The 230,686-nt window shown below is 53.9% G+C and carries 208 protein-coding genes, 2 tRNA genes and 1 other RNA gene (2 of these 211 running past the window's edge); 102 read left to right on the forward strand and 109 right to left on the reverse strand.

The annotated features are described in order from the left end of the window. The 4 genes from fba to tkt all read right to left on the reverse strand — a co-directional run. Nucleotides 1-109: the 5' portion of a class II fructose-bisphosphate aldolase gene (gene fba / locus K5L82_RS10835; protein ID WP_133004668.1), read on the reverse strand. The gene continues 956 nt to the left of window position 1, outside the view; 109 of the gene's 1,065 nt are visible here — the first part of the coding sequence; it begins with the start codon at nt 107-109; the stop codon falls past the left edge of the window. A 73-nt stretch (nt 110-182) separates the two neighbouring features. Then, entirely contained in the window at nt 183-1,343 is a 1,161-nt protein-coding gene (locus tag K5L82_RS10840; RefSeq protein WP_223134174.1) for a phosphoglycerate kinase, read from the reverse strand. Between the two features lie 60 nt (nt 1,344-1,403). Beyond that, the gene (locus K5L82_RS10845) at nt 1,404-2,435 is read right to left on the reverse strand and encodes a type I glyceraldehyde-3-phosphate dehydrogenase (RefSeq protein ID WP_223134175.1); all 1,032 of its coding nucleotides are present in this window, start codon (nt 2,433-2,435) and stop codon (nt 1,404-1,406) included. Further along, complete coding sequence (gene tkt, locus K5L82_RS10850; RefSeq protein WP_133004665.1) at nt 2,435-4,435, reverse strand: transketolase; 2,001 nt, start codon at nt 4,433-4,435, stop codon at nt 2,435-2,437. The genes K5L82_RS10845 and tkt overlap by 1 nt, the downstream gene beginning before the upstream one ends. Before the next feature lie 181 nt (nt 4,436-4,616). Here tkt and K5L82_RS10855 point away from each other — a divergent pair, with 181 nt between their 5' ends. From K5L82_RS10855 to ovoA, 8 genes are all read left to right on the forward strand, one after another. After that, nucleotides 4,617-5,618, forward strand: coding sequence for a metalloregulator ArsR/SmtB family transcription factor (locus K5L82_RS10855; RefSeq protein ID WP_133004664.1), 1,002 nt, complete (start codon nt 4,617-4,619; stop codon nt 5,616-5,618). 131 nt (nt 5,619-5,749) lie between these two features. After that, complete coding sequence (gene metK / locus K5L82_RS10860; protein WP_133004663.1) at nt 5,750-6,940, forward strand: methionine adenosyltransferase; 1,191 nt, start codon at nt 5,750-5,752, stop codon at nt 6,938-6,940. Between the two features lie 60 nt (nt 6,941-7,000). Continuing rightward, a complete protein-coding gene (gene ahcY / locus K5L82_RS10865) occupies nt 7,001-8,374 on the forward strand; it encodes an adenosylhomocysteinase (RefSeq protein ID WP_223134176.1) in 1,374 nt (457 codons plus the stop codon). 12 nt (nt 8,375-8,386) lie between these two features. Then, nucleotides 8,387-9,256, forward strand: coding sequence for a methylenetetrahydrofolate reductase [NAD(P)H] (gene metF / locus K5L82_RS10870; protein ID WP_133004661.1), 870 nt, complete (start codon nt 8,387-8,389; stop codon nt 9,254-9,256). A 217-nt stretch (nt 9,257-9,473) separates the two neighbouring features. After that, a complete protein-coding gene (locus tag K5L82_RS10875) occupies nt 9,474-10,229 on the forward strand; it encodes a transporter substrate-binding domain-containing protein (RefSeq protein ID WP_223134177.1) in 756 nt (251 codons plus the stop codon). A 71-nt stretch (nt 10,230-10,300) separates the two neighbouring features. After that, nucleotides 10,301-10,972, forward strand: coding sequence for an amino acid ABC transporter permease (locus K5L82_RS10880; protein WP_133004659.1), 672 nt, complete (start codon nt 10,301-10,303; stop codon nt 10,970-10,972). 13 nt (nt 10,973-10,985) lie between these two features. Beyond that, nucleotides 10,986-11,732 carry an amino acid ABC transporter ATP-binding protein gene (locus K5L82_RS10885; RefSeq protein ID WP_133004658.1) on the forward strand — a complete coding sequence of 249 codons (747 nt, stop codon included), beginning with the start codon at nt 10,986-10,988 and terminating at the stop codon, nt 11,730-11,732. Between the two features lie 134 nt (nt 11,733-11,866). Next, nucleotides 11,867-14,029 (forward strand): 5-histidylcysteine sulfoxide synthase, encoded by a 2,163-nt coding sequence (gene ovoA / locus K5L82_RS10890; protein ID WP_223134178.1) that lies wholly within the window; start codon nt 11,867-11,869, stop codon nt 14,027-14,029. A gap of 82 nt (nt 14,030-14,111) precedes the next feature. Here ovoA and K5L82_RS10895 read toward each other — a convergent pair whose 3' ends face one another. Further along, complete coding sequence (locus tag K5L82_RS10895) at nt 14,112-14,600, reverse strand: DUF2505 domain-containing protein (RefSeq protein ID WP_133004656.1); 489 nt, start codon at nt 14,598-14,600, stop codon at nt 14,112-14,114. Nucleotides 14,601-14,850: 250 nt separating this feature from the next. Here K5L82_RS10895 and K5L82_RS10900 point away from each other — a divergent pair, with 250 nt between their 5' ends. The 4 genes from K5L82_RS10900 to K5L82_RS10915 all read left to right on the forward strand — a co-directional run bounded on the left by K5L82_RS10900 (nt 14,851) and on the right by K5L82_RS10915 (nt 19,440). Next, nucleotides 14,851-16,200 (forward strand): adenosylmethionine--8-amino-7-oxononanoate transaminase, encoded by a 1,350-nt coding sequence (locus K5L82_RS10900; RefSeq protein ID WP_223134179.1) that lies wholly within the window; start codon nt 14,851-14,853, stop codon nt 16,198-16,200. 15 nt (nt 16,201-16,215) lie between these two features. After that, nucleotides 16,216-16,950, forward strand: a complete 735-nt coding sequence (locus K5L82_RS10905) for a 16S rRNA (uracil(1498)-N(3))-methyltransferase (protein ID WP_133004654.1) — start codon at nt 16,216-16,218, stop codon at nt 16,948-16,950. Nucleotides 16,951-17,087: 137 nt separating this feature from the next. After that, nucleotides 17,088-18,317: a DUF445 domain-containing protein gene (locus K5L82_RS10910; protein ID WP_133004653.1), complete on the forward strand. Its 1,230-nt coding sequence runs from the start codon at nt 17,088-17,090 to the stop codon at nt 18,315-18,317. Nucleotides 18,318-18,402: 85 nt separating this feature from the next. Beyond that, a complete protein-coding gene (locus K5L82_RS10915; RefSeq protein WP_133004652.1) occupies nt 18,403-19,440 on the forward strand; it encodes an HDOD domain-containing protein in 1,038 nt (345 codons plus the stop codon). A gap of 21 nt (nt 19,441-19,461) precedes the next feature. On the opposite strand, the gene K5L82_RS10920 is transcribed toward K5L82_RS10915, so the two are convergent. Next, entirely contained in the window at nt 19,462-20,784 is a 1,323-nt protein-coding gene (locus K5L82_RS10920; RefSeq protein ID WP_223134180.1) for a YihY/virulence factor BrkB family protein, read from the reverse strand. A gap of 212 nt (nt 20,785-20,996) precedes the next feature. Here K5L82_RS10920 and K5L82_RS10925 point away from each other — a divergent pair, with 212 nt between their 5' ends. Then, complete coding sequence (locus tag K5L82_RS10925) at nt 20,997-22,253, forward strand: OmpP1/FadL family transporter (protein ID WP_223134181.1); 1,257 nt, start codon at nt 20,997-20,999, stop codon at nt 22,251-22,253. Here the strand turns inward: K5L82_RS10925 and K5L82_RS10930 are convergent. Then, complete coding sequence (locus K5L82_RS10930; protein ID WP_223134182.1) at nt 22,250-23,182, reverse strand: D-2-hydroxyacid dehydrogenase; 933 nt, start codon at nt 23,180-23,182, stop codon at nt 22,250-22,252. The two genes, K5L82_RS10925 and K5L82_RS10930, sit on opposite strands and share 4 nt — an antisense overlap. 73 nt (nt 23,183-23,255) lie before the next feature. Here K5L82_RS10930 and tmpT point away from each other — a divergent pair, with 73 nt between their 5' ends. From tmpT to K5L82_RS10955, 5 genes are all read left to right on the forward strand, one after another. Next, nucleotides 23,256-23,915, forward strand: coding sequence for a thiopurine S-methyltransferase (tmpT, locus tag K5L82_RS10935; protein ID WP_223134183.1), 660 nt, complete (start codon nt 23,256-23,258; stop codon nt 23,913-23,915). A 174-nt stretch (nt 23,916-24,089) separates the two neighbouring features. Then, nucleotides 24,090-26,012, forward strand: coding sequence for a PrkA family serine protein kinase (locus K5L82_RS10940; RefSeq protein ID WP_223134184.1), 1,923 nt, complete (start codon nt 24,090-24,092; stop codon nt 26,010-26,012). Nucleotides 26,013-26,038: 26 nt separating this feature from the next. Continuing rightward, complete coding sequence (locus K5L82_RS10945; RefSeq protein ID WP_262492641.1) at nt 26,039-27,328, forward strand: YeaH/YhbH family protein; 1,290 nt, start codon at nt 26,039-26,041, stop codon at nt 27,326-27,328. Beyond that, nucleotides 27,325-28,881 carry a SpoVR family protein gene (locus K5L82_RS10950; RefSeq protein WP_223134186.1) on the forward strand — a complete coding sequence of 519 codons (1,557 nt, stop codon included), beginning with the start codon at nt 27,325-27,327 and terminating at the stop codon, nt 28,879-28,881. The genes K5L82_RS10945 and K5L82_RS10950 overlap by 4 nt, the downstream gene beginning before the upstream one ends. A 143-nt stretch (nt 28,882-29,024) precedes the next feature. Then, nucleotides 29,025-30,458, forward strand: coding sequence for a WS/DGAT/MGAT family O-acyltransferase (locus tag K5L82_RS10955; protein WP_223134187.1), 1,434 nt, complete (start codon nt 29,025-29,027; stop codon nt 30,456-30,458). 3 nt (nt 30,459-30,461) lie between these two features. Here K5L82_RS10955 and K5L82_RS10960 read toward each other — a convergent pair whose 3' ends face one another. Further along, nucleotides 30,462-31,085, reverse strand: coding sequence for a TetR family transcriptional regulator (locus K5L82_RS10960; RefSeq protein ID WP_223134188.1), 624 nt, complete (start codon nt 31,083-31,085; stop codon nt 30,462-30,464). A 200-nt stretch (nt 31,086-31,285) separates the two neighbouring features. Here K5L82_RS10960 and K5L82_RS10965 point away from each other — a divergent pair, with 200 nt between their 5' ends. Next, entirely contained in the window at nt 31,286-32,392 is a 1,107-nt protein-coding gene (locus tag K5L82_RS10965) for a ferredoxin reductase (protein ID WP_223134189.1), read from the forward strand. 48 nt (nt 32,393-32,440) lie between these two features. Next, nucleotides 32,441-33,514 (forward strand): fatty acid desaturase family protein, encoded by a 1,074-nt coding sequence (locus K5L82_RS10970; RefSeq protein ID WP_223134190.1) that lies wholly within the window; start codon nt 32,441-32,443, stop codon nt 33,512-33,514. On the opposite strand, the gene K5L82_RS10975 is transcribed toward K5L82_RS10970, so the two are convergent. The 4 genes from K5L82_RS10975 to K5L82_RS10990 all read right to left on the reverse strand — a co-directional run bounded on the left by K5L82_RS10975 (nt 33,489) and on the right by K5L82_RS10990 (nt 36,541). After that, entirely contained in the window at nt 33,489-35,336 is a 1,848-nt protein-coding gene (locus tag K5L82_RS10975) for a diguanylate cyclase (protein WP_223134191.1), read from the reverse strand. The genes K5L82_RS10970 and K5L82_RS10975 overlap by 26 nt on opposite strands. 110 nt (nt 35,337-35,446) lie before the next feature. Then, a complete protein-coding gene (locus K5L82_RS10980) occupies nt 35,447-35,887 on the reverse strand; it encodes an Rrf2 family transcriptional regulator (protein ID WP_133004639.1) in 441 nt (146 codons plus the stop codon). Between the two features lie 16 nt (nt 35,888-35,903). Then, a complete protein-coding gene (locus tag K5L82_RS10985; protein ID WP_316933390.1) occupies nt 35,904-36,266 on the reverse strand; it encodes a YbaN family protein in 363 nt (120 codons plus the stop codon). Nucleotides 36,267-36,313: 47 nt separating this feature from the next. Next, a complete protein-coding gene (locus K5L82_RS10990) occupies nt 36,314-36,541 on the reverse strand; it encodes a hypothetical protein (protein WP_262492642.1) in 228 nt (75 codons plus the stop codon). 195 nt (nt 36,542-36,736) lie between these two features. Between K5L82_RS10990 and moaA the strand changes: the two genes are divergently transcribed. Continuing rightward, entirely contained in the window at nt 36,737-37,729 is a 993-nt protein-coding gene (gene moaA, locus K5L82_RS10995) for a GTP 3',8-cyclase MoaA (RefSeq protein WP_223134192.1), read from the forward strand. 80 nt (nt 37,730-37,809) lie between these two features. Here the strand turns inward: moaA and K5L82_RS11000 are convergent, their stop codons facing one another. From K5L82_RS11000 to K5L82_RS11035, 8 genes are all read right to left on the reverse strand, one after another. After that, nucleotides 37,810-38,445 carry a nitrous oxide reductase accessory protein NosL gene (locus K5L82_RS11000; protein WP_133004636.1) on the reverse strand — a complete coding sequence of 212 codons (636 nt, stop codon included), beginning with the start codon at nt 38,443-38,445 and terminating at the stop codon, nt 37,810-37,812. 23 nt (nt 38,446-38,468) lie between these two features. After that, entirely contained in the window at nt 38,469-39,299 is an 831-nt protein-coding gene (locus K5L82_RS11005) for an ABC transporter permease (RefSeq protein ID WP_133004635.1), read from the reverse strand. Beyond that, nucleotides 39,296-40,228, reverse strand: coding sequence for an ATP-binding cassette domain-containing protein (locus tag K5L82_RS11010; protein ID WP_223134193.1), 933 nt, complete (start codon nt 40,226-40,228; stop codon nt 39,296-39,298). Before K5L82_RS11010 ends, K5L82_RS11005 begins: the two co-directional genes overlap by 4 nt. Then, nucleotides 40,225-41,493 (reverse strand): nitrous oxide reductase family maturation protein NosD, encoded by a 1,269-nt coding sequence (locus tag K5L82_RS11015; protein WP_223134194.1) that lies wholly within the window; start codon nt 41,491-41,493, stop codon nt 40,225-40,227. Before K5L82_RS11015 ends, K5L82_RS11010 begins: the two co-directional genes overlap by 4 nt. Nucleotides 41,494-41,618: 125 nt before the next feature. Further along, a complete protein-coding gene (gene nosZ / locus K5L82_RS11020; RefSeq protein WP_133004632.1) occupies nt 41,619-43,514 on the reverse strand; it encodes a TAT-dependent nitrous-oxide reductase in 1,896 nt (631 codons plus the stop codon). Between the two features lie 73 nt (nt 43,515-43,587). Beyond that, a complete protein-coding gene (nosR, locus tag K5L82_RS11025) occupies nt 43,588-45,696 on the reverse strand; it encodes a transcriptional regulator NosR (protein WP_223134912.1) in 2,109 nt (702 codons plus the stop codon). A 162-nt stretch (nt 45,697-45,858) separates the two neighbouring features. Further along, a complete protein-coding gene (locus tag K5L82_RS11030) occupies nt 45,859-46,608 on the reverse strand; it encodes a Crp/Fnr family transcriptional regulator (protein ID WP_223134195.1) in 750 nt (249 codons plus the stop codon). 124 nt (nt 46,609-46,732) lie between these two features. Then, on the reverse strand, nt 46,733-47,980 hold the full coding sequence (locus K5L82_RS11035) for an MFS transporter (protein ID WP_133004630.1): 1,248 nt from the start codon (nt 47,978-47,980) through the stop codon (nt 46,733-46,735). A 187-nt stretch (nt 47,981-48,167) separates the two neighbouring features. Between K5L82_RS11035 and K5L82_RS11040 the strand changes: the two genes are divergently transcribed. From K5L82_RS11040 to K5L82_RS11050, 3 genes are all read left to right on the forward strand, one after another. Next, the gene (locus tag K5L82_RS11040) at nt 48,168-50,021 is read left to right on the forward strand and encodes a histidine kinase (protein ID WP_223134196.1); all 1,854 of its coding nucleotides are present in this window, start codon (nt 48,168-48,170) and stop codon (nt 50,019-50,021) included. 29 nt (nt 50,022-50,050) lie between these two features. Beyond that, nucleotides 50,051-50,710 (forward strand): two-component system response regulator NarL, encoded by a 660-nt coding sequence (gene narL / locus K5L82_RS11045; protein WP_133004628.1) that lies wholly within the window; start codon nt 50,051-50,053, stop codon nt 50,708-50,710. Between the two features lie 69 nt (nt 50,711-50,779). Beyond that, nucleotides 50,780-51,286, forward strand: a complete 507-nt coding sequence (locus tag K5L82_RS11050; protein ID WP_223134197.1) for an SCP2 domain-containing protein — start codon at nt 50,780-50,782, stop codon at nt 51,284-51,286. Here the strand turns inward: K5L82_RS11050 and K5L82_RS11055 are convergent. Further along, nucleotides 51,283-52,461 (reverse strand): L-lactate dehydrogenase, encoded by a 1,179-nt coding sequence (locus tag K5L82_RS11055; RefSeq protein ID WP_223134198.1) that lies wholly within the window; start codon nt 52,459-52,461, stop codon nt 51,283-51,285. The genes K5L82_RS11050 and K5L82_RS11055 overlap by 4 nt on opposite strands. Before the next feature lie 55 nt (nt 52,462-52,516). Further along, nucleotides 52,517-52,879 carry a DUF488 domain-containing protein gene (locus K5L82_RS11060; protein WP_223134199.1) on the reverse strand — a complete coding sequence of 121 codons (363 nt, stop codon included), beginning with the start codon at nt 52,877-52,879 and terminating at the stop codon, nt 52,517-52,519. Between the two features lie 203 nt (nt 52,880-53,082). On the opposite strand from K5L82_RS11060, the gene K5L82_RS11065 reads away from it, so the two are divergent. Beyond that, nucleotides 53,083-53,529, forward strand: coding sequence for a hypothetical protein (locus K5L82_RS11065; protein WP_133004624.1), 447 nt, complete (start codon nt 53,083-53,085; stop codon nt 53,527-53,529). A gap of 29 nt (nt 53,530-53,558) precedes the next feature. Here K5L82_RS11065 and K5L82_RS11070 read toward each other — a convergent pair whose 3' ends face one another. Both K5L82_RS11070 and K5L82_RS11075 read right to left on the reverse strand, forming a co-directional pair. Beyond that, nucleotides 53,559-54,452: a U32 family peptidase gene (locus K5L82_RS11070; RefSeq protein ID WP_133004623.1), complete on the reverse strand. Its 894-nt coding sequence runs from the start codon at nt 54,450-54,452 to the stop codon at nt 53,559-53,561. Nucleotides 54,453-54,464: 12 nt separating this feature from the next. Then, entirely contained in the window at nt 54,465-55,460 is a 996-nt protein-coding gene (locus K5L82_RS11075) for a peptidase U32 family protein (RefSeq protein ID WP_133004622.1), read from the reverse strand. A gap of 240 nt (nt 55,461-55,700) precedes the next feature. On the opposite strand from K5L82_RS11075, the gene K5L82_RS11080 reads away from it, so the two are divergent. Further along, a complete protein-coding gene (locus tag K5L82_RS11080) occupies nt 55,701-58,427 on the forward strand; it encodes an EAL domain-containing protein (RefSeq protein ID WP_223134200.1) in 2,727 nt (908 codons plus the stop codon). A 64-nt stretch (nt 58,428-58,491) separates the two neighbouring features. Here the strand turns inward: K5L82_RS11080 and K5L82_RS11085 are convergent, their stop codons facing one another. From K5L82_RS11085 to hemN, 3 genes are all read right to left on the reverse strand, one after another. Further along, nucleotides 58,492-58,626 carry a putative transporter small subunit gene (locus K5L82_RS11085; RefSeq protein ID WP_223134201.1) on the reverse strand — a complete coding sequence of 45 codons (135 nt, stop codon included), beginning with the start codon at nt 58,624-58,626 and terminating at the stop codon, nt 58,492-58,494. Further along, nucleotides 58,623-60,302 carry a sodium:solute symporter family protein gene (locus tag K5L82_RS11090; protein WP_223134202.1) on the reverse strand — a complete coding sequence of 560 codons (1,680 nt, stop codon included), beginning with the start codon at nt 60,300-60,302 and terminating at the stop codon, nt 58,623-58,625. Before K5L82_RS11090 ends, K5L82_RS11085 begins: the two co-directional genes overlap by 4 nt. 517 nt (nt 60,303-60,819) lie before the next feature. Beyond that, a complete protein-coding gene (gene hemN / locus K5L82_RS11095; RefSeq protein WP_223134203.1) occupies nt 60,820-62,229 on the reverse strand; it encodes an oxygen-independent coproporphyrinogen III oxidase in 1,410 nt (469 codons plus the stop codon). A 177-nt stretch (nt 62,230-62,406) separates the two neighbouring features. Here hemN and K5L82_RS11100 point away from each other — a divergent pair, with 177 nt between their 5' ends. The 3 genes from K5L82_RS11100 (at nt 62,407) to K5L82_RS11110 (ending at nt 65,203) form a co-directional block, all read left to right on the forward strand. Further along, nucleotides 62,407-63,939, forward strand: a complete 1,533-nt coding sequence (locus K5L82_RS11100; protein ID WP_133004618.1) for a cryptochrome/photolyase family protein — start codon at nt 62,407-62,409, stop codon at nt 63,937-63,939. 63 nt (nt 63,940-64,002) lie between these two features. Next, nucleotides 64,003-64,464 carry a Cd(II)/Pb(II)-responsive transcriptional regulator gene (gene cadR / locus K5L82_RS11105; protein WP_223134204.1) on the forward strand — a complete coding sequence of 154 codons (462 nt, stop codon included), beginning with the start codon at nt 64,003-64,005 and terminating at the stop codon, nt 64,462-64,464. Nucleotides 64,465-64,543: 79 nt separating this feature from the next. After that, nucleotides 64,544-65,203 carry a cation transporter gene (locus K5L82_RS11110; RefSeq protein ID WP_223134205.1) on the forward strand — a complete coding sequence of 220 codons (660 nt, stop codon included), beginning with the start codon at nt 64,544-64,546 and terminating at the stop codon, nt 65,201-65,203. Here the strand turns inward: K5L82_RS11110 and K5L82_RS11115 are convergent. Next, entirely contained in the window at nt 65,200-66,117 is a 918-nt protein-coding gene (locus tag K5L82_RS11115) for an AEC family transporter (RefSeq protein WP_133004615.1), read from the reverse strand. The genes K5L82_RS11110 and K5L82_RS11115 overlap by 4 nt on opposite strands. 189 nt (nt 66,118-66,306) lie before the next feature. Here K5L82_RS11115 and K5L82_RS11120 point away from each other — a divergent pair, with 189 nt between their 5' ends. The 6 genes from K5L82_RS11120 to K5L82_RS11145 all read left to right on the forward strand — a co-directional run bounded on the left by K5L82_RS11120 (nt 66,307) and on the right by K5L82_RS11145 (nt 71,874). After that, nucleotides 66,307-66,756, forward strand: coding sequence for a c-type cytochrome (locus K5L82_RS11120; protein ID WP_133004614.1), 450 nt, complete (start codon nt 66,307-66,309; stop codon nt 66,754-66,756). Between the two features lie 10 nt (nt 66,757-66,766). After that, a complete protein-coding gene (locus K5L82_RS11125) occupies nt 66,767-68,182 on the forward strand; it encodes a cbb3-type cytochrome c oxidase subunit I (protein WP_133004613.1) in 1,416 nt (471 codons plus the stop codon). A 61-nt stretch (nt 68,183-68,243) separates the two neighbouring features. Then, nucleotides 68,244-69,194, forward strand: coding sequence for a 4Fe-4S binding protein (locus K5L82_RS11130; RefSeq protein ID WP_223134206.1), 951 nt, complete (start codon nt 68,244-68,246; stop codon nt 69,192-69,194). Between the two features lie 14 nt (nt 69,195-69,208). Beyond that, nucleotides 69,209-71,032 carry a nitric oxide reductase activation protein NorD gene (locus K5L82_RS11135; RefSeq protein WP_133004611.1) on the forward strand — a complete coding sequence of 608 codons (1,824 nt, stop codon included), beginning with the start codon at nt 69,209-69,211 and terminating at the stop codon, nt 71,030-71,032. 14 nt (nt 71,033-71,046) lie between these two features. Next, a complete protein-coding gene (locus tag K5L82_RS11140; RefSeq protein WP_133004610.1) occupies nt 71,047-71,622 on the forward strand; it encodes a cytochrome c oxidase subunit 3 in 576 nt (191 codons plus the stop codon). Between the two features lie 12 nt (nt 71,623-71,634). Further along, nucleotides 71,635-71,874 (forward strand): cytochrome C oxidase subunit IV family protein, encoded by a 240-nt coding sequence (locus K5L82_RS11145; protein WP_223134207.1) that lies wholly within the window; start codon nt 71,635-71,637, stop codon nt 71,872-71,874. A gap of 182 nt (nt 71,875-72,056) precedes the next feature. On the opposite strand, the gene K5L82_RS11150 is transcribed toward K5L82_RS11145, so the two are convergent. The 4 genes from K5L82_RS11150 to K5L82_RS11165 all read right to left on the reverse strand — a co-directional run bounded on the left by K5L82_RS11150 (nt 72,057) and on the right by K5L82_RS11165 (nt 74,836). Next, nucleotides 72,057-72,431 (reverse strand): hypothetical protein, encoded by a 375-nt coding sequence (locus tag K5L82_RS11150; RefSeq protein ID WP_133004608.1) that lies wholly within the window; start codon nt 72,429-72,431, stop codon nt 72,057-72,059. Further along, nucleotides 72,403-73,185, reverse strand: coding sequence for a CbbQ/NirQ/NorQ/GpvN family protein (locus K5L82_RS11155; protein ID WP_262492643.1), 783 nt, complete (start codon nt 73,183-73,185; stop codon nt 72,403-72,405). Before K5L82_RS11155 ends, K5L82_RS11150 begins: the two co-directional genes overlap by 29 nt. Before the next feature lie 78 nt (nt 73,186-73,263). Next, a complete protein-coding gene (locus K5L82_RS11160; RefSeq protein ID WP_316933415.1) occupies nt 73,264-74,454 on the reverse strand; it encodes a cytochrome D1 domain-containing protein in 1,191 nt (396 codons plus the stop codon). A gap of 46 nt (nt 74,455-74,500) precedes the next feature. Next, complete coding sequence (locus K5L82_RS11165) at nt 74,501-74,836, reverse strand: c-type cytochrome (RefSeq protein WP_223134208.1); 336 nt, start codon at nt 74,834-74,836, stop codon at nt 74,501-74,503. 215 nt (nt 74,837-75,051) lie between these two features. On the opposite strand from K5L82_RS11165, the gene K5L82_RS11170 reads away from it, so the two are divergent. The 15 genes from K5L82_RS11170 (at nt 75,052) to K5L82_RS11240 (ending at nt 88,645) form a co-directional block, all read left to right on the forward strand. Further along, entirely contained in the window at nt 75,052-76,776 is a 1,725-nt protein-coding gene (locus tag K5L82_RS11170; protein ID WP_133004605.1) for a nitrite reductase, read from the forward strand. A gap of 29 nt (nt 76,777-76,805) precedes the next feature. After that, the gene (locus tag K5L82_RS11175; RefSeq protein ID WP_223134209.1) at nt 76,806-77,270 is read left to right on the forward strand and encodes an AsnC family transcriptional regulator; all 465 of its coding nucleotides are present in this window, start codon (nt 76,806-76,808) and stop codon (nt 77,268-77,270) included. Beyond that, a complete protein-coding gene (locus K5L82_RS11180) occupies nt 77,267-77,812 on the forward strand; it encodes an Lrp/AsnC family transcriptional regulator (protein WP_223134210.1) in 546 nt (181 codons plus the stop codon). The genes K5L82_RS11175 and K5L82_RS11180 overlap by 4 nt, the downstream gene beginning before the upstream one ends. Next, nucleotides 77,796-78,296, forward strand: a complete 501-nt coding sequence (locus tag K5L82_RS11185; protein ID WP_223134211.1) for an Lrp/AsnC family transcriptional regulator — start codon at nt 77,796-77,798, stop codon at nt 78,294-78,296. Before K5L82_RS11180 ends, K5L82_RS11185 begins: the two co-directional genes overlap by 17 nt. Next, nucleotides 78,271-78,795, forward strand: coding sequence for an Lrp/AsnC family transcriptional regulator (locus K5L82_RS11190; protein WP_223134212.1), 525 nt, complete (start codon nt 78,271-78,273; stop codon nt 78,793-78,795). Before K5L82_RS11185 ends, K5L82_RS11190 begins: the two co-directional genes overlap by 26 nt. A gap of 120 nt (nt 78,796-78,915) precedes the next feature. Continuing rightward, on the forward strand, nt 78,916-80,115 hold the full coding sequence (gene nirJ / locus K5L82_RS11195) for a heme d1 biosynthesis radical SAM protein NirJ (protein WP_223134213.1): 1,200 nt from the start codon (nt 78,916-78,918) through the stop codon (nt 80,113-80,115). Between the two features lie 11 nt (nt 80,116-80,126). Beyond that, nucleotides 80,127-80,990 (forward strand): uroporphyrinogen-III C-methyltransferase, encoded by an 864-nt coding sequence (cobA, locus tag K5L82_RS11200; protein WP_223134214.1) that lies wholly within the window; start codon nt 80,127-80,129, stop codon nt 80,988-80,990. A gap of 66 nt (nt 80,991-81,056) precedes the next feature. After that, entirely contained in the window at nt 81,057-82,541 is a 1,485-nt protein-coding gene (locus tag K5L82_RS11205) for a cytochrome D1 domain-containing protein (RefSeq protein ID WP_223134215.1), read from the forward strand. A gap of 117 nt (nt 82,542-82,658) precedes the next feature. Continuing rightward, on the forward strand, nt 82,659-83,360 hold the full coding sequence (locus tag K5L82_RS11210) for a Crp/Fnr family transcriptional regulator (protein WP_223134216.1): 702 nt from the start codon (nt 82,659-82,661) through the stop codon (nt 83,358-83,360). An 86-nt stretch (nt 83,361-83,446) separates the two neighbouring features. Next, a complete protein-coding gene (gene trhA / locus K5L82_RS11215) occupies nt 83,447-84,148 on the forward strand; it encodes a PAQR family membrane homeostasis protein TrhA (RefSeq protein ID WP_223134217.1) in 702 nt (233 codons plus the stop codon). A 35-nt stretch (nt 84,149-84,183) separates the two neighbouring features. Continuing rightward, nucleotides 84,184-85,305 (forward strand): NnrS family protein, encoded by a 1,122-nt coding sequence (locus K5L82_RS11220; RefSeq protein ID WP_223134218.1) that lies wholly within the window; start codon nt 84,184-84,186, stop codon nt 85,303-85,305. A 67-nt stretch (nt 85,306-85,372) separates the two neighbouring features. Next, nucleotides 85,373-86,110: a 5-oxoprolinase subunit PxpA gene (locus K5L82_RS11225; RefSeq protein WP_223134219.1), complete on the forward strand. Its 738-nt coding sequence runs from the start codon at nt 85,373-85,375 to the stop codon at nt 86,108-86,110. Next, nucleotides 86,110-86,802 (forward strand): 5-oxoprolinase subunit PxpB, encoded by a 693-nt coding sequence (gene pxpB / locus K5L82_RS11230; protein WP_223134220.1) that lies wholly within the window; start codon nt 86,110-86,112, stop codon nt 86,800-86,802. The genes K5L82_RS11225 and pxpB overlap by 1 nt, the downstream gene beginning before the upstream one ends. Continuing rightward, nucleotides 86,799-87,743 carry a biotin-dependent carboxyltransferase family protein gene (locus K5L82_RS11235; protein ID WP_133004592.1) on the forward strand — a complete coding sequence of 315 codons (945 nt, stop codon included), beginning with the start codon at nt 86,799-86,801 and terminating at the stop codon, nt 87,741-87,743. Before pxpB ends, K5L82_RS11235 begins: the two co-directional genes overlap by 4 nt. Before the next feature lie 86 nt (nt 87,744-87,829). Beyond that, nucleotides 87,830-88,645 (forward strand): ion transporter, encoded by an 816-nt coding sequence (locus K5L82_RS11240; protein ID WP_133004591.1) that lies wholly within the window; start codon nt 87,830-87,832, stop codon nt 88,643-88,645. Between the two features lie 94 nt (nt 88,646-88,739). Here K5L82_RS11240 and K5L82_RS11245 read toward each other — a convergent pair whose 3' ends face one another. Continuing rightward, nucleotides 88,740-89,117 carry a SirB2 family protein gene (locus K5L82_RS11245; RefSeq protein WP_133004590.1) on the reverse strand — a complete coding sequence of 126 codons (378 nt, stop codon included), beginning with the start codon at nt 89,115-89,117 and terminating at the stop codon, nt 88,740-88,742. Between the two features lie 125 nt (nt 89,118-89,242). Between K5L82_RS11245 and K5L82_RS11250 the strand changes: the two genes are divergently transcribed. The 3 genes from K5L82_RS11250 to fabB all read left to right on the forward strand — a co-directional run bounded on the left by K5L82_RS11250 (nt 89,243) and on the right by fabB (nt 92,294). Then, nucleotides 89,243-90,427: an NnrS family protein gene (locus K5L82_RS11250; RefSeq protein WP_223134221.1), complete on the forward strand. Its 1,185-nt coding sequence runs from the start codon at nt 89,243-89,245 to the stop codon at nt 90,425-90,427. A 134-nt stretch (nt 90,428-90,561) separates the two neighbouring features. Next, entirely contained in the window at nt 90,562-91,071 is a 510-nt protein-coding gene (gene fabA / locus K5L82_RS11255; protein ID WP_133004588.1) for a bifunctional 3-hydroxydecanoyl-ACP dehydratase/trans-2-decenoyl-ACP isomerase, read from the forward strand. Nucleotides 91,072-91,082: 11 nt separating this feature from the next. Next, nucleotides 91,083-92,294: a beta-ketoacyl-ACP synthase I gene (fabB, locus tag K5L82_RS11260; protein WP_223134222.1), complete on the forward strand. Its 1,212-nt coding sequence runs from the start codon at nt 91,083-91,085 to the stop codon at nt 92,292-92,294. On the opposite strand, the gene K5L82_RS11265 is transcribed toward fabB, so the two are convergent. After that, nucleotides 92,295-92,651 (reverse strand): helix-turn-helix domain-containing protein, encoded by a 357-nt coding sequence (locus K5L82_RS11265; RefSeq protein ID WP_133004586.1) that lies wholly within the window; start codon nt 92,649-92,651, stop codon nt 92,295-92,297. A gap of 186 nt (nt 92,652-92,837) precedes the next feature. Between K5L82_RS11265 and yegQ the strand changes: the two genes are divergently transcribed. From yegQ to K5L82_RS11305, 8 genes are all read left to right on the forward strand, one after another. After that, a complete protein-coding gene (gene yegQ, locus K5L82_RS11270; protein WP_223134223.1) occupies nt 92,838-94,154 on the forward strand; it encodes a tRNA 5-hydroxyuridine modification protein YegQ in 1,317 nt (438 codons plus the stop codon). A 214-nt stretch (nt 94,155-94,368) separates the two neighbouring features. Continuing rightward, on the forward strand, nt 94,369-95,817 hold the full coding sequence (gene sufB, locus K5L82_RS11275; protein WP_133004584.1) for a Fe-S cluster assembly protein SufB: 1,449 nt from the start codon (nt 94,369-94,371) through the stop codon (nt 95,815-95,817). A 55-nt stretch (nt 95,818-95,872) separates the two neighbouring features. Next, a complete protein-coding gene (gene sufC, locus K5L82_RS11280) occupies nt 95,873-96,634 on the forward strand; it encodes a Fe-S cluster assembly ATPase SufC (RefSeq protein WP_133004583.1) in 762 nt (253 codons plus the stop codon). Between the two features lie 15 nt (nt 96,635-96,649). Continuing rightward, on the forward strand, nt 96,650-97,936 hold the full coding sequence (gene sufD / locus K5L82_RS11285) for a Fe-S cluster assembly protein SufD (RefSeq protein ID WP_133004582.1): 1,287 nt from the start codon (nt 96,650-96,652) through the stop codon (nt 97,934-97,936). A 4-nt stretch (nt 97,937-97,940) separates the two neighbouring features. Continuing rightward, complete coding sequence (locus K5L82_RS11290) at nt 97,941-99,194, forward strand: aminotransferase class V-fold PLP-dependent enzyme (protein WP_223134224.1); 1,254 nt, start codon at nt 97,941-97,943, stop codon at nt 99,192-99,194. Nucleotides 99,195-99,206: 12 nt separating this feature from the next. Beyond that, nucleotides 99,207-99,563, forward strand: coding sequence for a HesB/IscA family protein (locus K5L82_RS11295; protein WP_133004580.1), 357 nt, complete (start codon nt 99,207-99,209; stop codon nt 99,561-99,563). 18 nt (nt 99,564-99,581) lie between these two features. Next, on the forward strand, nt 99,582-100,124 hold the full coding sequence (gene sufT / locus K5L82_RS11300; RefSeq protein WP_133007492.1) for a putative Fe-S cluster assembly protein SufT: 543 nt from the start codon (nt 99,582-99,584) through the stop codon (nt 100,122-100,124). Then, a complete protein-coding gene (locus K5L82_RS11305; protein ID WP_133004579.1) occupies nt 100,121-100,582 on the forward strand; it encodes a SufE family protein in 462 nt (153 codons plus the stop codon). The genes sufT and K5L82_RS11305 overlap by 4 nt, the downstream gene beginning before the upstream one ends. A 2-nt stretch (nt 100,583-100,584) precedes the next feature. Here K5L82_RS11305 and K5L82_RS11310 read toward each other — a convergent pair whose 3' ends face one another. Next, on the reverse strand, nt 100,585-101,796 hold the full coding sequence (locus K5L82_RS11310; protein WP_223134225.1) for a flagella assembly protein FlgT: 1,212 nt from the start codon (nt 101,794-101,796) through the stop codon (nt 100,585-100,587). A gap of 33 nt (nt 101,797-101,829) precedes the next feature. Continuing rightward, nucleotides 101,830-102,372: an LPP20 family lipoprotein gene (locus tag K5L82_RS11315; RefSeq protein ID WP_223134226.1), complete on the reverse strand. Its 543-nt coding sequence runs from the start codon at nt 102,370-102,372 to the stop codon at nt 101,830-101,832. A 274-nt stretch (nt 102,373-102,646) separates the two neighbouring features. Between K5L82_RS11315 and K5L82_RS11320 the strand changes: the two genes are divergently transcribed. The 3 genes from K5L82_RS11320 (at nt 102,647) to trmL (ending at nt 105,513) form a co-directional block, all read left to right on the forward strand. Further along, entirely contained in the window at nt 102,647-103,750 is a 1,104-nt protein-coding gene (locus K5L82_RS11320; RefSeq protein ID WP_223134227.1) for a multifunctional CCA tRNA nucleotidyl transferase/2'3'-cyclic phosphodiesterase/2'nucleotidase/phosphatase, read from the forward strand. Nucleotides 103,751-103,864: 114 nt separating this feature from the next. Beyond that, nucleotides 103,865-105,043: an acetyl-CoA C-acetyltransferase gene (locus K5L82_RS11325; RefSeq protein WP_223134228.1), complete on the forward strand. Its 1,179-nt coding sequence runs from the start codon at nt 103,865-103,867 to the stop codon at nt 105,041-105,043. Nucleotides 105,044-105,048: 5 nt separating this feature from the next. Continuing rightward, on the forward strand, nt 105,049-105,513 hold the full coding sequence (gene trmL / locus K5L82_RS11330) for a tRNA (uridine(34)/cytosine(34)/5-carboxymethylaminomethyluridine(34)-2'-O)-methyltransferase TrmL (protein ID WP_133004574.1): 465 nt from the start codon (nt 105,049-105,051) through the stop codon (nt 105,511-105,513). On the opposite strand, the gene K5L82_RS11335 is transcribed toward trmL, so the two are convergent. The 8 genes from K5L82_RS11335 to K5L82_RS11370 form a co-directional block, all read right to left on the reverse strand. Next, nucleotides 105,471-106,286, reverse strand: a complete 816-nt coding sequence (locus K5L82_RS11335) for a heme ABC transporter ATP-binding protein (RefSeq protein WP_223134229.1) — start codon at nt 106,284-106,286, stop codon at nt 105,471-105,473. The genes trmL and K5L82_RS11335 overlap by 43 nt on opposite strands. After that, nucleotides 106,286-107,323 carry a FecCD family ABC transporter permease gene (locus K5L82_RS11340; RefSeq protein ID WP_223134230.1) on the reverse strand — a complete coding sequence of 346 codons (1,038 nt, stop codon included), beginning with the start codon at nt 107,321-107,323 and terminating at the stop codon, nt 106,286-106,288. The genes K5L82_RS11335 and K5L82_RS11340 overlap by 1 nt, the downstream gene beginning before the upstream one ends. Continuing rightward, on the reverse strand, nt 107,313-108,161 hold the full coding sequence (locus K5L82_RS11345; RefSeq protein ID WP_262492644.1) for a hemin ABC transporter substrate-binding protein: 849 nt from the start codon (nt 108,159-108,161) through the stop codon (nt 107,313-107,315). The genes K5L82_RS11340 and K5L82_RS11345 overlap by 11 nt, the downstream gene beginning before the upstream one ends. Next, on the reverse strand, nt 108,158-109,231 hold the full coding sequence (locus tag K5L82_RS11350; protein WP_223134231.1) for a hemin-degrading factor: 1,074 nt from the start codon (nt 109,229-109,231) through the stop codon (nt 108,158-108,160). The genes K5L82_RS11345 and K5L82_RS11350 overlap by 4 nt, the downstream gene beginning before the upstream one ends. Before the next feature lie 3 nt (nt 109,232-109,234). Beyond that, nucleotides 109,235-110,365 (reverse strand): HmuY family protein, encoded by a 1,131-nt coding sequence (locus K5L82_RS11355; protein WP_223134232.1) that lies wholly within the window; start codon nt 110,363-110,365, stop codon nt 109,235-109,237. Nucleotides 110,366-110,407: 42 nt separating this feature from the next. After that, a complete protein-coding gene (locus tag K5L82_RS11360; RefSeq protein WP_223134233.1) occupies nt 110,408-112,390 on the reverse strand; it encodes a TonB-dependent receptor plug domain-containing protein in 1,983 nt (660 codons plus the stop codon). A gap of 138 nt (nt 112,391-112,528) precedes the next feature. Then, nucleotides 112,529-113,026: a protein-export chaperone SecB gene (secB, locus tag K5L82_RS11365; RefSeq protein ID WP_133004568.1), complete on the reverse strand. Its 498-nt coding sequence runs from the start codon at nt 113,024-113,026 to the stop codon at nt 112,529-112,531. 137 nt (nt 113,027-113,163) lie between these two features. Next, nucleotides 113,164-113,580: a rhodanese-like domain-containing protein gene (locus K5L82_RS11370; RefSeq protein ID WP_133004567.1), complete on the reverse strand. Its 417-nt coding sequence runs from the start codon at nt 113,578-113,580 to the stop codon at nt 113,164-113,166. A gap of 162 nt (nt 113,581-113,742) precedes the next feature. Between K5L82_RS11370 and gpmM the strand changes: the two genes are divergently transcribed. From gpmM to K5L82_RS11390, 4 genes are all read left to right on the forward strand, one after another. After that, complete coding sequence (gene gpmM / locus K5L82_RS11375; protein ID WP_223134234.1) at nt 113,743-115,290, forward strand: 2,3-bisphosphoglycerate-independent phosphoglycerate mutase; 1,548 nt, start codon at nt 113,743-113,745, stop codon at nt 115,288-115,290. 20 nt (nt 115,291-115,310) lie between these two features. Beyond that, nucleotides 115,311-116,447 carry a murein hydrolase activator EnvC family protein gene (locus K5L82_RS11380; RefSeq protein ID WP_262492645.1) on the forward strand — a complete coding sequence of 379 codons (1,137 nt, stop codon included), beginning with the start codon at nt 115,311-115,313 and terminating at the stop codon, nt 116,445-116,447. Nucleotides 116,448-116,543: 96 nt separating this feature from the next. Then, entirely contained in the window at nt 116,544-117,938 is a 1,395-nt protein-coding gene (locus K5L82_RS11385) for a S41 family peptidase (RefSeq protein ID WP_262492646.1), read from the forward strand. Nucleotides 117,939-117,973: 35 nt separating this feature from the next. After that, on the forward strand, nt 117,974-118,756 hold the full coding sequence (locus tag K5L82_RS11390; protein ID WP_228259114.1) for a divergent polysaccharide deacetylase family protein: 783 nt from the start codon (nt 117,974-117,976) through the stop codon (nt 118,754-118,756). Here K5L82_RS11390 and hisF read toward each other — a convergent pair. The 5 genes from hisF to K5L82_RS11415 form a co-directional block, all read right to left on the reverse strand. After that, nucleotides 118,753-119,526 carry an imidazole glycerol phosphate synthase subunit HisF gene (hisF, locus tag K5L82_RS11395; protein ID WP_133004563.1) on the reverse strand — a complete coding sequence of 258 codons (774 nt, stop codon included), beginning with the start codon at nt 119,524-119,526 and terminating at the stop codon, nt 118,753-118,755. The two genes, K5L82_RS11390 and hisF, sit on opposite strands and share 4 nt — an antisense overlap. 9 nt (nt 119,527-119,535) lie before the next feature. Next, complete coding sequence (gene hisA / locus K5L82_RS11400; RefSeq protein ID WP_133004562.1) at nt 119,536-120,273, reverse strand: 1-(5-phosphoribosyl)-5-[(5-phosphoribosylamino)methylideneamino]imidazole-4-carboxamide isomerase; 738 nt, start codon at nt 120,271-120,273, stop codon at nt 119,536-119,538. 20 nt (nt 120,274-120,293) lie between these two features. Next, nucleotides 120,294-120,935 carry an imidazole glycerol phosphate synthase subunit HisH gene (hisH, locus tag K5L82_RS11405; protein WP_223134235.1) on the reverse strand — a complete coding sequence of 214 codons (642 nt, stop codon included), beginning with the start codon at nt 120,933-120,935 and terminating at the stop codon, nt 120,294-120,296. Nucleotides 120,936-120,964: 29 nt separating this feature from the next. Then, nucleotides 120,965-121,558 (reverse strand): imidazoleglycerol-phosphate dehydratase HisB, encoded by a 594-nt coding sequence (hisB, locus tag K5L82_RS11410; RefSeq protein WP_133007488.1) that lies wholly within the window; start codon nt 121,556-121,558, stop codon nt 120,965-120,967. 107 nt (nt 121,559-121,665) lie between these two features. After that, nucleotides 121,666-122,127 (reverse strand): SRPBCC family protein, encoded by a 462-nt coding sequence (locus K5L82_RS11415; protein ID WP_133007487.1) that lies wholly within the window; start codon nt 122,125-122,127, stop codon nt 121,666-121,668. A 194-nt stretch (nt 122,128-122,321) separates the two neighbouring features. Here K5L82_RS11415 and K5L82_RS11420 point away from each other — a divergent pair, with 194 nt between their 5' ends. From K5L82_RS11420 to K5L82_RS11435, 4 genes are all read left to right on the forward strand, one after another. Further along, nucleotides 122,322-124,574 carry an AsmA family protein gene (locus tag K5L82_RS11420; protein ID WP_223134236.1) on the forward strand — a complete coding sequence of 751 codons (2,253 nt, stop codon included), beginning with the start codon at nt 122,322-122,324 and terminating at the stop codon, nt 124,572-124,574. Next, a complete protein-coding gene (mutY, locus tag K5L82_RS11425) occupies nt 124,574-125,638 on the forward strand; it encodes an A/G-specific adenine glycosylase (protein WP_223134237.1) in 1,065 nt (354 codons plus the stop codon). Before K5L82_RS11420 ends, mutY begins: the two co-directional genes overlap by 1 nt. 49 nt (nt 125,639-125,687) lie before the next feature. Beyond that, nucleotides 125,688-125,960, forward strand: a complete 273-nt coding sequence (locus tag K5L82_RS11430; protein WP_133007484.1) for an oxidative damage protection protein — start codon at nt 125,688-125,690, stop codon at nt 125,958-125,960. Between the two features lie 118 nt (nt 125,961-126,078). After that, nucleotides 126,079-126,154, forward strand: a tRNA-Phe gene (locus K5L82_RS11435). A gap of 114 nt (nt 126,155-126,268) precedes the next feature. Here K5L82_RS11435 and K5L82_RS11440 read toward each other — a convergent pair. The 4 genes from K5L82_RS11440 to K5L82_RS11455 all read right to left on the reverse strand — a co-directional run bounded on the left by K5L82_RS11440 (nt 126,269) and on the right by K5L82_RS11455 (nt 131,745). Beyond that, nucleotides 126,269-127,174: a LysR substrate-binding domain-containing protein gene (locus K5L82_RS11440; protein ID WP_223134238.1), complete on the reverse strand. Its 906-nt coding sequence runs from the start codon at nt 127,172-127,174 to the stop codon at nt 126,269-126,271. Nucleotides 127,175-127,314: 140 nt separating this feature from the next. Continuing rightward, a complete protein-coding gene (locus K5L82_RS11445; protein WP_223134239.1) occupies nt 127,315-128,811 on the reverse strand; it encodes a CoA-acylating methylmalonate-semialdehyde dehydrogenase in 1,497 nt (498 codons plus the stop codon). Between the two features lie 76 nt (nt 128,812-128,887). Then, on the reverse strand, nt 128,888-130,045 hold the full coding sequence (locus K5L82_RS11450; RefSeq protein WP_223134240.1) for an iron-containing alcohol dehydrogenase: 1,158 nt from the start codon (nt 130,043-130,045) through the stop codon (nt 128,888-128,890). A 71-nt stretch (nt 130,046-130,116) separates the two neighbouring features. After that, a complete protein-coding gene (locus K5L82_RS11455) occupies nt 130,117-131,745 on the reverse strand; it encodes a BCCT family transporter (protein ID WP_223134241.1) in 1,629 nt (542 codons plus the stop codon). Nucleotides 131,746-132,086: 341 nt separating this feature from the next. Here K5L82_RS11455 and K5L82_RS11460 point away from each other — a divergent pair, with 341 nt between their 5' ends. Next, nucleotides 132,087-134,600: a CoA transferase gene (locus tag K5L82_RS11460; protein WP_223134242.1), complete on the forward strand. Its 2,514-nt coding sequence runs from the start codon at nt 132,087-132,089 to the stop codon at nt 134,598-134,600. Between the two features lie 65 nt (nt 134,601-134,665). On the opposite strand, the gene K5L82_RS11465 is transcribed toward K5L82_RS11460, so the two are convergent. The 9 genes from K5L82_RS11465 to K5L82_RS11505 form a co-directional block, all read right to left on the reverse strand. Then, nucleotides 134,666-135,211, reverse strand: a complete 546-nt coding sequence (locus K5L82_RS11465) for a PEP-CTERM sorting domain-containing protein (RefSeq protein WP_223134243.1) — start codon at nt 135,209-135,211, stop codon at nt 134,666-134,668. A 318-nt stretch (nt 135,212-135,529) separates the two neighbouring features. Beyond that, nucleotides 135,530-136,762 carry an aromatic amino acid transporter gene (locus K5L82_RS11470; protein WP_223134244.1) on the reverse strand — a complete coding sequence of 411 codons (1,233 nt, stop codon included), beginning with the start codon at nt 136,760-136,762 and terminating at the stop codon, nt 135,530-135,532. Between the two features lie 47 nt (nt 136,763-136,809). After that, on the reverse strand, nt 136,810-137,487 hold the full coding sequence (locus tag K5L82_RS11475; RefSeq protein ID WP_133007478.1) for an alpha/beta hydrolase: 678 nt from the start codon (nt 137,485-137,487) through the stop codon (nt 136,810-136,812). 107 nt (nt 137,488-137,594) lie between these two features. After that, nucleotides 137,595-137,963 (reverse strand): thiol-disulfide oxidoreductase DCC family protein, encoded by a 369-nt coding sequence (locus K5L82_RS11480; RefSeq protein ID WP_223134245.1) that lies wholly within the window; start codon nt 137,961-137,963, stop codon nt 137,595-137,597. Nucleotides 137,964-137,989: 26 nt separating this feature from the next. Then, on the reverse strand, nt 137,990-139,186 hold the full coding sequence (locus K5L82_RS11485) for a multidrug effflux MFS transporter (RefSeq protein ID WP_223134246.1): 1,197 nt from the start codon (nt 139,184-139,186) through the stop codon (nt 137,990-137,992). A gap of 77 nt (nt 139,187-139,263) precedes the next feature. After that, nucleotides 139,264-139,695 carry a DUF4124 domain-containing protein gene (locus K5L82_RS11490; protein ID WP_223134247.1) on the reverse strand — a complete coding sequence of 144 codons (432 nt, stop codon included), beginning with the start codon at nt 139,693-139,695 and terminating at the stop codon, nt 139,264-139,266. Nucleotides 139,696-139,800: 105 nt separating this feature from the next. Beyond that, entirely contained in the window at nt 139,801-141,009 is a 1,209-nt protein-coding gene (glcF, locus tag K5L82_RS11495; protein WP_133007474.1) for a glycolate oxidase subunit GlcF, read from the reverse strand. 2 nt (nt 141,010-141,011) lie between these two features. Continuing rightward, nucleotides 141,012-142,079, reverse strand: a complete 1,068-nt coding sequence (gene glcE, locus K5L82_RS11500) for a glycolate oxidase subunit GlcE (RefSeq protein ID WP_223134248.1) — start codon at nt 142,077-142,079, stop codon at nt 141,012-141,014. Beyond that, complete coding sequence (locus K5L82_RS11505; protein WP_223134249.1) at nt 142,072-143,544, reverse strand: FAD-linked oxidase C-terminal domain-containing protein; 1,473 nt, start codon at nt 143,542-143,544, stop codon at nt 142,072-142,074. The genes glcE and K5L82_RS11505 overlap by 8 nt, the downstream gene beginning before the upstream one ends. 253 nt (nt 143,545-143,797) lie before the next feature. On the opposite strand from K5L82_RS11505, the gene K5L82_RS11510 reads away from it, so the two are divergent. The 5 genes from K5L82_RS11510 (at nt 143,798) to K5L82_RS11530 (ending at nt 148,138) form a co-directional block, all read left to right on the forward strand. After that, nucleotides 143,798-144,568, forward strand: a complete 771-nt coding sequence (locus tag K5L82_RS11510) for an ABC transporter ATP-binding protein (RefSeq protein WP_133007471.1) — start codon at nt 143,798-143,800, stop codon at nt 144,566-144,568. An 88-nt stretch (nt 144,569-144,656) separates the two neighbouring features. After that, a complete protein-coding gene (locus K5L82_RS11515; RefSeq protein ID WP_133007470.1) occupies nt 144,657-145,403 on the forward strand; it encodes a transporter substrate-binding domain-containing protein in 747 nt (248 codons plus the stop codon). A 50-nt stretch (nt 145,404-145,453) separates the two neighbouring features. Then, entirely contained in the window at nt 145,454-146,158 is a 705-nt protein-coding gene (locus tag K5L82_RS11520) for an ABC transporter permease (protein ID WP_223134250.1), read from the forward strand. Between the two features lie 3 nt (nt 146,159-146,161). After that, on the forward strand, nt 146,162-146,884 hold the full coding sequence (locus K5L82_RS11525; protein WP_133007468.1) for an ABC transporter permease: 723 nt from the start codon (nt 146,162-146,164) through the stop codon (nt 146,882-146,884). A gap of 204 nt (nt 146,885-147,088) precedes the next feature. Then, nucleotides 147,089-148,138 (forward strand): succinylglutamate desuccinylase, encoded by a 1,050-nt coding sequence (locus K5L82_RS11530; RefSeq protein ID WP_223134251.1) that lies wholly within the window; start codon nt 147,089-147,091, stop codon nt 148,136-148,138. A gap of 25 nt (nt 148,139-148,163) precedes the next feature. On the opposite strand, the gene K5L82_RS11535 is transcribed toward K5L82_RS11530, so the two are convergent. Beyond that, complete coding sequence (locus K5L82_RS11535) at nt 148,164-151,190, reverse strand: efflux RND transporter permease subunit (protein WP_223134252.1); 3,027 nt, start codon at nt 151,188-151,190, stop codon at nt 148,164-148,166. Next, complete coding sequence (locus K5L82_RS11540; RefSeq protein ID WP_223134253.1) at nt 151,190-152,275, reverse strand: efflux RND transporter periplasmic adaptor subunit; 1,086 nt, start codon at nt 152,273-152,275, stop codon at nt 151,190-151,192. Before K5L82_RS11540 ends, K5L82_RS11535 begins: the two co-directional genes overlap by 1 nt. Nucleotides 152,276-152,441: 166 nt before the next feature. Here K5L82_RS11540 and K5L82_RS11545 point away from each other — a divergent pair, with 166 nt between their 5' ends. Continuing rightward, complete coding sequence (locus K5L82_RS11545) at nt 152,442-153,062, forward strand: TetR/AcrR family transcriptional regulator (protein ID WP_223134254.1); 621 nt, start codon at nt 152,442-152,444, stop codon at nt 153,060-153,062. Between the two features lie 7 nt (nt 153,063-153,069). On the opposite strand, the gene astB is transcribed toward K5L82_RS11545, so the two are convergent. From astB to K5L82_RS11560, 3 genes are all read right to left on the reverse strand, one after another. Beyond that, on the reverse strand, nt 153,070-154,410 hold the full coding sequence (astB, locus tag K5L82_RS11550; protein WP_223134255.1) for an N-succinylarginine dihydrolase: 1,341 nt from the start codon (nt 154,408-154,410) through the stop codon (nt 153,070-153,072). Next, a complete protein-coding gene (gene astA / locus K5L82_RS11555; RefSeq protein WP_223134256.1) occupies nt 154,391-155,488 on the reverse strand; it encodes an arginine N-succinyltransferase in 1,098 nt (365 codons plus the stop codon). The genes astB and astA overlap by 20 nt, the downstream gene beginning before the upstream one ends. A 64-nt stretch (nt 155,489-155,552) precedes the next feature. Further along, nucleotides 155,553-156,767, reverse strand: a complete 1,215-nt coding sequence (locus K5L82_RS11560) for an aspartate aminotransferase family protein (protein WP_223134257.1) — start codon at nt 156,765-156,767, stop codon at nt 155,553-155,555. A gap of 213 nt (nt 156,768-156,980) precedes the next feature. Here K5L82_RS11560 and K5L82_RS11565 point away from each other — a divergent pair, with 213 nt between their 5' ends. Beyond that, entirely contained in the window at nt 156,981-158,069 is a 1,089-nt protein-coding gene (locus tag K5L82_RS11565) for a DcaP family trimeric outer membrane transporter (protein WP_223134258.1), read from the forward strand. A 426-nt stretch (nt 158,070-158,495) separates the two neighbouring features. On the opposite strand, the gene K5L82_RS11570 is transcribed toward K5L82_RS11565, so the two are convergent. The 3 genes from K5L82_RS11570 to aceE form a co-directional block, all read right to left on the reverse strand. Further along, nucleotides 158,496-159,677: an acyl-CoA dehydrogenase gene (locus K5L82_RS11570; RefSeq protein ID WP_223134259.1), complete on the reverse strand. Its 1,182-nt coding sequence runs from the start codon at nt 159,675-159,677 to the stop codon at nt 158,496-158,498. Nucleotides 159,678-159,761: 84 nt separating this feature from the next. Next, entirely contained in the window at nt 159,762-161,435 is a 1,674-nt protein-coding gene (gene aceF / locus K5L82_RS11575) for a dihydrolipoyllysine-residue acetyltransferase (RefSeq protein WP_223134260.1), read from the reverse strand. Nucleotides 161,436-161,445: 10 nt separating this feature from the next. Continuing rightward, nucleotides 161,446-164,109, reverse strand: a complete 2,664-nt coding sequence (gene aceE / locus K5L82_RS11580) for a pyruvate dehydrogenase (acetyl-transferring), homodimeric type (protein WP_223134261.1) — start codon at nt 164,107-164,109, stop codon at nt 161,446-161,448. 599 nt (nt 164,110-164,708) lie between these two features. On the opposite strand from aceE, the gene K5L82_RS11585 reads away from it, so the two are divergent. Continuing rightward, a complete protein-coding gene (locus K5L82_RS11585) occupies nt 164,709-166,073 on the forward strand; it encodes a KamA family radical SAM protein (RefSeq protein WP_133007456.1) in 1,365 nt (454 codons plus the stop codon). A 69-nt stretch (nt 166,074-166,142) separates the two neighbouring features. On the opposite strand, the gene trxA is transcribed toward K5L82_RS11585, so the two are convergent. Then, nucleotides 166,143-167,006 carry a thioredoxin gene (trxA, locus tag K5L82_RS11590; RefSeq protein WP_223134262.1) on the reverse strand — a complete coding sequence of 288 codons (864 nt, stop codon included), beginning with the start codon at nt 167,004-167,006 and terminating at the stop codon, nt 166,143-166,145. A 134-nt stretch (nt 167,007-167,140) separates the two neighbouring features. On the opposite strand from trxA, the gene lon reads away from it, so the two are divergent. Next, on the forward strand, nt 167,141-169,591 hold the full coding sequence (lon, locus tag K5L82_RS11595) for an endopeptidase La (RefSeq protein ID WP_223134263.1): 2,451 nt from the start codon (nt 167,141-167,143) through the stop codon (nt 169,589-169,591). A 124-nt stretch (nt 169,592-169,715) separates the two neighbouring features. On the opposite strand, the gene K5L82_RS11600 is transcribed toward lon, so the two are convergent. Beyond that, complete coding sequence (locus K5L82_RS11600; protein ID WP_114334515.1) at nt 169,716-170,210, reverse strand: MarR family winged helix-turn-helix transcriptional regulator; 495 nt, start codon at nt 170,208-170,210, stop codon at nt 169,716-169,718. 201 nt (nt 170,211-170,411) lie between these two features. Here K5L82_RS11600 and K5L82_RS11605 point away from each other — a divergent pair, with 201 nt between their 5' ends. The 6 genes from K5L82_RS11605 to K5L82_RS11630 all read left to right on the forward strand — a co-directional run bounded on the left by K5L82_RS11605 (nt 170,412) and on the right by K5L82_RS11630 (nt 176,312). Continuing rightward, a complete protein-coding gene (locus K5L82_RS11605; protein WP_223134264.1) occupies nt 170,412-171,323 on the forward strand; it encodes a tetratricopeptide repeat protein in 912 nt (303 codons plus the stop codon). A gap of 113 nt (nt 171,324-171,436) precedes the next feature. Next, nucleotides 171,437-172,549 carry a branched-chain amino acid ABC transporter substrate-binding protein gene (locus K5L82_RS11610; RefSeq protein ID WP_133007452.1) on the forward strand — a complete coding sequence of 371 codons (1,113 nt, stop codon included), beginning with the start codon at nt 171,437-171,439 and terminating at the stop codon, nt 172,547-172,549. 96 nt (nt 172,550-172,645) lie between these two features. Then, nucleotides 172,646-173,569 (forward strand): high-affinity branched-chain amino acid ABC transporter permease LivH, encoded by a 924-nt coding sequence (gene livH, locus K5L82_RS11615; protein WP_223134265.1) that lies wholly within the window; start codon nt 172,646-172,648, stop codon nt 173,567-173,569. After that, nucleotides 173,569-174,840 (forward strand): high-affinity branched-chain amino acid ABC transporter permease LivM, encoded by a 1,272-nt coding sequence (locus K5L82_RS11620; RefSeq protein WP_133007450.1) that lies wholly within the window; start codon nt 173,569-173,571, stop codon nt 174,838-174,840. Before livH ends, K5L82_RS11620 begins: the two co-directional genes overlap by 1 nt. A gap of 5 nt (nt 174,841-174,845) precedes the next feature. After that, nucleotides 174,846-175,601 (forward strand): high-affinity branched-chain amino acid ABC transporter ATP-binding protein LivG, encoded by a 756-nt coding sequence (gene livG / locus K5L82_RS11625; protein ID WP_133007449.1) that lies wholly within the window; start codon nt 174,846-174,848, stop codon nt 175,599-175,601. 9 nt (nt 175,602-175,610) lie between these two features. Then, on the forward strand, nt 175,611-176,312 hold the full coding sequence (locus K5L82_RS11630; RefSeq protein ID WP_223134266.1) for an ABC transporter ATP-binding protein: 702 nt from the start codon (nt 175,611-175,613) through the stop codon (nt 176,310-176,312). A 68-nt stretch (nt 176,313-176,380) separates the two neighbouring features. Here the strand turns inward: K5L82_RS11630 and K5L82_RS11635 are convergent, their stop codons facing one another. Further along, on the reverse strand, nt 176,381-176,821 hold the full coding sequence (locus K5L82_RS11635) for a hypothetical protein (RefSeq protein WP_207924318.1): 441 nt from the start codon (nt 176,819-176,821) through the stop codon (nt 176,381-176,383). Between the two features lie 295 nt (nt 176,822-177,116). Here K5L82_RS11635 and K5L82_RS11640 point away from each other — a divergent pair, with 295 nt between their 5' ends. From K5L82_RS11640 to K5L82_RS11650, 3 genes are all read left to right on the forward strand, one after another. After that, on the forward strand, nt 177,117-177,581 hold the full coding sequence (locus K5L82_RS11640) for a DUF3015 domain-containing protein (RefSeq protein ID WP_223134267.1): 465 nt from the start codon (nt 177,117-177,119) through the stop codon (nt 177,579-177,581). A gap of 83 nt (nt 177,582-177,664) precedes the next feature. After that, a complete protein-coding gene (locus K5L82_RS11645; RefSeq protein ID WP_223134268.1) occupies nt 177,665-179,530 on the forward strand; it encodes a DUF4105 domain-containing protein in 1,866 nt (621 codons plus the stop codon). Continuing rightward, nucleotides 179,500-180,369, forward strand: a complete 870-nt coding sequence (locus tag K5L82_RS11650) for an alpha/beta hydrolase (protein WP_223134269.1) — start codon at nt 179,500-179,502, stop codon at nt 180,367-180,369. Before K5L82_RS11645 ends, K5L82_RS11650 begins: the two co-directional genes overlap by 31 nt. Nucleotides 180,370-180,477: 108 nt before the next feature. On the opposite strand, the gene pnp is transcribed toward K5L82_RS11650, so the two are convergent. From pnp to ftsH, 13 genes are all read right to left on the reverse strand, one after another. Further along, a complete protein-coding gene (gene pnp, locus K5L82_RS11655) occupies nt 180,478-182,592 on the reverse strand; it encodes a polyribonucleotide nucleotidyltransferase (protein ID WP_262492696.1) in 2,115 nt (704 codons plus the stop codon). 349 nt (nt 182,593-182,941) lie between these two features. Beyond that, nucleotides 182,942-183,211 (reverse strand): 30S ribosomal protein S15, encoded by a 270-nt coding sequence (gene rpsO / locus K5L82_RS11660; RefSeq protein ID WP_133007442.1) that lies wholly within the window; start codon nt 183,209-183,211, stop codon nt 182,942-182,944. Between the two features lie 77 nt (nt 183,212-183,288). After that, nucleotides 183,289-184,212: a tRNA pseudouridine(55) synthase TruB gene (truB, locus tag K5L82_RS11665; RefSeq protein WP_223134270.1), complete on the reverse strand. Its 924-nt coding sequence runs from the start codon at nt 184,210-184,212 to the stop codon at nt 183,289-183,291. Next, a complete protein-coding gene (rbfA, locus tag K5L82_RS11670) occupies nt 184,209-184,640 on the reverse strand; it encodes a 30S ribosome-binding factor RbfA (RefSeq protein WP_133007440.1) in 432 nt (143 codons plus the stop codon). Before rbfA ends, truB begins: the two co-directional genes overlap by 4 nt. Further along, the gene (gene infB, locus K5L82_RS11675) at nt 184,640-187,171 is read right to left on the reverse strand and encodes a translation initiation factor IF-2 (RefSeq protein ID WP_223134271.1); all 2,532 of its coding nucleotides are present in this window, start codon (nt 187,169-187,171) and stop codon (nt 184,640-184,642) included. Before infB ends, rbfA begins: the two co-directional genes overlap by 1 nt. A 20-nt stretch (nt 187,172-187,191) precedes the next feature. Beyond that, nucleotides 187,192-188,685 carry a transcription termination factor NusA gene (gene nusA, locus K5L82_RS11680; protein WP_133007438.1) on the reverse strand — a complete coding sequence of 498 codons (1,494 nt, stop codon included), beginning with the start codon at nt 188,683-188,685 and terminating at the stop codon, nt 187,192-187,194. Between the two features lie 53 nt (nt 188,686-188,738). Beyond that, nucleotides 188,739-189,200, reverse strand: coding sequence for a ribosome maturation factor RimP (gene rimP, locus K5L82_RS11685; protein WP_223134272.1), 462 nt, complete (start codon nt 189,198-189,200; stop codon nt 188,739-188,741). Nucleotides 189,201-189,516: 316 nt separating this feature from the next. Beyond that, a tRNA-Leu gene (locus K5L82_RS11690) sits at nt 189,517-189,601 on the reverse strand. 9 nt (nt 189,602-189,610) lie between these two features. Then, complete coding sequence (secG, locus tag K5L82_RS11695) at nt 189,611-189,973, reverse strand: preprotein translocase subunit SecG (RefSeq protein WP_133007436.1); 363 nt, start codon at nt 189,971-189,973, stop codon at nt 189,611-189,613. Nucleotides 189,974-189,997: 24 nt separating this feature from the next. Continuing rightward, nucleotides 189,998-190,756, reverse strand: coding sequence for a triose-phosphate isomerase (gene tpiA, locus K5L82_RS11700; RefSeq protein WP_223134273.1), 759 nt, complete (start codon nt 190,754-190,756; stop codon nt 189,998-190,000). Between the two features lie 81 nt (nt 190,757-190,837). Next, nucleotides 190,838-192,181 (reverse strand): phosphoglucosamine mutase, encoded by a 1,344-nt coding sequence (glmM, locus tag K5L82_RS11705; protein ID WP_133007434.1) that lies wholly within the window; start codon nt 192,179-192,181, stop codon nt 190,838-190,840. After that, nucleotides 192,181-193,011, reverse strand: a complete 831-nt coding sequence (gene folP, locus K5L82_RS11710; protein ID WP_223134274.1) for a dihydropteroate synthase — start codon at nt 193,009-193,011, stop codon at nt 192,181-192,183. The genes glmM and folP overlap by 1 nt, the downstream gene beginning before the upstream one ends. Before the next feature lie 90 nt (nt 193,012-193,101). Then, nucleotides 193,102-195,045, reverse strand: a complete 1,944-nt coding sequence (gene ftsH, locus K5L82_RS11715; protein ID WP_223134275.1) for an ATP-dependent zinc metalloprotease FtsH — start codon at nt 195,043-195,045, stop codon at nt 193,102-193,104. A 276-nt stretch (nt 195,046-195,321) separates the two neighbouring features. Between ftsH and yhbY the strand changes: the two genes are divergently transcribed. Continuing rightward, the gene (gene yhbY / locus K5L82_RS11720) at nt 195,322-195,630 is read left to right on the forward strand and encodes a ribosome assembly RNA-binding protein YhbY (protein ID WP_133007431.1); all 309 of its coding nucleotides are present in this window, start codon (nt 195,322-195,324) and stop codon (nt 195,628-195,630) included. A gap of 65 nt (nt 195,631-195,695) precedes the next feature. On the opposite strand, the gene greA is transcribed toward yhbY, so the two are convergent. The 7 genes from greA to grpE form a co-directional block, all read right to left on the reverse strand. Continuing rightward, nucleotides 195,696-196,178 carry a transcription elongation factor GreA gene (gene greA, locus K5L82_RS11725; RefSeq protein WP_133007430.1) on the reverse strand — a complete coding sequence of 161 codons (483 nt, stop codon included), beginning with the start codon at nt 196,176-196,178 and terminating at the stop codon, nt 195,696-195,698. Between the two features lie 4 nt (nt 196,179-196,182). After that, nucleotides 196,183-199,401: a carbamoyl-phosphate synthase large subunit gene (gene carB, locus K5L82_RS11730; protein WP_133007429.1), complete on the reverse strand. Its 3,219-nt coding sequence runs from the start codon at nt 199,399-199,401 to the stop codon at nt 196,183-196,185. Nucleotides 199,402-199,483: 82 nt separating this feature from the next. Next, nucleotides 199,484-200,614, reverse strand: coding sequence for a glutamine-hydrolyzing carbamoyl-phosphate synthase small subunit (carA, locus tag K5L82_RS11735; protein WP_223134276.1), 1,131 nt, complete (start codon nt 200,612-200,614; stop codon nt 199,484-199,486). 253 nt (nt 200,615-200,867) lie between these two features. After that, nucleotides 200,868-201,671: a 4-hydroxy-tetrahydrodipicolinate reductase gene (dapB, locus tag K5L82_RS11740; protein WP_133007427.1), complete on the reverse strand. Its 804-nt coding sequence runs from the start codon at nt 201,669-201,671 to the stop codon at nt 200,868-200,870. A gap of 11 nt (nt 201,672-201,682) precedes the next feature. Continuing rightward, nucleotides 201,683-202,819, reverse strand: coding sequence for a molecular chaperone DnaJ (dnaJ, locus tag K5L82_RS11745; RefSeq protein WP_133007426.1), 1,137 nt, complete (start codon nt 202,817-202,819; stop codon nt 201,683-201,685). A 77-nt stretch (nt 202,820-202,896) separates the two neighbouring features. Beyond that, nucleotides 202,897-204,810: a molecular chaperone DnaK gene (dnaK, locus tag K5L82_RS11750; RefSeq protein ID WP_133007425.1), complete on the reverse strand. Its 1,914-nt coding sequence runs from the start codon at nt 204,808-204,810 to the stop codon at nt 202,897-202,899. A gap of 92 nt (nt 204,811-204,902) precedes the next feature. Next, a complete protein-coding gene (grpE, locus tag K5L82_RS11755; protein WP_223134277.1) occupies nt 204,903-205,499 on the reverse strand; it encodes a nucleotide exchange factor GrpE in 597 nt (198 codons plus the stop codon). Nucleotides 205,500-205,758: 259 nt separating this feature from the next. Between grpE and recN the strand changes: the two genes are divergently transcribed. Then, nucleotides 205,759-207,438: a DNA repair protein RecN gene (gene recN, locus K5L82_RS11760; RefSeq protein ID WP_223134278.1), complete on the forward strand. Its 1,680-nt coding sequence runs from the start codon at nt 205,759-205,761 to the stop codon at nt 207,436-207,438. A gap of 73 nt (nt 207,439-207,511) precedes the next feature. On the opposite strand, the gene fur is transcribed toward recN, so the two are convergent. Beyond that, complete coding sequence (fur, locus tag K5L82_RS11765) at nt 207,512-207,931, reverse strand: ferric iron uptake transcriptional regulator (RefSeq protein ID WP_133007422.1); 420 nt, start codon at nt 207,929-207,931, stop codon at nt 207,512-207,514. A gap of 122 nt (nt 207,932-208,053) precedes the next feature. On the opposite strand from fur, the gene K5L82_RS11770 reads away from it, so the two are divergent. Next, a complete protein-coding gene (locus K5L82_RS11770; RefSeq protein ID WP_223134279.1) occupies nt 208,054-208,386 on the forward strand; it encodes an outer membrane protein assembly factor BamE in 333 nt (110 codons plus the stop codon). Nucleotides 208,387-208,390: 4 nt separating this feature from the next. Here the strand turns inward: K5L82_RS11770 and K5L82_RS11775 are convergent, their stop codons facing one another. Genes K5L82_RS11775 through K5L82_RS11785 form a run of 3 tightly spaced genes read right to left on the reverse strand, consistent with a single transcriptional unit; the run spans nt 208,391 to nt 210,774 of the window. Then, complete coding sequence (locus tag K5L82_RS11775; protein WP_223134280.1) at nt 208,391-208,669, reverse strand: RnfH family protein; 279 nt, start codon at nt 208,667-208,669, stop codon at nt 208,391-208,393. Further along, nucleotides 208,669-209,118: a type II toxin-antitoxin system RatA family toxin gene (locus tag K5L82_RS11780; protein ID WP_223134281.1), complete on the reverse strand. Its 450-nt coding sequence runs from the start codon at nt 209,116-209,118 to the stop codon at nt 208,669-208,671. Before K5L82_RS11780 ends, K5L82_RS11775 begins: the two co-directional genes overlap by 1 nt. A gap of 57 nt (nt 209,119-209,175) precedes the next feature. Beyond that, nucleotides 209,176-210,774: a sodium-dependent transporter gene (locus K5L82_RS11785; protein WP_223134282.1), complete on the reverse strand. Its 1,599-nt coding sequence runs from the start codon at nt 210,772-210,774 to the stop codon at nt 209,176-209,178. A gap of 181 nt (nt 210,775-210,955) precedes the next feature. On the opposite strand from K5L82_RS11785, the gene smpB reads away from it, so the two are divergent. From smpB to K5L82_RS11800, 3 genes are all read left to right on the forward strand, one after another. After that, nucleotides 210,956-211,435 carry an SsrA-binding protein SmpB gene (smpB, locus tag K5L82_RS11790; protein ID WP_133007417.1) on the forward strand — a complete coding sequence of 160 codons (480 nt, stop codon included), beginning with the start codon at nt 210,956-210,958 and terminating at the stop codon, nt 211,433-211,435. Nucleotides 211,436-211,498: 63 nt separating this feature from the next. Next, nucleotides 211,499-211,862, forward strand: a transfer-messenger RNA (tmRNA) gene (gene ssrA / locus K5L82_RS11795). Between the two features lie 112 nt (nt 211,863-211,974). After that, nucleotides 211,975-212,856, forward strand: a complete 882-nt coding sequence (locus K5L82_RS11800) for a chemotaxis protein (protein ID WP_133007399.1) — start codon at nt 211,975-211,977, stop codon at nt 212,854-212,856. Here K5L82_RS11800 and K5L82_RS11805 read toward each other — a convergent pair. Then, the gene (locus K5L82_RS11805; protein WP_223134283.1) at nt 212,846-213,853 is read right to left on the reverse strand and encodes an AraC family transcriptional regulator; all 1,008 of its coding nucleotides are present in this window, start codon (nt 213,851-213,853) and stop codon (nt 212,846-212,848) included. The genes K5L82_RS11800 and K5L82_RS11805 overlap by 11 nt on opposite strands. Nucleotides 213,854-213,993: 140 nt before the next feature. Here K5L82_RS11805 and K5L82_RS11810 point away from each other — a divergent pair, with 140 nt between their 5' ends. The 3 genes from K5L82_RS11810 (at nt 213,994) to K5L82_RS11820 (ending at nt 217,058) form a co-directional block, all read left to right on the forward strand. Then, nucleotides 213,994-214,791 (forward strand): SDR family NAD(P)-dependent oxidoreductase, encoded by a 798-nt coding sequence (locus K5L82_RS11810; RefSeq protein ID WP_223134284.1) that lies wholly within the window; start codon nt 213,994-213,996, stop codon nt 214,789-214,791. Nucleotides 214,792-215,020: 229 nt separating this feature from the next. Then, complete coding sequence (locus tag K5L82_RS11815) at nt 215,021-216,577, forward strand: BCCT family transporter (RefSeq protein ID WP_133007396.1); 1,557 nt, start codon at nt 215,021-215,023, stop codon at nt 216,575-216,577. Nucleotides 216,578-216,812: 235 nt separating this feature from the next. Beyond that, nucleotides 216,813-217,058, forward strand: a complete 246-nt coding sequence (locus tag K5L82_RS11820) for a hypothetical protein (protein ID WP_223134285.1) — start codon at nt 216,813-216,815, stop codon at nt 217,056-217,058. Between the two features lie 64 nt (nt 217,059-217,122). On the opposite strand, the gene mqo is transcribed toward K5L82_RS11820, so the two are convergent. After that, nucleotides 217,123-218,604 carry a malate dehydrogenase (quinone) gene (mqo, locus tag K5L82_RS11825; RefSeq protein ID WP_133007394.1) on the reverse strand — a complete coding sequence of 494 codons (1,482 nt, stop codon included), beginning with the start codon at nt 218,602-218,604 and terminating at the stop codon, nt 217,123-217,125. A gap of 421 nt (nt 218,605-219,025) precedes the next feature. Between mqo and K5L82_RS11830 the strand changes: the two genes are divergently transcribed. After that, nucleotides 219,026-220,003, forward strand: coding sequence for a calcium/sodium antiporter (locus K5L82_RS11830; protein WP_223134286.1), 978 nt, complete (start codon nt 219,026-219,028; stop codon nt 220,001-220,003). Nucleotides 220,004-220,027: 24 nt separating this feature from the next. On the opposite strand, the gene K5L82_RS11835 is transcribed toward K5L82_RS11830, so the two are convergent. From K5L82_RS11835 to chrA, 4 genes are all read right to left on the reverse strand, one after another. Beyond that, a complete protein-coding gene (locus K5L82_RS11835; RefSeq protein WP_223134287.1) occupies nt 220,028-220,792 on the reverse strand; it encodes a lysophospholipid acyltransferase family protein in 765 nt (254 codons plus the stop codon). Between the two features lie 156 nt (nt 220,793-220,948). Then, entirely contained in the window at nt 220,949-221,374 is a 426-nt protein-coding gene (gene msrB / locus K5L82_RS11840; protein WP_223134288.1) for a peptide-methionine (R)-S-oxide reductase MsrB, read from the reverse strand. Between the two features lie 10 nt (nt 221,375-221,384). Next, nucleotides 221,385-222,035, reverse strand: a complete 651-nt coding sequence (gene msrA, locus K5L82_RS11845) for a peptide-methionine (S)-S-oxide reductase MsrA (RefSeq protein WP_223134289.1) — start codon at nt 222,033-222,035, stop codon at nt 221,385-221,387. A 15-nt stretch (nt 222,036-222,050) separates the two neighbouring features. After that, the gene (chrA, locus tag K5L82_RS11850; protein ID WP_223134290.1) at nt 222,051-223,229 is read right to left on the reverse strand and encodes a chromate efflux transporter; all 1,179 of its coding nucleotides are present in this window, start codon (nt 223,227-223,229) and stop codon (nt 222,051-222,053) included. A 137-nt stretch (nt 223,230-223,366) separates the two neighbouring features. Between chrA and K5L82_RS11855 the strand changes: the two genes are divergently transcribed. Then, nucleotides 223,367-224,341 (forward strand): metallophosphoesterase, encoded by a 975-nt coding sequence (locus tag K5L82_RS11855; RefSeq protein ID WP_223134291.1) that lies wholly within the window; start codon nt 223,367-223,369, stop codon nt 224,339-224,341. 3 nt (nt 224,342-224,344) lie between these two features. Here the strand turns inward: K5L82_RS11855 and K5L82_RS11860 are convergent, their stop codons facing one another. The 6 genes from K5L82_RS11860 to K5L82_RS11885 form a co-directional block, all read right to left on the reverse strand. Next, the gene (locus tag K5L82_RS11860; protein WP_223134292.1) at nt 224,345-224,827 is read right to left on the reverse strand and encodes a CDP-archaeol synthase; all 483 of its coding nucleotides are present in this window, start codon (nt 224,825-224,827) and stop codon (nt 224,345-224,347) included. 24 nt (nt 224,828-224,851) lie between these two features. Beyond that, on the reverse strand, nt 224,852-226,228 hold the full coding sequence (locus K5L82_RS11865) for a class II fumarate hydratase (protein WP_223134293.1): 1,377 nt from the start codon (nt 226,226-226,228) through the stop codon (nt 224,852-224,854). 52 nt (nt 226,229-226,280) lie between these two features. After that, nucleotides 226,281-226,568 (reverse strand): hypothetical protein, encoded by a 288-nt coding sequence (locus K5L82_RS11870; protein WP_114334574.1) that lies wholly within the window; start codon nt 226,566-226,568, stop codon nt 226,281-226,283. A 93-nt stretch (nt 226,569-226,661) separates the two neighbouring features. After that, the gene (locus K5L82_RS11875; protein WP_223134294.1) at nt 226,662-228,416 is read right to left on the reverse strand and encodes a NahK/ErcS family hybrid sensor histidine kinase/response regulator; all 1,755 of its coding nucleotides are present in this window, start codon (nt 228,414-228,416) and stop codon (nt 226,662-226,664) included. Further along, on the reverse strand, nt 228,400-229,563 hold the full coding sequence (gene ercA / locus K5L82_RS11880; RefSeq protein ID WP_133007386.1) for an alcohol dehydrogenase-like regulatory protein ErcA: 1,164 nt from the start codon (nt 229,561-229,563) through the stop codon (nt 228,400-228,402). Before ercA ends, K5L82_RS11875 begins: the two co-directional genes overlap by 17 nt. An 82-nt stretch (nt 229,564-229,645) precedes the next feature. Then, nucleotides 229,646-230,686, reverse strand: the 3' portion of a protein-coding gene (locus K5L82_RS11885) for an alpha/beta hydrolase family protein (protein WP_316933391.1). The gene runs 795 nt beyond the window's last position; 1,041 of the gene's 1,836 nt are visible here — the last part of the coding sequence; its start codon lies off the right edge, out of view; it ends in the stop codon at nt 229,646-229,648.

A 230,686-nucleotide genomic window follows, 5' to 3' on the forward strand; every position in this document is an offset into this window, starting at 1 on the left:
CTTCCATGATGGCGCGCATTTGCTCGAGGTTGTTTACGTTAAAGGCTGGCACACCGTAACCATGCTCGGCGGCGTGGTCCAGAAGTTGCCGCAGCGATATCAGGGCCATGGGTTGTCTCCTTCGTTAACTTTTGATGTTGGGATTCTGCTTTCGCCGCCATTAACTGGCGGCTTAATAAAACTTACTGTCCGCGCTCTTCCAATACAGCTACTGCCGGCAGGGTTTTGCCTTCTACGAATTCCAGGAAGGCACCGCCGCCAGTTGAGATGTAGGAGATCTTGTCAGCTATATCGTATTTGTCAACGGCTGCCACGGTGTCTCCGCCGCCGGCCAGTGAGAAGGCATCGCTTTGTGCGATGGCTTCGGCGAGGGCTTTGGTGCCATTGCCGAACTGGTCAAATTCGAATACACCAACCGGGCCATTCCAGAGAATGGTTTTGGCATTCTTCAGCAACTCGGCGAACTGGCCAGCAGTTTCCGGGCCTACGTCCAAGATCATGTCGTCGGCGGTTACGTCGGAGATGTTTCGAACCGTTGCGGTGGCGGTCTCGGCAAATTCGCTGGCAACCACTACGTCAACCGGCAGCGGGATTTGCACACGGCTGGCGATGTCTTTGGCGGTATCGATCAGATCGTGCTCGCACAGAGACTTTCCAACCGGGTGGCCGGCAGCCGCCAGGAAGGTGTTGGCGATGCCGCCGCCTACGATGATCTGATCGCAGACTGTTTCCAGGGCGTTCAGCACGTCCAGCTTCGTGGAGACTTTGGAGCCGCCCACAATGGCCACAACCGGTTTGGCTGGGTTATCCAGCGCTTTACCGAGTGCATCCAGCTCAGCCGCCAGCAGCGGGCCGGCGCAGGCTTCGGGAGCAAACTTGGCCACGCCGTGGGTGGACGCCTGGGCGCGATGTGCGGTGCCGAAGGCGTCCATCACGTAGATGTCGCACAGAGCGGCATATTGCTTAGCCAGATCTTCGTTGTCTTTCTTTTCGCCTTTGTTGAAGCGAACGTTTTCAAACAGAACCACTTCGCCATCGGCCACTTCAACGCCATCGAGGTAGTCTTTAATCAAACGCACTTCCTGCCCCAGCATAGTGGACAGGTGATCGGCGACCGGCTTCATGGAAGACGCTTCGTCGTAAACGCCTTCTTCCGGGCGGCCAAGGTGGGACATCAGCATGACTTTCGCGCCGGCGTCTTTCGCTGCTTTGATAGTAGGCAACGAGGCACGGATGCGGGCATCGCTGGATACTTTGCCGTCTTTTACCGGTACGTTCAGGTCTTCACGAATCAGAACCCGCTTGCCGGCGAGGTTCAGGTCAGTCATTTTTTTGATGGCCATAATCAAGGTCCGTAGTTATGGATTCAGTCATTAATATTTGGGGTTGGGGAGAGAGGGGCGTTAATTCACTCTCTGCAACCAACTCTGGCTTACATCCAGCATTCGGTTGGCGAAGCCCCATTCGTTATCGAACCAGCACAGCACCTTTACCATCGTGCCGCCGGTTACTCGTGTTTGTCCGCCATCGACCACGCCTGAATGGGAGTCGTGGTTGAAGTCGGAACTGGCCAGCAGCTCGTCCGTGTAGTCGAGAATACCTTCCAGCGGCCCTTGAGCTGAACGCTTCAAGAGCTGGTTTACCGTAGCCACATCGGTGGTTTCGCGCACGTTGACCACCATATCGATGGCCGACACGTTGAGCGTGGGCACTCGAATGGCAACGGAGCTGAAGCGGCCTTCCATGTGCGGCAATAACCGTTCAATGCCACGAGCCAACCCGGTGTCGACAGGCACGATGTTGTGCAACGCACTTCGAGTACGGCGTAGATCCTGATGGTGGTATGCGTCGATCACGGGCTGGTCGTTCATCGCAGCGTGAATGGTGGTGGTGCTGCCCTGCTCCACACCGAAGGCCTCGTCCAGCACTTTGATCACTGGCACCAGGCAGTTGGTGGTACAGGAACCGGCCGCCACAATCACATCATGCGGGGTCAAAGCCTGGTCGTTGATACCAAACACAACGGTTCGATCCACATCGGTTTCACCCGGCTGGGAGAACAGTAGGCGTTTGGCGCCCGAGGCGATGTGTTTTTCCGCAGTCGCGCGATCCGAATAGGCTCCGGAGCATTCCAGTACCAAATCCACGTCCAGCAATCGCCAAGGCAGATCTTCCGGGTCTGGATGACGCAGCACGCGAATGCGGTCGCCGTTCACCACCAAATCATCACCTTCTACTGCCACCTTTCCATTGAGCCGCCCGTGGGTGGAATCGTATTTGGTCAGGTGGGCAATAGTGTCGATGTCCGACAACTCGTTAATCGCGACCACCTGCAGGTGGTCGCGAAAGCCGTTCTCATATAATGCCCGCAACACGCACTGGCCAATACGGCCATACCCGTTGATAGCAATCCGAAAAGGCTTTGAGTGGTTCATTAAGCGTCCAGTAGTTCAGCAGCTACTTCCAGGATGTTTTCGACGGTGAAGCCAAATTCCTTGAACAGCTCACCGGCCGGTGCCGACTCCCCGAAAGTGGTCATGCCCACAATCCGGCCGTCCAGACCAACGTACTTGTACCAGTAATCAGCGATGCTGGCTTCGATAGCAATGCGGTTAGTCACTTCCAGCGGCAGTACTTGCTGCTTGTATTCCGCGCTCTGGGCATCGAATACGTCCGTCGACGGCATGGAAACCACACGCACGGCTTTGCCCTGCTCACGCAGCTGACCGGCCACGTCTTGCGCCAGCCCCACTTCGGAACCGGTGGCAATCAGGATCAGCTCAGGTGTACCTTCGCTGTCAGACAGGACGTAGCCACCTTTGGCAACGTTCGCCAGCTGCTCTGCATCACGGTCCTGATGCGGCAGACCCTGGCGAGAGAACACCATGGCCGTGGGGCCATCGTTACGCTCCAGGGCAGATTTCCAGGCTACGGCAGATTCAACAGCATCCCCCGGGCGCCAGGTGCTCATGTTCGGTGTGGTGCGCAGGCTGGCCAGCTGTTCAATCGGCTGGTGGGTCGGGCCGTCTTCGCCCAGACCGATGGAGTCGTGGGTAAATACGAAGATAGTACGCTGCTTCATCAGTGCGGCCATGCGCACAGCGTTACGGCAGTACTCCATGAAGATCAGGAAGGTGGCGCCGTATGGAACAAAGCCGCCGTGCAGGGCCATACCGTTCATGATGGCGGCCATGCCGAACTCGCGCACACCGTAATAGATGTAGTTGCCAGAAGCGTCGTCTTTGGTCACACCTTTACAGCCAGACCAAATGGTCAGGTTGGAACCAGCCAAGTCGGCAGAGCCGCCCATCAGTTCCGGCAGCATTGGGCCGTAGGCATTCAGAGCATTCTGGGAAGCCTTACGGGAAGCGATGGTATCGCCCTTGTCCTGGCATTCCTGAACGTAGGCTTGTGCCTTTTCAGCGAAGTCTGCTGGTAGCTCACCCGCCATACGGCGCTTGAATTCAGCAGCCAATTCCGGCTCAGCTTTTTCGTAGGCCGCCAACTTCTGATTCCAGTCACTCTCAGCTGCTGCACCTTTCTCTTTGCCGTTCCATGCTGCGTAAATGTCGTCAGGAACTTCAAACGCACCGTGCTTCCATCCCAACGCTTCACGGGTCAGAGCGATTTCATCGTCACCCAGCGGGGCGCCGTGACAATCTTCTTTGCCCTGTTTGTTCGGGGAACCGAAGCCGATGATGGTCTTGCAGCAAATCAGCGTTGGCTGCTCGGCGTTCGCACGAGCCGCTTCAACGGCGGCACGAATCGCGTCGGCGTCGTGGCCGTCCACGTTCGGGATAACCTGCCAGCCGTAGGATTCAAAACGCTGCGGAGTATTGTCGGTAAACCAGCCTTCCACTTCGCCGTCGATGGAAATGCCGTTGTCGTCGTAGAAAAACACCAGTTTGCCCAAGCCCAACGTACCGGCCAGAGACGCTACTTCGTGAGAAATACCTTCCATCAGGCAGCCGTCGCCCAGGAACGCATAGGTGTAGTGATCAACAATGTCGTGACCGGGACGGTTGAACTGAGCCGCCATCGCTTTCTCGGCCAACGCGAAGCCAACGGCGTTTGCAATACCCTGACCCAGCGGGCCAGTGGTAGTTTCTACACCTGGGGTGTAGCCGTACTCCGGATGCCCCGGTGTTTTCGAGTGCAGCTGACGGAAGTTCTTGATGTCATCAATCGATACGTCGTACCCGCTCAGGTGCAGCAAGGAATACTGCAGCATGGAGCCATGGCCGTTAGACAAGATAAAGCGGTCACGGTTAGCCCATTGCGGGTTAGCCGGGTTATGGCTCAGGTAATCGTTCCACAGTACCTCGGCGATATCTGCCATTCCCATGGGCGCACCCGGGTGGCCGGATTTGGCTTTCTGAACCGCATCCATGCTCAGCGCGCGTATGGCGTTGGCGAGATCTTTACGAGACGGCATTGACAATTCTCCAGTGTTTTTCAGGACAAGACTTCAAGCTGCAAAAACTGCTTAAAAAGAAGGCGCGTATTTTCGCCGATTACGGTATCCGGGGGCAAATTTCAGACGAGAATAAATCTATATCAAAAAAAATTGATATGGCTATTGATCGATCAACCGAACCCCCCTACACTTCTCCCCCATGACATCACTCAACACCCACGCACTCGAAGCTTCCTCCGCAGAGACTCTGGCACCGATTTTCAAAGCCAGCGGTGATCCTCTGCGCCTTGAAATTCTGCGAGTGCTGCGCCGGGACACCTTCGGCGTACTTGAGTTGAGCCAACTGTTTGATATGCGCCAATCCGGCATGAGCCACCACCTGAAGGTGATGCACAAAGCCGGTTTGCTTGAGTCCCAGCGGGAAGGCAACGCCATTTTTTACCGTCGGCCGCTGCACCTGGACAGCGTAAAACTGGCAGATCAGGCGATTAGGCAGATTTTTGAAACGGTCGACCGTATTCCGTTACCCACAGAGCTGGCCGAAAAAATCGAGGCCATTCGGGCACAGCGCGCGGAACAGTCGCAGGCGTTTTTCTCACGCCACTCAGCCCAGTTCCGGGAGCAGCAAGAACTGATTGCCGCCTTTGATTTGTATGCCGATCCAACCGCCGAACTCATCCGTAAAAGGGTAAGTCAACAAAACTGGCAGAGCGTACTGGAAATCGGACCGGGCGAAGGTGGATTCTTGCCCGTTTTGTCGGAACTTTTCGAGCACACGGTGGGCCTGGACAACAGTAAAGACATGCTCGCCAAGGCCACCCGCACCTGCATTGAGAGCCGGCTGAACAACGTGGATTTGATTGAAGGCGTGACCGACACAATCCTGGCAAGCGGCGATGCTTTTGATCTGATTGTTGCCAACATGGTGCTGCACCACGTCCCCAGCCCGGCAGACATCTTTTTGGATGCCGCAGCTCTGATGAACAACAGCGGCTGCTTCATCATCAGCGATCTGTGCAGCCACGATCAGGATTGGGCAAAAGAAAACTGCGGTGATCTTTGGCTGGGTTTCGAGCCGGAAGAGCTCACCGCCTGGGCAGCCGACGCTGGCCTGAACGCCGGAGAACAGTTGTTTATCGGGCTGCGGAACGGCTTCCAGATTCAGGTTCGGGAGTTTTGGAAAACCACCAAAAGAGCCTAAAACGCACACACATCACGGAATATCTAAATAAATTGATATAGAAGTAAGTACTACTACTTACCTTCCAAAAACACAAAAAGAGCTGGCCGGTCGCCAGCACGAATTTGACAACGCTCACAGAGGACACACGTATGTCTGACTACAACATCTTTACCTCCGAATCGGTCTCTGAAGGCCACCCGGACAAACTTGCGGATCAAATCTCCGATGCCGTCCTGGACACCATCCTGACGGACGACCCGCACGCCCGCGTTGCCTGTGAAACCATGGTAAAAACCGGCGTAGCCATTGTCGGCGGTGAGATCACCACCAGCGCCTGGGTTGATCTGGAAGATCTGGTTCGCGGTGTGATCAAAGACATCGGTTACACCTCTTCAGATGTTGGCTTCGACGGCGATACCTGTGGCGTGATCAACATAATCGGCAAACAGTCGGTCGAAATCGCTCAAGGCGTTGATCGCCAGAAGCCGGAAGATCAGGGTGCCGGCGACCAAGGCCTGATGTTCGGCTACGCCAGCAACGAAACTGACGTATTGATGCCGGCACCGATCACCTTCTCGCACCGATTGGTTCAGCGCCAGGCTGAAGCGCGCAAGAGCGGCTTGTTGCCCTGGTTGCGCCCGGATGCAAAGAGCCAGGTAACCTGCCGCTACGAAAACGGCCAAGTGGTCGGCATTGATGCCATCGTACTGTCTACTCAGCACGATCCGGACGTCAGCCAGGCAGACCTGAAAGAAGCGGTAATGGAATTGATCGTCAAGCAAACTCTGCCTTCAGAGCTGCTGCACAAAGATACCCAGTTCCACATCAACCCGACTGGTAAATTCGTTATCGGCGGCCCGGTAGGCGATTGTGGTCTGACCGGCCGTAAAATCATCGTAGATACCTACGGCGGCATGGCTCGCCACGGTGGTGGCGCCTTCTCCGGCAAAGACCCCTCGAAGGTTGACCGCTCTGCCGCTTACGCGGGCCGCTACGTTGCCAAAAACATCGTTGCTGCCGGTCTGGCCGACAAATGTGAGATTCAGGTGTCCTACGCCATCGGTGTGGCCCAGCCAACATCTATCTCTTTGAACACCTTCGGCACCGGCAAGCTCAGCGATGACAAGATCGTTGATCTAGTACGCGCACACTTTGATCTGCGCCCCTATGCCATTACTAACATGCTCGATTTGCTGCACCCGATGTACCGGGAAACCGCAGCCTACGGCCACTTTGGCCGTGACCCATACGAAATGACCGTTGGCGGCAAAACCTTCACCGCCTTCCCATGGGAAAAGACCGACCGAGCAGCTGCGCTGAAAGACGCCGCCGGCATCTAAACCAATTTCAGGCGCATGAGCGATCTCATGCGCCGACACAGAACTAACCGGAGAATATTTATGAGCAACTTCGACGACTACAAAGTACGCGATATCGCCCTCGCCGATTGGGGCCGCAAGGAAGTACACATCGCAGAAGGCGAGATGCCCGCACTGATGAAGCTGCGCGAAAAATACAAAGCCGAGCAGCCGCTGAAAGGCGCCAATATCTTGGGCTGCATTCACATGACCATCCAGACCGCCGTGTTGATCGAAACACTGGTCGAGCTGGGCGCGAACGTTCGCTGGTCTTCGTGCAACATTTTTTCTACTCAAGATCAAGCCGCTGCCGCTATCGCCGCTCAGGGCATTCCTGTCTTCGCTTGGAAAGGTGAAACCGACGAAGAATACGAGTGGTGCCTGCACAAGACCGTTGGTGCAGACGTAGACGGCTGGGAACCCAACATGATCCTGGACGACGGCGGCGACCTGACTGAACTGCTGCACAAAGAATACCCCCAGATCATTGCCAATTGTCACGGCGTCACCGAAGAAACCACCACCGGCGTTCACCGCCTGCAGGAAATGCTGCGCGACGGCACCCTGAAGATCCCAGCGATCAACGTCAACGATTCCGTGACCAAATCCAAGAATGACAACAAGTACGGCTGCCGCCACAGCCTGAACGATGCCATCAAGCGTGCCACCGACCACCTGCTGTCTGGCAAGAAAGCGCTGGTTATCGGCTACGGCGATGTGGGCAAAGGTTCTGCTCTGTCCTTGCGCCAGGAAGGCATGATCGTAAAGGTCACAGAAGCAGACCCAATCTGTGCGATGCAGGCTTGCATGGACGGTTTTGAAGTCGTTTCTCCGTACATCGATGGCATCAACACCGGCACTGAGCAAGGCATCAACACTGACTTGCTGGGCACCACCGACCTGTTGGTAACAACCACCGGTAACGTTAACGTGTGCGATGCCAACATGCTGAAAGCCCTGAAGAGCGGCGCCGTGGTGTGCAACATCGGCCACTTCGACAACGAAATCGACACCGCTTACATGCGCAAGAACTGGGAATGGGACGAGGTTAAGCCGCAGGTACACCTGATCTACCGCGACAAGGCCACTAACGACCACCTGATTCTGCTGTCGGAAGGCCGTCTGGTGAACCTGGGCAACGCAACTGGTCACCCGTCGCGGATCATGGACGGCTCTTTCGCCAACCAGGTACTGGCACAAATGTACTTGTTCGAACGCAAGTTTGCCGACCTGCCGGAAGACGCCCGCGCCAAAGGCATCTACGTTCAGGTACTGCCTAAGCAGTTGGACGAAGAAGTCGCTCGCGCCATGGTTGAAGGCTTCGGTGGCGTGATCACCAAAATGACTCCGGACCAAGCCAAGTACATCGGCGTGCCGGTCGAAGGCCCATACAAGCCGGAAACATACAGGTACTAAGCGGACAGAACCATGCAATCCCAAAAACAATTTAAACGTCGCTTCAGCTTCGAGTTTTTCCCGCCTAAAACAGATGCGGGCAAAGAAAAACTTCAGGTTGTTCGCGATCAGCTCGCCGAGGTGAACCCGGATTTTTTCTCGGTCACCTTCGGTGCCGGCGGCTCAACCCGGGACCGCACCATAGAAACTGTGCTGAATTTGCATCAACAGGGCATTTCCACAGCACCACACTTGTCCTGCGTGGGTGGTAGCCGCGCAGAGATCAGCGAGCTGCTGGACGAGTATAAAAAGAACGGCATAAACCGGATTGTTGCCCTGCGCGGCGACCTGCCTTCTGGCATGGGAGCTTCCGGTGAACTGCGTTACGCCAACGAGCTGGTGGAGTTTATTCGGGAACACAGCGGGGATCACTTCAACCTCGAAGTAGCTGCCTACCCGGAATTCCACCCGCAGGCTCGCAGCGCGGAGGATGATTTAAAGAACTTTGCCCGTAAGGTACAGGCTGGCGCCAACAGTGCGATCACCCAGTACTTCTTTAACGCGGACAGCTACTTCTATTTCATCGACCGCCTGGAGAAAATGAACATCACTATCCCGGTGGTGCCGGGCATCATGCCCATCGTCAATTTCTCCAGCTTGGTGCGCTTCTCCGACATGTGCGGCGCTGAAATTCCGCGTTGGATCCGCAAGCAGCTGGAAGCTTACGGCGACGACACGGTCAGCATCCGGAAGTTTGGTGAAGAAGTCGTGACTCGAATGTGCGAAGACCTGCTTAAGGCCGGCGCCCCGGGATTGCACTTTTATACCTTGAACCAGACCGAACCTAGTCTTTCGATCTGGAAGAATTTGGGCATTACCGACCGGGAAAAAATCTCCTTCTGATCTTTTCTCAATCCGCTCTCTCCCACCCCGGGAGAGAGTTAATCTATTTTACTCTCCCGATTAATCCCTCCTGATCACCTGAAACTCCTCGTTTTTTAGTCTAAAGTGTATTCGATGCAATCCCATTAACGTTCCCCGTGATGCGTAGACACAACCCTGCGTCATCGTGGTCTGTCTTATCGGGCAGAAGGAACCAAAACAAGACTTAGGAGAAAGCATGAGCAGCAAATGGCTAAAAACACTGGGCGCAGGTTTGGCACTATCCGTGGCCGCAACGTCGGTGAGTGCAGAGACACTTCGAGTGGTTACAGACCCCAGTTTCGTTCCATTTGAAATGATGGACCAGGAGACCGGCGAGATGGTCGGTTTTGACATGGAAATCATCGCAGAGGTAGCTGAGCGGGCTGGCTTTGACTACGACCTGAACACCATGGACTTCAACGGCATTATTCCTGCCCTCCAAACGGGCAACGTAGACATCGCCATCGCGGGTATCACCATTACCGAAGAGCGTGGCGAGATCGTTGATTTCTCCGACCCGTATTACGACTCCGGTCTCCGAATTCTGGTTCGTTCGGGCGCCGACATGGATGACATGTCCGATCTTGAAGGTAAGAAAATCGGCACCAAAATCGGTAGCACCAGCTACGACTATCTGATGAAATCCCTCGACGATGATGACGGCGTAACCCCTTATCCGGGTAGCTCCGACATGTACATGGCGCTGATGTCCCGCGCCATTGATGCGGTGTTCTACGATGCACCGAACGTCGGCTACTTCGCCAGCACCAAAGGCAAAGGCAAAGTCGAAGCCGTTGGCCCACTTTACGAAGGCCAGCAGTACGGCATTGCTCTGAAGAAAGGCAGCCAATGGGTTGGCCCGGTCAACGAAGCGTTGGCTGAAATCAAAGAAGACGGCACCTACAAAACCATTTATGAAAAATGGTTCGGGCCGATGCCTGAAGACAAATAAACCTCCACTCGTTCTGGTCAGGGTGCACAACGCCCTGACCGGTTCCTCCCAACCCAACGGAGACACACACTGTGGAATTCCAGTTTCAATTTGACTGGCAGGCAGCAATAAATGCCATACCCTATCTCGCCAAGGGCATTCCTTACACCCTAATGATTTCCTTCGGTGGCCTTGCCATCGGTTTTATTCTGGGCATTATTTTCGGTTTGCTCAGCATTAACAAAAAATGGTTTCTGCGCTGGCCGGCCACCGCTTACATCGAAATATTTCGCGGCACGCCCATTCTCGTGCAGGTGCTTTTCATCTTCTACGGTTTGCCCGATCTAGTCGGCGGCCCCATCGACCCGCTCACAGCCGGTATTGCCGCCATTGCTCTAAACTCGGGCGCTTATATTTCGGAAGTGGTTCGGGGCGGTGTACAGTCCATTGCCAAAGGCCAAAGTGAAGCGGGCCTGTCATTGGGGTTATCACGCACACAAACATTCTGGTCGATTATCTGGCCGCAAGCATTCCGGCGCATGATCCCACCTCTCGGCAACCAAGCCATCGTAAGCATCAAGGACACCTCACTGTTCTCGGTCATCGGTGTCGGCGAACTGGTTCGTCAGGGTCAAGTTTATATAGCCAACACCTTTACCGCCTTTGAAGTCTATTTTGTGGTGGCGCTGATGTATTTGGCGATTACCTTGTCCTTGTCTCTGGTTCTGCGGTTGATGGAACGCCGCGGCCTTGCATCCGTCTGAAGGAATTCGAACCATGACTCAGATAGTCACGATGAAGGGCATGAACAAGTATTTCGGCAAATTGCATGTCCTTAAAGATATAGATCTAACCGTTGAACAAGGCGAAGTGGTGGTTATCATCGGTGCCAGTGGCTCCGGTAAATCTACCCTGATCCGCTGCGTAAACGGCTTGGAAGAGTACGAATCTGGCACCTTGAGCGTTGATAACCAAGCACTGGCCCCAAAGGGCGGCAACCAGAAAACACTGGCAGAGATCCGCAAAGAAGTAGGCATGGTGTTTCAGCAGTTCAATCTGTTCCCTCACCTAACCGTGAGAAAAAACATCATGCTCGCCCCCATGAAGGTAAAAAGCACCTCGCAGGTTGTGGCCAACGCCACGGCTGAGCGGCTCCTGGAGCGCGTCGGCATTGGCAACCAAGCCGACAAATACCCAAATCAGCTTTCAGGTGGGCAGCAACAACGAGTCGCCATTGCCCGGGCACTGGCCATGGAACCCAGGCTGATGCTGTTCGATGAGCCGACATCCGCGCTTGACCCGGAAATGATCGGTGAAGTGCTGGATGTTATGCGGGAGCTGGCCAAAGAAGGCATGACCATGATGGTGGTCACCCACGAGATGGGCTTCGCACGTGAAGTGGCTGACCGGGTTATTTACATTCATGAAGGGCAGATTGTCGAAGAAGGCAAACCGTCAGATGTGTTCGACAACCCGCAAAACGAAAGGACGCAAGCGTTCTTATCCCGGGTATTGGCGCATTAGAACCCAGCGGCCAAAGAAAGCCCGTCAACATTGATCCACCGGTCTCAAAAGCTCGTAAATCAATGAGGCCGGGGGGTTTCTCCTGTGAATTCAAGAATTGAATAAATGGCATCAACAAACAGGACGTGTCCTAAATGAGCAAGCCCCCACACGAAGATCTTTCAGCAGCAGGCTCCCCTGAATCGGAAAAAACTTCCTTATCGCTGCTCCGAACACCCAAACTCGATGGACACGATGTCGAGCAAAAACGACTGGAAATTGCACAGTACTTTACCAATACCTTTGATATTTACACCCGACTGTTCAACTGCTTGGCGGACGATTCTGCTTTCTACCAAAAACCCATTCCGCTGCGGCATCCGCTCATTTTTTACCTGGGCCACACCGCCACGTTTTTTGTGAACAAACTGGTTTTGGCAAAGCTCTTACCTGAGCGGATTGATCCCTACATGGAGTCTGTTTTTGCTGTAGGTGTCGATGAAATGAGCTGGGATGACTTAGACGAAGATCACTACGATTGGCCTAGCGCCTCAGCCGTTTTTGAGTATCGTGCCAAGGTACGTAGCACCGTACTCAACCTGATCGAGACCCTGCCCCTGAACATCCCTGTTACCTGGGACAACCCTTGGTGGCCCATCGTAATGGGCATCGAACACGAACGAATTCACCTTGAAACAAGTTCGGTTCTAATCCGCCAGCATGAACTGGACAATGTTCGGCCTCAAGCAGAATGGTTACCGATTCGCGAAACCGGAGAAGCGCCGGAAAACAGCTTGATGACGGTTCCCGCCGGCACAGTAGATATCGGTAAATCCCATGACGACGTCTACTATGGATGGGACAACGAATACGGGGAACATCATGCTGCCGTGAATGAGTTCAAAGCGAGTCAGTATCTGGTCAGTAACCAAGAGTATCTGGCATTCGTAGAAGACGGTGGTTACGAGGAAAGTCAATACTGGACGGAAGAAGGCCAAGCCTGGCGTCAGTTTAGCCAAGCCAAGCACCCGACTTTCTGGCGCTGGCGGAATCGTTGGCACCTGCGCTTGATGACTGAAGAAATTGAAATGCCTTGGGATTGGCCCGTCGAAGTGAACTATCACGAAGCCAAAGCCTTTTGTAACTGGAAGAAAGAGCAGACTGGCCAGCCCATTCGCCTGCCCACCGAAGATGAGTGGTACCGGCTATGTTCAGAAGCTGGCGTTAACGAAATATCAGAACGGCCAGCCAACGCCAATCTGCATCTTGACCACGGCGCGTCTTCATGCCCCGTCACACGGTTTCGCCATGGCGAATGGTTCGATGTAGTGGGCAATGTCTGGCAGTGGACTGAAACGCCGACTTATCCGTTCGACGGCTTCAAAGTGCATCCCCTTTACGATGACTTCACCACCCCCACGTTTGACGGCCAACACAACCTGATGAAGGGGGGCTCTTGGGCTTCGTGCGGTAATGAAGCACGCTTGTCCGCCCGTTACGCTTTTAGAAAGCACTTCTTTCAGCACGCGGGCTTTCGTTATGTCTCGTCCGACACTGAAGTCGCGCAACCCGATGCCTACTATGAAAGCGACCGTTTGCTAACCGAATACGCTGAATTCCACTTCGGTGACTCCTGGCACGGAGTTCGCAATTTCCCCTTGGCTCTGTCTGAGCGTGCGCTCGAAGCCATGGCGGGAAAGCCTGCCCGAAAAGCCTTGGACCTGGGCTGTGCCTGCGGTCGCGCCAGCTTCGAGTTAGCCAAACATTTTGATGCCGTGGATGGTGTCGATTTTTCGGCCAACTTTATTCGGCTAGGCACTGAGATGGCCGAACAGGGCTCCGTGCGCTATGCACGAACGGAAGAAGGCGATCTGGTCAGTTACCATACCCGCTCCCTTAAAGACCTGGGGCTGGACAAGACCGCAAACAGAGTATCCTTTCAGCAAGGCGATGCCTGTAATCTCAAGCCCCACCACACGGGGTATGATCTCGTATTGGCAGCAAATCTCATCGACCGGCTCTACAAGCCGAAACAATTCCTATGCAGTATCCACGAACGCATCAATGACGGTGGTGTTCTGCTAATCGCCTCACCCTATACTTGGATGGAAGAACACACTCCGAAAGAAGAGTGGATCGGGGGATTCAAAAAAGACGGTGAAGATTACACCACCTTAGACGGTCTGAAAGAGTTATTGACCCCGAATTTTCGACTCATACAGGCGCCAGAGAAGGTGCCCTTTGTGATCCGCGAGACCCAGCACAAGTTCCAACATACCTTATCGGAAGTGACCCTTTGGGAACGACGGCCGCGGTAAGCGAGATTGGCGGGCCAGGCCTTCCGGCTCGTCAATACATGATGAGCCTGCCCCTATAACGGAGGCAGGCTCAATATCGCCTTCAAAGCAAAGACACTATGGCCTCGTGCTCCTCATTGATCTTGGTACGGGTGTCATCCGCCAGGAAGCGCGCAATCTTTTTACCTAAAAAAGGTACATCAGACTTCACGTTGATGTTGATGTAGTTAATGCAGCGATCCCCATTGCCCTGAACACGCATAACGCCTTTGATCTTGGCAGGGACACCTTCAACCTTCACACGAAATTCGCAGTGCCATTCGCCGTCGTCCTTCTTGACCCAATGCTCTTCCTGACGGATTTCGTTCCACTCTCGGTGAAAACTCGCGAGCACTCCCGGCACCTCAGTGGATGCGGTCATTTCGCGCTCGACAACCAGCTTTCCAGAAGCATCGTCTTTTTTAACATCGACAACTTTTACGTTGCGAGCACCCACTTTCTCATTCTTTGCAAGAATGAGTTCTTCTGAAAAAAACTGGCTGATCACGTGATCCAAGCCAGCATCGTATGAATGCTCAAGAGTAAGTTCCATAAATCCTCCATCGTATGATGACGCTATTGTTGCGACACGCAGGATCTACAGCATTGGCCCAGAGGGCGGCGCGCTTTGGCAAGGAGGCCAGAACGATCAGATCACATTCGGGCACTTTTTGGCTGGTTTTTCAGAAAATACCCTGCAAAGTTTGGCGGTGGTCAGTCGCCGCTGTTAACTGTATTATCAACCTTGGTTAACAGCTAACAACTTTGATCTTACGACGACTGCCCTACTGGAGCTCCGCCCTATGCGTAATGCTGATCTTGTCGCCCGCGGCCTCAAATCTGTGTGGCACCCCTGCACCCAGATGAAAGACCACGAAACCCTGCCGCTTGTCCCTATCAAACGTGGCGAAGGTGTTTGGTTGGAAGATTTCGAGAACAACCGGTTTATCGACGCGGTCAGCTCTTGGTGGGTCAACCTTTTCGGCCATTCAAACCCCAGAATCAACGCGGCGATTCAACAGCAGGTGAGTGAGCTGGAACACGTCATTCTTGCTGGATTCACTCACGAACCGGTCGTGAACCTGTCAGAACGACTCATTGAGGTAACGCCGGAAGGCCTCAACAAATGCTTCTATGCCGATAACGGATCATCGGCCATCGAGGCTGCGCTTAAGATGAGTTTTCATTATTGGAAGAATCTGGGCCAGCCGGGCAAAAAGAACTTCGTTAACCTGGGCAACAGTTATCACGGTGAAACACTGGGCGCTTTGGCGCTCGGAGATGTCGGGCTCTATAAAGATACATACCAGCCGTTGCTGATGGAAGTGATCACGGCCCCTTCCCCGGATGCCTACAACGCAGAGCCCGGCGAAACCGACGAAGAGTACGCGTTGCGTCAGTTCGAGGCGATGGAAAAGCTGTTGGCTGAAAAACACGATGAAATCTGCGCCGTTGTGGTGGAGCCGCTGATCCAGTGCGCCGGAGGCATGCGCATGCATCACCCGATTTACCATACAAAGCTGCGTGAGGCCTGTGATCGCTACGGCGTGCATTTAATTGCCGATGAAATCGCCGTCGGCTTTGGCCGCACAGGCACGATGTTTGCCTGCGAACAATCCGGCATCACGCCGGACTTCATGTGCCTGTCTAAAGGTCTGACAGCGGGTTATCTTCCCCTCTCCGTGGTCCTGACCACCGATACTGTCTACAACGCATTCTACGACGACTACGAAACACTGAAAGCCTTCCTGCACAGCCACAGTTACACTGGCAACCCTATAGGCTGTGCCGTTGCTCTGGCCACGTTGGACATCTTCCGGGACGACAATGTCATTGAGAAGAATCGTCAGCTGTCCCGCTGCATGGCCGACTCAGTGGCGCATTTGGCCGACCACCCCAATGTAGGGGACATCCGCCAACACGGCATGACGCTGGCCATTGAAATGGTCAAAGACAAGGCATCCAAGACACCTTTCCCATGGCAAGAACGCCGTGGCCTGAAAGTGTACCAACACTCATTGACGCGCGAGGCCCTGCTACGTCCATTAGGTAACGTGGTATATTTCATGCCCCCTTATGTCATCACTGAAGACCAGATTCGTCATCTGGCTCAGGTGGCTACTGAAGGCATCGACATCGCCGTAAAAGGCTAAGGAGCACCGAGCCCCATGCGTATACCCAGAATTTTCACCGACAGCCTCCTGAGCGTCGGCAGCCAATGTGAACTCGACGAAAACGCAGCGAATCACGTAGGCCGGGTACTACGCATGCAACCAGGGCACGAACTTCAGCTTTTCAATAACGACGGTTGCGATTACCGCGCCACCATCACTCAGGCCAGCAAAAAGAACGTCACCGTTGAAGTTCTGAGCCATCAGAACAATTCAACGGAGTCGCCGCTTGATATCACCCTTGGGCAAACATTGTCGAAAGGTGATCGTATGGATTACGCCGTCCAGAAGGCCGTGGAAATGGGCGTCACGACCATTGTGCCGCTGAGTACCCAACGCAGCGACGTGAAACTGAAAGGCGACCGTGAAGAAAAACGCTTGCGCCACTGGCAGCAGGTTGCGATCAGCGCTGCCGAACAATGTGGCCGGGCGAAGGTACCAGAGATATTGCCAGTGATGTCAGTTCAGGAGTGGCTGGCCTACAGCCAGGCCTGCGATCTGCGACTGGTACTGCATCATCGAACGGAGCAATCTTTGAACACGCTCGCCAAACCCGCCAACATTGCGCTGATGATTGGGCCTGAAGGCGGATTAACCGCCGACGAGATTGCCCAAGCCGAGCAAAGCGGCTTTCTGCCGGTGGCCCTTGGCCCCAGGGTTCTGCGCACAGAAACCGCGCCGGTTGCCGCCATGGCGCTTTGCCAGTGGCTGTGGGGAGACATCGGCGGTTAACCGTTTCATGACCACGAAACGCAATTTTATCGGCAACTCAGTCATTGACAGAACCTGCTGCGCTCCACATCATTCATAGCTGATCTAAAGCCAGCCGAATCCCTTCTGGCAACAACAACTGACGATGCGAGTTCAGGATGACAGATTTATTTTCTAACCCGGAATTCTGGCAATACCTCAGCATTCCTGTAATCGCTGCATTTATAGGATGGGGCACCAACTGGCTTGCCATCAAAATGACTTTCTACCCGCTGGAATTCATCGGCAAGCCTCCCCTACTAGGCTGGCAAGGCATCATTCCCTCGAAAGCCCGAAAAATGGCCGCCATCAGCGTCGATGCCACCATTTCCAAAATCGGCACTGTTCAAGAGATCTTCGAACAAATCGATCCGAACGTACTCGCTGCGCACATCATCTACACCGTCGATCCGCGCGTTGAAGAATACGTCGACGAGCTCATGCTCAGAGAACACCCCACTTTCTGGGAAAATCTGCCCTCCTCGGCACGAAAACTCGTCTACGAGCGAGTCAGAAAAGCTACCCCGCAGTTGGTCGACAACTTGGTGCAAGACATCGCCACCAACATCGAAGACCTGCTCGATATCAAAGGCATGGTGATTGACCGTCTGGCCAAAGACAAACGGCTACTAAACCGCATCTTTCTGGAATGTGGCGACGTGGAGTTTCGATTCATCATCAACTCTGGCATGTACTTTGGATTTCTCTTCGGCCTTATCCAGATGGCTGTTTGGTATCTCTATCCAGCTATCTGGGTACTTCCGGTCTTTGGTCTCCTGGTCGGCTGGGCCACCAACTGGATCGCCCTGAACGTTATCTTCCGCCCCTTGAAACAACACAAAATCGGACCACTCAAGATCCAGGGCCTCTTTCTCAAACGCCAGCCTGAAGTGGCCCATTCCTTCTGTCACATCGTCACTCACGAGATCCTCACCGTTGGCAACATTATTCAAGGAATCCTTGAAGGCCCCAAAGGTGACCGAGCCCGCAACATGGTGAAAAAACACATTAAACCGCTGGTCGACGAAACCGCCGGCATGGGAAAAGCATTTACTCAAGTGGCGTTTGGTCCCACCGGATTTGCTGCCATGAAAAATCATGTCGGTGAGAAAGCCATCACTATTTCACAAAGCTCCTTCGACAACCCCGCGTTTGAACAAGATCGGGCTCGCGCGGTTGAATCCATTATGGTGGAAAGAATGATCGCCCTCTCCTCCGAAGAGTTTCAGGATCTGTTACGCCCCTGTTTCCAGGAAGATGAAATCAAATTGATCCTGGTTGGCGCTTTCCTCGGGATGGCGGCCGGTATCGGCCAGCTGATCTTTATTTTCGGTGATACCTTGCTGTAAAACGAAGGAATACTGTGCAGAGAAGCTGCACATATCTATACTCACAAGAACAATCACTCAAGACATACCTGTCCGGAGGCAATGAATGCCAGGATTTTTCTCCTGGGTTTCAGGCTTGTTCTCGAAAAAACAGCCCGCGCACGCTGCGCAAGAAACTCGCCTGTTCAACAACACGGCAAAGAACTTGAGCGCCAGCGACGATACCGAAGCCAAGCCTCCCCCGCGGCTGGAAGAGCACTTATTTTGTTGGCTTCTGGACACACAACCAGCCCTGCTTAACAAAAACTCATCCAGCTCTGACAAAGTGCTGGCCGAGTTAGAACGACGTTTGCAAACCAACGCCATGGAAGAGTTGCCTCGCAAACCTGGCACCTTACCCATGCTCATGCGGGCGCTGTCTGCAGAAACCACAGATCGGAAACATCTGACCGACATCATCTTGAGTGACCCGTCACTGACCGATCAGCTGCTTCAGGTAGCCAACAGCCCGCAGTTCAAGCCGGGAGACTATCTTATCGAATCGGTTGACCAAGCGGTTTTTGTACTCGGCTTGAACGGCATCCGAAACGTGATTGCAGCGGCGGTAATGCGCCCAATGATGGCAGCCAGAAACAGCTCGGAAGCGCTCTTCGCACAAAGGGCATGGCGTTGGGGCCTGACCTGCGCTCGCTCCGCAGAGATGATCGCAAGAATTCATAACGACGACACCAGCGCCCATTTCATGGTGGGTTTGCTACCGTCTTTGGCCTACATCACGATTCGTCGTGAGATTGCCGCCATCTGCAGAGCCGAGAATTTGGATAGCGAACCGGAACCTGCGTTACTCAGGCTGGCTCTGGCCAGGCATCAATGGGCCACATGCCAGTTGCTGGCTAATGTTTGGGCGTTGCCACCGAAGTACCACGCATGGCTGTTATCGGCCGAACGGCCAGCCCCTAAACAGGAAAACTGGCCGCTGCTGGATGGGCTGTTAGTGGGTACTCGGGAAGTTTTGCGTCATGCCCGGCAGCGTAACCTGGCGGAGGAAGATCTGCTGAAGCTTGTGCACATTTCCCCACAACAACTCGACCAAGTTCGAGCGGCTGTTCTCTCCATGCTCAAAGAAAGCGGCAACGAACCCTAGCGGCCGGTGCCAAACGGCGACTTAGTCCGTTTCGCTATCACCCCCTTTGCCGAGCAGCTCAGCAAAACTGACATCGTCATGCCCGAACGACAGATCCATCAACTGAGCGGGCAAGGCGTTAGCCGGCAGGCGATCAACCACCCTGTCTTCGTCACGGCGCACCACCTTCAAAACCATCTCGACCGTGATCAGATCCAGTGCGCGACCGGGCACCAACTGATCGCCATTACGCCCGGCCAGACTTAACACACCAGCCCTGATCAACTTATCACTGATGCGGCGCGTGACCTCGCCAGGTACCCGCAACTCATGCTCCAGGGCTTCTTGCTGCGGCGCGGGCTCGCCCTGACTGAAGGGCTTCGCGACCATCCACATCAACACAAGGGCGACTCGCTCTTGCAGCTCCGGAGCCATTTGAACGTTTCGTTTTTTCGCCACAGAGCCGGGATTCTGCATGTAGAACGCCAAGCTGGCACCCAGCAACAAAATCATCCAATTCAGGTAGATCCAGATCAACAAAATGATCCCGACCGCAAAACCGGAGTAGATGGCCGCGTACTTGGCCGAACCGGCCACAAAGGAGGCAAAGAGCATGCCCCCTGCTTGCCACGAAATACCCGCCAGCAAACCCGCTATAAAGGCATACCGGAACTTAACCCGGGTATTAGGAATGAAGATATAGACAAACGTGAAGGCGGCCACCACCAGGAAGAAGGGCGTGAAACGGGTGGCAATAACGATGAGCGAGCCGAAGGGCTCAATGGCCATCAATGTTTGAGCCACGTCTGACGACAGCAAGGTCGCAGTTGCACCAACAGCGGAAACCATCAGGAGCGGGCCAATCATGATCACGCTCAGATAGTTACTGAAGCGCTGCGCCATAGAGCGCATATCCGGCACGCGCCAGATCATATTAAAGGACCGCTCGATCTTCTGGACCAGTGAAATCACGGTATAGACCAGCATGGCCAGACCCACTGACCCCAGAACCCCAACCTTGATGTTATCTACGAACCCCAGAATCTGCTCTGCAATCTCAATCCCTTGCGGCCCCATCGGCTGAAAGAACTGATACAGAAACGGCTCCATCTTCTGGTGAACGCCCAGCGCCTTCAGCACAGAAAAACTCAACGCCAGCAACGGCACAATGCTCAAAAGCGAGGTATACACCAAACTCATGGAGTGCAACGTGAGCTGGCCACTGACCACATCCCGAACTAACGCGTACAATGAACGACCGGACTTATACAGCCATGTCCAAGGCCAAGATTGCGGTGGGTTAGGGTTAGAAAGAATCCAGTCTTCTGCGGCCTGAAGCCGCTCCTTAAATTGTGTAGACGCCACGTAGAATCCTACTTTGTTGGTCTTTTCTACAGCTTATCAGGCAGATGGCAGTAAACAACCCGCTGTTCCGCATTTTGAATGCCACCCCTCTGCACGCCCCGGGGCGTAATGCGAATATTCTTATCAAGATTCGTTCTTTCCACTTATAACCAAAATAGCGTAAAAACGATCGCTTTAATATCCGTCTGATGTATCGACAAAGGATTACTGCTATGCGCACTTCCCGCTTGTGGGCAACTATTGCCCTCACCTCTTTGCTGCCCGGCACGGCAGCAGCAACCAACGGTTACTTGAGCCATGGATACGGCACCATCAATGCCGGCATGGCTGGAGCGGGAACGGCGCTTTCGCAAGACAGCATTGCAGCAGCAACCAACCCCGCCGGCATGGCGTTTGTGGGCAGCCGGATTGACGGTGGCCTAGAAGTTTTCTCGCCTCGACGGAAGTATACCGTGGAAGGTGGAGCGCCCAGTACGCCGCAGACCTTTTATCTCGCGCCTGGCACGGTTTCCAGTGAAAACGAGGCCTTCTTTATCCCTCATTTTGGCTACAATCGCGCTTTGGGCAACGGCCATAGCTTGGGCCTGTCCATTTTTGCCAACGGTGGCATGAACACCGAATACAGCGGCGACAATGGCGGCACCTATGGTGGAGGGAAAACCGGGGTTAATCTGGAACAAGTTTTCATTGCTCCGACCTGGTCGTGGGAGTTTTCGGACGGCCAGGCTCTCGGCATTTCTCCGCTGATTGCCTACCAGCGTTTCAAAGCCGAAGGCTTACGCAATTTCTCGGGCTTTTCGTCCAACCCTAATGCCCTAACCGACAACGGTACAGACGACGCCTGGGGCTATGGCATTCAAATTGGCTGGCAGGGCCAAGTAACCGAAACCCTTCGTGCAGGTGCAAGCTGGCGCACCATTCTGGAAATGGAAGAGTTCGACCAGTACGAGGGTTTGTTTGCGGAACAAGGCGATTTTGATATCCCTCAGATGTTCAATGCCGGCATTGCCTGGTCGGGCATTCAAGATCACTGGCTTCTGCTAGATGTGCAGCACATCCGCTATAGCGACATTAACAGTGTTGGCAACCCCATGATGCCGAACCTGATGCAAGCCCGCTTGGGCGATGATGAAGGAGCCGGCTTCGGCTGGGACGACATGACCATCGTCAAACTCGGCTGGCAGTGGCAGCAAGACCAGGCACAAACCTGGCGTGCCGGTGTCAGCTACGGTGAACAGCCAATCCCCGACGAGGAAGTGCTGTTTAACATTCTGGCCCCGGGCGTTCAGGAGTGGCACTTCACCGGCGGCTTCACGCATCGCTTTAGCGAAAGTTTGGAAATGTCCGGCATGGCGTTCTACTCACCTCGTAAAACCGTCCGGGGAGATAACCCGATGGGCCCTGGTCAGGAGATTGAACTGAGCATGACCCAAGTAGGTGCTTCTTTCAGCGTTGGTTACCAGTTCTAAACCGTTTCGAGGTTTTTCGCGGTAATCCCCACAATCCGCTGCCGGGCCTCTCGACTGGCCCAAGCGGAGTGGGGGGTCACGATCAGATTCGGAATATCCTCCGCCAGCAACGGATTACCGTTGCGCGGAGGCTCTTCAGTCAATACATCGAACCCTGCCCCGGCAATCTGTCCCTGCCTCAACGCATTTGCCAACGCACTTTCATCAACCAAACCACCCCGACTGGTGTTGATCAGCAGCGCGGTAGGCTTCATCAGCCCTAACTCTCTCTCACCAATCAAATTGCGAGTTTCTTCGGTTAGCAAACAATGCAGCGATAACACGTCGGCCTGCGCCAACAACTCGTCCAACGGAATGCGTGGATAGCCATCCACACTGCCGGCTTCCTGCCCGGGACGGCACCCCAGAACGATCTCCATTCCAAACGCTTTCGCCCGCTCAGCGACGCCCTGCCCCAAATCTCCGTAACCCAAAATACCCAGCGTTTTGCCCTCCAGCTCCATGATCGGATGATCCATCAGGCAGAACATTTCGCTGCGCGCCCAAGTGCCGTTTCGGGCATCCCGGTTGTAATCCAGCAAACGAGTTGCCAACGCCAGAATCAACGCCATGGTGTGCTGGGCTACAGTGGAGCGGCCGTAGCTGGTCACGTTGAGAACGGTAATGCCGTGCTCCTTTGCAGCCTGCAAATCAATATTGTTCAGCCCCGTCGCCACCACTGCGATGGTTTTCAAATCCGGGCAGGCTTCAAAGTGCTCGCGCCCCAACACCACTTTATTCACCAGCACGGTATCGAACCCGCGGATGCGGCCCAGAATCTGTTCCGGTGCGGTGCGTTCGTGGCGGGTCAATCCGCCCGTCACCGTCTCAATGGGCGATAAATCCACATCATCCCCAAGGGTTCTGGCGTCCAGAAAAACGGCTTTCATACTTTTCTCCTGTCTCAAGTGATGAACAGATTAAGCTAGACTGAAACAAATTGATCAATCCCGGAGGCGCACTATGGAGCACGAATTCTGGCACGAACGCTGGGCCAAAGAGCAAATTGGCTTTCACGAAGGCACCGTCAACCAGTACCTGCACGACCACTGGCCAGAACTGGCCGGTTCAGGAACCGAGGCGGTGTTTGTTCCGCTGTGCGGTAAAGCCCACGATATGTGGTGGCTGCACGACCGTGGCCATCCTATCATTGGTGTCGAGCTCAGCGACGTAGCATGCAAAGACTTCTTCGAAGAAGTTGGCGAAAAAGCCATGGTGAGCCCCGGCGAACCATTCACCACATTCACCCACGGTAACCTGCAACTTTGGTGCGGTGACTTTTTCCAGTTGGTGCCGCAAGATCTCAAGCACATCCGCCTTGTTTACGACAGGGCCGCCTTGATCGCGCTACCCCCGGAAATGCGCAAAGACTACGTAAACCATCTAACCGCGGTCACGCCGGATAACACGACCATTTTGCTGATTACCCTCGACTACGACAACAACGAAATGAAAGGGCCTCCCTTCAGCGTCAGTGATGATGAAGTGCATCAGCTCTTTTCTGACGACTATTCGATAACCCAAATACACAAGCAAGATATGGCACACGACAGCCCGTTCGCCAAGCGAAAAGGACTGAGTAAGGGGGCGACGGAAAGCGTGTTCAAACTCATCAAAAAATAATTTAATGAACCCATTCAGCACTCGGCCTGTCCAACCTCACGAGTCTGAACTAAGCTCAAATTAAACACACCATCCAATCATTCACACGGCCCCGGGTCACAACTGCCGGGGCACTGCGGAGACACTGCGTGAGTTAGAACTGTCCATAACAAGCGAATGTAAGCGAGGGTATCTATGAGCATTCTGCAGCATTTCAAAGACCGGTATGCACAAACTCAGGAAGAAGAATTCTCTCTTGAGGAATACCTGGAGATCTGCAAAAACGATCCAACATCCTACGCCACCGCCGCGGAGCGAATGTTGATTGCGATCGGCGAGCCAGAACTGATTGACACCTCCCGAGACCCTCGCCTCTCACGTATTTTTTCCAACAAAGTCATCAAACGTTACCCGGAATTCGACGAGTTCTATGGCATGGAAGAAGCCGTGGAAAACATCGTGTCGTTTTTCCGCCATGCAGCCCAAGGGCTGGAAGAAAAGAAACAGATTCTCTACCTGTTGGGCCCGGTCGGTGGCGGCAAATCTTCCCTCGCCGAAAAACTAAAAGCACTCATGCAAAAAGTGCCTTTCTACGCCATCAAAGATTCACCGGTAAACGAAAGCCCGCTGGCTCTTTTCAACCCCGACGAGGACGCTCCGATTCTGGAAGAAGAATACGGTATTCCGAGTCGATACCTGAAAAGCATCATGTCGCCATGGGCTGTTAAACGGTTGCACGAGTACGGTGGCGATATCAGTCAGTTCCGGGTCGTGAAACGCTACCCCTCGATTCTCGACCAGATCGCGGTTTCGAAAACCGAACCGGGCGATGACAACAACCAGGACATTTCCGCACTGGTCGGCAAAGTCAACATCCGCATGCTGGAAGACTTCTCGCAAGATGATCCGGATGCCTACAGCTTCAGCGGCGGCCTCTGTAAAGCCAACCAGGGTCTGCTGGAATTTGTGGAGATGTTTAAAGCCCCGATCAAAGTGCTCCACCCTTTGCTGACAGCCACTCAGGAAGGCAACTACAACACCACCGAAGGCATGGGATCAGTCCCGTTTGATGGCGTGATATTGGCTCACTCCAACGAATCCGAGTGGCAAACCTTCCGCAATAACAAGCACAACGAAGCCTTCCTCGACCGGGTATATATCGTCAAAGTGCCCTACTGCGTGCGGGTCACGGAAGAGATCGAGATCTACCGTAAGTTGTTGAAAAACAGCTCTCTGTCTGGTGCACCCTGCGCCCCGGACACCTTAGACATGCTGGCTCAGTTCTCGGTGCTGTCGCGCATCAAAGATCCTGAGAATTCGAGTGTTTTTTCCAAGATGAAGGTGTACGACGGCCAGAACATCAAAGACACCGACCCAAAAGCCAAATCCATTCAGGAATATCGAGATGCGGCCGGCGTGATGGAAGGTATGGATGGATTGTCCACCCGCTTTGCCTTCAAAATTCTGTCGAAAGTCTTCAACTTCGACACCACGGAAATCGCGGCCAACCCGGTTCACCTACTCTATGTGCTTGAAAAACAGATCGAGCAGGAGCAGTACGCGGCGGAAACGCAGGAAAAATACCTGCGCTTCATCAAAGAATATCTGGCACCGCATTATGTCCAATTCATTGGCAAGGAAATCCAGACAGCCTATTTGGAGAGCTACAGCGAGTACGGTCAGAACCTGTTCGACCGCTACGTCACCTACGCAGATCTCTGGATTCAGGATCAGGAATTCCGCGACCCGGAGACCGGCGACATTCTGGACCGCTCTTCCATCAATGACGAGCTGGAGAAAATCGAGAAACCCGCGGGTATCAGCAACCCGAAAGATTTCCGCAACGAAGTAGTCAATTTCGTGCTGCGGGCTCGCGCCAACAATCATGGCGAAAACCCGTCCTGGCTCAGTTATGAAAAGCTGCGCAGCGTGATCGAGAAGAAAATGTTTTCGAACACGGAAGACTTACTACCGGTTATTTCATTCAACCCAAAAGCCAGTCAAGAGGATCAGAACAAGCACAAACAATTTGTCGAACGCATGGTCGATCGGGGGTACACCGAGAAACAGGTCCGCTTGCTTGCCGAGTGGTATCTGCGTGTACGTAAGTCCCATTAACGGCCAGCGGGAGCAGTAATATGGGCATGACCCACATAGTCGACCGTCGACTTAACGGTAAAAACAAGAGCGCGGTGAACCGGGAACGGTTCCTGCGCCGCTACCGACACCACATCAAGAAAGCGGTTTCAGAAGCTGTGCAGCGCCGCTCCATCACCGATGTAGAACGAGGAGAGAAGGTCAGCATTCCCTCGAAAGACATTCAGGAGCCCACCTTCCGACATGGCGCAGGTGGGCGACGTGACGCGGTGCATCCCGGCAACCAGGAATGGGTAGCCGGTGACACCATTGCCAAACCCGAAGGCGGTGCCGGCCAAAGTCAGGGCCCTGGGCAATCCAGCCCCGATGGGGAGGGCATGGACGAGTTCGTATTCCAAATTACTCAGGAGGAGTTTCTGGAATTCCTGTTCGATGACCTGGAATTGCCAAACCTCGCCCGCAAGAAACTCAAAGATACGGAAGCTTTCAGTTTCGTTCGGGCCGGGTTTACGAGCCAGGGCGTTCCGGCAAAACTGGACGTTGTGCGCTCGTTGCGGGGTGCCCACGCCCGGCGTCTGGGTTTAAGTGGTGCTCGCAAGCGGAAAATTCGTGCCTTGGAGGCACAACTGCAGGAGCTGAAAACGGCACCCGACGATCTGGATCCAGCGTTCAGCCACGAAGACCATATCAAAGCGTTGATTGAAGAAATTGCCGAGTTGAAAGCCAACGTCAAGCGCATCCCGTTCATCGATGAAATCGACCTGCGCTACCGACAGCACCAAAAACAACCGAAACCAGCGACCAGTGCGGTGATGTTCTGTCTGATGGATGTGTCTGGCTCAATGACCCAGATGCACAAAGACATCGCTAAGCGCTTTTTCATCCTTCTCTACATGTTCTTGAAAAAGAACTACAAGAAAATCGACGTAGTGTTTATTCGCCACCACACCAGCGCGAAAGAGGTCACGGAGGAAGAGTTTTTCTACTCTCGCGAGACAGGCGGCACCATTGTTTCAAGCGCCCTGAAGTTGATGCGTAAAATCATCGACGACAGATACTCCCCTGCGGAATGGAACATCTACGCGGCGCAGGCCTCCGATGGCGACAACTGGAACGATGACTCACCCACCTGCGGCAAGCTGTTGGCAGAGGGCATTTTGCCCCAAGTGCAATACTACTCTTACATCGAGATCACACCGCTGGACCATCAAACGCTCTGGTATGAATACGAAAAGCTCATGGCCGAGCACCCGCAAAGCTTTGCCATGCAACAGATTGCTGACCCAGCGGACATATACCCGGTTTTCCGGAAGCTGTTCGAGAGGAAAGCTGCATGAATGAATCAATTGACCGCCCCAATGATACGGGAGGCCTTGAGCCCAAAGTCGGCACACTCATTTCGACCACTTCGGAATGGACGTTTGAGCTGATCCAAAAATACGATGAAGCCATCGCCGAATGTGCCGCCGAATTTGGTCTGGATACTTACCCCAACCAAATCGAGGTGATCACCGCCGAACAAATGATGGATGCCTACAGTTCAGTGGGCATGCCGGTCGGTTATAACCACTGGTCCTTCGGCAAGCAATTTCTGCAAACGTCCAAGGGCTACCAGCGCGGCCAGATGGGATTGGCCTATGAGATTGTGATCAACTCCAACCCCTGCATCGCCTACCTGATGGAGGAGAACACCTTACCGATGCAGGCGTTGGTTGTCGCCCATGCAAGCTACGGGCATAACTCGTTTTTCAAAGGCAATTATCTGTTCCGTACCTGGACAGACGCAAACGCCATCATCGATTATCTGGTGTTCGCCCGAAACTATGTGTCTGAATGCGAAGAGCGCCATGGCATTGATGCAGTCGAAGAGATTCTCGACTCCTGTCATGCTCTGATGAACTATGGCGTAGACCGCTACAAGCGCCCGTCTCCTATTTCTGCAGAGGAAGAAATTCTCAGGCAAACCGAAAGAGAGGAATACCAACAACGGCGGATTAACGACCTATGGCGCACGATTCCGAAAGCGGAAGAAGACGACCCGGTCAAACGCAAGCCACGGTTCCCCTCTGAGCCACAAGAAAACCTGCTTTACTTCATCGAAAAGAACGCGCCTTTACTGGAAACCTGGCAACGGGAACTGGTACGAATCGTACGAAAGCTGGCGCAATACTTTTACCCACAGCGCCAAACTCAGGTCATGAACGAGGGCTGGGCCAGCTTTTGGCACTACACCCTGCTGCACCGCTTGTACGCAAAAGGTCTGGTGAATGATGGCTTCATGCTGGAATTCCTGCAAAGCCACACATCGGTTGTTTACCAACCTCCGTTCAACAGCCCTTGGTATTCAGGCATCAACCCTTACACGCTTGGCTTCTCAATCTACACAGATTTGCGACGGATGTGCGAAAACCCCACCGACGAGGACCGCGAGTGGTTCCCGGACATCGCCGGTAGCGACTGGCTGGAAACCCTTCATTTCGCCATGCGGAATTTCAAAGACGAGAGTTTCATTCTGCAATACCTTTCACCTAAGGTCATGCGGGATCTCAAATTGTTCGCCATCGAAGACGACGATAACGAAAACCACTACACAGTCACCGCCATTCACGATGAAACCGGCTACCGGGCACTGCGCGAAAAACTGGCCGGACAATACAACTTGAGCTATCGGGAACCGAACATTCAGGTTTGGAATGTGGATGTACGAGGCGACCGCTCACTAACACTGCGGCACATCCCGGTGGATCATATCCCTTTAGACAAACACACCGATGAGGTGCTCCGTCACGTTCACCGGCTTTGGGGTTTCGACGTTTTCCTCGAAACCGTGGACAACGGCAAGGTACAAAACACGCACCGTTGTCCACCTCAGCCTGCCGATAGCGACTGATTGAGGTTTACCCCCTTAACTTATAGCTTAAAACACAAAAAAAGAGTGTTCTTTACGGAACGCTTTTCATCGAGGTGCCGTCTACTAGTCGGTATACTAACGCTCATAATTAGAAATAACATATTGACGGAGAGTACAAAGGAATGGCACGCCTCAACACCCTGGATGCGTCTTGGTTAGCCGTAGAATCTGAAGACACCCCCATGCATGTGGGCAACCTACAGATCTTTTCATTGCCCGAAGGGGCACCGGACACCTATCTACGAGACATGGTGCTTCGCATGAAGGGATCGCATACTGTGGCTGCGCCCTGGGGCGACAAACTGGCCTGGTCCGGTTTTCTCGGCAGAGTGATTGCTCCCGCATGGAAAAAAGATAAAGACATCGACCTTGATTATCACGTCAGGCATTCTGCGCTCCCCCGCCCTGGCGGTGAACGGGAACTCGGCATTCTGGTATCGCGCCTTCACTCCAATCCTCTGGATTTTGCCCGACCACTCTGGGAATGCCATGTTATTGAAGGGCTGGAGAACAATCGGTTTGCGCTGTACACCAAAATGCATCACTCGATGATTGATGGCATCAGCGGCGTGCGCCTGATGCAGCGCGTCCTGACAACCGATCCGGATCTTCGGAACATGCCACCACCTTGGGCGGTCCAGCCAAAAAAACGCAGAGCCCACAAAGGTGACCGGGAGGCCAGCGTACCCGGCGCTTTATCTCAAGCCATGGATGCCTTGAAGCTTCAAGTCGATATGGCGCCTCAGTTGTGGCAAGCAGGCAATCGCCTGGCCAAGTCTGCATTGCACCCGGAAGATGGTTTAACGGCTCCGTTTACCGGGCCGGTATCCATTCTGAACCACCGGGTAAAGGGCCAGCGTCGGCTCGCTACCCAACACTATGCAGTAGACCGCATTAAAGCATTGGCGCACGCCTCCGGCGGCTCGCTGAACGACATCGTTTTGTATTTGTGTGGAACCGCTTTGCGCCGCTTCCTACTCGAACAGAACAGTCTTCCGGATACGCCGCTGACTGCCGGCATACCGGTTAACATCCGTCCGGCCGACGATCAGGGAACGGGCACTCAGATCAGCTTTATGATTGCTTCATTGGCGACCCACGAAGCCGATCCTTTAAATCGTCTCCAGCAAATCAAAGAGTCTTGCCGCCGCGCAAAGGAACACTTGCAGAAACTTCCCAAGACGGCATTGACGCAATACACCATGCTGCTCATGTCGCCTTATATTCTGCAGCTGATGTCAGGATTGGGAGGGCGTATGCGCCCAGTATTCAACGTGACTATTTCCAACGTACCGGGGCCCGCAGAAACCTTGTATTTTGAGGGAGCAAAACTGGAAGCGACCTACCCTGTTTCGCTGATTGCTCACGGTGGTGCGCTGAACATCACCTGTTTAAGCTATGCAGGTACGCTCAATTTCGGCTATACCGGCTGCCGGGATACGCTCCCAAGTATGCAGAAAATTGCTGTATTCACCGGCGAAGCTCTGGATGAACTGGAAGCACTGATTCTGCCGCCAAAGCCCCAAAAAGGTCGAGCTGGCAACAAGAAGCAGTAAGGCCTAAGCACTTTGCCAGTGGTCAGCCCCGATCAAAACAAGCTGTAAAAAACGGGTGGTGCGCTTGCGCACCTGCTCGATCTGGTAGTCGTCTTCTGGCGAAATACTGAGAATGTCAGTCAAGCTGAAGGCGACTGTCCGAACCACTAAATCACACGTCATATCCAAATCGGAATCACTCAGCTGACCCAGTAATTTGAGCCGGCGTAAATCGTTGGCCAATTCACTGGCAAAAAAACGCATTTCACTGCGAATCCCTTCCTGCACTGCACGGCTCTCACCAGCCAATCCTTGCGCCATAAACATGAAATAATTGCGGTTGGCTAACGCATGGGCCACAAATATACCCACCGATTCTTCAATCAACTTATCGGCCTGCAACACGTTTTCCCGCGCTTCGCGCATCATCCGGCGTAACACCACGCCCAACTCATCGACCAGCTGCAAACCCAAGTCATCAACACTGCGAAAGTGTCTATAAAAGGATGTGGGCACCACACCTGCCTGACGGGTCACCTCCCGAATACCGATGCTGGCGAAATGCCGGCCTTTGCCCACCAGCGTCAATGCCGCCGTCATCAGCTTTTCGCGAGTTTCTCCCGGTCGCCGCCTTTGTACATCTGCCATAGCTCTATCCGTACAACAAAATCAGGTTCACAAGTGTACACACTCGATCAATTAAAAACCTTCCCGGCTTGTCATTATGCGCCAGCTTTTAACTAAAACCATTGCTCAGGCTCATTCTCATGTGTACATTCGTACACATCATGTGAACAACTGTACACACGCATTTAAAATCGACAGCTCTATGCACCTGGAGACACACCATGCTGGCAAAAATCACCCAGTCCAAAACGTTACATTGGCTAGGCCGGCAATTATCGAATAGCGAAGATCCCCGCGCATTTTTTGATCCTTTGACCGCAGCCATGAACCCTATGTGGGTACAACAGTACACACCGGCGCGGGTAGAACGCATCACCGCAGAGACAGCCGACACCAAGACCTTTGAGTTGAGGCCGGCTAATCGTTGGGGCGGTTTCAAGGCTGGCCAGCACCTGAACATACGCATCGACATTCAGGGTGTTCGCCGGACTCGGACTTTCAGCCTGTCCAGTTCACCGGCGCTCTGGGAAAGTCGTGGGTTGATCACCCTAACAATAAAACGCTTACCGGGAGGGCTGGTCACGAACTGGCTTCACGACGACTTGAAAGTTGGCGACGTCATCGGGCTGACGGAAGCCTTTGGTGACTTTCTGATTCCGGTAGAGAAGAAGCCGGTGCTATTCATTGCCGGCGGCAGTGGAATCACACCCATTCTGAGCCAGCTTGAAACCATGGCCTTGGGTAATTATCCGGAGCCCGTAACCCTGCTCTATTACGTTCGTACTCCAAACGACGTAATCGGTAAGGAAAAGCTGGCGGCCCTAGCCGCTCGCCACCCGGATTTCTCGCTAGATGTTATCACCACTCACGAAAGCTCTACGCCTCGCTACTTGAACGATCACGATTTGGACTCGATCCCAAATTTGGCTGCCCGGGAAATCTATCTGTGCGGTCCCAAAGGTTTGATGGATTTAGCAACAGAGAAACTTCGCCAACGGGACATTAAAGCCGAGCAACTGCACAGCACTTTCTTCGCCCCACCAGCTCCGGCTCAAATTTCATCTTCTGACATTGGTGGCGAAGTGACGTTTAGCGCTAGCAACCTGTCCGTGGATTCAATAGGCGACGCCAATCTGCTGGAGATGGCAGAAGCCGCCGGCCTAACGCCTCAGCATGGCTGCCGAATGGGCATCTGTCATCAGTGCACCTGCACGAAGACCAGCGGAACAGTAGTCAACCGGCTGACTGGGCAAGTATCCGGACCCGGTTCGGAAAGCGTGCAGCTATGTATTTCTATCCCCCAAGGCCCGGTAGCTTTGGACATATAACCCTTCTTGTTTTGCACTGCGGCCAAAGCGGCCGCCAGGAGTACACGAATGAATACGCTAAATGAACAACAGCTGAACGAGCTACAAAAAGACCTGGATACTATCCGCGACGAGGTGCTGGCCGATCTAGGGGAGCGAGACGCCAACCACATTCGCAGCATGGTACGCCTGCATCGTAAATTGGAGATCGGCGGGCGGGTATTGATGCCATTTGGCTTCATTCCACCCGTCTTTCTGGCGGCCACCGCATCATTGGGTCTGGCGAAGATACTCGAGAACATGGAGATCGGCCACAACGTGATGCACGGCCAATACGACTGGATGAACGACCCCAGCCTGAACTCCCAGACCTACGAGTGGGATACCGCCTGTTCTAGCGAATCCTGGCGTCGCACTCACAACTTCGAGCACCACACGTATACCAACGTGATTGGCAAAGACCGGGATTACGGTTATGCCGTGCTCAGGTTGAGCAACGACGAGCCTTGGAAGCCCCGTCACATCTTTCAAATCCTGAACTATGCAGCGTTGAGCATCTTGTTCCAGTGGGGTGTGGCCTTGCACGAACTAGAGGCGGAAAAGTTGAGCTATGGAAAAAGTCACCTGAAAGAAAAGCGCCCATTTCTGAGAGTCGCCGCCAAGAAAGCGGGTCGCCAGGCGTTTAAAGACTATGTATTTTTCCCAGTTCTTACCCTACCCGTTGCCCCGATTGTGCTCGCCGGCAATGCCGTAGCCAATCTAATTCGCAACCTGTGGTCGTCCACGGTAATTTTTTGCGGGCACTTCACACAGGATGCGGAAACCTTTACCGAAGAACAGGCAGAGGGAGAAAGCAAAGGCCATTGGTATCTTCGGCAGCTGACAGGTTCGTCCAATTTTACCGGCGGAAAATGGCTGCACATCATGAGTGGGCACCTAAGTTTTCAGATTGAGCACCACGTATTCCCGGACCTGCCCGCCCATCGCTATCCGGAAATTTCAGAAAAAGTTCAAAAGGTGTGCCAAAAGCATGGTATTCACTACAACACTGGCAGTTTCGGCAAACAGTACGGCACGGTGTTGAAGCGTATCCTCCGACACTCCTTGCCGGAGCGGATTACTCGCCGACCAGCTGTGGCTTAACGCCCACTGCGCTAACCGAGTGGCCGCCTACTTCCAGAGCAGTCACTCGGTTTCGCCCTTCCTTCTTGGAGGTGTAAAGCGCGTCGTCGGCTATCGCCACTACGTCACCGGACTCAACCGTAATGCCCGAGCCGACCACGGCCACACCAATACTCACGGTTACTGACCGTGGCTCACCTTCCCATTCAAACCAAAGATCCGATTCAATTCCGGCCCGAATCTTTTCCGCTACCTGCTTCGCACCCGCTAAATCGGTGTAGGGCAATACCATTGCGAACTCTTCGCCGCCATATCGGTAAATAATGTCGGTTTCGCGCTGCACAAGGTTGATTAATTTATCCGCCAGCTTGCGCAGGCATTTGTCACCGGCCGGATGCCCCAGGTTGTCGTTTACCGCTTTGAAATGATCAACGTCCAACAAGATGAGCGCCAACGCCCCTCTGCGCCGGCACCGAAACACTTCCTTTCGCATATGCGTATCAAAATAGCGCCGATTGAACAGCCCCGTTAGGCCGTCGGTTGAACTCAGCATTTCCAACTGCCGGTTGGCAGATTCCAGTTCGGCTGTACGCTCTGCAACGCGGGACTCAAGCGCTGTATTCATTTCACTCTGGATTCGTTGAGTTTCCTGCGTCATATGCCGCAAACGGTCTGCCAGCGCTATCGACAGCAAAATAACCTCAAACGCCGATCCGATCTGAATGGCATATTCGGTTACGGTATTTGCTGGCAGCACTCCAAACGTTTTAAACAAATAGATCAACATACCCGCCAGCAATGCGGTCCACGCCAACATGAAAAAGCGCGCTGGTCTGAAATTCCGATACAGGCACAAGCCTCCGGCAAACATCACCAGTATTGCCGCCATAACCGCGACAAAACTATTAAAGCGTATAACCGGTGCATAATCCGGAGAAACAATGGGCGCCACAGCCGCCAGCACGAAGATCCCGATCATGAAAAGAAAAACTCGATTCAAGATCGGCGCATTGTTTTTCAGAGCCAGAAACGACCGGGAGAAGCTCAGCACAAAAACCATGCCCGATGCGATCAAAACGGCGACAGCGCGGTTGTTCCACCACGGAAAATCCGGCCACAGATGCTCGAAAGAAAGCCCATTCAAGCTGAATTGAAGAGCACCATAGTTAAGAATATAACCCGAATACCAAAGGTAGTTGGTGTCTCGAATTGAAAGGAATATCAGAAGACTGAAGATCAGCATGGCTGCCAACAAGCCGTAAAACAAACCCAGAACAAATCGTTCTTGATGGTCGGCGTAACTAAAGCCGTCCAAGCTCCAGAGCTTGGTGCGCATCTGCACCGCGCCACTGGTTTTCACTCGAAAGTACAAATCGACACGTTCACCTCGGCTCAAATTCAGGTCGAAGTTGATGTTGTGATGGTCCTTGGCGCGCCCGTGAAACGGTACGGAATCACCCGCAATCTGGCGTTCCACCGGGCCCGTCGCGCGAACAATAAACAATTCCATTTCATCGATAATGGGGTACAAGGCTTCGATCACCCACCGATCGTTCGGACTGGAGACGTTTTCCACGCGAGTGTGAAACCAATAGGTCGAGCGGGTAAAACCGAAGTTATAGGCGCTTTGCGGAGCCTCTTGGGAGCCAAGTTCAGCCCAGCGCCGCTTGATCTGATAAACATTCAGATTGGAGGTGGGGTCTTCGTAGTAGGCGAGCTTTCGGGAAATATCAATCTCGTTACTTTCCCGATCCAGCGTGACAGACAGGCGATCGGAAGCCGCTACAGTCATGGCCTGCAACGAGCTGAAAGCCAGCATTACAACTAACAGCAGACGAATCAAGGGAACCCCGAGTCAATGAATGGTTCAATGTGCGAACCTAGATAATAGCTGACTCGGCGTGTCTCACGCGTAAGGAATGGCGTTTGTTCGTTACGGTATGTATCGTATCACTACACAACCTGCAGCAAGCGAAGCAATTTCGACCGGTCCTTACTTTGAACAATCTCTGCAAGAGTATACTTATCAAGTACATGCAGAAATGCCTGCAGCGCTTCATCAAAGATATTTTTCAAACCACACACCGGCGTGATCGTACAGGCACCCTCCTCGGAGAAGCACTCGACAATGTCGAGGTGTTGCTCGGTTTCACGTACCAGAGCACCAATGCTGATATCGCTAGGCGCCCGGTATAAACGCATTCCGCCGTTTTTACCGCGTACTGTTTCTATGTACTGTTTTTTATTGAGCTGGTGCACAACCTTCATCAGGTGGTTTTTGGAAATCCCATAGCTATCCGCAATTTCCTGGATCGTCGCTAACCGATCGTCTTCCAGAGCCGCTAGATAGATCAGTACCCTCAGCGAGTAGTCCGTGTAGCGGGTAATGTGCATGCAAGGCTCCAGAACATTAGTAAGAAGGACGGGTAACCATGTAGGTGGCAACACCCAGAAGGCACAACCCTGAAATCATCAGAACCATCAAAGGAAACCCCATCAGCAACAAAAGTATCCAGCTTACTGCCATCATACTGCAGGCCAGTATTTTCGCCCGGGTGGGTATCGCACGCCGGAGCCTCCATTGTTCGATGGCTGGACCAAAATGAGGATGTCCTTCAAGCCATCGGGCAAAAGCCGGTGACCCCTTGCTGGCAAAATAGGCGGCCAACAAAACAAACGGCGTTGTTGGCAGTAGCGGCAACACTACTCCAACAACCGCGACTGCAGCCGAGAGATACGCAAGAACACGAAACCCGACGCTGCCTCGTTGCACCGCTATTGCTCCACAATAGTTTCCACTTACACCTATTATACCGCGGTTCAGTGAACAGGTCTTCCCAGCTTGCTAAGGAATGTTAATCTTGCCACGTATGAGACTTTCACGCCCACTGCAAAAAACAAGGTTCCTATATGGGCCATAACCTGGATCCCCAGCGAGAATGCATTTGCCAATGGGTAGGCAACAAGAATAGTTAAAACCAACCCTCCGATAGAGGCCAGTATGCTGTTATTCGCCACGGCCAGCCATTTCTCATATTGCTTCATCATCGCGACCTCACTTATAACATTTATTTCACATCTATGTTATAGGGCGACACGAGTTCTGTTACAAGAAGGGTAGATAACATAGATCAACTGGCGCTTGGCTCAATTGATGGTTCAGTTGTGTATCGGACGGCATGTATGCTTTGCCATAATGGTACCAAGAAAAACAACTCATCCACGCGGTTAGAGGTGTAGGCAATGTCGCAATCCGTGCTGACAGACCGTTTTGGTCGTACAGTGAATTATGTCCGCCTGTCGGTGACGGACCGCTGTGATTTTCGGTGTGTGTACTGCATGGCCGAAGAGATGACGTTTCTTCCGCGAGAGAAGATCATGTCACTTGAGGAGATCGCTCAAGTGGCTCGCAATTTTGTGTCGCTAGGAACTCAGAAAATTCGGCTGACCGGTGGCGAGCCTTTGATCCGCAAGGGCGTTGTGGATCTGGTTCGGGAAATAGGTAGTTACGGCTTGCGTGATTTTGCGATGACCACCAATGGTAGCCAATTACCCGCTTTGGCGGAGGGGTTGCGCAGAGGCGGTTTGGACCGACTCAATATCAGCCTGGATTCTCTGGACGCGGAGAAGTTCAGGACAATCACTCGCACCGGAAAGCTTAGCCAGGTTTTGGACGGTATTGATGCGGCCAAAGAGGCGGGATTTGAGCGGATTAAGCTCAATACGGTGGTGATGAAGGGCCGGAATGAAGAGGAGATTCCGGATCTGGTTGAGTTTGCTCGCGCGAAAGGGCTCGATATTACGTTCATTGAGGAGATGCCTCTCGGGGAGATTTCTGAGCATGACCGTGGGTTAGCGTTGTGTACGAGTGAGGAGGTTCGGGCGATTATTGCCCGGCATCATGAACTTGAGCTGACGGATGATGATTCTGGGGGGCCTTCGCGTTATTACCGGATGCCGGATAGCGCTTCGCGCGTTGGGTTCATTTCTCCGCATTCTCATAATTTTTGCTCGACGTGTAATCGGGTGCGAGTGACGGTGGAGGGGCGGCTTTTATTGTGCCTCGGGAATGAGCATTCTATGGATTTATTGCCGTTGTTGCGGGAGCATCCGGGGAATGATGAACGGCTTCGGGAGGCGATTATTGCGGCGATGGATTTGAAGCCGGAGCGGCATCATTTTTCCAGTGATGGGGAGGTGGAGATTCTTCGGTTTATGAACATGACTGGGGGGTGACTTATCCTAGCCTGCTCGTTTGGGGTAGGATCAGGGGTGCTAAAACCACCCCTGCTCTATCTATCTTTCGAGCTGTAGCCTCAATGCTCCATTCCGTGACCATCATGGCTTTGATCCATGATCTCGCTCTCCGTCACACCTCCCATTTCATGCTCTTCATGCATTCCTTCCATGGATTCCATACCACCCATGTGATGCGCACCGCCCATCGGCATGCCGGTGTTCAAGTGGTCTAGCGTGATGTCTGCGAACGCGATTACTTGGCCGCCGTATTTCGCCGCAAAGTCGTTGGCGCTGCTTTGGCTGGCGAAGGAGGCCAGGGTTGGGCCCATGGCGCCGGTGCGCGTGGAGCCGGCTACGTAAAAGGCTTCTCGGGCGTCGATAAGGTGAGTGTCTTCAGGGTGTTCCCATTCGGTTTGGGCCATGTCGTGTACGTAGAGGGTGTGGTCGCGATTTTCGTTTTCAGGTTGTAGGAACCATGCGAGCATATCTTTGGTTGAGCAGAATTTGCGGACGTTCTGTTCCCGTTCGGTGAAGGCTTGGCCTTTGGGGCCCGGGAAGTTGGAGATGGCCATGCCGCAGACGTGGCATTCGTCGCCGGATTCAAAGTGGACCGGGTCGGGTTTTGCGAGTACTTGCTGTTCGGCATCGGAGCAGCCGGTGATTGCAATGGCCGCTAACGCTGCAAATAGCCAGGCTTTGGTTTTATTTACCATGTTTGATGTGTCTCCGGTCTGGGTTAAATTTTTCGGTTTTTAAACAGTAACAGCGCGCCGGTCAACGGGATGGCGCACCAGAGAGCAAGACCTAGCCATAAACCGCCTGTACCAATCGGCAGGTCGGAGCCAAGGCTGAGCACACCGCTGAGTTGGGTGCTGTCGCCAAAAGCAACGATGTTGAGCAAGCGGTAGATGTCGGTGGGGTTAAGCATCAATAGCCAAGGCAACAGTTCGGGATTGAGTTTGCCTTCACTAGCCACCAATGCACCCAGTAACACCAAATCAAAGATCAGTACAAAGAAGAACCAGATGGCGAGGGCCATGCCGGCAGCAATGGGTTTTTCGTTGACTCGCACACTGATCAGATAAGCTAACGCAATAAATCCCCAGCCCAGCAAGATTGTTGATCCGATGAAACGGCCCATTGCTGCCGCCAGTGCACCGACGGCAACGCCGTCCACCAGTACGGCAATGGCTACCCCAGCCACGCCAAAGCCTATCAAGGTCGCCAGAGCTAGCGTCAGGCCATGGCCAAGGAACTTGCCTAAAAGCAATTGGCTTTTGCTAAGCGGATAAGTCATCAGCAGCAGCAAAGTGCCGCCCTCGTCCTCTCCAACGATGGCGTCGTAAGCCAGCAAGAGGGCAATCAAGGGAATCAGGAAGATGCCTAAACTCGCAAGACTGGCGATGGTGGCCGGGGTGGAACCGTAGCCCACCTGTCCGGATGCGGCCGCACCAAACCAAGCGATGCCGAGCGCCAATGTGGCAAATACCAGTGAAATCGCTACCAACCAGCGATTACGGAAGCTGTCACTCAGTTCTTTTCGAGCGATGGTCCAGATCGAGTTCATTGGCTGCCTCCCCGATGTGCCAATCCACCCGAGCCGATAAAGTGGACGTAAATATCCTCGAGGCTGGGCTGATGAATGCCGAGATCGGCCACTTCGCCCGATTGAATCAAGGTTTCAATTAACGCCATTTTATCGCTGGGGCGTACGTCCACTTGCAGGGTTCCGTGGGCGTTTTTCATCATCAAACCGGTACTTTGTTTGGCTTGGTCAATCACTTTTTCCAACCCCAGTAAATTGCCGGCTGGCTTAACGGTGAGCGTCACGGGCATGTTGGCCTGACGCCGCAGGGAAGGCAGGTCGCCCGCCGCTTTCAGGGCGCCGCCAGTGAGAATCGCCGCACGATCAATGTAAGGCTCTACACCGGGAAGCACGTGGGAACACAGCACAATGCCGGTCCCCTCATCCCGCAGATCTCGCAGCAAACGATACAGGTCTGCTGTGGCAACCGGATCCAGCCCTACAGTGGGCTCGTCCAACATCAACAGCTTGGGCTTACCCAATAACGCCTGGGCGAGTCCCAAACGCTGGCGCATGCCTTTGGAGTAAGTTTTGGTACGGGCGTTCATGGCATCGCCTAAACCCACCTGCTCCAGTAACTTCGGCACCTGATTCAATGGTGCACCTTTCAGGCGGGCGAAGTGACTGAGAATCTCGCGCCCGGTCAACTGGGGATAAAACATCACGTTTTCGGGCAGATAACCAATATGCTGACTCACATGAGGATCGCCAGCTTCGCCGTCAAGCACAGTCACCCGGCCTTCACTCGGGCTCATTAGCCCCAGAATCAATTTGATCGACGTCGTTTTACCCGCCCCGTTGTGGCCGAACAACCCTAGGATTTCTCCCGGATTCAAGCGCAGATCAATACCACGCAGTACCGTTGTCTCGTCATAACGATGGCTGACATTTTCAAGCTGAAAACAGTTCATCGGATCTCCGATTGCAGATACTCGGGAATTCGCATCAAGGGATGGGGGTCGCTTACGCCGGCGGATTTCACTACCGGAAAGGCATCTTGCACCCAGCGCAACACATCCACCGAAGGGCTGAACATCAGCACTTTTGCCTCTGGGTATTTCCAAAGCAGCCGGTCTACGTTGTCATTAGGTTCATAGGGCACATCGCCCAGCCCATCCTGATCCCGATCCCAGCCAAGATAATCACTCCAGAAATTTCCTCCACCATCCTTGGCCCAGGATTGGGTACGAGTTGCCACATACTTCACCTGGCGCTCATTATTTACAAAGGCATTATTAAATACCTCGTTGTCCTCCGAGCCTGCAGTCAAATGAATGCCAATATTGCTGTCCGCAAACAAATTACCCTCGAACACGTTGTACAAGGAGTTGTAGATAAACACCGCCTTGCCTTCACCGCCCGAAATCATCACCCGACCGGCCTGCCCTTCCGACACCCCAATTACCACATTGCCCCGCAGCGTCGAATTTGTGATGAAATTCATCAAAATGCCGTAGTTCTCATCATTCTCGGAGCGGTTATTAATCACCCTCAGGTACTTGCTTTGCATCAGCGCATACCCTGTACGAGTACCGCGGGTAACATTCCCCTCCAGCAGATTATGCATCGAGTACATGTAATGAATGCCGTAACGCAGATCCGTCATCAAATTGTTACGAATCTCGTTCTTGTTCGACGTCTCGATATAAATCGCATCCCGGGTCTGGGAAATATCATTTCCCTCAATCAAAGCCCCAGTGGTATTAAACAAGTGAATACCATTGCCGCGATCCTGCGACCGAATACTCACCTCGCCCCGAATGTGATTATTCCGCACCGTCACATCCGGCGTCGCATCCAACCAAACCCCAAATGCCGGCCCTTTCAGACGGTTATCCTCAACCACTGAACCACGAGCCTCCCGGGCCACAAAAATCCCGGCATCCAACCGGTTCAAATCCCGCCCCCAGTTCTTCACCGTGCAGCCTGAAAAAGTCACCTTCTCAGCCAAAATATCAACCGCATTCCCCTGCCCGCCACCATCAATCACCGTTTCCTGCGCACAAGACACAGTTACCCCAGGCACCCGGATAGCCAGAGGCGACAGTGTTTCTGGTGGAAGTTCGATGGACGAACCCGGCTGCAGGTTATCAAGCCGTTCTTGCAGGTCCGCGTTGGCGGCGAGCGATAAAAGAGCGACTGACAGGGCCACCCCATAACGCAATATTTGGTACATCTATGATTCTCTAAAAGGTGGAAACCGAAGGCACGCAACACTGTGCGGCTTTCCGTTTGGGTTGCTACTCCCAAGCACAGATACAGGGGCCTCGAAAACGAGGCCCCAATTCAAAGAGACGCTAATTAAGCCTTCTCTACCAACATGCGACCACCCATTTCCATGTGCAGCGCATGGCAGAACCAGTTGCAGTAGTACCAGTACACACCGGGTTTACCAGCGGTAAAGGTCACAGACGAAGTCTGCTGCGGACTGATCTCCATACTCACACCATGGTTCACCATACAGAAACCGTGAGTCACATCCTCGATGGTATCAAGGTTGGTCACACACACAGTAACCTCATCCCCTTCCTTCACCTTGAACTCAGTTGTACCAAACTGAGGCGCAACAGAGGTCATGTAAACACGAACCTTATTGCCATCACGGATTACCTTGTTGTCTGCTTCCAAAGTCACACCGTCTTTCTTGGCCTGCTCAACCGTTGGAGCAAAGTACGGGTCCTGACGATCGTAGATCTTCTTGGTCTTGATCTGGTCACGACGAACCAAAATACAGTCGTGCGGCTCAGCGAACGTCGGGCCATCGTGAACCAGCTTCATTTCGTCACCGGAAATATCGATCAGCTGATCGTTCTCCGGGTGCAAAGGGCCGACCGGCAAGAAACGGTCTTTTGAAAACTTGGACAGAACCACCAGCCACTTACCATCGGCATCACGGGACTCGGTCAACGACGCATGGTTGTGGCCTGGCTGGTAATGCACATCCAGCTTTTGGCGAATGTAGTTCACCTCCTCGCCGTTATAGTGCTTGATCGCGTCCGCAATGTTCCACTTACACACCTGACTGTCGATGAACAACGTGGTGTACGCGTTCCCACGACCGTCGAAGGTTGTGTGCAGAGGCCCAAGACCCAGCTCAGGTTCCGCTACGATGGTGTCTCTCAGCTCAATCTTGTCATCAAACAGATCGTCCAGTTTGTCGATCTGAATGACTGAAGCTGTTGGAGACAGCTTACCGTTAGCAATGAAGTACTTACCATCAGGAGACGTGTTCAAACCGTGCGGGTTCTTAGGCACCGGGATGTAACGAGTAAATTCAGACTTACCACGCCCATCCACAACGGGTACTTTGGAATCACCGATCGTTTTGAACTTACCGGCCTTAACCGCCGCTGCGATGCGCTCAATGTTGAACACAACCACCCAGTCGCGATCGTTACGCATGGTGCCAGCCAAATCCAGCGCACGCTCGGAGTTGTAGCAGGTCGATGCAGCATACTTGCCAGTGTAGTCAGCGTCGGTGTTATCCAGGTTGCCGTCTACCACTACCTGCCAGGCAACCTCCATGGTTTCCGCGTCAATCGCGCTGAACATGGTGTAACTGTTTTCCAGGCTGTATTCACTGCCGTCGTTCGGCTGTGGAATCACAAACTCGGCGTTGCAGAACACATAATTCGTGCGGGGCACTTTCTGCAAACGCAAACCGTGGATCGCCTGCACGTTTGGTACGAAAGTAATCTTATCCGTCTTCATGATATCCAAACGAATACGCGCTACACGTGTGTTAGCCTTGTCGTTGATGAACAGATACTTACCATCGTAACGACCGTCTTCCATGGAAATGTGCGGGTGGTGACAGTCGCCATTCAGATACTGCTGTTCGCCGCCAAGAATCGCCTTACTTTCGTTGGTAATACCCCAGCCGGTCGCGGGATCTACGTTAAATACGGGAATACGCATCAGCTCACGCATGGACGGCACGCCTAAAACACGCACTTCACCCTGGTGACCACCGCTCCAGAAACCGTAGTATTCATCCAGCTCACCCGGCTCGATGTGGATCTTGTTCTTAGCTTCCTGGGCCGCGGCCGCAAACGCTTCCCGGCTCATGATCGATGTGCCAAGGCCGGTTGCACCCGCAACCCCCGCCAAAGCGGCAGCGCCCATAAAACGACGACGGCTCAGACCGCTTTCAGGAACCTCGGCGGTATCTTTGCTCAGTTCATCTCTTTTCTTCATAGCGTCCAACTCCATTATTGGTATGGCGGTTTTGCTTCTCATTCCGTCCGGAACATCTTGACGGCTCCGGTACTTACTCGTGCACCTGAACGACTGGAATTTCTTCCGGGCGTCCGGGTGCGTTTCGGCCTCGACGTTTACCACGGCGCTTTACGATCAATGGTGGGCACTTGTGGTCGTCGAAATAAGTCATCTGGCAATCCAGGCAGTAATGGCATTCCATGTAATTAATGTGTCCATCAGGATGAATCGCCTGAACCTCACATTCGTGGTCGCATAAGCGGCATGGGTTGCCACATTCTTTGCGGCGCTTGAGCCAATCGAATACTCGCAACTTGGTGGGCAGTGCCAGTGCAGCGCCTAGTGGGCATAGGTAGCGGCAGTACACTTTGCGAGTGAAGATATTCACGATCAGCAGCAATACGGCATAGGTCACGAACGGCCAGCTACGGTCAAAACGCAAAGTGATGGCGGTTTTGAACGGCTCAACCTCGGCCATTTGCTCGGCGGTTCCCAACGACTCGAGCGACACACCAAACAGCACTAACAAAATGATGTACTTGATCGCCCACATCCGCTCATGCCAGGCAAACGGCACTGTGTACTGGGGCACTTTCAACTTGCGGGCAATTTCATTGATCAGTTCCTGCAGAGCGCCGAACGGGCACAGCCAGCCGCAATACACGGCTCGGCCCCAGAGCAAGACGATGCCCGCCACCACCGACCAGAGCACAAACAACATCGGGTCGATCAAGAAAGTTTCCCAAGTGAATCCGGAGATCAGACTGTTCACGAAGGTCAGCACGTTCACGATAGACAGCTGGCCCAGCGCGTACCAACCGATAAAAAACAGGGTGTAAGTGAGGAACGCGTGACGAATCCAGCGCATGGCTCTCGGCTTTTTCACCAACCAATCCTGGAAGAACAGAATGAACATCAGCACTCCGATGCCCAGAGCCAGGAAAATGATCTGAAACTCTTTCTGGTACCACACCTGCACCCATAGCGGCTGCTCTTCCAACCACTCTTCTTCGGACAGCTCCACTTCGGCCCGGGTGTAATACTGCTCAGGCAACTGATATTCCAAAGGCACCACAGCAAATTCACTGTCGAGAGGGCCGGTTTGGCGCTTAATGGTCAGTTCGAGCGACCAAGGCGTACCGGGGTCGAAGTTGTACTGTTGGCGAATGATGTAGATGGCCATTTCAGGCAAGCGCGGCATGCCTTCAAGGTACACATCACTCAAGCGGTGATAGTCGAGATCGCGGAAATTAAAAGTGTCGCCAAACTGACGGATCTGAACCCGATCAAAAATGCCGCCACGCACATAGCCCGAACCCCGGAAGGAATAGGTGCCCTTGGCCATCACGGCAATGGCATGCTCGCCGTCTTGCAACTCGGACATCAGCCACTTGTACTGACGTTCACCCAATAAATTTCGGCCAATGGTGGGCGCATCCAGATAAGCGGCATACAGATCAATGAAGGTGTCATCACGCTGCTCCGGAGCCGCTGCTTCAACACCCTCGGCCGGCCCACCTTTGAATGCATCGTCTACCATGCCCCGAGTCAGGTGCATCCGGCGTATCGAGCCATCTCCGGTGAGTTCTTCCCAAGTTTTTTCGTCAAAAGTACGCTGATCAACCTCGGCCAACGGCGGTCGTTTGCTGCCGCTAGTGACTTCGACAAGCCCCAACTCACCACCTACCCGGTGAGCAGTTTTCATGATGACTTCGTTGATGACCATCACCGTTACGGTTGCGCCCGACAAGCCATCCACCGCCACCCGGCGCTCCGATGTTTTTCCGCCCACGGTGACACGCTGGTCTGCTTTTAAACCGGCGTACTGATCGGTAAAGACATGCATTTTGGCTTCGGGAATACCGATCAGAAGGATCGGTTCGTGGTGCTGGATAACGCGAGTTGCAGTGATCTCGCCTTCGGTATCAAGCAACACAATGACGTTGATCGGTTTTCCGGAATAGGCGGGGGTTTGCACAAAATCCAGTGTCTGGTAGGCATATCCAACCAACTCTTCGCCAGCATAGAGTTCCTGGATGGCACGATTCGATTCACGGGGCTGAATATCCGTGACATCAGACATCGCGTTCTGGATAACCTGACGGCCAGAAACGGGCTCATAGTCTTTCAGAGGCATAGCCATTACCGCTGATGACGCCATCACCAGCAGAGCCAAACAAACACGTAATGCGGTAATCACTCAAACCCCCAAAATTCTCAACGAATACAGCAAAGGGTGGATCAAAAATGAGATAAATCAAATACCTCTATTTGAATAGCTCTAGAGGGTCTAGCCGCCTGAAATCACTTAAATTTCATCACGTTAATGGCTAATTTCGATCAACCGTTGCGGGTCAGCGATAAACAGCCGACTCCGGTTTACCCGTACCAGACCACTGGCTTTCAGCTCCGCTAAAATGCGCGAGAAGGTTTCAGGCTGCATGGCAAGGCGAGATGCCACCAAACACTTCGGCAAAGGCAATTCAACCTCCCCGCCCGTTGAAACATCCTCCGGAAGCAGATCAAGGAGGTAACGAATCAACCGCTCTTTGGCACTCTGTACGGTCATAATTTCCAAGTCGTGGAAACGAGTCACAGCCCTCATAGCAAAGTGACGCAATGCTGCTTGGGCATAGATGGGTTTTGCATCCAACAGTGCTTTGTAGGCCGCGACGGGAATCATCAAAACTTCGCTGGACTTCAGGGCTTCGGCAAAACAAGCGTATTCCGCCGGGTCTGCGTAAATCATGGTTTCCGCAAAACAGTCTCCCGGTGCAATGCTATCCAAAGTGCGGTCCACCCCTGATGAATCCAGTCGATATAAGCGAAGGCGGCCGGAGATCACAAAAAAGAAGTGGTGGGCGGGCATACCCTGACGGTATAAAAGCTGGTGATGGCCCAAGCGGATACGGCGTGACTGCTGAATCAACGCATCCACATCGTCCGGTTGCATACACCGGAACAACGTATGGGCGCGCAAAGCTTGCATGCGCTGTTCCGAATTTATGGAATTGTTTACAGCAACCAATACCGGCTTTTTTGTTCGACTTACGGCGGCTTGCGTCATCACCATGGACTCGTCCTCTGGGCGCATTCATGCATTCAAAATCTTGTTTTAGATGTTAGGAGCATGCCGACCGAAAATCGCTCCCTCTATGGGGGTAGTTCTGGGCATCCTTGCGGGTATTTGACTTAACTCAATAGTTTGCAAAGCGATGTAGTTTTTTGACGAGCAGAATCAAGCTGGCACTTAACAGCAACAGGAGAATCACAAATACAGCTCCCGGTGTGCCCAACCACTGGTAAATTGCAGCAAAAACAACCAGTAAAATGAAAGCAACTGAACAGGCCGCTACCAGAAGGAACCCAGCGAACAAGGCTGCCTGGTCCCGATTTGCAAGGATTACCTTTCTCTGAAGCCCTCCCATGGCACATCCCATAGCAACGCCCAGTGTGACCACCATTAGGCTTTCCATCACAAGCGGCAGCGCAAATTCCATTGCCACCACGCCATCGGCCCCCGAAACAAACAAGGTGGCGGAAGGCAGGGCAAGACCTGCAAGCGCCAATAAACAAAGGGTCAACGATCGCGTGACGACTTTCACACTGCCGAAAACATCCGACAAACCGCCTCCGGCGATTTGAGCCAACGCCCCCGGAATCACGAACCACTGAGCCAAGCCGGCGCCGGTTCCCAGATCCAAACGAAACTGCGCCGATAGAAAGTCCGGCAACCACAGAGCTAAAGAGAAAAAACTACCGGCCACCACGCCAAAATAAAGGCAGAACCACAACGCCTGTCCTTGGCGAATTATCAGCAACAAGTGCTGCATCGGAGGGATTTGAACAGATTCCTGGCTATCCATTTCGTTATCGGTGACCAGCACCAGCAAGGTGGTCACCAACAGCAAAACAACAAGATAAACCAACGGAACGCCTTGCCAGGTGTACGCAGAATGAAACAAAGGAACGAGATAATAGCTGAGCCCTGCGCCAGTCACTCCAGCCCCGAAAAGCCCCAACACAAACCCCATATACCTAGTCTGGCAATGACTGGTCACAAACTGCAGGCCCGCACTGTAGAAGCCCCCAGCTAAGCCGAGTCCGCTGGCGACAACCAAGTAACTGATAAAATTACTGGCGACCAGAAATAACACCATGCACAACGCTAGACCTGTGAGGCACCAAAGCATTACAACCCGGGCACCGTAACGCTGGGCCGCCAAACCTGCAGGTATCGCCAACAAGGCTCCCGAGGCCATAGGTGCCGCCAATAAAATACCGAATTGCACGCTGTTTAAAGCCAGTTCCGCTCTTAAATGGACACCCACCACTGCAAACAGGGTCCAGCACCCCGCTGCGACGATAAAACCGGTCACCGCCAATGGCAGAATGATGGCGAGCGAGGCGCACTTTTCTTCATCCCTTTCTTGTTGTTCAAGCATGTGGCGACCCTTTTCTATGCCATTCGCTAGTTTCAGCTTTTTGCAGTTTTTGGGTCAAAGGTTATGATGGGATACAGCCTGTCGAGGTAATTGACTATCCTCAAAGAGGTATCGGGTATCCAATTTTAGAGTCATACTCTAAGACGTTCGCGCATTTCAAAAGACAACACGGCCCCAATTTCTAACCATGGCAAAAAGTCCCTTAGTAAACCGGATTATTCTGGCTGTCAGTGCGATTGTATTGACCTCTATCGTCAGCATGACCGCAACGCTCACCATCTCTAAAAGCATTGAAGGCAGCGCGACGGCCATCAACGCTGCTGGTGCACTGCGTATGAGGGCCAATCAACTGCTGACCCGGAAGGGTGCTTTGCCGGCACAGCCCGAAACGTCACAAGATTTCGCCCCCTTTAGCGCCTATGAAAGCCAACTCTCAACTACGGCCATCACTTCATTAATACCCGACAGCAGCGAGCACCCTCTAACACGACAACATCGCCTTATTATCAATCTTTGGAAAACCAGCCTGCGGCCAATGATGGAAGCTCATCCACAAGGCACACAGATAACCGCGCAGATGATTGCCGAAGTGGACCGCTTTACCGAAGAAGTCAATAAACTGGTGTTTATGCTTGAGGAGCGAACCGAGGCTCGAATAGACCTTTTGCATCTGATACAGATCATCAGCCTGATATTTTCAGTGCTCATCGTGGTCGCGTTGTTTCTCGATCTCAAAAACCGGATATTACGCCCGCTTAGCAAGCTGGTCAGTATTGCCAGCGCCGTTGGCGAACAAGATTTTACCCAGCGAGCCAATCTGAAGGGCTCAGATGAGCTGGCGCAACTTGGCCACGCCTTTGACCAAATGACCAGCGAACTCGCGCTGACCTATCAGGAGCTGGAAGACCGAGCTCGGGAAAAGACCGAAGAGCTGGAAGTCAGCCATACGGCGCTTCAGGTGATGCACGCAACAAGTCGCAATTTGTTTGCCAACCACGATCTGTGCAGCGGCGCTATTCCGATGCTGCAAGAGCTCGAAAAAATCTTGCGCATCGGCCCGATCAAGCTGTACCTCCATGACAAAGAAACCGACAAACCCGTGGAAGCGGTGACAACCGCTAGTCAGAAGCGCCCGTTCTATTGCCGCGACCACCACTGCAATGCTTGCCTGGTCACACCAGAAGCTTTTGACGAACTGCCCGCCCAGGAAAACGACGGACGGAGACTGCTGCTACCCATTCGCATACCCGGGCAAATTCTTGGTACCTTGGAAGTGTGGTACCCCGCCGACACGGATTTACCAGCTACGTCACGTCGATTACTGGAAACATTGACGGACCAGTTGGCCACCGCCATTTTCTTGGAAAAACAAATCACCGAAGAACAACAACAAACCCTGGTTGAAGAGCGCACTATAATTGCCAGAGAGTTACACGATTCGTTGGCCCAGTCTCTGTCCTATCTAAAAATGCAGGTCACCCGGCTCCGCAGGCTTAACATTACCGGCGAGCACCAAGCCGCCCATGACGATATCTTGCACGAGTTCAGTACCGGCCTGAACAGCGCCTACCGTCAATTGCGCGAATTACTAGCCACATTCCGGTTAAAACTGGACACGCCAGATCTGGCCAGCGCTCTTAACAAAACCATCGACGAATTTTCCGAGCGATTGACCAAGCGCGTGGAGTTTGAATACACACTCCCACCACAAACGCTTTCTCCAAACGAAGAAATCCATACCCTACAGATTGTCCGCGAAGCCTTGGCGAACGCAGTCAAACACGCAAACGCTACAGACATTTCAGTTCACGTAATGTTCGAATCCCCAGAAGTCAAAGCCTTGATTCGAGACAACGGCAAGGGGCTGCCCGACGGCAGTCAGCCGATTAATCACTATGGCCTTATTATCATGACCGACCGGGCCCGAACCCTCGGCGGCGAACTGAAGGTAGAGAACCTCGCTACCGGTGGCGTAGAAGTTTCCTTAACATTTATTCCGAAAAGTCGTAGCCTCATCCCGAGCCAAACAAGCTACGCCTGAACCCAGATAGATTTTCAACGAGACCCAACATGGCTGAAACACCTGCAAGCATTCTTTTGATTGATGATCACCCGCTGTTGCGCCGGGGCATTAAACAGTTAATCGAGCTGGAACCGGAAATGACCGTGGCCGGTGAAGCCAACAGTGGTGCTGAAGGCATTGAGCTGGCCCTGAAAATAGAGCCGGACCTGATTCTTATGGATCTGAACATGCCGGAAATGGATGGCATTGAAGCCCTGAGAAAGCTGCGGGAACACAACATCAGCTCCCGCATCATCATGTTTACGGTTTCTGATCAGGAAGACGACGTGGTGGCCGCTTTACGCGCCGGTGCCGACGGCTACTTGCTGAAAGACATGGAGCCCGAAGATATGATCGCCCAACTGCACCAAGCTGCGGTTGGAAAACTGGTGATCAGTGACCGTCTGACTACCCTGCTCGCAGAAGCTTTGCGCTCCAACAAGCCCCAGAAGTCATCTCGCCCGGACTACGACAGCCTGACACCTCGCGAAAAAGACATCCTCAAACTGATCGCTGAAGGCCTGTCCAACAAAATGATTGGTCGCAAGTTGGACATCAGCGACGGCACCGTAAAAGTTCACGTTAAACACCTGCTGAAGAAACTGAACCTGCGCTCTCGCGTAGAAGTTGCAGTGTGGGCCGTTGAAGAAGGTTTACACCGGGGCTGAGCTATATCAAATCGCTTAGGTACGCATTCGGATATCCTGCTTCGGTCAAATCTACCGATGGAGTTCGACATGCGCCTGAGCCTGCCCCGGTTCCCTAGCCCTTCAAGCTTACCCCCCCTCCCCGCACGTGACTTCATGGCGTTGCTGCAGGAATACCTGCCATCTCCCAGCCCCCTGCTCGGGGTAGTCGATAACGCCATCCCTGTACCGATGAAGCAACTGCTCGCTGAAGCTCCTCTCAACCGGCTGTTTGCTGATGCAATAAAAGAAGGGGAATTTGATGATTTTGAAGGCCGAAGAATTCGCCTTGAGGTAAATGGGGGGCAGCCGGGCATCACCCTTGGTTTCTGGGCAGGTCGTCTGCGTGTCATTAATGGTGCTGGTGAAGCCACTATTCGCGGTTCTCTTTCAGCGTTTAGAACCTTGGCCGAACGCAAACAGGACCCAGACCAGCTTTTCTTCCAACGTCGCTTGGTGATTGAGGGTGACACCGAGCTGGGCCTGGCGCTGAAAAACCTGCTCGACAGTTTGGAGTGGAACCTGCAGCTCCGGAAGCTTCTGTTGCGAAAAAGCTAAACGCCACTCATTGATTGCACTTCGGCCTGCGACAGCATGTCTGAACGACTGAGCTGACTGATCGACGTTTTGCCCATCAGTGACAGGGTAAGCTCGGTTTCCAGCCGGATGTTGTGCAGCAGGTTTTCGACGGCGCGTTGCCCGCCGGCCGCCAGCGCATATCCCCACGGCCGCCCCATCAAACACCCATCCGCTCCCAGACACAAAGCTCGCACTAAATCCTGCCCCGTCTGAACGCCACCATCGACCAAAATCTGGCATTTCCCATCGACCGTTTCGGCAATCGCCGGTAACACATTCAAACTGGCCGGAGCGCCTTCCAATTGGCGCCCTCCGTGATTAGAAACCACAATAGCGTCTGCGCCCACGTCGATGGCTGAGCGCGCATCGTTACTTTCCATAATGCCTTTTATAACCAACTTACCGGGCCAGTTTTCGCGTATCCAATCCAGATCGCGCCAGGTCACCGAAGGATCAAACTGGCTTTCAACCCACGCTTTGAAATCTTCCGGTTTGCGCCCGGATGGCACCACACTGGCCAGATTGCCAAAGGTCAGCGGCTTTCCACCGATGGCGACATCGGCTAACCAACGAGGATGACTCACCAGATCCAACGCCTTGCGGAGTTTTGCAGGCACCGACAGATTGCCATTCATACCGTTGCGGACATCGCGATAACGCAGCCCAAGGCGCGCAAGATCTACCGTAAAAACCAATGTTTTGAAACCGGATTGCCAGGCACGCGCCAACAAATCTCCTGAGAAGCCGCGGTCTTTCAGCACATAGAGCTGAAACCACAGATTGGCACTCGGAGCTTCCCGGGCCACCTCTTCGACCGAACAAATACCCACGGTGCTTAAACAAAAGGGAATGCCTGCACTCGCACCTGCCTTGGCCGCCTGTGCCTCACCGCGCTTGGCCAACATGCCCGACAACCCCATCGGAGCCATTACCAACGGCAAGCTGGCTGCTGCACCCAGCAGCTCCGTAGCGGTATCAACCTGAGAAACATCGGCCATTACTCGCTGGCGAAAACACCACTGGCCAAAGGCCTGACGGTTGTCCGCCAAGGTCTGTTCAGAGAAGGCTCCGCCGTCAAGATAATCAAACAGCATGCGCGGTAGCTTTCGCTTAGCCAACAAGCGATAGTCAGAAACAGATGCGGGAGCAAGCATGGCTGGCACTCTTGTTATTGGGATTACAGCCCGTTGTTTTTAGTAGAGATAGCGTTCAAAGCTTATCTTCTTCCACAAACGTTTTCAGGGCAACCGCATTATTGTGCTCGGTATCTTTTGCGGCAAACACCAGGGTTATGCGCTTTTGCTCTGCCAGCAGGTTTTTAAAGGCCTCAAGATCATCAGAGACCTGATCTGACTTCAACTCGTTGAGATATCGCTTTTGAAATTCGTCCCATTTATCGGGATCGTGATCGAACCATTTTCGTAATTCGGTGGACGGTGATAGCCCTTTTATCCAATGGGCAATATCCGCATCCTCTTTCGAGACGCCTCGCGGCCAAATACGGTCAACCAGTATGCGTGGGCCGTCTGAGCGGGCTGCGGCTTCATAAGCTCGTTTCAGGCGAATATCCATAACAGGCTCCAAACTGAAAACACGCACCAGAGACTACTCCGGTCGTTTGGCCGTTTCAAAATCCGCCTCTTGCCCAGCGTCAAGACTGGCCCAAGCTGACTATTATCAGCCTACCCGTTCTGATAGATTCCCAAGATTAAAAAACTCACAACAATCTACCTCGCCACGACACCCTCATGGCCTCCATGCAAGGACTGAATTCAATGAGTCTAGCCGAAAAGCTTTGTCTCACCGCCGCGTTTATCTTCTTTATGACAGGGTTATTGACCGGCATCTGGAAATACTCGTGCATGGCCACCAGTCCGAAAGCCGCCGCGCCAAGATACGTGGATATCGCGCACCGTAGCTCACTGATGTACAGCTTTGCCGCCCTGGTTCTGGGATGGTTCGCCAGTTACAGCGTGTATACAGATTGGGTGAATACGCTGGCAGCGCTTGGTGCCTTGGGATTTTTCGCGTTGGCCATTGGCACTTACATCATCCACGGTGTTCTGAGAGACACCAGCAACCAACTGCGCAAACCCCACAAACTGGGCCGATCAAACCTGCCGGGGTGGCTGGTTCATGGTTTCATGATCGCATTGATTGTTGCCGAAGTCGGTGGGTCTTTTGTGCTGGGCTCGGGAGCCTTGATCGGGGTCTGGCAATAACGCCCAGACCCTAGAACCCCACGACGTCGTTAGTTTCTGACCTGATCCATGCCAGGACGACCATACCAATAGCCATCGCAAGGTGGCGCTTCCACCAGCTGCAACGGATTTGTGTCTGGCGTTTCGCCTCTCCGAACCTGATCGAAACGCTTCACCACATCATCCATACCTTGATGCTCCGGGCTCAAGCGAACGGTTGAAACCCCCATCCGCTCCATCTCGGGCAGCTCCCTCATCAGGTCGTAGCGTGATCCGGACAACGTGGAAATACCGTTCAAACGAAACAGCTCTTGATTCTCGCGGGAACGCAGTTCCATGCCATCCGGGTGCTCCAGGCACCGAAATTCGCAGTTGTCTTTCGGCAAGTTGTAATGCCGCGCCGTGAAGCATCGGGATGACCAAGCTAACGGCAGGAAACCCCACGAGAAGACTTCCGCCGGTAACTCCAATCCTTCCTGTTCCAGTTCACGAATCAGCTGGCCGAGCGTGTCCCGGCCTAATTCAACCGGCAGATTCCACCCTTGCAGCCCTTGATTTGCCAGAATTTTCAAAGTGGCCACGTTATAGATATTCATGGACGGCCCGGTGACAAACGGAATGCGATTACGAGCCGCTACCTGCAGAGCACTCTGGTCGTTGGCTTCCACCATAAAGTCGCCCTGCTCGCAAAACCGGCGTAGCCGCCTCAGGTCGGCTTCAGACTCGATCAACGTTAGGGTTGATAGCACTACGTTTTTGCCGCAGGCTTTCAAATCCCTGGCAAGATCAATCCAGTCATCAGGCTTCAGTTCCCGCCGCCGGGAGCACACCACTTCCCCTAAATAAAGGGTATCAACCGGCCATTCCGCGGCCTTAGCATAAAAATCAAAAACACTTTGTTTGGACCAGAACCAAAGTATCGGGCCCAGAGACAATTTCATCATGATCACAGCCCCTCATTTCCATTTTCGATGGTAAGCACCAATGGTGGTCAAGCCACCCTCGGAAAGGCCAGATAAGGTATTGCGCCATGCGGGCTCAACCGCAAACATCCCGGGATGGGCATCCAGTCCATCCAAAGCCTGGCGCCAGGTACGGGCAACATCAGCAATATAAGCCGGGCTGCGTTGCCGCCCTTCGATTTTGACCGCACTGATACCCAATGACTTCAAGTCAGGCAGTAAATCCATGGTATTGAGGCTGACGGGCTCTTCGATGGCGTGATAGACACTGCCTTCAACGTCGAACCGGCCCTTACATAACGTGGGATATCCTGCAGATTCGCCCGGCCCGTAGCGGTCAATCAAAACGTCGTTCAGCCGTGATTCCAGCCCATCCGGGGTTTCTTGCCAACGTACCGCCTTTGCAGGCGAACAAGCACCGCGTGTATTCGGAGATTCGTCGGTCAGATAGGACGACAGATAACAACGACCTTCGGCCATGATGCACAGACTGCCAAAGGCAAAAACTTCCAATTCCACGGGGCTATGCTTGGCCACTCCCCGAACCTGATCCAGAGAGAGAACACGGGGCAAAACCGCCCGACGGATATCGAAATTATCTTTATAGAACGACAAGGCTTCGTAACTGGTGGCGGAGCCCTGAACCGAAAGATGCCGTGGTATGTGCGGGTACTTATTCGCGGCGTAATCCAGCAGGCCCATATCCGCAAGGATTATGGCATCCACCCCCAAACTGGCAGCACGATCCACAGCCGTTTTCCATTGTTCCCACCCATCAGGCTGGGGGTACGTGTTGATCGCACAGAAAACCCTGCTTCCTTTCGAGTGTGCGTATTCGATTCCCTCACCAGCACGCTTGTCGTTAAAGTTGAGACCTGCGAATTGTCGGGCATTGGTGCTGTCTCGAAACCCGAGATATACCGCATCTGCACCATGATCCACTGCGGTTTTCAGAGCGGGCAGACTTCCGGCGGGGCAGACAAGTTCCATGGCATTCTCCACTGAAAAACGTTTCAGCACAGTACCGTTGCACCCGCACGATCACCTTGACCGATATCAGCGAGCCTCAATGCATAAGGAAAGGTACTTATAAGAGGCCTGTTGCTACCAAAGATACGCAATAAACCGGTGACCCGAATCGACAAGACCCGTACCATTAACCACATTTTATAAATGGTTATTTCAAACAACCGGCGTGAAATCCACGCTGGGCTCAGGATATCCGGATACATGTTCTTCAGACATTGCATTGAAAAAGCGATCCGGCGGTTCGACAAACTTTCTCTGGCGACTCGTGCTTTTCTGACGTTTACACCGTTGTTTATCGCTGTGGTGTGGATGTCTCTAGCCAATGGCCTACAGCTGTTTCAAAGCGCCCAGCAGCTTTCCGCGCTTGAGAAAGATACCCAGCACGCGGTTGATGCCGGCTTTTTGGTGAGCGCACTGCAAAACGAACGGGCATCAAGCAGCATTTATGTTGCAAGTCAGGGACGACTTCACTCCGAGAAACTTTTAGAAGCACGCACGATTACCGATCAAAGACTGGTGACACTGAAATCAGCTCTGACGGAGCCTAGCCGCACCATAGCTACATCGAATTTTGAAGAGAGCCTCAAACGCCGGACGAAAGCGCTGGCACGCTTGCCAACGTTCAGGCAACGCATCGATTCAATGAGTATTTCCAGTAGCGAGGCTCGCAATTACCTAACTCATCACATTGACGCGCTCAACGAACTGATCAGTCACCTTTCAGAGCAAACCAGCTTAAACCACGTTGGCCGAAAACTACGGGCTTACTTCCTAACCAGCCGATTAAAAGAGCTTGTCGGGCGGGAGCGTGTACTTATCTCCGGAGCGCTTATCCGTCAAACGCTCACCGAAAGCCAACACCAAGAGCTCATATATAACGTGGGACGCCAGTTCAGCGCCCGCATCATGCTGGATACTCAAACCGATTCACGTATGGGCCTCCAAGCACTTCCCATTGTTCCGAAAAGTGTTCAATTCCGTGATCAACTGATTAAAGCACCCGACAAAGCCATATTATTAAAAGGTATGTCGCTGCAGGATTGGGTCGGTCACCAAAACGAGCGTATCGCCAAACTCAGTAAGACCGAATCCGTGCTTGCACAGGACATACTTCAGGAAACCTCCTTGATGCGCGCCAACGCTCAGCAGCACTTATGGCGCTACATTATCTTCTCGCCGTTAATCCTATTCGGCAGTTTAGGCTTCGCGTATCTGGTGTTACGACACATCAAAACCCAACTACAACTCGCCGAAGCGGTCTTCGACCATAGCCACGACCGAGTGACGATCACCGACCGTAACGCCAATATCATTGAAGTAAACAAAGCCTTCACCGACATTACCGGTTACACGCGGCGCGAGGTTCTAGGCCAAAACTCCCGGATGCTCCAGTCCGGCCGGCAAGACAAAGCCTTTTATAAGCGACTGTGGCAACAACTAACGCACACCGGCAGCTGGCAAGGCGAAATTTGGAATCGCCGGAAAAACGGCGAGTTTTACGCAGAGTGGACCACCATCAGTGCAGTCAAGAACCGAAAAGGCGTCAATAACTATTTTGTGTCGGTGTCTTCAGACATCACTGAACGAGCCAGGCAACACGAGGCGCAGCTGAAGTTCAACGCCTATCACGACCCCCTGACAAAGTTACCCAACGAGGCTCTGATCCGAGACCGGCTGAGGCACGCACTCAATCTATCGGATCACAGAGGAAAAGGAGTGGTTGTCGCGGCCTTGGACATTGATCATTTCAGACAGATCAACGAACGTCATGGCCACGATGTGGGCGATCGGCTGCTCGAAATCGTCGGCCAACGCTTGTTTGCCAATTTACGTGAAGTCGATTCGCTCGCACGCACCGGCGGCGATGAATTCCTCCTCGTTTTGGAATCCGTTAGCAACTTAACGCTGGTCAGTCAGATACTTGAGCGTGTCCAGAAAGATCTTGCTAACCCCATCAACCTCGACGGGCTGTCCGTTTCGGTGGCGACCAGCATCGGCGCCACCTACTTCCCGGAAGACAGCTCTGACGGAGACACCCTCATCCGTCACGCCACCCAAGCTCTACATGACGCAAAACGAAACGGACGCGGCCGTTTAATCTGGTTTGATTCTGAAAAAGACCGCAGCGAAACCGCGTTATCACAGCTGTTAAAACAGGTAGAGAACGCGCTGGAATACGATGAACTCGTTTTGCATTTTCAACCCAAGGTCAATATGCAAACGGGTGACGTGCTCGGTTTCGAGGCTCTGCTTCGGTGGCAAGCCCCCAACCGGGGGATGGTGCTGCCCGGAGAATTTCTCCCTCACATTGAACAACATCCGATATCCATGACCGTGGGCAATTGGGTCATTCAAACGGCCATTGCTCAGATCGAGCGCTGGAAGGCTGAGGGCATTTACACCTCCGTTAGCATCAACATTAACTCTTTACAGTTGCTGGCCCCCAATTTCGTACCGGAACTCGAAGAGCAGCTTCAACGCCATCCGGGCTTCAACCCTTCTGATCTGGAGCTCGAGATTCTGGAAAGTACAGCAATCAACGACATACAGCTTGCGAGCAATGTACTTGAGCAGTGTCGGGCTCTGGGTATTCGCGCATCATTGGATGATTTCGGTACAGGCTATGCATCGTTGAATTATTTAAAACAGCTTCCGGCTGAAACCCTGAAAATTGATCAATGCTTTGTGCGCGACATGCAGAACGAAGCGGGCAGCAAAGCAATCGTAAAAGGCATTATCGGGCTAGCAGATGCGTTTGGTTTTAAGGTCATTGCGGAAGGGGTGGAAACCGAGGAACAGGCGAAAGAACTTATCGCGCTCGGGTGCATTTCCGGACAAGGATTCGGTATTGGCCGACCAATGCCTGCTGAGCAAGTTCGCGAATGGCTTGCAGGCTGGCGCAATGCCCAAAGCTGGCTCGATAAATAGTGGACGTAAAAACAAAGAGCAGCCCCGAAGGGCTGCTGTGTCAAAAAAGACTGCCTAGTATTAATCAGATCAAATCTTCATCCGATTTTCGGCAATTACGGGCATCCCGTGCTACTGCGCCACAGATAACCACCAGTACGCCCAATGTAAGAGCGGGCCACACCAGAATATACGCGCCATAAACCAATTCGTTTGTCATTTTGCACCCTCCGGTATCATATCAACAGTCTCGTCAACTTCTACGTCGTCGTAGCAGCCGACCCGTTTTTTGATCAAATCAAAGTCAAAACGCTCTTCTTTACTAAGCAGTGTCATTGCTGTGCAAACCAGAGCGCTGGCACCGTATGCCGTCAGTGATGCCACCAGAACCATGTAGTCACGCAGGAATCCGGTCGCAAAAATCAGCATCAGCACCAAGGTAATCGCACCAGCAATCAGTCCGGCCGCGCGGCCAAAGAAACCGAATACCATCATGCCGATCACCACAGCACCACCTGCTGAGGCCAGGATTTCAAACAGCAGTACGGTTAGCCCTGCCATCTCTACCAACTCGAAACGAGCGATGCAGAAGAAGGCCATTGCCACCACAACCGACCAAGTAAAGGCGGCGTTGGTAACCCTGTCCCAAAAACAGCTAACGATGACAGGGAACACAATCGCGCCCCACAAGGCACCGACAAACACCAGCATCACCAAGATATCCAACGAGAAGCTGGCGAAAATAAGGCCGGCAACCGTGGCCACAATCATGGTGATTCGGCCAACCATCATCATGACCTTCGGATTCGGATCATTCTTAGCGATATTTTTACCGTACACGTCGGCCATCATGATGGTGGACAACGCCGATAGATCAGAGTCTGCGGTTGACGATAGAGAACCGATCACCAACACGAAGAACAGCGCTACGAAGAACGGCGATAAATAAGTAGAAACCATCTGCGGAATCAAGTTGTTCATTTCGCCGTTAATCGGCTCGACTCCGACAGACAGTGCCATCAAGCCGATCATGCCCAATCCGATCACGATCGCACCGTATCCGAGTGTGGCCGTAACGAAGGTGGACTTAATGTTCTTTTCACGAACCGCAAACAAGCGCTGTGAAATGGTCTGATTACCGATGGCGTAAGCCAGCACCGCAACGAAGAACGGAGCGCCCTGATTCATGATCGCATCCACCGAGAATAGACTGGCCTGCTCATCTGTCATACGGCTAAGGCCTTCAACCATCACACTCGGGCCGCCGGCAGAAAACAGCACAGCCGGGATGATCACCACGGCGATCGCCATCAGTGCCACCAACTGGGCGAAATCGGTAAACACGGAGGCACGGAAGCCAGAGGTCAAGGTGTAAGACAGGACGCCCACACCAGCCACGAGGACACCGGTTTCAAACGATAGGGGTGACAATACAGAAACCAGGGCACCCGCCGCAGTGAAATTCACCATCAAGCTGATAACGCTGCCCAACACGTTGGAGCCGGCCAAAATCAGCTGACTGGACGAGCCGTGACGCGCATGGATAAGCTCACCCAGCGTGTGCCCGTTAGGCGCTAGCTCGCGGAAGCGGCGACCAAACGGATAGATGAACAGAATCATCAACGCGCCCCAGAAACCGTAGTGAATCGGCCCCGACACGCCGTAGGTGTAACCCGACGTAGCCGCCGCGTAGAACGATGCAGCCCATATCCAGGTGGCGGTCATACTGGCCGCCCCCATTCCGAAACCAACCTGGTGGCCTGCCACCATAAAGCCAGAAGTATCTTCCTTGTCTTTGCGGATGAGCAAAGTCAGCAAATAGGTACCACCGTAGAAGGCAGCAAGCAGTAACAGCACGGTTACTGTAGAAAACTGGGTAAATCCGTTCTCGTTCAAGGCTCAACCTCTTTTCGAAGAAACAAAAAACCGCTGTCTGCCCGAATGATCATCTTCGGTCACCAAGGATCGAGCAGGGAGCTGTCGTTTCCGCTCAAGCGGGGATGTTGCTTGGAGCAACAGGACGGGGGGCTAAGATGCCCCGTAGCTATAAGTAGCTAAGGAATACTGAGGCGAGGCAAAAGCTCTGAAAATTCTTTAGATGTCATGGTATTTTCGATCCTTTTAACCAGAAGCAAAACAAATTGACGACCATTTCAGGAACCAGAGGCCTCTCTGGCTCTCGGAATAGATGCCTTCTATGCATTGATTTTCGGGTTAATCACATAGATGCCCAGACGTGAGGCCGAAAAACCATACGCATTTTACGGCACACTGTCTAGTCTATAGAGGGCAGAACATTAGTGTGCGACACAAATACCAACTCACATTCTTTCCAGGACTGACCGATGACCCAACGCAAACAGGGCTACCCGAAGGCAGCCCTGTTTATTGATTGACATCAGGTTTGTTGTTTTCAGATGATCCGGGAAAATCGCTGGCTGGCGCCCTCTTTCCGATACAGATCGAAAATCTGACAAATGGCACGAATTAACAATCTTCCTGCTGGTTGTACCTGCAATACTGAACCGGCATCGGCGATCAGTTCGTCCTGAATCATGGGTTTCAGGCGCACTATTTCATCGGCAAAGTAGCGTTCGAAGTCTTCATTCCATTGGTCGGAAAATTGCTTGCGATCCAGGCGGAACTGGCAAATCAATTGGCCAATAACCCATCGACGAATGCGGTCATCCCGACTCAGCCCCACGCCGCGTACAATGGCCAGTTGCCCGGCATCAATCGATGCTTCCCAAGACGGCAAATCGTGATTGTTCTGGAAGTACGCATCATCAGTTTGGCCAATGGCCGACACGCCCAACGACACCAAATCACAGTCCGCATGAGTGGTATAACCTTGGAAGTTCCGGTGCAGGCGCCCCTCACGTTGGGCAACGGCCAAACTGTCATCAGGTTTGGCGAAGTGGTCCATGCCAATATATTCGTAACCTGCTTCGAGCAACCGATTGATGGTGTTATGAAGGATCGTCAACTTCTGCTGCGGGGTTGGCAAGGTATCGGCCAGTATTCGGGTTTGCGGATAGAAACGGTCTGGCAGGTGTGCGTAGCTGAATACTGACAACCTATCTGGCGACATTTCGATTACCGTTTCCAGAGTTTCCGCGAAACTCTCCGGAGTCTGGTGTGGCAATCCATAGATCAGGTCCAGGTTGATTGAACGAAAACCAAGGCGGCGCGCCTCGTTCAATACACCTTCTGTCATTTCCCGGGGCTGTATGCGGTTAACCGCTTTTTGCACTTCCGGGTTAACGTCTTGTACGCCCAGGCTAATACGATTGAACCCCAGCTTCCAAAGGGTGGGCAGGGTATCTTCGTCTACTTCACGAGGGTCAATTTCAACGCTGTAGTCCCGATCGTCTCCAGACTGCAGATTGAACAGTTCACCATAGCCCTCCATCAGATGCTGCATCACATCTTTCGGCAAGAAGGTGGGTGTGCCACCGCCCCAATGCAGCTGTTGCACGGGCCGATCTGCACCAAACAACTTCGATTGGATAGCCGCCTCTTTCAGAACACGCTCGACATAAGGCATCGCTTTGTCGCGCTTTTTGGTGATCACCTTATTACAGGCACAGTAGTAACAAAGGTGTGCACAAAACGGCAGGTGGGTATAAAGCGAAATCGGCCCACCCGCGGCTTTACTCCGACCGGCAGCCTTCACCATGTCTTCGATAGAGTATTCCTGAGTAAACTCCACCGCCGTTGGATAGGAGGTGTATCGTGGGCCACTGAGATCGTAGCGACGAATCAGCGCCTCGTCCCAAATAAAGGCGGGCAGGTTGCTGTCTGCAGACATCGATGAAGCCATAGTGGTAACTCTAACGTCAGGTAAAGCGGTAAACCGAAAGACAAGAATTATGCCTCAGCGGCCCGTTGTATCTATTGATACGGATCAGTAAAGCTTATCACTCGGCGCTTTAAACCAAACTTGTGCTCATGGCGTAGTTCATCTACCCCTTAAGGATAAACTTTACCGGAGAACGCTATGGCCAACCTCATTTTGATTCTTGGTGATCAGCTCAGCACAACCCTGTCTGCCCTTGAAGAAGCTGATAAGGACAACGATCTGATCGTGATGGCCGAGGTTCATGATGAAGCCAGCTATACCAATCATCACAAGAAAAAGCTGGTGCTCGTTTTCAGTGCCATGAGGCACTTCGCCCAAGAATTGGAGCAGCACGGCTGGCGAGTTCAATACCAGCGCTACACTCTGGATACCCCTGCGCTATCTCTGGAGCAGTACATAACCACTGTGGTGCAACAGCACCAACCGGAACGCCTTGTCACCACCGAGTGCGGTGAATGGCGTTTGCACACCCAAATCAGTCAGTGGCACAAAAGCCTGGGTATTCCCGTCGAAATTCGTCCGGACACTCGGTTTATCTGCAGTCACAAAGAATTTGCCGAATGGGCAGATGGCAAGAAGCAATTACGCATGGAATTCTTTTACCGGGAGATGCGCAAGAAAACCGGCCTATTGATGACTCCGGACGGGCAACCAGAAGGCGGGCACTGGAATTACGATGCTGACAACCGCAAAAAGTGGACGGGCAAGCCCCCTGCTCCCAGACCGTTTCGAGCCGAGCCAGACGACATCACACGAGAAGTCATCAAACAAGTGGACGAGCAGTTTTCGGAACACTTTGGCACAACCGACGATTTTCACTTTGCCGTCACCGCTGACCAAGCCCTGCAGGCACTGGAATACTTTATCGACTTCGCCCTGCCCTGCTTCGGAGACTATCAGGACGCGATATCTGACCATGAAGAATGGCTGTTTCACGCCATCTTATCGCCTTATATTAATATCGGCTTGCTAGCCCCAATGGATGTCTGTGAAGCCGCAGTCCGCGCCTGGCACTCGGGCCAAGCACCGCTCAATGCTGTTGAAGGATTTGTGCGTCAGATTCTTGGCTGGCGTGAGTTTGTCCGCGGAATTTACTGGCGATTAATGCCCGATTACGCCCGTGAAAACCGTTTGGGCAATACGCGCTCGTTGCCGTGGTTTTACTGGACCGGCGACACCAAAATGCGGTGCATGCACAAAGCGATCGATGCCACCTACCGGAATGCCTATGCCCACCACATTCAGCGTTTAATGGTGACCGGCAACTTCGCGCTTCTGGCCGGGATCAAACCCGAAGAAATCTGTGATTGGTATCTGGCCGTGTACGCCGATGCCTACGACTGGGTTGAGCTGCCCAATGTACTCGGCATGGTGATGCACGCGGATGGCGGATACTTAGGCTCCAAGCCCTACGCAGCCAGCGGCAAATACATCCAACGGATGTCCGACCACTGCCAGAACTGCCATTACCGCGTTCAGGATGCCACAAGCGAAGATGCCTGCCCGTTTAACAGCCTTTACTGGCATTTCATCGACCGACACCGAGACGATTTCGCCAACAATCATCGCATGGGCATGATGTATCGGAACTGGGACAAACAGAAACCGGAGCGGCGCGAGGCGCTGATAAAGCGCGCTGAGTGGATTCTCGAACACATCGAAGAACTTTAACAATGGTTTACCTGACGCATAAAGTGAGTAACAGTAAAGTCCTTATGCTGAACGAGGTATAACATGAAAATCGGCGCACTCTCCCAACAGGCCAACGTGCCCGTCGAAACCATTCGCTACTACGAAAAGATCGGCCTGATGCCAGCCCCGGAGCGCGGGGAAAACGGGTACCGAAGCTACGTCAAAGCACACCTGGACCGCCTGTTGTTTATCCGGCGGTGTCGCAATTTGGATATGGCGCAAGACGAAATTCGAGAATTGCTTCGGCTGGAAGAAAAACCCACCGCCGACTGTTCGGAAGTCGATGCGCTGCTCGCGAGCCACCTCTCTCATGTTCGAGCCCGTTTGCTGGAGTTAGCCAGCCTCGAACAAACCTTGGTGAGCCTTCAACGCGCCTGCGGCTCCCCCGGTGCCATCAGCGATTGCGGCATTCTTGACGGGCTCAACACCGAACTTGGGAAACTCTCTGCAGTCAAGCCGCACAATCATGTTCCTGGCACCCATGGTGCCGGAAGCGGCGAATAAATAGGTAGGTGTTCAAAGGGCTTGACCCTGTAGCAACTACAGGGTTTTTAATAGCGGCATGGATTCATTGGAGGTTACTATGGCTTGCTCCTGTTCTGCCCCTACACCAAAAACACCCGCCCCCGGCTTCCGTCGCGCTTTGTGGTTTGCTCTATGGGTGAACCTTGCCATGTTTCTGGTGGAAGGCGTTGCCAGTCTTTCGTCCGGTTCGGTTTCACTCATGGCCGACGCTATCGACTTCTTTGGCGACAGTGCCAACTACATTCTGTCACTTACGGTTCTTTCCATGGGCATGCTATGGCGTGGCCGTGCGGCCATGGTCAAAGGCATCACCATGGCCGTGTTTGGCTTAGTTGTCTGGGCCCGGGCGCTGTGGGTACTGGAGGCTGGCACTACACCCGAACCTTTCACCATGGGCAGTATCGGTTTTCTCGCACTGCTGGCCAACGTTTGCGTGGCAGTTGTATTGTTCAAATTTCGGGAAGGCGATTCTGATATGCGCTCGGTATGGCTCTGCAGCCGCAACGATGCCATCAGTAACATCGCCGTTATGGGCGCCGCACTGGGCGTGTTCGGCACCGGCACCGCATGGCCGGACTTGGTCGTGGCCGCGATTATGGGCACATTAGCCATCACCGCAGGGTTTAGTGTGGTACGCCATGCTAAAAAGGATATTACCGAGGCCCGCGCGGAGAATCTGGCACACGAGGCGGCAACATCGCCCTCACACAGCCACTAAAACACCCATGACACCATCACTGGAATAAAGCCAAGCGCAAACAACGTACTGAGCAGTGTGGTACCAGCCGCCTGCTGGGGGGATGCATCCAGCAGCGTGGCGATGACCACCGTATTGGCGGCTATCGGAGTGATGGAAATCAGAAAAATCGCCTGATGTACGGCTTGGTCGTAGATGCCCAGCACACTGGCATCCAGCCACCAGAACGCCAAGGCCAGCACCGGCCAAGACACAAACTTTCCGAAAAACGCCAGCCCGGTAAAAACCGGGTTTCCGGCCAGCCCTCTGAAGCTCAGAATACTCATTCCGATAATCATCATGCCCAAGATGCTGTATGCGCCTCGCAAGTTATCAAACAGCGGCATGAAAGGATCAGGAATCCCCACCCCCGAAAGGTTCAGTGATACTGCCAGCAGGAAGGCATAGACCGAGGGCAGTTTTGCCACCCGAACCAACGCATCCCGAACGCTGTATCTCCCCCGTGCGGCCAGATAAAACCCGACGGAGTTTTCAAACAAGGTCGTACCAAGCATGCAAACGATATAAATCGCCAGTCCTTGCTCCCCGAACAGCAACAGGGCAACCGGGATACCAAAGTAACCGGTATTCCCTGTTCCCACGGTCAAAGGTATGACCACTTCACTGCCATCGTTCAGAAGTTTGCGAGCGAAAACCATATGCAGCAATGCGATCAGTGTGCAAAACCCCATCACCAGAAACGGTAGCAAAATCACCTCTGCCGACAGGGGGGCTGCCATCACACCCGAGAACACCACAGAAGGCGTCACGATGTACAACATCATGCCTGCAATGTGCTTTCCGCTGACCTCCAAATAGCGCCCCGCTACCCAACCAAGGGCAACCGTAACGTATAGAGGTAGAAGTTTTATAAACAGGGCCAGCGCAGCTGCCATGGTGCCTCCAAGCCAATTACCAACGAATACTGCAAGCGGGGCAGTCTACCACCTACCCATGTAGAGGTAACTCCCCGGCGCAATAGAGAAACGTCTAGGCATCTTTGATAATGATCAACAGCATCACAAATACATCTTTATATCCTAGTGCCGCAGTCAGTTATTTCTAACAACCAAGGAGAGAAACCCATGGCCGAGCGCTTTACCAAAAGCATGGCCAGGAACATATACCTGGGAGGAAGTGCATTCTTCATCCTGTTGTTCTTGGCCCTGACTTTTGACACACAGCTTCGGGCTATGCCCGAGCGGGACAACCGCGACCAAATCACCGAACAAGTCGTTCACGGAAAACATATTTGGGAGACCAATAACTGCGTAGGCTGTCATTCGCTGATGGGTGAAGGTGCCTATTTTGCGCCCGAACTTGCGAACGTGTTTGACCGCCGCGGCGCTAGCGATACTGAAGTATTCAAGTCTTATATGCGCGCGTGGATGAACGCGATGCCTACGAACATCCCTGGCCGCCGCCAAATGCCGAACTTCAATCTAAGCGACGAAGACATCGATGCACTGGCCGCGTTCCTGGAATGGACGTCCAAGATCGACGACAACAACTGGCCGCCAAACATCGAAGGCTAAGGAAGCAGACATGAAATACGAATCTCAACGGGTAGCAATGCCCTACTTCATTTTTGCCCTGATTCTGTTTGCCGGCCAGATTCTGTTCGGTCTGATTCTTGGGCTCCAATACGTTGTTGGCGACTTCCTTTTCCCGGAAATCCCGTTCAACGTTGCGCGGATGGTACACACCAACCTGCTGATTGTCTGGCTGTTATTCGGCTTTATGGGCGCGACCTACTACATGGTTCCGGAAGAATCTCAAACTGAACTGCACAGCCCCCTGCTGGCGTGGATTCTGTTCTGGGTTTTCGCCGCTGCGGGCACCTTGACCATTCTGGGCTATCTGTTTGTAGACTACGCCACTCTGGCGGACATCACTCTCAACAGACTATTACCCACCATGGGCCGGGAATTCCTCGAGCAGCCCACCATTACCAAAATCGGTATAGCGGTTGTGGTTGTGGCATTCCTGTACAACATTGCGATGACAGCGCTCAAAGGTCGCAAAACGGTGGTCAACATCGTACTGATCACTGGACTGGTTGGCTTGGCCGTACTGTGGCTGTTCTCTTTCTACAACCCCTCCAACCTGACCACCGACAAGTACTTCTGGTGGTTCGTTGTTCACCTGTGGGTTGAAGGTGTATGGGAACTGATCATGGGCGCTATTCTGGCCTATGTTCTGATCAAGCTCACCGGTGTGGACCGTGAGGTCATCGAGAAGTGGCTGTACCTGATCATCGCGATGGCTTTGATCTCCGGCATCATCGGTACCGGTCACCACTTCTTCTTCATTGGGCCGCCTGAGTATTGGCTGTGGCTGGGTTCTGTGTTCTCTGCGATCGAGCCGTTACCGTTCTTCATGATGGTGGTGTTCGCCTTCAACATGATCAACCGCCGTCGTCGGAACCACCCGAACAAGGCCGCCACTCTGTGGGCAATGGGTACGACTGTTATGGCGTTCCTGGGTGCTGGTGTTTGGGGCTTCCTGCACACTCTTGCTCCTGTGAACTATTACACTCACGGTAGCCAGATCACCGCAGCACACGGCCACATGGCGTTCTACGGCGCTTATGTCATGATCGTGCTGACCATCATTTCCTACGCTGTGCCCATCATGCGCGGCCGTCCATACGGCAACAGCAACACGGCACAGATCGTTGAAATGTGGGGCTTCTGGCTGATGACCATCTCTATGGTGTTCATCACCTTGTTCCTGACCGGCGCGGGCGTACTGCAAGTTTGGCTGCAGCGTATACCGGAAAGTGGCAGCGCTATGTCCTTCATGGCAGGCCAAGACCAGATCACCATTTTCTACTGGATGCGTCTTGTCGCTGGCTGCTTCTTTATGGCTGGCCTGGTGGTGTACTTCTGCAGCTTCTTCATCAAGGGTCAGGCTGACCCCGCTGAAGAAGTCCGTGGCGTCGCCAACGCTGAGTCCTGAGAAAGCGTAACCGCCGGGGCCTTCGGGGCCCCGGCACTCACATCAACTTTGGACCAACTCCGTGCATGCGCAAACCGTCAATCCTGAAGATACTCTCCAGCAGAAGCGCCTGATTACCCGCGGTGCCTTTTTCCTGCTCTTTTTGCTTGCGCCTGTACTCAATATTTTTCGCTACGACCTGACCGAAACCCATTTTGTTCTGTTGGGTTTTCCGCTTTCGTTTAATCTGCACCTCGATTGGGTGGCGCAAAGCTCGCCAGCCGAAGTCGCCGGACAGATTCTTTTTTGGTTCATCCTGCCTATTCTTGTTTTGGTGCCCTTGGCGCTCGGGATCGCATTCAAATGGGGACGTTTGTACTGCGGCTGGCTGTGTCCCCACTTTTCGGTTGTTGAAACCATCAATGGCCTAATGACTCGCATCACCGGCCGCCCTACTCTTTGGGAGGCCCTAAACAAAGGCAGCACAGGCAAAGCCATTCACTGGGCTGGCCTGACGCTGGTTTGTGCGCTCATCGGTTTTTCCTGGGCCTTGGCGTTGCTGTCTTATCTATTACCTCCTATTCCACTATATACCGATCTGGTTACCGGCCAAATTGGCTTGTACCCGGCTATTTTTCTTGGCGTAGCCACCGCCGCATTCACCTTTGATTTTCTGTTCGCCCGTCATTTGTTCTGTAAATACGGCTGCGCTGTTGGGCTGGTGCAGAGCATTGCATGGATGGCCAACGGCAAAGGCAACGTCGTGACCTTCGATACCAAGCGTGCGGCCGCTTGCCGCGACTGCACCAAGGCCTGCGACGAAGCCTGTCCGATGCGATTACCTACTCGCAGTCATAAACGCGCAAAGTTCTCATGCACTCAATGCCTGCAATGTGTAAGTGCTTGCCGCGACGTACAAAAAGACAATCCGGAAGGCTCACTGCTGACCTGGGAGCCCGGAATACCCGGTAAACAAACGGTGCTAATCCCGGTGCGAGAAATTGATACCAAGTCGCGTCAACCGCGCGCCTGAGTTAAGGAGTCGATATGGAAGAGTGGGTCGGATTAAAGTGGCACGATTATGTGACTCGACAGGCCATGGGCGAATTCCCGGAATACGCCGTGCACCTGAAAGACGAGGCCCGCACGCTGGGCGTGCTGTTCCGCGCCCTGGGCGGTGACCCGGCTTTGAGCCTGGTAACGGCGGAGCCCCGTCAGTTTCAGATTCGCCGGAAATTCCTGCAAAAACTCGCGGGCACTCACCGTAAATTCGAGTTGGCGTGGAGAGATGACGAGAGTTTACGTTTGCCGGACCAACTGGCGCTGTTCCCTTCGAAAAAACTGAACAGAGACCTTTATCTTTGGCTGGCTGCTTTGGCTTCGTTGGGCGAGGTCAGCAACTACAGCTGGCTGAAAGGCAATCAGGCAATGGTGCTGGAATTACTTGCCCGCTGGCCCGGCCTTGAGCCCATTTATCAGCGGTTGGTGAAGCACGCCCTGCGATGGCGCCCCACTCCAGAAAGCCTTTCTGGCAACGAAGCCAAGCGTGAAGCGGCTATTCGCCAAGCTCTGATTCATCCGGGCAGCGTAGATGACCTGCCCGACGCCCTCACCGACCCGTGGCCCGTGGTGCTTTGGCTTTACCCTGTGTTAGGGCGAGGCAAAGTGACAGGGCAGATTCTGGGTGACGACAACACACAGTCCAAATCCAGCGGTTTGGCGAAGAAGCGTAAACGCCGTCGCGCTGAGCGAGTGGATGCCTTCGACAAAGACCAAGGCATTATGCTGTTCCGACTGGAAAACCTGTTTACCTGGTCTGAATTCATTCCGGTTGATCGGGCGGGCGATGACAGCGACGAAGACGATGCCGATGCAGTGGCCGAAGACATGGACATGATCTCTGTGTCGAAAGACCGCCGCGAAGCTTCGTCCGCGATCAAGTTCGACCTGGATTTACCTTCGGAAGAGAATGACGACCTTTACCTTGGCCCGGGCATTCATCTGCCAGAGTGGGATTGGCGCCGCCAGGCATTTCGGGAAAAGTTCTGCTGCCTGCAACCCATGCTCAGTAAAGAGGCAATCCCGTCTCCGTTGCCAGAACACTTAATGCGTTCGGCGCAAACGCTGCGCCGCCAGTTCAGCGCGCTGAAGCCTTTGCGCCAGTGGGAGCGCAGGCAATTAGACGGAGAGGAACTGGATCTGGATGCCTGCCTGGATCGCACCGTTCAGATCCGCCGCGGGAGCGGTGAAGTAGACCAGAAGCTGTTCCGCCAGTGCAAACACAACCAACGTGATCTGGCGTGTTTGGTGCTGACCGATGTTTCGTTGTCTACCGATACCTACATCAACAATAACCTGCGTGTCATCGATGTGGCTCGCGATGGCTTGCAGTTGCTTAGCGAGGCGTTAACCGCCAGCCGCGACCCGTTTGCCATCTTTGCGTTTTCATCGCGCCGCCGGGACCATATTCGGTTCCATCACATCAAGTCGTTTGACGAGCCCTACAACGACACGACACGAGGCCGAATTCAGGCATTGGAGCCAGGCTACTACACACGAATGGGTGCTGCCATTCGCCAGTCTATCAAGCTGCTTCAGGGGCGGCCCGAGCACCAGAGAATTCTGCTTCTGCTAACCGATGGCAAGCCGAACGATTTGGATTTATATGAAGGTAGGTACGGTGTTGAAGACACTCGCATGGCGGTTCAAGAGGCCCAGAAAGCAGGGATTACACCCTTCTGTGTGACCATTGACGAAGAGGCCAATGAGTACCTGCCATACGTGTTCGGCAGTTCTAATTTCGTGGTGATCAAAGACCCCACGCAACTGCCCGCTCAGCTACCCAAGCTTTATCTGAACCTGACTCGATAACGGAGTATTTAGCGATGTCTGACAATGTGGCCGTTCGTAATCGGCATTTACCAGGCGATATTGCCGTCTGGTTCTTTATTTTCGCGGAACTGGCGGTGTTCGGCATTATGTTTATCGGCTTCGGCGTTGCCCGAAGCATGGACCCAACCACTTTTTCAGCAGGCCGAGAGGCGCTTCACCCATGGACAGGCTTGGTGAATACCATTGGCCTGATCACTGCCAGTTATTTCGTGGCCTTGGCAGTGCATCGTTTCCGGGACCACCGGGCTGGCACGGCTGGGCTGTTGTGGTGGGCGGTGGCGGCGTCGTCTATTTACACATTCGGCAAGGTTTGGGAGTACGCGCAGCTGTACTCCAATGGCTATAACTTAGGAACTGATGCGTTTTTCATGTTTTATTTCTTCCTGACGTTTTTTCACTTTATGCACGTGGTCTTAGGCCAGATTATTCTGGCGGTGTTAGCGGTCAAGGTGAAGAAAGGTGAGTACACCGGAGATGACATGCACGGCCTGGAATCCGGTGCTTCTTACTGGCATATGGTTGATTTGGTGTGGCTGGTGTTGTTTCCAATGCTTTATGTTCTGGCTTAAGGAGTCTGACAGATGTTGGCGGTTTATATCATTCTGATGCTGTGCACCATGGGGCCGGTAGTTGCTATGCAGGCGGGCGTTGATCCCGGGATTTTGATCTGGATGGTGTTTGGGTTGGTGTTGGTGAAGGCGGTGCTGTTGGTGGATCACTTTATGGAGATGAAGCATTCTCCTCTGGGATGGAGGCTAGCTTCTCAGGGATGGGCGATTGTTGTGGTTGTTGTGCTGGCGGGGATTCATCTGGCTAGCTAAGCTCTAACGCGACTGCCACCTCTTACCGAAGCAGCCTGCCAGGTTGGTGCAGGCCCCGAGGTGACGACGGCTTTCCAAAAACCGCTCCTGCGGCACATCCCTGTGGCGCTTCTGCTCCGCCATCCATGGCTGCGCACATTTTTGGAAAGCCGCCCCCACCTCGGGGCTCTAAACTTTGTTCGTTACATCAACTTCTTCGGAAAATACGGCGGCTTATTGCCGATAGCCTGCGCCAGAGCAATCATGCCCCACAGCACGAACGATGTGTGTAGAACGATGGCCCACACGATGGCGAAGGTCCAAAAGTTGCCGGTGTTGCCGAACATCATCCAGGAAATACCCACACCTGAGCCGATCAAAACCGCGCCGAGGATAGACATGTAAACGGCGGCTTTGCTGTGGGCTCGCCTTAGTGGGCTGGCGTCCGCTGATTTCAGCATGATGCTCAGCAGAACCACAAAGCCGATGACCGGCAGGGCCAACAAGTTCAGTAAGTACCACGCGACCGGAGCAATAGCTCCGGGGGATTCACTCTTCCGACTGCCCGAATAAGGCATACACCACCTCCATGAGTGCATTTACAGTAACCGCGTCATCCGACAACGGTTCGATCATCGCAGCTCGACACGCTTCGACCGGGGGCATTCCTGAGTGCATCAGGTAGGCCGTGTGGATGAGTAGCCGGGTCGATGCTGCTTCTTCCAAATCGTGATCTTTGAGCCTTCGCAATGAGGTTGCCAAATCCACCAGCTGTTTGGCCAGTGCTTGGTCGCAACCGGATTCTTTTTGAACGATCACTTGTTCTAGTTCCGGTTCCGGATAGTCGAAGCTCATGGACACAAAGCGTTGCCGGGTACTTGGTTTCATCCCTTTCAACAGGCTTTGGTAACCCGGGTTGTATGACACCACAAGCATAAATCCGGGTGCGGCTTGCAGGAGTTCGCCGGTGCGTTCGATCGGCAATTCTCTACGGTCATCTGCCAATGGATGCAGTACAACGGTCGTGTCTTTTCTTGCCTCCACCACCTCATCAAGGTAGCAGATGGCACCTTCTCTAACGGCTCGTGTAAGGGGCCCATCTTGCCAATAGGTGCCTTCCGGTCCGATCAGGTGGCGGCCAACGAGGTCCGATGCGGTGAGGTCGTCGTGGCAGGCGACGGTGTAAACCGGGCGCCCCAACTGTTCGGCCATGTAACGCACGAAACGCGTTTTACCGCACCCTGTGGGGCCTTTGATCAATACGGGTAAACTGTTGTCTGCCGCAGCACGGAACAGTTCTATTTCGTTGCCTGCTGGCTGGTAAAACGTCATGGATAAGATTCCTTATGTCTCTTGGCTTGGGTAGCAGCAAAACAGTGCGCCATGGCGCACGATGCCAATTAACTTCGATTACAACCCCAGCGCATGAGCCCGGTTGGTAAAAAAGATGCCACTGGGTTTCTGTGCAGACAGTGTCTTCACCTCTTCTAGAGTTCGAGTGTTGTAAACGGTAATGCGGTTGCTATCCCGTGAGGACACCCAGACTTCTTCGCCTCGCGGGGTAAATTCCATATGCAAAACAGATTTACCAGGCTCCAAGGTTCGGATGATTTCGCGTGTCTGGGAATCAATGACCTGTACTACATTGTTCTTCGGATGGGCGAAGCTGACCCAGATCTGGCGGTTATCCGGGCTGGACATCACGAATACCGGCTGACCCTGAACGGGGATACGCTGCACCATGCTCCAGTCGTTCATATCGGCCACCAGCACTTCATGGCGGCCTACTGCCGGCACAAAGGCATTCCCCTCCGCAATCGCCCATCCTTCCAGATGCGGCATTTTGTAGACCGGCAGGCGCTGTTCACCTTTGCCATAGCCGGGAAGAATAGTCGTGGCCCCTTGCTCCGGGTGCCACAAGTCCATCATCGACAAACCGTCTTCCCCGAAGAGGCCGGCAATGTAGTAACGGCCGTCCGGAGTGATCAGAGAATCATAGGGCTCTTTACCGGCATCGAAACGAGTGACCCTCGGAGGCGTTGCCATCATGTCCACGGTCCAGATTTCACCCGCTTCGAACAGGCTGAAGACAAATTGATTGCCCGGTGCATCCACCAAACCAACGGTTTTGGATTGGTCTTTCTCGCCCTGCTCATTGACGTAATACGCGGGTATTTCCAGCACGGGTTCGAGGGTTTCGCTGTCGAAGATATTCACGCCGCCGGGCTCGTAGTTAGACACAGCAACATAACGGCCATCCTGAGAGATTGCGCCACCAATGCTGTTGCCCGACTGGATCACCCGGTTCGCGATCGTCATGGTCAGCAGATCCACTTTCGTCAGCCCGCCATCGCGACCAAACACATAGCCATATCGGGCATCCCGAGAATACACCACGGAGGCGTGGGACAAATCACCCAGGCCCTCAACTCGCCCCAGCACGTCGTGTTCGGAGTGATCGATCACCAGCACGGAACCGGTAGCCCGCTCGATGATCAGCCCCAGATCTCCGGTGCCTCGCAGCGGCATGGCTTGCTCAGACTGCAGCGCCTGACAGCCGACCAACACAATCGCGGCAATCATGGTCACCATCCGCAACATCAACTTTGTCATGGTTAATCCTTGCTCCTTAAATTTGTGGGCATGTTCAAAGCAACGCGCCAGATTTCAGCTGCTTGCTAATCCACGCAATTTCGTCATCGGTCAGCAACGCTTTCCACGGAGGCATTGCTGTGCCAGGTACACCTTCACGAATAATCGCTTCGATCGCTTCCACTGACAGCGGTTCGATGTCGGCAGGTCGCAATGGCGGCCCCAGGCCTCCTTTGAACGTTAATCCATGGCAGGAACCACAATCCTGAACAACAAAGTTGCGAAGTTCGGCCTCCGTTTTGGGTTCTGCAGAATGGGCAAATGCTGGCCATAGTGTCAGCACAGCCAAAAGTGGCAAATACCTGAACGTGTCCCCCACCCTACGAGCCATTCAAAACCTCCCGGAACCTGCAATGGCATGCTGGAACGCCTACCAAATCACAGCCTTGATATTGCTTAAATTCCGCAGAGGTAGCTAGTGATCTTTGGGCATACCCACGGGGAGGTACTCTCTTGCATAACATGAATTTTCTGACATAAATCAATGCCCGAAAGTCCTAATGAGAGAACCCTAGCAGTACTCGCAAAGCCCAAGGAGAGAACCCAATGAGAGTGACCAAAATGATTATGAAACCACTGGCTCTGGCCGTGGCTGTTACGTCGCTCGGCGTAATGTCTGCCCACGCTGCAGACAAGCATGCGGAAGGCAGCTCCCTCGCTTATGAGGGTACTGCTAGCGCCGTGGATGCTAATTCTGCGAAGGTTGTTCGCAGCCCCGGTGCGCCTGACCTGACCGATGCCGAGTTTGAAAAAGCAAAGGAAATTTACTTCCAGCGCTGCGCAGGTTGTCACGGTGTTTTGCGTAAAGGCGCCACCGGCAAGCCGCTGACTCCCGACATTACTCAGGAACGCGGCATCGATTACCTGAAAGCCTTTATCAGCTATGGCTCACCGGCCGGTATGCCGAACTGGCTGACCTCTGGCGATTTCGATGAAGAAACCGTTGAGCTGATGGCCAAGTACATCATGCATGAGCCACCCCAGCCTCCCGAGTTCAGTCTGGCTGACATGAAGAATACCTGGGAAGTGATCGTGGCACCGGAAGATCGCCCTACCAAGCAGATGAACGATCTGGATCTGGAAAATATCTTCAGTGTCACCCTGCGTGACGCCGGTAAGATTGCCCTGATCGATGGCGATTCCAAGGAAGTGGTGAAAATCATCGAAACCGGCTATGCGGTACACATCTCGCGGATGTCTGCGTCTGGTCGTTACGTGATGGTGATCGGCCGTGACGCTCTGATCAACATGGTCGACCTGTGGATGGAAGAGCCACAAACCGTCGCCAAGATTAAAGTAGGCATGGAAGCGCGTTCGGTTGAAACCTCCAAGTACAAAGGCTGGGAAGACAAGTACGCCATTGCCGGCACCTACTGGCCGCCCCAGTTCGTGATCATGGATGGCGACACTCTCGAGCCCAAGAAAATTGTCAGTACCCGCGGCATGACTGTAACCAACCAGGAATACCATCCAGAGCCTCGCGTGGCTGCGATTGTTTCTTCCCACGAGCATCCTGAGTTCATCATCAACGTAAAAGAAACCGGCAAAATCCTGCTGGCGAACTACGAAGATCTAAGCAACATGAACATCGCTTCAATCGATGCAGCCGAATTTCTGCACGATGGCGGCTGGGATGGCAGCATGCGTTACTTCATGTCTGCGGCCAACAACTCCAACAAGATTGCAGTAGTTGACTCTAGAGACCGAAACCTCGAAGCCTTGGTCGAAGTGGGCAAGACCCCTCACCCAGGCCGTGGTGCCAACTTCGAAGACCCTGAGCACGGGCCTGTCTGGGCCACCTCTCACTTGGGTGATCAAACCATACAGATGATCGGTACCGACCCAGAAGGCCACCCGGACAAGGCTTGGAAAGTGGTACGCACCGTTGATGGACAAGGCGGTGGCTCACTGTTCGTGAAGACCCATCCGAAGTCCACCAACCTGTGGGTAGACACTTCCCTGAACCCGTCCGAAGCGGTCAGTCAAAGCGTTGCGGTATTCGATATCAATAACTTCGATGCTGGCTATGAAGTGCTGCCAATTGCCGAATGGGCCGAACTGGGTGAAGGTCCCAAGCGTGTGGTCCAGCCGGAATATAACAAAGCCGGCGACGAAGTCTGGTTCTCTGTTTGGAACACTTCCGACAAGAACTCCGCCATTGTTGTGGTTGACGACAAAACTCGCGAGCTGAAGAAGGTCATCAAGGGCGACTACATGGTCACTCCGACCGGTAAGTTCAACACTTACAACACTCAGCACGACGTGTACTGATCCGGCCCCGGCCCGGAGGAGATAATCTGATGAGACTGGACACAGTAGACAAACAGTTGATCGATCACTACCAGCGCAACTTGCCTGTGTGTGAACGCCCTTACCTGGAAATGGCCGACCGATTGGGCATTTCCGAGAACGAGGTCATCAGCCGCTTATCTGCTCTTCAGGGATATCAGGTTCTCAGCCGGGTTGGACCGGTGTTTGAACACAGTCGGGCAGGCGCAAGTCTGCTCGCTGCCGTGGCTGCCGCCCCCACTGAGATGGATGCGATTGCAGCCCGGATCAACGAAACTCCCGGCGTAAATCACAATTACGCACGGGAGCACCAATTTAATCTCTGGTTCGTGATGACTGCCCCGGATGAACGCACTCTGGACGAGCGGCTGGATGAACTGGAACAACGTTTGAAGTTGCCCATACTCAGACTTCCCATGGTTGAGGGATATCACATCGACCTGGGCTTCGACATCGACTGGGACGCATTATCATGAACACCCCAGCTCCACAGCCGAATCGCCAACCCGGCAACTTTCTGTTTAATACCGAAGCCTACAGTGCTTGGGGGTTATTGCGGCTGCGCCAACATCTTGAAGAAGGCCTTCCGCTGACATCTCGCCCCTATCTGGAACTGGCTAAACGAACCGGCCTGACGGAGCAACAGGTGTTGGATGCCGTCGAGTACTGGCAACAACAAGGCCTGATCAAACGTAACGGCCTGGTAGTGAAACACCGCACCCTTGGCTACACCGCCAACGCCATGGTGGTGTGGGATGTTCCCGACGAAAACGTGAGCCCGATAGGCAAGGCACTGGCCGCGGTCCCCTTCGTGACTTTGTGCTACCAACGCCCCAGACGATTGCCAGACTGGCCCTACAATCTGTTCTGCATGATTCACGGCGTCAACCGGGAGCGTGTATTAGGACAGCTAGCGCACATGACCGAAACTTACAATCTGAGCCACATTCGCCATACAGTCCTGTTCAGCAACAAAGCTTATCTTCAACGGGGAGGGCGCTATGTCAGCAATCGCTGAGCCATCCAGCCGCGGGGACACCTCAACCGACATTCCCGAATTCACCAATACCGAACGCGCCGTTATCAATCGTTTGCAATACGGTTTGCCACTCACACCGACACCCTACCGGGACGTTGCGGAAGAGCTCGGCATCAGCGAACAAATGCTGCTAGACACCCTGAAAGCCCTATTGGCCAACGGCACGCTGACTCGATTTGGCCCGATGTTTCATGCCGGCGAAATGGGCGGCGGACTGACCCTCGCCGCCATGCGTATTCCGGCGGAAGCGTTCGAGCAAGTCACTGAGCAAGTGAACAGCTTTCCGGAAGTTGCCCATAACTACCGCCGGGAACACGAGCTGAATATGTGGTTCGTGCTGGCAACGGAAACACCCGAAGGTATTACCGACACCATTCGGCATATCGAGGCGCTTACGGGCCACCCCGTTTACAACATGCCTAAGGAGCAAGAGTTTCATGTCAACCTCCACTTTGAAGTCTGAGCAGACATCCCTCACTCAGCAAGACCGCGAACTGATCATGGCTACACAAGAGGGTTTACCGCTGGTTTCTGACCCTTGGGCCGAACTCGGCCGGAAGCTCAACATGCCTCCCGAAGACGTATTGGCTCGTTTTCAGGAAATGCAAAACAGCGGTGTGATCAGACGCGTAGCCGCGGTGCCAGACCATTACAAACTGGGTTACCGCTACAACGGTATGACGGTTTGGGACGTGAACGATGAGGCGATCGAAGAAATGGGTCAGCAAGTCGGTAACCTTCCTTTCGTCAGCCACTGCTATCGCCGTCCCCGCCACCTGCCCTACTGGAGCTTTAACCTGTTTGCCATGGTACACGGCACCAGCCGGGAAGAAGTTGAAGAAAAGGCGCAACGCATAAAGGCGCTACTGGGCAGCACCTGTTCGGGCAACACCATTCTCTACAGCTCCGCGATCCTGAAAAAAACCGGTTTACGGTTAAGAAAACAGCAACCTACCCCTTGAAGTACTCCATCAAAGGTATAGATACCACGGGCACCAGAGGGGATAGTGAACAGTATAGAGAGCCGCTAGCGGCCAGCCCGGAGGGCCCGCAACGCCCCGCCTGATGAGAGAGAGAATTGTATGTTCCGCATGACCCGTTACATCAAAAGCCTGATGAACCCGACTCCGGTCCGCGCGATCCCAAAGTCCAGCGGTCCGGTGGTAATCTGGAACCTGATCCGACGCTGCAACCTGACCTGCAAGCACTGCTACTCAATCTCCGCCGACATCGACTTCAAAGGCGAGTTAAGCACTCAGGAAGTCTACACCGTGATGGATGACCTCAAAGCCTACGGTGTGCCGGTTCTGATTCTGTCAGGCGGTGAACCTCTAATGCGTCCCGACATTTTCGACATCTCCCACCGGGCCAAGAAAATGGGCTTTTACGTGGGGTTGTCTACCAACGGCACTCTAATCACCGAAGATAATATCGAAAAGATCAAAGCCGTCGGTTACGACTACGTGGGCATCAGCATCGACGGCCTGGAAAAAACCCACGACGAATTCCGTCAGAAGAAAGGCGCCTTCCGCGAATCCATGCACGCTGTTGCTCTTTGCAAACAAGCTGGCATTAAAGTTGGCTTACGCTTCACGCTGACTCAAGACAATTACCCAGAACTGCCGGCAATGCTGGAGATGCTGGACGACCACGACATTGACAAGTTCTACCTGTCACACCTGAATTACTCCGGTCGCGGCGGCCGAAACCGCAAGCGCGATGCCTGGTACGACATGACTCGAGAAGCCATGACGTTACTGTTCAACCATTGCCACGACGAACTTCAACGCGGCATTGAACGGGAATACGTCACCGGCAACAACGATGCCGACGGTCCTTTCCTGATTGAGTGGGCCAAAGAACACTACCCGGATCAAGTCGAAGCGCTGACCGAACGCCTGACCAACTGGGGCGGCAACTCCTCTGGCGTGAACATCTCCAACATTGACAATCTGGGTGTCGTTCACCCCGATACCTTCTGGTGGGACTACAACCTCGGAAACGTTAGGGAAACTCCGTTCTCGAAAATCTGGTCCGAAACGAAAGATCCGCTGATGCAGGGCTTCCGCCAATACCCTCGCCCGGTCGCAGGTCGCTGCGCGGCGTGCAAGTTCCTGAGCATTTGTAACGGCAACACCCGAGTACGGGCATACAACATTTCTCGTGATTTCTGGGAAGAAGATCCCGGCTGCTATCTCACCAACGAGGAAATTGGTGTCGTGGAAAGTATGCCAAGGCGGGTGGCTGCAGCGGCTATCGAGATTCCGGTCAACAATCTGTAAGGAAAAACACCATGAACACAGCTCCACGACAAAAGTGCCTGGTGGAATTCCAACTGGCGGAGCAACCGTTGCGCCCGGGAGAAGTCGCCATTGTTGGCGCCGGCCCCGGCGACCCCGGCCTGCTCACACTTAGAGCCTTGATGCTGATTCAGCAGGCCGATGCCATCGTTTACGACCGACTGGTGTCGCCCCAGATTATGGAGCTGGTGAAGCCCGGAGCAGAACGAATCCACGTTGGGAAAGCCAGCGGCTGCCACTTTGTTCCCCAAGACGAAACCAACGATTTGCTCGTAAAACTGGCCATCCAGCAACGCCGCGTGGTTCGCCTGAAAGGAGGCGACCCTTACATCTTCGGAAGGGGCGGCGAAGAAGCTGAATTTTTGGTAGAAAACGACATCGATTTCCTCGTAGTTCCGGGCATTACCTCCGCTGCCGGATGCTCCTCTTACTGTGGCATACCCCTGACCCACCGGGACTACGCTCAAAGCGTCACCTTCGTTACAGGCCACCGCAAAGCCGACCACTCGCTGGAACTGAACTGGCAGGTTCTGGCCGCACCGGGACAAACACGGGTGTTTTATATGGGGTTGCACAACGCCCCCACCATCGTGCGGGAACTAACCGCTCATGGTCTTGATGGTAACTGCCCGGTGGCTTTGGTTGAGCGTGGCACCACCCCACTTCAACACATGACAGTGACAACGCTGAACGGCTTGGTAGACACCATTAATCGCGAAGATTTCCAACCGCCAACGCTGATTATTGTCGGTGAAGTGGTGCAGCTGGCAGAGAAACTGGCCCGCCCGGCTCAATCGGGCTGGCACAGTGCTCTGACCAACCGCACGGCAATAACAGGCGGCCGCCTACCTGCTTGAAACCAACATACATAGACCGACCGGGAGCCCTTGCTGGTGAAGTGTTATACAACCCGAGCAAACCTGATGACGAGTCTGCTACTGGCAGGCGCATTCCTCTCCTTGCCGTTGCAAGCGGCTAATGTCGATGAAGCCGGCATCGAGACGCTATACCTGCAACAATGCGCTGCGTGTCATGGCCCGGATCGCTTGGGCGGAATGGGCCCGGCCTTGTTGCCAGAGAATCTGGGACGTTTGAAAAAAGCGGAAGCTGAACGAGTGATTCGCGAGGGCCGGCCAGCCACCCAGATGGGCGGATACAAGGACATTCTAAACGACCAGCAAATCGCTGATCTGACCAAGTACATCTATCAGCCTCCGAGCCACAAACTCAAGTGGGGCAAAGCTGAAATCCGTAACAGCCAAGTTGTGAATCATGCCTCCGGCACCCTGCCGGATGACCCGGTCTTCGAAGCCGACATGATGAACTTGTTTCTGGTAGTCGAAATTGGCGATCACCACGTCACCCTGCTGGACGGTGACAAAATGGAACCAATCCACCGCTTCCCTAGCCGGTTCGCATTGCACGGCGGGCCTAAATACAGCCCGGATGGACGTTTTGTCTATTTCGGGTCCCGGGACGGCTGGATCACCAAATACGACATTTATAATCTGGAAGTGGTCGCCGAGGTTCGTGCCGGCATAAACATGCGTAACATCGCCGTTTCCGCGGATGGCAAGTATGTCATGGCAGCCAACTACCTTCCCCATACCCTCGTGCTGTTTGATGCTGACAATCTGGACCTTCTGGATTTCATTCCGGTAGAAAACGCCCAGGGCGACAGTTCCCGAGTCAGCGCGGTTTATACCGCGCCGCCCAGAGGTAGCTTTATCGCGGCGCTCAAAGACATTCCTGAAGCCTGGGAAGTCACCGTACACGACAATAAAGCCCAGCTCCGCCGGATGACCACCGACACCTTGCTAGACGACTTTTTCTTTGACCCCGGCTACCAGCATCTTATCGGCGCAGCACGAGACGGAAAGCACGGTGTGGTAATCGATCTGGATACCGGGAAAACAACCGCCGAATTGCCATTGCCGGGCATGCCACATCTGGGTTCAGGCATTACTTGGGAATACCAGGGCCGACGCGTCATGGCCACCCCGCACTTCCGTGCCGGCGCGATTTCCATCATCGACATGGATACCTGGGAGGTTATCAAAACCCTGAAAACCGAAGGCCCCGGGTTCTTCATGCGCAGCCATGAAAACTCTCGCTATGCGTGGGCCGATGTGTTCTTTGGGCCCAATGCGGACAAGGTACATATTATCGACAAACAGACGCTGGAAATCGTAAAAACCCTACAACCGGAGCCCGGCAAAGTAGCGGCACACGTGGAGTTCGATCGATACGGGGAGAAGCTACTCCTGAGTGTCTGGGACAACGACGGTGCCATCATCGTGTATGACGCGGACACACTGGAAGAAGAAAAGCGTATTCCGATGAAAAAGCCCTCTGGCAAGTACAACGTCTGGAATAAGATCAATTACGAAGAGGGCACCAGTCACTGATCAGTGAAGGCTCGGGGCATCATCGGCTAAATGAAATTCCATTAACTATTAAAATCATTTGGAATATTTGTTTTATGGTAGAATAATTGACCTAAGTCACTTCAAAGGGGTTAGAAAATGAACAGCAGAATTAAGCCGCCTCTGACGTCTGCCCCCTGCTTGCTGGGCGATGATGACCCGGAGATTATTCATCAGGATGCGGCACCTGCGGAAGTCGCTCTGCTGAACGGACTTAGTCGTGCCTTTGGCATTTGTCTTAACGAAAAACAGAACACCAACGAAGCGTTGTTTCTGGGCGATATAGCCCGATTGTTTCATCAACGCCGTGTTGATGCCGAGACAGGGCTGGAAAAGCACGACCGCCCCTGGTCAAACGTTTATCTTATCCAATACGGAATTCTACGGTTATTTCGCGAGTCTTCATCCGGCAAAGTGGCGGTCCATCACTTTTTCACAGAAGGCGACTTGGTATGGCCCGTGTTTGGTCGCGCCAGAACCGTTCGTAACACCCTGTGCCTGACCAGTGTTGTCCCGGCTACGCTCTGGGTAGCAGACTTCGCAGCCTTTCGCTCAGCCATACAGCGCCATGGCGATGGCCTGTGGGCAAAATTTGCGTTAATGCTCACGGAAGAGATTGCAGAGCTGACCAGCATGCGCGAATTTCGGAAACAAACCATGCCCGCCCAGGAACGTTACGCGCTTTTGCTTGAGGAATACCCCGAACTCATAAAGCGAGTGCCCGATAACCAGCTGGCAGCATGGCTTGGCGTGGTACCCGCCACTTTCTCCCGGCTAAAAACCGCCAGCAAAAGCAGCTGAAAACAGCAACGATTATTCGTGGAAAATTTGTGCGTACACCTGTACGCTGAACCGAACCCATTCTTGAGCGGATTCAGGCAGCGCAGATGACACACGAAACTCACTACCCGGACGTAACCACAAGTACCACCCACACCCACACCCACACCCACACCCACACCCACATCGAAGAGTGGATCAACAGTGCCACGCACGGGCTAGGTGCCGCGCTGAGTGTAATCGGCACAATTGCCTTGATTGTGGGCGCAAGCCAGTTGGGTGATATCTGGAAAATTATAAGCTTCAGCGTGTTTGGCGCATCGCTGATTCTGCTTTACATGGCATCTGCTCTGTATCACGGCGCTCGCAGTCCTCAATTGAAATCCCTTTATAAGACCATGGACCACTGCGCCATATTCCTTCTAATTGCAGGCACCTATACCCCCTTTTTACTGGTCAACATGCGTGGCACAACCGGCTGGACGTTATTCGCGGTGATCTGGTCGTTAGCCTTGACCGGAGTGGCCTTGAAAATCATATTCAAGAATCGCTTCAAGCTCGTCCGGGTAGGTATATATGTGGCCATGGGTTGGTTGATCACGTTTGCCTCTGGAGATCTGGCCGCCAGTCTGAGTGAAACGGCTCTGTACTTAACCGTGGCAGGCGGTATCGTTTATACCGCTGGCGTGGTGTTTTATCTGGCAGATCGCGTCCCTTATATGCATGCGGTTTGGCATCTTTTTGTGCTCGGCGGAAGCGCCTGCCATTTTGGCGCCATCTACGTTGGCGTGCTTCCTTATACCGTGTAAGCTCGTTCACTTAAGCCAGAAGCGGAGGTTTTTCGTTGCCCGGCAAACCCTTTCATGCGTTCTGGCTGTTCTTTCCCGCTGCCTCGTTGTGGGCCGCACTCTCCGTACCTTTATCAATTTTTTCAGCCACGTCTGGGTGGCCCGTCGGGCTTATCGGTGCGGGACACGGCCACGAACTTCTGTTCGGTTTCGCTCTTGCGCTGGTTGCGGGATACACCCTAGGCCCTCAGCCTTGGCGAGTCCTTATCCCTATTTTTCTGGTTTGGCTCTTGGCTAGGGCATCCTGGCTCATCGCGCCTGAACTGCTGATAAGCCGGGCTCTTAGTATTGCTTTTGCTCTTATGGTCGCTCGCCAAGTCGTACCCCGCTTTCAAGCCGCAAAAAAATGGCGCAATAAAGTAGCCGGGCCACTGATTCTTGCCCTCTGTCTGGCCACGTTGGCCTACTCCCTGTCCCAGTATGGGCTCCCGCTACCCAGTGTGCGTCGCATCATGCTGGCAACCATTATCGGTTTGCTGCTGCTAATGACCTTCATCGGTGGTCGAGCCATTGCGCCTGCCATCGCAGGCATATTGGAAAAGAGAGGCATTTCGTTAAACGCCCGAGTGCAACCCAGAATAGAGGGCGCACTTTTGATATTGCTGTCTCTTGCGATGCTTCTCATACTCACACCGATAGCAGACCCGATTACAGGACTACTACTGATAATCAGCGGCGGGTTGATCGGGCTGCGTGCAACACGCTGGAAACTCTGGCTTTTCGGGCACCGCCCTGACCTACTGGTATTCGGGCTCGGTTACTTGTGGTTAGCAGCAGGATCAACAATCATCGGAATAGCCTTGTTGAGCGGGCGGGCGCCTCTTCCTGCAATGCACCTTATTACGATAGGCGCGTTGGGCACGCTTTCCTGCAGCGTCATGTTGCGGCAAGCATGGCAACGCGCTCAAAGACGCTTCCCCCCACGCTGGCAAGTGCTCGCTGTTGCGGTAACCACCAGTGTTGCAGCCATCAGCCGCTTCAGTGCCGGTTCGAACCCCCACTCACAACCTGATCTATTGTGGATATCGGCCACCGCTTGGAGCGTCACCTACGTTGGCGTTTTCATCCAGTTACTGCTTCTTTTCTGGCACAGTCAAAGCAAACGAATACAGCGCTAAACAGTCACAATCAGGTAACCTATGCACAACAGCCATTCTGGTTACGAGTTCACTTCCGGAGACTGCAATGCTACTGAACTGCGACTTAGGTGAAAGCTTTGGAGCCTGGACCATGGGCATGGACGAGCACGTCATGCCGTTCATCGACCAGGCCAACATTGCCTGCGGTTTCCATGCCGGTGATCCTGTCACTATGCACCGCACGGTTCAGTTAGCACTCAGCCACGGGGTGGCCCTTGGTGCGCATCCGTCGTATCCAGACCTGCAAGGCTTTGGCCGCCGTTCGATGGCGCTTCAACCGGGAGAAATCACCGCCATGGCCAGCTATCAGATCGGCGCACTTAGCCACATTGCCGCATCTCAGGGCGGCCTTGTGAGTTACGTAAAACCCCACGGCGCGCTGTATAACGACATGATGCGCGACGAGGCCATTCTCGAAAGCATTCTGGAAGCACTCAGGTGCTCGCCCCATGACCTTGCGCTGATGGCCATGTCCACCGCGGACAACAGCCAGCTGAAAACCCTGTGCGAAAAACATGGCGTGCCACTTATCCTCGAAGCCTTTGCCGACCGTGCCTATGACGAGCAGGGGTTTCTTGTTCCCCGAACTCAAACCGGCGCTGTTCATAAAGATTCCGCTACCATTGTGGCGCAGGCTCGGCATCTTGCCACTGGCATGCAACTGCAAAGTATCAGCGGCAAACCATTGCTCCTTGAAGCAGATTCTTTGTGTGTCCACGGCGACAACCCCGATTCAATCACCGCCGTTGAAGCCATACGCAAGGCCCTGAAGGATCTGCATTGATGCACTGGCAGTGTCAGGTGACCGGCATCGATACTCTTACTCTGTATTTTGGCGACCGTATCGATATCGCTCTCACTGAAAAGATTCGTATCGCGGCCGAGGAATTATCAAACAAACTTGGGCTGCGCCTTGTTGATCTGGTGCCTTCCTATACATCGCTCTTGCTTCGCTATGACTTGCTGATCGACGACTATTCGAGCTTACTCATTGATATAGCCGCCGTTCTGAATAACTTACCGGACCACCCAGCAGAGGGAGAAAACGCAGGTGCCATCGACATTCCTGTGTTTTATCACCCCAGTGTCGGCCCAGACCTTGAAGCCATAGCCGCACGAGCAGGCTTATCCATCGAACAAGTCGTTCAACGCCACAGCCGTCAGATTTACCACGTGTTTGCGATAGGTTTCGCGCCAGGGTTCGCCTATCTGGGCGAAGTTCCACAAGATCTGGAAACACCTCGGCTTGCCACTCCGCGTGCCAAGGTCCCCGCTGGCAGCCTTGGCATTGCCGACCGGCAAACGGCGATTTACCCTCTGGCATCACCGGGCGGATGGAATTTGATCGGCCGCACACCGCTAACCCTATTTGATGTCCACCGTGAGCAACCATCGCTGTTACGCGCCGGGCAACAGGTAAGGTTTCGAGCCATCACACGAGACGAATTTCTCGCACTGGGCGGGCAGATCGAATGAACGCTCAGGCCGGTTTCTATGTCACCAAACCGGGTTTCTTCACCTTGCTGCAAGATGCTGGCCGCCGCGGAGTGACGCATATGGGGCTTACTTCGGGCGGTGCCATGGATCGACATGCATGGGCCTGGGCTAATCACCTGCTCGGCAATCGTTACGGAGCAGCCGCACTGGAAATCACCTTTGGCGGGGCAGAGTTCACCATCGGCCTCAATACACAGATTGTAGTGACCGGTGCCGAAGTGCAGCTGACGGTGAATGGTGCACCCAAACCACTGTGGACCACCCTTCAGCTGAACTCAGGAGACGTTGTAGCGATGAGTGCGCCCCGAGCCGGAGTCCGCGCCTATCTCGCCGTACGAGGTGGTTTTTTAGTGGATTCTGAGTTGGGCGGCAGCTGCGCCACCGTTGTACGTGAAGGCACAGGAGGCTTGCAGGGTAAGGGCCAACCGCTTAAAGAGGGCGATTTTTTACCTTGCATCCCCGCCTCGCCGCTGGCGGTACATCGAAAAATCCCCCACCAATGGATTCCAGATTACCGCGCGGCGTTGACACTGGATGTATTGCCCTGCGCTCAGGTTGAGCGATTTCCCAAACGGACACTAACAACCTTCTTCTCGAACGCTTATACCCTAAGCCCTCAGTCTGACCGAATGGGCGCTCGCCTGACCGGCCCCACGCTAGAGGTTTCCGTCCGCCAGCTTACCTCTGAAGGTACGAGTCTCGGCGCTATCCAGGTGCCTGCAGACGGCCAGCCAATTATTTTACTGCAAGACCGACAAACCATCGGCGGCTATCCGAAACTGGGTGCCGTTACGCCGCGAAGCCTCGATGCACTGGCCCAAAGGCCTCCAGGTTCAAGCCTGCGTTTCGGGGAAATATCCCTGGAGGGTGCTCAGCAGAAGGAGCGTCAATTTCTCGCATTTTTCAGCACCGCTCGTTAACGGTTTGTCAGATCTGGCCACAAACCTACCACCAACCTCGCCGGACCATTAGAATTGCCTCGATTCTTTTATCCGGAGCCTTAAAGATGTCTGCTGACCTGTCTTCTGCCAACAGTTTTGAACAACTCAAACGCATTGAATCCAGCAAAATTTTTCAAGGCGCGGTCATCACCATCATCATTCTGTCTGCCTTGACCATTGGCGCGAAAACCTATGACTTGCCACCAATCGTCGAGCAATCCCTGACGGTATTGGACAACGCCATCACACTGTTTTTCTTAATTGAAATACTCTTTCGGTTTGCCGCCTGCCCCGCCAAACGACGATTTCTGATGGATGGCTGGAACCTGTTCGATACCTTGGTGGTGATCGGCAGCTTAGTCCCACTCGACAATTCCGAGGCCGTATTGCTGGGCCGACTGCTTCGGGTATTTCGAGTCTTGCGACTGGTTTCGGTCGTACCTGAGCTACGTTTCTTGATCAACTCGCTGCTCAAAGCCATCCCCCGTATGGGCTACATCGCACTGTTGATGTTCATCATCTTTTACATCTACGCCGCGATTGGTTCGATGTTCTTTGCCAGCGTGGATGAAGAACTCTGGGGTGATGTGGCCGTAGCAATGCTCACACTGTTCCGTGTGGCCACGTTCGAAGACTGGACCGATGTGATGTACGCCACCATGGCGGATTATCCGTTCAGCTGGATTTTCTACCTCACCTTTATCTTCCTTACAGCATTCGTGTTTCTGAACATGATGATCGGGGCGATTCTGGAAGTGATGAGCGAGGAGCAAAACGCCGAGGCCGCTCAGAAAGCACATGATGAGCGGGACCAGATCGTGCAACAACTCCAATCGGTTCAGCGCAAACTCGATGAGTTGAGCGAGAAACTGGAGCGTTGATGTGACAGCGCTGCGTTAGTTAGTAACATAAAAAACGCCCATGCCTCGAACAGAAGCATGGGCGTTTTTTTCAGTTCGGTTTTTAGCGCCAGCCTCAGCCCAGCAACGGCTTAGCCATGGCCAGATGGAAAATGGCGCTCACCTGCACCAAGGCAATAATGGCAGCAATTACACGAACCGGCGTGGAAAACTTGGGCTTAATAGCAAATACGCCCGCCACAATATAACCCACCAACAAGACAATCTTAGCAATCAGCCAACCCGGCACGCTTGATGCGTAACCCGCCACAAACAACAGTGCAACGGCCGCTACCAACAGAACCGTGTCGTTAGCATGAGGTATCCACCGCAGTGGCGTTTCCCGCCAACCCGGCCGACCAACAACATCCAGCAGCAATCTCAGCGCGAACAACGTAATGGTCAGATACGCGGCTGTCATGTGCAGGTGCTTTAAAATCATATAGGCGGTCATTCAAACTTCCCTTTTTCCTTCAGAATGTTGCCGCCATTGTACGCAAAATACCCCCAAGCAGGTATGGTGATTAAATAACCGCAGCATTAACATATACGGTAAATACATGTATGCGGGAGATATCTATGCAGGCGCACCCAACCTCTGCAGAACAAAGCGGCGCGAGCCTTCGACAGCTGTTCGCCTATCCGTTCCGGATCTTCTTCCTATCGATGACAGTGCTAACGCTCGTCGGCATCCCACTCTGGGTGCTGGAGGTGTCAGGTGTCATTCAACTGCCCTTAGCCATGCCCGCACTGTTCTGGCATCAACACGAAATGCTGTTCGGCTTTTTATCCGCCGCCATTGCCGGATTCTTGTTGACCGCTGTTTGTGTCTGGACCCAGACGGAACGCCTGCACGGGGTTCCTCTTTTACTTCTGTGGGTCGTCTGGCTGGCCGGGCGTTTGCTGCTGGCTTTGGGCGGCAGCCTGCCAGAGCTTTTGGTACACGCAGTCAATCTGGCCTTTCTCCCCCTGGTGATGATCGATGCTGGCTGGCGCATTTGGCATGCGCGACAAAAGCGACAGTTCATGATTTTGGCCGTATTAGGCTTACTCTGGCTCATGCAGATTGGCTTCGTTACCCGACTCGACATGTCGTTCAGCTACGGCGCACTGATTATGGCTATGGCTTTGATCAGCATCGTCGGTGGCCGGATTACGCCTGCGTTTACCGCAGGCTGGCTACGTCAGCGTGGTTACGATGCCTCTCGCGTTAAAATGATTGCGCCGCTCGATCTGGTCAATTTACTCGCCATGGTTGTGTTGATGGCCTCATTGGTGACCGGCTGGCAGACCCTCACAGCGATTCTCGCTCTGGTCGCCGCCGGGCTGATGCTTAAACGCCTGTATAACTGGAAGGGTTGGCTCGCGCGCTCCGAACCCTTGCTATGGATTCTGCATCTGTCCTTACTCTGGGTGCCGGTGGCCCTGATTCTGCTGGCGGGCTCGCTGATGGCCGGATGGCCCTCCAGCGCCTGGAGCCATGCGGCAGGTACCGGCGCAGTAGGCTGTCTGATACTGGGTGTGATCGCCCGCGTATCACTTGGCCACACCGGCCGCCCGCTCCAATTGCCAAGAGGCATGGTGGCGGCTTTCGTTGCCATTCAATTAGCGGCGCTTATCAGGGTGCTTACCGCCCTAGAGATCATTCCCTGGCACCCGGGCATTGGCTCAAGTGCCGTACTTTGGGTGTTTGCGTACGGCGTCTTCCTCATTCGCTACACCGGCGTTCTGGCCAGCCCGAGAGCGGATGGCAAAGAGGGCTGAATAAGCACCCGGCAACCGTGACAGACATCAAAGATGCAGGTCATTTTTGCAATCATCCACTAAAGGTCAATAGCTGTTTTCATATCAGGCGCTAAAGTAGGTGTATCAAATATTGAAACAGAGACACCTGCAATATGTACCCTGATCACTTTGACAAAGAAGACCTGATCCGTTGCGGTCATGGCGAGTTGTTCCCCGGCGATATGCGCTTGCCCATCGACGAAATGCTGATGGTCGATCGCATCACCCACGTTGGTGCTGATGACGGCTTGTACGGCAAAGGCAGCCTGATAGCTGAGTTGGACATCAATCCGGATCTCTGGTTTTTCAAAGTTCACTTTCAGGGCGACCCGGTCATGCCGGGATGCCTGGGGCTGGATGCAATGTGGCAGCTGGTTGGCTTCTACTTGGCCTGGGGTGGTGGCGAAGGCAAAGGTCGCGCGCTGGGCGCCGGCGAAGTGAAATTCTTTGGTCAGGTGCTGCCGAGTAACAAAAAGGTCACCTATTATCTGGATATTAAACGTTTGATTCGCCGTAAGCTGACCATGGCGATTGCAGATGCCCGAATGGAAGTGGATGGTCGTGAAATCTACACCGCCAAAGATCTGCGGGTTGGCCTGTTCACCTCCACTGACGACTTTTAGGAGTTAGCAAGATGCGTCGTGTTGTAATCACTGGTATGGGGATTGTCTCCAGCCTTGGAACCAATCAAAAAGAAGTCGCCGAATCTCTGCGTGAGTCCCGCTCTGGCATTGCGCTCAGCGAAGAAGCCCGCGACAACGGTTTACGTAGCCACATTACCGGCAAGATTGACTTAAACCTGTCCGAGCTGATTGATCGCAAAATCTTGCGTTTCATGTGCCCGGCCGCCGGTTACAGTTATCTGGCCACCAAAGAAGCCATCGAGCAAGCGGGCCTGACCGACGAGCAAATTCGCGCAAACACCACAGGCGCAGTATTTGGCACCGGCGGCGCATCAACGGTTGAGTTGCTGGATGCCATCGACACCCATCGCGATAAAGGTATTCGTCGGGTTGGTCCGTACCGTGTACCGCGCACCATGGGCAGCGCCATCAACGCCTCTATCACTACCGCGTTCGGCATTACTGGCATCAACTATGGCATTACCTCTGCCTGTGCAACCAGCGCACACTGCATCGGCCACGCCGCTGATCAGATTGCACTGGGCCGTCAGGACGTCATGCTCGCGGGTGGCGGTGAAGATATTCACTGGACACTCAGCCTCATGTTCGATGCCATGGGCGCGCTGTCTACCAAGTACAACGACACTCCCGAGCAGGCCTCACGCACCTACGATGCCGACCGCGACGGTTTCGTCATTTCTGGCGGTGGCGGTGCTGTCGTGTTGGAAGCATTGGAACACGCAGAAGCACGTGGCGCGACCATCCTGGCAGAATTGGTGGGCTTTGGCGCAACCTCGGACGGCGCTGACATGGTTGCACCAAGTGGCGAAGGCGCTATTCGCTGCATGCAGCAGGCAATGGCCAATATCGATGGTGAGATCAGCTACATCAATACTCACGGCACCAGTACGCCTGCCGGTGATATCACCGAGCTTCAAGCTCTCAAGAAAACCTTTGGCGACAACATCCCGCCTCTGAGTTCAACCAAGCCACTTTGCGGCCACGCATTGGGTGCGGCGGGTGTACACGAAGCCATTTACTCGTTGATCATGCAACGTGAAGGCTTTATCGCACCGTCGGCCAACATCCAGAATCTGGACGAAGGTGCAGAAGGCTTCCCGATTGTCCGCGAACGCATGGACAACCAGAATCTGGACTTGGTGATGAGTAACAGTTTCGGTTTTGGCGGAACCAACGCCACCCTGATTTTCAAGAAAGTCTGATCAGGACATCCGAAGCGAGCGGTATTCAGCCGGTGGCGTTCCCATCCAGCGTTTAAACGCCCGGCTGAATGCACTCAGTTCCGAAAATCCAAGTTGTTCGGCAATCTCTACCAGCGGCTTGGATTTATCTTTCATGTAAGTAATCGCCTGCTCTCGGCGGACTTGCTCTAACAACGCTGCAAACGTCACCCCTTCTTGTCGCAATTTCTTGTGCAACGTATACCGGCTCATATTCAATTGGCCCGCAACGGTTTCAACTCCGACTTTGCCTCGCGCCAGATGAACCTTGATTAACGAGCTGACCCGGCCACCCAAGGGTTTCTTGGCCGCGTCCGACGATACATTCTCCGTTCCCATATTATTCCCTCCTGCTACCCATTTAGCTTTGAGCATAGTACATACGTGTCAGCGTACACATGTTAGCTGAAAAGGATCAATAAGACCTTTGAGCAAGATCAATAGAAAAGGCATCGCCTTCCGGCAAAATGCGACCCGGTTAAAAATCATCACCACCCCACCCGAATCCTGACCCTCGGAGAAACCATGAAAACCCCGGAACTACTCGCGCCCGCCGGCACTCCCGAACACCTGGAAACCGCCTTCGCCTACGGGGCGGATGCAGTATATGCTGGCCAACCCCGGTATTCCCTTCGGGTAAGAAATAACAGTTTTAAAAACGTTGAAGCTTTGGGTGCAGGCATCGCCAGGGCGCATGAGCTGGGGAAGCAGTTCTATCTAGTATCTAACATTGCCCCTCACAATGACAAAGTGCGCAGCTTTGTTAGAGACCTCGCCCCCATTCTTGAACAAAAGCCGGACGCCCTCATCATGTCGGACCCGGGGTTGATCATGCTGGTAAAAGAAACCTGGCCAGACCAAGCCATCCATCTTTCGGTTCAAGCCAATGCGGTCAACTGGGCCACCGTGGAATTTTGGCGTCGACAAGGCATCAACCGCGTTATCCTATCCCGGGAATTAGCACTCCATGAGATCCGTGAGATTCGAGAAAAAGTACCAGAGATGGAGCTGGAAGTGTTCGTTCACGGCGCTTTATGCATGGCTTACTCCGGCCGCTGTCTGCTTTCCGGGTACATGAATCACCGCGATGCCAATCAAGGCGCCTGCACTAATGCTTGCCGCTGGAATTACCAGCCCGTAGCCCACACCACCGATCAAACGGGTGATCTGATTGCCACCTCGTCTCAACAAACCGCTCAAACATTCGAACCTAAAGAAATTCTACTGGAAGAGCCGAACCGCCCGGGCGGTTATATTCCGGCCTATGAAGATGAGCACGGCACCTACATCATGAACTCAAAAGATTTAAGAGCCGTCCAGCACGTAGCCGAACTGGTCAATATGGGCGTGCATTCGCTGAAAATCGAAGGCCGCACCAAAAGCACCTACTATGTTGCCCGCACCACCCAGACCTATCGCCGCGCAATCGACGACGCTGTCGCTGGCAAACCCTTCGACATGCAAAGGATGGATGAATTGGAAGCACTCTCGAGCCGCGGCTACACAGAAGGCTTCCTGCGTCGCCATGTGCCACAGGAATACCAGAGTTACGAGCAAGGATCATCGTTTCTTGGCACTCAGCAAGTCGTTGGCACCATTACCGATACCGACGATCAATGGCTAACCATTGATGTGAAAAACAAATTTGCACCGGGCGATCAATTGGAACTGATCAATCCTGCCGGAAACCTGCGCTTTACCGCCGGCACCATGCAAAACCGTAACGGAGAAACCATGAACTGCGCCCCGGGTAGCGGGCACATTGTACGCATCCCCAAACCCCAAGGATTGCCAAACTCTCTTCGTTTTAGTTATTTGACACGCATTCTGCCCACCATCTAACCCCACCCGAACGCTCCCGGCGTGCAGCTCATAGGTAGGGCTGCACGTATGATTAAGGTATAATCCCTACACGACCGATTTAATACCTGACTAAATTACTCTGGTATTGTATAATCATTCGCCAGAAGCAACGGGGGGAGCCCTTTTTACATTCGGTCCCCCGGCGAAACACAGGGCACCATGCCCCAGATGAGAGAATTACGGAGCGACGATCATGGCGACCACCGACAATGAGGTGAAAGAGCTGATCAAACGGGATTACGAACACGGATTCGTGACCGAAATTGAATCAGACACCTTCGAACCCGGCCTCAATGAAGATGTAATCCGCCGCCTGTCAGAAATCAAGCAGGAACCTGAGTTCATGCTTGAGTGGCGCTTAAAAGCATATCGTCGTTGGCTGGACATGGAAGAACCCGAGTGGGCCCACGTTGATTTTCCGAAAGTGGATTACAACGATATTTCGTACTACTCGGCTCCCAAGAAAAAAGAAGACATGCCACAGAGCTTGGACGAAGTCGATCCAGAGCTGCTGCGCACCTATGAAAAATTGGGCATTCCGCTGCATGAACGTGCCAAGTTGGCGGGGGTTGCGGTTGATGCGGTTTTCGATTCGGTTTCTGTAGCGACCACTTTCAAAGAACCGCTGGAAAAAGCCGGTGTGATTTTCTGCCCGATTTCCGAAGCAGTGCACAAGCACCCGGAACTGGTGAAAAAGTACTTGGGGAGCGTGGTTCCGGCGGGCGATAACTACTTCGCCGCTTTGAACTCGGCCGTTTTCTCCGACGGTTCCTTCGTGTACATCCCAAAAGGCGTTCGCTGCCCGATGGAGCTGTCCACTTACTTCCGAATCAACGCTGCCAACACTGGCCAGTTCGAGCGCACCCTGATCATTGCCGAAGAAGGCAGCTACGTGAGCTATCTGGAAGGCTGTACGGCTCCGATGCGCGACGAAAACCAGCTGCACGCTGCGGTGGTTGAGCTGGTCATCCTTGATGACGCCCAGATCAAATACTCTACCGTACAAAACTGGTACCCAGGCGATGAGAACGGCAAAGGCGGCATCTATAACTTTGTCACCAAACGCGCGGCCTGTATCGGCAAAAACTCCAAAGTGTCCTGGACTCAGGTCGAAACCGGCTCTGCCATTACCTGGAAATACCCCAGCTGTGTACTGCGTGGTGATAACAGCGTCGGCGAGTTCTACTCCGTTGCCCTGACCCACAACTACCAGCAAGCGGACACCGGCACCAAGATGATCCACTTGGGCAAAAACACCCGGAGCACTGTCATCTCCAAAGGCATTTCGGCTGGCCGCAGCTCAAACGCATACCGCGGCCTGGTGAAATTCGGCCCGGCAGCCGATGGCGCACGTAACTTTACCCAGTGTGACTCGCTGCTGATCGGCGATCGTTGCGGTGCCCACACCTTCCCGTACATCGAAAGCAAGAACAAGTCAGCCATCGTGGAACACGAAGCCACCACCTCCAAGGTCAGTGACGAGCAGATGTTCCTCTGCCGCCAGCGTGGTATCGAGCCAGAGCAGGCCGTGTCCATGATCGTGAACGGCTTTTGTAAAGAGGTGTTTAAAGAACTGCCGATGGAGTTTGCGGTGGAAGCCGGCAAACTACTGGAAGTTAGCCTCGAAGGCTCTGTTGGTTAATTAAGTACCACGGCAAACACAAAGAATTCAGACGGTTAAAAGAGAGAAGCAACAAATGCTGAGCATCAAAAACCTGCACGCATCCGTTGAGGACAAAGAGATCCTCAAAGGCATCAACCTGGACATCAAGGCCGGGGAAGTTCATGCCATCATGGGCCCCAACGGATCCGGTAAGAGCACCCTGTCACAGGTTCTGGCAGGCAACGAGGCATTTGAAGTCACCAGCGGCGAAGTCACCCTGAACGGTGAAAACCTGCTGGAACGCTCTATCGAAGAGCGTGCCCGCGACGGCGTGTTTCTCGCCTTCCAATACCCGGTAGAAATTCCCGGCGTGAGCAACCTTCAGTTCCTTCGGACCGCCGTTAACGCCATGCGCAAGCACCGCGGCGAAGAAGAAATGAACGCTGCTGAGTTCATGAAGCTGGCCAAGGAAGTGTCCAAGCAAGTAGATTTGGACCCTTCGTTTCTGAAGCGTGGCGTTAACGAAGACTTCTCCGGTGGTGAGAAAAAGCGTAACGAAATCATGCAGGCATTGCTGCTTCAGCCGAAGCTGGCAATTCTGGACGAAACTGACTCCGGCCTCGACATCGACGCACTGCAAGTCGTTTCCAACGGCGTTAACGCACTGCGTGCCGAAGATCGCGCCATCCTGATGGTGACCCACTACCAACGCCTGCTTAACCACATCGTGCCAGATTACGTGCATGTACTGGCGGGCGGCCGGATCGTTAAATCCGGCGGCCGTGAACTGGCACTTGAACTGGAAGAACGCGGTTACGGCTGGTTGGGAATCAACGACGAAGACACCAGTAACTGATCAGGAGGCCGCGGAATGAAACAAGCACCTATGCTTTCCAGCGCCTTCCTGCATCCGGCCGGGCAAACTCTGCCTGAGCCACTGCTGGCGCTGCGCAAACAACGGGCGAGTCTGTTGGTTGATATGCCACTACCTACCCGCAAAACCGAAAACTGGAAGTACTCCAGCAAGTATTTGAAGCTGTCCGACGAGATGGCCATTTCCTTGCCTGCCGAAGGCAAAACCGGCAACAGCTTGGCGGTGTCCGGCTACAAGGTCGTATTCCGCAACGGGATTTTGATCCCCGAAGCCAGCGACTTTCCGGATATGGACGGCATCACCATTCGGAGCTTCAGCGATCTTGATAACGAAGAAGCGGACGTACTCGCCCTTCAACTTGGCAGTACACTGGATCACGATCAGGCCCAATTTGCTCGTCTGAACGGAGCCCGTTTTGACGACGGACTGCTCGTGCGCCTGCACGCCGGTGCTGCCTTGGATCAGCCACTGTTCATCATTCATGAAACCGCCGCGGATGCCAGTGGCTCAGCCTTCCCGCGCATTTTCGTTGAAGCCGGAGCAAACAGCCAAATCACACTGGTCGAAGAGTATACCTCCAGTGGTGATGCACCGGCGTTCGTTAACACAGTGACTGAATTTACTCTGGCCGACGGCGCAAACGTAACCAGCATTCGTCTGAACATGGAAGGCGAATCGGTTCAGCACATTGGTGCCACCGGTGTGGTCCAGAACCACAGCTCACGTTTCGAAAGCCACTGCGTTGGTTTTGGCGGCCCATTGCGCCGGCACGACCTGCAGGTGCGCTTGGTAGGCGAAGAAGCCGAAACCAAGCTCAACGGCGTTGTGGTGACTCAAGGCAAACAGCACTACGACAACCACACCTCCATTGATCACGTGGCGGCGAACTGCAACAGCGAAGAAACGTATCGCAACATCGCAGCCGACCAATCCCACGCGATTTTCAACGGGCGTATTCATATCCATCAGGACGCACAAAAGTCCTTTGCGGATATGAATAACAAAAACCTGTTGCTGAACAACGGTGCCGAGATCGACACCAAGCCGGAACTGGAAATCTACGCCGACGATGTGAAGTGTGCCCACGGTGCCACCATCGGCCAGCTGGACGAAGAATCCATTTTCTACCTGCTGTCACGGGGTATTGGTCGCCGCGATGCAAACGTACTGCTCACCATGGCGTTCATCAACGAACTGGTCAGCCAGATACCGCTGGAAGTTGTGCGGGACACGGCCCAAGTGCGTCTGAACGAATTCTTCGAGCAAACCTTTCAGGAGATCTGAAGGCATGAGCGATCTGTCCATGGCAACCAACACCAGCACCAAAGCGTTTGATGTAGAACGCATCCGGCGCGACTTTCCCATTCTGGCCCAAGAGGTTAACGGAAAGCCGCTGGTGTATCTGGACAACGGCGCCTCGGCCCAAAAGCCAACCGCCGTCCTGGATGCGATGGACCGTTACTACCGGGAAATGCACTCTAATGTGCACCGGGGTGCTCACACCCTTGGCGATCGCGCCACAGCGGCCTTCGAAGGTGCCCGGGAAACCGTTCGCAGCTTTTTAAACGCGTCCAGCACGCGCGAAATCATCTGGACACGCGGCACCACCGAAGCCATAAACCTGGTCGCGAACGGCTTGGCTTCTCGTCTGAAAGAAGGCGACGAAATTCTGGTCAGCCATATGGAGCACCACGCCAACATCGTGCCTTGGCAGATGGTGGCCGAACGTACGGGCGCCAAAGTGGTGCCTGTGCAGGTGAACTCCGCCGGCGAATTGGATCTGGACTCCTTCAACAATTTGCTGAACGAACGTACTCGCATTCTGGCCATCACTCACGTATCCAACGTACTGGGTACCGTGAACCCTATTGCCTCCCTGATTAAGCAAGCCAAGAATCAGGGCGTACTGACCTTGATTGACGGCGCCCAGGCGGTACCCCACTTCAAGCCTGACGTACAGGCTTTGGATTGTGATTTCTACGTGTTCTCGTCCCACAAACTGTTCGGCCCCACTGGCATCGGTGTACTGTACGGCCGCGCGGAATTGCTGGAACAGATGCCCCCTTACCAGGGCGGCGGCGAGATGATTGAACGGGTTTCGTTCGAGCGCACCACCTGGAACGTTCTGCCCTACAAGTTTGAGGCAGGCACACCGGCTATCGCCGAAGCGGTGGGGCTGGCTGCGGCCATCCGTTACCTGGACAGTCTTGACCGGAAGGCCATGGAAGCGACTGAGAACGCCCTTCTGACTCGCGCCAACAAATTGGTGGAGACGGTTCCGGGTATGGAAATTATCGGCACAGCGACAAACAAAGTGCCGGTGATGTCGTTCAAGATCGCCGGGCTACACCCCAGCGACATCGGCACTCTGCTGGACCAGCAAGGCATTGCGATTCGCACGGGCCACCACTGCGCCATGCCGCTAATGGATTTCTACGGAGTACCCGGTACAGCCCGGGCTTCATTTGCGTTCTACAATACACTGAAAGAGGTCGAGCAATTGTTCGCCGGCCTGCAAAAAATTCAGCGCCTGTTTACCTGAGGAGGTGGAAACATGTCGGCCGAAGTCTTCACCCCGAACGATGTCAACGTGACCATGACACCCACCGCGGTCAAACACGTTCGCAAACAACTGGACAAAAAACCGGATGCGAAAGGCATTCGCCTCGCCATCAAAAAGAGTGGCTGCTCCGGCTTTAAGTATGAAACCGAATGGGTTGAACAACCCAGCAACGACGACCGCATTTTCTCCATCGACGGCGTGGACGTATTCGTTAAACAGGAACACCTGTCTTTGGTTAACGGTATTGAAATCGATTTTGTCACCGAGGGAGTCAACTCCCTGTTTCGTTTCCGCAACCCCAACGCTACCGCAGAATGTGGGTGTGGCGAGAGCTTTACGGTGTCTTAAACAGAGGCTTTATTGAGCATGCAAGAACGGGAAGTTGTCCTGACGAAGCGCGAAGTGGAGGCACGTTTGGTGCCCGCCGGAACTGAAATCATGATTCCGTCGGATACCTTTGTGACCATCACCCAATCACTGGGCGGCACATTCACCGTTGCGGTCAACGGCAACCTGGCTCGTATCGAAGGCCACGACGCCGACGCTCTGGGCAAAAAACCGCTGGAAAGCAGCTTCGAAACCCCGGCAGATGGCACGGTGAACGAGAACCAGGTCTGGGAAGCCATGCGCAGCGCCTATGACCCGGAAATCCCGGTCAATGTGGTCGATCTGGGGCTGATTTACGAGTGCAAGATTGAAAACGGCACTGAAGACGGAAACCACATCTACATCAAAATGACCCTGACCGCAGCTGGCTGCGGCATGGGCCCGGTGATTACCGAAGACGTCAAGCGCAAAGTAGAGCACGTGCCCAACGTCGATAAGGTAACGATGGAGCTCACGTTCGATCCGCCTTGGAACAACGACATGCTGACTGATGAAGCCAAACTTGAACTGGGTATGCTATGACCGCTAGCAAACAGCAATTTCTGGACAACCCGCTCGGCCAAAAAACCTCACTGGAAGACGTTCTGGACGCCTTTGAGTTCCTGGATGACTGGGAAGATCGTTACGCTTTCATCATCGATCTGGGCAAGCAATTACCCGAGTTCCCGGATGAGGCGCGTACCGAAGAGAACTACGTGCATGGCTGCCAAAGCCAGGTATGGGTTATTCATCAGTACGACGAAGACAGCGGCAAACTGTTCCTGCTGATAGATTCTGACGCCATGATCGTTCGCGGTCTGGCTGCGATCATTCTGGTAGCTCTGAACGCGAAATCGCCTCGGGAACTGCTGGCGACCGACATAGACGAACTGTTCGAGCAGCTCGACCTGATGCGTCACATTTCCCCCACTCGCGGCAACGGCTTACGGGCCATGGTCGGCAAAATCCGGGATATTGCAGCGACCGAAGCCGCTGCCTGAGATCACCAGATAATCGCTAAGTCGTCTCGCTGGACGTTGATCTGCGGCCCGGTTGTACCAATGCGACCGATACTGAAATCGGGGTGAACGCTGTCCAGCGTAATCAACACCCCGGCATCGTCCAGCTCTGGCGTGCCACCCAGTGAATCAAAGTAGCGTTGACTACGATAGACATTCAGCTGGTCACCGGGGCGTAAGCCAGCGGTAGCGCCAGATGCCAAGGTAACTTTATCGTCAGTCACACGAGTGATACGAGCCATAAAAGGTTGGCAATTCAGAGCATTAGCAACAGCAGCCGTCATCTCGTCAATCACTCCTGAAACAGCCTCCCCCCATTCACTGCTCTCAAACCCCGCGGAAGCAAAGCCAGCAGTTCCACTGCCGGTTGGCGTCCAGTTGGCAGCGGTTTCAAACCGCTTACGGAATATCGGAGAGCCACTGAAGCCGTCAAACACCATAACTTCAGCTTCGAAACGCCGGGTTTTATCGCCAAAGCCTAGCCCTCTCTGCATTTTTTCGAAGACCGACGTACCCCAAGCATCCGGATCTACCAACCCCATATCGCGAATCACACCGGTGACAACAAACTGCGCACCCAGTTCACGTGCCAGTTGCACCACGTTGGTTAGCCGGTTACTGGCCATATTCGACTGGGTTGTCGGGGCATCCGGTAAATTGCTGAATAGACGAAGCGATGTAGCTCCGAGCACCTGAAGCTTATTCTGATTCTGCATCCGCGCGATCAAGGCTTGCGGCAACTGTTCACCCGCATCATCCAACCCCGGGTCGCCGCCTTGAGACGGATGCACAATTGGAAATCCCGTTACCGCCACCCGTTTCCGGAGCGCCGATGCCTCGCCCGCCCTGCAGGCCGCCGCATCCCCTGTCGATTTGTCAGAAAGCTCAGCCCGAACAACCACACGCAACAAATTTCCGCGCCGATACTCATCAACTATCGCTGCGTTACGAAGCTCCACGTTCGACGACAGCTCCGTTTTGGACTCAGTAAGCTGCCCGTTTTCAACAGTATCCTGAGTGCTGACTTGCGTTTGATACTGCAAAGCCAGGTCACGCATGGCCGCTTGCCGGGCTTCGGCACGGGCTTGGTCCAGGTTATCCTCGGCAATGTTGGCATGGCCCACACCCTCAAGAACCGTTGCACCCGCCCAACCTGAGCACATCACCATCACACATAAAAAAACGATGCGAGTCATAACGCTCCCAAAACCTGCCGACACACGGCCGGCTTAATCCAGATAATAAAGTGAATCAACTTTTTGGCCTTCCGCCTTCTTGATTGCCACGTCGTTTTTAGGCTCATAATGGCTGGGCATCGGGATTGGGCAGACATCTCTTACTTGATCATCTGCCACCTCAGATGCGCACTTGCGGAAACGGGGTTCAAGCTTCAACTCCATGACCGTCTCGACCACGCCTCCAGGATGTTCCTTCACAGATAAGGTGCGGGCCCCACGTATATAGCTGTCCACGTATGCGCGAAAGCTGTCGTCCTTCAGCACGAACTCATCCACCGTAGAACGGCCGTAGATCACGGTTCCGTAAACCCGCTCAGCCAGATTGCGATAGGCATCCAGCTTCGATGCCCTTAGCGCCATCAATCGCTGCTTGGGGTTTGAACGGCCCTGCTGAGATTGTCCATAGACACCAAAACCACTGACCTGAACCACAATCGGCTCAAGCTCATCCGAGGTATCTTGCTTACCTCCGGTTGCACAGCCAGCCAACAGCATGGCTAGCAACACGGGCAGAAAGCGGCATCTCAGTGTCATTATCTCGTCTCCGGAAAACAGGTTTCCCATGACCATGAAAAAATCACGCCAGCATAGATAACCAAATGATTAGAATGGATTTTAAAATAAACAAAAAAGGGTCGACCAACAAACCGGCAGTTTCTTGCCCCTGTTTACGAACCCAGAACAAACCATTACGCCTCGACTGCTGTTTATCTTACCCCTCCGATTTGCGTCACCTCCGTAACCCACCGATAATTCTGCCTACGATTTCAGCCAAATACGGCACTCAATACTAATCAGGGCGAACATCATGGATATCTACCTTGTGGGCGGCGCAGTGCGCGACGGGCGACTGGGCATACCGGTCAAAGATCGCGACTGGGTTGTTGTCGGCGCCACACCAGAAGCCATGAAACACAGAGGTTTCCGACAGGTAGGCGCCGACTTCCCGGTGTTTCTGCACCCGAAAACCGGCGAAGAATACGCCCTCGCCCGCACCGAGAGAAAACAAGGCCGAGGCTATCACGGTTTTACGGTGTACAGCGCTCCGGACGTCACCCTTGAAGAAGACCTGAAGCGCCGCGACCTCACCATCAATGCCATGGCCGAGCACGAAGACGGCACCTTGGTGGACCCGTTCAACGGCTTGACCGATCTAGCACAGAAAACCCTACGGCACGTTTCCGAAGCGTTCGCCGAAGACCCGCTGCGCATTCTCAGAACCGCCCGGTTTGCGGCTCGTTTCCATCCACTCGGTTTCACCATTTGTGCAGATACGATGGCGCTTATGCGGGAAATGATCGGTAGCGGTGAGTTACAGCATCTGGTGCCGGAACGCGTATGGCAGGAAGTTCAGCGCGCGCTGCACGAACAGTCTCCCACCGTGTTTTTTAAAGTACTGCACGAATTGGGCGCGTTGGACATTCTGATGCCCGAGCTTGCCGATACCGAACGTTTTGAGGCTGGCCTTCAAGCTTTGGAATGCATAAGCACCCAAAACAGCACAACCGCCCAGCGATTTTCGGCATTACTAAGCGCGCTGCCTGAGCCTGAGGCCAGGGCCCGAGCCATAGCCATGAAGAGCCCGAACGACTGCCGAGATCTCACCCGTTTGGTTTGCCTGTTCACCGATTGGCTTTCACAATACACCGACAGCACGCTCCCCCCTGAAGCCATGCTCGAGATGTTCGACCATGCTGATCTGTGGCGTCGGCCTGAGCGTTTTGAGCAGCTGGTAACCGCCCTCGCCTGCACTCCCTATAAACAGCATGTGGGGCCTCTAAACAGCGCGGCTGAATCCGCGAGGGACGTCAGTCCGCAAGAGTTACTGAAGCAAGGATTCAAAGGCAAAGAGCTGGGCAACGCCATTCGTAACGAACGGCTAGGCCGTATCACGCTGGCTTTGGCACCATAACTCGACTTTGGTGGTTTTGGCGCACTCGTGCTTTCCCGCTACAATAGCTGCCAACAAATTACATTCCCGGGCAGCCGACCGGCTGAACCTGCATTTATACAACGGAGAATTTCCATGCGTGATGTTGTGATTGTTGCCGCAAAACGTACCGCCATTGGCAGTTTTGGCGGTGGCCTGTCGAGCGTTCGTGCTGACCAACTCGGCGCTGCGGTTATCAAGGCTTTGATGGAAGACACCGGCGTTGCCGGCGAGCAAATTAACGAAGTCATCCTCGGCCAGGTACTGACAGCCGCCAGCGGCCAGAACCCGGCTCGTCAAGCCAGTATCCACGCCGGACTTCCTGTCTCCGTTCCCGCCATAACCATTAACAAGGTTTGCGGCTCTGGCCTCAAGGCCGTTCACATGGCAGTTCAGTCCATCCGCTGTGGCGATGCCGACATGATCATTGCCGGTGGCCAGGAAAACATGAGCCAGTCGCCCCACGTGCTGCCCAACAGCCGTGACGGCCAGCGCATGGGCAACTGGAACATGGTCGATACCATGATCACCGACGGTCTGTGGGATGCCTTTAACGATTACCACATGGGCATTACCGCTGAGAACATCGTCGAGAAGTACGACATCAGCCGCGAAGAGCAGGATGAATTCGCTGCCGCATCTCAGCAAAAAGCCGTTGCTGCCCAGAACGACGGCCGCTTTGACGGCCAGATCGTTCCCGTCAGTATTCCGCAGCGCAAAGGCGACCCGATCGTGTTTGATAGAGATGAAGGTCCACGAGACGGAGTATCCGCAGATGGCCTTGCTAAGCTCCGCCCCGCGTTCAAAAAAGACGGTTCGGTCACGGCCGGAAACGCATCCTCTTTAAACGACGGTGCCGCCGCTGTGATGGTCTGCAGTGCCGAGAAAGCTAAAGAGCTCGGCTTAACCCCGTTAGCCACCATCAAAGCGCACGCTAATGCAGGTGTTGATCCCAAGATCATGGGTACGGGTCCAATCCCTGCTAGTCAGCGTTGCCTGGAACGTGCCGGCTGGACCGCCGCTGACTTGGATCTGGTCGAAGCCAACGAAGCCTTTGCGGCACAAGCGATTTCCGTAAACCGGGATATGGGCTGGGACACCAGCAAGGTGAACGTAAACGGTGGCGCCATTGCTCTGGGACACCCCATCGGTGCGTCCGGCTGCCGGATTCTGGTTACCTTGCTGCACGAGATGCAGCGTCGTGATGCCAAGAAAGGCCTGGCCACGCTGTGCATAGGCGGCGGCTTGGGTGTTGCCTTGGCTGTGGAGCGCTAGGTCCGGTGTTACACGTTGTTTTGTATGAGCCGGAAATACCGCCGAACACTGGCAATATTATCCGGCTTTGCGCCAACACGGGCTGCCAGCTGCATCTGATCGAGCCTTTGGGCTTTTCTCTCGAAGATAAGCAGATGCGCCGGGCCGGGTTGGACTACAGCGAATACGCCACGGTAAAAATCCACAAGGATTACCCGAGCTTTCTGGAAACAGAGCGCCCTGAGCGGCTATTCGGGCTCACAACCAAAGGCACTCGCCATTACCATGAGGTAGCCTATCAGGATGGCGACTATCTGATGTTTGGTCCTGAAACCCGCGGCTTACCGGGAGATGTCAGGGAGGGACTGCCCGAAGAGCATAGGCTCAGGGTACCCATGCGTCCGGAAAGCCGCAGCCTGAATCTATCGAATACCGCGGCACTGCTGGTTTACGAAGCTTGGCGGCAACTCGGGTTCCCTGACGCCATCTGAGCACTGCCGCTTCCGAGCGGCACCACCAGCGGGTAACCTTCCGGCAGCGATATTATCCTCGCCCGATACCCATAAACCGCCTTTAGCACGGAATGGGTCAGGACATCATGGGCGCCACCTTCGCAAAAACACCGTCCACCCTGCATGACGACCAAACGGTCGGCAAACTGCGCAGCCAGGTTCAAATCATGAACAATCGCCAACACGGATATACCCTGCTCTTGCGCTAATCGCTGTACAACTTCCATAACGAGTTGCTGGTGGGAAGGGTCAAGGGCCGACGTACATTCATCGAGCAATAACAGCCGAGGCCCTGAAGCATCGAGAATTTGCCCTAGAACACGGGCTAACTGAACACGCTGCTGCTCTCCCCCTGACAATCCTGGCACCATGCGATACCGTAGGTGGGCAATGTCCAGCTCTTCCATCAGCCGATTCATGATCAAATCCGGCTTACCCTTGGCGGTTCTTGGCCGCCCCATGGCGACAATTTCTTTCACCGTCAACGGAAAGTTTACATCCACCTTCTGAGGCATCACGGCTCGATGGCGAGCCAATTGCGACGGAGCCCAATCCGCAAGCTTTCGACCAGCCATGGCGACTTGCCCCTGAAAGGGCAACTCTCCCGACAAGGCCTTCAGCAGGGTCGACTTTCCGGCACCATTTGGCCCCAACAACATCACCATTTCGCCTGCTTCCAGCACCAGATTGATCTCTCGAACAATCGTCACGCCGCCCAGTGACACACTGAGATTGTTAACTCGCAAAGTCATTAAACTATCTTCCGCCGCATCAACAACCCAAGAAAGAAGGGGCCTCCAATCAGTGCCATCATCAGTCCGATAGGCAATTCCGCCGGTGCTACCAAAATCCGTGCCAGTGAATCCGCAGCCACCAGAAGCGTGCCGCCAATCAAAGCGCTAAACGGCAGGACCACGCGATGACTGGCGCCCAACACCAGTCGAACCAGATGCGGCACAACTAATCCGACAAAACCAATCAAACCACTGACCGCAACCGCTGCACCCACTCCCAGCCCAACGACCAAAATCGCCGCTTTCTTTACGGTGTTAGCGGGGTAACCAAGATGCCCAACGACTGACTCCCCCAAAAGAAACGCATCCAGAGGTCGCGCTAAGAACGGAGACACTATCAGCGCCAGAATCATAAACGGTGCGCCGATCACCAGCTCATCCCAACCGGCATGCCCCAAACTACCCATGGTCCAGAAGGTCAACGATCTCAGCTCGTCATCAGTGGCGTAAAACGTCAGCAAGCCTGTGGCCGCCCCTGCGATTGCATTAATCGCAATTCCCGAAAGCAACAATGTTGCTACCTGCGTTTGCCCGCCGCGATTAGCAATTCGCCATGCCAGAAACACTGTCGCACTGCCCCCGAAAAATGCCGCAATAGGCAAGGCCCACTCGCCCGCACATTCCAGCCATCCCCCCAGCCAGGTACTGCCCAACACTATGACCATGATGGCGGCCAAGGAAGCGCCTGCGGAGACCCCTATCAGGCCTGGATCAGCCAACGGGTTGCGGAACAATCCTTGGAGCAGAGCCCCCGAGACAGCCAGTACGGCCCCTACCAGAAACCCTAGCAGGAATCTGGGCATACGAACCTCTAGCAGCACCAGAGAGGCCACTGGATCACTGGCTTCCCGGCCACCGAGCACCTTCAAAATATCAGGTATCGCCAGCGGGTATGCCCCGCTGGCGACCGACAACAAAGCGACCGATACGGCCGCACACACCACAATGATCAAAGCCGGGGTGTGGCCGAAGCGGCCAGCTGCGTCACGAATCATCGCTCACCACAGCTGCATTGGAAGGCAAAACCCGGTTCAGAGCATCCAGTGCTTCAGGCAATCGAGGGCCAAATCCCAGAAGAAACATACTGTCGGCCACCATTCGGTGCCCTGACTTCCAGGCATCCAGATGCGCAAGCTCCTGCCAGTTACTGATATCAAACTGACCCGGCGTCGATTCTGCAATGACAATGGCATCCGGCTGCGAAGCCAGAATAGCCTCCCTGCTCGCTGGCTTATAACCCTGAATCGTTGTCACAGCATTCTCTGCATTCACGGCATCCAGCAATGCGGAAGCGGCTGTGTCTTGCCCTGCCAACAATACTGAATGATTACCCGCTGCCAGAATAAACAACACTCTGGGACGGCTCCCGCGATTGGCTGCAGACTGCTGCACCCGACTGATCTCGGATGAAAGCTCGGCAACCAGATCTTTAGCCTCGGTACGTGCGTGCAGTATCTCGCCAACGGTTAAAATCCGCTCCAGCGAAGCCTCCGGTGTCCACGCCATCGGCAGCGTTTCTATTTGAACGCCAGCCTTGGCCAACCGATCCAGATTTTCTTGGGGGGCCGCTTGTTCCGTCGTAATAAGCACGTCCGGCCTCATTGCCAACACGCCTTCGAAAGGCAGTGCCCGGAGATAACCGATCTTGGGCAACGCTTGCGTCTCTTCCGGGTATCCGCTCGTGGTGTCGACCGCCACCAGCATCGACTCTAATCCGAGCCGATAAACGGTTTCCGTAATTGCACCATCGGCCGTCACCACTCGCGTCGGTTCAGCCTGAACTAACGCCGGGGTCAGCCAGCATAATGCGATCAGAAGCATCCGACCTCTCATGCAACAACCTCCAAAGTGGCCGCCTGCTCTCTCCAGAGTTCGGATTCCGGAATCCCTGGTTTACGCTCGCCAAATACCGTAAGCACCAACTCACCCTGTGCATTGAAAGCCTCGACAGAAGTGATGATGCCGTCCGAAGATGGCCGGCGAACCAGCCACCAGGACTCGATTTGCGCCGTGTTAACGTGCAGATTGAAATTTGGATCCAACACGTTCATCCAAGGCCCCGAACGTTTCACATTGACAACTTGTCCGGTAAAAATCTGAACAATGCCCGGGTTCCCCACGAAAAACATGCTGGGGCAACCGTTATCCCGCAACAGCTCAAGCAGATGATCCAGCACCTCAGCACCGGCGGTCTTTAACTCAGTCGCCCACTCGCCCCTGAGCAGCTCCAAAGCCGTCAGTCGATCTGCTCCAGTGCGTTTCAACAAGGCATGAAAATGGTGAACATCTTTCAGGTTTTGCCATCCGTCACGCAGCGTATCCACATCAACACTCTCAACCGACACACGCTCAGGCACCGGGCGCTTGCCGCAAGGCTCGAAGCTTTCCAGGCGCTCAGCGGCAAACGTCTCAATCAGTTCTGACCAGGCAGCCCCATCGGTTTCTGCGACCCGATAAATCTTGAATACCGCAGCACCATATCGGTCAAAGAACTGAAGGCTCTCTCGACAACCAGAGCGTACCTGCTCCTGAACCCGGTAACCCCACACCCAATGGGTGAAAAACACCCGAATGTCGATCTCGCCGACAGCCAGCCCCATGACACCGGATTTACCTGTGGTAAAACCTTTGAAGGAGCCTGTCACTTCGTGGACCACCTCGTCATTACGCGTCAGGATCATGACAGGGCCCACGTTTTCCATTGCTGCAAGAAGCTCTGGAAAGCGAGTCTGAAGCGGGGTCAAAGCGTCCTTTCCGCGCAACCGCACCAATTCCATTTCGCTGACACCCAATGCCTCGGCCGCCGACCGAATCCTCAAATTCGGCTGTTTCGATACCAACGTTTCCCACCGCTCCACCAGCGTTTTTTCGATCACAGCGTTTTCTAATATGGCCGTTTCCATGCCTTACTCCTCGATTTGTTCAGGATTTACTTCTAACCAGCGCACAATAGGCTGACCACTGGCTCCGTTCTCGTCGTAATAACCAACGACCTGAAGCGCCCAGACACTCGAGGCATCGTTCTCGATATCAGACTTGATGAGGAAAGTACGAAAATTCGGCCAGATTTTGTGTTGATCAGTCAGGTTGTAGGCGTACCAGGGATACTCTGACAAGACGCCTCCTGTCGAGTCGCTGGTGTACAGCTGAGGAACACCGGGGTCCGCGTTATAGGACGCTAACTCGGTCCAAGACATCGGGCCAGCAGCCCCGCCCTGTCCCGACGCACTACTACTTGACTTCAGGTACCAATCTCGCCCGGAGAAGCCTACCTGGACATCCCAGGCTGAACTGGCAGCGCAATCGACGATCTCTGCGGCATCAAAATCGAAACAGGCGTCTGCTCCGTCAAAATCTGAGGGCGTTTCGAAGACAACAGGCGCAGAGTTGAACTGACTCGCCCCGGCAGCTTGGACATCAAACTCGAACCTAAAACTCTCTATGCCATTGCCCGCCCGGGTAGAAAAATTGAATTCCGCTACCCGCATGCGAGCATAACTATCCCCTTCCGCAGACCGCACCAGATAACCAACATCACTTTTCTCGGAAATCACCCCGGTAGCGAAATCGTAAATCGACCAACCGTCAGAATCGCCAAAAGCACTGTTAAAACCATCTTGCTGCCAGTCGTCAGGCGATTGAAAAACACCTAGAAGGTGCTCTTCCTCCGAATTGGCCGTGGCATTAGTAAACACGCTGACATCAGGTTCGCCTTCAGCGTCGTAAAAATCATTCTGTTCAACAGCGATTGCACCGCCGACGGCACCATCGCCTGAAGCTCCACCGTTGAGCTGAAAACTCAGGCGGTTCGCCGCGATGTGCCAGTCGCCGCTTTGTTCCACAAGCGCACCAGTTTCCAAATTGAGGTAAACCGTCCCAGTTCCAGCCGGCAGTTGCTTTGACGATATTCCGTTCTGCTCAATCTCTTCATCAGCATCGACACTGGCTATGTCTTTGTCACTATCGCTGCCTCCACAGGCTCCCAGCATGAGCGCAGTCAGTAAAACCACTGGTGGTCGAGCATCAAAAAGTGTCATCGGTAATCTCCTTTTAGTCTTTTATCGTTAAGGGTGGTGGGACTATTTGCTGAACGAAACCGTCAACCCTGCGTAGGCAAAGCGCCCTGCGACGGGCCTCAAGTCTTCATCTGCATTGGAAAAGTCCCGTTGCTCATTGGTGATGTTGTCAGCCCCGGCGAACAGCCGTACTTGTTCAGAGAACTGATAATTCAGCTTGAGATCAGCGGTGGTATAGGCGGGGGATTTGCGGTTCTCGGAGGCGTTGGTGAACTCATCACTCTGGTAACGAACACGTGCACTCCACGTTAGACCCGGTAACGCCAAAGGACCATCGATGCCCAAGTTGGCCTGATGGCGGGGTCGCTTATTGAGTTCATCGCCGCTTTGCTTGTCTTCGGTTCGGGTATAGGTGTAGCCCGCGGTGAAACGCCAAGGCGCTGCCGGCTCCCAGCCAGCTGTTGTTTCGAAGCCCCAGGTCCGGGCCTGAGCAATGTTTTCGTACCGGTATTCGACCACACCATTGTTGACCACACCGGTCTCGGAGGTTTGGATCAACTGCTCTATGTCGTTGTAGAACGCATTGACTTCTAACCAAGCGGAGCGCCCACGGGACACGCCGGCCCCAAGCTGGTAGCTCACGGATTCCTCCGGTTTAAGGCTTTCCGAGCCCGTCACGATGTAACCCAAGGAACTGTGATCAAATACGAAGTACCGCTCTTTCAGGTTCGGGACCCGATAGCCGGCGCCGGCCCCCGCTCGGATAAACGCGCTTAAGCTGCTGGTCTGAAAAAGATCGTAGCGAGCATTGAGCTTGGGTGCGGTATGGATTCCGAAACTGGAATCGTTTTGGATTCGAACGCCGGGAACGAGCTCCAGTTTCTCCGTGGGCATCCAGGTATCCTGAAACCAAATCTCTTGGCCTTCACGCTCTTGTCGTCCGTTTAACTCGGATGCGGAGTCAATAGTCTGATCAAGAGTCTCTTTGCTGAAATCCACTCCGCCCTGCAAATAATGACGTTCCCCCAGTGAACGTCCGACATCTGCCGACAGCTTGGATAAAGTTGACTCAGCCCGCCGGTCATCAAAGCGGCTGACCGCGGAATACTTCAAAGTATCGTCGTTGAGCGCTTCGTGGATGGCAGACCAACCTGCATTTACACCGCTAGTGAAGCCGTGGTCCCCAGAGAGGGAATACCGGGTTCTCTGGACCGTCTCCAGCTTGCCTTGGTCCGTGTTCACCGGAGGAGCTAGGCGATATCGAGATTCGGACTCTTCCTCAAAACGAGCGATCGCCGCACTGAGTCGATGCTCGTCCGTCAGCTCCCAATCAGCCCGCAGGCTTAGATCTGTCCGATCATACTCGTCGCCAGGTTGCGACCAGGTTTCCGGATCGGGATCAACGCCGTCCGAATGCTGATGCGATGCCGATAGCCTTAGCGCCAGCCGTTCCCCACCACCCTGGACGGTCGCACGAGCACTGTAACGACCGGGATCGGCTGCGTCGCCGGAGGGGTTTTGATCGCCGTAGGTGCCCGCATCAACAGTAAGCTCCCCCGACAAGCCAGATTCGGGCTGGCTCGTAATTACATTGACAACGCCCCCGATGGCCGAACTGCCGTATTGGGCTGAGACGGCGCCTTTTACGACCTCAATTTTTTCAATATCCAGAACCGATAGCTGGCTCACATCCGTCGCTGAGCCCGTAGTGGCGGTCATGGGCATACCGTCAATCAAAACCAATACACGATCAGCTTCGACACCTTGCAGCCAAACTTCATAACCAGGCTTGCCGTGGATTTGCCGCAGTTGAAGCCCCGGCACATACTGCAAAGCTTCCTTCAAGCTACGAGCGTGGGTGCGCTTCAGCTCCCGGCCCGTGACTACTTCAGTCCGCACTGGCGTATCAAGCAGCGAGCGTTCGCTGCGAGTTCCGGTCACCACCAGCTCGTCCAGATACAAGGCCTCGGCCTCCGCTGTCCCGACACTTCCCAGCAGCGCCAGCGCAAACGGTAAGCAGAAAACCACCTGTTTTTTGTCAAACATAGACCAACACCAATAATCGTAATGCGAACGATTATTGTTTAGTTTGCGTGTTGCGTCAACTGATTATTGACAAAAATCAAACAGGCACAAAAAAACCGGCCTTAGCCGGTTTTTTTGTCAACTGAAAGCACTTGAACGTTAGTGCGTTTGCTCTGCTCCGGCCTCTCCAGCCGCTTCTTCCTGCTTTTTCTTCAATGCCTGAGCGTAAATGGCATCAAAGTTTACCGGTGCCAACATCAGGGCCGGGAAGCTGCCTTTACCAACAGCGCCATCAATGGCTTCACGGGCATATGGGAACAGGATCGTCGGGCAGTACGCACCCAGCATCTGACCAAGCTGAGGCCCTTCGATGCCGTCTACCATGAAAACACCCGCCTGCTGAATTTCAACGATGTAGGCAACCTTCTCGTCCAGTTTGGCAGTCACAGTCATCGACAGCACCACTTCGTACTGATTGTCGCTGACTTTGGTGTGCGAGGTGTTCAGGTCCAGATTTACCTGCGGTTTCCACTGCTCCTGGAACACCATCGGTGCATTCGGTGATTCAAAAGAGAGGTCCTTCACGTAAATACGCTGAAGGGCAAACTGGGGTTGGTTCTGGTTTTCGTTGCCTGCGGCTTGCTGATTCTCAGCCATGATCCGTCCTTTCGTTTTTATTTCGTCGCATGGGCTCGGCCCATTGTCCTAGTCACGCTTTGTCGGGACAGTCTACCGCCTGCCCCGTACAAGTAATGTGAAACAGTGCGATAGATCGCCGATCAGATCAAGCCCTATTACTTCTTAACCACGGGCAAGTTACTGGCTTTCCAGTCAGCAATGCCGCCGTTCAGGCGAACAACGTCTGAAAACCCAGCTTCTTTAAGCTGTTTAACGGCCATTGCGGAGTGTTGGCCCATTTTATCGACCACCACAATCTGCTTTTCTTTGTGTTTATTCAGCTCGTTCAGTCGATCTTTCAAGCCGCTAAGTGGAATGTTGATCGAACCGGTAATACGCCCTTCTCCGAAGTCTTTGCGGTCGCGGATGTCCAGAACCACGGCTTCTTCCCGGTTAATCAAAGTGACCGCGCCCTGGGCGGATATTTTTGCGCCACCGCGGCGAGACTCAAGGGCCAAAATCGCCAGAATCAGCGCGACAAAAATTGATACCAGAATGTAGTGATTAACAACGAACTCAAACAAACGATCCATGGAGCGCTACCCTGAAAATTAGTTTGGCCGGATTATACACACCCACACCCGCTCAAAGAAGGCGAGCAGCGCTATGCGTTACTGCGTGGCCTGCACAATTGAAAACGGTTACAATCTACGCCACTTTTTATTCGTTCAATCTACAACCAATCGGACAATACGATGACCGCGACGCGCAAGCCCACTGCACTGATTATCCTCGACGGCTGGGGCCACCGTGACCCGGCTGATGACAATGCCATTTCGAACGCCAACACTCCATTTTGGGACAAGCTCTGGCAGAACCAGCCGAAAACCCTGATCAACACCTCAGGTATGTTTGTCGGTCTGCCACAAGGCCAGATGGGTAATTCGGAAGTTGGCCACATGAACCTGGGTGCTGGCCGGGTGGTGTATCAGAGTCTGACGCGCATCGACAAAGATTTGGAAGACGGCGAATTCCAAAACAACCCAGCTCTGTGCAGCGCCATCGACAAAGCAGCCAACAACGGCAAAGCGGTGCATCTAATGGGCCTGCTATCTCCAGGCGGTGTACACAGCCACGAAGATCATATTTTGGCTGCCGCTGAACTCGCGGCCGCGCGTGGCGCAAAAGAGGTATACATCCACGCATTCTTGGACGGTCGCGACATGCCTCCCCGCAGTGCACGCCCCTCACTGGAAAAAGCCACGGCTAAAATGGAAAGTCTCGGCGTTGGCCGCGTTGCCAGCATCGTTGGGCGCTACTTCGCCATGGACCGCGACAACCGCTGGGACCGGGTCGAAACCGCCTATAACGTCATGACTCTGGGCGAAGCCGAGTTCACTTGTGCAGACCCAGTCATTGCACTGGAGCAAGCCTACGAGCGCGGCGAGAATGACGAATTCGTGAAAGCGACTCGTATTCATAAAGATGGCCAAGCGGAAGGCACCATTAACGATGGTGACACCGTTCTGTTCATGAATTTCCGCGCTGACCGCGCCCGCGAAATGACACGCACGTTTGTAGAATCGGATTTCGACGGCTTCGATCGCCGCAAGCACCCCGAACTGGCCGATTTCGTCATGCTGACGGAATACGCCGCCGACATTAAAACCTCTTGCGCCTATCCGCCCGAGCAGCTAAGCAACGGCCTGGGCGAGTACATGGCGAAACTGGGTAAAACCCAGCTGCGCATCTCCGAAACCGAAAAATACGCCCACGTTACCTTCTTCTTCAATGGCGGTATGGAGACTCCATTTGAAGGCGAAGACCGTATTCTGGTGCCATCGCCGAAAGTCGCCACTTATGACCTGCAACCGGAAATGAGTGCTCCGGAAGTCACCGATAAATTGGTAGAAGCCATCAAGAGCGGCAAGTTCGATCTGATCGTGTGCAACTACGCCAACGGCGACATGGTTGGTCATACCGGAAAACTGGACGCGGCCATCAAAGCAGCCGAATGTCTCGACCAGTGCGTTCAGCGCGTGGTTGAAGCACTGGACGAGGTGGGTGGTGAAGCCCTGATCACAGCAGACCACGGTAACTGTGAGCAGATGACGGATCCCAACTCAGGCCAGGTTCACACTTCCCACACCATTGGTCCGGTGCCGTTGGTCTACACCGGCCCGCGCGCCATCACCCTGAAAGACAACGGCAGTCTGAGCGACATTGCCCCTACGCTGCTGACCCTCATGGGTGATAAAGCGCCGGAAGAGATGACCGGCCAAAATCTGGCTGAAATAGGCTGATTAGTATAACGGCAAGTATTTTGAAACGTCTTTTTGTCTTGGCGCTGGCCCTCACGTTGGGGGCTGCGCCGTTGCACGCTGAGCAAGACGTCACGCCCGAACAGGTCGAAGCGCTTAAAAATCGCATCGCCAACATCGATGAGTGGCTGGCCGATGCAGAAGAAGACCGTTCTAAACTGGAACAGCAACTCGCCACCACCGAACGAAACATCGGCAAACTTACCCGGGAGCGCCGGGAACTTCGCAAACAGGCCGAAGAGCAGAAATCCCGCCTGCAATCGCTGAAAAAGCAAGAAACCGAACTCGCTAACACCCTGAACGTTCAGCGCCAAAGCCTGATGAAACAAATCAGGGCGGCCTGGATGGAAGGCGAAGCCCCTGCTTTAAAGGTTCTGTTGAACGAAACAGAGCCGGGCAACCTCGCTCGCACCATGACCTATTACGAGTATCTGAGTAAAGATACCGTCGAGCGACTGGAAGCCTTTCAGAAAAGTCTTCGTGAACTTAAAGCGGCCCGCGCTGAAGTCCAAGCTACAAGGGTTGAGTTGGCCAACACCGAAGCCGGCTTGGAACAGCGGCAAAACCGCCTCGCCGAGAGCCGTAAAGAGCGAAGCAAAACACTGGTGGCCCTTAAGAGCGACATCAAAGACCGTCGCAGCGAAAAGAAGACCCTTGAAGCCGATCAGGAACGGCTCGAAAAACTGCTTGAGGAAGTTCAGCAGGCGATCGCCAACATTCCTTCTCCCAACGAATCGCGACCCTTCAAATCACAACGCAGCAAACTGGGCTGGCCCGTGCAGGGGAAAGTGGTCAGCCAATACGGCGCCCTTTACGCCGATGGCAAACTTCGCCGTAACGGCATGATCATCAACACCCAGGAAGAGGCTGAAATAACCGCAGTGCACCATGGCCGAGTTGTTTTTGCCAATTGGCTGCGAGGCTTTGGCCTGATGACGATCATCGATCACGGTGATGGTTACATGACGCTGTATGGGCACAGCAGCAGCCTGTTTGCGTCTCCGGGTGACTGGGTTACCCCTGGTCAAACCATCGCTTTGGCAGGTCGTACCGGAGGCACCCAAGATCCAGCGCTTTATTTTGAGGTGCGTAAAAATGGTAAACCGGTCAATCCGCGCACGTGGCTAAACAAACTTTAAGCTGAGAACTGAAAGGCTGACAAACGTTCTTGTGAACGCCATACTGTGGGAAACAACTTTCCCGTCCAACTATTGGAAACAAAACAGGATATGTGAATGAAACGGGTCCCAAGCTTTCTCCAGAATTCACCATTGCGTTCTCTATCTCTCGTGGCCACCTGTTTCTTCACCCTTCCCGGACTGGCGGGTGCTCAAGACAATGACACCCAACCTCACCAGGTGATCCAAGGTCTTCAAGACGGGCAGCGAGTTGAGCTGAAATTACCGGACCCAGAAAAACAACTTCCACTGGAAGATCTGCGCAAGTTCACCGAAGTGTTCGCCCGCATCAAAGGCGCTTACGTTGAAGAAGTCTCCGACAGCGAGCTTCTTGAAAGCGCGATTAAAGGCATGCTCTCCGACTTAGACCCTCATTCAACCTACCTCGCCCCAAAAGACTACGAAGAGCTTGAAGAAAGCACCTCCGGTGAGTTTGGCGGTTTGGGCATAGAAGTGGGCATGGAGAACGGCTTCGTCAAAGTGATCTCCCCCATCGATGACACGCCGGCACAGAAAGCCGGAGTACAAGCCGGCGATTTGATCATCAAACTCGATGAAAAACCGGTAAAAGGGATGTCGCTGGAAGAAGCGGTTAACCTCATGCGAGGCAAGCCCGGAACTGTACTCACCTTGACGATCATGCGTGAGGGACAGAACGCGCCGATCGAGATTGATGTCACCCGCAATATCATCAAAGTCACCAGCGTGAAATCCCGCATGCTGGAGACCGGCTACGGCTACGTTCGCATTACCCAATTCCAGGCTGAGACGGGCCGTCAGTTCCGGCAAGCCCTGAGCAAACTGGAAGCTGATTATGGCCAGGACCTAGAAGGCCTTGTCATCGACCTGCGCAATAACCCCGGCGGAGTTCTTCAAGCCGCCGTTGAGGTCTCGGATGCGTTGCTCGACAGCGGTCTGATTGTCTACACCGAAGGCCGAATTCAAAGCTCCCGTCTGAGATTCAGCGCCAAGAAAGGCGACCTGATGGAAGGCACTCCGATTGTGGTTCTGATTAACGGCGGTTCCGCTTCGGCCTCGGAAATCCTGGCCGGCGCCCTGCAAGATCACAAACGAGCCGTGGTGATGGGCACCCAGTCATTTGGCAAAGGCAGTGTTCAAACCATCATTCCGTTGGACGAAACCCACGCCATCAAAATGACGACTGCGCGCTACTTCACGCCAGATGGCCGCTCTATCCAGGCTAAAGGCATCACGCCAGACATTGAAGTTCGACCTGCCGAACTGACTGAACTGGACAGCCGCCCACTCTTTACCGAGGCAGATCTGAGTGGTCACTTGGAAGGCGAGGATGAAGAGAAAGCCCGCCAGGAACGCGCGAAGAAAGAGCAAACACGAGAGTCTGCGGAAAACCGGGACTACCAGCTGCGCTCTGCCCTGAACCTTCTGAAGGGCATGAGCATTTTGTCTGGCAGCAAGGACAGCGCGCAGTGAACAAATGCCTTGGTAGTTTATGGCTTGCGGCAGCACTGGTTTTCGGCTCGAGTGCTGCCCACAGCGCGGCACCCGGAGAAGCCATGCCTCCGACCATCGCCATCATCATTGATGACGTCGGCCACAACCTGCATGAAGGTCAGCGATTGGTGCAACTGGACCAGCCGCTGACCTTGGCGTTCCTACCTTATCGTCGCCACACCGTACGCCTTGCTAAAGAGGCTTATACGAACGACAAGGAGGTTATGCTGCATGCTCCTATGGCGAATACCCGCAATTTCGACCTGGGTCCGGGCGGGCTGACACCCGACATGGATGAAGCCGCCGTAACCACCACACTCCGGCGCGCACTTCAGTCCATTCCTCACGTAACGGGCGTAAACAACCACATGGGCAGTTTACTAACCCAACAGATGCAGCCGATGGACTGGGTGATGAAAGAGCTGAGTCGTTACCCGGTGTACTTTGTGGATAGCCGCACCATCGCCAGTTCCGTCGCCGGAAGCATGGCCAGTTCCTATCAAATTCCTAGCTTGACCCGTGACGTGTTCCTGGACCACGAACAAACCGAAGAGTTTGTTGACCAGCAGTTTCAGCGGTTAATCGAAACCGCCAAAAAGAAAGGCACCGCTATCGGCATTGGCCATCCGCACACAGTAACGGTGGACTACTTAGAAAAGCATTTGCCAGAACTGGATGAGCAAGGCATTGCCATTGCAACCGTCCGAGGGGTTTGGGCAATTCGCAATGACAATCAAGAGATGTTTGCCGAAGGCGAAAAACAGGCCATTCGACCTGCTTACGCCAAGGGCAATTAATCGCGGACTTCGATGCCCTGAGCCTTCATAAAGGCTTTGGCTTCGGGAATGGTGTGCTGAGCGAAGTGAAAGATAGAGGCCGCCAATACAGCATCGGCACCACCTTGGGTAACACCATCGGCCAAGTGCTGAAGCTCACCCACTCCGCCGGAGGCAATCACCGGCACGGATACCGCATTGCTGATCGCACGAGTTAAGCCAAGGTCGAAACCAATCTTGGTGCCGTCACGATCCATGCTGGTCAGCAGCAGCTCACCTGCCCCCATTTCGACCATCTTTACCGCCCATTCAACGGCATCCAAACCGGTCGGTTTACGGCCACCGTGGGTGAAGATTTCCCAGCGAGGCTCCTCACCTTCGGCACTGACCTGCTTGGCATCAATGGCCACCACAATGCACTGGCGGCCAAATCGATCTGCAGCTTCGCGCACGAACTCCGGATTGAACACCGCAGCGGTGTTGATCGAAACCTTGTCAGCACCGGCGTTTAGCAGGTTCCGAATGTCGTCTACAGTGCGCACACCGCCGCCAACGGTGAGCGGGATAAACACTTCGGCCGCCATCCGCTCTACGGTCTCGTAGGTGGTGTCGCGGCTTTCGTGACTGGCCGTAATATCCAGAAACGTAATTTCGTCTGCACCCTGCTCGTTGTAGCGCCGAGCCACTTCCACCGGATCGCCGGCATCACGGATATCCACAAAATTCACGCCTTTAACCACGCGGCCTTTGTCGACATCGAGGCAGGGAATGATGCGTTTTGCCAATGCCATGGTGCTTCCTCAGTTGTTCAAGCTGTCACAGTAGGCTTGGGCCTCTGCAACATCCAGCGTACCTTCGTATATGGCACGACCAGTGATTGCGCCCAAGATACCCTTGTCGGCCACAGTGGCCAGACGCTTGAGGTCGTCCATGTTGGTGACACCGCCGGATGCAATCACCGGAATACCGCCCTGCTCCGCCAAAGCTGCGGTAGCTTCAACATTCACACCCTGCATCATGCCGTCGCGGGCAATGTCGGTGTATACGATGGAGTCTACGCCGTCGTTAGCGAAGCGTTTAGCCAGATCAACCGCCATCACTTCGGAAACCTCGGCCCAACCATCCGTTGCAACGCGGCCGTCTTTGGCATCCAAGCCCACAATGATGTGGCCGGGGAAACGCTTGCACATATCGGTAACAAATTCGGGTTCTTTAACCGCTTTCGTACCGATGATCACCCACTGCACGCCAGCCTTCAGGTAGGCTTCGATGGTTTCGGCAGAACGGATGCCGCCACCAATCTGGATGGGCAGGTCCGGGTATTTTTTGGCGATGGCTTTAACGATTTCGCCGTTTATAGGCTCACCAGCAAAGGCGCCGTTAAGGTCGACCAAATGCAAGCGACGAGCGCCGGCTTCAACCCACTTGGTGGCCATATCTACCGGATCGTCTCCGAACACGGTGGAGTCGTCCATGCGGCCCTGGCGCAGTCTTACGCATTTGCCGTCTTTCAGATCGATTGCGGGGATAATCAGCATGTCTTGTTCCCTGCCCGCGTTCAGCGGTTTCCAGTCCAGTTTGTGAAGTTTTCCAGTAACTGCAGGCCTGCCCGTGCGCTTTTCTCCGGGTGGAACTGCACTGCAAAAATATTGTCTTTCGCCACGGCAGCAGCCAGATCGACACCGTAATGAGTGCGGCCCGCCATGTGGACGTTGCCGCTGGCTTCGGCGTAATAGCTGTGTACGAAGTAAAAGCGGTCACCGTCCGGAATGTTGTGCCAAAGGGGGTGATCCATCGCTTGGTGGACCCGGTTCCAACCCATATGAGGCACTTTCAGGCGCTCACCGTTTTCGGTCAGATTGTCACCAAAGTAACGCACTTCCGAGGGAAACAGGTCGATGCCTTCAACACCGCCGTTCTCTTCACTTCGGGCCATCAGCGCCTGCATACCAACGCAAATACCTAGAAAAGGGCGGTCCTGAGAGACTTCTTTCACCAGCTTATCTACTTCCAGGCGGCGAATTTCAGCCATGCAGTCACGGATGGCACCAACGCCGGGCAAAATCACCCGGTCGGCTTCACGTATCCGGGCAGCGTTATCGGTAACCAATACGGTGCAATCCGGGGCAACATGTTCCACGGCTTTGCGCGCGGAGTGCAAGTTGCCCATGCCGTAGTCAATGATGGCGACGGTCTTCATGGTGGTTCAGATTCCTGTTGGCAACCGGTTTACAGAGCGCCTTTGGTAGACGGCATGATACCGGCCATGCGCTCGTCCATCTCAACGGTCATGCGCAGAGCACGGCCGAAGGCTTTGTACACGGTTTCAATCTGGTGATGGGTATTCTTACCCTTCAGATTGTCGATATGGACGGTTGTCATCGAGTGGTTCACGAACCCGCGGAAGAACTCTTCAAACAAATCCACGTCGAAGCCACCAACCACCGCACGGGTGTAGGGTATGTTCATGCACAGGCCAGGACGGCCGGAAAGATCGATCACTACCCGGGACAAAGCTTCATCCAGCGGCACGTAAGCGTGACCGTATCGGCGAATCCCCTTCTTATCACCAACAGCCTGTTTGAAGGCCTGCCCCAAGGTGATACCAATGTCTTCCACCGTGTGGTGGTCATCAATGTAGGTATCGCCTTTGCAGGTGATATCCAGGTCGATCAAACCATGGCGGGCGATCTGATCCATCATGTGGTCAAGAAAGGGCACGCCCGTATCAAAACAAGCTTTGCCGGTACCGTCGAGATTGATCTCAACTGTGATCTGGGTTTCAAGGGTATTTCGCTCTACCCGAGCCTTGCGTTCAGCCATGGAGACTCCGTTGTAAAAACTGGCTTGCTACCGAAATTTAATATCTACGGATTATACCGATTTACACAGCAGGAGTCCCGCAATGGGCAGGATCGCTTAGATTAGGCTCAGAACGCGTTTTTCAGGTTGTTCATATAGGTGTCAACCATGCTATTAAACTCGTGTTTGATGACAGGACTAATAGCCAGCTTAAGCAGGCTTGGCAGGGGCAAAGTCAGGGCGGCGCTGGTTTGAAAGCGCAGGCCGGTGGTGTTCGCGTCTTTGGCGACAATAACCCAGGAACCGCTCACGACACCGTTACCTTCGCCCTTAACCGGCTCCCAAGTAATTTTGCCGGCTTCTTTGTCTGCATAGTACTTGCAGGCGTATACAGATTGGATGGCATGCTTATCAACACCCACCTTTTCCATTTCCCAACGATAGGTGTTGTCGCCCAAGTCGACCAGCTTCTCTACTTTGGGGAAATGACTGACGGATTTGGGTACATCTGCCAGCAAATCGAATACTTCGTCATAGCTTGCCTGAATTTCCAGTTCACGGTTCAGTTCAATTGAAACAGTGATAGCCACATCCGACTCCTTTTTATGGTTATTTACGTCACAGAGCGTTTTTCCCTGCACGTTTGCGATGCATTTTGAACCAAGACTACCGCTTTGTCATATCCCTGCACTGTTATTTTGCTAACCCTGCGTTATCCTTTGGGTACTTCATTCGTCATACATCAGGCAACTCCCTTCGCCCGGGAAGAAAAGGAAATTTTGCAATGAAAGTCATCCGCTACGCGCTATATGCCATCATCGGCCTTGTCGTACTAGCTGTCGCAGCCGTTGCTATCGCTGTCGCAGTTATTAATCCAAATGACTACAAGCCCCAAATCGAAGCTGTGGTCGAGAAGCAAACCAATCTGGACCTTATTCTTGAAGGCGATATTGGTTGGTCCTTCATACCCCTCGGTCTGGAACTGAATAAAGTAGAAGCAACGCTGGAAGGTGAGCAGTTTGTGGCTTTGGAGCAACTGATTGCCCAGATCGATTTTTGGTCACTGATTGCCATGTCACCGCAAGTGAACACTTTCGTACTTAACGGCTTGGATGCGCACTTTGAAGTGAACAAACAAGGCGAAGGCAACTGGGCTCGGATCATGGCAGAGAAACCCGCCAACGCCGAAGAGCCTGTAGAAGCGGACGCTACAGAAACACCTGCGGCCTCCGAACAAACTGCAGAGACAAGCGAAGGTGGCGAAGCCCTTAATTTCAACGTAGAGAACGTTGAAATCAGCAACGCCCGGGTTCACTACAACGATCTGAGCACCGGGCAATCGGTTGTACTGGAAGACTTCTCGGTGATGGCCAGCAACATCACATTAGGTTCCGAGTTCCCGCTAGACATTCAATTCAAGGTAGCAACGGCACAACCGAAACTAGCGGTAGACGGCAGCATCAGTGCCAAACTGAAAGCTAACCAAGCGCTCAACGAATTCACCATGTCTAGCCTGAAAGCCGTATTCGACATGAACGGCGAACCGTTTGGCGGCAAGTCTGTCACGGCGGAATTGAGCGGCTCTCTGGCTGCCAATCTTGAAGATGAAACTGCGTCACTGAGCGATTTCACCGCCAGCCTGGCCAACCTAAAGCTAAATACCAACCTCACCGTAAAAGGCTTTGGCGACAAGCCCGCACTGAATGGCAGCTTGGCCATCTCCGAGCTTTCTTTGAAAGAACTCCTGAGCAATCTTGGCCAGCCAGCCATTGAAACCACCGATCCGGATGTACTGAAAGCCATCACGTTTTCCACCAATCTTGGCGGCAAGCCCGGTACAGTGGCGTTAAGCGAACTGAAGATCACGTTGGACGACACCAATTTCAATGGTAACGGCAGCTATACCCTGAGCAACGGAGGCCTGGTATTCAATCTACAAGGTGACAAGCTAAACGCAGACCGCTATTTGCCGCCAGCAGCTGAAGAAAGCGCATCCACCGAAGAGGAAGGTGAAACCGACGCCCCAGCACCAGAAACCGCCTCAGCCAACCAGCCGGAAACCGATCTTCTGCCGCTGGAAACACTGCGTTCGTTATTGCTGGACATCAACTTTGATTTGGGCGAGTTGATCGTCAGCAACCTCACCATCAACGAAATCAAAGCCAGCACCACCGCTAAAGACGGCCTGCTGAAGGTCGACGAATTCAGCGGCAAACTGTATTACGGCACCTTCGGCGCCAACGTCACGATTGATGCTCGTACCAACAACCCCAAGTGGAATATCAGCTCTGACGTCAGCAATGTGCAAACCTTGCCGTTGCTCACCCAACTTGCTGAAGTCGATATGCTGTCTGGTGGCGCAAATCTGGAGCTGGCCGTGGACACCACCGGCAACCGCATTTCAAAACTGCGCGAAAACGCGAAGGGCGAAATCAACTTCAATCTGGCGGAGGGTGAATTCCGCAAGATGAACCTGACCCGCATGGCCTGCCAAGGCATCGCACTGGTTAATCAGGATCAGCTGTCTACTTCAGACTGGGGAGCAACCACGCCGTTCAACGACATGCACGGCACCTTGAAAATCGACGGCAACACCCTGAACAACACAGACCTCGTGGCGGAACTGGCCGGCATGCGCCTGGAAGGCGATGGCACCGTTAATCTCGAGCAAAGCGAGCTCGATTACGAAGTCGGACTGCGCATTGTGGGTGACATCCACCGCGATCAGGCTTGCCGCACCACCGAGTACGTTAAAAACGTGGTCATACCGGTTGAATGCCGCGGCAATTTCGCCGACGACCCAGCAGGCCTGTGCTCCTTTGATGGGTCCCGTTTCCGTGACACCCTGAAAGACATCGCCGCCAACGCTGCACGCGCGAAAGCGAAAGAAGAAATCGACCGCGCCAAGGAGAAGGCAAAAGAAAAGGTGGACGAAGCCAAGCAGAAAGCAAAGGACAAAGTTGACGAAAAACTGAAGGAAAAGTTAGGAGAAGAAGGCGGCAAAGTAAAAGATGCGCTCAAAGGCCTATTCAACTAATGCCAGACCTTTTCGCCGACCAACTGCTTAATTGGTACGACAACCACGGCAGGCACAACCTGCCGTGGCACCACAACCGCAACGCTTACCGTGTCTGGGTGTCTGAAATTATGCTTCAGCAAACCCAGGTCGCTACCGTTATCCCCTACTTTGAAGCCTTCATGGCAAGCTTCCCGGACGTTCAGGCACTTGCCTCTGCGCCTGAAGATGCCGTGCTCAGCCACTGGTCTGGCCTTGGCTACTACGCCCGCGCCCGGAACCTGCACAAAGCAGCCAAGCAAATCGTCGAGGCTTATGACGGTGAATTTCCGCAAGATCAGGAAACACTGGAGTCGCTCACGGGCATTGGCCGCTCAACGGCAGCCGCCATTCTGGCCCAAGCCTTTGGCAAGCGCGCCGCGATTCTGGACGGCAACGTAAAACGGGTGCTGGCCCGCTACCACGCTGTACCCGGCTGGCCGGGGCAAAGCGCTGTACTCAAGCAGCTGTGGGAGCACGCTGAAACCCACACACCAGACCAACGTGTGCGCGATTACACTCAGGGCATAATGGATCTGGGCGCCATGGTCTGCACCCGCAGCAAACCGACATGCGATAGCTGCCCGCTCAGCATCGGGTGTGCTGCCTATGCGGAAAACCAAACCCACTTATACCCCGGTTCCAAGCCGAAAAAGCAAAAGCCGGAAAAAACGACTTGGATGCTGATCTTTGAAGATAGCGATGGCCGAATCTTGCTGGAACGCCGCCCGCCCAGCGGCATCTGGGGCGGACTCTGGAGCCTTCCCGAGCTGGACCCGGCATACGGCATGGAAGAGCTGCAAGAGGCCTGCGAGAAAGAGCTGGGGCTTGTGTGCCGCGACCCTGAGTTGATCAGCGGCTTTCGCCACACCTTCAGCCATTACCACTTGCACATTCAGCCGGCCCGCTTGCCAGTATCCGCCAGCACCAAGGTTTCAGATTCGGAAAGCCAGCGTTGGCTTCACCGCGACGAAGCACTCGCACTAGGCCTGCCAGCCCCTATTCGCAGCTTGCTGACGGAGCCGGAGCAAAGCACCCTGCTCTGATCCGATCTGTTATCATGCTCGCTGCAACACATTCGACACAGGAGTCATCATGAGCCGCACTGTATTCTGCCGAAAGTACCAGAAAGAAATGGAAGGCTTGGCTATGCCTCCAATGCCGGGCCCGAAGGGACAGGATATCTTTGAAAACGTATCCAAAGCCGCCTGGGACGAATGGCAGAATCAGCAGACCATGCTGATCAACGAAAAACACCTGAATCTGATGGACGTGAACAACCGCAAGTACCTGCAAGCCCAGATGGACCATTTCTTCAATAACGAGCCATTCGACAAGGCTGAAGGGTACGTTCCACCAGAAAAGTAACAAATCTGGTCAAGGCCTGATCAACAGCGGAAATTTTAAGAAATTTTTAACTGCCGGCCTTGACTCCCAAACCCTAAACCGGTTTAATAGCGCCCCGTTGGAGCACATAGCTCAACACGCCCGGATAGCTCAGTCGGTAGAGCAGAGGATTGAAAATCCTCGTGTCGGTGGTTCGATTCCGCCTCCGGGCACCACTAATTTCTCGATCTAGCCCGCTTATTAGCGGGCTTTTTCGTGTCTGACTGATGCAAAATCGGCCCTAATCTCTCGCCGCCTGAGCTGCCGCTCAACAAACCTTAGCTTCAGCACTAGCGCGCTTTAGCAGCCTCTTCCAAAAGCCAGCTTCGAAATATTTCAGCATGAGGATGAAGGTACTTATTAGCGGGCCGAACCAGATAAAATGCTTCCGCCGTCGGTACTTTTTGTTCAAAGGGGGCGACTAACGTTCCCGCATTCATCGCCTCTTCCACCAAGCAGGTTCGCCCCAAAGCAATACCATCGCCGTGCTCAGCCACTTTCATTGCTGTAATTAACGTATCAAATTGAATTTCCCCGGCAAACTGGACATTCGACAAACCAGATTCATCAAGCCAGTGTCCCCAACCTTCCTCATAACCAATAACGTGAAGCAATGTTTGCTTGCTCAGGCTTTCAAAAGCGCCTAGCTCACCTGAATTGATATCACCCAGCGTACTGGCCACTTGTGGGCTGCAAACTGGAAACAACTCGTCCCAACTCAGCCGGTCAGCATCGAAGCCCGGCCAATCACCTTTTCCGTAGCGGACTTCCATATCGGAATCGTGCGTGCTGTTGTCCAGCCAGATATTACTGGTGAAGCGCACGCCAACGTCGGGATGCATCTCTCGAAAGCGAGCAAACCGAGGGGCAATCCAAGCAGTGAAAAACACAAGATTTGTTCTAACTGTCAGCAGGCGGGTTTTGCCCTGACCAAAGATCTCATTTGTTGCGGTGGCAAGTCGCCTGATGCACTCGTGCACTACAGGTAAGTACGCTTTACCTGCGTCCGTCAATTCCAACCCTCGAGGTAATCGTCGAAACAATTCGGTGCCTAGCTGAGACTCTAACCCCTTCACATGCTGGCTGATCGCAGCCTGAGTCAAGTTCAGCTCTAGCGCTGCCTGAGTCAGGTTCAGGTGACGTGCTGCAGCTTCAAAAGTCCGCAACCAGTTTAGCGGCGGGAGTCTCTTTTTCATGGAGCAAACTCTTTTTATAGTTAGGAGTCCTATTTTGTTTCATCCCTCACGGTAATGCTAGGCACGAAAAAGGCGGCGGCTCCTAAAACAAGCACACCGCCGCAACCAACTTGCTAATTTTAATAGTTCGCCCTGAACACTTACTTCATAGTTGGCATCGAGAACTCGGCACCTTCCCGCACTCCGGCGGAAGGCCAGCGTTGGGTTATGGCCTTACGACGCGTATAGAAGCGCACGCCATCCGGGCCATAGGCATGCAAGTCACCAAACAGGGACCGCTTCCAGCCTCCAAAACTGTGATACGCCACCGGCACCGGCAAAGGCACGTTAACACCAACCATGCCCACCATGATGTTGTCGGTGAAGTAGCGAGCAGCTTCGCCATCACGGGTGAATATACAGGTGCCGTTGCCGTACTCATGAGCGTTGATCAGGTCCATGGCTTCTTGCATCGTATTCACTCGCATGACCTGCAACACCGGCCCAAAGATTTCTTCCTGGTAGCTGGTCATCTCAGGGGTAACCTGATCAATCAACGTACCACCAACGAAGAAACCATTTTCGTGGCCAGCCACAACCTGGTTACGGCCATCCACAACAATGCGCGCGCCCTGCTGCTCCGCGCTATTGATATAACCCACGACCTTATCGCGGTGCTGGCCTGTAATCACCGGGCCAAAATCATTACTGGCTTCACTGTAGGCCCCCACTTTCAGGGTTTTCATGGCCTCGGCCATCTTGGCAACCAACGCATCACCAGCCGCATCACCCACGGCAACCGCAACCGACAACGCCATGCAGCGTTCGCCAGAAGAGCCAAACGCAGCCCCTAACAATTGGTTCACCGCATTGTCCATATCAGCATCGGGCATAACGATGGCGTGATTTTTCGCGCCGCCCAATGCCTGACAACGCTTACCATGGGCACTGGCGGTACTGTAGATGTATTCCGCGATTGGTGTTGAACCGACAAAACTGACTGCCTGGATACGAGCATCTGTGAGCAAGGTATCTACCGCTTCCTTATCGCCGTTGACCACGTTCATCACGCCGTCGGGCAGACCAGCTTCCTGCAATAACTGGGCAATAAACAATGTTGAGCTAGGATCTCGCTCCGATGGCTTCAAAATGAAACAGTTTCCGCAAACAATCGCCATGGGGTACATCCACAACGGCACCATGGCCGGGAAATTGAACGGCGTTATACCCGCAACAACGCCCAGCGGCTGAAACTCACTCCAGGTATCAATGCCGGGGCCAACCTTCGGGCTATGTTCACCTTTAAGAAACTCAGGAGCGCCACAGGCGTATTCCACGTTCTCAATGCCACGCTGCAGCTCTCCCAGCGCATCGTGCTGGATTTTGCCGTGCTCTTCCCCGATAAGCCGCGCAATGTGATCCGCGTTTTGCTCCAGCAACTCCTTGAAACGGAACATGATACGAGCACGCTTGATCGCCGGGGTATCGCGCCATGCAGGGTAGGCAGCTTCTGCTGCAGCAATAGCCTGCTCTACAGTGGCCTTAGAGGCCAAGGCGACCTGCCGCGTCGCCTCGCCGGTCGAAGGGTTAAAAACCAGCTGGGTGCGGCTTTCGTCGGCAACCATCTGCCCGCCAATCAAATGACCTATAGTATTCATTTTATCTCCTCAAAGAGTATTCTCGCAGCCAGTGCGAGGTTTGTTGTTGTACAAAAAGTGAACCGACCACCGTTCGTTACCAAAGTTTTTTGTATAGCTCGATAATTTCTTCGGCATTGGGGACCCGAGGATTGTTTCCAGGGGACCCGGATTGCAGTGCCTGCTCGGCCATCGTTGGCAACAGGTGGAAAAACTCGCCGCGATCGATGCCGAACATTTCCGGGGTTGGCACCTCTAACTCATCATTCAAGGCATACAGCTCCGCCATCAGCTTACTGTTCGCGACGTCAGTGCTGTCTTGTTCCGACGCAACCCCCATGGCGCGAGCACAGTCCGCATAACGCTCGGCGGCAGCGGGAATCGAGTACTCGGTGACCGCTGGAAGCAACATGGCATTAGACAGCCCGTGAGGCACATGGAAAGCGGCGCCAATAGGTCGGCTCATCCCATGCACTAGAGCAACAGATGCATTGGAAAACGCAATTCCAGCCAAAGTAGACCCCAGCATGACTTGCTCGCGAGCTTTTTTGTCAGAACCATCATGGAACACCCGCCGGAGGTTCGGGCCGATGAGCCGCATTGCCGCGATAGCTTGAGCGTCGGTGTATAGGCTCGCCTTACGACTGACGTATGCTTCCATTGCGTGCGTTAACGCATCAATGCCGGTATCGGCAGTCGTTCGCTTGGGCAAACTGAGGGTTAAATTAAAGTCGACCAGCGCCGCCACAGGCATAAAGCCCACGCCCATACACAACATCTTTTCATCGTTAGACTCGTCTGTGATGATCGTCACGCGGGTCACTTCTGAACCGGTACCTGCGGTGGTGGGAATAGCGATGATCGGCAAACCCAGCTCGTTGACAATGCGCGGGAATTTATAATCTCGCATCGTGCCGCCAAATTTGCCTAGAATACTGATGGCCTTTGCACTATCGATCGGGCTGCCACCACCAAGGGCGATGATACTGTCGTAATCACCGTCGCGAACTTTGGCAACGCCTGCTTGTATTGAGCTGACCGTGGGTTCCGGCACCGTGTCATCGAACACATCAGCTGATAAATCACTAGCGGCCAGACACCCCTGAATGGTCTCGGTATAGCCCAGTTGGACCATCATTTTATCAGTGATAATTAATGGGCGGCTGCAGCCCAGGCTAGCCAAAACCTCCGGCAGTTGCTGCGAGGCCCCTTCACCGGTTTGCAGGATGCGAGGGAGAATGACTTGAGTAACCATAATTGCTCCATCTGTTTCTGAATTAGGGGCCCCACTAACGGAAACGAGGCCCTTATTGTTTTTGTTAAGCCTCAGAGAGAGCCCGAGACAGTTGCCACGCCCGGCTTTTTGCCAGGTGACGTAGCGGGACCTACCATTTGCGCGGCGTTAAACAACTTCCCCGGAATAGCCTCCTCACGCAATGACTTCAGCAGCCCGTATATCGCCATGATCAAAATGATTGAGAACGGCAAAGCGGCAACCACCGTGGCTGTTTGCAACGCCCCCAAACCGCCAGCCACCAACAAAACTGCAGCAACCGAACCAATCCCGGCGCTCCAGAAAACTCGATAACGGGCCAACGGGTTCGTATCCCCCATCGAGATCAACGTACACACAACCAGGGTGGCCGAATCCGCAGAAGTCACAAAGTAAGTCACCAACATGATGGTGCAGATACTGGCCATCAGCGTCACGACCAAATCGCTGCTGCCCATCAACTCGATAGTCTTGAACAGCGCCATGGTGGTATCCGCATTAACGGCCTCAACAACCCCGCCGTTGCCAAATAACTCAATAAACATGGCAGTATTGCCAAAGATGGTGATCCAGATAACCGCCAACAAAGTCGGAGCGATTAGCACACCAAGAATAAACTCACGAACAGTACGGCCTTTAGAGATACGTGCTATGAAAATACCGACGAAAGGGGCCCAAGAGATCCACCAACCCCAGTAGAAAATAGTCCACCACCCCTGCCACTGACTTTCTGGATCCGGGTCTACCCAAAAGCCCAACTCCACGGCATGAACAACGTAGTCGCCAAAGTTAGTCACCAGCGATCCCAGCAAGTAGGCGGTAGGGCCAAACACCAAAAACAACCCGAGAATAACCATCGTCAAACGCATATTGAGCTCACTCAACAGGCGTATGCCACGGTTCAGCCCGGTAACGACCGAAATTGTTGCAATGATTGAAATGACCGCGATCAAAAGGATGGTATTGGTCGTTGAAACCTCAACGCCCAACAAATAATTCATTCCGGTATTCATTTGCTGAGCGCCCATCCCCAGAGAGGTCGCAATACCGAAAACTGTTCCAAACACCGCCAGCAAATCAGCAATGTGTCCAATCGGCCCGTAGATCCGATCTCCAAAGATCGGGTAAAGGCTCGAGCGTATGGAGAGAGGCAAACCTTTGCGGTAGCTGAAGTAGGAAAGGATCAGGCCACTCAAGGCAAACACTGCCCAACCGTGCAATCCCCAATGAAATATCGACACGCGCATGGCTACTTGCGCCGCCTCTGCCGTTAACTCCTGACTCTCTGCGATGAAAGGATTGCCTTGAAAATACGAAATAGGCTCGGCAATGCTCCAAAACAGGATGCCAATGCCGATACCGGCTCCAAACAACATGGAAAACCAGGAAAAGTTACTAAACTCTGGCCGATCAGAATCTTGACCCAACCGTACATTGCCGTATCGGGTAAACACTATGCCAACGACCATAAACAAAATAATGCTGACTAAGCCTATGTAATACCACGCTAACTCTTTAGCGATAAAATTCTTGGCGGCGCTGTACAGCTCATTGGCATACACCGGGTCCGCAACAGTAAACAGAACAAAAATAAGCACGACTAGACCTGCGCCGACTGACATGACTGGATTTGTGCCAGTCAGCCACCCAGTCGAGCTTATTAACTCTTTTTTGTTATTCATTTTGTTACCTCTTTTGGCGTTCTCTAATTGTTATTGCCCACTTTGATCAGCAAGCTCTTGAGATGACCTATCGCCCTGGATCTGGCGTGAAGCATTTTCGTCAGATATCGCTGACGATTGAAACCAAAAAAAACCGCCCCTAAGACCTAATTATTTTTATATCTAGCACTCTCAACCCTCAAAGCACACGGCCCCACCTATAAATAAAATATGACCTCAGGGGTCTTTTTTATTGCTGGTTCAGTCGCTCTTTGTTCGCCCATTATTGCTAGCACCGAAACCTAGTCGGTTTCATGTCAGCACAACACAAGCAGTTACATAGCGAATAAGGATGCAATCCAATGACAAAAAAGCTCCCCCTACCATTAGAAGGCGTACGCGTTGTTGATTTTGGCCAGCAGATCGCAGGCCCCGCTGTAGCCATGGTGCTGGCAGATTTTGGCGCCACTGTAGTGCACATCGACCCGCCAGAAGGCCCCCAGTGGGATCACCCAGCAAATGCGGTGCTTAACCGGAACAAGAACTGTCTGAGCTTGGACCTGAAAACTGAGTCCGGACTAACAAACGCACAAGCCCTGATCGAACAGGCTGATATCGTTATCGAAAGTTTCCGGCCGGGCGTCATGAAAGAGCTGGGGGTGGACTTCACACAGCTTCGTGCTGAACGCCCCGAATTGATCACTCTGTCAGTGCCAGGCTTTGCGAGCAACGATGCACTACGCCGTGAATGGAAAGCGACAGAAGCTGTCGTTGCAGCAACCTGCGGTGCGTTTACCGACATGGGCTTTAACCGGGTACTGATGGGCATTAACCCAAGCTTCTCGCCCTTGCCACTGGGTTCGGCCTATGCGGTATCACTGGCCTCAAGTTCCGCCGTACTCGCGCTACTCGAGCGCGAAAAAACAGGCCGTGGGGACCACATCGAAGTGCCTGTCGCCGCTGCCTTGATGGAAGGTTTGTCCTATAACTCGTACGTTATCGAAGGCTTGCCTGACCGCTACAAAACCATGCGTGAAGATGAGATCGAGTATCGCAAAGCCAATAACATCGAGTTTGATCTGAGCTATGAAGACCTCCAGGAATACCTGGATCCTTTTTACCGTACATACGAGTGTGCAGATGGCCGCATGTTCTACTGCGTGTGTCCATCTCACCGAAACCACGCAAAACGTGCATTGAAGCTTCTCGGTATTTATGACGAGCTCAAAGCCGAAGGGTTGCCCGAAGTAAAAGACCTGCATGCCCCCGTTTCCGAGTGGGATGGCGAAACCTCTATTGGCGTTTACCCGCTGCCTAAGAAATGGGCTGACATCATTTCAGAAAAAATGAAGAAGGCATTCCTGAGCAAAACCTCGACAGAATGGGGCGTGTTGTTTGGTGAAGGCCAGATTCCCGGAGCGCCGCACCGCACCACTCAAGAGTGGGTAAACGACGAACACACCAACGCTGCGGGCCTTATTGTTGAGGTAAACGACCCCGAATATGGTTTGATGAAGCAGCCAGGGCCAATTGCCTGGCTGGAGGAAATGGCGGCAGACATGCTGCAGCCCCGTCCCCGCAAGCAGGTTTCCTTTGATGAGGCACTGGCAGAACTATCCGCTGTTGCAGCAAGTGAAACCGTGACTCGTCCCACCGGACAATCCATTCAGCCCGCTAGCGGCAAAGGCTGGCTCGACGGCCTACGGGTTCTGGACCTGACCAACGTTATTGCCGGCCCTCACTCTGCGGCGTTCCTTAGCCGGTTCGGTGCAGAAGTCATCAAGCTGGACACAGTCACACCGATGTACGATCCCTTGATTGGCGTTTTGTTCACATTCCAGACCAATGTAAACAAGCAAAGTGCTTTGATTGACATCACGACCACAGAAGGCCGCGAAGCGTTTAACCGTCTGGTGCGCTCCGTTGACATGGTCGTCATCAACGCTCCCGAGCGACAGATGAAACCTTTGGGGCTAGACAATGAAAGCCTCCAAGCCATCAACCCAGGCGTACTGTTCTGTCGCCTTGACTGCCTGGGCGGCCCCTTGCGTGGCCCAAAGACCGACTACATCGGTTACGACGACATCATTCAAGCAAACAGCGGCATCATGAGTCGCTTCGGCGGCCCAGCCACGCCAGAAGAGCACGCGCACCTAGGCACTCTGGACGTAAACTGTGGCTTTGCGGCAGGCTTGGGAATGGCAATATCGCTCTACCATAAAGCAAAAACCGGCCAGCCCACGCGTTCGCGCACGTCGCTGTCGGCGGTGACCAACATCGCTCAAATCTCCTTTGCTTTCGACTATGAGGGGCGCGCACCGTTCAATGAGCCATCAGGTCGAGAGGCTTTGGGCCACCATGAACTATCACACTTCTATAAAACCAGCGAGGGCTGGCTGTATTTGGATTCGAACCACTCTGAACTGGATAAACTCGAAGGGGTCGAAGGACTGCAAGGCATAAGTTCAGCCGCCAACATCCGCGATTTTCTGACCGATGCGCTAAGCCAGGCCCCCGCCAGCTACTGGGCAGAAGTACTTCAGGAAGCCGACATTGCTGCAGCCCAACCGAATGCCATTGAAGATCTTCGAGCACAATACAGCCGTGAGGCCGATGGCACTCCGGGTACTGGCTCCGGTAGCTTTTCGTTCTCAACTTACCCGAACCACCCTAGCGGTCACTGCATCACGCAAATTGACCACTACTCGGTGCGCCCCGCTGAAGCGTCTACTCGAGCAATTAAACCGGCAGAGCAATATGGCCATTCCACGCGCAACGTTCTTGCGAGCGTTGGCTACAGAGAAGAGGAAATCGAGTCGATGATTGAACGCGGAATTGCGGGACTGAGCTGGAGCATGGAATATCTTCCCAGCTAAAACTATCTAGGAAGACCTCCTAAAAAAACACCAGCCTCCCTATGAGGCTGGTGTTTCCAGATACATTACTTATGAGCTCTTCGCCTAGCCATACCAAGCCCTAACAACCCTAGGCCGATCAAAGCCAGCGTGCTTGGCTCCGGCACTTTAGTGGTCGGCTGCCCATTGTAATAGATTGAAGCATGGGACAAGCCCTTGCCTGATGCCCATCTTCCTGAAAGAGGATCAGCAACAGTCAAGTCGAGTAGAAACGCCCCGAACCCATTCCCTGCCTTAAGCGTAATCACGATATTGCTTAGACCAGCGAGCGTATCGATCGCCCAATTTCCGGACTTGTCACCGTTCATCGGTGCAGTTAAAAACTCAATCAAGCCATCGCCATCGGGACCATCGTTCTTGTCCGAGAGAACCCATCCGGTCATTCCAAAAAGCGAAAAGTTCGTATCAATTTCGTTGGTGTCATTACCACTAAAACACGCACTGTTCGTTGCATCAGACAAGGAATAGTTAGTCGCAGAACTACACGACATCTGCGCAGCCTGTGCTGAACTACCTGCCATCAAAAGCAATGCTAGAGAACTTGCTGCCATTAGTCGAATTGTAGCTGTCATTACCGTTCCCCCTTTATGAATCTAATAAAGATTCCTCTATTAAAATCTGAGGCAACAATTGCTCCACAGCAGGTAATATCAATTTAATACAAGTGCTTAAAAAATCAGCTCATTGGCTCGCTGATCAAAAGTGTAAAGTTTACTGACAGGTTAGAGACGAGGCGCGAAGCTCTTTAAATAGGCTCACCCAACTCAATCTCCCCCAGTAGTTACTGGAACAAACAGAGAGGTAGAGAGAACCTCTTTATCAGCATGTGCTCCTGAAAAATCCGGTGCCAGGCAACTGACGCACACTGGCAAAACCTGCGGAATATTCCGTTACTGTCCCATCAAAAAATCAGGCTCCGGTAACCACCCCACCAGTCCCATAACATGGAACACGATGGTCAGTGCACCAAAGGCTAGCACCAGCACGACCGCCAACTGACCACCCGGGGCCATGAAGCCAATGCGACCACCGTCGAGGGTTCTTGATTTTCGGGCCAGCAAGGCCGGAACGATACAAGCCCAGACCGCCGCAGCCGCGCCGGCATAACCGATGGCCAACACAAACCCGAACGGGAAAAACAAAGACAGCAACAGCGGCGGGATGAAGGTGATGACCCAGGTTTTGGTTCGGCCCTGTCGGTCATTGCTGAAGCCCAGCAGGTCGGCCATATAGTCAAACGTGCCCAGACCTACCCCGACAAATGAAGACAAAATGGCTGCCGTCGAGAAGGCACTGATGGTGGTGGCCACCCGTTCAGAATCAATGGCAAAGCCGAGAGCCGCCAGCAAGACATCCACATCGCCACCCTGAGCGACAACCGGACCAAAGCTCGCCCTCGGCAGGTTTCCGAAAATGCTAAGCAGCCACACCAGATAAAAGGTCAAGGCCACCAGGGTTCCACCTAAAATGGCTTTCTGTGCTTTACGCTCCTCCCCGTAATAGGCCCGCATGGAGGCCACCGAATGGTGGTAACCAAAGGAAGTCAGGGCGACTGGCAGCATGGCCATGGCATAGGGTGCGTAAAGGCCATCAGGGTTCGCGGCGTCAAACAGAACACCGAGATCGATTCGTACGGCCAAGCCCGACACCCCTAGCACAAAGCTCACCAGCATGAAGGTAACCAACACCACCGACAACCGATCCACCGCGCGGGTTGAATGCCAGACCACTAACGAAAAAAGCAGCACAAAGAGGACCGACGCCAGCTTGCTATCGACGCCGGTCATGCTTTGCAGGATCAAACCGGACGAGGTGATGTACGCATACAGCAAGATCCCGCCCACGAAATAAACGGTCAGATTACTGAAGGCGTTCACCCGGGAACCCAGCAAGGATTTGGTCACCGTATTAAACGAAGCTCGCAGATCGAAGTGTTTGAATGCTTCCAGCAGCATCCAGCCGGAGAGAGTCATCACTACCATAGTCAACACCAGAGCCAGACTGGACCAGACAGTCCAGGCTCCGGCACCGGAACTGGGCAAACCAAGCATGCCAGCACCCACGCACACACTGGCGATGATACTTGCGCCACCAATAAGGGACGGTAATGGTTGTGATTTCACTCGCTTTGCCTCTTAGCCCCTGTTATCGGGTAAAGGTTGCAAAAAGATTACTCGTGCGCCGGTTTCGGTGCTACAAGCGGCTTCAGGAAACGGTCCAGATCTTTCACCTCTTCCAGGCACAAACTGTGCTCCATGCCATAGCTTTGGTACTCAGGCTCGAAGCCTAAATTTTGCAAGGTCTGATGGGCCGTTTGTCCCAGTCGCTCCATCACGATCTGATCAAACCGGCCATGGCCAATAAAAATTGGCAAGTTGCGGTTCGCGTCGCTCAATTCAATAGAATCCGCCGTGGCGAAGTAGGTAGACAATGCGAACAACCCGCCCAAACGCTCCGGGTAGCTGAGAGCCAATTCATAGGCCACCGCACCGCCCTGAGAGAAGCCACCAAGAATGATGTTCTCACTGGCAACACCGCGCTCACGCTCGGCTTTGATCAGCTCCGCCACCATGCCCGCAGACGCACGAAGCTGCTCCGCGTCTACTTTACGGTCAACGTCCATGGCAAGAATGTCGTACCAGGCGGGCATCACCATGCCACCGTTAATGGTCACCGGCAGTTCGGGTGCATGAGGGAAGATAAAACGCACAGGGGTTTCGCGAGAAAAGGCAAACTCGGGCACCACCGGTTCGAAATCATGGCCATTGGCACCAAGGCCATGCAGCCAGATAATGGTGTGTTGGGGCTCGGGACCGGTATCGATTTGCAATGCGTTCAACTTTGCCATGGGGTCTCCCGTCAATGAGGTAAATAAACCCCGCATCATACAGCTTCGATAATTTTCTACACCAGCAATCGGCTCGATTAAGTCTTCGAACCACACCGGAGCCGCAACTATCCAGAACGCTCGGCAAGCCTGCGAGCAACCCAACGATGATATAGCGCAGCCAAGCAGGGACGAATTACTGGCAATCCAATCAGCCAGGCCAGCGGTTTCAACACCGGCACCCGGGACATCAGTAGAATGTAGGCATCCATCTCTTGATGGATATCCCCCTCACTGTCTTTCACATGCAGTTCTCGCAAGGCTTTGTCCGGGTCGACACCTTGGGCTTTCAATTCCTCATCACGGCCGGTGATGTCCATCCAGCCCACGGAGTCGCCGCCACGGCCGGCCAGTTTCTCATACCAGCGGCGGTCCCGAATGCAGGTCGGGCAAGCGCCGTCGTAAAAAACCAACAATGTCTCTTTATCCTGAGCCATAGAACTCTCCTTTCGAGCGCACCTACTCAGCTGGATGAAACGGCCAGCTCCCGTGCCACCGCTTTGGGCCCGCCCCAAGCTAACACCACCGCCCCTATCGAACATACCAACATACTCGCTACGATTGGCAGTAGAGCATCGCCGCTGACCGAGGCAGACACCGCACTGACGATACCCGCAATAGTGAACTGCGACGCCCCCAGCATAGCGGAAGCCGTGCCACCGAGGTGCGGGAAAAACTCCAGCGCGTTAGCCATATTGTTAGGAACGATACCGCCCTGGCAACCAATGGCAGCGATAAAGCAGGCGGCAACCGCCCAGAACGGGCCATCGAACAAAACCACCGTCACCAGCAGCAACAACGCTGCGCACTGCAACAGCACCTGAGCTCTGAGCAGAACCACAGAGGTGAACCGGCGAAGCAACGGCCGGTTCGACAAATTCATCACCGCCATCAGCACGATGTTGGCCGCGAACAACATGGCAAAAGAACTGTTCGATACGCCAAACCATTCTTGGTAGATAAAAGAAGAGTGAGTGATAAAAAGCATCATCGAACTGAAGCACAGCACCTGAATACCCACAAAACGCATAGTGGTTTTGTGACGCAGCACCAGCATGTAATTGGTCACCAAGGTTTTCACAGGAGTGAAAGTTCTCGGCCGTGGCTTAAGCCTCGGGAACAACGCCAGCTTCAACACCACAGCCAGGAACACACTGTATGCAGCCAGCACGAGGAAGATCCAGTTCCAATGGCCTAGAGCCAACATGGCCGCGCCGAGAGCTGGTGCCGCGGCTGGCGCAATAAACATAATCAAACCAATCAAACCGAACAATCGGGCGGCCTCTTGCCCACCGACTTGGTCCCGCACAATCGCCGGAACAGATACGGCACAGAAAGCACCGCCAAAACCCTGCACCACGCGCCAGAACGCCATCTCGCTCAAACCATCCGCCAGCGCCACCATCACCGAAGCCACCGCGAACACCGCCAAGCCGAACAGTAATATGTGCCGGCGACCGTAGCGGTCTGACAGCGGACCACCCACCAACTGCGCCAGCCCCATGGTAGCGACATAGGCGCTCAAGGTAAGCCCCACTTCTGCATGGGGGACCGCAAAATCTCGGGCAATGCTTGGGAAAGCCGGCAAATACGCATCCAAAGCTAAGGGCCCTAGGGCGACGGTCATGCCAAGCAGTAAAGCGAGCTGAAAATGGGACAAGATCTATCTCCTTTTGTTAGGTAGATAGCTAACGGCAATCGGCGACAAATCTCAATGCGCGCTAACCGAGGGGCGGCTTAGTCCAGTACGCAGTGGTTGCTGTATAGCTGGCTGACTTTTCTGCGTTTTTCCCTCAGGCTGTTGCCCCGGTCATTACTGTATCCAGCTCTCAACTGCACCTGTATGCGGTCGAGTTGGGCACGGTATTTCCCGCACTTGGACGCTTTCACCTGCCCTGTGTTCGTTGCCTTGGCATATCTTTGTTTGGACTTTGGACGCAACATACGCTCAACCGATTGCCGGCTCTGACGAACCTTTTCGGATTGGCGAACATTTTCGCTTAACGGCACGGTGACGGGCTTACGCACTGTAATAGCGGAGTGCTCTTCAAGGTTCGGCGGTGTATCAGAGAAATGGATCGATCCGCGGGCATCAGTCCAGCGATATATTTCAGCGTGGGCGGGCACCGCCACCCATATACACAGTAACGTTACTGCAATCCTTCGCATGGTTTCACATCCTGTGAAGTCTCGTTATCGAATACTCGGCCGACCTACACCCCCGAGCAGAACCAGAAACCATACCGCAAAACACTGCGTAACTCCGGCACTGAGTTATCGATCCAGCAATTCAATCCAATGATTCACCGGCACCTGGGCTTTGGTTTCGAGATGTAACTGGCAGCCGATATTAGCGGTTACGATACGCTCCGGATTGCTCACCGTTAGTGCCTTCAGCTTGTTGTCTAGCAGCTTCTGACTCATCTCCGGCTGGGTGATCGAGTAAGTGCCCGCCGAGCCACAACATAGGTGTGGATCCTGCGTGGCCGCCAAATCGACGCCCGCCTTACTCAGGACGTTTTCAACCACTCCACTTTGTTTCATCGCATGCTGCAAGGTACAGGGGCAATGGAACGCCACTTTTCCCTGCCCCGCTGGAACCTTTAAAGGCTCCAGATCTTCGTTCAGCAAAAATGCTCCAAGGTCCATACAAAGCTCACTCACTCGCTTGGCTTTGCTGGCATAAACCGGGTCTTCCCGGAGCAGATGACCATAATCCTGAACCATGGCCCCACAACCAGACGCGGTCATCACGATCGCCTCTGCACCGGCATCGATCGCCGGCCACCAGGCATCGATGTTGCGGCGCATTTGCTCTAACCCGCGCTCGTGTTCAGACAAGTGATAATTCACCGCTCCGCAGCAGCCCGCTTCTGAGGCCTCCACTAACGACACACCCAGCTTATCCAGTACCCGCGCAGCGGCTGCGTTGGTGTTTGGTGCCGCAGCCGGTTGTGCACAGCCCGCCAAAGCCAGCACCAAGCGCGGATGGTTCGAAACCGGCCGAGAGCTCGGCGTTCGGCGTGGCGGAATCTTGGATCGTAAATGCCCCGGAACCAAGGGCCGAACGGCTTGCCCCACTCGCAGCAGTGGCCCAAATAGCCGGCGTTCGGGCAGCACCCGAGTCAACACCCAACGCAACCATCGCTGCTGGGGCGGACGAGGCAGTTCTTTCTCCAATAACCCACGGCTAATATCCACCAACCGGCCGTATTGAACGCCCGAGGGGCAGGTTGTTTCGCAGCTTCGGCAGGTCAGACAACGGTCCAGATGCTCGCGGGTTTTTTCGGTAACTTCGGCCCCTTCCAGAAACATCTTCATTAAATAGATCCGGCCTCGCGGGCCGTCTCGCTCGTCATTCAATTCCTGGTAGGTGGGGCAAGTAGCGGTGCAGAAACCACAATGAACGCAAGCTCGAAGAATGTCTTCGGCTTCTTGCCCTTCGGACGTGTTGGCAAAATGTTGAACCAGATTCGTTTGCATAATTACAACCAGCTGTAGAGACGACCCGGGTTAAATAACCCGTCGGGATCAAAGGACTGTTTCACGCGGCGCTGAATTACTTTTAATGCCTCCGGCTGGCTATGTATCACCTCACCGGTGCGATCCCCGCCGCTAAACAAACTGACTTGGCCTCCAGCTGCTTGTGCCATGGGCTCAAGATCACTCAACGCGGCTTGTCCCCGATACCATCGTTGAGCCCCAGCCCAATCCATCATCCATTGGCCGTCCAAAACCGGCAGGTTGGCGGCAGAACCCACAGAGAATCGCCACAAAGGTGCATTCTTATCGCCAAAGAAGTTGTGTTTCATGTCCTGTATCTGCTGCCAACACTGCTCACCGTCGCCCATGACCGAGCCCTGCCATTTTTCGGCTGTTGCTTCCACCGCGGAGCGGGCACCCGACAACCTTAGATACACTTTGCCATCCACCCAGCACGCGCCCGTGACAGGCTTGGGCTCGCCTGCTCGGCGGTTCATATACCTCACCGCCTCTTCCATAGCCATGTCCTGCACCAATGTGAGAGTGGCGGCCGGTTTTGGCATCACCTTCATACTGATTTCGGTGATTACGCCCAGCGTACCCATGGCCCCGGCTTGCAAACGCGAAACATCGTAACCCGCAACATTTTTCATGACCTGACCGCCGAAGCGTAAATGCTCGCCTTTGCCATTCAGCAAACGGATCCCCAATACCTGATCCCGGACGGAACCGGCCCAAGGTCTCGCAGGCCCAGACAGGTTGCACGCCAAGGTGCCGCCAATGGTAGATGCCTCCCCGAAACGGGGCGGTTCAAAGTGCAGGCACTGTCCTTGTTCGGCCAAAACCGCTTCAATCTCTTTGAGAGTAGTGCCTGCTCGTACCGTCAGCACTAACTCCACCGGGTGATATTCAACAATGCCGGTGTGCCCGGCCAAACTCAATTTGTCTGCGTCGGGATCAGCCGTGCGGCCCATGAAGGCTTTAGTACCACCACCGACTATATTGAGCCTTCGGCTATTGCTGCGAGCGTGCTGCACCTGCTCTTGGAGAAGGTTGATTTGTTCAGCCATGGTGCGCTCCCTGCTGTTCGTGCCTGTGTTGCTTATGTTCAAGGGAACGGTACTCCTGACAAAACTTAAGCGTAGGCACCCCCTTGCCGGGATTCAGAATACCCTGTGGGTCAAAAGCGGCTTTTACATCGTGGAACTGCTGCAACTCCTGGTCGTTGAACTGCACCGCCATCTGCCGGATTTTCTCCACACCCACCCCATGTTCACCGGTAATGCAACCGCCTACGGCTACGCACAGCTCCAGAATCTTGCTGCCGAAGGCTTCCGCCTTCTCGAACTCACCCGGCACATTGGCATCGAACAAAATCAGTGGGTGTAGGTTGCCGTCTCCAGCATGAAATACATTGGCGACCAAAAGCCCAAATTCTTCTGACACTTGCTCCATCTCCACCAGGACCTTAGCCAGATATCTGCGAGGAATGGTGCCGTCCATGCAGTAATAGTCGGGAGATATCCGGCCCACGGCGGGAAACGCGGATTTACGACCTTTCCATAATAACGCGCGCTCTTGTTCGTTTTTCGACGTACGTATAGAGGTCGCACCCAACTCACGGAATAACGCTTCTGCCTCGGCAATGTGCTCACTGACTTCTTCTTCCGTGCCATCGATTTCACACAACAGCAGCGCCTTGGCCTCTCGCGGATACCCCGCGCCACAGAAATCATCGGCGGCGATAATGGCGGGGCTGTCCATCATTTCCAGGCCGCCAGGGATAATGCCGTGCTTAATGACACCACCAACAGCGTCGCCGGCTTTTTCAATGCTAGCGAAGCCAGCCATAATCACCCGAGCGACCTCGGGAATGGGCAAAAGCTTCACCGTCACCTCGGTGACCACGCCCAACAACCCTTCCGAGCCCGTCAGCAAAGCCAGCAAATCCATGCCGCAACTGTCCAGCCCATCACTACCCAGAGTTACACGCTCGCCTTCGGCAGTAATCACTTCAGCACTGAGCAGATTGTTCACCGTCAGCCCGTACTTAAGGCAATGCACGCCCCCTGCATTCTCAGCGACGTTGCCGCCTATAGTGCACGCAATCTGGGAAGACGGGTCTGGCCCGTAATAAAGGCCATATGGCGCAGCCTGTTCACTGATCGCCAGATTCCGCACGCCGGGTTGCAAACGCGCCGTGCGGCTGAGCGGATCAATATCCAGAATTCGGTCAAACTTAGCCAGCGACAAAACCACACCTTCTTTATGTGGCATTGCTCCCGCGCTCAACCCAGTACCCGCCCCACGAGCAACCACCGGCACCTCATGCTCATGGCAGATGCGCATCACCCGCTGAACCTGTTCGACGGTTTCAGGCAACACTACTATTAAAGGAAGCTGCCGATACATCGCCAAACCATCGCATTCGTATGGTTTTAGGGTTTCTTCGTCAGTAATGACGAATTCCGGGTCTATAAAAGAACGGAAAAGCTCCGCTAACTGCGCTTTGCTTGCTTTCGACTTGGCCATCATCTGCTCTTTATTTGTTATTCACGCTAGCCTAAACAGTAGCCGAATCCTGTTCGGGCACAAGCCGACCAAAGCCCAAGACCGGGATACATACGCCACCCCAAGTCAAAACACTTGCATTGATGAATGAAACCGCCAAAATGTACGACACGTTATTGCCCCCACTTTCACCAAAATCCAACAAAATGGTGTTGATTTCCGCGGCGACAGTCCGTAAAACATGCGCCTTTGAACGACAGCCCCCAGGAGTCACCCCATGGCGGATGCAGCGCCTCTGATTTGCAGGGACATTCACAAAACCTTTAACGACCTCGAAGTTCTCAAGGGCATTTCTCTTGAAACCCGTAAAGGCGATGTCGTGTCTCTGATTGGCAGCTCCGGCTCTGGCAAGAGCACCTTCTTGCGCTGCATCAACTTGCTGGAAACGCCGACCTCCGGCGACATTATCGTTCACGGCGACCCTGTTCAGTTCAAACACAACCGCAAAGGCGAACGAATACCCGCCAGTAATCGTCAGGTGGAACTTATTCGTGCGCGTCTGTCGATGGTTTTCCAAGGCTTCAACTTGTGGTCACACATGACGGTGCTGGAGAACATCATCGAAGCCCCCGTTCATGTTCTAAAAGTACCCAGAAAAGAAGCCATCGAACGCGCCGAAGCGTATCTGAACAAAGTCGGCATTTACGAGCGCAAAGATTACTACCCTGCGCAGATGTCGGGCGGCCAGCAGCAACGAGCTGCCATCGCCCGGGCGCTGGCGATGGAGCCAGAGGTGATGCTATTTGACGAGCCTACTTCTGCGCTGGACCCAGAGTTGGTGGGTGAAGTTTTAAAAGTAATGCAGAGCTTGGCCGAGGAAGGCCGAACCATGATCGTGGTGACTCACGAAATGGCGTTTGCAAGGGATGTGTCGAGTCAGGTCCTGTTTTTGCATCAAGGCGTGATTGAAGAGCAAGGTTCACCGGAAAAGGTGTTTGATCATCCGGAATCTGAACGTATGCAACAATTTCTTGCTCCCAAGTTCTGAACACCGGTGCTATCTTGAAATCGGAACTGGATTGAAAAACTTCCATAAAAAATAAAGCCTGAATGGCAAACGAGTGGAGAAGTGACACATGAAAAAATTATTGATTGCAGCAAGTTGCGCCATGGCCATGTTTGCGAGCGGCGCACAGGCCCAGGATCTACGGATTGCGTTTGACGTGCCTTATGAGCCGTTTGAATACAAAGACGACAACGGCGAGCTGACCGGTTTTGAAGTAGAACTCGCCAGCGCCATGTGCAAAGAGCTGGAAGCCAATTGCGAATTCGTGATTCAAGCATGGGACGGCATGATTCCTGGCCTGATCGCCCGCAAGTTTGATCTGATCATGTCTTCCATGTCGATTACAGAAGAGCGCGCCAAGCGCATACTGTTCTCAGACCCGTACTACATCACTCCGGGCGGCTGGTTCGGTCCTGAGTCATTCAACACTGACGTTACCGACCTGGAAGCCATGGACGGTAAAACCGTTGGCGTTCAGCGCGGCACCACCATGGACACATACGTAACAGAGAACATGCACAGCGCCGTAACCATCAAACGTTACACCACCGCTGAGGACATGGTTCTGGACCTGGAAGGTCAGCGTATTGATGTGGCCTTTGTGGACTACCCGGTTGGCGAACAAACCATTCTGAACCGCGACGGCTACAAAGAAGTCGGTGAGCCTGTGAAGCTGGGTGAAGGTGTTGGTGTTGCCATGCGTAAGCGTGACGCCGAGCTGGCAAAAGAGATCAACGCCGCTCTTAAGACTCTGAAAGAGAACGGCACCTACGACGCCATCATGGCCAAGTACTTCAACTACGACATCAAGATTTAAACCACTCCGGGAGCAGCCTGCTGGCTGCTCCCTGCATCCCGGACTCTCTCATGCTTGACCTGAAAGGTTATGGCCCCGCCCTCGCAGAAGGTGCCGTGGTTACCATTGAGCTGGCATTTATGTCGTTGGCACTGGCGGTTACTCTTGGCCTGCTAGGCGCCTCAGCCAAACTTTCTGGCAACCGCGTACTGACTGGCATTGCCACCGCTTACACCACTCTGATTCGGGGCGTGCCCGATTTGGTAATGATGCTGCTGTTTTACTATGGCGGTCAGGTCGCGGTAAATGCGCTTTCAGATTATTTATGGGAAACCCGGGAAATCGATTTCTTTTTTCAGTTTGATCCGTTCATCTCTGGCGTGGTGACCATCGGTCTTATTTTCGGCGCTTACATGACGGAGACCTTCCGCGGTGCGTTTCTGGCGGTGAACGTTGGTCAGATCGAAGCCGCTAAGGCTTATGGTTTTACCCGCTGGCATACGTTTCGCCGGGTGATGGTCCCGCAAATGATGCGTCATGCCTTGCCAGGCATCGGGAACAACTGGCAAGTACTGCTGAAAACCACAGCGCTGGTTTCCATCATTGGCCTTACCGATATGGTGCGTGTGGCTGAGGAAGCAGCAAAAGCAGAGCGGATGCCGTTCCATTTCTTTATTCCAGTGGCAGCGGTGTACTTGACCTTGACGGCAATCACAGAATTATTCATCCGCTGGCTTGATAAACGAGCCAACGTCGGCGTGGTTCAGGGGAATTAAGCGATGCCTGATTTTATTGCCGATTGGCTGAACTCCAACGAAATTTTCACCGCCATGACTCTGATGGAATACTGGGATGGGCTGGTTACTACCGTGCACTTGGTGTTTTTATCTTTGGTCATCGGGCTGATTGTGGCGGTGCCTTTGGCGATTCTTCGTACGGTTAAGAATCCGTTTGTTTCCGGCCCTATTTGGCTGTACACCTATTTGTTTCGCGGTACGCCACTGCTGATTCAGTTGTATATTATTTACTACGGTGTGGCGCAGATTCCGGGGATTCAGGAAACCTTCTGGTGGGAGATTTTCAAAGAGCCGCTCTACCCTGCTCTGCTGGCGTTTACGCTGAATACGGCGGCCTATACCACTGAGATTATTCGCGGTGCCATTATGTCGACGCCGAATGGCGAGATTGAAGCGGCGAAGGCTTACGGTATGGACTGGTTCTTGCGGATGCGTCGGATTATTCTTCCGAGTGCGGCGCGCCGGGCGGTGCAGGCGTATTCGAATGAGGTTATTTTTATGCTTCATGCGAGTGCCATCGCAAGTATCGTTACGATTGTGGATCTTACCGGGGCGGCGCGGAATATTTACTCGCGGTTTTATGCGCCGTTTGATGCGTTTATTTTTGTGGCGCTGATTTATTTGGTTTTGACGTTCATTCTGGTTTTTGTATTTCGTAAACTGGAAAATCATTTGTTGCGGCATCAAAAGCCTGCGAATTCCTAATTCTTTTACTATTGGTGCAAGGCTAGGTGTCGGGGTGGTCTTGCCGAGAACCGCTACGAGCACATCCATGTGCGCTTCTCTCAGGCCATCCTTGGCCTTCGAAATTCTCGGCAAGACCACCCCGACACCCAGCCCCGAACCTGTTTCTGGGCCTCAAGTTTGGCCCGCTCCGGTAATCACAAAAACTATACGGGAGAGGGTTTCATGAACACGCTCACGCACCTTTTCGGCACTTCTCCCGACTGGCTTTCGCACACCCTTTCATTCGCTTCCTCTAACCTTCCTGAAACCACCTCGCAACTTGCGGACGGCACCCACGTTGCCCGAATCGCCAACGGCGTACTGTGGCTCACACCACCCGTTGAACGGGATAACCCGAACCACGAGGCCTTGATTGTTTCAGCGGGAGTTCATGGTAACGAGACGGCACCGATTGAGGTATTGAATGGGCTGGTCTCCGGGTTGCTCGCACGCGAGTGGCGATTGGCTTGCCCGCTGCTGCTGATTCTCGGTAATCCGCCAGCCATGGCAGCCGGTAAACGGTTTTTGGATGTAAACATGAACCGGTTATTTAACGGCGCTCATGAGAAGGCGGAATATGCAGACTTGCCAGAAGCTAGGCGGGCCCGGTTTATCGAGGAAATCTGTCGGGCGTTTGCCGCAGAGCATGCGTCTCTGGCTTTGAGCCATTACGATTTGCATACGGCGATTCGGACGTCGAAACAGGAGCGTTTTGCGTTGTATCCGTTTGTCGCGGGGCGATCGGTTCCGGCGGGGCAGTGTGCGTTTTTGTTGGAGGCGGAGGTGAGATCGCTGTTGCTTCAGCATAAAAAATCTACGGTGCTTTCTTCTTTTTCCTCCAGCCAGCTGAACGCCGAGAGCTTTACGATTGAGTTAGGGAAGGCACGGCCGTTTGGTCAGAATGATTTGCAGCGCTTTCATGGCATTAAACGCGCGTTGCTGCGGCGGCTTTGTGGTGCACTCGAGCAAAGCTCTCAAAACCCGGAACAACTGACAGTGTTTGAGGTGGTGCATGAGGTTTTGAATACCGGGCCGGGGTTTCGGTTTCATGTGCCCGATGATGCGTCTAATTTTACCCTGTACCCGCCGGGTACGGTAATTTGGGAAGATGGTGAGAGTTGTTACCGTGTGGGCGCAGAGGCCGAAGCGATTGTATTCCCGAATCGAGAGGTTCCGGTGGGGCAACGGGTTGGTTTAATGGTTAGAGCAAGGAATAAGCGTCAGGCAGGGTAATGGATCGCCACCCTGCCTGACGTCATCATGCCGGGGCGTTCTCGGGTTCTGCCACCGGTAATTTGATGAGTTTGGTGCACACGGCCGGGATCACCAGCAAAGTCAGCACCGTAGAGGCCAGCAAGCCGGAGATAATCGCCCATGCCATGGGTGGCCATAATGTGGAACTGGAGAGCGCCAGCGGCAGCAATCCGGCCACTGTGGTGGCGGTAGTGAGCAGTATTGGCCGGGTGCGGCGCTCTACTGCGGTTCTGACCGCATCTTTGATTGCCCTGCCCTTTTCCAACTCCCGATCCATCACGTCCAGCAGAACGATGGCGTTGTTGACCACAATGCCTACTAACGCAATCACTCCCAAAAGCGACTGAAAACCAAAGGGCGAGCCCGAAAACACCAGGCCGGGGAATATTCCCACCGTCGCCAAGGGCACGGTCAGCAAGATAATGCCCACACGGCGGAATGAGTTGAACTGCAGCAGCAAAAAGAACAGCAACAACAGCATGCCAATGGGTGCTGCGGTGAGCAGCGCGCTGTTGGCGTCATTTGAGCCCTCGGCATCGCCGCCCATTTCCAGGCGCGTTCCGGATGGCAGCGGACTGTCTTCCAGTGCTGCGTTCAGTCCGTCGAGCGCCTGGCTAAAGCTGTAGCCCTTTTCCAGATTGGCGGCTACCGCGTTCACCCGTACCCCGTTGCGCAGGTATCGGGCTGCAGGCTCCCACGTGGTTTCAGCTGTAGCCACGGCAGACAGCGGGATAGCATCACCACGGTTGTTGTAGATGTTTACCGACAACAAGCGCGACAACGACAACGAGGTACCCTCACGCGAGCGAAGCACGATGGGGATCGGGTCTTCTTCCTGTCGATAGCGTTCTGCCATGGCACCGAAACTCTGTCCATAAAGGCTTTGTGCGACATCAGCACGGGTCAGGCCATAACGGGCCGCGGTCGCATCGTCCACATTGATGGCGATGCTCGGCACACCGATGTCCAGATCGTGGCGGACGTCTACAGTGCCTTCCACATCACGAAGGATCGAATAGATCTGTTCGGTTGCCAACACTCGGACATCGTCATCCGCATGGTAAACACGCACGTCAACAGGCGCAGTGCGTGGTGGGCCCTGCCCCAGAATCCCCACAGAGATTTCCAGTTCCGGCAGGTTTTGGGCTACCTCTTTACGGATCTTTCGAACCAAGTCGGTGGTGTCTGCCAAAGTAGGCGTTTGCACCACCAGGCGAGCCCGGTTCGGTGATTGCGGTGCACGCTGCAAGTTGTAGTAGAAACTTGGGCCGGTAAAGCCAACAAAGCGGTGCACTTCCAACGCTTCGGGCTGGGTGCGAATGGCACGTTCCAGGTTCTCGGCAACTTCCGCGGTCCGGGCCTGATCGGTGCCTTCCGGCATGTACATTTCGACAATCACCCGCGGTCGGTCTGCGTTCGGGAAGAATTGCTGAGCCATAAACGGTGTCAAACCCACGCTGATGGCAACGAGCACTGTACCCAAAAGGATCAGCTTGGACGGATGTCGGTAGACCAAACCGCCGAGAACACGAGCAAAGCCAACCAGCCGGTCTTCACTCACGTTCTTGCGGGCTTTTAGAAAACGAGTCGCCAATAGAGGAACAGCCGAGATCGCCAGCAGGTAGCTGACGGACAGCGTCAGCATGATCATAACGGGAACGCCGCGGGTGAAGTCGGCAGCCCCCCCTTTAGCCATGAGCAACGGTGCGAAGGCCGCCAGCGTGGTACCGGTTGAGGCGCCAAGGGGCCCCGCCAATTCACTAACCGCTTTCTTAAGCGCATCCAAGCGGCGCATGCCGACATCCAGATAACCTTGAATGCTTTCCACGATCACGATGGCGTTATCGATGAGAATACCAAGCGAAATCACCATGCCAATCACGGCAATCTGGTGCAGTACGCCGCCACCGAGGTCGTATAGCCCCACACTGATCATCGCCACCATCGGCAGGATAGAGGCCACCAGCAGGCCCATTCGTATGCCCATTCCAGTAAACACCACCGCTACGATTATCAGTACCGAGAGCACCAGGCTCCACGCCAGATTATCCAGTCGGTCTGACACCTTGTCGGGCTGGAAAAACATTTCCCTCAGCTCGAAGGGCTCGAAGTCCGAGCGAACCTCATCTAGCCTGTTGCGGATTCGCTCCCCAAAGCGAATGGCATCGGTGTTGCCTTCTTCCATGATGAGGGATACCAAAACGACCCGTTCGCCATCAAACCAGGTTTCCGGCTGACGCGGCTCAACCGGGCCACGCCAGACTTCGGCGGCAGCTGCGAGAGGAACCTGCGAGCCATCCGGCAATTCGATGGGCGTCGCGCGAATGGCTTCGATGTCGCTGAATTCGGAGTTGGGCAAAACAGATAAGCGCTTTCCATCCACCACCACAAACCCCCCGGGCGTGGTTTGGTTACGCTGAGACAGTGTTTGCAACACTCTCTGTGGGGAAATGCCTAACCGGAACAATGCTGCGTCGTCTAACGCCAGCGTGATTTGTTCATCCACATCGCCTTCAAGCTCGATACGGGAGACACCCGGAATATCTGAGAGGTTCTGCTTAAGGCGTTCCGCAGCTTTCGACAGTTCGGTCACGGAAGGCGAACCGCCCACCGCCAGCACCACCGCGGGGATATCAATAAGCCGGTCGTCAAGGCTCATCTGACCCACGCCATCGGGGAAATCCTGTTTGGCGCGCTCCATCGCCTGACGCACCCGGTCCCACGCTGCATCGGTGTCGTAGATGCGATCCAGCAGCTTAATTCGGGCCAAGGCCACACCGGTACGGGCCGTGCCTTGACTGAAATCAACCTCTTCAACCTGCCGCAGTTCATCGGTTAAAGGCCGTAACACCAGCCGCTCAACCGCTTCGGCACTCGCACCCGGGTAATTCACTGAAATTATACCAGCGCGATAAGGAAAAGACGGGTCTTCCTGTCGGGGCATAGTGCTGTACGCAGCGAGCCCCAACAAGCAAAGCATGGTCACCACCATACCCAACAATCGCTGATAATTAAGAAGACTACGCGTCATTAGCGCACCTCCACGGTGTCGCCATCCACCAATCGTGTCATGCCGGCATACACCACCTGATCACCGGGCTGAAGTTCGCCGGGGTGCACCATCACTCGCTCACCAATCACCCGATCAACTTTTACGGGTACCCGAAGTGCCACACCGTCGCTAACACGATAAACGCTGGTGCCGGCAGCATCGCGCACCACCGCCAGCATCGGCACGGTTACAGCCGATTCCCGTACCGGCGTAATGCCTACTTCAACGGGTTCTCCGGATGACAGTGAGTTCGCGGGCAAACTAACTAGCACAGGATGCAGCTCGCCCCGAATAGAACTGCCTTGAGCAATTTCAATCACGGTTCCAGTCTCAGGAACCCGGTTGCGGTCCTGAACTTGCCAGACCGGCAATTCCATACCCACACGCACATGGCTCAGTAGATGCGCCGGCACTCGAACTTCAACTTCGCGTCCCAGCGGTGATGACAAACGCATAACCGGCTGCCCCGCCGAAACAAATTCATCGCGCTCAACCAACAAGGCTTCCAACTGACCCGCAAACGGCGCCTTCAATACACTTTCTTCTAACAGGTGGGTTGCTTCCGACAACGCTGCCTCAGCAGTAGCCATGCTCGCTCGCAACGAATCCCGGCGTGCAGCAATCTGTTCCAGGCTCTGTTCAGACACCACGCCGCGCTTATGCAGGCGAACGGAACGTTCCCACTCCCGCTGTGCCTGGTTGAACTGGGTTTTCAGCTCTTGGAGTTTGGCTTTGGCAGAGTCCTGAGCCGGTTGCAAAGCGGGGTTATACAGCCTGGCTAAGGTATCACCGGGGTTCACCATCTGGCCCAACTCTACCGGCCGCTCTTTCAGCGTTCCACTAACCTGAAAGGTCAAAGTCGCGCGTTGGGCAGCACGAACAATGCCGGAGAAACGCAGCGGAATCTCCTCCACTTGGCCCCCGGTGACCTCCGCAACACGAACCGATACCGTTGCTGATTTTTCTGCGGTTTCACTGCTCCCGCCACGACACCCCGTTAAAGACAGCATTACGAGCACGAGGGTAACAACGGTAAATGGGAGAGAACGTTTTATGGGAGACATGAACAGACAGCCCCTTTCCCTGAATGGTTAGTGGTGGGCTTGCCAACCCATGAATTACAAGCAGCCCTATTATGACGACATAATGTCACTCTTTGACAATTTGTCAATAATAGGTTTTCATCGATACTTAGTCATCGCACAGCCAGCCCTGAGGAAACCGTAAGCCATGAATGAGCCGTTGAAATCACGCCGAGAAAAGGAAAAACAGGCACGATACGACGCCATACTGGATGCGGCCGAAACCGTTTTCTCCGACAAAGGCTACGACCGCACGTCCATGGACGACATTGCCCGGACCGCCAACCTGAGTCGGGCACTCTTGTATGTGTACTTTAAAGATAAAGCGGCCATTCAGATGGGGATCATGCAGCGGGCGGGGCAAAATTTGGTGGAGCGATTTAAAGCCTCCCATTGCCCCAACGACACCGGCATCGCACAGATTCGCGCTATGGGTGAGGCCTATTACCAATTCTACCAAGAGGAACCGGAGTACTTTGCTGCGCTTACTAAAGCATCCACCGTGATTGCCGACGTGGATGAAACCCAGGCAGCAGAAATGCTTTGTTCGCGGGATGAACTGATCGGACTCATGGTGGCCGCCCTCCAGAAAGGCCTGGAAGACAACACCATGAATAAAGAACGTATTACCGACCCTACCCAGACAGCTCTCTATTTGAGAGGCGCCTTGCACGGCGTGATCATGTTGTGCGAAGGAGAAAGCATGCCTTCCGACACGCTGATCCAGCACACCATGGAAATGCTGTCACACTCGATAGCAACCCAGTAAACCGGTGCTACCGCTGAAAATCGTAGATAGAGCCAAGCTGCAGAATGCCGGTGAGTTCGTCCAAAGCCTGTCGGACTTCATTCAATAGCTTTGGGTCTGCGAGGTCTTGCTGAACGAGCCGGTCGCGGTAATGAGTTTCCACCCAGGTTGTCAGCCGCGCGTAGAGTTCGTCGGTTAGCACCGCTCCCTGATTGATTGCGTGGCGTTCTTCATCATTCAGAACCACCCGTAAACGCAAACACGCAGGCCCCCCGCCATTACGCATGGACTGTTTCACATCCATCACTTCGACCGAAGTAATCGGGCCATCGGACACCACCAACTCATCCAGATACCGGCTAACCGAAACAACCTCCCGACACTCGCCCGGCACCACCAGTAACATGCCGTCAGAACTGTTCAACAACTGGCTATTAAACAGATACGAAGACACGGCATCTTCCAGTGGCACCTGCGCTGCGGTCACGTTGATCGCTTCCAGTTCGCCCCCCCGCAAGCGTTCACGGATCTCAGCCAGCACCCTGGCCTCGTCCAAAAAAGCCAACTCGTGGTAAAACAGGCAATTGCCATTGCCTACCGCAATCACATCGTTATGAAACACGCCGGCATCAATAGCGGCTGGATTTTGCTGGGCGAACACCGTGTTCCGGCTCGACAAACCGTGCAACCGGGCGATCGATTGGGAGGCTTCCAGCGTTTGGCGCGCCGGGTACTTTAACGGGGCCGGTGCTTGCTGATTAAACGCGTGCTGCCCGTATACGAACAGCTCAACGCCCGGCTCTCCGTAGTGGCTGCAGAGGCGGGTATGATTGGCTGCGCCCTCGTCGCCGAAGTGACTAACCGAAGGCAACGCGGAATGATGAACAAAGTACTGCTCGTCGCGGAAGATAGCCTTCAAAGCCCGACCAGTAACCTCGTGCTCAATAGAGCGGTGGAATTTGGCGCTGAGATTGGCTGGCGTGAAGTGAACCCGGTGATCGGCAGTATCGGCACTGGGCGAAACCGTCGCCGCGTTTGCTGTCCACATGGTGGAAGCCGACGACACAGCGGCCAAAATGGCCGGAGTTTGTTTTGCCGCAGCCTGCAGAATCTGCTCGTCACTGCCATCGAACCCCAGGGCGCGCAAAGTAGGCAAGTGAGGCCGCTCATGAGGCGGCAACACGCCCTGCATATAGCCACGATCGGCCAGCGCTTTCATTTTTGCCAGGCCCTGTAAGGCGGCTTGTTTCGGATTGGATTCCGCATTCACATTCGATTTGGACGCGACATTCCCCCAAGACAGCCCGGCGTAATTGTGAGTTGGGCCTACAAGCCCGTCAAAGTTAGCCTCAACTGCGTGTTTTGCCATCATTAACCCCTATCGAGTCTTCCAGATGAATGGGTGAAAGGCCACCGTCTTTCAGGGGCGCCAAACGAACGGTATCTCCGTTTTTTAGATGCAAAGCTTCAGCCATCGCCTGCGGAATGGTTACGGTATCTTGCCCAATGCAGCTCATTGGCAGAGTGGTCAGCCGGAAGTTATCGAACGAACGATTGAACACCATCACCCGGTGCTCCGCCGGTACATCGAGGTCTATGGGTGAATCCCCCACAACCACTTCCCGGTTCAAAGAGTCGCGCACGGTTCGAATGGTGTGCAAAAAAGCTTCAACTACCGGGCCGCCGTCGAAGATATCGACCAATCCATTGAAATTGAACCCTTCGGCTTCGAGCATTTTGAGTGCAGGGCGGGTGTTATCGTGCACTTGGCTGATGACTTCTCTGGCGGAATCGGGCAACAAAGACAGGTAAATCGGGTACTGGGGCATCAGTTCGGCAATGAAGGACTTATTACCCAACCCCGATAGCCGGTCAGCTTCTACAAATTCCATATCAAAAAATTTGCTACCCAAGGCGTTCCAAAGGGGGCTTTGCCCATCTTTATCCGACACCCCGCGCATTTCAGCAAACACTTTGTCCGAAAAGAACTCCCGAAAATCATCCAGAAACATAAAGCGACTGCGGGACAGCAACAAGCCATTGCCGCCCCCTTTATAGTCATCCGCCAGCAACAGCGAACAGATTTCAGTGGCGTCGGTCATGTCGCTGGAAAGGTGAAGGGTGGGCGTACGCACGTGCACACCCAATTCTCGGGAGGCGTTAACTGTAAGGCTCAGACGGTAGTTGTAGAATACTTCATCCTGGCCTACACGAGCCTCAATGCCACTGACGCCAACCATTCGGCCGGTTTCGGTATCCTCAAGCGCAAACAGATACAGGGCCTCTTCCGGTTTGCATCGTTTGCTGAACGAATCTGTCGCCCAGTCGATTTTGCGTTGCAGTAATTCTCGGTCGGCCGGCAGGGTGGTTAGCCCCTTGCCAGCACTCTGGGCCATGGCGTAAAGGTCGTCGAGATCCGTGGATTGAAACGGCCGAACAATCAGCATACTGCACCCTCCCTCTGTCACTTCAGAGTGTGAGCGGCTCTGGCGTCAAGCCACCGGTTTCTTATTATTTCGCCAGCTTTTTCACAGCAGCTTCGAAACGCTGAAGCGCCTCATCAATGTCTGTCTCCGGAATGATGAGCGACGGAGCCAAACGCACAACGTTCGCCCCCGCCATCAGCACCATCACGCCCTCTTCCAGCCCGGCGGTTAAAAAGTCTTTTGCACGGCCTTGCCACTGTTCGGTCAGCACGCATCCCAGCAACAAGCCAGCCCCACGCACTTCGGAGAAAACGTCATAGCGCTCACCAATCGCCATCATGCCCCGACGCAGTTTTTCAGAACGTTCGTTCACGCCTTTCAAAATCTCTGGCTGACTCACAGTATCAATCACTTTCTGCGCCACCGCACAGGCCAATGCGTTACCGCCATATGTGCTGCCATGGGTCCCCACCGCCAAGCTGGCTCCCACCTTCTCGGTTGTCAGCATAGCCGCAATAGGGAATCCGCCACCCAAGCCTTTGGCGCTGGTCAGAATGTCTGGCACCACGCCGTACATTTCGTAAGCGTACAAATGCCCGGTACGACCAACACCTGTTTGCACTTCATCAAAGATCAGCAGTGCATTGTTATCGTCACACAGCTGACGCAGGCCCTTCAGAAACTCAGGGTCCGCCGGCATGACACCGCTTTCGCCCTGAATAGGCTCAATGACCACAGCACAGGTTTTTTCTTTAGAGATAAGGGCTTTTACCGAATCCAAATTATTGAAGTCTGCATGGTGGATACCGCCCGGAGCAGGTTCAAAACCTTCCAGATACTTGTGCTGACCACCAACGCTGACTGTAAACAAGGTACGGCCGTGGAAAGCATTCTTGAAGGAAATGATTTCGTGCTTTTCCGGGCTGAAGTGATCCCACGCATAGCGACGGGCCAGCTTGAAGGCTGCCTCGTTGGCTTCGGCGCCGGAGTTCGCAAAAAACACGCGCTCAGCGAAGGTGTGATCGCACAAGGTTTTCGCCAACCGCAGCGCGGGTTCGTTAGTCATGACGTTGGACAGATGCCAGATTTTCTCTGACTGTTCCTGTAGCGCACCCAACAGCCCCGGATGAGCATGCCCCAGACTGGTCACCGCAATACCGCCTTGGAGATCCAAAAACTCTCGCCCTTCCTGATCCCAAACGCGGGAGCCTTCACCTCGCACCGGAATGATATCTCCGGGGGCATAGTTGGGCACCATTACTTCGTCAAACAATTCGCGGGATACGGGTTCTTTGTTCATGGGTTTCTCTCAGTGACGCATTACTAAGTGACAGGTTTAATCCACCATAATACGCCTCTGATTGCATAAGAACAGCCTATTGCGAGACAGTGCGATCCCCGCATTCGCTCTTGCTTAGACGTTTGTCTACCTATTGCAAATTTTGTTTGAAATATGACTCACACATTACTAAGTTGGTGCTGGTCCAACAAAAACAAATATGTGGAGACAACAATGCAGAACAATAAATTGCGAATGGCGATTCGTGCAACGGCGGCTTTGACAGTGCTGGGATTGGCTTCTCAGGCGCAGGCTTTTGAGATCGAAGCGGGCGATGTGAAGGCCGATATATATGGCTACGCAAGGCTAACCGCTACCTACGACATTAATGAACAACTCGCGGCTGACAACAGCACACTGGCTGGTGATTTCGGCAGAGTTTCAGATTCCGATAACGAGGGGCACTTCGATGCCTCGGCTGCTCAAAGCCGTATCGGTGTACGCACCATGCTTCCGCAGGACGTTAAAGTCGTTATCGAAGGTGACTTCGCAAGCGGTGGTAACTTCCGTCTGCGTCATGCATTCGGCGAGTACAACGGCATCTTGGCGGGGCAAACCTGGTCTAACTTCAGTAGCTTTACCGGCAACACGCCAACTCTCGACTTTAACGGCGCTGCCGGCTGGGCCGGGTACCAGGCCCGTACTGCGCAATTGCGTTACACCACTGGCGGGCTTTCAGTTTCTGCAGAAGATCCAAAAGGCTCAATCGATGGCGGTACCAAGAAAGACGGTACTCCAGCCTTTACAGCACGCTACGAAGGCTCATCGGACGCGCTTTCATTCTCTGCTGCGGGTCTTGTAAAACAAACCGCTTACGAAGATTCAAATGGGGATGATGACTCAACTTTCGGCTACGGTGTTTTTGGCGCAGCCAAGCTACAAGCTACCGACACACTCTCCATCCAGGGTAACGTGGTCTACACTGACGGAGCCAATGGATACCTTTACCTATCCGGAGCAGATGATGCTTACGTTGACGCTAACAAGGATCTTGAAAACGTCTCAGGCATAGGCGGAACCCTCGGCGCAAGTCTTGCTCTAGGCAGCGGTCGAAGCGTGAACCTCGTTTACGGCATGACTCAGCTAGATGTAGATGCCTCGGCAGATGAAGAGACTCGCTCCAACATTCTGGCCAACTACATGTGGACGCCGGTTACCAACGTAATGATGGGTGTTGAATACCAGTACTGGAAAACCGAAACCAAAGGCGGCGACAGCGAAGACGCGAACCGCTTGATGTTCGCAGCCCAGTACAACTTCTAAATACTTCTTTAGACGTTAACTCTTCTTTAACCCCGGCATCCGCCGGGTTTTTTTCGTTCTAGATTGGTGCAACGCGCCCCAAACTAGCCCAATCTTTCACAATTTATTGCCGCGTTCTCTTTATCCCGCCATTCAAAATCAACCAGTTACCTTCAAATAAAAACTGGCACAGCTGATGCAAACACTCTTATGACGGCAGCCGACAACTGCCCTGCTCAATATGCTGAAACTTCACGAGGTGTCATTATGAAACTAGCCAAAGACCAAAGTCTGCTGTTCGAACTGACCCAGCCTGCCGAAGCCTCCGCCATGCAGGATCTTCACAATTACTTTGATTGGATGTTTTTCGCAAACTGATTGCCCACAAACACAAAAGCCGGGACACCTGTCAGGTAACCCGGCTTTTGAATACTCTCTCAACAACAATCAGAAGAAGGCTTGAATGCCCGTTTGCGCGCGCCCCAAAATCAGCGCGTGCACGTCATGGGTGCCTTCGTAGGTATTCACCACTTCTAAGTTCACCAGATGGCGGGCAATACCAAACTCGTCGCTAATACCGTTACCGCCGAGCATGTCTCGGGCCAGCCGGGCAACCTCAAGAGCTTTACCACAGGAGTTGCGCTTCATGATGGAGGTAATCTCCACCGCTGCAGAACCTTCATCCTTCATTCGGCCCAAGCGCAAAGCGCCTTGCAAACCCAGCGTAATCTCGGCTTGCATATCCGCCAGTTTTTTCTGAACCAGCTGATTGGCAGCCAATGGGCGGCCAAACTGCTTACGGTCCAGCACATACTGTCGCGCTGTGTGCCAGCAATCTTCTGCAGCCCCTAGGGCGCCCCAAGAAATGCCGTAACGAGCGGAATCCAGGCATGTGAACGGACCTTTCAAGCCTCTAACCTCGGGGAAAGCATTTTCTTCCGGCACAAACACCTCGTCCATAACGATCTCACCGGTAATCGAAGCGCGCAGGCCCACCTTACCGTGAATCTCCGGCGTACTCAGACCTTCCCAACCTTTTTCCAGTACGAAGCCGCGAATCTTGCCGTCGTCATCTTTGCCCCAGACCACAAACACATCGGCTATCGGGCTGTTGGTTATCCACATTTTACTGCCGGTCAGCTTGTAACCTCCGTCCACCTTACGGGCGCGAGTAGCCATGCTACCAGGATCGGAGCCATGATCCGGTTCGGTCAGGCCGAAGCAACCTATCCACTCACCGGAGGCCAGTTTGGGGAGGTATTTCTGACGGGTTTCTTCATTGCCGAATTCGTAGATGGGTACCATCACCAAGGATGATTGCACACTCATCATGGAACGGTAGCCGGAATCTACCCGTTCGATCTCCCGGGCAACCAAGCCGTAGCTGACATAGTTCAGGCCACTGCCACCGTACTGCTCGGGTATGGTGGCACCTAAAAGGCCATTGGCACCCATTTCCCGAAAAATCTCGGGATCGGTGTGTTCGTTACGGAATGCGTCTACTACACGAGGCCGAAGATGCTTCTCGGCGAATTGGCGGGCGCTGTCGCGCACCATTCGCTCTTCATCGGTCAGTTGTTGGTTGAGAAGAAGGGGGTCTTCCCAATGGAAACTTGCCTTGTTGGCCATGATTTTATTGTCCACCAAATACGAAATGTCTTGCCGAGATTTGCCGCTTCAACCTAGTCAGATTGAAGCGGCAAAAGGCTAAGACTACAGCAACAAGGTGCGGATATCCCCAAGCACCTGCGTGAGCAGACTGGTGAATCGTGCCGCATCCGCGCCGTTCACTGCCCGGTGGTCGTAAGACAACGACAAGGGCAGCATCAAGCGTGGCTGAAACTCGTTACCATCCCACACCGGCTTCATAGCTGCTTTAGACACACCCAGAATAGCCACTTCCGGGGTATTCACGATCGGCGTGAAAGCAGTGCCACCAATACCACCCAAGCTGGTGATAGTGAAGCAAGCGCCCTGCATTTCAGCCGGTTTCAGCTGCTTGTCCCGGGCCTTCTGTGCCAACTCGGCACTTTCAGCCGCCAGTTCCCACAGGCCTTTTTGGTCTACGTCCCGGATCACCGGCACCATCAAACCGTGCGGGGTGTCCACCGCAATGCCGATATGGATGTACTTCTTGCGCACTACTTCCTTGCGCTCCATATCCAATGACACGTTGAACTGGGGCAATTCTGCCAGTGCTGCGGCACATGCTTTTAGCAGGAACGGCAGGGGCGTCATTTTCACACCACGTTTTTCACCGGCCGCTTTTTGCGCTTTGCGGAAGGCTTCCATCTCCGTGATATCCGCATCATCAAACTGGGTTACGTGGGGCACGTTCAGCCAGCTGCGCTGCATGTTGTTCGCTGTAGTGAACATCATGCGAGACATGCCTTCCCGCTTAATTTCACCGAACTTGCTGAAATCTGGCAGTTTGACAGCCGGGATGCCGTTTCCGCCACCCACAGAAGAACCCTGCTGTACCTGCTGCAGCTGACCCTTCACGTAATCCTGAACATCGTCTTTCAGGATCCGGCTCTTAGGGCCTGAGCCCTTGATACGGGTAAGGTCTGCACCCAACTCCCGGGCCAATTTACGGACCGCCGGGCCAGCATGCACCTTGGCACCCGGCGAAGGCGGGGCGTAGGTGGCACTTTGAGCCGAGCTGTCTTCCTGTTTTTCAGGTTTGGAGTCAGATTTTGACTCAGACTGGTCAGCGCTTTCCTTCGACGGCGCTTTCTCTTCGGTGCTTTCAGCTTCGTCCGACTCATCACCTTCGTCTTCGATAACCAGATCCAGCAAATCGGCGCCTTCGGACAACTTGTCGCCCTCTTTCACCAGTATCTTGCTGACTTTGCCAGCGAAGGGAGACGGAATTTCCATGGTCGCTTTGTCCGATTCCACCGTCACCAGTGGATCGTCTACTGCAACCGTGTCGCCCTCGGAGACGTTAATCTCGATGACCGGAATGTCTTCCATACCATCAAGCGAGGGTACTTTCACCCGTTCAGTACGCGAGCCACCTGACTGTTTTTTCGGAGCCGGCTTGCTGTCTTCGGACTTAGCTTCCGCTTTCTCATCCGTATCGACTTTGCTCTCGGCCTCGGCACTCTCGGAACCCTCTTCCGAGTCGTCTGAATCGCCGGAATCATCGCTGGCAACGAGCATAGCCACCACATCGCCTTCTTTGATTTTGTCACCGACTTTAGCGGTTATTTTGCTGATCTTACCGGCGGCCGGGGACGGTAATTCGACCGTCGCCTTGTCGGTTTCAACCGTCAAAATCGGATCTTCTTCCTGTACTGTATCCCCTTCGCTGGCGATGATTTCGATCACTTCGACTTCATCAGCACCGCCGAGATCGGGAACTTTAATTTCCTGTTCACTCATAGCGGACTCCTTAGCTGTGCGCCGGGTTCGGTTTGTTGCGATCGATACCGTACTTGCGCATCGCTTCGAGAACCTGCTTCTGGTCGATTTCGCCGTCTTTAGCTAAAGCCGCCAAGGCATCAACCGCGACGTAATAACGGTCTACTTCGAAGAAATTGCGAAGCTTCTCGCGGGTGTCACTGCGGCCGAAGCCGTCGGTACCCAACGTCATGTAGGTAGCCGGGACATAGGCCCGTAGCTGTTCAGAATGCAGCTTGATGTAGTCGGTTGATGAAATCACCGGCCCTTTCTGCTTTTCCAGACACTGGGTTACATAGGCCTTACGGGGCTTGTCATCCGGGTGCAGGGCATTCCAACGTTCAACGTGTTGACCATCGCGGGCCAGCTCGTTGTAGCTGGTCACACTCCAGACATCCGATGCCACACCCCAATCTTCTTTCAACAACTGGGCTGCTTCGCGCACTTCGTTGAGAATGGCACCAGCGCCCATCAGCTGAACTCGCGGCGATTTTTTCTTGCCTTTGGCTTCAACGGATTCAAACAGGTACATGCCTTTGATGATGCCTTCCTCACAACCCTTCGGCATCGCAGGCTGCACGTAGTTCTCGTTTTCCATGGTCAAGTAGTAGAAAACGTTCTGGTCCTCTTCAAACATTTCCTTCATGCCGTGATGGATCACTACGGCCATTTCGTAACCATAGGCCGGGTCGTAGGCCTTACAGTTCGGGATGGTATTCGCCAACACATGGCTGTGGCCGTCCTGGTGCTGCAAACCTTCACCGTTCAGCGTGGTACGTCCTGCGGTGCCACCGATCAGGAAACCCCGAGCCTGCATGTCGCCAGACGCCCAAGCCAGATCGCCAATTCGCTGGAAACCAAACATGGAATAGAACGTGTAGAACGGAATCAGCGGGAAGCTGTTATTGCTGTAGGAAGTAGCCGCAGCCATCCAGGTCGCCATGGCACCGGCTTCGTTGATGCCTTCCTGCAAGATCTGGCCCTGCTTGGCCTCACGGTAATACATGATCTGGTCACGGTCTTGAGGCACATACATTTGCCCTTCAGACGTGTAGATACCCAGCTGACGGAACATGCCTTCCATACCAAAAGTACGGGCTTCGTCGGGAACGATCGGTACCACACGCTTGCCCACACGCTTGTCTTTAACCAAAGCACCCAGCAAACGCACAAACGCCATAGTGGTGGAGATTTCGCGATCACCAGAACCTTCCAGCACCGCTTTGAAGATATCCAGATCGGGTATCTGCAACGGCTGACAGTCTTTATTACGTTTCGGGTAGAAGCCGCCCAGTTCTTGGCGCTTCTTCTTCATGTACACCAGTTCGGGGCTGTCCGGTGCCGGGCGGTAATAGGGCACATCTTCCAGCTCCTCATCTTTGAGGGGCACACCGAACCGGTCCCGGAACGCTTTGAGGGTATCCAGATCCAGCTTCTTCAGCGAGTGTGCGGTGTTCTGCGCTTCACCCGCTGCGCCAAAGCCGTAACCTTTGATGGTGTGGGCCAAAATCACCGTCGGTTTGCCGTTATTCTGGTGCACCGCACGGTGATACGCCGCGTACACTTTATAAGGATCGTGGCCGCCACGGTTCAGTTTGGCGATGTCGTCATCTGACAGGCCTTCAACCAGCTTAGCCATTTCCGGATATTTCCCGAAGAACTCTTTGCGGGTGGCGGATGGGCCTTTGAACGCGTAGTTTTGCAGATCACCGTCGCAAACCTCATCCATAGCCCGCTGCATGACGCCGTCTTCGTCTTGATCAAACAGCGGATCCCACATTCGACCCCAAACGACTTTAATGACGTTCCAGCCGGCACCCCGGAAAGAACCTTCCAGCTCTTGCATGATCTTGCCGTTACCACGAACCGGACCATCCAGACGCTGCAAGTTGCAGTTCACCACGAAGATCAGGTTATCCAGCTTTTCTCGGCCAGCTTTGGAGATGCAGCCCAAGGTTTCGGGCTCGTCACACTCGCCGTCGCCCAGGAAGCTCCAAACCTTTCGATCGCCCATGTCGATCAGTTCGCGGCTGTGCAAATACTTCATCACATGCGCTTGATAGATGGATTGGATCGGCCCGAGCCCCATGGAGACAGTGGGGAACTGCCAATAGTCTGGCATCAACCATGGGTGCGGGTAGGAGGACAGACCTTCACCACCGGTTTCTTCACGGTATTTGTCCAACTGCTCTTCACTGAATCGACCTTCAAGGAACGAACGCGCATAGATACCCGGCGACGCATGCCCCTGAAAATACACCAAATCTGAATCCCGCTTGTCATCGCCACCGTGGAAGAAGTAGTTGAAGCCCACGTCATACAATGTGGCAGCAGAAGAGAACGTAGAAATATGCCCCCCCAAATCGCCCGGGCGCTTGTTAGCCCGCACCACCATAGCCATGGCGTTCCAGCGAATCAGTGAACGGATTCGGCGCTCCATGAACAGATCACCCGGCATTCTAGCTTCCTGCGTTACCGGAATAGTATTGCGGAATGGCGTTGTGATGGAGTACGGCAGCTGAGTGCCATCTCGACTGGCGCGCTCGGAAAGGCGCTCCAGTATGTACTTAACTCGATCTATACCTTCATTCTCGATCAGAGATTCCAGTGCATCTAACCATTCTCTGGTCTCAATGGGATCATCATCCTGGTACATCTAACCCTCCCCTGAACCTAACGAGTGCAACGTGCGCCACGATCAGCAGCCAAACACGATGCGAAATTGGAAACTGCGATAACAGGCAGCTTTATTATTGAAGTAACAGCTTGCGAGAAATGCTGAGTGGCCTGCATGACTTCCCTCAAGCATAGAACAGCTTTCATTTTTTTCCTGTGGCGGACTGCCACAGGCAATGCGGCTCACTGAAATTACGTACTTTTAGCAAAACAAACACGTTTTTTAGCCAGAAACCTGAAATAACGACATCAAGGCACGCATAATTTCTGTTTATTTACGTAATAATGACCAACTCACTTCATTAAAACAACACACCCCCGACCAAGGTCTGATACCCGAACCGCCCCAATAAACCTTCGCGTCGCTAAATATTTTTCCTGTTCCCGACGAACGACCACACCCCGTAATGACAGGCCTCCACCCCAAAACAGAACCATTCAGGGCAATGCGACCCCACGGGCAAATTAATTAGAACTGAAAATAATTTCAGAATTCTGTATAATTTTCGGCCCGTTTTTTAGGCAATTATGAAGGTGCTATAGCCTTCTTTTATTTTATTACCCAACAGAGGGCGATCTATGAACTCCATCGTCACCTTTCCTAACCGTATTCCGGTGCAGGAATTCGAAGAGCGCCGGTTTAAGGTGTTTACTGACCGCCAGCTCGACAAAATTGAAGCCATTCAGGGCCTGCCAGAGGAAACCCTGTTTGAGATGAAGGTTGTGGCCAGCGTGTTGCCCTTCCGCGTCAACGAATACGTCATCAACGAGTTGATCAACTGGGACAAAGTTCCAAACGACCCCATCTACCAGTTAGTGTTCCCGCAAAAGGGTATGCTGAAGGACGAGCATTACGAGCAGATGGCACAAATGCACCGGGACGGCGCAGACAAGAAAGAAATCCAGGCCGTTGCCAAGCAAATCCGCGATGACCTGAACCCGCACCCAGCCGGCCAAATGGAAATGAACATGCCGGAGCTGGACGGCGAAGTGCTGGACGGCGTACAGCACAAATACCGCGAAACAGTGCTGTTCTTCCCAGCCCAAGGCCAGACCTGTCACTCATACTGCACCTTCTGCTTCCGCTGGGCGCAATTCGTCGGCGACAAAGACCTGAAGATGTCCAGCACCGAAGCCGAGAAGCTTCACGGCTACCTGCAGGAACACACCGAAGTGACCGATCTGCTGGTAACCGGCGGCGACCCCATGGTTATGAAAACCAAAAGCCTGGCCCAGTACCTGGAACCACTGCTTCAGCCGGAATTCGACCACATCCAGACCATTCGAATCGGTACCAAGGCCCTCACCTTCTGGCCCTACCGCTTCGTAACCGACAAGGATGCAGACGAACTGATCGAGCTGTTCGCCAAATTGGTTGATGCCGGCAAGCACGTAGCCATCATGGCGCACTACAACCACTGGCAGGAAATCACTACCGACATCGCGGAAGAAGCCATTCGCCGCATCCGCGCCACCGGAGCAGAAATCCGTGCGCAGGGCCCGCTGATCAAGCACGTCAACGACGACGCCGACGCATGGGCCAAGCTGTGGAAGAAAGAAGTGAAGCTGGGCATCATCCCTTACTACATGTTTGTAGAGCGGGACACCGGCGCCAAGAACTACTTTGAAGTGCCGCTAGCGGAAGCCTACAACATCTACCGAGAAGCCATGAAGAAGGTCTCCGGGCTGGCCCGTACCGCACGAGGCCCCAGCATGAGTGCCGGTCCCGGCAAAGTAGAAATCCAAGGCATTGCCGAAATCAAAGGCGAAAAGGTTTTCGTGCTGCGCTTCCTGCAAGGCCGCAACCCGGACTGGGTACAGCGCCCGTTCTTCGCCAAGTTCAGCGAAACAGCCACCTGGCTGCATGAGCTGGAGCCTGCCTTCGGAGAGGAAAAGTTCTTTTTTGAAGATGAGTTTGAACAGATGCAGAAAGGGAATGGATAACACCCTTGCCTGACGCAGATACAAAAAGGCCAGATGAAGGAATTCATCTGGCCTTTTTACTGTGCGACCTCAATGCATCAACGTATACAACTTTCTCCGATACGTCCGCACATCCGCATTGTTATTGCCCAGCTTCTCAAACAACTCCACCAACGTCGACTTGGCCACACCGTCTTTATAAGTGCTGTCCGCCTGCATGAGCCGGATCAACAAGTCCATCGCCTCTGCGTTCTCCTCCTGCAGCACCTTATGCAGCGCTAACTGGTGCAGGGCTTCCGGATCCTTTGGATTGACATCCAATGCTTGCTCCAAACCTTCAAGAGCAGGCAGCTCACTGGACTGCTTTAGAAACTTGATCCGAGCCGCCAGCTGTTTGGCCTTGGTCTGCAGCTTCTCTTCCGGTGGCAAGCTGTCGAGCACTTGTTCGGCCGTTTCGAGATCGCCCTGTTCGGCTTTGAGCTGGGCCAGATCAATCAATACGTCGAGATTTTCCGGGTCCTTCTGGTTCATTTCCGTCAGAATCGCCAGCGCACCGTCCAGATCACCCGTTTCCCAAAGCGCATGAGCTTTTTCGTAAGGGTCTTCTGCCGGCAGTTCAACGTGCTTCTCCAGCACTTTGCGGATTTCACTTTCCGGCTGGGCGCCATTGAATCCGTCTACAGCCTGGCCATCTTTCACAAGAATAACGGTGGGCAGGCTGCGCACCCCTAGGGACGAGGTCAGCTCCTGCTGCTCGTCGGCATTCACTTTTGCCAGCAGAAAATTGCCCTGATATTCGTCCGCCAGTTTTTCCAGTATCGGCATCAGCTGCTTGCACGGCGCACACCAATCCGCCCAGACATCCACCAAGATGGGCGTTTTAGCGGAGGCTTCCATCACCTCCTGCGGAAAATTGTCCATGGTGGCATCAAAGATATAGGCTGAAGCAGTCATAAAGTAACCCGGTCAAAAGGATGTTTGATGGCTTTGGTAATGGGGGCCAAACAATAAAAAATCAAGCCAACTTGAAAATCGCACCATCGCCGTCACATAGGACAGTAAACACTCACGCCTTTAGAGCGAACGGTATGAACGACGAAAACCGCAAAGACTCCCTGGACGAATTTGAAGAAGACGTGACCGAATACATCGGTAAAGAAGAAAATAACAAGGCCCTCGCGTTGCCACAACAAGCCCGGCCAAACAGAATGTATGTGCTGCCTGTCACCAACCGGCCATTTTTTCCGGCACAGGTGCAGCCGGTGATGGTCAACGAAGATCCTTGGCAGGAAACCCTGAAACGGGTGGCGGAAACCGATCACAAAATGCTCGGCATTTGCTTTGTTGAGGACACCGAGAGTGACTCAGGCGTGCCTGCCAGCGACGAACTGGAATTAATGGGCTGCGCCGTTCGGGTTCATCAAGCCCAGCACGACAACGGCAAAGTCCAATTCATTGCTCAAGGCTTGCACCGTTTCAAGATCGTGCAATGGCTGCGCCGCCGCCCGCCCTATCTGGTGGAGGTCGAGTACCCGGAAGAGCCAGAAGAGCCGGCCGATGAGCTTAAGGCTTACACCCTCGCCATCATCGGTGCCATCAAGGAACTGCTGCGCACGAATCCGCTCTATGGCGAAGACGTAAAACAGTACCTCTCGCGCTTCGGCCCGGATGACAGCTCGCCACTGGCCGACTTCGGCGCTTCTATGACCAGCGCACCCGGGCAGGAGCTGCAGGAAGTTCTGGATACGGTTCCGCTGCTTCGCCGCATGGAGCGGGTGCTTCTGCTCATGCGCAAAGAGCTGGAAGTCGCTCGCCTGCAGTCCGAGATCAACGAGGAAGTGAACGAAAAGGTGCAAAAGCACCAGCGTGAATTCTTCCTGCGCGAGCAACTGAAGGTCATTCAGCGCGAGCTCGGCATCGCCAAAGACGACAAGACCGCCGATGCAGAGCGCTTCGAAGCGCGGATGGCCAAACTGAACCCGCCGGACGCGGTGCAAGAACGCTTCGACGAGGAAATTCAGAAATTGCAGATTCTGGAGCAAGGCTCGCCGGAATACGGCGTCACCCGCAATTACCTCGACTGGCTCACGCAAGTGCCATGGGGCGAATACTCCGAAGACCATTTCGATCTCGCTGCTGCGCGAAAGATATTGGACCGGGACCACGACGGCCTGAATGATGTCAAAGACCGCATCATCGAGTTCCTTGCTGAAGGCTCTTTCAAAGGCGAAATGAGTGGCTCCATCCTCTTGCTGGTTGGCCCGCCGGGCGTGGGCAAGACATCGATCGGCCACTCCGTGGCAGATGCTTTGGGCCGCGAATTCTACCGTTTCAGTGTTGGCGGCATGCGCGACGAAGCCGAGATCAAAGGCCACCGCCGCACCTACATCGGCGCGATGCCGGGCAAATTTGTGCAAGCACTCAAAGACACAAAAGTTGCCAACCCCGTCATCATGCTGGATGAGATCGACAAAATCGGCTCCTCCTTCCAGGGCGACCCGGCGTCCGCCCTGCTGGAAACTCTGGACCCGGAGCAAAACAAAGAGTTTTTGGATCACTACCTGGATGTCCGCATGGATCTGTCCAAGGTCCTGTTCATCTGCACCGCCAACCAGCTAGACACCATCCCCCGGCCACTACTAGACCGGATGGATGTGATTCGGTTGTCTGGCTACATCGGTGAAGAAAAGCTTGCCATTGCCAAGCATTACCTGATCCCTCGCCTGCTCAAACGTGCCGGCTTACTGAAAAAACAGCTAAACATTTCAGACGCTGCCGTGCGCCAAGTGATCGAAGGGTATGCCCGGGAAGCTGGCGTACGCAGCCTTGAAAAGCTGCTGCACAAAATTATTCGCAAAGGCATTGTGAAACTGCTGGAACATCCGGGTGAACCGGTCAGAGTCGGTGTGGGCGACTTAACCACCTATCTCGGCCAACCAGCATTCCGTAAAGAAAAATCCCTGAAAGGTACTGGTGTGGTCACTGGTTTAGCGTGGACCGCCATGGGCGGAGCTACTCTGAGCATCGAAGCCTCCCGCGTGCATACCCACCATCGGGGTTTCAAACTGACGGGGCAGTTGGGAGACGTCATGCGCGAGTCCGCAGAAATCGCCTACAGCTACGTGGCTTCCAATTTGAAACGCTTTAAAGGCGACCCGACCTTCTTCGAGAAGTCTTTCGTACACTTGCACGTGCCCGAAGGCGCAACACCGAAAGACGGCCCCAGCGCCGGTGTCACCATGGCAACCGCCCTGCTCTCGATCGCCCGCAGGGAAGCACCCCAGCAGAATCTGGCCATGACCGGCGAGCTAACGCTGACTGGACAGGTACTACCGGTCGGTGGAATTCGTGAAAAGGTGATTGCCGCCAGAAGGCAGAAAATCAGCAACCTGATTCTGCCCGAGGCAAACCGGGGGGATTACGATGAGTTGCCGGATTATCTCAAAGAAGGGCTAACCGTGAACTTTGCCAAGAACTACAACGACGTGTTTCAGGTGTGCTTTGGCAATAAGCCGAAGAGTGGGTCTAGCGTGCATTAACCCATACCGATAGCCCGATCGGTACTGGGTGGGGCGTGTGTTTTCTGCCAGAAGAAGATGTCTGAGCGAAGCGAGTTATTATTCCAAAGAAAACATACGCCCCACCCAGTGCCAGGCCCCAACCTCAGGCCTTCTCCTTCCAGCCGTCATCCTTCAACACAGACCCCACCGTCAGAACTGGCGAAGCATCAATGTCATCAGCGTCCATCATGTGAGCCACACGCTGCAACGACGACAAAATCATCGTCTGCTCCCACTCTGCCAGATTCTGAAACTTCTCAATGAAGTCTTCCTGCAAAGGGTTCGGCGCACGAGCCAAAAGATCCGCTCCGTCTTCAGTCAAATGCGCATGCACCTTTCGCTTATCCTTCGTGCTACGCACCCGATAAACCAGCTTACGGTGCTCAAGGCGGTCGAGAATGGTCGTTACCGTTGCCTGACTGAGACTGACATTCTCGGCAATCGTACCGATTGTCACCTCACCCAAATCACGAATGGTGCGCATAATCAGCAACTGAGGCCCCGTCAGCCCGGCATGCTTACTCAACCGTTTCGAATGCAAATCCGTTGCCCGGATAACCCGCCGAAGCGCTACCAACACCTGCTCGTAACTATCCAAAACTCGACTCCCAAGCGATTTGTTTATACCTCTAACTATTAGAGGTCTTCGCCCTCTTTGATGCAAGTGCGAATATTACCTAGCTCACCTGCAACGCCCCATGCCGCCAACTCGCGCTGCCCCTCGGCATTATTTCTAATAGCCACTGTGCTAAGGTCATTCACTGATACTGTTCTACTCACCGAAAAGCGGACATCTTTAATGATCAGGCACTACCTCGTTTTCATCCTCGCCCTTATTTTTGCCGGACACCTCCATGCACAAGGGCAGGAACTTGGCCCAGACAAAGAGCTGTCAGCCGAAGACTTGGAAGAAAGTATCAAAACACTGGAAAAACCGATGTATACGCCCTTCGTAGAGCTATACCTGCTCGACGAAACAAAAGCACTTAGACAAGACATGCAAAACACCCGTGCCGAGCTGATAGAGAAAGTCGTCGAGAAGGAGCTGTCGGTGGCCGACAAATCCATGTCTTATGCCGCCGATACGGTCACCTACTTCTTCTACTTGATTGCTGGCGCCACCTCCATTCTCGTCGTTATCGGCTGGAACTCGATTCGCGACATGCGCCACCAGCTCACAGGCCTTGCAGAAGAACGAGTTAACGAATTGGTGGTGGAATACGAAAAGCGCTTGAAGGCCATTGAAGTGCAGTTACAGCAAAAGTCGGAGATCATTCACCAGAACCAGGCGGAAATCGAGCTAACCAACGAAGTCCATGCGCTCTGGCTCAAAGCCAGCCAGGAAACGTCGCAACAGAACAAGATCAACACCTACGACCAGATTCTGGAACTCCGGCCAGACGATGTTGAAGCGCTGAGCTACAAAGCCGATGCCGTTCTCGAAATACAAGAACCGCTCTGGGCCATCAGCCTGTGTAACCGCGCGCTCAAACTGGCACCAGACAACGGCCATGCGCTTTACCAACTGGCCTGCGCCTTTGCCGAGATCGGCCGCTGGGAAGACGCGGTTGCCAACCTTGCAAAAGCCATCGAGATCTCCGAAGCCTACCGAGACGATGCATCGGTTGACCCAAGCTTCGAGCAATTGCACGATCACGAAAACTTCAAAAATTTGGTTTATATCGATCACGACGATTCGCAAGATGCCTAAACTGGCATATGTATCGCAGCCCTACACGCATTTGCTTGACAAGGCCTGAACTGTGGTGTTTCTTAACTCATTGTGAACATAAGAAGAACCCTGAGACACAGGAACAAAACACGATGAACATTTCCGCAAAGAAACTCGCTACCGCTGTAAGCGCATCTGTAGCTCTGATGGCCGCAAGCCATGCTACCGCAGATATCAAGATAGGCATTGCAGGCCCCATGACCGGCCCGGTCGCCCAGTATGGTGACATGCAGTTCTCTGGCGCCCGCATGGCCATCGAACGCATCAACGCCGCCGGCGGTGTGATGGGTGAAGATCTGGTTGCTGTTGAAGTCGATGACGTTTGCGACCCAAAGCAAGCCGTTACCGTTGCTAACCGCCTGGTGAATGAAGGCGTTCAGTACGTTATTGGCCATCTGTGTTCCAGCTCGACCCAGCCTGCCTCCGACATATACGAAGATGAAGGCATTCTGATGATTACCCCGGCGTCTACCAGCCCGGAAATCACCGAACGCGGCTATGAGCTGGTGTTCCGCACCATTGGCTTGGACAGCATGCAGGGCCCAGTCGCCGGTAACTACATCGCCAGCCAGAAGCCAGAGCGAGTTGCCGTTGTTCACGATAAGCAACAGTACGGTGAAGGCATTGCCACTGCGGTTCGTGACACGCTGAAAGATGCGGGCATCGAAGTTGCCATGTTCGAAGGCATCACCGCCGGCGACAAAGACTTCTCCTCGCTGGTCACGAAAATCAAGCAAGCCGACGTGGATTTCGTCTACTACGGTGGCTACCACCCTGAGTTGGGACTGATTCTGCGCCAAGCTCGCCAAACCGACGTTGAGGCCAAGTTCATGGGCCCGGAAGGGGTTGGTAACAAAGACATCAACACCATCGCCGGTGAAGCCGCAGAAGGCTTACTGGTCACCCTGCCACCAAGCTTTGATGAGAAAGCCGAGAACCAGGAACTGGTCACAGCCTTCAAAGACAAGGGCGAAGACCCATCCGGTCCGTTTGTTCTGCCTTCTTACACCGCTGTTCAGCTAGTCGTTGAAGGTATCAAGCAAGCCGATTCCAAAGACCCGTTTGACGTTGCCGCCGCTCTGCGCGCCAACAGTTTCGAAACGCCGATCGGAACCGTTCAATACGACAAAGCCGGGGACCTGAAGTCCTTCGAATTTGTGGTGTACGAATGGCATTCTGACGGCAGTAAGACTCCGGCACAGTAAGCCAAATCCTCTTACGAGGTATGAATAAGAGCACCTTCCAACCGCGATCCGGGGGAAGGTGCTTTTCTGGCCGTATGCACTCGGAGCTCCCCCAGCATGCAAGACCTCCTATATTTTTCTCAACAGCTCGTTAACGGGCTCACGATCGGGAGCGCTTACGCCCTGATCGCCATCGGCTATACGATGGTTTACGGCATTATCGGCATGATCAACTTCGCCCACGGCGAAATTTATATGATCGGCGCCTACACTGCGCTTATTGCCATTACCGGTTTAGCCACCCTCGGCGTTGCTTGGTTACCCGTCATTTTGTTGGTTGCGCTGATTTGCGCAGTGATTGTATCCAGCTCTATGGGCTGGGCGGTTGAACGAGTCGCCTATCGCCCGGTACGCGGACGTCACCGGTTAATACCGCTCATCTCCGCCATCGGTATGTCGATCTTTCTGCAAAACTACATCCATCTGGCCCAAGGTTCACGCAACATCGGCTTCCCGGCGCTGATCGACGGAAGTTTTCGCTTTGGCGCACCTGAAAGTTTCCAGCTTTCCCTGTCTTACATGCAAATCACCATTTTTATCACCACACTGATCTGCATGACCCTGCTCTCATTGTTCATTTCGCGCTCTCGCATCGGGCGAGCTTGCCGGGCGGTTTCTCAAGATCTGGGGATGGCGAACCTGCTGGGCATCGACACCAACCGGATCATTTCCGCGACCTTTATCATCGGCGCATCGCTGGCAGCAGTTGCCGGCTTGTTACTGGGCATGTACTACGGCTCGGTTGATCCACTGTTTGGTTTTATCGCCGGCCTGAAAGCGTTCACCGCAGCGGTACTCGGCGGCATTGGCAGCATTCCCGGCGCCATGCTGGGCGGCTTGATTCTCGGCGTTTCCGAGAGCATGACCTCCGGCTACTTAAGCGGAGAGTACAAAGACGTTGTTTCGTTCAGTTTGCTGATACTGATTTTGCTGTTCAAACCCACCGGCCTGCTTGGCAAACCGGAGGTTGAGAAGATCTGATGGCAACACACAACTTAAAGCACGCGCTGTTCTGTGCGATCGTTACTGTCGTTATCGCCTACCCTATCCTCGGTCTCGACTTGGTGGCCCAAGGCACCCAAATTGGGCTTGAAGGTGCCACCCCAACCACCATCATTTCGATCTTTCTGGCGGCCGGCATCGTCTTTTTCTTCCAGCTGTTCCGTGACAACATCATGGGCAATTTAGGCAAACTGCCTAAGCTGAACCCGTTAAGCGGCCGTGAACCCATGCCCGCCGAGAAACGGGCGAAAGTGGAAGCTTGGGTGCTAACCGCCATTATCGTCCTGGCCTTGTTCTGGCCGTTCGTGGTGTCACGGGGTTCCGTCGATTTGGCCACACTGGTGCTCATCTACATCATGCTGGCTTTGGGTTTGAACGTGGTGGTCGGCCTCGCCGGCCTTCTCGACCTTGGCTACGTTGCCTTCTATGCGGTGGGCGCTTACACCTTTGCGCTGCTCTACCAGTACTTCGGATTCACCTTCTGGATGGCCTTGCCGGTTGGCGCTCTGCTGGCCGCGACCTTTGGTTTGGTGCTCGGGTTCCCGGTGTTACGGCTGCGAGGCGACTATCTGGCCATCGTGACACTGGGTTTCGGTGAAATCATTCGTATTCTTTTGAATAACTGGACGGCGGTTACCGGCGGCCCTAACGGTATCGGTGGCATTCCAGACCCGACCTTGTTCGGCATGGAGTTCGGGCGCAGGGTTAAAGGTGAAGGCAACACATCCTTCCATGAAACCTTCGGCATTGCCTACAGCGGTGAACACAAGGTTATATTCCTGTACCTGATCGCTCTCGTACTGGCCGTCATTACTGCGCTGGTCATCCGCCGCTTAATGCGTATGCCGGTTGGCCGGGCCTGGGAAGCCCTTCGGGAAGACGAAATTGCAGCCCGTTCCCTCGGTTTGAGCCGCACCGCCGTTAAACTGTCTGCGTTCACCATTGGCGCGTTCTTCGCCGGCTTTGCTGGCACCGTCTTCGCGTCCAAACAGGGCTTCATCAGCCCAGAATCCTTTGTCTTCCTGGAATCCGCCATCATTCTGGCCATCGTTGTGTTGGGCGGCATGGGTTCTCAGATTGGCGTTATTCTCGCGGCGATCGCCGTCACCATCCTGCCGGAGCTCGCACGCGAGTTCTCAGACTTCCGAATGCTCGTCTTCGGGGCCGCCATGGTTCTGATGATGGTATGGAGGCCTCAAGGTCTGATGCCTATGCGTCGAATTCCCATTTCACTGAAACGGCAGGAGTGACAGGTATGCTGGAAGTACAAGATCTGTCCATGCGTTTCGGCGGCCTGCTAGCCGTGGATGGCGTAAACCTGGACGTTCAGAACCATGAAATCGTCTCGGTGATCGGTCCTAATGGTGCCGGCAAAACCACCGTGTTCAACTGCCTTAGCGGGTTCTACAAACCCACTGGCGGAAAGATTCTGTTTGAAGGCAAAGAAGTACAAGGCAAACCTGACTATAAGATCTCTCGACTTGGTATGGTGCGTACCTTCCAACACGTTCGATTATTTGGCCAAATGTCCGTGGTTGAAAATCTGCTGGTTGCACAACACCGCCACTTGAACACCAACTTGCTTGCCGGCTTGATCCAAACACCGAATTACCGTTCTCGCGAACAGCGGTCACTGGATAAAGCGGCCTATTGGCTGGAACGTGTCGGCCTACTGGAGCTCTCTAACCGGGAAGCAGGCAACCTTGCCTATGGCCAGCAGCGGCGTCTGGAAATCGCTCGCTGCATGGTTACGGAGCCCAAGCTATTAATGCTCGACGAGCCCGCAGCCGGCCTCAACCCGGCTGAAACGAACGATCTCAACCAACTGATCATGAGTTTGAAAGAGGATTATAACGTTTCAGTATTGCTGATAGAGCACGACATGAGCCTCGTAATGGATATCTCTGACCGGATTACCGTCATTAACCAGGGACGCCCTCTGGCCAGCGGCACTCCGGCCGAAGTACGCCAGAACGACGACGTGATCAAAGCTTATCTGGGCGAGGCCTGAGGAAGAAGTATGCTAGTACTGGAAAACGTTCATACACATTACGGCAAAATTGAGGCCTTACACGGTGTCTCTGTTGAAGTGAACAAGGGAGAAATCGTTTCGCTGATCGGCGCAAACGGGGCCGGTAAAACCACTCTTCTGATGACGGTATGCGGCCATCCGCAGGCCAGCTCGGGGCGCATTATTCTGGAAGGCAAGGACATCACTCACGATGCCACCTCCAACATCATGCGCTCAGGCATCGCCATTGTGCCGGAAGGCCGTCGGGTATTTTCCGGCCTGACCGTAGAGGAAAACCTGCATATGGGCGGATTCTTCAACACCAAGGCCGAGATTCAAAAAAGCCAGGATCACGTTTACGAGCTATTCCCCCGGCTCAAAGAACGTGAAAACCAACGCGCCGGCACCATGTCAGGCGGAGAGCAGCAGATGCTGGCCATCGGCCGGGCACTGATGAGCAAACCCAATATGATTATTCTGGATGAACCATCTCTGGGTTTGGCTCCAATCATCATTCAGCAGATTTTCGAGATCATCGGTCAGCTGCGAGACGAGGGGATTACGGTATTTCTCGTTGAGCAGAACGCGCATCAAGCGCTGAATTTAGCGGATAGGGGTTATGTGCTCGAAACTGGAAAGATCCGGCTGCACGATACAGGCAAGAACTTGCTAAACAATCCCGAAGTCCGGGAGGCATACCTGGGGGGGTAACATTTACCCATCAAAAAAAGCCGGAGAGGGGTCTCCCCCTCTCCGGCTTTTTTTGACAATCACAAAGCTTATTTAATGCTTCGGATTGTGCCTTTGTAACCTTCAACTGTTACGTCGATGGTGCCAAAGAAACCATAACCTTCCTGCTTAACGGTGTAGCGAGGAGCTACAATCACATCAGCGCCGGACTCGGTAATGGCGTTATAAGCTGCTGCAGACTTAACTTTTTCAGTCAAAGAAGCGCCGCCCAGAGAAAGCAGAGAACCGCCACCATTAGCACCGTAAGCAACGCCGTCAGCGTATTCGCTCTGAGCACCCAGAGTCAGCAGACCAAACAACTGAGTAACAGAAGATTGGCCAGTGATTTTTTCGCCAACTTCGATGTCAGCTTTAACGTCAGTGGCAACAGCACCGGTCAATGGCAGAGAAGGTGCACTGGTGTTCAGGGAGCTACAACCAGTCAACGCGCCGGCCATTACAAGGCTTGAGGCAATAAGTAATTTTTTCACAATCATGTCTCCATGTGTCTTTGAAGGTCGCCGTCTTGGCGGGCAAAACTATACGCAACTCACCCCTTTATGACAACATAATCTAACTCCGAAATTTATAAACCAATTAGCAATAACAACTAATTTTGAAAACAGTCTAATACTTTGTGCCACTTGCATTTTTACAGACTCGTCTATACTTACCGGAGCGGTTTGCATGCAGGGCATCATCCTCCGAGCCGTTCTTATCTAATAAATGACCAGCTTTACGTTTAAGCGTTTTGTGACGAGAGAAAAACCACACAAGGAGTGGATAATGAAAAAACTGATCGCAGGTGCAATTCTTCTCAGCGCTTCCTCTATGGCATTCGCTCAGCCTGGCTGTGGTGTTGGCGCAATGATATGGAAGGGACAGTCCGGCATTGCTCCACACGTGCTGGCAGCTACTACCAACGGAACATTCGGTAACCAGACATTTGGTATGACTACCGGCACTCTGGGTTGCTCCACCAACCAATCTGTACAATCCATGGCTATGTACATGGACAGCAACATCGACAAGGTTGCCCGTGACATGTCCCGCGGCTCCGGTGAAAACCTGGACACTCTCGCCGTGCTTCTTGGCGTAGAAGAAGCGGACCGCGCTGATTTCCGTCAGGTACTGCAGGACAACTTCGCAGCTATCTTCCCGAACTCCGAAACCACTTCTGGCGAAGCGGTAGACGCAATCGTAGCCCTGCTTGAACAGAACACATCTCTGAGCAAGTACGTGGCGGCCTAATCGCTTAGCCCCGAAGGATTGAACCTGCGCTATGGATGGCGCACTATCCTATTCTCCACTCAAACCGGATGCACCAAACACCCATGGGCTACCTCTTGCGCACTGGGCAGGCTGCTTTATGGCTTGCTGGCACCTTGGCAACCCACACTGCCTTCGCAATTAATACCGAGAACCTTCACGAACACCCGGTTTGGCTCACGCTTGGCCACTATCATGAAAACAGCTGGGGTTCGGGCCACACGAGCCAGGCCGATGATCCGGCGTTTTTCCTAAGCGAAGATGGTAAAACCAATCCGAAGGCAGAGCTTTCCGCCACCCTGGAAGCGATTCAACAACCGGGCGAAGGTAATGACCACGCGCGCTGCCGCTTCCCTGCCCGAGATGCCTGGTTACGACAACAGCTTGATCTGCCCAATGAACCGGTGAGCTGCCCGGCTTACGAAGACTGGGCCGGCACCCTGAATACCGAAAAAGTCACGTTGGTGTTTGCCGCGTCTTACCTAAATAGTCCCTCGTCGATGTTTGGCCACACCTTCCTGAGACTCGACCCACCGCAGGATGACAACGAAACCGACCTGCTGCTGGCCAATACCATTTCTTACGCCGCCGATGCCGCCGAGCACGACAGTGAACTGCTATTCGCCTATCGCGGTATCTTTGGTGGCTACCCGGGCATTACCGCGATCAAGCCTTATTACGAAATGATCCGCCTATACAACGACATCGAACACCGGGACTTATGGGAGTACACCCTGAACCTGAGCCAGCAAGAAGTCGACACTATGCTGGCCCACACCTGGGAGATCCAGGACAAAAATTTCGATTATTACTTCTTTGACGAAAACTGCGCCTACCGCCTGCTCGCGCTTATTGACGTGGCCCGCCCAGGAACTGACCTTTTAGAGGAAGTAAGTACTCACGCGATCCCTTCCGACACAGTACGTTGGGTGCGCGACAAAGACCTGGTTGAAAGCATTCATTACCGGCCGTCCGCCGCGACAGCCGTTAGTCACAACCTCGAATCACTGCCTGATGAGCACCAAACCATAGCCGCAGCAATTGCCAACGGCTACGTAAACGTAGACGATCCGGAGGTTCAAAACCTCCCCTCTGGCGAAAAGGCACGCTTGCTCGACGCAACCTATGATTACGTGCGCTACCAGAGCGAAGCCGCCAACTGGCCCCGCGAGATTGCCGCGCCACTATCTCACCAATTGCTGATGATCCGAAGTCAAATCGACAACGCCAAACCCATACCACCGGTCACAGAACCCACGGTGCGCGACGATCAAGGCCACGACACCTTCAGGCTCAGCCTGAGTTCAGGCCAGCTGGCCCACAGCGAATTCACCGAGCTGACCATTCGACCGGCCTACCACGACATCGTCGATCCCCCCGAAGGCTACCGAACCGGAGCGCAGCTGCAGTTCCTGCGATTGGATGCCCGCCTCTATCACGACAACGACGAACTTCAGGTCGAACAAATTACCGGCGTTGAAATTCGATCCTTGAGCCCCCGCAACCAGTTTTTCTCGCCCACCTCCTGGCAAGTCGGCTTCGGCGGCCGTCGCACTGACACAAGAACCCAGCGAGTGCTCGCGCCTTATCTGGAAGGTGGAGCTGGGGGTAGCTGGAGCCTTGGCGACAACAGGCAATTCTTCGCCATGGCCACGGCCGACCTTGAAATCGACGACGACATCCGCCGCGGCTACGACTTCGCCCCGGGCGCAGACCTAGGCGCACTACACCAAAGCCCACGCTTCAGCTTACTCGGCGGCGTCAAAACCAAAGCCTGGATCGTCAGCAGCCAACACCGGCAAGACCAGCTTTACTTAAAAGCCAACTACCACATCGGCCGCGAATTCAGCCTATTCACCGAATTCACTCGAGAAGACCACTTCGACAGGTACCAAAGCACATGGCAGGCAGGCATCCACGCGTACTTCTAAACTCGAAAGCGCTCACCACCCTGGTTTTCGCATTCCTGACACTGCTGCAAACCGGCTGCAGCAGTGTCTTCTTCTATCCAAACAACACCACCTACATCACCCCAGACCGGCTCGAACTGGATTACGAAGATGTGTTCCTGAACACCGCCGACGGAGAAACCCTCCACGGCTGGTGGCTACCGGCTAAAACCGACAAACCCGCCAAAGGTACCCTCTACTACCTCCACGGCAATGCCCAAAACGTAAGCGCTCACATACTCAACGTCGCTTGGCTACCACCGGAAGGCTACAACGTCTTCACCTTAGATTACCGGGGCTACGGCCAATCCACCGGCGCTCCCGACATCGAAGGTGCCCTACACGACGTCGAAACCGGCTTACGGTGGCTGGCCGAGCGCCAAACAGACCAACCACTCTTCCTCCTAGGTCAAAGCCTTGGCGGCGCACTCGGGATTGCCCTTGCCAGCGAATGGGTGCAACGCAACGAACAACCCGAACTCAACGGCGTGATCCTCGACGGCACTTTCTCAGGCTTCCGCTACATCGCCCGGGAAAAACTCAACAGCTTCTGGCTAACCTGGCCCTTCCAATACCCCCTGAGCTGGACCATCCCCGACGACTACGAAGGCGTAGACGGAATTTCGGGCATAGCGCCCGTACCGGTGATGATCATCCATAGTATCCGAGACGGCATCATCCCGTTCCACCACGGCACAAGGCTCTATGATGCCGCTGAGCATCCAAAAGAATTCCTCCAGACGGATACCCCACACGCAGCCACCTTCGTGATTCCTGCGTACCGTGAGGCGGTTTTGGAGTTTATGGATGAGAACTTCTAGCCGAGGAACAATAGCTTTTTCCCAAACCACGCTACCCCATAGTTGAGAACAGCCAGAAACGAAAAAACCCGCCAAAAGGCGGGTTTTCTCAAAACAAACTAAGAAATCTTAGTCAGCGAATTCAGTTGCCTGCTCGCCTTCCTTAACTTCCTTCATGGACAGCTTAACGCGGCCACGGTTGTCTACATCCAGAACCTTAACCAGAACTTCCTGACCTTCGCTCAGCTCATCAGTCACGTTCTCGATACGGCGCTCAGAGATCTGGGAAATGTGCACCAGACCATCCTTGCCAGGCAGAATGTTCACAAACGCACCGAAGTCCACAATCCGCTCAACACGGCCCTTGTAGATAGCGCCCACTTCGATCTCTGCAGTGATTTCCTTAACACGATTCATCGCCGCCTGAGCCGCTTCACCGTTCTCTGCGTAGATCTTCACGTTGCCATCGTCATCCAGATCGATAGACGCGCCGGTCTCATCACAAATAGAACGGATAGTCGCGCCACCCTTACCGATCACGTCACGGATCTTATCCGGATGAATCTTGATAGTGGTGATGCTCGGCGCACGATCAGACAGCTCGGTGCGCGACTCAGAGATAACCTTGTTCATCTCATCCAGGATGTGCAAACGCGCAGCCTGTGCCTGCTCAAGAGCAAGTTCCATGATCTCGTCAGTGATACCATTGATCTTAATATCCATCTGCAGCGCAGTGATACCTTCTTTGGTACCCGCAACCTTGAAGTCCATATCGCCCAAGTGATCTTCGTCACCCAGAATGTCGGTCAGAACCGCGAACTTCTCGCCTTCCTTGACCAGACCCATCGCGATACCGGCAACCGGCGCCTTGATCGGAACACCAGCGTCCATCAGCGCGAGGCTTGAACCACACACGGAAGCCATTGAGCTGGAACCGTTAGATTCCGTAATCTCGGAAACCGAACGGATAGCGTACGGGAATTCTTCGATAGTCGGCATAACCGCCAACACACCACGCTTGGCCAAACGACCGTGGCCCACTTCACGACGACCCGGAGTACCTACACGGCCGGCTTCACCGACAGAGTACGGAGGGAAGTTGTAGTGGAACATGAACGGATCTTTACGCTCACCTTCTAGTGCGTCGATGGTCTGAACGTCACGGGTCGTACCCAGAGTTGTGGTGACGATCGCCTGAGTTTCACCACGGGTGAACAGGGCAGAACCGTGAACAGAAGGCAGAATGCCTACTTCCACTTCGATCGGACGAACGGTCTTGTTGTCACGGCCATCGATACGCGGCTTGCCGTCGATAACTTGCTGACGAACAACTGTCTTCTCAACTTTGCCGAAGTACTTCTTCACCAAGTCGGCAGAAGGCTGACCTTCTTCTTCGCCGGCCAGTTTCTCAACGGCAGCGGCTTTGATTTCACCCAAACGCGCGTAACGAGCCATCTTGTCGCGAATGGCATAAGCATCTTCGATCTGACCCACAAAATCGGCTTTGATCGCGTCTAGCAGTCCGGTGTCTTCCGGCTCTGGCTGCCAATCCCAACGCGGCTTGCCGTTCTCGGCAGCGAATTCTTTAATCGCGTTGATTGCAGTTTGCATTTCCTGGTGAGCATACAGAACGCCACCCAGCATCTGATCTTCAGACAGGCCTTTGGCTTCAGATTCAACCATCAGAACGGCTTCATCAGTACCGGCAACAACCATATCCAGAAGAGAGGTTTGCAGGTCTTCAAAAGAAGGGTTCAGGAAGTAACCTTTATCGTTGGTGAAACCAACGCGAGCGGCACCGATAGGGCCGTCAAAAGGAATACCAGAGATTGCCAGGGCAGCAGAAGCGGCCAGCATGGCTGCGATATCCGGATCCTGCTTCTTGTCGGTCGACATGACCGTCAGAATCACCTGAACTTCGTTCATGTAACCCGTCGGGAACAGAGGACGGATAGGACGGTCGATCAAACGCGACGTCAGAGTTTCTTTCTCGGAAGGACGACCTTCACGCTTGAAGAAACCACCGGGGATTTTACCCGCAGCATAAGTCTTCTCGGAGTAGTTAACGGTCAGCGGGAAAAAAGGCTGGCCCGGCTTTGCTTCACGGACACCAACAACGGTACCCAGAACGGACGTATCACCACAGGTAACTACAACAGAACCGGTTGCCTGACGGGCAACGCGACCGGTTTCCAGTGTGAAGGTGTGTCCACCCATTTCAAATGTTTTCGTACGTGGTTGCAGATCCACAATTTACTCCTGCTTTTCAACTGTTTAATACGTGGCTAATGACTGAATGATTCAGCATAGCCCGTGTTTTCCATTTATGCCGCAGCAGTCTGAACGGTGAACCAAAAGGCAACCCGTCTGAAAGCTAACAGGCTGTCGCAAAAACCCGGCGATGCCCCGGCTTTTCGACAACCTGCTTTCAATATCGGCTTTCCATTACGACAGGGAAAATCCTTTGGTGTCACGGACAAATCAACTGCAGCAGATAGCCACCTGGTTGCCTTACAAGCAAGCGCAGACAGCGGAGGAGAAAACTCGGCTGGCCGCGGGAAACCCGGGCCAGCCTTCAGGTCACTAAATCCGATTAGCGACGCAGACCCAAACGCTTGATCAACTCAAGGTAACGGTCAGCATTCTTACGCTTCAGGTAGTCCAGCAGCTTACGACGCTGGTTTACCATACGGATAAGACCACGGCGGGAATGGTGATCCTGCTTGTTGGCCTTAAAGTGATCCTGCAGCTTGTTGATGTTAGCGGTCAGCAGAGCCACCTGAACTTCAGGGGAACCGGTATCGCTTTCACCTTGCTGAAAATCTGTAACGATTTGAGCTTTCTCACTGGCAGAAAGTGCCATATTACACCTCATTGTTTGCGATGCTGATAAATCCGGCCGAACCGCGCATCTCTACAGCCCGGCTATACAGCGGCAGCTTATCTGCCGTTGTTCTTGACCAGTCGACGAGGCACCAGCACGGTGTCTTCGCCTTCCGGTTGAGCTTCAGCCAACCCGACAAAAGAATGATTGCCGTAAACACGCACAAATCCTTCAAAGGGCTGACCGGGTATTCTAACTGGTTGCCCGTTCAATATCGACACCAACGCCGATCCCGAAAGCCGGTGTTCCGGGAACATAGTCAGCGCGCTTTCCGGCGGCAACAACAACCCGTCGAGGCTTTCGTCACGCTCGCGCATAGCTTCCAGAGTTTCGACATTCTGAACGTTTTCAAGCGTGTAACCCGCAGCCAAAGTACGACGTAAAGCCACCACATGAGCGCCACAACCTAACTCTTGGCCGATGTCCTCAACTAATGAGCGGATGTACGTACCCTTAGTGCAGGTTACCGCCAGATCGAGTTCGTTGTCCCGAACCGCAAGAAGCTTCATTTCATAGATGGTAACGGGCCTTGCCGGGCGTTCGATTTCAATGCCTTCCCGAGCGTATTCATACAGAGGCTTGCCCTGATGCTTTAGAGCGGAATACATCGACGGAACCTGCTGAATGTCGCCCCGGAAGTTTTCCAGAACGGCTTCTACCTCGGCTTCCGTTAAAGAGGGAACAGGTTTTTCTTCAACAACAGCGCCTTCGGAATCCCCAGTTTCAGTGCGAACACCTAAGCGAGCCGTGGTGACATAGGCTTTATCGCTGTCCAACATCGTCTGAGAAAACTTGGTAGCCTCGCCGAAGCACAAAGGCAATACACCAGTGGCTAACGGATCAAGAGCACCGGTATGGCCCGCTTTCGCGGCCCCATACAGGCGCTTCACCTGCTGAAGAATACCGTTGGAGGTGACACCCTGGGGTTTATCAATAACCAGGATGCCATTTACGTCACGACCTTTACGTCTTCGACTCAAGCGTCACGCTCCGAACTGTCCGCGTCAGATTCGCCACCATCATCTTGCCCAACGGCAGGCTGGTCACCCACAGCTTCCCGAATCAAACGATCCAGTTTACGGCTGTGACCAAGCAGACTGTCGAAGTGGAACCGCAGCATAGGCACAACGCGCAACTTCATCGCCCGCGCCACTTGGCCACGCAAAAATCCGGATGCTTTATTCAGCACCTTCAGGGATTCCTGAACTTCCGGAGATTGCTCGGTTAGCTCTTCGGTCGATAACAGCGAAACGTAGATATCGGCATAGCCCAAATCTCGGCTGACTTTGACGTCATTCACCGTGATCATGCCAACGCGAGGGTCTTTCACCTCACGTTGGATGATCTGGGCCAGCTCACGTTGCATTTGATCGCCAATACGATCGATGCGGCTGTAATCCCGTGCCATTAGGCCCCCGTAGACTCGAGCTGACGTTCAACGCGAACGCGATCGAAGACTTCGATCTGGTCGCCCACTTTCACATCGTAACCCTTAACGCCGATACCACACTCCATACCGTTACGAACTTCTGGTACGTCGTCCTTGAAACGACGCAGCGATTCGAGCTCGCCTTCGAAGATCACAACATTGTCACGCAGGACACGAATCGGCTTGTTGCGGTATACATTACCCTCGGTAACCATACAGCCGGCAACCTGACCGAACTTCGGTGAACGGAACACGTCACGCACATCCGCGATACCAACGATATCTTCACGGAATTCTGGCTTCAGCATGCCGGTCAGGGCCGCTTTAACGTCGTCCAGCATGTTATAGATGATGCTGTAGTAACGAAGGTCCAGACCTTCTTTTTCAACTAAACGCTTAGCTGCAGTATCGGCACGAACATTAAAGCCGAAGATAACTGCGTTGGTAGCCATAGCCAGACTGATATCGGTTTCAGCGATACCGCCAACACCGGAAGAGACAACTTTGACCTGGACTTCTTCGTTACCCATATCACGCAAGGCCTTGGTGATCGCCTCAAGGGTACCGCGCACGTCGGTCTTCAGAACAACGTTGAGAGTCTTAACCTCGTCCTTGCCCATGTTTTCAAACATGTTCTCAAGCTTGGCCGCCTGCTGACGCTGTAGACGGGTTTCACGCTCGCGAGTCTGACGTAGTTCGGCCAATTCTTTAGCCTTCTTCTCATCGGACACGGCGTAGAACTCGTCACCGGCATCGGGAGTACCGTTCAAACCCAAAATCTCAACCGGAATTGAAGGGCCAGCAGATTTAACCGGCTTGCCAGCTTCGTTAGTCATGGCACGAACTTTACCGAAGAAAGATCCTGCAACAACCATCTCACCCTGGCGCAGCGTGCCGTTCTGAACCAGAACCGTCGCAACCGAACCACGGCCACGTTCCAAGCTAGACTCAACCACCACACCTTTTGCTGATGCATCTGGAGAAGCTTCCAACTCAAGCACTTCGGCTTGCAGCAATACGGCTTCAAGCAGATTGTCGATACCCGCACCAGTATGCGCAGATACAGGCACGAACTGAACGTCGCCGCCCCAGTCTTCCGGAATAACGTCCAGAGCTGACAGTTCGGTTTTGATACGATCAGGATCCGCTTGCTCTTTGTCCATCTTGTTGATGGCAACAACCAACGGAACACCGGCCGACTTGGCGTGTTCTACCGCCTCTTTCGTCTGCGGCATCACGCCGTCATCAGCGGCTACAACCAGAATGACAATGTCAGTGCACTGGGCACCACGAGCACGCATCGCTGTAAAGGCTGCGTGGCCCGGGGTATCCAGGAAGGACACCATGCCGTGATCGGTTTCAACGTGGTAGGCACCAATGTGCTGTGTGATGCCACCGGATTCGCCAGCTGCTACTTTAGTGCGGCGAATGTAATCAAGCAGTGAGGTTTTACCGTGATCAACGTGACCCATCACGCTCACAACCGGAGCCCGCTTGATCTTCTCTTTGCCTTCGTCCTGTTCTGTGATGTTGCTCAGCACTTCTTCTTCGAGCGCATCATCACTGACACTTACAGGCTTGTGGCCCAACTCTTCAGTCACCAGGATCGCACTTTCCTGATCCAGAGGCTGGTTGATGGTGGCCATTACGCCCATTCCCATCAGAGTCTTGATGACATCAGCGGATTTAACAGCCATACGCTGGGCTAGATCACCAACAGTGATCGTTTCTGGAATCTGAACTTCTCTTACCATGGGCTTGGTTGGCCTCTCGAAAGCATGACGCTTTTCTTTCGTTTTCTTTTTGGCCCGTAGCTGTTTGCGAGGAGCAGAATCGTCATCCTCGGAAATCACCAGAGGTTCTTCTGGTCGGCTACGTGGACCGCGATGGCCAGCCTGCTTCTTCTTCGGCTTGCCGTCATCATCATCGCCGCGCTCACGCCCTTTTTCTTTCTTTTTCTTCGGCTTGCGATCCCGTCCATCGTCTTCTGGCGGAGGCATCGGAATGTCCTCTGGCGCAGTTTCAACGACTGGCTCGGGCTCTTTAGCTTTAGGTGCTTCTGCCACTTCAGCTTGCGCTTTCGGCGCCTCTGTTTCTGGCTCGGCTGGTGCTTGCTCGGCAGCCACTTGCGGTGCTTCTTGCGGTGCTGGCTCTTGAGCGACCGACTGCTCCACAGGTGCTTCCTGCTCTAACGCTTCGGCTTCCGGCTCAGGCTGCAATTCTGCACGCTTGACATACGTACGACGCTTGCGCACTTCCACGTTAACCGTTTTGGCTTTACCCGCTTTCAACGTGGTCGTTGTCTTGCGCTTGAGCGTGATCTTCCGCGGCTCTGCTTCGTCATCGCCGTGGCTCTTTCTCAGATAATCCAGCAACTGCTGTTTCTCATCGCCAGACACAGCATCGTTTTCGCTGCGAGCCTGTAGCCCGGCTTCCACGATCTGCTTCAGCAAACGATCCACGGGAGCGCCTACATCTGCGGCCAGTTGTTTTACCGTTACATCAGTCATACTGGTCCTCCTCTCCCGAATCAGGCCTGGTCTTCAAACCAGGGTGCACGTGCCGTCATAATCAACTGACCTGCACGCTCTTCATCAATACCTTCAATCTCTAGCAGATCATCAACTGACTGCTCTGCGAGATCCTCCATCGTGCGAACACCCATACCGGCCAACTTAAACGCCAGTGCTCGCTCCATGCCTTCCATTTCCAAGAGGTCTTCAGCAGGCTCTGATCCTTCAAGGGCTTCTTCACCGGCCAAGGCCTGATTTAACAGGGCATCTTTGGCACGCTTACGAAGTTCCGTCACGGTGTCTTCGTCCAAACCGTCAATCGCCAACATTTCTTCCATCGGCACATAGGCCACTTCTTCAATGGAAGAAAAGCCCTCGTCAATCAGGACGCTTGCAAATTCTTCATCAACATCGAGATGCTTGGTGAAGTGCTCGAGCAAACGGCCGAGCTCTTGCTCTTGACGCTCACCGGCTTCTTCTTCGGTCATCACGTTCAATGTCCAGCCAGTCAGCTCTGTGGCCAAGCGAACGTTCTGTCCGTTTCGACCAATAGCTTGCGCCAGATTATCTTCAGCAACCGCAACGTCCATGGTGTGGCGATCTTCGTCCATCACGATGGAGGCAACTTCCGCCGGAGCCATGGCATTGATAACCAGTTGTGCCGGATTATCGTCCCAAAGAACGATATCCACACGTTCACCGCCCAACTCGTTGGAAACGGCCTGAACACGCGAACCACGCATCCCCACGCAAGCACCGACTGGATCGATACGACGGTCGTTGGTTTTCACAGCAATTTTGGCGCGTGAACCGGGATCACGGGCAGCGCCACGAATTTCGATCAACTCTTCGGCGATCTCTGGCACTTCGATGCGGAATAATTCAATCAGCATCTGGCCATCAGTACGGCTCAAAATCAATTGCGGACCACGATGATCAACTCGGATTTCAAGCAGCAGGGCCCGCACTCGATCACCCATTCGGAAAGTCTCACGGGCAATCAGATGCTCTCGAGGCAACAACGCTTCAGCGTTACTACCCAAATCCACGATGACGTTATCCCGAGTTACCTTCTTGACGGTACCGGAAACCAGCTCACCGACACGGTCACGGTAGCTGTCTACTATCTTGGAACGTTCGGCTTCACGAACTTTCTGGAAAATGATCTGCTTCGCGGCCTGCGCACCGATACGACCAAAAGCAACGGACTCGGTCTGCTCTTCGTGCATGTCACCCGGCTGTAGCGAGGTATCAATTTCTTCCGCTTCCTGCATGGTCAGTTCGGTGCCCAATGCGGGAACCGCGTCATTATCTACCACTAACCAGCGGCGGAATGTTTCATATTCGCCAGTACGGCGATCGATGGAAACGCGGATATCCGCCTCTTCATCTTCATAACGCTTTTTGGCAGCAGTGGCGAGCGCAAGCTCGATGGCCTCAAAAATCACGTCCTTATCGACGCCTTTCTCGTTCGAGACGGTTTCCACTACCAGCAAGATCTCTTTACTCATGCGATTGCCCTGCCTTCAAAATAATCAATACATCTAAAAATTCTTGAATACGCTTATTCAAAAACCGGAACGATATTGGCTCTATCAATACTGTCGAAGGGCAACAAGTACTCGTGATCGTCTACCACGATTACCACCTCGTCACCTTCTACACCTTTGATCAGGCCCTGAAATTTTCTGCGCCCCTCGAATGCCATTCGGAGCTTGAGTTGAACTTTATGCCCAACAAACGTCTGATAATGCTCAAGACGAAACAACGGGCGATCCATCCCCGGTGATGAAACCTCCAGCGTATATTCGCTTTGGATGGGATCTTCCACATCCATAACGCCACTGACTTGCCGACTTACTTTCTCGCAGTCTTCAATGCCAATACCGTTTTCGGCGTCATCGATAAATACCCGAAGCATCGACTGATAACCACGAGAACGAAATTCGATACCCCAAAACTCATATCCGAGCCCTTCTATCACCGGGCGCAGTATGTCTTCGAGTTGTTTAAGCTTGGCTGACAAGTGTCGCCGCCTCCGTCTTGAGAATTTTCAATGTACAAAAACAAAAAAAGGGCTGTTGATCAGCCCTTTTATGCACTAGGGCCCTTGCGCCAGGCCCCTTAATCAAAAAGCCCCTGAAATCGGGGCTTTTTGTTGCAAGAATTCGCAGAAAGCCAAACCCAAAACGGCTATCTGCCGACAGACACCTGGCCTGCCTGGAAGTCAGGACGAATCACCGACTCCAATATCCGCCGAAGTATAGAGATACGAAGCGGAGCGGTCAAGGACTGACCAAACAAAGACGGCCTGGATAAACCAAGCCGTCTTTGTTGAAAATTGGTGCCCAGGGCCGGACTCGAACCGGCACAGCTCTCGCTACCACCCCCTCAAGATGGCGTGTCTACCAATTTCACCACCTGGGCAAAAACTCTTTACTCGAACTCAGGGAGCTCGTCTTCTTTCGTCTCGCTATTCTCGCCTTCACCCATAGCAGGAACGTGCTCTGCAGAAGACTCCTGAAGCATTGGAATGCCAGCTTCACCGGCCACTTCAGCACGCTGCTTGGCAAAAATAGCCAGCGAGAAGCTTGTGACAAAAAACACAACCGCCATCAAGGTAGTTACACGAGTCAGAAAACTGCCGCTACCCTGACTACCAAATACTGTCTGGGATGCACCGCCACCAAAGGCTGCACCGGCATCCGCGCCCTTGCCCTGCTGAATCAGGACGACACCCACCAGCGCCACGGCGATAACGACGTGAACAACAACTACCAGTGTTTCCATCCAATCCATACAGACTCTCGTATTCGTTTTAGCTTAGCTACCCGCCGGGAATGACCGACAGATACTAATAAATTCTTCAGCCTTAAGGGAAGCACCACCTATAAGACCACCATCGATATCGGGCTCTGAGAACAGAGCGGCAGCATTATCCGCTTTTACACTGCCGCCGTAAAGTACCGAAATCTCTTCTGCGGGTGCGCCCATCGTTTTCAGGACGTTTCGAATCTCCGCATGCATCGCTTGCGCATCTTCAGCCGTAGCCGTTTTGCCCGTACCTATGGCCCAAACTGGCTCATACGCAACAACAACCCCTTGCCACTGATCGCCGACAACACTAACCAGACCATTTCTGACCTGCTCAGCGACCACACGCTCAGCCTCACCGGCCTCACGCTGCGCCAGCGTTTCACCAACACAAAGCACTGCCGTCAAGCCACATTCGAGCACGCGTTCCACCTTGCGGGCCGCCACATCATCACGCTCACCAAACAGCTGACGACGTTCAGAATGACCTACCAGCACGTAGCTGCAACCTAAATCCTTGGCCATTTCGGCGGACACTTCGCCGGTATAGGCTCCAGATTGCCATTCACTGACGTTCTGCACACCCAAGGCAAGCTTTCCATCGGACTGCTGCTGAACAAGCGGAACATAAAGTGCTGGCGGAATCACAACCACTTCAGCGGCGTCATCCAGCCCAACTGCACGATCACAAATCACGCCAACCAGTTGTTGCACAAGGTCTTTCGACCCGTTCATCTTCCAGTTTCCGGCTACAATTTTACGGCGCATATGAACTCTCAAACGTCCTGAACGTAAGCGAGGGCGAACTATACAGCAGAGATTTCGTCTGCACAACCGCCCCGTTTTGACTCAGGGGGTTGACTGCTTAACCACCACTGACAGACGCTCCGCGACTCGGGCAATCTCAGCCGCATCTTTACCTTCTGCCATCACTCGAATCAACGGCTCGGTTCCTGAAGCACGCAGGAGAATCCTGCCCGAATCGCCAAGATCTGCTTCAGCCTGTCGCATGGCACTCACAATATCTTCCCGACTAAGCGGATCGAAACGCTGCGCAACTTTTACGTTGATCATGGTTTGCGGCAACTTATTCATACCACTGCGCAGCTCGGTCAGGGTTTTACCGGAATTACCTATAGCCAGCAACACCTGCAACGCCGACACCACACCATCGCCCGTGCCAATGCAGTCTCGAATAACCATGTGCCCTGAGCCTTCGCCACCCACCAACCAATCATTGGCCAGCAAACGCTCCATCACATACCGGTCGCCAACCTTTGCCCGCTCGAACGGAATATCAAGCTCGTTCAGCGCCAGCTCAACACCCAGATTGGTCATCAACGTTCCAACAACACCACCTTCCAAACGCCCTTCTGCACGACGCTGAGAAGCGAGAATGTACAATAACTCGTCACCATCAACTTCCGAGCCGTCCCGATCGACCATCAGCACCCGGTCGCCATCGCCGTCAAACGCGACACCCAAATCGGCACCCGTCTCGATAACGGTCTGCTTCAAGTTGTCCAAGTGCGTGGAACCAACGTTCAAATTGATATTCAAACCATCCGGCTCAGCACCGATCACGGTCAGCCTAGCACCCAGCTCGCGGAATACCTTTGGCGCCACGTGATAGGTTGCACCGTGAGCACAGTCCAACACGACATGCATATCGTCCAACGTAAACTCGTTCGGAACCGTACTTTTGCAGAATTCAACATAGCGACCTGGCGCATCATCGATCCGACTGACCTTGCCTAGCTCTTTGGGCTCACAGACTTCAATCGGCCTATCCAACCAACGTTCGATCTCAGACTCGAGGGCATCATCCAACTTGGTGCCCGCAGCAGAGAAGAACTTTATCCCGTTGTCGTGGTGGGGGTTATGGGAGGCACTGATCACTATGCCAGCCGAGGCCCGGAAAGTACGCGTGAGATAAGCAATGGCGGGCGTGGGCATGGGCCCCAGAAGCTTCACATCAACCCCTGCAGCAGAAAGCCCTGCTTCCAATGCAGACTCAAACATGTAACCCGACAGGCGAGTATCTTTACCGATCAAAACACTATTGCGTTGACCTGCTTTCTTGAACGCCTGACCGGCCGCCCACCCAAGATGGAGCATAAACTCGGGCGTGATGGGCTGCTCGCCTACCCGACCTCGAATACCGTCGGTACCAAAATATTTACGCTGGGACATTACCTTGCCTCCTTAACTGCCGTTACGACTTTCACGGCATCCACAGTTTCCCTGACGTCATGCACCCGCAGAATGCTCGCGCCTTTCATGGCCAATATTGTCGCGGCTGCAAGGCTGGCAGACAACCTTTCATTAACATCGCGGCCCGTGATAACTCCGAGCACCGATTTTCGGGAGACACCAACCAACAGCGGATGTCCCAGCATATGCATTTGCTCCATGCCGGCCAAGAGCTGCACATTGTGATCAACCGTTTTGCCAAAACCGAACCCCGGATCAAGGATAATATTCTCCGGTAGCACCCCCGCAGCCTCTGCTACCCGCACCCTCTCAGTTAAAAACGAACTGACTTCCCGGCGAACATTTCGATAAAACGGCGAATCCTGCATGGTGTCCGGCTCTCCCTGAATGTGCATCAAACAAACCGGAACTCCCGCCCGGGCCGCCGTCTCTGGGGCGCCGTCTCGCTGGAGCGCACGAACATCATTGATTAACCCAGCCCCGACTTTAACCGATTCAGCCATAACCAGCGGATTACTGGTATCTACAGACACCACCACATCCAGCTCTCGCGCAATTGCCTCAACCACCGGGCACACCCGATCTAACTCTTGCTGTGAAGATACCGGCGTGGCTCCCGGGCGAGTCGACTCACCCCCTACATCTACAAAAGCAGCTCCATCAGCAACCATCTGCTTCGCTCGAAGCACGGCTGCATCCACACTGTTGAATTGGCCGCCGTCCGAAAACGAATCGGGTGTAACATTGAGAATACCCATGACATGGCATTCGGACAGATTTAGTTGGCGGCCGGCAAAATTAACGTTCATAGGGCTCCGGTTAGATCTTTTGTAAAGACAAAAACAAACGCCGCCCAATATATGGGCGGCGTCGGATAACACTTAAAGCTTTAGCGCGAGTTAGTGCTCGCCAGCCGGACGCCCTACTCCGGGCTGCCCATCGTCTCCTGACTCCTTGGGCTCAGGTGCCGGCTCGGCGCCTTCGGGCGTTCCACCAGCAGACGGGCCGCTGTCGCCCCAGTTTTTCGGGGGACGAGGATCACGCCCTTCCATGATGTCGTCAATCTGGAAGCGATCGATCGTTTCATACTTCATCAAAGCATGAGCCATCATGTCTAGTTTTTCACGATTCTCGACCAGAATCTGCTTGGCAGTCTCGTAGCAGGTGTCAACGATGTTCCGCACTTCCTCATCGATGCGCTGCGCAGTCTCGGGCGAATACACCGTATGAGACTGACCAGCTGAGCGTCCCAAGAACGGCTCTTCGCTGTCGGTGTCGTACTGCAACGGCCCCAACTTATCGGACAAGCCCCAACGAGTGACCATGTTGCGCGCAAGGCTGGTAGCACGCTCAATGTCGTTCGATGCACCGGTTGTTACGCCATCAACACCCAACGTGAGCTCTTCAGCGATACGTCCACCAAACAAGCTGCAAATCGAACTGATCAAGTAACGCTTGGAGTGGCTGTACTTATCCTCTTCAGGGAGAAACATAGTCACACCCAGCGCGCGGCCACGAGGAATAATGCTCACTTTGTACACGGGATCGTGCTCGGGGACTACACGACCCACAATCGCATGACCCGCCTCGTGATAGGCAGTATTCAGCTTTTCTTTTTCATTCATCACCATGGACTTACGCTCAGCGCCCATCATGATCTTATCTTTTGCCAGCTCCAGCTCTTCCATGGAGACCAAGCGCAGGTTACGGCGCGCGGCAAACAATGCAGCCTCGTTCACAAGGTTCGCCAAGTCGGCACCAGAGAATCCTGGAGTACCGCGAGCGATCACCTCCGGATCGATACCGTCTGCCAATGGCACTTTCTTCATATGCACTTTCAGGATCTGCTCGCGACCCTTAATGTCTGGCAAGCTAACCACTACCTGACGATCGAAACGGCCCGGGCGCAACAACGCCGGGTCCAGCACGTCAGGTCGGTTGGTCGCGGCAATGACGATAACGCCCTCGTTACCCTCAAAGCCGTCCATTTCAACCAACAACTGGTTCAGCGTTTGCTCACGCTCATCGTGACCGCCGCCCATACCGGCGCCACGATGACGACCAACGGCATCGATCTCGTCGATGAAGATGATGCAGGGGCTCTGCTTTTTCGCTTGTTCGAACATGTCGCGAACACGTGACGCACCCACACCGACAAACATCTCAACGAAGTCTGAACCCGAGATAGAGAAGAACGGCACCTTGGCTTCGCCTGCGATGGCCTTGGCCAGCAGCGTTTTACCCGTACCCGGAGGGCCAACCATCAGAACGCCCTTCGGAATACGGCCGCCCAGACGCTGGAATTTACTTGGGTCACGCAGGAAGTCGACCAACTCTTTGACGTCTTCTTTGGCCTCTTCAACACCGGCCACGTCACCAAAGGTCGTTTTGATCTGATCTTCACTGAGCAGACGGGCTTTGCTTTTACCAAAGGACATAGGGCCTTTGCCGCCGCCACCGCCTTGCATCTGGCGCATGAAGAACATGAACAATGCGATGATGATCAGAATCGGGAATGCAGCCACCAATAGCTGGGTCCACAGGCTCTGGCGCTCTGGCTCTTTACCGATTACCTCAACTTGATTCGCAAGAAGGTCGTCCATCAGTTTGTTGTCGGGCACTTGAGGACGAACTGTCTGGAACTGAGAGCCGTCACCCCGAATGCCTTGAATTTCCAGCCCGTCTACCGTCACCTGACGAACCTGTCCTTGCTGGACCATTTCGACAAACTGGGAATAATTAACTTGTTGCCCGCTGGTGGTGGGCGTGAAATTCTGAAACACCATCAGCAGCACAGCGGCTATCACTAGCCATAGAACTAAATTTTTTGCCATATCGTTCAAGGATCATCACCTGTGAATTGCAGAGTCGCGGCCTGACCACCAACCCTTTTCGAACACCTTACACCAAATGTACGCTCGTAAACCAGAAGTGGCCTATCCGTAAAAGACACAGAGTTCGGAAAATCGTTCCCCGCCACTAAAACGACAAACAACACCTGTAAGTGATTACAGCCATTTGTAGCAGGCATCTATCTGTTACAATCACTCTATTATACGCCGTTGTCAGCTTTTAAGCCGCTGACCTTTTGTTAATAGCATTGATAAAGAGAATACATCATGAGTTTGTCATCGGAACAGCGCCGGGAATACCGGGCCATTGCCCACAACCTGAAGCCCGTAATCATTGTCGGCGACAAAGGCCTGTCCGAAGGACTCCAAGACGAGCTGGATCGCGCCCTGAACGATCACGAACTGATCAAGATCAAAGTCGCCACGCAGGACCGCGAAGCGCGCCAGGAGGCCATTGAGGCTCTGTGCAAAAGTGCGAAAGCCGAACTGGTACAAACCATTGGCAAAATCGCTGTCATTCTGCGCCGGTCCAAAAAGCCAAATCCAAAGCTCTCCAACCTGCTCAGAAACAAATAAGTATCTAGCCATAAAAAAGCCGGCCAGAGGTTCACTCTGACCGGCTTTTCTTTGCCTGCAATACCTTAAATGTACTGCACCTCGGCAATTTCGTACTCAACCGTACCGGACGGAATGCGAACTGCTACCACATCTCCCTCGCTTTTACCGATCAGAGCCCGCGCAATCGGCGAGGATACCGAAAGTTTCCCGGCTTTGATGTCGGCCTCATCTTCACCAACAATCTGGTAGGTCACTTCTTCATCGGTGTCCATGTTCACCAATTCGACTGTGGTACCGAAAATGACCTTGCCGGTGTTTTCCATCGTGGTCACGTCGATCACCTGAGCCCCCGAAAGCTTGCCTTCAATTTCCTGAATGCGGCCTTCGATAAAGCTCTGCTGCTCACGCGCAGCATGGTATTCGGCATTTTCTTTCAAGTCGCCGTGTTCGCGAGCATCAGAAATAGCCTGAATCACCCGCGGGCGATCTTCGGATTTCAGCTTTTTCAGCTCCTCACGCAAGCGGCTTTCGCCCAGCTTGGTCATAGGAACTCTATCATTAGACATATCGTTACTTCCCTGCGTGCAAGTCCTGGAGGCGGCGAACTGCGCGCTCCGGACCAAACTTAATGGCTCGACAGTAGGCTTCGCCACCTGCCAGAGTCGTTGTATAGGTCACCTTGCTCTGCAACGCCGACTGACGAATTTGCGACGAATCAGAGATAGCCTTGCGGCCTTCGGTGGTGTTGATAATTAACTGCACATCACCGTTCTTGATCGCATCAACAATGTGCGGGCGACCCTCACGAACCTTGTTGACGTGCGCAACCGTAATACCCGCCTGCTCCAGCGCTTTCGCGGTACCGGTTGTTGCAATGACCTTGAAGCCAGCTTCAATCAGTTCACGAGCAACCTCGATAGCACCCGGTTTGTCGACGTTTCTCACTGACATGAAGGCAGTGCCTTCAGTCGGCAGAACGTCACCGATTGCCAACGACGCCTTAGCAAAGGCTTCATCGAAGCTGTCACCCAGTCCCATCACCTCACCAGTCGACTTCATTTCCGGCCCAAGAATCGGATCAACCGACGGGAACTTGTTGAACGGGAAGACAGACTCTTTCACCGCGTAGTAGGTCGGCACGATTTCCTGCGTGAACTCCAACTCTTTCAGAGTCTTGCCGGACATGACTCGGGCTGCAACCGCCGCCAGAGACAAGCCAATAGCCTTGGACACAAACGGCACGGTACGGGATGCCCGAGGATTCACCTCGATCACGTATATTTCGCCATCCTGCCAGGCCAACTGAACGTTCATCAGACCGATAACTTCCAGCTCAATGGCCATCTTCTTGACCGCTTCACGCATCGCGTCCTGGACATCTTTAGGCAAGCTGTAGGGCGGCAGTGAACACGCGGAGTCACCGGAGTGAATACCTGCCTGCTCAATGTGCTGCATGATGCCACCGATGACTACGTCGGTACCGTCCGAGATGGCGTCGATATCCACCTCGATAGCCGCGTTCAGGAAGTGATCCAGAAGCACCGGGCTGTCATTGGACACCAACACTGCGCTTTGCATATAGCGAACCAGCTCGGTCTCGTCGTAGACGATCTCCATAGCACGCCCACCCAACACATAGGACGGGCGAACGACCAGAGGATAGCCAATTTCACGAGCGGCAATAATGCCTTCTTCATGACTACGAACGGTGGCGTTTTCAGGCTGCTTCAGACCCAAACGCTGGATCATCTGCTGGAACCGCTCACGATCTTCCGCTCGGTCGATGGCGTCCGGGCTGGTGCCGATAATAGGCACGCCTGCAGCTTCAAGGCCGCGCGCCAGTTTCAACGGCGTTTGACCGCCGTACTGAACAATCACGCCCTTCGGCTTTTCAACGGCAATAATTTCAAGAACATCTTCCAGAGTGATCGGCTCGAAGTACAAACGATCCGAGGTGTCATAGTCAGTCGACACGGTCTCCGGGTTGCAGTTGATCATGATGGTTTCATAGCCGTCTTCGCGCATCGCAAGCGCGGCGTGAACACAGCAATAGTCGAATTCGATGCCCTGACCGATCCGGTTAGGCCCACCACCAATAACCACGATCTTATCGCGATCGGAAGGGTCTGCCTCGCACTCTTCTTCGTAAGTGGAGTACATGTAAGCGGTGTCTGACGCGAATTCGGCCGCACAGGTATCCACACGCTTATAAACCGGGCGCACGCCCAGATCATGACGCAACTTACGCATGCTGGCTTCGGAAATGCCGAGCAGCTTGGCCAGTCGTGCGTCGGAGAAGCCTTTGCGTTTCAGTCGGAACAAGGTCGCGTAATCAATATCGGCCTTGCCTGCCGTCTTCAGTGCACTTTCTTCTTTGACGAGATCTTCAATCTGCACCAAGTACCAAGGATCAACCTTGGTGTGCTTGAAGACTTCTTCGACCGTCATTCCGGCACGGAAGGCGTCGCCGATGTACCAGATGCGCTCTGCGCCCGGCACATTGAGTTCGGTGGTCAGTGTTTCGCGGGAGTTCTCTGAATCCAGATCTTCCAGCTTCTCGTCAAAGCCTTCAGAGCCCACTTCCAAGCCGCGCAAAGCTTTCTGCATAGACTCCTGGAAGGTCCGACCAATGGCCATGACTTCGCCAACCGACTTCATCTGCGTGGTCAGTCGAGCGTCCGCCTGCGGGAACTTTTCGAAGGTGAATCGAGGAATCTTGGTAACTACGTAATCGATGCTCGGCTCAAACGACGCCGGGGTAACACCACCGGTGATTTCGTTCTGCAGCTCATCAAGGGTGTAGCCAATGGCCAATTTCGCGGCAACCTTGGCAATCGGGAAACCGGTTGCTTTCGACGCCAGCGCCGAAGAGCGGGATACACGCGGGTTCATCTCGATCACGACCATGCGGCCGGTGTCGGGGTTAATGCCGAACTGAACGTTGGAGCCGCCGGTTTCAACGCCGATTTCACGCAGTACCGCCAAGGAGGCGTTACGCATGATTTGGTATTCTTTGTCGGTCAGAGTCTGGGCGGGAGCTACGGTGATGGAATCACCGGTGTGCACGCCCATTGCGTCAAAGTTTTCGATGGCGCAGACGATGATGCAGTTGTCGTTTTTGTCACGAACCACTTCCATCTCGTATTCTTTCCAGCCGATCAGAGATTCGTCGATCAGCAGCTCGTTGGTTGGAGAGAGATCCAGGCCACGAGTACAGATTTCTTCAAATTCATCTTTGTTGTACGCGATACCACCACCGGAACCACCCATGGTGAACGACGGACGAATAATGCACGGGAAGCCGATTTCTTTGGAGATTTTCCAAGCTTCTTCCATGGAATGGGCAATGGAAGCGCGCGGGCACTCCAGACCAATTTTCTTCATGGCCTGATCGAAGCGGTTACGGTCTTCGGCTTTGTCGATGGTGTCGGCATTTGCACCGATCATTTCGACGCCGTGTTTGTCGAGTACGCCGTATTTTTCCAGATCCAACGCACAGTTCAGTGCTGTCTGGCCACCCATGGTTGGCAACAGGGCGTCAGGCTTTTCTTTCTCGATGATTTTTTCAACGGTTTCCCAGTTGATAGGCTCGATGTAGGTCGCATCGGCCATCGCTGGGTCGGTCATGATGGTAGCCGGGTTGGAGTTCACCAGAATAACCCGGTAACCCTCTTCACGCAGGGCTTTACAAGCCTGAGCTCCAGAGTAGTCGAACTCGCACGCCTGCCCGATCACGATGGGGCCAGCGCCCAGGATCAGGATGCTTTTGATGTCGGTACGTTTTGGCATGTCTCGGTAAACCTGTCAGCAACTTTTGAATTCTTGCAGCGCAGAACACGCGGCGCCTGTCGTTATCCGTGGTGATCCGCCCTTAGGCGGATCGTGCTTCCATCAACTGGATAAACTCGTCGAACAGGGGTGCCACGTCATGAGGACCCGGGCTAGCTTCAGGGTGCCCCTGAAAGCTGTACGCCGATTTATCAGTCCGGCGAATACCCTGCAGGGTGCCGTCAAACAATGATTTGTGAGTCGCCTGAACCGTCGAAGGCAAGGTTGTCTCGTCCACCGCAAAACCGTGGTTCTGGCTAGTGATCATGACCGTGCCTTTTTCCAGGTCTTGTACCGGGTGGTTGGCACCGTGATGGCCGTGCCCCATTTTCATGGATTTGGCACCACTGGCCAGCGCCAACAATTGGTGACCCAAGCAGATGCCGAAAACCGGGATATCGGTTTCCAACACGTCTTTAATCGCGCTGATCGCGTAGTCGCATGGCTCTGGGTCTCCAGGGCCGTTCGACAGGAAAATGCCGTCCGGGTTCATGGCCAGCACTTCGGATGCCGGAGTTTGGGCGGGCACGACGGTAATGTCACAACCACGAGAAGCCAGCATGCGCAAGATGTTGTACTTCACGCCGTAGTCCCAGGCCACCACTTTGAATTTGGCGTCAGTTTGCTCACCGTAGCCGCTGGCCAAGTCCCATTCGGACTGTTCCCACTGGTAAGGCTTTTCGCAAGTTACTTCTTTTGCCAAATCCATGCCTTTGAGGCCGGGAAAGGCTTTTGCCAACTCAAGTGCACGCTCAGCCGTGGCGCTCTCGCCTGCCAAGATGGCTCCATTTTGGGAACCTTTGTCCCTGAGGATGCGGGTCAGGCGGCGGGTATCGATGTCAGCAATGCCCACGATGTTGTTGCTTCGCAGGTAGTCTTCGAGGCTACCCTGACTACGCCAGCTGCTGGCAACGAGCGGTAGGTCACGAATAATCAGGCCTGCGGCGTGTACGCGGTCAGATTCCACGTCTTCTTCGTTAACGCCGGTGTTGCCGATGTGGGGATACGTCAAGGTGACGATTTGGCGCGAATATGACGGGTCGGTCAGGATTTCCTGGTAGCCGGTCATTGCGGTATTGAATACCACTTCGCCGCTGGTTTCTCCGTCTGCGCCGATGGCGGTGCCGTAAAACAGGCTTCCGTCTGCGAGTGCAAGGATTGCTGGTGTACTCAAGGCTTGTATCCTCATCGAGTGGCGTAAGTTCGTCACGAACAGGAACGCAAGCGCAAAGTCAGGTTGCAAAAAAGCGAGACTGAGTGATGGCTCGGTCCCGCTTTTCTAGAAACTTTTCAAAGGTACGCTTGGTGCAAAAAAATCGACTTATTCTACGAATTTTTCCGCTTTTTGTCCATCGCGAATTACGATCTGACTTGATATAGACGGCCTCTGGCTTTTTAACCCTAGGCTCCGGCTACACTTCGCAAAATCACCCTTTCAGGTTCAGCACATCCTGCATATCGTACAAACCTGCCGACTTACCCTTTAACCACAATGCGGCGCGCATTGCTCCCTTGGCGAAAGTCATGCGGCTACTGGCCTTGTGGGTCACTTCGATGCGCTCGCCTTCGGTGGCGAACAGTACGGTGTGATCACCCACAACATCGCCAGCGCGTATGGTTTCGAAGCCAATTTCTTTGCGGGTGCGCTCACCGGTGAAGCCTTCACGACCGTAAACGGCACACTCTTTGAGATCACGCCCCAGCGCGTCGGCGACGACTTCGCCCATGCGCAGCGCGGTTCCAGAGGGTGCGTCTTTTTTGTGGCGATGGTGCGCTTCGATGATTTCTACGTCGTAGTCGTCACCCAGCGTTGCGGCCGCTGTCTTCAGCAGATTCAGCACCACGTTTACGCCAACGCTCATGTTCGGCGCGAAGACCACGGGAACAGACTCTGCCGCTTGGGCAAGCTGCTCTTTTTCCGCTTCGGTCATGCCGGTGGTGCCGATCACGAGCATTTTGCCGTTGGCTTTGCAGAACTCGGCATTTTCCAGCGTCAAGTCCGGGAAGGTGAAGTCGACCAGTACGTCGAAGTCGTCTTTCACGTCCGCCAGACTGGCTGCCAGCTTAACGCCAGTTTTACCAACCCCGGTCATGTCACCGGCATCTGCACCGATCAGGCTGCTATCCGGCTCGACAACCGCCGCGCCCAGCTCAAGCCCTTCGGTGCCGTCTACCGCTTCAATCAATACCTTACCCATGCGCCCGGCGGCGCCAATGATTGCTACCCGCATCAGCTCTGTCCTCAGAATTTCATTTCATCAAAGAAACTTTTCACACCCTCGAACCAAGAGGTTTTCTTCGGAGCATGCTCGGAACCATTGGAATCGTCCAGCGTCTTCTGGAACTCGCCCAACAACTCTTTCTGACGCTTGGTCAGATTCACCGGCGTCTCAACCATCACACGACACAGTAAATCACCCGCTGGGCCACCGCGAACGGGACTAACACCTTTGTTGCGCAAGCGGAACAGTTTGCCGGTCTGGGTTTCGGCCGGGATTTTCAGCTTCACACGGCCATCGAGTGTCGGCACTTCAAGCTCGCCACCCAAAGCGGCATCTACGATGCTGATGGGCACTTCACAGTATAGGTTGCGGCCATCGCGGGTGAAAATCGAGTGTTCGCGAACAGCGACCTGAACGTATAGATCTCCAGGAGGCCCGCCGTCGACGCCCATCTCACCTTCACCCGACAAACGAATGCGGTCACCAGTATCAACACCCGGCGGCACTTTCACTGACAGGGTTTTCTCCTGCCTTACGCGGCCTTGTCCGTGACAAGACTTACACGGGTTTTTGATAACCTGACCGGAACCACGGCAAGTCGGACACGCCTGCTGAACAGTGAAGAAGCCCTGCTGCATCCGCACCTGCCCCATACCCTGACAAGTTCCACAGGTTTCGGGGCGAGAGCCTTTTTCGGCACCGCTACCGTCACAGCTGTCGCACTCTTTATGGCCGGGAATGGTGATCTTGACGTCTTTGCCTTTGACCGCCTCTTCAAGATCCAACTCCAGCGTGTAACGCAGGTCGGAACCCCGGGTGTTGCGTGCACGACCACCGCCGCCACCGCCAAAGATGTCACCAAATACATCCCCGAAGATGTCTGAGAAGTTGCCACCACCACCGAAGCCACCGCCGCCACCGCCGGCCTGACCGTCAACGCCAGCGTGTCCGAACTGGTCATACGCTGCACGTTTGTTAGCATCCATCAACACTTCGTAGGCTTCGCTGGCCTCTTTAAACTTGTCGTCGGCGTCTGCATCATCCGGGTTACGGTCGGGATGGTATTTCATCGCAAGCTTGCGGTACGCCCGCTTGATTTCTTTATCTTCCGCGCCCCGGGAGACCCCAAGTACTTCGTAATAATCGCGTTTGGCCATGCTAAAAATCCTGTTGCTATAACGCGGAAAACGCGGACATCGGCCCGCGCTTTCCAACTACCTGATGTACTTAGGATTTACTTCTTGTCGTCTTTGACTTCTTCGAACTCGGCATCGACGGCATCGTCTGCTGCCTGAGCTTCTTCGCCTTCCTGGCCTGCGGCTTGCTCAGCCTGATCCGCGTACATCTTCTGCGCCAACTCTGAGGACACTTCAGTCAGCTTCTGAGTCTTGGCTTCGATATCATCTTTATCGCTGCCAGTCAGAGCTTCCTCGAGATCCTTGATCGCAGTTTCGATAGACTCTTTCTCGCTTTCGCTCACCTTGTCGCCAGCTTCACTCAAAGTCTTGCGTACAGCGTGAACCATGCCGTCGCCTTGGTTGCGAGCCTGAATCAGCTCTTCAAACTTGCGATCTTCCTCAGCATTCGCCTCGGCGTCTTGCACCATCTTTTCGATTTCGTCGTCGTTCAAGCCAGAAGATGCCTTGATGACGATGGACTGCTCTTTGCCAGTCGCTTTGTCTTTTGCAGACACATTCAGAATACCGTTGGCATCGATATCGAAAGTGACCTCGATCTGCGGGACACCGCGCTGTGCCGGCGGAATATCAGCCAAGTCGAAACGACCCAGAGATTTATTCTGCGCAGCCTGCTTACGCTCACCCTGAACTACGTGAATGGTCACCGCAGTCTGATTGTCATCCGCCGTGGAGAAAGTCTGGGACTTCTTGGTCGGAATCGTGGTGTTCTTGTCGATCAACGGAGTCGCTACGCCACCCATGGTTTCGATACCAAGGGTCAGCGGAGTTACGTCGAGCAGCAGAACGTCTTTAACGTCGCCAGACAGAACCGCACCCTGAATTGCAGCACCCATGGCTACCGCTTCGTCTGGGTTCACGTCTTTACGAGGCTCTTTGCCGAAGAACTCTTTCACTTTTTCCTGAACCAGTGGCATACGAGTCTGACCACCGACGAGAATCACTTCATCAATTTCAGAAGCACTCAGACCAGAGTCTTTCAGCGCCACTTTACATGGCTCAAGGCTGCGCTGAACCAGGTCTTCTACCAGAGATTCCAGCTTGGCACGGGTCAGCTTGACGTTCATGTGCTTAGGACCAGACGCATCTGCGGTAACGTATGGCAGGTTCACGTCGGTCTGCTGGCTGCTCGACAATTCGATCTTGGCTTTTTCCGCAGCTTCTTTCAGACGCTGCATCGCCAGTGAGTCACCGCGCAGGTCGATACCACTGTCTTTCTTGAACTGGTCTGCCAGGTATTCGATAACCTTCAGGTCGAAGTCTTCACCACCCAGGAAGGTGTCGCCGTTGGTGGCCAGAACTTCGAACTGATGCTCGCCATCCACGTCGGCAATTTCGATGATGGACAGGTCAAAGGTACCGCCACCCAAGTCATACACGGCTACTGTGCGGTCACCGCTTTGTTTGTCCATGCCATAGGCCAGAGCAGCTGCAGTCGGCTCGTTGATAATCCGCTTAACTTCCAGACCCGCGATCTTACCGGCGTCTTTGGTGGCTTGGCGTTGGCTGTCATTAAAGTAAGCCGGAACCGTAATAACTGCCGCACTTACTGTTTCGCCCAGGTAGTCTTCAGCAGTTTTCTTCATCTTCTTCAGCGTTTCCGCTGAAATCTGCGGCGGAGCCATTTTCTGGCCTTTCACATCTACCCACGCATCACCGTTGTCTGCTTTGGTGATTTTGTAAGGAACCATCTTGATGTCTTTTTGTACCACGTCGTCTTCAAAACGACGACCGATCAAACGCTTGATGGCATACAAAGTGTTGTGCGGGTTAGTAACCGCTTGGCGCTTAGCTGACTGACCAACCAGCGTTTCGCCATCATCGGTGTAAGCAATGATGGAAGGGGTGGTGCGATCACCCTCGGCGTTTTCAATAACCTTGACCTTGTCGCCGTCCATTACGGCTACACAGGAGTTGGTGGTTCCGAGGTCAATACCGATAATCTTGCTCATAAATTCACTCCAAATCTTGCTGAAATCTACCCGAAGTGATGACACCCCGGTTGCTTCTGTTTAATGGCTATATTGGCGCTTTATTCGGTTTTTCAAGCCTGCTCGTCGATTTTTGGTGCACTTTCTGCCTTCGCCACCACAACCATGGCCGGGCGAACGACACGACCGTTCAGCAGATAACCTTTCTGCACAACTGCCACAACACTGTTGGGCTCCGCGTCTGGCGCGGGAACCATCGACATGGCTTCATGCTGCTGCGGATCAAACGGCTCACCAACCGGGTTCAGCTGCTCGACGTTGAACTTTTGAAGGCTGCCGAGAAACAAGCCCAGAGTCATTTCCGCACCCTGGCGGATGGAAGCCACCAACTCGCCGGATTCTTCCTGACCTTCGGTGCTCTCAACCGCCTTTTCCAGGCTGTCAGCAACGGGCAGCAGCTCCTTCACGAACTTTTCCAAGGCGAACTTGTGCGCCTTTTCAACGTCCAACTCTGCCCGGCGACGAACATTCTGCATCTCTGCCTGAGCACGTAAAGCCTGATCCTGATGCTCCTGCAACTGGGCTTTCAGCGCATCCAGCTCAGAACCTTCACCAGCCTCAGCCTGAGCGTCCTGCTCAGCGTTGGCCGCGACTTCATCTACCTCAACCTGCTCTTCTACTTGCTCGTTGCGCTTATCGTCAGCACTCATGATCACTCCCAATACGTTTTCCAGCGCCCGAAGGCACGCGGCGAATAGAGCCTACCGCTCAAAACGGCAGGAAATATATGCTTTGCGAACCGATATGGGGTTCAGCCCATCAGATTCAACCTTTTCAACAAGGGATTCTTTCTATTTTTTACCCGCCGAAATTTGCAAACCCAAAAATCACTGTATATATTCACAGCAACTGTATAAGCGAACAGTATTATTTTTGAAGCCCTCTCGGGGCCCAAGCGGAGGTATCGGCATGCTTACACAACTTACCGTTTCCAACTACGCCATCGCCGAACGCGTTGAACTACAGTTCAACAAGGGCATGACAGCACTGACCGGAGAAACTGGCGCTGGCAAATCCATTGTTCTGGATGCCTTGGGCCTCGCCATGGGCGGCCGCGCAGACGCCGGCGCCGTGCGTCACGGTGCCAAGCGTGCTGATATCACCGCCAGCTTCGACATTTCGAGCATCCCGGAAGCTGGCGCGTGGCTTGAAAGCCATGACTTGGACGAGAAAAGCGAATGCATCCTGCGCCGAACCATCAGCAAAGACGGGCGCTCCAAAGCGTTTATCAACGGCCAACCCTCGCCGCTATCCCAATTGAAAGAACTGGGCGGCCTGCTGATGGATATCCACAGCCAGCATCAACATCAATCACTGCTTCGCAAAGACACCCATCGAAAATTACTCGATGATTTTTCCGGCGCTGAACAATTGGCCGAGCAAACTAAAGCTGCCTGGAAAAACTGGCACCAAACCCAGCAGAAACTGCTCCAGCGCCAGCAAAACGCCGATGAAACCGAAGCCAAGCTTCAGTTGCTGCGATATCAGGTAGAAGAACTCGACCGCTTGGCGCTCGACGACGGCGAACAAGAAGCTCTCGAGCAAGAACAAGCACAACTTAGCCAGGCCGACGCAATCTTACACTGCAGCCATCAGGCGGCGCAGTTTTGCACAGAGGATGAAACCAGCGCTGCGAGCAGCCTGCGCCAGGCACTCCAACTGCTAGAACAATTGCCTGTTGAAGTACCCGAGCTTATCGACACTTTACAAATGCTCAACGAAGCCCAGATTCAGATTTCCGAAGCGGGCGACAACCTGCGACGTTTTGTTGACGATTATGAAGCGGACCCAACACGACTCGCCGAAATTGAAGAGCGCTTGAGCGCCGTTTACCAAATGGCACGCAAACATCGAATTGGGCCAGAAGAACTGCCTGAACTGCACCAACGCTTACGGGCCGAGCTGGAGGAATTAGACGGCGGCGCAGGCAGTCTCGAGCAACTCGAAGCGGAAATGGAAAGCTTTAAAGCCAAGTTTGACGCGGTTGCAGCGCAATTGTCAGCCAAACGCGAGCAGGCAGCCGCAGAGCTGGACCAGCGCATTGCCCACGAATTGGCTCAACTGAGCATGCCATCTGTGCAGTTTGTCACCCATTTGAACAGGGACAAAGAAGGCGATCCAGCGCCGCACGGCTTGGAGGACATTGAATTTCTGGTCAGCGCCAACCCCGGCCAACCGGCCCGACCACTGGCAAAAGTCGCATCTGGTGGTGAATTGTCTCGGATCAGCCTCGCGATTCAAGTTGTTGTTGCGCAAACTTCAACAACGCCCACATTGGTATTCGACGAAGTGGACGTTGGCATTGGCGGTGGCACCGCCGAAGTGGTTGGTCGCTTGCTGCGATCTCTGGGAAGCAATGGACAAGTGCTTTGCGTAACTCACCTACCGCAAGTGGCAGCGCAAAGCCATCAACATCTGTTCGTGAGTAAATTTACAGAAAAAGAAGCCACTTTCTCGCGCATCGAAGCACTGAACGACCAAGGCAGAATTGATGAGGTGGCCCGAATGCTGGGCGGCGTAGACATGACAGAACAAACCATCGCGCACGCGAAAGAAATGGTCGTGAAAGGCCAGGCAACCCATCACTAGGTAAAGAATCCCCTCTCGATTTCGAGAGTTTTTGGGGCCCGCCTATGCCGGCCCCTTTTTTTATTGCTTTCGCTTACTTATCGTCAGATTTTATTGGCCTAACGTACAAAATCAGGCTGTGTTCGACGATTTCGTAGCCGTGCTCTGCGGCAATTTTCTTCTGACGCTCTTCGATCACTTCATCGACAAACTCGACAACTTCGCCGGTCTGAGTGCACACCATGTGGTCATGGTGGTCATCACCAGCCATCTCGAACACGGCATGTCCGCCTTCGAAATTGTGCCGGAGAATCAGCCCTGCAGTTTCGAATTGAGTCAGCACCCGATACACAGTTGCCAATCCCACGTCGTCGCCTTGGTCTAACAGTTTTTTATAGACATCCTCGGCACTCAAATGATGCTCTTTAGCATTCTCAAGGATATTGAAGATCTTAACTCTCGGAAGAGTTACCTTAAGACCGACTTTTCGTAATTCGGTGTTTTCAGATGACATGCTAGTATTCACTCTTTGGTGTGCCTTACGGCTTCCGGTATGATGAAGCCGCCGTTCAACGGTTAGCCCGTTTCACACCTGCTCCAGGCAGGCGAACTCAAGATAGAGGATTTCCCTAAGCGATGCAAAAGCTCACCGCTATCGTTCTTATTAGCATTATATCTCTGGCGGGATGTGTTTTCCCGGGCGTTTACAAAATCAACGTCCAACAGGGCAATATTGTCACTGACGAAGAACTGTCCAGCTTGTCCGAAGGCATGCAACGGAGCCAAGTCCACGCGCTGCTAGGAACGCCCTTGACGCTAAACCCAGTTGATCCGTCACAGGAATACTACATTTATACGTTCCAGCGCCGAGGCGGTGACATCGAAGAGCAGCGTATCGTTGTGCACTACGATGAAAACACCTACCTCCATCACGAGGCCAAGCTGCTGGAAGAAACTCCAGCGTATTAATAACTCAGGTCTTTTTCTTGGCTCGGTTTAGCCGGGCCTGCTTGGGATCTATGATTAATGGCCGGTAAAGCTCCACTCGATCACCTTCACTCAGAACCTGGCTAGCCGGCTTTTTCACAACCTTACCGAAAATTCCCATATCGATTTCGTCAGGATTGATTTCGGGGAACACATCGACGATGCCTGATACTTTTACGGCCTCTAGCGCCGTTGTACCCTCAGGCACAGCAACTTCCAAAATTTGCTGTTTATCTGGCCGCGCATAGGCCACTTCAACGCGCATCAGCAAAGCTCCCCTGCTCTATACACTTCATCGGCACGGCGACAGAAGGCATCCACCATAGTGTTCGCGGCTTGGTTAAAGACCGGTCCGAACGTCATTCGAGACAGCGACCCGGAGAATTCAAATTCCAAACTCAGAATCACCTTACAAGCATTAGAATCCAGCGACCGAAAATGCCAGCGGCCGGTCAGATTCTTAAGCGGACCTTCCACCAATTTCATTTCAATCGATTCGGGCATCAACAACTGATTACAAGTGGTGAGCGTGTGCCGCACGCCCCCCTTGGCGATTTCCAACGACGCCATAATCTCTTGGTCAGTTTGTTTATGTACCTCGGCCCCGGCGCACCAAGGTAAAAACTCAGGGTAGCGCGCTATATCATTGACCAAGTGGAACATACGTTCCGATGAATGCATGACCAGCGCTGTTTTGTCTATCTGATGAGCCATAAAACCGGAATTCCTACCTTTCAATGTCATCGCGCCAAGGTGAGCCTGGCCGATCCGCTAAACACTATGATAAAGGATATCTTCTTCGCCGGGAGCCGCCTGCTCTCGATTTACGTCTTCACTCGTGCTCGCTTTCGTCGAGGTTGTTACGCCCGAATCCTCACCAACCTCATCCTGAGATTCAGAGTCTGATTCAAGCTCGGGTTCGACCGGTTCTTCAGCAACCGGGCCTTGATTTGTCGAGCACCAAACCGCCGCATTGCCATTTTCGCACAAGTTCGCCAACGAGACCGCCGTGTATTGAACACCTATCCAAGCTACGACCAACGGCAGTACCAGCCGCATCGACCAAAGCCACACCTTGCGGAATAGTGCAGGCACAACGCCCAACATGCCCGCAGAATAACGTTTAGTCAGCCCCCATCCGGCAAAGGTCGCAACCAGAATAGCCACCGTGGGTATCAATACGCCACCCGCAATCAACTCTATCCAGCGATAGGTTGTAGCTCCCCCCAGCGAGTATTCAGACCATATGTTGAATGAAAACAAAGAGGCCAACCCGACGAGCCAAACCGCGGCTCCCACAATAATCACCGTCCAGGTTCTGGGCGCCCCCGTCCATTCCCGAAACCAAGCGACGACCGACTCCAACAACGCTATCGAAGTTGCCCAAACCACCAGCATGACCGCCAAAAACACCGCGGCAATAACAACTTGGCTGAACGGAGCCGGGGCGAGTGTAACCGGCAGTGAAACGAACAAGAGTCCAAAACCGTGTTGCCCATCGAGACTGCCACTGCCTGACGCCACGGAAAACATCATCACGCCGACAACAATGGCAATTAATGTATCCATCAAGACAACTGCCAGCAGTGAGCGCTTTAACCGGGTATGCGAGGTACTATAGGCTCCAAAAATGGCCCACACGCCCACGCCCAAGCCCAGCGTGAAAAAAGCGTGGAAGAACGCAGCTTGAACGCTTTCGAGCCCAAACTCTTTGGGGCGCATAACCAGAATGCTATCAACGCCCGATGATAACTGGCCATGTGTTGCCGCCACCCCAAAGAGCCCCAGCATTAACACCAAACCGCCGGGCACAATCATCCGCAGTGAGCGCTCTACCCCACTCACCACACCTCGGGCAGACACCCATAACACCAATAATAAGAAGAAGGCATGCCAGCCCATAAACTCCCGGTAGCGCCCCGAACTCGACACCAGGTCCGCGAGAATCTCTGTGGCTTCTGCCGCGTTGCCGCCCCCGAAACTGTCGGTTGCGCCAAAGAAAATGTAGGCAACAACAATCCCGCCAAACACCGCCGTAAACGAAAGCACTAAAAATGATGCCAGGATGCTTAACGGCCCAGCCAAGCGCCACACCGGCGACCCTCCGGCGTTCTTAACCAGCCCATCCATCGCCAGCACCATTCCGTGGCGAGAGTGCCGGCCAATTACAGCCTCGGTAACCATTAGTGGTAGCGTGACCGCCAGCAGGCAAACCAAATACGCCAACACAAACAAACCACCACCATGAACACTGGCGAGATATGGAAACTGCCACAAATTGGCGAGCCCCACGGTTGCGCCCACCGAGGCCCAGAAGAAGGTTGATTTTCGGGTAAACGACCCGATAGATGTCTGATACTTACTCGACATTTTGGTCCCTAATGTCAAAAGGCTCGTTATTGTAGCCGACAGCGAGGGCTAGGTACGAATGCCGACCGGCCATTCAAGAGCAAATCGTGACCCGTCTAGCCCTACTGGGCTACAATGCCCGTTTTGCGAGCCACCCGATACTTGGTCAGCAAATTCATTTTTCAGATTCCGAGAAGGTTTCATGAGCAAGAAAAAGCCTGGTATGCCCAGCAGCACCATCGCCCTCAATAAAAAGGCGAAACATGAATACCATGTAGAGGAACGCTTCGAAGCGGGCATTGCCCTGCTCGGCTGGGAAGTTAAATCGTTGCGCGCTGGCAAAGGCCAAATCACAGACGCCTACGTGCTTTTAAAGGACGGCGAGGCCTTTTTGCTAGGCGCACACTTTCAGCCGCTGACTGCAGCCTCCACTCACGTGATTGCGGACCCAACCCGCACGCGCAAGCTACTCCTGCACGCAAAAGAGCTGGCCAAGCTGATCGGAGAAACCAGTCAGGCAGGCCAAACATGCGTGCCTCTCGCGCTTTACTGGAAAGGCAACAAGGTGAAATGCGAAATCGCCTTGGTGAAAGGCAAGAAGCTGTTCGACAAGCGTGCCACCGAGAAAGAGCGCGACTGGAACCGTCAGAAGCAACGGATCATGCGGGAAAACGCCGGCTGATCGTACAAACCACAACAAACAAGCCTTGAAGTTATGCAAGGCGCCCACATATACTGTGGATAAGGGGACGACATGGCTTCGACGCTGGTGGCGAACCCTTGGGTGCATGTCGAGATGGCAGCGAATCTCGTTAATCCAAAGCTGCAATGCAATAGTCGCAAACGACGAAAACTACGCACTAGCAGCGTAAGCTGCTAGTCGTCCTGACCGGGTCGCCCGTAGCCCGGAAGCAACATCTCAGGACGTCATCGCTTACGGGATGCTCCGTTATCCAGAGTTCACTGGCTAGCGGCTAAGATTTAAAGAACTCGCCTCCTGCACCCTGGCCTTCGGGTCGCTTGAGGTTAAATCAATAGAAGGACATAAACATGTAGATCTCAAGGCATAGTGCTGGCGGACGCGGGTTCAATTCCCGCCGTCTCCACCAAATACCCAGAAAAAGCCCCTGACTTCAGGGGCTTTTTTGGTTTATGACTCCATAAATTCCAATCACATCAAGAGCTCCGAACCGGAGTTTTCTTTCGTTTCAGGATCCGTTTATGTCCAGCCAAGCGAAGCAGTCCCAGAAACTTCTGCTGTTCCGCCTGTTCGGTTCTCGACTATTTGGTATCGGTACGCTGAAAATCCGCGAAATACTGCCCTTCCGTCGCTTGACCAGACTGCCCCACAGCCATCATGCGGTGATTGGTACTGCGACTTTTCGAGACTCTACGGTGCCGGTGATTGACATGTCAGCGGCCGTTGGCTATCCGGCTCTCACCAAAGAAGAGCAGGAGAACGCATCTATCATAGTGACTGACATCCAACGGCAGGAAATCGGCTTTTTGGTACGCGGCGTTCAGCAAATTATCGAGACTGACTGGAAAAGCGTGATGCCGCCGCCCAAAGCTCTTGGCGCTAACGTCTTTATTACCGGGCTGCTCGATGCTGGCGGCAATATCATTCAGCTGTTGGACGTGGAACTCTTGTTGGCCAAGGTGTACCCGGAGTCTCTCGACACTCAAGAGGTGATGCTCTCGGATGTGCAGAGTGAAACACTCGGTTCCCTGAATATTCTGCTGGTCGACGACTCTCAGGTCGCCCGTAAGCAACTATCCGATGTTCTCGATAGCAAAGGTATTCACTACCACGTCACCACTAACGGTAGCGACGCACTCGAAATATTGCTCAAAGAACAGGACTCAGGGCATCCCATCGAGATATTAGTCAGCGACATCGAAATGCCGGGACTGGATGGCTATGAACTGGCGTTCAATGTACGAGATAACTCTTCCCTCAAACAGCCTTACATCATTTTGCACACCTCGCTGAACAGCGAGATGAGCCTTAGCTATGCCAATCAAGTCGGGGCCAACGAGGCCCTAACCAAGTTTGATGCCGAAGAATTACTGCAAGCCATGCTACGGGGAGCTAGCTCCTAGACCCTTCACGCCGATACGCAATCGGCGTCATCCCGGTCCATCGGATAAAACTACGCGTGAACGCACTGTGCTCCGAATAACCCAGTACCAGCGCAATATCGACCAACCCCAAGTTGGTTTCCCGCAAGTAGCGCTCAGCAACTTCGCGCCGTACTGCAGCAACCTCTTTCAGAAAGCTGGTGCCTTCCGACGCTAATTGACGTTGCAGCGTGCGCGTGGATACACCCATGCCGGCGGCGACGGTTCCAATATCAGGTTGCTGTTCCGACAACAGTCGTCCAATTCGCCGGCGCACATCATCGACCAACGGCGATTTTAGCGGCAAGCGGGCCAACAGCGCATCAGCCTGAGCTTCCAGCATGGTCAGCATCGTAGGGTCAGAGGTATGTAGAGGGTGACCCAAGGTATCTGTCGCTAAACAAATCACGGTTTCTTGCTGCTCGAACCTTACCGGGCAACCGAAGTATTCGGTGTAGGCATCCATGTTTGCGGGAGTGGCATTTATAAAATCCACTCGCTTCGGCACGAGACCCGAAAAAGTCAGACGTCGAATGAAATTGACCAGCGCTGTGACGGCAGTTTCATCCACCAATGGCCCCGGCCGGCCGTGCTCCGCATCCCAGACCAACTCCATCACATCCTCATCCTGACGGACGATCAACGGCGTAACATCGTAGATCAGTCGCTGGTAACGGTGGAAGTGGGCAATGGCTTCCCCGAGGTTTTGAGACGCCATAATGACATAGCCGAGCACCCCCGCATGGCGCGGCATGATGGTTTGTCCGAGGTGCAGCCCCAGTTGTGGGTCATCCAAATGCTGCGCGGCACATTCAAGCAGTTGGCGCCAGAGCTCTATCGGCAGGTCTGCATTTAATAAGGTGTCCTGCGACGGCCTAGGCACCGACAAAAGCGCATCAGAGTCGATGCCACGCTGGTCAAGATACTCATAGAGCGCAAGGGCAAAGCTGGCCGGAATAGATCGGCGGCGAACGGTCATATCATTCTCAACATCGACGGCCTGGCGCAAAGTGTTAAAAACATGGCAGTCCGTGTCAAGCAGGTGATAAGGGAATTTGTCACCGTTGTTATTAGAAATCCGCCGAACAATGATGGCCTGTCCGGTCACGAGGAACATCAATGTTAATAATGGTTACGGGTGCCGCATGCGGCATAGGCGCTTGCATCATTGAGCAAGCGATTCAGAGCGGCCACAGCGTTATCGCCGCCGACATGAACGCAGAGGGGCTCGCCAAGCGGTGGGAAAACCAAAGCGCGGTACGCTGCGAAACGCTCGACGTTCGTGACAACGATCAGTGGCAGGCATTATTCCAACGCCTTGCTTCCGAACACGTAAAAGTAGACGTATTGATCAATGGAGCCGGTGTGCTGCGCAGTGGTCGTACCGGCGAGCTGGACAGCAACGACATCAACCTGACGTTAGACGTGAACGTGAAAGGCGTGATCTTTGGCACCAACGCGGCCGCCGCCCATATGCTGTCCAGCGGCTATCGCGGTCATGTTATTAACATAGGATCACTGGCTTCCTTGTGCCCCGTGCCGGGTAACGCAGTTTACGCCACCAGCAAATTTGCAGTTCGCGGCTTCAGCATTGCGGCCGCCGGCGATCTTCGTCGTCATGGTATTGCGGTGTCGCTGGTCGGGCCGGGGCCGGTCAAAACCGCCATGCTGGAACAGCAACGCGGCGACGAAAATTCCGCACTGACCTTCGCCAGCAGCCGGGCGTTAACGCCGGAGGAAGTCGCTCAGGCAGTGCTGGGGCCGGTTCTAAAAAAACAACCTTTGGAATACTTCCTGCCTTGGCAGGACAAGTTCCTGGGCCGGCTTTCCAACGCGATGCCGACCTTTTTCTTGCGGATGACGCGCCGCGCCATGGAACGTGGCCGCAAAAACTTTGAATCCGAGAGTTTCCGCTGAGAGCAATAAGAGATACCCCACGCGGCTTAATACAGGGCTCCCTGCAACCCTATCCCAGTATGTGCCTGATAACTAACTACGCTAAAATAAAGCCAAAGCTGCACTCAGACAGCTTTTAGTCTTCGTAATATGCGTATAGAAGAAATACGGACGAGCATTGGTATTCAAGGGGCATTTATGGCACTGTCCCGCGCCAAGTTTTAATGACGCATTAAAAAAGGTTTACGTGATGGCTCAGGGTAATCAGAAATCAGGCAGAGACTATTCCATAGCTCAGCTTGGTGACCCCGTGGTACTGATGCTCAGTGTTGGCTTTATTGCACTGTTTGTCGGTTTTTCTTTGTTTGACATTAAAGGCGTGGCCGACGCAATCGGTAGCGGCTTCACCTGGACCGCCAAGGTCTTCGGCACTTACTTCCAGATGTTACTTCTAGCCACCTTCTTTATTGCTATCGGCCTAGCCTGCACTCCCGCAGCCAAAGCCAAAATCGGTAATCTGGACCGTCCGGAAATGAGCACTTTCCGCTGGCTATCCATCATCATGTGCACATTACTGGCCGGGGGCGGTGTGTTCTTTGCGGCTGGAGAGCCTGTATACCACTTCGTAGTGACGCCTCCGGCATTCACAACCGAACCCGGAACAGCCGAAGCTGTGGCTGGTGCAATGGCGCAATCATTTATGCACTGGGGCTTTTTGGCTTGGGCGGTGCTCGGCACACTGGCCGCCATAATTCTTGCCCACGCTCACTACGTGCAAGACAAACCGCTGCAACCTCGTACTCTGCTCTACCCCGTGTTCGGTGAGCGCATCATGAGTGGCTGGGTAGGCAGTATCATCGATGCTTGCTGTGTCATCGCCATCGTGGCCGGTACCGTGGGGCCTATCGGATTTCTTGCCACCCAAATGAGTTTTGGCCTGAGCGAACTGTTTGGACTGCCCGACGGCCTCGGAACAAAAATGGCGATCCTGACGGTTCTTGCAGTTATCTACGTGACCTCCGCAATCACCGGTGTCCATCGCGGCATCCAGTTCCTAAGCCGGATGAACGTCTTTCTGGCTTTGGCCATCGCTGCCATTATTTTCGTATTCGGTCCTACCCTTTATCTGACCAACACCTACTTCCAGAGCATGGGCGAATACGTTTCCTCCTTCATTGAAATGGCCACGATGACCGCAAACACCGCCCCGGGCTGGTGGATGAAGTGGTGGACGGTGTTCTTCTTCGCTTGGTTTATCGGCTATGCACCGCTGATGGCCATTTTCGTTGCCCGCATTTCGCGCGGCCGCAGTATTCGTGAAATGATCCTCGCGGTAGCGGTTATGGCCCCTATTGCGACTACATTGTGGTTCACTCTGCTGGGCGGATCAGGCATCTACTATCAATTAACCGGCGTCATCGATCTCGCCGAAGCGCTCAACAACTTCCGGTTTGACGTGGCAACACTGACCGTTGCACAAGCGCTACCGGGTGGTGGCTTTATGGCTTTTGCCATCTTGGTCCTGACAACCGTTTTCGTTGCAACTACGGGTGACTCAATGAGCTACTCCATCGCTGTTGTAAGCTCTGGCCACGATCAGCCAAAAACGTTTGTTCGCGCGTTCTGGGGTGTAGCCATGGCCGTCATGGCCGGCATTTTACTGTACATGGGCTCCGGTCAAATCGGCGTTTTGCAGCAGTTCATCGTGATCACAGCGATTCCGGTGTCATTCATTCTGCTGCCGTCACTGTGGCTTGGACCTAAAGCCGCTTATGCGATGGCACGTGAGCAGAAGATCATTGATTGAATACTGTGTTGAAACATAGCTAAGCAAAGACCGTAAGCGCCGACAGTGAAGTTTCGAACCTCACTGTCGGCGGCGATCTACGTGACCAACTTCATTATTTGCGCAACCCGGAAGCTTGTGCTTGGATAAATAAGTCAGGCTTGCCGTAGAGCGCTTGCGTTCGTTTGCCTGCCGGCGGCGGAGTCTCGAGGCTCCGGGCGACTCATTGTTAATGTTGAATGGAGTTAGCTGAGCTATGGCTTACGAAACGATTGATGGTCAGAAATACGAAAAAGAATTGTTGGAACTCGCGCGCAAGCACACAACGGGAAAGGGGGAAGGCAAACTATCAAAAGACGAGGTGGCTGATCTGTTGAAGTCGGCTCAGGACGGACAGGGCGTGACCGACACAGAAAAGGCAACGCTGGGGTATATTCGGGACAACTTCGAGTTTACCGATGCAGCCGCCAAAGATTTCGACGCGGCTTTCAGCCAACTCTGATCAAAGAACACAGCGAGTGATTAACCAGCCCGATGCCTCCCGGCACCGGGCTTTATAGAACGTCTCAGCGCAACTGAAGCGTTTTCAGCGTCCGCTCACGAACAGTGTTCAGAAGCTCTTCATTTTCTACCAAGGATTGACCGTAAGACGGCACCAGCGTCTTCATGCGCTCTTGCCACTCATCCGTCTGCATTTTTTCAGGGAAGCAGCGCTCGAGGACATTCAGCATCGCGTTAGCGGCCGTGGATGCTCCCGGTGACGCGCCAAGAAGGGCCGCCAGCGTACCATCCTTCGCAGCTACGATTTCAGTACCAAACTCGAGCTTGCCGCCGCCTTCTTTGGTTTGCTTGATGATCTGTACGCGCTGACCAGCCATCTGCAAGTTCCAATCTTCTTCTTTAGCGTCCGGGAAGAAGTTACGCAACGCCTCTACACGGTCACCATGAGACTGGAACACTTCACCAATCAAATAACGGGTCAGGTCCATATTGCTCTTGCTCACCGAAAGCATGGGGCGCAAATTCGTGGCTCGGACAGAGCCGAACAAATCAAACACGGAGCCCTGTTTAAGGAAGCGCGTGGTGAAGCCAGCAAACGGTCCGAATAGCAACGCAGGTTCACCGTTGATAATGCGGGTGTCTAAATGCGGAACCGACATAGGGGGCGCACCAATCGGTGCTTTGCCATACACCTTGGAATGGTGTTGATTAACAATTTCAGGCTTCTGACACACCAGCCACTGACCGCTCACCGGGAAACCGCCGTATCCGCGCGCTTCATCAATGCCCGATTTCTGCAACAGCGGCAAGGCCCCGCCACCCGCACCGAGGAAGACAAAGCCCGCTTCCAGCTTGGTAGTTTCGCCGGTTTTTTGGTTCTTCACTCGCAGTTTCCAGCGGCCATTGTCGCGCTGATCTATGTAATAAACCGGTGAATTCGTCATCAACTCGAAGTTCGGCTGAGTTTCCAGCCACTTGACCATGCTCCGGGTGAGAGAACCAAAATCCACATCCGAACCATGCTTAATGCGGGTAGCCGCCACTTTCTCCATGGGATTGCGGTTGCCAACCACCAACGGCATCCACGCTTCCAGATCTTTCGGGCTCTCGGTGTACTCGATTTCACGGAACAGATGATGTTCTTTCAAACGCTCAAAACGGCGTTTCAGGAACGCCACATTCTCTTCACCCCAGACAAAGCTCTGGTGCGGCGTTCGGTTAATAAAGGAGGTAGGCTCAGGCAGAATGCCCTGTTCTACAAGGTGAGACCAAAGCTGTAGCGACACTTCAAACTGGGCGTTGATTTGCAACGCTCGCGCGATTTCTACGTCGCCATCGTCCGTTTCAGGTGTGTAGTTCAGTTCGCAGTAACCCGCGTGGCCAGTACCTGCGTTGTTCCATCCATCAGTGCTCTCGTGAGCAACGTGATCCAGACGCTCCAGCATGACAATATCCAGAGACGGATCAAGCTGCTTGAGCATCACGCCGAGGGTTGCGCTCATGACGCCCCCACCGACCAGCACTACATCTGCCTGTCTAACGGCCATTGATTCCCACCTTAGCTAATGTTGAGCTTGGCACCGCTCCACGATCAGCAAAGCGGTCTGTCGAAAGCTGACACTGCGCGAGGTAAAGGGCGCAGCCTGATGCTTTCTGTCGAAATTGTGCGCATTATCCCGCTTTTTGCCGGAATAATAAATTGCGATTGCCAACTGCATGCAAATTGGTTTTGAGCATGCGGGGCTGGTCTGAAGATTGTCACGAGACGCGATTCTCTCGTCTTTTGTTAACAATATCAGCGCCACTTTAGTCTGATACCGTTTTCCTGTTAATGCGGGTCATTGCTTATATGGGAAAATCCTGCGTTCCCGGGGCTGACCTTAAATACAGACTTGCTGTATCTTGTCCGGCATCCATACTTAGCGCCTTGCGCGAAAAGTGTTCTGAATTTTGAATCGAGGTTTATCTATGTTGATGGCTATTGGCGCCATTATTCTGGGGCTGGTTCTCTTGGTTTGGAGTGCCGATAAATTTGTTGAAGGCGCAGCAGCCACCGCCAAACATTTGGGCATGCCCACCTTGCTGATTGGCATGGTGATCATCGGATTCGGCACCTCGGCTCCCGAGCTTGCGGTTTCGGCTATGGCCGCTTCCGACGGCAATCCGGGGTTGGCACTCGGTAATGGTTACGGCTCAAACATCACCAATATTGCTTTGATTGTCGGCCTCACCGCGCTCATTGCACCTATTGCCGTGCACTCTCAGGTTATCCGCAAAGAACTTCCCCTGCTGGTGGTGCTCACGCTGATCGCGGGCGCGCAGTTATTAGACGGTGAACTATCGCGGCTCGACGGCTGGGTGCTTCTGGGCGTCTTCGCGGCCGTTATGGGCTGGTCCATCTACCAAGGCATCAAGGGCAAGAGTGATCCGATAGCAGAGGGCATCGATGCCGAGCTGATTAGCCACCCGATGCCAATGAAAAACGCCATTATCTGGCTGGTGGTCGGACTGATTCTGCTGATCGTCAGCTCCCGCATACTGGTGTGGGGTGCGATCACCATAGCACAGGCACTTGGCATCAGTGATCTGGTTATTGGTTTAACCATTGTCGCCATTGGCACCTCACTGCCCGAACTGGCATCCGCCCTGGCCGCAGTCAAAAAGAACGAGCACGATCTGATTCTCGGCAACATTCTGGGCTCAGGCATATTCAACACATTGGCTGTAGTAGGGCTGGCAGCCACTATTCAACCCCTATCGGTTGATCCCGAAGTATTGTATCGAGACTGGACTCTCATGCTCGGTTTAACCATCGCATTGCTAGTAATGGGATTCGGCATCACAGGTTGGCGCAGACTCATCTCGCGCGTCGACGGGGTACTCCTGCTGACGGCCTACATCGCTTACACCGGCTACCTGTTCTCCACTGTGGTTTCAGCGGCCTGATCACGACGCCTGAGGGGCCGGAGATTACTCTGGCTCACCATCGCCCAGCAAAACCAACATGCGCGCCCGAACTTCCTCCATCACCTCTGGAAGTTCGTCCTTGTTCTTGCCTGCCGTATCGAGGATGGCACCAACCCGAACATCCACTGGCTGCCCCAGATTGATCTGAAGACTCCGTGCCGGCAGTACCTTATGCACCCCCCGAATGGCGACCGGTACAATGACCGCTTCGGTATCGAACGCCAAATGGAAACATCCTTTCTTGAAAGGCAATAACTGACCATCCGGTGAGCGGGTTCCCTCTGGCGCAGCCCAGAGCACAATACCGCTTTCCATCATCGACTTGGCCTTTTCCAGATCCTGAACCGCTTCCGCGCGATTGGAGCGATTGATCCATGGAAACTCTGCCGCCGCCATGGCCTGCCCGAGCAATGGAATTCGAGACAACTCCTGCTTAGACAACATTCGAATGGAGCCTGGAAAAGACACAAAACTGATGGGAATGTCGTAGTGGCTGGCGTGGGTGCACATGATGATGTAGCTGCGGCCATCGTTGAAATCCGGCACTTCGCCCCGAACCGTCAAACTGGCGCGGACCAATCTTAGCAAGGTAGCCGACCACTCCCTGCAGTACTTATCCACTATAGGTCGGTTCAGTTGGCCAAACAGGGCTCGCAGCAAGATCAACAGCGAGTAGACAGCCGTCAACCCAACCGAACCCAGCACCACCGCGATGCGGCGCAACAAAGTTGCTGATTCAGTTAGAGGGCTTAAATTCAGACGATTCATCAGATACACCTTTCCCATAGGCAAGCAGCGGATACTTACGCCTAATTATATCGGCTTGGCTGTTTGCGGGATAACGCACAAAGGTCTTACTTAGGCAAAGGGAAGGCGTTGGTCAGACGGAATGCCAGCAGCGCCGAAGCACTGCCGAAGAGGCCATTAATCGGTCTCGTGAAACACCATGGAAATGGAGTTTAGACAATAGCGTTGCCCCGTTGGCGGTGGGCCGTCCGGAAACACATGTCCTTGATGGCTGTCGCAGCGGGCACAACGAATTTCCGTGCGTGTCATACCCAAACTGGTGTCTTCGATATAGCGAAGATGATCGGGATCGAAGGGCTGAAAGAAGCTCGGCCAGCCGGTTCCGGAATCGAACTTAGCATCAGAGCCAAACAACGGCAGGTCGCATAGGCGGCAGTGATACACACCGGTCTTCTTGTTATCCAGCAAGGTACCGCAAAACGGATGTTCAGTACCGTGGTCCAGCAACACTCGCTTTTCTTCGTCGGTCAGCCCGGCGGTTTTTTCGTCCACCTGAGCTTTGCTCAGAGGCGTTACGTCGTAGCCTGCAGCAGACATACTCATGGAATTCTCCTCACGCCAGGTCAGAGTCGTCCTGGCTGGTTTCGGGTTTTAGTCGGTCTGGCCAAGCGGCGGCCAGTTTTTCCATTTTCGGCGCGGCAACGGCCATAATATAGGGTTGCCAGGGGTTGCGCGCAGCAAAGTTCTGATGGTGAGCTTCTGCAGGGTAGAAAGCTTCCAGAGGCTCAATCGTTGTCACAACTGGCGCGGAATAGACACCCGAGTCATTCAATTGTTGAATGTACGCTTCTGTAAGCGCTTTTTGCTCTTCGGTTTCATAAAACACGGCTGACCGATACTGGGTACCTACGTCGTTACCCTGTCGGTTCAGCTGCGTAGGGTCATGAGCCACCGAGAAAAACACCCTCAACAATTCGCCAAAACCGACTTTCGCCGGGTCGTAGTGCACATCAATCACTTCTGCATGCCCGGTTGATCCTGTGCAGACAGCTTCGTAATTGGCCGTTTCGGCTGAGCCACCTGCGTAGCCGGATTCCACCCCGGTTACGCCGTCGATGGCCAGGAAAACAGCCTCTACACACCAGAAACACCCCCCGGCCACAACAATATGAGCGCTATCAGAACCTTCGTTTAATTCATGCTCCGGCTTAGGGAACCGGCTGCGAGGCACATTCAGCCCCGGGATATTGCATGCTTCGCTCATAATCCTATCCATCCTTCAAAACAATATGATGCCCAGTATGGCACTTACCGGAGCCAGGCCCCAAACGGGCCAGCGCAAAACCGCTAACGCCAACCACAGTAACAAAGCGATGGCGAAATCTGTTGATCCCTGCACCGCCGACGTCCATACCGGGTCGTACAGCGCAGCCAAAAGCAGGCCAACCACGCCGGCATTGACACCAGCAAGCGCGGCCCGCGCCTTGGGGTGTTTTCGTACCCAACGCCACAATGGCAGACCGGCAAACACCAAAAGGGTTCCGGGAAGAAACACTGCCAAAAGGGCGATTACCGCACCGGGAACACCCGCTTCGATGCCTCCCAGGAACGCCGAGAAGGTAAACAGGGGGCCCGGCACCGCCTGAGCCGCCCCGTAACCCGCGAGAAAGGTATCCGCTGTCATCCGCCCCGTTTCAACAAAACCTTCCTGTAGCCAAGGCAAAACCACATGGCCGCCGCCAAACACTAGAGACCCTGTCTTGTAGAGCTCTGCCCCAACCCAAGCCAGAGAACCCGGGGCCAACGGCATTAACGAAAACACCAACAGACAGGCAAACAACACCGCAAACAACCAAGGCTTACGAACCTGCAACCCGACCGTCATCGGCTCGACCGCCTTGCCTGAGCTCAGGCTCAAACTCACTCCGGCGACTCCCGCCAAAGCTAATAGCATAAGCTGCATCCAGGCCGCACCAACCCACAGCAATGCACTCGCCACCAGCAATGCGATCACTCGTCGCGGCAGATCAGGGCAGAGTGTTCGCCCCATCTGCCAGACAGCCTGCGCTACCACGGCAACGACAAAAAGTTTCAGCCCGTGCACCCAGCCGCCTGACCCGACTTCCGGCCAGTGCGTGAGCCCGAATGCAAACAAGGTCATCAGCAGCGCTGACGGCAGCGTAAATCCCAGCCAGGCTGCAAAGGCGCCCTTGTAGCGTCCACGCAACAAACCAATGGTCAGTCCTACCTGGCTGGAAGCCGGGCCCGGCAATAACTGGCACAGCGCCACGACTTCACCAAAGGCCTCTGAAGGCAGCCATTTTCGACGGGTCACGAATTCGTCATGAAAAAAGCCAAGATGCGCAGCTGGGCCGCCAAACGCGGTTAGCCCCAAGCGAAGAAATATCTTGAAAATCTGCCAGCCAGACACCGAAGCAGACCGGCCAATGTCAGTCATCGTCTATCTCCCAATAGCTCCCTAATAAGTCCTCGGTATACATGAACATTGTATCGCTAAAGTTGCAGATGCCCAGTGACCAACCATAATGACAACAGGGATCAGCATAAGGTCCCGCTCGGCATCAGGGAATTAGCATGACAGCGAAGGTTCGCGAACCCAAGAATCAGGAAGAGCTCTTACTCTACCGACTGAGCCTGCGATTAGGCCCGGTGCACGCCCGCCAGCGTCTGGGCATCGAGCAAGAGTCGGAAGCCTTGCTGCTGGGCCGGGACAAACGCTCCTTCCACCTCGAAAATCTCACGAACGCACCGCGATTAATCCGCTTTTGCCTTAAAGCCCTTGGCCTATTTAGTCGGGCCCAGGCCAACAGTCGAAAACTCAGAACCGCTACCAATACGTTCAAGGTGCACAACTTGCCAATGGCGTTCGAGGGCTTTCGCATCCTGCACCTGACCGACCTGCATGTGGATATGGACGAGCAGAACCTGCAAGCGGTCATCCGGCAGATCCAATCGCTGAATTACGATGTGTGCGTGCTAACGGGTGATTACCGCCAACTCACCTGGGGGCCGATAGAGGCCTCTCTGGATGGTATGGCCAGGCTACGGGAAGCCGTCCGAGGCGACGCTTATGCTGTACTGGGAAACCACGACAGTGTTCGCATGGTGCCTGCTCTGGAGGATATGGGCTACCGATTGCTTTTGAACGAAATGATGCCGCTGACCCGTTCCGGTGAAACTATCTATCTGGCAGGCATCGACGACGCTCACTACTACAAAGCCCACAACTTGCACAAAGCCGGCGACGATATTCCAGCTGGAGGCGTAAGCCTGCTGCTCAGCCACACCCCCGAAGTCTGGCGAGAGGCCGCCCATGCCGGCTACGACCTGTTCCTGTGCGGACACACCCACGGCGGCCAGCTCTGTTTACCCGGCGGAATCCCTGTGACGCTGGATTCCGATTGCCCTCGCCATCTAGGCCGGGGGTTCTGGCGAGTGAACGGCATGCAGGGATATACCTCTCCGGGTGCAGGCACATCCGTGTTGAACGTTCGCCTAAATTGCCCGCCGGAAGTCACCGTGCATACGTTGACACGCGGCCCAGCTTAGGAATCAATGGGGCTGTTTGCGAATACCCAAACGGTATAGCAAAGGGGAGAAAAGCATATTCGACAAGGCAAAAAGCACGGCAATCGCCGAGATTTCCCAAAACGGCAAAGGAAGCCAGAACCAAGCCATCAGCATCGGTAACGCAGCTTCAGGTAGCTGATCAAGCCAGACGGCTCGAGCACTCGAAGCCAGGCCAGTTCGGCGTTTAATGAAGCTGCTGAGCAAATCTCCGAGCAAAGACAGTGCACCAAAACATGCACCGAAGACCCAGCCAAGATCTAACCAAAGCGCAAACAACGAACACGTTAAGGTGCCCGAGAGCAGACCACGCCACGTCTTGCTCGGCCCGAAAATTGGCCGATCATCCGACCACGTCAGGCCGGCATCCACAGGCCAGTCACCATATTTCGGCAGCAGCCGAGCCACGACCACCGGAACACCGTTGGCCATCACCAACAACACAAAGAGTTCCAGCGATAACAACAAGAACTCACCTCCGGCCATGCCTGCTTAAGCGAGACCTCCACGGGTCAATTTCAGTGGGTCCATGAGCTCTTCTAGCCGTGCACGGCCCAACCCACTCCGCTCTTCGGCCACGTCGATCACCGGGCGCCCGGTGCTGTATGCCTCTTTGGCAATCTCGGATGCCAACGCATAACCAATTTCCGGATTCAGCGCCGTCACCAGCACCGGATTGCGGCTAACGCCATCACTTAAATGATCGGCATTAACGGTAAAGCCCTGGATCGACTTGTCCGCCAGAATCCCGGCAGCGCCCGACATCAGTTTGATCATGTCCAGCAAGTTACCGGCAACCAATGGCAACATTACATTGAGCTGAAAGTTACCCGACTGACCAGCAATCGCGACGGCCGCGTCTAGCCCCATGACCTGAGCCGAAGCCATAGCGACCGACTCCGGAATCACTGGGTTTACCTTACCCGGCATGATGCTGCTACCCGGTTGCAGAGCCGGCAGGCTGATTTCAGCCAGACCATGGATCGGGCCGCTGTTCATCCAGCGCAAATCGTTGGCGATTTTCGTGAGTACCACCGCCACCCCCCGCAACTGGGCCGACAACGACAACGGTGCATCCACTGCGCTTATGCCAACAAACTTATGCTCAAGGGACTTAAACGAAAATCCGGTATTCATTTTCAGGAATTTGACGAATTGTTTAGCAAATTCGGAAGCCGCATTGACCCCGGTGCCCACGGCCGTTCCGCCTTGGGGCAAATACGCTAATTCACCAAGCACCGACTCCAAACGCTTTTCAACCGCCGCCAATTGTTCACGCCAGGTTCTCAGCTCCTGTCCAAGCGTCACCGGCATAGCATCCATCAGGTGCGTTCTACCGGTTTTTACTTGTTTGCTGTATTCCGCTTCGCGTTCGTAAATCACACCCTGCAGGTGCGACAGCGCTGGCATTAAGTGCCCTTTGACCGCCAGCAGTGAACTCACATGAATGGCCGTTGGAATCACATCGTTAGAGCTTTGGCTCATGTTAACGTGATCGTTCGGATGAACGTCATGGCCCTGCTTGGCGGCAATCGAGGCGATGACCTCATTCAGATTCATGTTGGTACTCGTGCCAGAACCTGTCTGGTAGCGATCGATCGGGAACTGGTCGGCGTATTCACCCAGAATCAATTTCTCGCAGGCATGGGCAATCGCATCCCGACGCTGGCCGTCTAACAAACCCAATGACGCATTTGCCTGCGCCGCCGCACGCTTCACCTGTGCCATGGCCTTGATGAAATTTTCGGGCATGGGCTGGCCGCTCACAGGGAAGTTATCAATGGCCCGCTGGGTCTGTGCTCCCCATAGCGCATTGGCGGGAACCATCACTTCCCCCAGACTATCCTTTTCCACTCGGTAATCGCTCATCACACCTTCCCTATTTTTGCTTTGCCATGCTTATCAGCACACGCGCTTACACCTAGCCTGCGCGCGCCGGTGACTTTAATCGGACATGGTCGCAAATACCGGTGACTTGCTCAAAGTTGAGGATCAAGGTATGCACGGTCAAGGTGTAAGTATCATGCAGATGGAATTTGAAACGCCGCTGTTTCTCCCCTTGGAGAAACGCATCATATTCACGCACCAGTTCCCGAACGTCACCACCTTCATTCTGGCTCCAGGTGGCATTGTATGGGCCTAGCACGGCGCCGCCTGCAAGGCAGACGGTGACTTCGTGATTGGTGAGACTGCCGTTCTCCGTTGTCATAAGCCACTCCTACAAAAGATGCCTTCTATCAGTGTAGTCGCTATACCGCCCCGAAAAGGTGGTGTCACTCCGCCAGAAAGAAGAACAGCGCCTTCAAATGGGCGACGATGCGACGAAACTGGTTAACAACGCCCTCAACCGATTCGGCTTAACAGGCTTATTCAGCACAGGCAGATACTGTGCCCGTAATAAGGTGCGAACCTCATCGCTACGATCTGCCGTAATAATAGCGCCCGGCACATCTTCTCCCAGATACTTCCGCACTCTATGAATAGCGTCGAATCCGGTCAGACCGTCGTCCAAATGGTAGTCCGCAAGCACGACAGTCGGTCGTTTCCCGGATCGGGCAAGTTCCGCCAGCGCTTCTTCGCGACCAAGAACAGGCATGACCTCACACCCCCATCGTTCGAGCAGCATCTGCATACTTTCGAGCACGGCGGGTTCGTTATCGATCACCAGTATCAAAGCTCTATTAAAGCCCTCTTCCAACACCGGCGGAATAACCGGCGGCTGACGTTTTTCATAGCGAGGTGCCGAGGCCCTCGACAACGTCAGTGTAAACCGGGAGCCTTGGCCCATTTTAGACGCCACATCAATTTGGCACCCCAGCACACCCACCATTCGTTCCACAATCGCCAAGCCCAAACCCGCCCCTTGTCGGCCGCCTGCGCCTTGCGGCAGCACCTGGTGGAACTCGGCAAAGATATCCCGGAGTTTTTCGGGCGCGATTCCCACACCCGTGTCCCATACTTGCAGTTGCACACTTTCATCTCGCACACGCACCGCCAGCAAAACCCCCCCTTGCCGGGTATATCGAAATGCGTTGCTTAAGAGATTCCTGACAATACGGGCAAGCATACGCTGATCGGTCTGGACAAACGCAGAGGTACTGCGGATCCGAAAATCAAGCTCCTCATTGGCGGCAACGGCGCTAAACTCTTCACCCAGATCCCGCACCAGCTCGTTGATATCGAGATGGATAAAATCTGGCTTCATGGCCTGCTGATCCAGCTTGGAGATATCCAGCAGATCAGCCAAGAGTTCTTCCGCGCCTTCTAGAGCTCGATGAGCCTGCCGAACCATCTTGCTTTCGCTCTCTGGCAAAGCCCCTTCCTGAAGCGCCGATACCATCAAACGCGCGGCGTTTAATGGTTGCAATAAGTCGTGACTGGCCGCTGCCAGGTATTTGTCTTTGCTACGATTTGCTTCTTCAGCAATTTCCTTGGCAACGACCAATTCCCGCTCGACCTTTTCGCGTTCTTCAATCTGATAGCGCAAATCATCATTGGCGTTCTGCAGTGCCTCTGTACGCTCTAAAACTCGATGTTCCAGCTCTGCATTCAGCCGTTCAAGTCTTTGGCGGGCATGAACGCGTTCCGATATGTCCGCCACGAAAGTTTCGACAACCTCGGGGCCGAGATCGGGGCGCCTAAGCATAGTAATGGCCACATCCACCGATGTTTGATCGGCGCGCCGAAACCGGGTTTCCCGTGCATTCAGGCTTCCACGATCCAGCAACTCCTGGCGAAGCGCGTCGAACTCTGCCGCGCTAAAAAAAAGCTGTTCTCGCAATCGCACAATGCTGTTTTGTAATTGCTCTGCGCTGTCATAACCGCAAATACGCGCCATCGCCGGGTTACAAGCGACAAAACCGCCTCGGAGATTGGCTTGAAATATCCCATGAAGCGCATTCTCGAACAGCCATTTATACCGATTGCGCTCCTGTTCAAGCTCGTCAATTTGCTGCTGAAGTGCGGGATAATAATTTTTTCGAACGGACTGACGACCTAACCCCAACAGGTCGCCTATGCCGTATTCGCCTGGGTCCGTATCAGAGGGCTTCTTCATAAACCACCTGAACGTCCCTCAGCGACGACTTTCGAGGGTTAGTCAGTATGCAGGGATCTTTCAGGGCATAGCCGGAAAGGTAAGGAATGTCAGACACGCTCACGCCTAACTCATGTAAACGCGCTTCCAACCCGAGTGTTTTCTTGAGCGAGATGATTCTCGACATCAAGCGCCTTTTGACCAGCGCATTAGTCATACCACGGGTATCAATATCCATCGCCTCAGCCACTCGCCGAAAGCGATCCTCCGCCGAGGCGAAGTTATAAGCGACGACGTGTTCTAGTAGAAGCGCATTACACAAACCGTGGGGCAGATCGAGAAATCCGCCCAAACTATGGGACATGGCGTGTACGGCGCCAAGGATAGCATTCGAGAACGCAAGGCCCGCCTGCATGGACGCAAGCATGATTTGCTCTCTAAGCACCGGATCAGACGGGTTTGCCACCAAAGGCTCTAAGTTGCGGTTAATCAGGCGGATGGCTTCCAACGCATGCGTATCGGTGAGAGGCCCACTGCCCGTAGAAACGAAGGCCTCAATCGCGTGAACCAAAGCATCTACGCCCGTGCAAGCAGTAAGATACGACCCCATGGTTTCTGTCACCTCGGGGTCGATCAGGGACACATCTGGAACCACCGCTTTGCTGATAATAGAGAATTTGAAACGGCGATCTGGATCCGAAATGATCGCGAACTGAGAGACATCCGCCGATGTCCCGGCCGTAGTAGGTATCAATATCAGAGGCGGTGGCGGATTGGTAATGGTATCCACACCTTCAAACTCAAGAATACTGCGCCCGTGAGTTGCAACGATGCCAATCCCCTTGGCGCAATCCATGGGACTACCACCACCGATGGCAACAATCACATCGCACTGGTTGGCCAGGTACTGTTCAGCCCCGGCCATCACCTCATCTACCTTCGGGTTGGGTGAGATTGCTGTAAACGTCGTACTTTCAAGCCCCGACTCGGCTAACAACTGCTCTATCTCGTGCACCCAACCCGCGGCCTTCACACCCGGATCAGATACCAAAAAGACATGCCTCGCACCAAAATTGGCCGCGAAGTTCGCAACCGACCGTCGGGAGCCGGCCCCAAATACGATTTCTGGCGAGACAAACTTGCGAAGGGATGAAATGTCATGACTCATGGCGGCCTTATCAACTCGGTTGTTGTTATAGGTATTGCTAACATACTACCCCATGTTTCAGGGCGCGACACCGGGCTTTTGGCTACCGCCTCCGACTCGCCAAGCTTGAATAGAACCGCCAAAGCGTGTCAAGTACTTTGACCTGGCTCTCCAAGGTGCGGAATCCGTGCTCCTCTTCATCGAACCAAACAAGCTCTGCTTGCTGGCCAGTCTCTTTAAGGGCCTTAACCATCGAGAGCGTCTGCTCTGGAACAACAACGCGGTCACGCCCACCTTGAAAGAACAACGACGGGCAAGCAATCTGCCTGGCCAGTCGCGCCGGTGTACGAGTTTGCCATCGATGCCCTTTTGGCCCAGGTTCACCTAAAAGCCAATCCAGATAACCGGACTCAAAGCGATGAGTGGCGGCTTTCAACGTTAGCGGGTCGGTAACACCGTATAAACTTGCCAGCCCACTCAGGCGCTGCTCAGGTTGGATAGCCGACATAAGCGCGGTATAGCCTCCCGAGCTTCTGCCCTGAATAAACACCCTGTTGGGGTCAACCAAACCAGCGTCGCTGAGCGCAGCTTTCATCCTGAACATATCGGCGACATCGGTCTCGCCCCATTGGCCCGCCAGCGCCTGCCTGAACTCGCGACCAAACCCGGTGCTGCCGGTATAATTCACTTCCGCAACCGCAAACCCCCGCTGACACCAGAACTGCGCCTGGGGATTGAATGTTGCGTAGGCCGCCGACGTTGGCCCGCCGTGCGCGATCAAAATAAGCGGCGGCTTTTCAACAGGGTGCTCCGGCAGGTACAAAAACCCTTGCAACGCGTGAGGATGCTCGCCGCCAGATGGGAGCACAATACTCTCTGGCCATACACAGCTCTTACCACCTAGAGGAACAGGCGCACTAAACAGTGGCTGAGCTTGCTGTCCGGCCAAAAGATTCAATCGTAAAATCGTGTCGCTCAGATCTGGCCTGCGCGCGACACAATATAGATCGTCGCCGCTGACGACGAGATCACGAAAATCGGTGTATGCACTAGCAACTTGCCTGATCTCGCCTTTCTGTTCCAGCCATAGCTCACCAATGCCTTGGCGATAGCGGACCCGTGCCCAACCACCTCCCGGTAGAGG

The organism is Marinobacter sp. AL4B (assembly GCF_019916045.1).
In the GTDB taxonomy this organism is placed as follows: Bacteria; Pseudomonadota; Gammaproteobacteria; order Pseudomonadales; family Oleiphilaceae; genus Marinobacter.

Coding starts and splice junctions, on each gene's coding strand:
- K5L82_RS11325 (WP_223134228.1), top strand. CDS start 103,865: ATGCGTGATGTTGTGATTGTTGCCGCAAAACGTACCGCCATTGGCAGT.
- K5L82_RS11050 (WP_223134197.1), top strand. CDS start 50,780: ATGCGCCTGAGCCTGCCCCGGTTCCCTAGCCCTTCAAGCTTACCCCCC.
- K5L82_RS10970 (WP_223134190.1), top strand. CDS start 32,441: ATGAATACGCTAAATGAACAACAGCTGAACGAGCTACAAAAAGACCTG.
- K5L82_RS10960 (WP_223134188.1), bottom strand. CDS start 31,085: ATGGCAGATGTACAAAGGCGGCGACCGGGAGAAACTCGCGAAAAGCTG.
- grpE (WP_223134277.1), bottom strand. CDS start 205,499: ATGAGTGCTGACGATAAGCGCAACGAGCAAGTAGAAGAGCAGGTTGAG.
- yhbY (WP_133007431.1), top strand. CDS start 195,322: ATGAGTTTGTCATCGGAACAGCGCCGGGAATACCGGGCCATTGCCCAC.
- nosZ (WP_133004632.1), bottom strand. CDS start 43,514: ATGAAGAAAAGAGATGAACTGAGCAAAGATACCGCCGAGGTTCCTGAA.
- K5L82_RS11145 (WP_223134207.1), top strand. CDS start 71,635: ATGTTGGCGGTTTATATCATTCTGATGCTGTGCACCATGGGGCCGGTA.
- K5L82_RS11805 (WP_223134283.1), bottom strand. CDS start 213,853: ATGACCGTTCGCCGCCGATCTATTCCGGCCAGCTTTGCCCTTGCGCTC.
- narL (WP_133004628.1), top strand. CDS start 50,051: ATGGCTGAAACACCTGCAAGCATTCTTTTGATTGATGATCACCCGCTG.
- cobA (WP_223134214.1), top strand. CDS start 80,127: ATGAACACAGCTCCACGACAAAAGTGCCTGGTGGAATTCCAACTGGCG.
- K5L82_RS11315 (WP_223134226.1), bottom strand. CDS start 102,372: ATGACACTGAGATGCCGCTTTCTGCCCGTGTTGCTAGCCATGCTGTTG.
- moaA (WP_223134192.1), top strand. CDS start 36,737: ATGTCGCAATCCGTGCTGACAGACCGTTTTGGTCGTACAGTGAATTAT.
- mutY (WP_223134237.1), top strand. CDS start 124,574: ATGCCAGACCTTTTCGCCGACCAACTGCTTAATTGGTACGACAACCAC.
- greA (WP_133007430.1), bottom strand. CDS start 196,178: ATGTCTAATGATAGAGTTCCTATGACCAAGCTGGGCGAAAGCCGCTTG.
- K5L82_RS10940 (WP_223134184.1), top strand. CDS start 24,090: ATGAGCATTCTGCAGCATTTCAAAGACCGGTATGCACAAACTCAGGAA.
- sufC (WP_133004583.1), top strand. CDS start 95,873: ATGCTGAGCATCAAAAACCTGCACGCATCCGTTGAGGACAAAGAGATC.
- K5L82_RS11005 (WP_133004635.1), bottom strand. CDS start 39,299: ATGAACTCGATCTGGACCATCGCTCGAAAAGAACTGAGTGACAGCTTC.
- K5L82_RS11210 (WP_223134216.1), top strand. CDS start 82,659: ATGAACAGCAGAATTAAGCCGCCTCTGACGTCTGCCCCCTGCTTGCTG.
- K5L82_RS10915 (WP_133004652.1), top strand. CDS start 18,403: ATGCCAGGATTTTTCTCCTGGGTTTCAGGCTTGTTCTCGAAAAAACAG.
- K5L82_RS11650 (WP_223134269.1), top strand. CDS start 179,500: ATGGCAGGCAGGCATCCACGCGTACTTCTAAACTCGAAAGCGCTCACC.
- cadR (WP_223134204.1), top strand. CDS start 64,003: ATGAAAATCGGCGCACTCTCCCAACAGGCCAACGTGCCCGTCGAAACC.
- K5L82_RS11235 (WP_133004592.1), top strand. CDS start 86,799: ATGAACGCTCAGGCCGGTTTCTATGTCACCAAACCGGGTTTCTTCACC.
- K5L82_RS11530 (WP_223134251.1), top strand. CDS start 147,089: ATGAACACGCTCACGCACCTTTTCGGCACTTCTCCCGACTGGCTTTCG.
- K5L82_RS11010 (WP_223134193.1), bottom strand. CDS start 40,228: ATGAACTGTTTTCAGCTTGAAAATGTCAGCCATCGTTATGACGAGACA.
- K5L82_RS11120 (WP_133004614.1), top strand. CDS start 66,307: ATGGCCGAGCGCTTTACCAAAAGCATGGCCAGGAACATATACCTGGGA.
- yegQ (WP_223134223.1), top strand. CDS start 92,838: ATGAAAACCCCGGAACTACTCGCGCCCGCCGGCACTCCCGAACACCTG.
- K5L82_RS10855 (WP_133004664.1), top strand. CDS start 4,617: ATGACATCACTCAACACCCACGCACTCGAAGCTTCCTCCGCAGAGACT.
- K5L82_RS11505 (WP_223134249.1), bottom strand. CDS start 143,544: ATGATGGCCAAGTCGAAAGCAAGCAAAGCGCAGTTAGCGGAGCTTTTC.
- K5L82_RS10955 (WP_223134187.1), top strand. CDS start 29,025: ATGGCACGCCTCAACACCCTGGATGCGTCTTGGTTAGCCGTAGAATCT.
- K5L82_RS11320 (WP_223134227.1), top strand. CDS start 102,647: ATGGATATCTACCTTGTGGGCGGCGCAGTGCGCGACGGGCGACTGGGC.
- K5L82_RS10910 (WP_133004653.1), top strand. CDS start 17,088: ATGACAGATTTATTTTCTAACCCGGAATTCTGGCAATACCTCAGCATT.
- K5L82_RS11110 (WP_223134205.1), top strand. CDS start 64,544: ATGGCTTGCTCCTGTTCTGCCCCTACACCAAAAACACCCGCCCCCGGC.
- hemN (WP_223134203.1), bottom strand. CDS start 62,229: ATGGCTTCATCGATGTCTGCAGACAGCAACCTGCCCGCCTTTATTTGG.
- K5L82_RS11370 (WP_133004567.1), bottom strand. CDS start 113,580: ATGGATCGTTTGTTTGAGTTCGTTGTTAATCACTACATTCTGGTATCA.
- K5L82_RS11460 (WP_223134242.1), top strand. CDS start 132,087: ATGACAAAAAAGCTCCCCCTACCATTAGAAGGCGTACGCGTTGTTGAT.
- K5L82_RS11305 (WP_133004579.1), top strand. CDS start 100,121: ATGACCGCTAGCAAACAGCAATTTCTGGACAACCCGCTCGGCCAAAAA.
- K5L82_RS11225 (WP_223134219.1), top strand. CDS start 85,373: ATGCTACTGAACTGCGACTTAGGTGAAAGCTTTGGAGCCTGGACCATG.
- K5L82_RS10990 (WP_262492642.1), bottom strand. CDS start 36,541: ATGATGAAGCAATATGAGAAATGGCTGGCCGTGGCGAATAACAGCATA.
- K5L82_RS11570 (WP_223134259.1), bottom strand. CDS start 159,677: ATGGCCAACAAGGCAAGTTTCCATTGGGAAGACCCCCTTCTTCTCAAC.
- K5L82_RS11605 (WP_223134264.1), top strand. CDS start 170,412: ATGATCAGGCACTACCTCGTTTTCATCCTCGCCCTTATTTTTGCCGGA.
- K5L82_RS11545 (WP_223134254.1), top strand. CDS start 152,442: ATGAATGAGCCGTTGAAATCACGCCGAGAAAAGGAAAAACAGGCACGA.
- gpmM (WP_223134234.1), top strand. CDS start 113,743: ATGACCGCGACGCGCAAGCCCACTGCACTGATTATCCTCGACGGCTGG.
- nusA (WP_133007438.1), bottom strand. CDS start 188,685: ATGAGTAAAGAGATCTTGCTGGTAGTGGAAACCGTCTCGAACGAGAAA.
- K5L82_RS11155 (WP_262492643.1), bottom strand. CDS start 73,185: ATGACGTTTTACCAGCCAGCAGGCAACGAAATAGAACTGTTCCGTGCT.
- nosR (WP_223134912.1), bottom strand. CDS start 45,696: ATGGCGTCATCAGCGGTAATGGCTATGCCTCTGAAAGACTATGAGCCC.
- K5L82_RS11165 (WP_223134208.1), bottom strand. CDS start 74,836: ATGGCTCGTAGGGTGGGGGACACGTTCAGGTATTTGCCACTTTTGGCT.
- K5L82_RS10895 (WP_133004656.1), bottom strand. CDS start 14,600: ATGGAACTTACTCTTGAGCATTCATACGATGCTGGCTTGGATCACGTG.
- K5L82_RS11780 (WP_223134281.1), bottom strand. CDS start 209,118: ATGGCTCATCAGATAGACAAAACAGCGCTGGTCATGCATTCATCGGAA.
- K5L82_RS11170 (WP_133004605.1), top strand. CDS start 75,052: ATGAGAGTGACCAAAATGATTATGAAACCACTGGCTCTGGCCGTGGCT.
- K5L82_RS11355 (WP_223134232.1), bottom strand. CDS start 110,365: ATGACACTTTTTGATGCTCGACCACCAGTGGTTTTACTGACTGCGCTC.
- K5L82_RS11420 (WP_223134236.1), top strand. CDS start 122,322: ATGAAAGTCATCCGCTACGCGCTATATGCCATCATCGGCCTTGTCGTA.
- K5L82_RS11160 (WP_316933415.1), bottom strand. CDS start 74,454: ATGTTGCGGATGGTGACCATGATTGCCGCGATTGTGTTGGTCGGCTGT.
- ovoA (WP_223134178.1), top strand. CDS start 11,867: ATGAGCAAGCCCCCACACGAAGATCTTTCAGCAGCAGGCTCCCCTGAA.
- metF (WP_133004661.1), top strand. CDS start 8,387: ATGCAATCCCAAAAACAATTTAAACGTCGCTTCAGCTTCGAGTTTTTC.
- tkt (WP_133004665.1), bottom strand. CDS start 4,435: ATGCCGTCTCGTAAAGATCTCGCCAACGCCATACGCGCGCTGAGCATG.
- K5L82_RS11340 (WP_223134230.1), bottom strand. CDS start 107,323: ATGATTCGTGACGCAGCTGGCCGCTTCGGCCACACCCCGGCTTTGATC.
- K5L82_RS10925 (WP_223134181.1), top strand. CDS start 20,997: ATGCGCACTTCCCGCTTGTGGGCAACTATTGCCCTCACCTCTTTGCTG.
- astB (WP_223134255.1), bottom strand. CDS start 154,410: ATGGCAAAACACGCAGTTGAGGCTAACTTTGACGGGCTTGTAGGCCCA.
- K5L82_RS11335 (WP_223134229.1), bottom strand. CDS start 106,286: ATGACTTTGCGAGTTAACAATCTCAGTGTGTCACTGGGCGGCGTGACG.
- folP (WP_223134274.1), bottom strand. CDS start 193,011: ATGAACGTTAATTTTGCCGGCCGCCAACTAAATCTGTCCGAATGCCAT.
- K5L82_RS11250 (WP_223134221.1), top strand. CDS start 89,243: ATGCAGGCGCACCCAACCTCTGCAGAACAAAGCGGCGCGAGCCTTCGA.
- K5L82_RS11015 (WP_223134194.1), bottom strand. CDS start 41,493: ATGTACCAAATATTGCGTTATGGGGTGGCCCTGTCAGTCGCTCTTTTA.
- K5L82_RS11060 (WP_223134199.1), bottom strand. CDS start 52,879: ATGGATATTCGCCTGAAACGAGCTTATGAAGCCGCAGCCCGCTCAGAC.
- mqo (WP_133007394.1), bottom strand. CDS start 218,604: ATGGCCGTTAGACAGGCAGATGTAGTGCTGGTCGGTGGGGGCGTCATG.
- K5L82_RS11560 (WP_223134257.1), bottom strand. CDS start 156,767: ATGAACAAAGAACCCGTATCCCGCGAATTGTTTGACGAAGTAATGGTG.
- K5L82_RS11445 (WP_223134239.1), bottom strand. CDS start 128,811: ATGAATACTATAGGTCATTTGATTGGCGGGCAGATGGTTGCCGACGAA.
- K5L82_RS11620 (WP_133007450.1), top strand. CDS start 173,569: ATGGCAACACACAACTTAAAGCACGCGCTGTTCTGTGCGATCGTTACT.
- rpsO (WP_133007442.1), bottom strand. CDS start 183,211: ATGGCACTTTCTGCCAGTGAGAAAGCTCAAATCGTTACAGATTTTCAG.
- K5L82_RS11480 (WP_223134245.1), bottom strand. CDS start 137,963: ATGGCTCAGGATAAAGAGACATTGTTGGTTTTTTACGACGGCGCTTGC.
- K5L82_RS10950 (WP_223134186.1), top strand. CDS start 27,325: ATGAATGAATCAATTGACCGCCCCAATGATACGGGAGGCCTTGAGCCC.
- K5L82_RS11385 (WP_262492646.1), top strand. CDS start 116,544: ATGAAACGGGTCCCAAGCTTTCTCCAGAATTCACCATTGCGTTCTCTA.
- K5L82_RS11645 (WP_223134268.1), top strand. CDS start 177,665: ATGGGCTACCTCTTGCGCACTGGGCAGGCTGCTTTATGGCTTGCTGGC.
- secG (WP_133007436.1), bottom strand. CDS start 189,973: ATGGATTGGATGGAAACACTGGTAGTTGTTGTTCACGTCGTTATCGCC.
- K5L82_RS11820 (WP_223134285.1), top strand. CDS start 216,813: ATGGCTTACGAAACGATTGATGGTCAGAAATACGAAAAAGAATTGTTG.
- K5L82_RS11290 (WP_223134224.1), top strand. CDS start 97,941: ATGAGCGATCTGTCCATGGCAACCAACACCAGCACCAAAGCGTTTGAT.
- K5L82_RS11345 (WP_262492644.1), bottom strand. CDS start 108,161: ATGAGAGGTCGGATGCTTCTGATCGCATTATGCTGGCTGACCCCGGCG.
- smpB (WP_133007417.1), top strand. CDS start 210,956: ATGAGCAAGAAAAAGCCTGGTATGCCCAGCAGCACCATCGCCCTCAAT.
- K5L82_RS10905 (WP_133004654.1), top strand. CDS start 16,216: ATGCGTATACCCAGAATTTTCACCGACAGCCTCCTGAGCGTCGGCAGC.
- dnaK (WP_133007425.1), bottom strand. CDS start 204,810: ATGAGCAAGATTATCGGTATTGACCTCGGAACCACCAACTCCTGTGTA.
- K5L82_RS10945 (WP_262492641.1), top strand. CDS start 26,039: ATGACCCACATAGTCGACCGTCGACTTAACGGTAAAAACAAGAGCGCG.
- aceF (WP_223134260.1), bottom strand. CDS start 161,435: ATGAGTGAACAGGAAATTAAAGTTCCCGATCTCGGCGGTGCTGATGAA.
- K5L82_RS11175 (WP_223134209.1), top strand. CDS start 76,806: ATGAGACTGGACACAGTAGACAAACAGTTGATCGATCACTACCAGCGC.
- K5L82_RS10875 (WP_223134177.1), top strand. CDS start 9,474: ATGAGCAGCAAATGGCTAAAAACACTGGGCGCAGGTTTGGCACTATCC.
- metK (WP_133004663.1), top strand. CDS start 5,750: ATGTCTGACTACAACATCTTTACCTCCGAATCGGTCTCTGAAGGCCAC.
- K5L82_RS11630 (WP_223134266.1), top strand. CDS start 175,611: ATGCTAGTACTGGAAAACGTTCATACACATTACGGCAAAATTGAGGCC.
- K5L82_RS11180 (WP_223134210.1), top strand. CDS start 77,267: ATGAACACCCCAGCTCCACAGCCGAATCGCCAACCCGGCAACTTTCTG.
- K5L82_RS10900 (WP_223134179.1), top strand. CDS start 14,851: ATGCGTAATGCTGATCTTGTCGCCCGCGGCCTCAAATCTGTGTGGCAC.
- K5L82_RS10965 (WP_223134189.1), top strand. CDS start 31,286: ATGCTGGCAAAAATCACCCAGTCCAAAACGTTACATTGGCTAGGCCGG.
- sufB (WP_133004584.1), top strand. CDS start 94,369: ATGGCGACCACCGACAATGAGGTGAAAGAGCTGATCAAACGGGATTAC.
- K5L82_RS11295 (WP_133004580.1), top strand. CDS start 99,207: ATGTCGGCCGAAGTCTTCACCCCGAACGATGTCAACGTGACCATGACA.
- K5L82_RS11310 (WP_223134225.1), bottom strand. CDS start 101,796: ATGACTCGCATCGTTTTTTTATGTGTGATGGTGATGTGCTCAGGTTGG.
- K5L82_RS11770 (WP_223134279.1), top strand. CDS start 208,054: ATGCAAAAGCTCACCGCTATCGTTCTTATTAGCATTATATCTCTGGCG.
- fur (WP_133007422.1), bottom strand. CDS start 207,931: ATGTCATCTGAAAACACCGAATTACGAAAAGTCGGTCTTAAGGTAACT.
- K5L82_RS11775 (WP_223134280.1), bottom strand. CDS start 208,669: ATGCGCGTTGAAGTGGCCTATGCGCGGCCAGATAAACAGCAAATTTTG.
- K5L82_RS11115 (WP_133004615.1), bottom strand. CDS start 66,117: ATGGCAGCTGCGCTGGCCCTGTTTATAAAACTTCTACCTCTATACGTT.
- fabB (WP_223134222.1), top strand. CDS start 91,083: ATGCGTCGTGTTGTAATCACTGGTATGGGGATTGTCTCCAGCCTTGGA.
- K5L82_RS10840 (WP_223134174.1), bottom strand. CDS start 1,343: ATGGCCATCAAAAAAATGACTGACCTGAACCTCGCCGGCAAGCGGGTT.
- K5L82_RS11135 (WP_133004611.1), top strand. CDS start 69,209: ATGGAAGAGTGGGTCGGATTAAAGTGGCACGATTATGTGACTCGACAG.
- K5L82_RS11515 (WP_133007470.1), top strand. CDS start 144,657: ATGAAAAAATTATTGATTGCAGCAAGTTGCGCCATGGCCATGTTTGCG.
- K5L82_RS11810 (WP_223134284.1), top strand. CDS start 213,994: ATGTTAATAATGGTTACGGGTGCCGCATGCGGCATAGGCGCTTGCATC.
- K5L82_RS11125 (WP_133004613.1), top strand. CDS start 66,767: ATGAAATACGAATCTCAACGGGTAGCAATGCCCTACTTCATTTTTGCC.
- sufD (WP_133004582.1), top strand. CDS start 96,650: ATGAAACAAGCACCTATGCTTTCCAGCGCCTTCCTGCATCCGGCCGGG.
- K5L82_RS11080 (WP_223134200.1), top strand. CDS start 55,701: ATGTTCTTCAGACATTGCATTGAAAAAGCGATCCGGCGGTTCGACAAA.
- chrA (WP_223134290.1), bottom strand. CDS start 223,229: ATGACTGACATTGGCCGGTCTGCTTCGGTGTCTGGCTGGCAGATTTTC.
- K5L82_RS11855 (WP_223134291.1), top strand. CDS start 223,367: ATGACAGCGAAGGTTCGCGAACCCAAGAATCAGGAAGAGCTCTTACTC.
- K5L82_RS11610 (WP_133007452.1), top strand. CDS start 171,437: ATGAACATTTCCGCAAAGAAACTCGCTACCGCTGTAAGCGCATCTGTA.
- secB (WP_133004568.1), bottom strand. CDS start 113,026: ATGGCTGAGAATCAGCAAGCCGCAGGCAACGAAAACCAGAACCAACCC.
- K5L82_RS11245 (WP_133004590.1), bottom strand. CDS start 89,117: ATGACCGCCTATATGATTTTAAAGCACCTGCACATGACAGCCGCGTAT.
- K5L82_RS11800 (WP_133007399.1), top strand. CDS start 211,975: ATGTCCAGCCAAGCGAAGCAGTCCCAGAAACTTCTGCTGTTCCGCCTG.
- trxA (WP_223134262.1), bottom strand. CDS start 167,006: ATGACTGCTTCAGCCTATATCTTTGATGCCACCATGGACAATTTTCCG.
- infB (WP_223134271.1), bottom strand. CDS start 187,171: ATGACTGATGTAACGGTAAAACAACTGGCCGCAGATGTAGGCGCTCCC.
- glcE (WP_223134248.1), bottom strand. CDS start 142,079: ATGGCTGAACAAATCAACCTTCTCCAAGAGCAGGTGCAGCACGCTCGC.
- K5L82_RS11100 (WP_133004618.1), top strand. CDS start 62,407: ATGGCCAACCTCATTTTGATTCTTGGTGATCAGCTCAGCACAACCCTG.
- recN (WP_223134278.1), top strand. CDS start 205,759: ATGCTTACACAACTTACCGTTTCCAACTACGCCATCGCCGAACGCGTT.
- K5L82_RS11450 (WP_223134240.1), bottom strand. CDS start 130,045: ATGGTTACTCAAGTCATTCTCCCTCGCATCCTGCAAACCGGTGAAGGG.
- hisA (WP_133004562.1), bottom strand. CDS start 120,273: ATGCTGATTATCCCCGCAATCGATCTGAAAGACGGCAAATGCGTAAGA.
- aceE (WP_223134261.1), bottom strand. CDS start 164,109: ATGTACCAGGATGATGATCCCATTGAGACCAGAGAATGGTTAGATGCA.
- hisB (WP_133007488.1), bottom strand. CDS start 121,558: ATGGCTGAACGCAAGGCTCGGGTAGAGCGAAATACCCTTGAAACCCAG.
- dnaJ (WP_133007426.1), bottom strand. CDS start 202,819: ATGGCCAAACGCGATTATTACGAAGTACTTGGGGTCTCCCGGGGCGCG.
- K5L82_RS11000 (WP_133004636.1), bottom strand. CDS start 38,445: ATGGTAAATAAAACCAAAGCCTGGCTATTTGCAGCGTTAGCGGCCATT.
- K5L82_RS11830 (WP_223134286.1), top strand. CDS start 219,026: ATGTTGATGGCTATTGGCGCCATTATTCTGGGGCTGGTTCTCTTGGTT.
- K5L82_RS11185 (WP_223134211.1), top strand. CDS start 77,796: ATGTCAGCAATCGCTGAGCCATCCAGCCGCGGGGACACCTCAACCGAC.
- glmM (WP_133007434.1), bottom strand. CDS start 192,181: ATGTCCCAGCGTAAATATTTTGGTACCGACGGTATTCGAGGTCGGGTA.
- K5L82_RS10930 (WP_223134182.1), bottom strand. CDS start 23,182: ATGAAAGCCGTTTTTCTGGACGCCAGAACCCTTGGGGATGATGTGGAT.
- K5L82_RS11835 (WP_223134287.1), bottom strand. CDS start 220,792: ATGAATCGTCTGAATTTAAGCCCTCTAACTGAATCAGCAACTTTGTTG.
- K5L82_RS11075 (WP_133004622.1), bottom strand. CDS start 55,460: ATGGAACTTGTCTGCCCCGCCGGAAGTCTGCCCGCTCTGAAAACCGCA.
- glcF (WP_133007474.1), bottom strand. CDS start 141,009: ATGCAAACGAATCTGGTTCAACATTTTGCCAACACGTCCGAAGGGCAA.
- pxpB (WP_223134220.1), top strand. CDS start 86,110: ATGCACTGGCAGTGTCAGGTGACCGGCATCGATACTCTTACTCTGTAT.
- K5L82_RS11535 (WP_223134252.1), bottom strand. CDS start 151,190: ATGACGCGTAGTCTTCTTAATTATCAGCGATTGTTGGGTATGGTGGTG.
- msrA (WP_223134289.1), bottom strand. CDS start 222,035: ATGAGCGAAGCATGCAATATCCCGGGGCTGAATGTGCCTCGCAGCCGG.
- K5L82_RS11640 (WP_223134267.1), top strand. CDS start 177,117: ATGAAAAAACTGATCGCAGGTGCAATTCTTCTCAGCGCTTCCTCTATG.
- K5L82_RS11205 (WP_223134215.1), top strand. CDS start 81,057: ATGACGAGTCTGCTACTGGCAGGCGCATTCCTCTCCTTGCCGTTGCAA.
- tpiA (WP_223134273.1), bottom strand. CDS start 190,756: ATGCGCCGTAAAATTGTAGCCGGAAACTGGAAGATGAACGGGTCGAAA.
- sufT (WP_133007492.1), top strand. CDS start 99,582: ATGCAAGAACGGGAAGTTGTCCTGACGAAGCGCGAAGTGGAGGCACGT.
- hisH (WP_223134235.1), bottom strand. CDS start 120,935: ATGAAGACCGTCGCCATCATTGACTACGGCATGGGCAACTTGCACTCC.
- K5L82_RS11865 (WP_223134293.1), bottom strand. CDS start 226,228: ATGAGCGATTACCGAGTGGAAAAGGATAGTCTGGGGGAAGTGATGGTT.
- K5L82_RS11265 (WP_133004586.1), bottom strand. CDS start 92,651: ATGGGAACGGAGAATGTATCGTCGGACGCGGCCAAGAAACCCTTGGGT.
- K5L82_RS11490 (WP_223134247.1), bottom strand. CDS start 139,695: ATGCGAAGGATTGCAGTAACGTTACTGTGTATATGGGTGGCGGTGCCC.
- rbfA (WP_133007440.1), bottom strand. CDS start 184,640: ATGGCACGGGATTACAGCCGCATCGATCGTATTGGCGATCAAATGCAA.
- K5L82_RS11875 (WP_223134294.1), bottom strand. CDS start 228,416: ATGAAGAAGCCCTCTGATACGGACCCAGGCGAATACGGCATAGGCGAC.
- K5L82_RS11035 (WP_133004630.1), bottom strand. CDS start 47,980: ATGCTTGAACAACAAGAAAGGGATGAAGAAAAGTGCGCCTCGCTCGCC.
- astA (WP_223134256.1), bottom strand. CDS start 155,488: ATGCTGATTGTTCGGCCGTTTCAATCCACGGATCTCGACGACCTTTAC.
- K5L82_RS11520 (WP_223134250.1), top strand. CDS start 145,454: ATGCTTGACCTGAAAGGTTATGGCCCCGCCCTCGCAGAAGGTGCCGTG.
- livG (WP_133007449.1), top strand. CDS start 174,846: ATGCTGGAAGTACAAGATCTGTCCATGCGTTTCGGCGGCCTGCTAGCC.
- K5L82_RS11785 (WP_223134282.1), bottom strand. CDS start 210,774: ATGTCGAGTAAGTATCAGACATCTATCGGGTCGTTTACCCGAAAATCA.
- K5L82_RS11150 (WP_133004608.1), bottom strand. CDS start 72,431: ATGCCTTATTCGGGCAGTCGGAAGAGTGAATCCCCCGGAGCTATTGCT.
- K5L82_RS10980 (WP_133004639.1), bottom strand. CDS start 35,887: ATGCACATTACCCGCTACACGGACTACTCGCTGAGGGTACTGATCTAT.
- K5L82_RS11440 (WP_223134238.1), bottom strand. CDS start 127,174: ATGAAAAAGAGACTCCCGCCGCTAAACTGGTTGCGGACTTTTGAAGCT.
- K5L82_RS11040 (WP_223134196.1), top strand. CDS start 48,168: ATGGCAAAAAGTCCCTTAGTAAACCGGATTATTCTGGCTGTCAGTGCG.
- fabA (WP_133004588.1), top strand. CDS start 90,562: ATGTACCCTGATCACTTTGACAAAGAAGACCTGATCCGTTGCGGTCAT.
- K5L82_RS10885 (WP_133004658.1), top strand. CDS start 10,986: ATGACTCAGATAGTCACGATGAAGGGCATGAACAAGTATTTCGGCAAA.
- K5L82_RS11030 (WP_223134195.1), bottom strand. CDS start 46,608: ATGGTGATGACGCAAGCCGCCGTAAGTCGAACAAAAAAGCCGGTATTG.
- K5L82_RS11350 (WP_223134231.1), bottom strand. CDS start 109,231: ATGGAAACGGCCATATTAGAAAACGCTGTGATCGAAAAAACGCTGGTG.
- K5L82_RS11585 (WP_133007456.1), top strand. CDS start 164,709: ATGAACTCCATCGTCACCTTTCCTAACCGTATTCCGGTGCAGGAATTC.
- trhA (WP_223134217.1), top strand. CDS start 83,447: ATGACACACGAAACTCACTACCCGGACGTAACCACAAGTACCACCCAC.
- K5L82_RS11540 (WP_223134253.1), bottom strand. CDS start 152,275: ATGTCTCCCATAAAACGTTCTCTCCCATTTACCGTTGTTACCCTCGTG.
- hisF (WP_133004563.1), bottom strand. CDS start 119,526: ATGGCATTGGCAAAACGCATCATTCCCTGCCTCGATGTCGACAAAGGC.
- K5L82_RS11565 (WP_223134258.1), top strand. CDS start 156,981: ATGCAGAACAATAAATTGCGAATGGCGATTCGTGCAACGGCGGCTTTG.
- K5L82_RS11430 (WP_133007484.1), top strand. CDS start 125,688: ATGAGCCGCACTGTATTCTGCCGAAAGTACCAGAAAGAAATGGAAGGC.
- K5L82_RS11815 (WP_133007396.1), top strand. CDS start 215,021: ATGGCTCAGGGTAATCAGAAATCAGGCAGAGACTATTCCATAGCTCAG.
- livH (WP_223134265.1), top strand. CDS start 172,646: ATGCAAGACCTCCTATATTTTTCTCAACAGCTCGTTAACGGGCTCACG.
- K5L82_RS11360 (WP_223134233.1), bottom strand. CDS start 112,390: ATGTTTGACAAAAAACAGGTGGTTTTCTGCTTACCGTTTGCGCTGGCG.
- carB (WP_133007429.1), bottom strand. CDS start 199,401: ATGCCAAAACGTACCGACATCAAAAGCATCCTGATCCTGGGCGCTGGC.
- K5L82_RS11055 (WP_223134198.1), bottom strand. CDS start 52,461: ATGCTTGCTCCCGCATCTGTTTCTGACTATCGCTTGTTGGCTAAGCGA.
- msrB (WP_223134288.1), bottom strand. CDS start 221,374: ATGAGTATGTCTGCTGCAGGCTACGACGTAACGCCTCTGAGCAAAGCT.
- K5L82_RS11065 (WP_133004624.1), top strand. CDS start 53,083: ATGAGTCTAGCCGAAAAGCTTTGTCTCACCGCCGCGTTTATCTTCTTT.
- tmpT (WP_223134183.1), top strand. CDS start 23,256: ATGGAGCACGAATTCTGGCACGAACGCTGGGCCAAAGAGCAAATTGGC.
- K5L82_RS11475 (WP_133007478.1), bottom strand. CDS start 137,487: ATGGCAAAGTTGAACGCATTGCAAATCGATACCGGTCCCGAGCCCCAA.
- K5L82_RS11190 (WP_223134212.1), top strand. CDS start 78,271: ATGTCAACCTCCACTTTGAAGTCTGAGCAGACATCCCTCACTCAGCAA.
- ercA (WP_133007386.1), bottom strand. CDS start 229,563: ATGAGTCATGACATTTCATCCCTTCGCAAGTTTGTCTCGCCAGAAATC.
- K5L82_RS11510 (WP_133007471.1), top strand. CDS start 143,798: ATGGCGGATGCAGCGCCTCTGATTTGCAGGGACATTCACAAAACCTTT.
- K5L82_RS11465 (WP_223134243.1), bottom strand. CDS start 135,211: ATGACAGCTACAATTCGACTAATGGCAGCAAGTTCTCTAGCATTGCTT.
- K5L82_RS11085 (WP_223134201.1), bottom strand. CDS start 58,626: ATGACAAACGAATTGGTTTATGGCGCGTATATTCTGGTGTGGCCCGCT.
- K5L82_RS11525 (WP_133007468.1), top strand. CDS start 146,162: ATGCCTGATTTTATTGCCGATTGGCTGAACTCCAACGAAATTTTCACC.
- ahcY (WP_223134176.1), top strand. CDS start 7,001: ATGAGCAACTTCGACGACTACAAAGTACGCGATATCGCCCTCGCCGAT.
- K5L82_RS11140 (WP_133004610.1), top strand. CDS start 71,047: ATGTCTGACAATGTGGCCGTTCGTAATCGGCATTTACCAGGCGATATT.
- nirJ (WP_223134213.1), top strand. CDS start 78,916: ATGTTCCGCATGACCCGTTACATCAAAAGCCTGATGAACCCGACTCCG.
- dapB (WP_133007427.1), bottom strand. CDS start 201,671: ATGCGGGTAGCAATCATTGGCGCCGCCGGGCGCATGGGTAAGGTATTG.
- K5L82_RS11240 (WP_133004591.1), top strand. CDS start 87,830: ATGTCTGCTGACCTGTCTTCTGCCAACAGTTTTGAACAACTCAAACGC.
- lon (WP_223134263.1), top strand. CDS start 167,141: ATGAACGACGAAAACCGCAAAGACTCCCTGGACGAATTTGAAGAAGAC.
- K5L82_RS11070 (WP_133004623.1), bottom strand. CDS start 54,452: ATGATGAAATTGTCTCTGGGCCCGATACTTTGGTTCTGGTCCAAACAA.
- K5L82_RS11455 (WP_223134241.1), bottom strand. CDS start 131,745: ATGAATAACAAAAAAGAGTTAATAAGCTCGACTGGGTGGCTGACTGGC.
- K5L82_RS10845 (WP_223134175.1), bottom strand. CDS start 2,435: ATGAACCACTCAAAGCCTTTTCGGATTGCTATCAACGGGTATGGCCGT.
- K5L82_RS11870 (WP_114334574.1), bottom strand. CDS start 226,568: ATGACAACGGAGAACGGCAGTCTCACCAATCACGAAGTCACCGTCTGC.